The organism is Micromonospora sp. NBC_01796 (assembly GCF_035917455.1).
Classification (GTDB): domain Bacteria; phylum Actinomycetota; class Actinomycetes; order Mycobacteriales; family Micromonosporaceae; genus Micromonospora_G.
Map to the genome: position 1 here is coordinate 3,096,587 of NZ_CP109078.1, position 228,161 is coordinate 3,324,747.

The 228,161-nt window shown below is 70.6% G+C and carries 211 protein-coding genes, 3 tRNA genes and 2 pseudogenes (2 of these 216 running past the window's edge); 114 read left to right on the top strand and 102 right to left on the bottom strand.

Annotation, left to right across the window (positions count from 1 at the left end):
* Together OIE47_RS14300 and OIE47_RS14305 are read left to right on the top strand one after the other, a co-directional pair.
* Positions 1 to 12: the 3' portion of a hypothetical protein gene (locus OIE47_RS14300; protein WP_326561976.1), read on the top strand. 543 nt of this gene lie to the left of the window's left edge; the window shows 12 of its 555 coding nt (coding positions 544-555); its start codon lies beyond the left edge, outside the window; it ends in the stop codon at positions 10 to 12.
* Positions 13 to 95: 83 nt separating this feature from the next.
* Complete coding sequence (locus OIE47_RS14305) at positions 96 to 971, top strand: LLM class flavin-dependent oxidoreductase (protein ID WP_326561977.1); 876 nt, start codon at positions 96 to 98, stop codon at positions 969 to 971.
* Positions 972 to 995: 24 nt separating this feature from the next.
* Here OIE47_RS14305 and OIE47_RS14310 read toward each other — a convergent pair whose 3' ends face one another.
* Together OIE47_RS14310 and OIE47_RS14315 are read right to left on the bottom strand one after the other, a co-directional pair.
* Entirely contained in the window at positions 996 to 2,006 is a 1,011-nt protein-coding gene (locus OIE47_RS14310; protein ID WP_442792152.1) for a questin oxidase family protein, read from the bottom strand.
* A gap of 64 nt (positions 2,007 to 2,070) precedes the next feature.
* A complete protein-coding gene (locus OIE47_RS14315) occupies positions 2,071 to 2,622 on the bottom strand; it encodes a phosphoribosyltransferase family protein (protein ID WP_326561979.1) in 552 nt (183 codons plus the stop codon).
* Between the two features lie 169 nt (positions 2,623 to 2,791).
* Here OIE47_RS14315 and OIE47_RS14320 point away from each other — a divergent pair, with 169 nt between their 5' ends.
* The 4 genes from OIE47_RS14320 (at position 2,792) to OIE47_RS14335 (ending at position 7,158) form a co-directional block, all read left to right on the top strand.
* On the top strand, positions 2,792 to 3,430 hold the full coding sequence (locus OIE47_RS14320; protein WP_326561980.1) for a septal ring lytic transglycosylase RlpA family protein: 639 nt from the start codon (positions 2,792 to 2,794) through the stop codon (positions 3,428 to 3,430).
* A gap of 147 nt (positions 3,431 to 3,577) precedes the next feature.
* Complete coding sequence (locus OIE47_RS14325; protein WP_326561981.1) at positions 3,578 to 4,705, top strand: PP2C family protein-serine/threonine phosphatase; 1,128 nt, start codon at positions 3,578 to 3,580, stop codon at positions 4,703 to 4,705.
* Between the two features lie 139 nt (positions 4,706 to 4,844).
* A complete protein-coding gene (locus OIE47_RS14330) occupies positions 4,845 to 6,698 on the top strand; it encodes an acyl-CoA dehydrogenase (protein WP_326561982.1) in 1,854 nt (617 codons plus the stop codon).
* 190 nt (positions 6,699 to 6,888) lie between these two features.
* Positions 6,889 to 7,158 (top strand): DUF6458 family protein, encoded by a 270-nt coding sequence (locus OIE47_RS14335; protein WP_326561983.1) that lies wholly within the window; start codon positions 6,889 to 6,891, stop codon positions 7,156 to 7,158.
* Between the two features lie 16 nt (positions 7,159 to 7,174).
* Here OIE47_RS14335 and OIE47_RS14340 read toward each other — a convergent pair whose 3' ends face one another.
* A complete protein-coding gene (locus OIE47_RS14340; protein WP_326561984.1) occupies positions 7,175 to 7,702 on the bottom strand; it encodes a SixA phosphatase family protein in 528 nt (175 codons plus the stop codon).
* 224 nt (positions 7,703 to 7,926) lie between these two features.
* On the opposite strand from OIE47_RS14340, the gene OIE47_RS14345 reads away from it, so the two are divergent.
* On the top strand, positions 7,927 to 8,199 hold the full coding sequence (locus OIE47_RS14345) for a DUF6458 family protein (RefSeq protein ID WP_326561985.1): 273 nt from the start codon (positions 7,927 to 7,929) through the stop codon (positions 8,197 to 8,199).
* A gap of 154 nt (positions 8,200 to 8,353) precedes the next feature.
* On the opposite strand, the gene trhA is transcribed toward OIE47_RS14345, so the two are convergent.
* Entirely contained in the window at positions 8,354 to 9,031 is a 678-nt protein-coding gene (gene trhA, locus OIE47_RS14350; RefSeq protein ID WP_326561986.1) for a PAQR family membrane homeostasis protein TrhA, read from the bottom strand.
* 100 nt (positions 9,032 to 9,131) lie between these two features.
* Between trhA and OIE47_RS14355 the strand changes: the two genes are divergently transcribed.
* Genes OIE47_RS14355 through OIE47_RS14365 form a run of 3 tightly spaced genes read left to right on the top strand, consistent with a single transcriptional unit; the run spans position 9,132 to position 11,354 of the window.
* The gene (locus OIE47_RS14355) at positions 9,132 to 9,743 is read left to right on the top strand and encodes a 5-oxoprolinase subunit B family protein (RefSeq protein ID WP_326561987.1); all 612 of its coding nucleotides are present in this window, start codon (positions 9,132 to 9,134) and stop codon (positions 9,741 to 9,743) included.
* Entirely contained in the window at positions 9,641 to 10,609 is a 969-nt protein-coding gene (locus OIE47_RS14360; protein ID WP_442792153.1) for a biotin-dependent carboxyltransferase family protein, read from the top strand. Before OIE47_RS14355 ends, OIE47_RS14360 begins: the two co-directional genes overlap by 103 nt.
* Positions 10,587 to 11,354 (top strand): LamB/YcsF family protein, encoded by a 768-nt coding sequence (locus OIE47_RS14365; protein ID WP_326561989.1) that lies wholly within the window; start codon positions 10,587 to 10,589, stop codon positions 11,352 to 11,354. Before OIE47_RS14360 ends, OIE47_RS14365 begins: the two co-directional genes overlap by 23 nt.
* Before the next feature lie 12 nt (positions 11,355 to 11,366).
* On the opposite strand, the gene OIE47_RS14370 is transcribed toward OIE47_RS14365, so the two are convergent.
* Positions 11,367 to 13,202 carry an NHL domain-containing thioredoxin family protein gene (locus tag OIE47_RS14370; RefSeq protein WP_326563096.1) on the bottom strand — a complete coding sequence of 612 codons (1,836 nt, stop codon included), beginning with the start codon at positions 13,200 to 13,202 and terminating at the stop codon, positions 11,367 to 11,369.
* Between the two features lie 310 nt (positions 13,203 to 13,512).
* Here OIE47_RS14370 and OIE47_RS14375 point away from each other — a divergent pair, with 310 nt between their 5' ends.
* Positions 13,513 to 14,784: an ISL3 family transposase gene (locus tag OIE47_RS14375; RefSeq protein ID WP_326562955.1), complete on the top strand. Its 1,272-nt coding sequence runs from the start codon at positions 13,513 to 13,515 to the stop codon at positions 14,782 to 14,784.
* A 126-nt stretch (positions 14,785 to 14,910) separates the two neighbouring features.
* On the opposite strand, the gene OIE47_RS14380 is transcribed toward OIE47_RS14375, so the two are convergent.
* From OIE47_RS14380 to pdhA, 7 genes are all read right to left on the bottom strand, one after another.
* The gene (locus OIE47_RS14380; protein WP_326561990.1) at positions 14,911 to 16,569 is read right to left on the bottom strand and encodes a DUF2079 domain-containing protein; all 1,659 of its coding nucleotides are present in this window, start codon (positions 16,567 to 16,569) and stop codon (positions 14,911 to 14,913) included.
* Positions 16,570 to 16,594: 25 nt separating this feature from the next.
* Positions 16,595 to 17,596, bottom strand: coding sequence for a glycosyltransferase family 2 protein (locus OIE47_RS14385; protein ID WP_326561991.1), 1,002 nt, complete (start codon positions 17,594 to 17,596; stop codon positions 16,595 to 16,597).
* Positions 17,597 to 17,851: 255 nt separating this feature from the next.
* Positions 17,852 to 20,755 carry a hypothetical protein gene (locus tag OIE47_RS14390; RefSeq protein WP_326561992.1) on the bottom strand — a complete coding sequence of 968 codons (2,904 nt, stop codon included), beginning with the start codon at positions 20,753 to 20,755 and terminating at the stop codon, positions 17,852 to 17,854.
* Positions 20,756 to 21,124: 369 nt separating this feature from the next.
* Positions 21,125 to 21,256 carry a hypothetical protein gene (locus tag OIE47_RS14395; protein WP_326563354.1) on the bottom strand — a complete coding sequence of 44 codons (132 nt, stop codon included), beginning with the start codon at positions 21,254 to 21,256 and terminating at the stop codon, positions 21,125 to 21,127.
* Positions 21,257 to 21,534: 278 nt separating this feature from the next.
* A complete protein-coding gene (locus OIE47_RS14400; protein ID WP_326561993.1) occupies positions 21,535 to 22,992 on the bottom strand; it encodes a dihydrolipoamide acetyltransferase family protein in 1,458 nt (485 codons plus the stop codon).
* A 4-nt stretch (positions 22,993 to 22,996) separates the two neighbouring features.
* Positions 22,997 to 23,986: an alpha-ketoacid dehydrogenase subunit beta gene (locus OIE47_RS14405; RefSeq protein ID WP_326561994.1), complete on the bottom strand. Its 990-nt coding sequence runs from the start codon at positions 23,984 to 23,986 to the stop codon at positions 22,997 to 22,999.
* Positions 23,986 to 25,170, bottom strand: coding sequence for a pyruvate dehydrogenase (acetyl-transferring) E1 component subunit alpha (gene pdhA, locus OIE47_RS14410; protein WP_326561995.1), 1,185 nt, complete (start codon positions 25,168 to 25,170; stop codon positions 23,986 to 23,988). Before pdhA ends, OIE47_RS14405 begins: the two co-directional genes overlap by 1 nt.
* Before the next feature lie 562 nt (positions 25,171 to 25,732).
* Here pdhA and OIE47_RS14415 point away from each other — a divergent pair.
* On the top strand, positions 25,733 to 26,680 hold the full coding sequence (locus tag OIE47_RS14415) for a hypothetical protein (protein ID WP_326561996.1): 948 nt from the start codon (positions 25,733 to 25,735) through the stop codon (positions 26,678 to 26,680).
* Between the two features lie 177 nt (positions 26,681 to 26,857).
* Complete coding sequence (locus tag OIE47_RS14420; RefSeq protein WP_326561997.1) at positions 26,858 to 28,393, top strand: M28 family metallopeptidase; 1,536 nt, start codon at positions 26,858 to 26,860, stop codon at positions 28,391 to 28,393.
* 68 nt (positions 28,394 to 28,461) lie between these two features.
* On the opposite strand, the gene OIE47_RS14425 is transcribed toward OIE47_RS14420, so the two are convergent.
* Genes OIE47_RS14425 through OIE47_RS14440 form a run of 4 tightly spaced genes read right to left on the bottom strand, consistent with a single transcriptional unit; the run spans position 28,462 to position 33,817 of the window.
* Positions 28,462 to 29,688, bottom strand: a complete 1,227-nt coding sequence (locus tag OIE47_RS14425; protein WP_326561998.1) for a hypothetical protein — start codon at positions 29,686 to 29,688, stop codon at positions 28,462 to 28,464.
* A 10-nt stretch (positions 29,689 to 29,698) separates the two neighbouring features.
* Positions 29,699 to 30,133 carry a hypothetical protein gene (locus tag OIE47_RS14430; protein WP_326561999.1) on the bottom strand — a complete coding sequence of 145 codons (435 nt, stop codon included), beginning with the start codon at positions 30,131 to 30,133 and terminating at the stop codon, positions 29,699 to 29,701.
* A gap of 10 nt (positions 30,134 to 30,143) precedes the next feature.
* Positions 30,144 to 31,847, bottom strand: coding sequence for a GTPase (locus tag OIE47_RS14435; RefSeq protein ID WP_326562000.1), 1,704 nt, complete (start codon positions 31,845 to 31,847; stop codon positions 30,144 to 30,146).
* Positions 31,844 to 33,817, bottom strand: a complete 1,974-nt coding sequence (locus OIE47_RS14440; RefSeq protein ID WP_442792094.1) for an ABC transporter — start codon at positions 33,815 to 33,817, stop codon at positions 31,844 to 31,846. Before OIE47_RS14440 ends, OIE47_RS14435 begins: the two co-directional genes overlap by 4 nt.
* 251 nt (positions 33,818 to 34,068) lie before the next feature.
* Here OIE47_RS14440 and dnaK point away from each other — a divergent pair, with 251 nt between their 5' ends.
* From dnaK to OIE47_RS14465, 5 genes are all read left to right on the top strand, one after another.
* Entirely contained in the window at positions 34,069 to 35,958 is a 1,890-nt protein-coding gene (dnaK, locus tag OIE47_RS14445; protein ID WP_326562001.1) for a molecular chaperone DnaK, read from the top strand.
* A gap of 161 nt (positions 35,959 to 36,119) precedes the next feature.
* Entirely contained in the window at positions 36,120 to 36,962 is an 843-nt protein-coding gene (gene grpE / locus OIE47_RS14450) for a nucleotide exchange factor GrpE (RefSeq protein ID WP_326562002.1), read from the top strand.
* A 94-nt stretch (positions 36,963 to 37,056) separates the two neighbouring features.
* Positions 37,057 to 38,262, top strand: a complete 1,206-nt coding sequence (dnaJ, locus tag OIE47_RS14455; protein WP_326562003.1) for a molecular chaperone DnaJ — start codon at positions 37,057 to 37,059, stop codon at positions 38,260 to 38,262.
* A 26-nt stretch (positions 38,263 to 38,288) separates the two neighbouring features.
* Positions 38,289 to 38,729, top strand: a complete 441-nt coding sequence (locus OIE47_RS14460) for a heat shock protein transcriptional repressor HspR (RefSeq protein WP_326562004.1) — start codon at positions 38,289 to 38,291, stop codon at positions 38,727 to 38,729.
* A 336-nt stretch (positions 38,730 to 39,065) separates the two neighbouring features.
* Entirely contained in the window at positions 39,066 to 39,353 is a 288-nt protein-coding gene (locus OIE47_RS14465; RefSeq protein ID WP_326562005.1) for a hypothetical protein, read from the top strand.
* 90 nt (positions 39,354 to 39,443) lie between these two features.
* Here the strand turns inward: OIE47_RS14465 and OIE47_RS14470 are convergent, their stop codons facing one another.
* The 3 genes from OIE47_RS14470 to OIE47_RS14480 all read right to left on the bottom strand — a co-directional run bounded on the left by OIE47_RS14470 (position 39,444) and on the right by OIE47_RS14480 (position 41,771).
* A complete protein-coding gene (locus OIE47_RS14470) occupies positions 39,444 to 39,875 on the bottom strand; it encodes a hypothetical protein (protein WP_326562006.1) in 432 nt (143 codons plus the stop codon).
* A gap of 171 nt (positions 39,876 to 40,046) precedes the next feature.
* The gene (locus tag OIE47_RS14475) at positions 40,047 to 41,264 is read right to left on the bottom strand and encodes a cation:proton antiporter (protein WP_326562007.1); all 1,218 of its coding nucleotides are present in this window, start codon (positions 41,262 to 41,264) and stop codon (positions 40,047 to 40,049) included.
* Positions 41,265 to 41,270: 6 nt separating this feature from the next.
* Complete coding sequence (locus OIE47_RS14480) at positions 41,271 to 41,771, bottom strand: cation:proton antiporter regulatory subunit (protein ID WP_326562008.1); 501 nt, start codon at positions 41,769 to 41,771, stop codon at positions 41,271 to 41,273.
* A 181-nt stretch (positions 41,772 to 41,952) separates the two neighbouring features.
* Between OIE47_RS14480 and clpB the strand changes: the two genes are divergently transcribed.
* The 15 genes from clpB to OIE47_RS14555 all read left to right on the top strand — a co-directional run bounded on the left by clpB (position 41,953) and on the right by OIE47_RS14555 (position 55,260).
* On the top strand, positions 41,953 to 44,544 hold the full coding sequence (gene clpB / locus OIE47_RS14485) for an ATP-dependent chaperone ClpB (RefSeq protein WP_326562009.1): 2,592 nt from the start codon (positions 41,953 to 41,955) through the stop codon (positions 44,542 to 44,544).
* 95 nt (positions 44,545 to 44,639) lie between these two features.
* Entirely contained in the window at positions 44,640 to 45,032 is a 393-nt protein-coding gene (locus tag OIE47_RS14490) for a hypothetical protein (protein ID WP_326562010.1), read from the top strand.
* Between the two features lie 70 nt (positions 45,033 to 45,102).
* The gene (locus tag OIE47_RS14495; protein WP_326562011.1) at positions 45,103 to 46,005 is read left to right on the top strand and encodes a hypothetical protein; all 903 of its coding nucleotides are present in this window, start codon (positions 45,103 to 45,105) and stop codon (positions 46,003 to 46,005) included.
* Positions 46,006 to 46,100: 95 nt separating this feature from the next.
* A complete protein-coding gene (locus tag OIE47_RS14500; RefSeq protein WP_326562012.1) occupies positions 46,101 to 46,775 on the top strand; it encodes a DUF4178 domain-containing protein in 675 nt (224 codons plus the stop codon).
* 2 nt (positions 46,776 to 46,777) lie between these two features.
* Positions 46,778 to 47,341: a DUF2617 family protein gene (locus OIE47_RS14505; RefSeq protein ID WP_326562013.1), complete on the top strand. Its 564-nt coding sequence runs from the start codon at positions 46,778 to 46,780 to the stop codon at positions 47,339 to 47,341.
* Entirely contained in the window at positions 47,338 to 47,763 is a 426-nt protein-coding gene (locus OIE47_RS14510) for a DUF4247 domain-containing protein (RefSeq protein ID WP_326562014.1), read from the top strand. The genes OIE47_RS14505 and OIE47_RS14510 overlap by 4 nt, the downstream gene beginning before the upstream one ends.
* 33 nt (positions 47,764 to 47,796) lie before the next feature.
* Complete coding sequence (locus OIE47_RS14515) at positions 47,797 to 48,219, top strand: DUF350 domain-containing protein (RefSeq protein ID WP_326562015.1); 423 nt, start codon at positions 47,797 to 47,799, stop codon at positions 48,217 to 48,219.
* Positions 48,219 to 49,196, top strand: coding sequence for a hypothetical protein (locus OIE47_RS14520; protein ID WP_326562016.1), 978 nt, complete (start codon positions 48,219 to 48,221; stop codon positions 49,194 to 49,196). Before OIE47_RS14515 ends, OIE47_RS14520 begins: the two co-directional genes overlap by 1 nt.
* Positions 49,193 to 50,827, top strand: coding sequence for a polyamine aminopropyltransferase (locus OIE47_RS14525; protein ID WP_326562017.1), 1,635 nt, complete (start codon positions 49,193 to 49,195; stop codon positions 50,825 to 50,827). Before OIE47_RS14520 ends, OIE47_RS14525 begins: the two co-directional genes overlap by 4 nt.
* A 135-nt stretch (positions 50,828 to 50,962) precedes the next feature.
* Positions 50,963 to 51,724: a hypothetical protein gene (locus OIE47_RS14530; RefSeq protein WP_326562018.1), complete on the top strand. Its 762-nt coding sequence runs from the start codon at positions 50,963 to 50,965 to the stop codon at positions 51,722 to 51,724.
* Positions 51,725 to 51,918: 194 nt separating this feature from the next.
* Positions 51,919 to 52,515, top strand: a complete 597-nt coding sequence (locus OIE47_RS14535; protein WP_326562019.1) for a hypothetical protein — start codon at positions 51,919 to 51,921, stop codon at positions 52,513 to 52,515.
* Between the two features lie 19 nt (positions 52,516 to 52,534).
* A complete protein-coding gene (locus tag OIE47_RS14540; RefSeq protein ID WP_326562020.1) occupies positions 52,535 to 53,347 on the top strand; it encodes an SDR family NAD(P)-dependent oxidoreductase in 813 nt (270 codons plus the stop codon).
* A gap of 187 nt (positions 53,348 to 53,534) precedes the next feature.
* Positions 53,535 to 54,074: an orotate phosphoribosyltransferase gene (pyrE, locus tag OIE47_RS14545; RefSeq protein ID WP_326562021.1), complete on the top strand. Its 540-nt coding sequence runs from the start codon at positions 53,535 to 53,537 to the stop codon at positions 54,072 to 54,074.
* Positions 54,075 to 54,131: 57 nt separating this feature from the next.
* Complete coding sequence (locus tag OIE47_RS14550) at positions 54,132 to 54,509, top strand: ArsR/SmtB family transcription factor (RefSeq protein WP_076468717.1); 378 nt, start codon at positions 54,132 to 54,134, stop codon at positions 54,507 to 54,509.
* Between the two features lie 97 nt (positions 54,510 to 54,606).
* Positions 54,607 to 55,260 (top strand): class II aldolase/adducin family protein, encoded by a 654-nt coding sequence (locus OIE47_RS14555; RefSeq protein ID WP_326562022.1) that lies wholly within the window; start codon positions 54,607 to 54,609, stop codon positions 55,258 to 55,260.
* Positions 55,261 to 55,333: 73 nt separating this feature from the next.
* On the opposite strand, the gene OIE47_RS14560 is transcribed toward OIE47_RS14555, so the two are convergent.
* The 4 genes from OIE47_RS14560 to OIE47_RS14575 all read right to left on the bottom strand — a co-directional run bounded on the left by OIE47_RS14560 (position 55,334) and on the right by OIE47_RS14575 (position 60,943).
* Positions 55,334 to 56,041: a DedA family protein gene (locus tag OIE47_RS14560; RefSeq protein WP_326562023.1), complete on the bottom strand. Its 708-nt coding sequence runs from the start codon at positions 56,039 to 56,041 to the stop codon at positions 55,334 to 55,336.
* A 217-nt stretch (positions 56,042 to 56,258) separates the two neighbouring features.
* Positions 56,259 to 58,796, bottom strand: coding sequence for a polynucleotide kinase-phosphatase (locus tag OIE47_RS14565; RefSeq protein WP_326562024.1), 2,538 nt, complete (start codon positions 58,794 to 58,796; stop codon positions 56,259 to 56,261).
* Positions 58,793 to 60,346: a 3' terminal RNA ribose 2'-O-methyltransferase Hen1 gene (locus tag OIE47_RS14570; RefSeq protein ID WP_442792095.1), complete on the bottom strand. Its 1,554-nt coding sequence runs from the start codon at positions 60,344 to 60,346 to the stop codon at positions 58,793 to 58,795. The genes OIE47_RS14565 and OIE47_RS14570 overlap by 4 nt, the downstream gene beginning before the upstream one ends.
* Before the next feature lie 138 nt (positions 60,347 to 60,484).
* Positions 60,485 to 60,943, bottom strand: a complete 459-nt coding sequence (locus tag OIE47_RS14575; protein ID WP_326562025.1) for a hypothetical protein — start codon at positions 60,941 to 60,943, stop codon at positions 60,485 to 60,487.
* Between OIE47_RS14575 and OIE47_RS14580 the strand changes: the two genes are divergently transcribed.
* The 3 genes from OIE47_RS14580 (at position 60,882) to OIE47_RS14590 (ending at position 63,583) form a co-directional block, all read left to right on the top strand.
* Positions 60,882 to 61,961 carry an LCP family protein gene (locus OIE47_RS14580; protein ID WP_326562026.1) on the top strand — a complete coding sequence of 360 codons (1,080 nt, stop codon included), beginning with the start codon at positions 60,882 to 60,884 and terminating at the stop codon, positions 61,959 to 61,961. The genes OIE47_RS14575 and OIE47_RS14580 overlap by 62 nt on opposite strands.
* Before the next feature lie 72 nt (positions 61,962 to 62,033).
* The gene (locus OIE47_RS14585) at positions 62,034 to 62,516 is read left to right on the top strand and encodes a SigE family RNA polymerase sigma factor (RefSeq protein WP_442792154.1); all 483 of its coding nucleotides are present in this window, start codon (positions 62,034 to 62,036) and stop codon (positions 62,514 to 62,516) included.
* Complete coding sequence (locus OIE47_RS14590) at positions 62,516 to 63,583, top strand: LCP family protein (protein WP_326562028.1); 1,068 nt, start codon at positions 62,516 to 62,518, stop codon at positions 63,581 to 63,583. Before OIE47_RS14585 ends, OIE47_RS14590 begins: the two co-directional genes overlap by 1 nt.
* A gap of 6 nt (positions 63,584 to 63,589) precedes the next feature.
* On the opposite strand, the gene OIE47_RS14595 is transcribed toward OIE47_RS14590, so the two are convergent.
* Positions 63,590 to 63,838 carry a hypothetical protein gene (locus OIE47_RS14595; RefSeq protein WP_326562029.1) on the bottom strand — a complete coding sequence of 83 codons (249 nt, stop codon included), beginning with the start codon at positions 63,836 to 63,838 and terminating at the stop codon, positions 63,590 to 63,592.
* A 154-nt stretch (positions 63,839 to 63,992) separates the two neighbouring features.
* On the opposite strand from OIE47_RS14595, the gene OIE47_RS14600 reads away from it, so the two are divergent.
* On the top strand, positions 63,993 to 64,376 hold the full coding sequence (locus tag OIE47_RS14600) for a phage holin family protein (RefSeq protein ID WP_326562030.1): 384 nt from the start codon (positions 63,993 to 63,995) through the stop codon (positions 64,374 to 64,376).
* Between the two features lie 164 nt (positions 64,377 to 64,540).
* On the top strand, positions 64,541 to 65,566 hold the full coding sequence (gene fbaA / locus OIE47_RS14605; protein WP_326562031.1) for a class II fructose-bisphosphate aldolase: 1,026 nt from the start codon (positions 64,541 to 64,543) through the stop codon (positions 65,564 to 65,566).
* A gap of 69 nt (positions 65,567 to 65,635) precedes the next feature.
* Here fbaA and OIE47_RS14610 read toward each other — a convergent pair whose 3' ends face one another.
* Entirely contained in the window at positions 65,636 to 66,964 is a 1,329-nt protein-coding gene (locus OIE47_RS14610) for an LOG family protein (protein WP_442792096.1), read from the bottom strand.
* Positions 66,965 to 67,255: 291 nt separating this feature from the next.
* Between OIE47_RS14610 and OIE47_RS14615 the strand changes: the two genes are divergently transcribed.
* Complete coding sequence (locus tag OIE47_RS14615) at positions 67,256 to 67,684, top strand: DUF3151 domain-containing protein (RefSeq protein ID WP_326562033.1); 429 nt, start codon at positions 67,256 to 67,258, stop codon at positions 67,682 to 67,684.
* Between the two features lie 75 nt (positions 67,685 to 67,759).
* On the opposite strand, the gene OIE47_RS14620 is transcribed toward OIE47_RS14615, so the two are convergent.
* Both OIE47_RS14620 and OIE47_RS14625 read right to left on the bottom strand, forming a co-directional pair.
* Positions 67,760 to 69,655: a chromosome partitioning protein gene (locus OIE47_RS14620; protein ID WP_442792155.1), complete on the bottom strand. Its 1,896-nt coding sequence runs from the start codon at positions 69,653 to 69,655 to the stop codon at positions 67,760 to 67,762.
* Positions 69,656 to 70,334: 679 nt separating this feature from the next.
* Complete coding sequence (locus OIE47_RS14625; RefSeq protein WP_326562034.1) at positions 70,335 to 71,327, bottom strand: hypothetical protein; 993 nt, start codon at positions 71,325 to 71,327, stop codon at positions 70,335 to 70,337.
* Positions 71,328 to 71,452: 125 nt separating this feature from the next.
* Between OIE47_RS14625 and OIE47_RS14630 the strand changes: the two genes are divergently transcribed.
* Positions 71,453 to 72,739 (top strand): adenylosuccinate synthase, encoded by a 1,287-nt coding sequence (locus OIE47_RS14630; protein ID WP_326562035.1) that lies wholly within the window; start codon positions 71,453 to 71,455, stop codon positions 72,737 to 72,739.
* A gap of 67 nt (positions 72,740 to 72,806) precedes the next feature.
* Here OIE47_RS14630 and OIE47_RS14635 read toward each other — a convergent pair whose 3' ends face one another.
* Positions 72,807 to 73,715 carry a type IV toxin-antitoxin system AbiEi family antitoxin domain-containing protein gene (locus OIE47_RS14635; protein ID WP_326562036.1) on the bottom strand — a complete coding sequence of 303 codons (909 nt, stop codon included), beginning with the start codon at positions 73,713 to 73,715 and terminating at the stop codon, positions 72,807 to 72,809.
* Positions 73,716 to 73,926: 211 nt separating this feature from the next.
* Between OIE47_RS14635 and purD the strand changes: the two genes are divergently transcribed.
* From purD to OIE47_RS14660, 5 genes are all read left to right on the top strand, one after another.
* Positions 73,927 to 75,180, top strand: a complete 1,254-nt coding sequence (gene purD, locus OIE47_RS14640) for a phosphoribosylamine--glycine ligase (protein WP_326562037.1) — start codon at positions 73,927 to 73,929, stop codon at positions 75,178 to 75,180.
* A gap of 110 nt (positions 75,181 to 75,290) precedes the next feature.
* Positions 75,291 to 75,962 (top strand): hypothetical protein, encoded by a 672-nt coding sequence (locus tag OIE47_RS14645; RefSeq protein ID WP_326562038.1) that lies wholly within the window; start codon positions 75,291 to 75,293, stop codon positions 75,960 to 75,962.
* Between the two features lie 186 nt (positions 75,963 to 76,148).
* Entirely contained in the window at positions 76,149 to 76,772 is a 624-nt protein-coding gene (locus OIE47_RS14650) for a hypothetical protein (RefSeq protein WP_326562039.1), read from the top strand.
* Positions 76,773 to 76,795: 23 nt separating this feature from the next.
* Positions 76,796 to 78,820: a flotillin family protein gene (locus OIE47_RS14655; protein WP_326562040.1), complete on the top strand. Its 2,025-nt coding sequence runs from the start codon at positions 76,796 to 76,798 to the stop codon at positions 78,818 to 78,820.
* Positions 78,813 to 83,867: a DNA repair ATPase gene (locus tag OIE47_RS14660; RefSeq protein WP_326562041.1), complete on the top strand. Its 5,055-nt coding sequence runs from the start codon at positions 78,813 to 78,815 to the stop codon at positions 83,865 to 83,867. The genes OIE47_RS14655 and OIE47_RS14660 overlap by 8 nt, the downstream gene beginning before the upstream one ends.
* Before the next feature lie 165 nt (positions 83,868 to 84,032).
* Here OIE47_RS14660 and OIE47_RS14665 read toward each other — a convergent pair whose 3' ends face one another.
* The 9 genes from OIE47_RS14665 to OIE47_RS14705 form a co-directional block, all read right to left on the bottom strand.
* On the bottom strand, positions 84,033 to 84,338 hold the full coding sequence (locus OIE47_RS14665; protein WP_326562042.1) for a hypothetical protein: 306 nt from the start codon (positions 84,336 to 84,338) through the stop codon (positions 84,033 to 84,035).
* A 131-nt stretch (positions 84,339 to 84,469) separates the two neighbouring features.
* Complete coding sequence (locus OIE47_RS14670; RefSeq protein WP_326562043.1) at positions 84,470 to 85,156, bottom strand: hypothetical protein; 687 nt, start codon at positions 85,154 to 85,156, stop codon at positions 84,470 to 84,472.
* A gap of 40 nt (positions 85,157 to 85,196) precedes the next feature.
* On the bottom strand, positions 85,197 to 86,234 hold the full coding sequence (locus OIE47_RS14675; protein WP_326562044.1) for a DUF418 domain-containing protein: 1,038 nt from the start codon (positions 86,232 to 86,234) through the stop codon (positions 85,197 to 85,199).
* Positions 86,235 to 86,348: 114 nt separating this feature from the next.
* Complete coding sequence (locus tag OIE47_RS14680; protein WP_326562045.1) at positions 86,349 to 86,480, bottom strand: hypothetical protein; 132 nt, start codon at positions 86,478 to 86,480, stop codon at positions 86,349 to 86,351.
* A 42-nt stretch (positions 86,481 to 86,522) separates the two neighbouring features.
* Positions 86,523 to 86,732, bottom strand: a complete 210-nt coding sequence (locus OIE47_RS14685; protein ID WP_326562046.1) for a DUF397 domain-containing protein — start codon at positions 86,730 to 86,732, stop codon at positions 86,523 to 86,525.
* Between the two features lie 41 nt (positions 86,733 to 86,773).
* Complete coding sequence (locus OIE47_RS14690; protein WP_326562047.1) at positions 86,774 to 87,163, bottom strand: hypothetical protein; 390 nt, start codon at positions 87,161 to 87,163, stop codon at positions 86,774 to 86,776.
* A 98-nt stretch (positions 87,164 to 87,261) separates the two neighbouring features.
* Positions 87,262 to 87,798, bottom strand: coding sequence for a hypothetical protein (locus OIE47_RS14695; protein ID WP_326562048.1), 537 nt, complete (start codon positions 87,796 to 87,798; stop codon positions 87,262 to 87,264).
* 152 nt (positions 87,799 to 87,950) lie between these two features.
* Positions 87,951 to 88,136 carry a DUF397 domain-containing protein gene (locus OIE47_RS14700; RefSeq protein WP_326562049.1) on the bottom strand — a complete coding sequence of 62 codons (186 nt, stop codon included), beginning with the start codon at positions 88,134 to 88,136 and terminating at the stop codon, positions 87,951 to 87,953.
* Positions 88,127 to 88,894 (bottom strand): helix-turn-helix domain-containing protein, encoded by a 768-nt coding sequence (locus OIE47_RS14705; protein WP_326562050.1) that lies wholly within the window; start codon positions 88,892 to 88,894, stop codon positions 88,127 to 88,129. Before OIE47_RS14705 ends, OIE47_RS14700 begins: the two co-directional genes overlap by 10 nt.
* Positions 88,895 to 89,119: 225 nt before the next feature.
* Between OIE47_RS14705 and OIE47_RS14710 the strand changes: the two genes are divergently transcribed.
* Both OIE47_RS14710 and OIE47_RS14715 read left to right on the top strand, forming a co-directional pair.
* Complete coding sequence (locus tag OIE47_RS14710) at positions 89,120 to 89,341, top strand: hypothetical protein (RefSeq protein ID WP_326562051.1); 222 nt, start codon at positions 89,120 to 89,122, stop codon at positions 89,339 to 89,341.
* 169 nt (positions 89,342 to 89,510) lie between these two features.
* Positions 89,511 to 89,717 carry a hypothetical protein gene (locus OIE47_RS14715; RefSeq protein ID WP_326562052.1) on the top strand — a complete coding sequence of 69 codons (207 nt, stop codon included), beginning with the start codon at positions 89,511 to 89,513 and terminating at the stop codon, positions 89,715 to 89,717.
* 91 nt (positions 89,718 to 89,808) lie between these two features.
* Here OIE47_RS14715 and OIE47_RS14720 read toward each other — a convergent pair whose 3' ends face one another.
* The 4 genes from OIE47_RS14720 to OIE47_RS14735 form a co-directional block, all read right to left on the bottom strand.
* Complete coding sequence (locus OIE47_RS14720) at positions 89,809 to 90,996, bottom strand: serine hydrolase domain-containing protein (protein ID WP_326562053.1); 1,188 nt, start codon at positions 90,994 to 90,996, stop codon at positions 89,809 to 89,811.
* A gap of 141 nt (positions 90,997 to 91,137) precedes the next feature.
* Positions 91,138 to 91,716, bottom strand: coding sequence for a hypothetical protein (locus tag OIE47_RS14725; protein ID WP_326562054.1), 579 nt, complete (start codon positions 91,714 to 91,716; stop codon positions 91,138 to 91,140).
* Positions 91,717 to 91,757: 41 nt separating this feature from the next.
* Positions 91,758 to 92,972, bottom strand: coding sequence for an acyl-CoA dehydrogenase family protein (locus tag OIE47_RS14730; protein WP_326562055.1), 1,215 nt, complete (start codon positions 92,970 to 92,972; stop codon positions 91,758 to 91,760).
* Between the two features lie 58 nt (positions 92,973 to 93,030).
* Positions 93,031 to 93,483 (bottom strand): SCP2 sterol-binding domain-containing protein, encoded by a 453-nt coding sequence (locus OIE47_RS14735; protein WP_326562056.1) that lies wholly within the window; start codon positions 93,481 to 93,483, stop codon positions 93,031 to 93,033.
* A 73-nt stretch (positions 93,484 to 93,556) separates the two neighbouring features.
* On the opposite strand from OIE47_RS14735, the gene OIE47_RS14740 reads away from it, so the two are divergent.
* Complete coding sequence (locus tag OIE47_RS14740; RefSeq protein WP_326562057.1) at positions 93,557 to 94,204, top strand: TetR/AcrR family transcriptional regulator; 648 nt, start codon at positions 93,557 to 93,559, stop codon at positions 94,202 to 94,204.
* 13 nt (positions 94,205 to 94,217) lie between these two features.
* On the opposite strand, the gene OIE47_RS14745 is transcribed toward OIE47_RS14740, so the two are convergent.
* Positions 94,218 to 95,336, bottom strand: a complete 1,119-nt coding sequence (locus OIE47_RS14745) for a MaoC/PaaZ C-terminal domain-containing protein (protein ID WP_326562058.1) — start codon at positions 95,334 to 95,336, stop codon at positions 94,218 to 94,220.
* Entirely contained in the window at positions 95,333 to 96,733 is a 1,401-nt protein-coding gene (locus OIE47_RS14750; protein ID WP_326562059.1) for a 3-oxoacyl-ACP reductase, read from the bottom strand. The genes OIE47_RS14745 and OIE47_RS14750 overlap by 4 nt, the downstream gene beginning before the upstream one ends.
* A gap of 57 nt (positions 96,734 to 96,790) precedes the next feature.
* Between OIE47_RS14750 and OIE47_RS14755 the strand changes: the two genes are divergently transcribed.
* The gene (locus OIE47_RS14755; RefSeq protein ID WP_326562060.1) at positions 96,791 to 98,113 is read left to right on the top strand and encodes an acetyl-CoA C-acetyltransferase; all 1,323 of its coding nucleotides are present in this window, start codon (positions 96,791 to 96,793) and stop codon (positions 98,111 to 98,113) included.
* Positions 98,114 to 98,214: 101 nt separating this feature from the next.
* Here the strand turns inward: OIE47_RS14755 and OIE47_RS14760 are convergent, their stop codons facing one another.
* Entirely contained in the window at positions 98,215 to 98,757 is a 543-nt protein-coding gene (locus tag OIE47_RS14760; protein WP_326562061.1) for a hypothetical protein, read from the bottom strand.
* The gene (locus OIE47_RS14765; RefSeq protein ID WP_326562062.1) at positions 98,754 to 99,080 is read right to left on the bottom strand and encodes a hypothetical protein; all 327 of its coding nucleotides are present in this window, start codon (positions 99,078 to 99,080) and stop codon (positions 98,754 to 98,756) included. The genes OIE47_RS14760 and OIE47_RS14765 overlap by 4 nt, the downstream gene beginning before the upstream one ends.
* Positions 99,081 to 99,557: 477 nt before the next feature.
* Here OIE47_RS14765 and OIE47_RS14770 point away from each other — a divergent pair, with 477 nt between their 5' ends.
* From OIE47_RS14770 to OIE47_RS14780, 3 genes are read left to right on the top strand one after another with little or no spacing between them, the layout of a single operon-like run.
* Positions 99,558 to 100,409 carry a helix-turn-helix domain-containing protein gene (locus OIE47_RS14770; protein ID WP_326562063.1) on the top strand — a complete coding sequence of 284 codons (852 nt, stop codon included), beginning with the start codon at positions 99,558 to 99,560 and terminating at the stop codon, positions 100,407 to 100,409.
* 5 nt (positions 100,410 to 100,414) lie between these two features.
* Positions 100,415 to 100,651: a DUF397 domain-containing protein gene (locus OIE47_RS14775; RefSeq protein WP_326562064.1), complete on the top strand. Its 237-nt coding sequence runs from the start codon at positions 100,415 to 100,417 to the stop codon at positions 100,649 to 100,651.
* A gap of 34 nt (positions 100,652 to 100,685) precedes the next feature.
* Positions 100,686 to 100,922: a DUF397 domain-containing protein gene (locus OIE47_RS14780; protein WP_326562065.1), complete on the top strand. Its 237-nt coding sequence runs from the start codon at positions 100,686 to 100,688 to the stop codon at positions 100,920 to 100,922.
* 131 nt (positions 100,923 to 101,053) lie between these two features.
* On the opposite strand, the gene OIE47_RS14785 is transcribed toward OIE47_RS14780, so the two are convergent.
* Positions 101,054 to 101,662 carry a TetR/AcrR family transcriptional regulator gene (locus OIE47_RS14785; RefSeq protein ID WP_326562066.1) on the bottom strand — a complete coding sequence of 203 codons (609 nt, stop codon included), beginning with the start codon at positions 101,660 to 101,662 and terminating at the stop codon, positions 101,054 to 101,056.
* On the bottom strand, positions 101,662 to 102,528 hold the full coding sequence (locus tag OIE47_RS14790) for an aldo/keto reductase (RefSeq protein WP_326562067.1): 867 nt from the start codon (positions 102,526 to 102,528) through the stop codon (positions 101,662 to 101,664). Before OIE47_RS14790 ends, OIE47_RS14785 begins: the two co-directional genes overlap by 1 nt.
* A 200-nt stretch (positions 102,529 to 102,728) precedes the next feature.
* Between OIE47_RS14790 and OIE47_RS14795 the strand changes: the two genes are divergently transcribed.
* From OIE47_RS14795 to purB, 3 genes are all read left to right on the top strand, one after another.
* Positions 102,729 to 104,015: an MFS transporter gene (locus tag OIE47_RS14795; RefSeq protein ID WP_326562068.1), complete on the top strand. Its 1,287-nt coding sequence runs from the start codon at positions 102,729 to 102,731 to the stop codon at positions 104,013 to 104,015.
* 145 nt (positions 104,016 to 104,160) lie between these two features.
* Positions 104,161 to 106,092, top strand: coding sequence for a molecular chaperone HtpG (gene htpG, locus OIE47_RS14800; protein ID WP_326562069.1), 1,932 nt, complete (start codon positions 104,161 to 104,163; stop codon positions 106,090 to 106,092).
* A 122-nt stretch (positions 106,093 to 106,214) separates the two neighbouring features.
* On the top strand, positions 106,215 to 107,669 hold the full coding sequence (gene purB / locus OIE47_RS14805; protein ID WP_326562070.1) for an adenylosuccinate lyase: 1,455 nt from the start codon (positions 106,215 to 106,217) through the stop codon (positions 107,667 to 107,669).
* Positions 107,670 to 107,732: 63 nt separating this feature from the next.
* On the opposite strand, the gene OIE47_RS14810 is transcribed toward purB, so the two are convergent.
* Together OIE47_RS14810 and OIE47_RS14815 are read right to left on the bottom strand one after the other, a co-directional pair.
* Complete coding sequence (locus tag OIE47_RS14810; RefSeq protein ID WP_442792156.1) at positions 107,733 to 108,257, bottom strand: YbjQ family protein; 525 nt, start codon at positions 108,255 to 108,257, stop codon at positions 107,733 to 107,735.
* A gap of 192 nt (positions 108,258 to 108,449) precedes the next feature.
* Positions 108,450 to 109,136 carry a S1 family peptidase gene (locus OIE47_RS14815; RefSeq protein WP_326562072.1) on the bottom strand — a complete coding sequence of 229 codons (687 nt, stop codon included), beginning with the start codon at positions 109,134 to 109,136 and terminating at the stop codon, positions 108,450 to 108,452.
* A gap of 398 nt (positions 109,137 to 109,534) precedes the next feature.
* Here OIE47_RS14815 and purS point away from each other — a divergent pair, with 398 nt between their 5' ends.
* Genes purS through OIE47_RS14835 form a run of 4 tightly spaced genes read left to right on the top strand, consistent with a single transcriptional unit; the run spans position 109,535 to position 113,904 of the window.
* A complete protein-coding gene (gene purS / locus OIE47_RS14820; RefSeq protein ID WP_326562073.1) occupies positions 109,535 to 109,789 on the top strand; it encodes a phosphoribosylformylglycinamidine synthase subunit PurS in 255 nt (84 codons plus the stop codon).
* Positions 109,786 to 110,469 (top strand): phosphoribosylformylglycinamidine synthase subunit PurQ, encoded by a 684-nt coding sequence (gene purQ / locus OIE47_RS14825; RefSeq protein ID WP_326562074.1) that lies wholly within the window; start codon positions 109,786 to 109,788, stop codon positions 110,467 to 110,469. The genes purS and purQ overlap by 4 nt, the downstream gene beginning before the upstream one ends.
* Complete coding sequence (gene purL, locus OIE47_RS14830) at positions 110,466 to 113,141, top strand: phosphoribosylformylglycinamidine synthase subunit PurL (RefSeq protein WP_326562075.1); 2,676 nt, start codon at positions 110,466 to 110,468, stop codon at positions 113,139 to 113,141. The genes purQ and purL overlap by 4 nt, the downstream gene beginning before the upstream one ends.
* A gap of 4 nt (positions 113,142 to 113,145) precedes the next feature.
* The gene (locus OIE47_RS14835; protein WP_326562076.1) at positions 113,146 to 113,904 is read left to right on the top strand and encodes a 2-phosphosulfolactate phosphatase; all 759 of its coding nucleotides are present in this window, start codon (positions 113,146 to 113,148) and stop codon (positions 113,902 to 113,904) included.
* Positions 113,905 to 114,039: 135 nt separating this feature from the next.
* Here the strand turns inward: OIE47_RS14835 and OIE47_RS14840 are convergent, their stop codons facing one another.
* On the bottom strand, positions 114,040 to 115,950 hold the full coding sequence (locus tag OIE47_RS14840; RefSeq protein WP_326562077.1) for a carboxypeptidase-like regulatory domain-containing protein: 1,911 nt from the start codon (positions 115,948 to 115,950) through the stop codon (positions 114,040 to 114,042).
* Between the two features lie 521 nt (positions 115,951 to 116,471).
* Here OIE47_RS14840 and OIE47_RS14845 point away from each other — a divergent pair.
* From OIE47_RS14845 to amcA, 5 genes are all read left to right on the top strand, one after another.
* Entirely contained in the window at positions 116,472 to 116,828 is a 357-nt protein-coding gene (locus tag OIE47_RS14845; protein ID WP_326562078.1) for a sterol carrier family protein, read from the top strand.
* Positions 116,829 to 116,997: 169 nt separating this feature from the next.
* Positions 116,998 to 118,584: an amidophosphoribosyltransferase gene (gene purF / locus OIE47_RS14850; RefSeq protein ID WP_326562079.1), complete on the top strand. Its 1,587-nt coding sequence runs from the start codon at positions 116,998 to 117,000 to the stop codon at positions 118,582 to 118,584.
* Positions 118,585 to 118,691: 107 nt separating this feature from the next.
* On the top strand, positions 118,692 to 119,858 hold the full coding sequence (gene purM / locus OIE47_RS14855) for a phosphoribosylformylglycinamidine cyclo-ligase (protein WP_326562080.1): 1,167 nt from the start codon (positions 118,692 to 118,694) through the stop codon (positions 119,856 to 119,858).
* 157 nt (positions 119,859 to 120,015) lie between these two features.
* Positions 120,016 to 121,119, top strand: coding sequence for a cyclophane-forming radical SAM peptide maturase AmcB (amcB, locus tag OIE47_RS14860; RefSeq protein ID WP_326563100.1), 1,104 nt, complete (start codon positions 120,016 to 120,018; stop codon positions 121,117 to 121,119).
* Positions 121,088 to 121,327, top strand: a complete 240-nt coding sequence (gene amcA, locus OIE47_RS14865; RefSeq protein WP_326562081.1) for a multiple cyclophane-containing RiPP AmcA — start codon at positions 121,088 to 121,090, stop codon at positions 121,325 to 121,327. Before amcB ends, amcA begins: the two co-directional genes overlap by 32 nt.
* A 189-nt stretch (positions 121,328 to 121,516) precedes the next feature.
* Here amcA and OIE47_RS14870 read toward each other — a convergent pair whose 3' ends face one another.
* Both OIE47_RS14870 and OIE47_RS14875 read right to left on the bottom strand, forming a co-directional pair.
* Positions 121,517 to 121,735: a DUF3073 domain-containing protein gene (locus OIE47_RS14870; RefSeq protein WP_326562082.1), complete on the bottom strand. Its 219-nt coding sequence runs from the start codon at positions 121,733 to 121,735 to the stop codon at positions 121,517 to 121,519.
* 541 nt (positions 121,736 to 122,276) lie between these two features.
* Positions 122,277 to 123,359 (bottom strand): Glu/Leu/Phe/Val family dehydrogenase, encoded by a 1,083-nt coding sequence (locus OIE47_RS14875; protein ID WP_326562083.1) that lies wholly within the window; start codon positions 123,357 to 123,359, stop codon positions 122,277 to 122,279.
* 206 nt (positions 123,360 to 123,565) lie between these two features.
* Here OIE47_RS14875 and OIE47_RS14880 point away from each other — a divergent pair, with 206 nt between their 5' ends.
* Positions 123,566 to 124,405: a hypothetical protein gene (locus OIE47_RS14880; protein ID WP_326562084.1), complete on the top strand. Its 840-nt coding sequence runs from the start codon at positions 123,566 to 123,568 to the stop codon at positions 124,403 to 124,405.
* A 347-nt stretch (positions 124,406 to 124,752) separates the two neighbouring features.
* A complete protein-coding gene (locus OIE47_RS14885; protein WP_007073996.1) occupies positions 124,753 to 124,962 on the top strand; it encodes a BldC family transcriptional regulator in 210 nt (69 codons plus the stop codon).
* Between the two features lie 113 nt (positions 124,963 to 125,075).
* Here the strand turns inward: OIE47_RS14885 and OIE47_RS14890 are convergent, their stop codons facing one another.
* The 4 genes from OIE47_RS14890 to OIE47_RS14905 all read right to left on the bottom strand — a co-directional run bounded on the left by OIE47_RS14890 (position 125,076) and on the right by OIE47_RS14905 (position 132,749).
* Entirely contained in the window at positions 125,076 to 125,783 is a 708-nt protein-coding gene (locus OIE47_RS14890) for an ABC transporter ATP-binding protein (RefSeq protein ID WP_326562085.1), read from the bottom strand.
* Positions 125,780 to 126,763 (bottom strand): ABC transporter ATP-binding protein, encoded by a 984-nt coding sequence (locus OIE47_RS14895; protein ID WP_326562086.1) that lies wholly within the window; start codon positions 126,761 to 126,763, stop codon positions 125,780 to 125,782. Before OIE47_RS14895 ends, OIE47_RS14890 begins: the two co-directional genes overlap by 4 nt.
* The gene (locus tag OIE47_RS14900) at positions 126,763 to 129,486 is read right to left on the bottom strand and encodes an FtsX-like permease family protein (RefSeq protein WP_326562087.1); all 2,724 of its coding nucleotides are present in this window, start codon (positions 129,484 to 129,486) and stop codon (positions 126,763 to 126,765) included. The genes OIE47_RS14895 and OIE47_RS14900 overlap by 1 nt, the downstream gene beginning before the upstream one ends.
* A 65-nt stretch (positions 129,487 to 129,551) precedes the next feature.
* Positions 129,552 to 132,749 carry an FtsX-like permease family protein gene (locus OIE47_RS14905; protein ID WP_326562088.1) on the bottom strand — a complete coding sequence of 1,066 codons (3,198 nt, stop codon included), beginning with the start codon at positions 132,747 to 132,749 and terminating at the stop codon, positions 129,552 to 129,554.
* 293 nt (positions 132,750 to 133,042) lie between these two features.
* Between OIE47_RS14905 and OIE47_RS14910 the strand changes: the two genes are divergently transcribed.
* Both OIE47_RS14910 and OIE47_RS14915 read left to right on the top strand, forming a co-directional pair.
* Positions 133,043 to 133,822, top strand: a complete 780-nt coding sequence (locus tag OIE47_RS14910; protein WP_326562089.1) for a class I SAM-dependent methyltransferase — start codon at positions 133,043 to 133,045, stop codon at positions 133,820 to 133,822.
* Entirely contained in the window at positions 133,822 to 134,391 is a 570-nt protein-coding gene (locus tag OIE47_RS14915; protein WP_326562090.1) for an RNA 2'-phosphotransferase, read from the top strand. Before OIE47_RS14910 ends, OIE47_RS14915 begins: the two co-directional genes overlap by 1 nt.
* Here OIE47_RS14915 and OIE47_RS14920 read toward each other — a convergent pair.
* Positions 134,369 to 135,064, bottom strand: coding sequence for an acyl-CoA-like ligand-binding transcription factor (locus tag OIE47_RS14920; protein ID WP_326562091.1), 696 nt, complete (start codon positions 135,062 to 135,064; stop codon positions 134,369 to 134,371). The two genes, OIE47_RS14915 and OIE47_RS14920, sit on opposite strands and share 23 nt — an antisense overlap.
* 104 nt (positions 135,065 to 135,168) lie before the next feature.
* On the opposite strand from OIE47_RS14920, the gene OIE47_RS14925 reads away from it, so the two are divergent.
* Positions 135,169 to 137,319, top strand: a complete 2,151-nt coding sequence (locus tag OIE47_RS14925) for an MMPL family transporter (protein WP_326562092.1) — start codon at positions 135,169 to 135,171, stop codon at positions 137,317 to 137,319.
* Positions 137,320 to 137,389: 70 nt separating this feature from the next.
* Here OIE47_RS14925 and OIE47_RS14930 read toward each other — a convergent pair whose 3' ends face one another.
* Entirely contained in the window at positions 137,390 to 137,677 is a 288-nt protein-coding gene (locus tag OIE47_RS14930) for a hypothetical protein (RefSeq protein ID WP_326562093.1), read from the bottom strand.
* 239 nt (positions 137,678 to 137,916) lie between these two features.
* On the opposite strand from OIE47_RS14930, the gene OIE47_RS14935 reads away from it, so the two are divergent.
* The 4 genes from OIE47_RS14935 (at position 137,917) to OIE47_RS14950 (ending at position 141,185) form a co-directional block, all read left to right on the top strand.
* Positions 137,917 to 138,450 (top strand): hypothetical protein, encoded by a 534-nt coding sequence (locus tag OIE47_RS14935; RefSeq protein ID WP_326562094.1) that lies wholly within the window; start codon positions 137,917 to 137,919, stop codon positions 138,448 to 138,450.
* Positions 138,451 to 138,466: 16 nt separating this feature from the next.
* Positions 138,467 to 139,474 carry a hypothetical protein gene (locus OIE47_RS14940; RefSeq protein ID WP_326562095.1) on the top strand — a complete coding sequence of 336 codons (1,008 nt, stop codon included), beginning with the start codon at positions 138,467 to 138,469 and terminating at the stop codon, positions 139,472 to 139,474.
* A 101-nt stretch (positions 139,475 to 139,575) separates the two neighbouring features.
* A complete protein-coding gene (locus OIE47_RS14945; protein WP_326562096.1) occupies positions 139,576 to 140,433 on the top strand; it encodes a 3-hydroxyacyl-CoA dehydrogenase family protein in 858 nt (285 codons plus the stop codon).
* On the top strand, positions 140,409 to 141,185 hold the full coding sequence (locus tag OIE47_RS14950) for an enoyl-CoA hydratase/isomerase family protein (protein ID WP_326563101.1): 777 nt from the start codon (positions 140,409 to 140,411) through the stop codon (positions 141,183 to 141,185). The genes OIE47_RS14945 and OIE47_RS14950 overlap by 25 nt, the downstream gene beginning before the upstream one ends.
* Before the next feature lie 33 nt (positions 141,186 to 141,218).
* Here the strand turns inward: OIE47_RS14950 and OIE47_RS14955 are convergent, their stop codons facing one another.
* Both OIE47_RS14955 and OIE47_RS14960 read right to left on the bottom strand, forming a co-directional pair.
* Positions 141,219 to 141,824, bottom strand: coding sequence for a hypothetical protein (locus OIE47_RS14955; RefSeq protein ID WP_326562097.1), 606 nt, complete (start codon positions 141,822 to 141,824; stop codon positions 141,219 to 141,221).
* Between the two features lie 120 nt (positions 141,825 to 141,944).
* Positions 141,945 to 143,297: an ABC transporter substrate-binding protein gene (locus OIE47_RS14960; RefSeq protein WP_326562098.1), complete on the bottom strand. Its 1,353-nt coding sequence runs from the start codon at positions 143,295 to 143,297 to the stop codon at positions 141,945 to 141,947.
* Positions 143,298 to 143,465: 168 nt separating this feature from the next.
* Between OIE47_RS14960 and OIE47_RS14965 the strand changes: the two genes are divergently transcribed.
* Both OIE47_RS14965 and OIE47_RS14970 read left to right on the top strand, forming a co-directional pair.
* Positions 143,466 to 143,855, top strand: a complete 390-nt coding sequence (locus OIE47_RS14965; protein WP_326562099.1) for a hypothetical protein — start codon at positions 143,466 to 143,468, stop codon at positions 143,853 to 143,855.
* 44 nt (positions 143,856 to 143,899) lie between these two features.
* Entirely contained in the window at positions 143,900 to 144,652 is a 753-nt protein-coding gene (locus OIE47_RS14970; RefSeq protein WP_326562100.1) for a DUF2786 domain-containing protein, read from the top strand.
* A 27-nt stretch (positions 144,653 to 144,679) separates the two neighbouring features.
* Here OIE47_RS14970 and OIE47_RS14975 read toward each other — a convergent pair whose 3' ends face one another.
* Entirely contained in the window at positions 144,680 to 145,195 is a 516-nt protein-coding gene (locus OIE47_RS14975) for an SRPBCC family protein (RefSeq protein ID WP_326562101.1), read from the bottom strand.
* A gap of 236 nt (positions 145,196 to 145,431) precedes the next feature.
* Here OIE47_RS14975 and OIE47_RS14980 point away from each other — a divergent pair.
* Positions 145,432 to 145,938 (top strand): annotated as a pseudogene (locus OIE47_RS14980) (snapalysin family zinc-dependent metalloprotease); the annotation flags it as partial.
* Positions 145,939 to 146,077: 139 nt separating this feature from the next.
* Here OIE47_RS14980 and OIE47_RS14985 read toward each other — a convergent pair.
* Positions 146,078 to 146,665: a hypothetical protein gene (locus OIE47_RS14985; protein ID WP_326562102.1), complete on the bottom strand. Its 588-nt coding sequence runs from the start codon at positions 146,663 to 146,665 to the stop codon at positions 146,078 to 146,080.
* A 140-nt stretch (positions 146,666 to 146,805) separates the two neighbouring features.
* Between OIE47_RS14985 and OIE47_RS14990 the strand changes: the two genes are divergently transcribed.
* The 9 genes from OIE47_RS14990 (at position 146,806) to OIE47_RS15030 (ending at position 152,724) form a co-directional block, all read left to right on the top strand.
* Positions 146,806 to 147,390, top strand: coding sequence for a helix-turn-helix domain-containing protein (locus OIE47_RS14990; RefSeq protein WP_326562103.1), 585 nt, complete (start codon positions 146,806 to 146,808; stop codon positions 147,388 to 147,390).
* On the top strand, positions 147,387 to 147,749 hold the full coding sequence (locus OIE47_RS14995; protein ID WP_326562104.1) for a hypothetical protein: 363 nt from the start codon (positions 147,387 to 147,389) through the stop codon (positions 147,747 to 147,749). Before OIE47_RS14990 ends, OIE47_RS14995 begins: the two co-directional genes overlap by 4 nt.
* Positions 147,750 to 147,932: 183 nt before the next feature.
* Positions 147,933 to 148,280 carry a DUF2304 domain-containing protein gene (locus tag OIE47_RS15000; protein WP_326562105.1) on the top strand — a complete coding sequence of 116 codons (348 nt, stop codon included), beginning with the start codon at positions 147,933 to 147,935 and terminating at the stop codon, positions 148,278 to 148,280.
* Positions 148,280 to 149,011 carry a glycosyltransferase family 2 protein gene (locus OIE47_RS15005; RefSeq protein WP_326562106.1) on the top strand — a complete coding sequence of 244 codons (732 nt, stop codon included), beginning with the start codon at positions 148,280 to 148,282 and terminating at the stop codon, positions 149,009 to 149,011. The genes OIE47_RS15000 and OIE47_RS15005 overlap by 1 nt, the downstream gene beginning before the upstream one ends.
* A 192-nt stretch (positions 149,012 to 149,203) precedes the next feature.
* Positions 149,204 to 150,433, top strand: a complete 1,230-nt coding sequence (locus OIE47_RS15010) for a helix-turn-helix domain-containing protein (RefSeq protein ID WP_326562107.1) — start codon at positions 149,204 to 149,206, stop codon at positions 150,431 to 150,433.
* An 876-nt stretch (positions 150,434 to 151,309) separates the two neighbouring features.
* Positions 151,310 to 151,504 carry a hypothetical protein gene (locus OIE47_RS15015; RefSeq protein ID WP_326562108.1) on the top strand — a complete coding sequence of 65 codons (195 nt, stop codon included), beginning with the start codon at positions 151,310 to 151,312 and terminating at the stop codon, positions 151,502 to 151,504.
* Positions 151,501 to 151,755: a hypothetical protein gene (locus OIE47_RS15020; protein ID WP_326562109.1), complete on the top strand. Its 255-nt coding sequence runs from the start codon at positions 151,501 to 151,503 to the stop codon at positions 151,753 to 151,755. Before OIE47_RS15015 ends, OIE47_RS15020 begins: the two co-directional genes overlap by 4 nt.
* A 13-nt stretch (positions 151,756 to 151,768) precedes the next feature.
* A complete protein-coding gene (locus tag OIE47_RS15025) occupies positions 151,769 to 152,050 on the top strand; it encodes a hypothetical protein (RefSeq protein WP_326562110.1) in 282 nt (93 codons plus the stop codon).
* A gap of 161 nt (positions 152,051 to 152,211) precedes the next feature.
* On the top strand, positions 152,212 to 152,724 hold the full coding sequence (locus OIE47_RS15030; RefSeq protein ID WP_326562111.1) for a DUF6879 family protein: 513 nt from the start codon (positions 152,212 to 152,214) through the stop codon (positions 152,722 to 152,724).
* 140 nt (positions 152,725 to 152,864) lie between these two features.
* Here OIE47_RS15030 and OIE47_RS15035 read toward each other — a convergent pair.
* The 7 genes from OIE47_RS15035 to crtI form a co-directional block, all read right to left on the bottom strand.
* A tRNA-Phe gene (locus tag OIE47_RS15035) sits at positions 152,865 to 152,938 on the bottom strand.
* 106 nt (positions 152,939 to 153,044) lie between these two features.
* Positions 153,045 to 153,121: transfer RNA gene (locus OIE47_RS15040), tRNA-Asp, on the bottom strand.
* Between the two features lie 66 nt (positions 153,122 to 153,187).
* A tRNA-Glu gene (locus OIE47_RS15045) sits at positions 153,188 to 153,260 on the bottom strand.
* A gap of 133 nt (positions 153,261 to 153,393) precedes the next feature.
* The gene (locus OIE47_RS15050; RefSeq protein WP_326562112.1) at positions 153,394 to 154,215 is read right to left on the bottom strand and encodes a polysaccharide deacetylase family protein; all 822 of its coding nucleotides are present in this window, start codon (positions 154,213 to 154,215) and stop codon (positions 153,394 to 153,396) included.
* A 122-nt stretch (positions 154,216 to 154,337) separates the two neighbouring features.
* Positions 154,338 to 155,336, bottom strand: coding sequence for a MerR family transcriptional regulator (locus OIE47_RS15055; RefSeq protein ID WP_326562113.1), 999 nt, complete (start codon positions 155,334 to 155,336; stop codon positions 154,338 to 154,340).
* Entirely contained in the window at positions 155,326 to 155,958 is a 633-nt protein-coding gene (gene idi / locus OIE47_RS15060; protein ID WP_326562114.1) for an isopentenyl-diphosphate Delta-isomerase, read from the bottom strand. Before idi ends, OIE47_RS15055 begins: the two co-directional genes overlap by 11 nt.
* Positions 155,955 to 157,436, bottom strand: coding sequence for a phytoene desaturase family protein (gene crtI, locus OIE47_RS15065; RefSeq protein ID WP_326562115.1), 1,482 nt, complete (start codon positions 157,434 to 157,436; stop codon positions 155,955 to 155,957). The genes idi and crtI overlap by 4 nt, the downstream gene beginning before the upstream one ends.
* Positions 157,437 to 157,728: 292 nt before the next feature.
* On the opposite strand from crtI, the gene OIE47_RS15070 reads away from it, so the two are divergent.
* Positions 157,729 to 158,673, top strand: coding sequence for a phytoene/squalene synthase family protein (locus OIE47_RS15070; RefSeq protein ID WP_326563102.1), 945 nt, complete (start codon positions 157,729 to 157,731; stop codon positions 158,671 to 158,673).
* On the opposite strand, the gene OIE47_RS15075 is transcribed toward OIE47_RS15070, so the two are convergent.
* Positions 158,670 to 159,860, bottom strand: coding sequence for a serine hydrolase domain-containing protein (locus tag OIE47_RS15075; protein ID WP_326562116.1), 1,191 nt, complete (start codon positions 159,858 to 159,860; stop codon positions 158,670 to 158,672). The genes OIE47_RS15070 and OIE47_RS15075 overlap by 4 nt on opposite strands.
* A 92-nt stretch (positions 159,861 to 159,952) precedes the next feature.
* Between OIE47_RS15075 and OIE47_RS15080 the strand changes: the two genes are divergently transcribed.
* The 11 genes from OIE47_RS15080 to OIE47_RS15130 all read left to right on the top strand — a co-directional run bounded on the left by OIE47_RS15080 (position 159,953) and on the right by OIE47_RS15130 (position 177,766).
* Positions 159,953 to 161,347 carry a dihydrolipoyl dehydrogenase family protein gene (locus OIE47_RS15080; RefSeq protein WP_326562117.1) on the top strand — a complete coding sequence of 465 codons (1,395 nt, stop codon included), beginning with the start codon at positions 159,953 to 159,955 and terminating at the stop codon, positions 161,345 to 161,347.
* A 76-nt stretch (positions 161,348 to 161,423) separates the two neighbouring features.
* Positions 161,424 to 162,425 carry a LacI family DNA-binding transcriptional regulator gene (locus OIE47_RS15085; protein ID WP_326562118.1) on the top strand — a complete coding sequence of 334 codons (1,002 nt, stop codon included), beginning with the start codon at positions 161,424 to 161,426 and terminating at the stop codon, positions 162,423 to 162,425.
* A gap of 304 nt (positions 162,426 to 162,729) precedes the next feature.
* Positions 162,730 to 164,109, top strand: a complete 1,380-nt coding sequence (locus tag OIE47_RS15090) for an ABC transporter substrate-binding protein (protein ID WP_326562119.1) — start codon at positions 162,730 to 162,732, stop codon at positions 164,107 to 164,109.
* A gap of 83 nt (positions 164,110 to 164,192) precedes the next feature.
* A complete protein-coding gene (locus OIE47_RS15095) occupies positions 164,193 to 165,149 on the top strand; it encodes a carbohydrate ABC transporter permease (protein ID WP_326562120.1) in 957 nt (318 codons plus the stop codon).
* An 11-nt stretch (positions 165,150 to 165,160) separates the two neighbouring features.
* The gene (locus OIE47_RS15100) at positions 165,161 to 166,048 is read left to right on the top strand and encodes a carbohydrate ABC transporter permease (protein WP_326562121.1); all 888 of its coding nucleotides are present in this window, start codon (positions 165,161 to 165,163) and stop codon (positions 166,046 to 166,048) included.
* Positions 166,049 to 166,145: 97 nt separating this feature from the next.
* Positions 166,146 to 167,774 carry a glycoside hydrolase family 13 protein gene (locus OIE47_RS15105; protein WP_326562122.1) on the top strand — a complete coding sequence of 543 codons (1,629 nt, stop codon included), beginning with the start codon at positions 166,146 to 166,148 and terminating at the stop codon, positions 167,772 to 167,774.
* A gap of 2 nt (positions 167,775 to 167,776) precedes the next feature.
* Positions 167,777 to 168,052, top strand: coding sequence for a hypothetical protein (locus tag OIE47_RS15110; protein WP_326562123.1), 276 nt, complete (start codon positions 167,777 to 167,779; stop codon positions 168,050 to 168,052).
* A gap of 96 nt (positions 168,053 to 168,148) precedes the next feature.
* Positions 168,149 to 171,088 carry a galactose-binding domain-containing protein gene (locus OIE47_RS15115; protein ID WP_326562124.1) on the top strand — a complete coding sequence of 980 codons (2,940 nt, stop codon included), beginning with the start codon at positions 168,149 to 168,151 and terminating at the stop codon, positions 171,086 to 171,088.
* 226 nt (positions 171,089 to 171,314) lie between these two features.
* Entirely contained in the window at positions 171,315 to 175,625 is a 4,311-nt protein-coding gene (locus OIE47_RS15120; protein ID WP_326562125.1) for a galactose-binding domain-containing protein, read from the top strand.
* Positions 175,626 to 175,770: 145 nt separating this feature from the next.
* Complete coding sequence (locus OIE47_RS15125; protein WP_326562126.1) at positions 175,771 to 176,808, top strand: Gfo/Idh/MocA family protein; 1,038 nt, start codon at positions 175,771 to 175,773, stop codon at positions 176,806 to 176,808.
* Between the two features lie 163 nt (positions 176,809 to 176,971).
* Positions 176,972 to 177,766 carry a hypothetical protein gene (locus tag OIE47_RS15130; RefSeq protein WP_326562127.1) on the top strand — a complete coding sequence of 265 codons (795 nt, stop codon included), beginning with the start codon at positions 176,972 to 176,974 and terminating at the stop codon, positions 177,764 to 177,766.
* A gap of 58 nt (positions 177,767 to 177,824) precedes the next feature.
* Here OIE47_RS15130 and OIE47_RS15135 read toward each other — a convergent pair whose 3' ends face one another.
* From OIE47_RS15135 to OIE47_RS15150, 4 genes are all read right to left on the bottom strand, one after another.
* The gene (locus tag OIE47_RS15135; RefSeq protein WP_326562128.1) at positions 177,825 to 178,304 is read right to left on the bottom strand and encodes a hypothetical protein; all 480 of its coding nucleotides are present in this window, start codon (positions 178,302 to 178,304) and stop codon (positions 177,825 to 177,827) included.
* A 115-nt stretch (positions 178,305 to 178,419) separates the two neighbouring features.
* Entirely contained in the window at positions 178,420 to 179,733 is a 1,314-nt protein-coding gene (locus OIE47_RS15140) for a phosphotransferase family protein (RefSeq protein ID WP_326562129.1), read from the bottom strand.
* Positions 179,734 to 179,805: 72 nt separating this feature from the next.
* Positions 179,806 to 180,306, bottom strand: a complete 501-nt coding sequence (locus OIE47_RS15145; RefSeq protein ID WP_326562130.1) for a pyridoxamine 5'-phosphate oxidase family protein — start codon at positions 180,304 to 180,306, stop codon at positions 179,806 to 179,808.
* A 59-nt stretch (positions 180,307 to 180,365) separates the two neighbouring features.
* Positions 180,366 to 183,617, bottom strand: coding sequence for a BTAD domain-containing putative transcriptional regulator (locus OIE47_RS15150; RefSeq protein WP_326562131.1), 3,252 nt, complete (start codon positions 183,615 to 183,617; stop codon positions 180,366 to 180,368).
* Between the two features lie 125 nt (positions 183,618 to 183,742).
* Between OIE47_RS15150 and OIE47_RS15155 the strand changes: the two genes are divergently transcribed.
* Both OIE47_RS15155 and OIE47_RS15160 read left to right on the top strand, forming a co-directional pair.
* Complete coding sequence (locus OIE47_RS15155; protein WP_326562132.1) at positions 183,743 to 184,651, top strand: NAD(P)-dependent oxidoreductase; 909 nt, start codon at positions 183,743 to 183,745, stop codon at positions 184,649 to 184,651.
* Entirely contained in the window at positions 184,648 to 185,409 is a 762-nt protein-coding gene (locus OIE47_RS15160) for an SDR family oxidoreductase (protein WP_326562133.1), read from the top strand. Before OIE47_RS15155 ends, OIE47_RS15160 begins: the two co-directional genes overlap by 4 nt.
* Before the next feature lie 11 nt (positions 185,410 to 185,420).
* Here OIE47_RS15160 and OIE47_RS15165 read toward each other — a convergent pair whose 3' ends face one another.
* The 6 genes from OIE47_RS15165 to OIE47_RS15190 all read right to left on the bottom strand — a co-directional run bounded on the left by OIE47_RS15165 (position 185,421) and on the right by OIE47_RS15190 (position 189,957).
* The gene (locus OIE47_RS15165) at positions 185,421 to 185,996 is read right to left on the bottom strand and encodes a hypothetical protein (RefSeq protein WP_326562134.1); all 576 of its coding nucleotides are present in this window, start codon (positions 185,994 to 185,996) and stop codon (positions 185,421 to 185,423) included.
* A gap of 63 nt (positions 185,997 to 186,059) precedes the next feature.
* Entirely contained in the window at positions 186,060 to 187,016 is a 957-nt protein-coding gene (locus tag OIE47_RS15170; RefSeq protein ID WP_326562135.1) for a zinc-binding dehydrogenase, read from the bottom strand.
* A gap of 82 nt (positions 187,017 to 187,098) precedes the next feature.
* Positions 187,099 to 187,758 (bottom strand): response regulator transcription factor, encoded by a 660-nt coding sequence (locus tag OIE47_RS15175; RefSeq protein WP_326562136.1) that lies wholly within the window; start codon positions 187,756 to 187,758, stop codon positions 187,099 to 187,101.
* Positions 187,755 to 189,242, bottom strand: a complete 1,488-nt coding sequence (locus OIE47_RS15180; protein ID WP_326562137.1) for a sensor histidine kinase — start codon at positions 189,240 to 189,242, stop codon at positions 187,755 to 187,757. Before OIE47_RS15180 ends, OIE47_RS15175 begins: the two co-directional genes overlap by 4 nt.
* A complete protein-coding gene (locus tag OIE47_RS15185; protein WP_326562138.1) occupies positions 189,211 to 189,627 on the bottom strand; it encodes a hypothetical protein in 417 nt (138 codons plus the stop codon). Before OIE47_RS15185 ends, OIE47_RS15180 begins: the two co-directional genes overlap by 32 nt.
* A gap of 108 nt (positions 189,628 to 189,735) precedes the next feature.
* Positions 189,736 to 189,957 (bottom strand): hypothetical protein, encoded by a 222-nt coding sequence (locus tag OIE47_RS15190; RefSeq protein WP_326562139.1) that lies wholly within the window; start codon positions 189,955 to 189,957, stop codon positions 189,736 to 189,738.
* Between OIE47_RS15190 and OIE47_RS15195 the strand changes: the two genes are divergently transcribed.
* The 6 genes from OIE47_RS15195 to OIE47_RS15220 all read left to right on the top strand — a co-directional run bounded on the left by OIE47_RS15195 (position 189,926) and on the right by OIE47_RS15220 (position 202,746).
* Positions 189,926 to 198,433: a right-handed parallel beta-helix repeat-containing protein gene (locus OIE47_RS15195; protein ID WP_326562140.1), complete on the top strand. Its 8,508-nt coding sequence runs from the start codon at positions 189,926 to 189,928 to the stop codon at positions 198,431 to 198,433. The genes OIE47_RS15190 and OIE47_RS15195 overlap by 32 nt on opposite strands.
* Before the next feature lie 345 nt (positions 198,434 to 198,778).
* Entirely contained in the window at positions 198,779 to 200,257 is a 1,479-nt protein-coding gene (locus tag OIE47_RS15200) for a sensor histidine kinase (protein ID WP_326562141.1), read from the top strand.
* Positions 200,235 to 200,897 carry a response regulator transcription factor gene (locus tag OIE47_RS15205; protein ID WP_326562142.1) on the top strand — a complete coding sequence of 221 codons (663 nt, stop codon included), beginning with the start codon at positions 200,235 to 200,237 and terminating at the stop codon, positions 200,895 to 200,897. Before OIE47_RS15200 ends, OIE47_RS15205 begins: the two co-directional genes overlap by 23 nt.
* A gap of 75 nt (positions 200,898 to 200,972) precedes the next feature.
* Positions 200,973 to 201,695 (top strand): hypothetical protein, encoded by a 723-nt coding sequence (locus OIE47_RS15210; protein ID WP_326562143.1) that lies wholly within the window; start codon positions 200,973 to 200,975, stop codon positions 201,693 to 201,695.
* Positions 201,696 to 201,768: 73 nt separating this feature from the next.
* On the top strand, positions 201,769 to 202,218 hold the full coding sequence (locus OIE47_RS15215) for a type II toxin-antitoxin system PemK/MazF family toxin (RefSeq protein WP_442792097.1): 450 nt from the start codon (positions 201,769 to 201,771) through the stop codon (positions 202,216 to 202,218).
* Between the two features lie 63 nt (positions 202,219 to 202,281).
* Positions 202,282 to 202,746, top strand: a complete 465-nt coding sequence (locus OIE47_RS15220) for a hypothetical protein (RefSeq protein ID WP_326562145.1) — start codon at positions 202,282 to 202,284, stop codon at positions 202,744 to 202,746.
* A 30-nt stretch (positions 202,747 to 202,776) separates the two neighbouring features.
* Here OIE47_RS15220 and OIE47_RS15225 read toward each other — a convergent pair whose 3' ends face one another.
* Positions 202,777 to 203,109, bottom strand: coding sequence for a hypothetical protein (locus OIE47_RS15225; RefSeq protein WP_326562146.1), 333 nt, complete (start codon positions 203,107 to 203,109; stop codon positions 202,777 to 202,779).
* Positions 203,110 to 203,437: 328 nt separating this feature from the next.
* On the opposite strand from OIE47_RS15225, the gene OIE47_RS15230 reads away from it, so the two are divergent.
* Positions 203,438 to 204,571 (top strand): DUF1996 domain-containing protein, encoded by a 1,134-nt coding sequence (locus OIE47_RS15230; protein ID WP_326562147.1) that lies wholly within the window; start codon positions 203,438 to 203,440, stop codon positions 204,569 to 204,571.
* 78 nt (positions 204,572 to 204,649) lie between these two features.
* Here the strand turns inward: OIE47_RS15230 and OIE47_RS15235 are convergent, their stop codons facing one another.
* Entirely contained in the window at positions 204,650 to 205,411 is a 762-nt protein-coding gene (locus OIE47_RS15235) for a crotonase/enoyl-CoA hydratase family protein (protein ID WP_326562148.1), read from the bottom strand.
* A gap of 167 nt (positions 205,412 to 205,578) precedes the next feature.
* Here OIE47_RS15235 and OIE47_RS15240 point away from each other — a divergent pair, with 167 nt between their 5' ends.
* Positions 205,579 to 205,965: a DUF4259 domain-containing protein gene (locus tag OIE47_RS15240; RefSeq protein ID WP_326562149.1), complete on the top strand. Its 387-nt coding sequence runs from the start codon at positions 205,579 to 205,581 to the stop codon at positions 205,963 to 205,965.
* 15 nt (positions 205,966 to 205,980) lie between these two features.
* On the opposite strand, the gene OIE47_RS15245 is transcribed toward OIE47_RS15240, so the two are convergent.
* Positions 205,981 to 206,433: an NAD-binding protein gene (locus tag OIE47_RS15245; protein WP_326563103.1), complete on the bottom strand. Its 453-nt coding sequence runs from the start codon at positions 206,431 to 206,433 to the stop codon at positions 205,981 to 205,983.
* A pseudogene (locus tag OIE47_RS15250) lies at positions 206,407 to 206,898 on the bottom strand (NAD(P)-dependent oxidoreductase); the annotation flags it as partial. The gene OIE47_RS15245 and the pseudogene OIE47_RS15250, both read right to left, overlap by 27 nt.
* Before the next feature lie 89 nt (positions 206,899 to 206,987).
* On the opposite strand from OIE47_RS15250, the gene OIE47_RS15255 reads away from it, so the two are divergent.
* A complete protein-coding gene (locus tag OIE47_RS15255; RefSeq protein WP_326562150.1) occupies positions 206,988 to 207,590 on the top strand; it encodes a CGNR zinc finger domain-containing protein in 603 nt (200 codons plus the stop codon).
* Here the strand turns inward: OIE47_RS15255 and OIE47_RS15260 are convergent.
* On the bottom strand, positions 207,578 to 207,994 hold the full coding sequence (locus OIE47_RS15260; RefSeq protein ID WP_326562151.1) for an SUKH-4 family immunity protein: 417 nt from the start codon (positions 207,992 to 207,994) through the stop codon (positions 207,578 to 207,580). The genes OIE47_RS15255 and OIE47_RS15260 overlap by 13 nt on opposite strands.
* Positions 207,995 to 208,271: 277 nt before the next feature.
* Between OIE47_RS15260 and OIE47_RS15265 the strand changes: the two genes are divergently transcribed.
* Both OIE47_RS15265 and OIE47_RS15270 read left to right on the top strand, forming a co-directional pair.
* Positions 208,272 to 210,593 (top strand): protein kinase domain-containing protein, encoded by a 2,322-nt coding sequence (locus OIE47_RS15265; RefSeq protein WP_326562152.1) that lies wholly within the window; start codon positions 208,272 to 208,274, stop codon positions 210,591 to 210,593.
* 63 nt (positions 210,594 to 210,656) lie between these two features.
* Positions 210,657 to 211,073 carry a hypothetical protein gene (locus tag OIE47_RS15270; protein WP_326562153.1) on the top strand — a complete coding sequence of 139 codons (417 nt, stop codon included), beginning with the start codon at positions 210,657 to 210,659 and terminating at the stop codon, positions 211,071 to 211,073.
* 119 nt (positions 211,074 to 211,192) lie between these two features.
* Here OIE47_RS15270 and OIE47_RS15275 read toward each other — a convergent pair whose 3' ends face one another.
* Entirely contained in the window at positions 211,193 to 212,251 is a 1,059-nt protein-coding gene (locus tag OIE47_RS15275) for an NAD-dependent epimerase/dehydratase family protein (protein WP_326562154.1), read from the bottom strand.
* Between the two features lie 158 nt (positions 212,252 to 212,409).
* On the opposite strand from OIE47_RS15275, the gene OIE47_RS15280 reads away from it, so the two are divergent.
* A complete protein-coding gene (locus OIE47_RS15280) occupies positions 212,410 to 213,261 on the top strand; it encodes a Rieske 2Fe-2S domain-containing protein (protein ID WP_326562155.1) in 852 nt (283 codons plus the stop codon).
* A gap of 84 nt (positions 213,262 to 213,345) precedes the next feature.
* Here the strand turns inward: OIE47_RS15280 and OIE47_RS15285 are convergent, their stop codons facing one another.
* The 12 genes from OIE47_RS15285 to OIE47_RS15340 all read right to left on the bottom strand — a co-directional run bounded on the left by OIE47_RS15285 (position 213,346) and on the right by OIE47_RS15340 (position 222,390).
* Complete coding sequence (locus tag OIE47_RS15285; RefSeq protein WP_326562156.1) at positions 213,346 to 214,482, bottom strand: LysM peptidoglycan-binding domain-containing protein; 1,137 nt, start codon at positions 214,480 to 214,482, stop codon at positions 213,346 to 213,348.
* 16 nt (positions 214,483 to 214,498) lie between these two features.
* Entirely contained in the window at positions 214,499 to 214,924 is a 426-nt protein-coding gene (locus tag OIE47_RS15290) for a hypothetical protein (protein WP_326562157.1), read from the bottom strand.
* The gene (locus OIE47_RS15295; RefSeq protein ID WP_326562158.1) at positions 214,921 to 215,403 is read right to left on the bottom strand and encodes a TadE/TadG family type IV pilus assembly protein; all 483 of its coding nucleotides are present in this window, start codon (positions 215,401 to 215,403) and stop codon (positions 214,921 to 214,923) included. Before OIE47_RS15295 ends, OIE47_RS15290 begins: the two co-directional genes overlap by 4 nt.
* A 2-nt stretch (positions 215,404 to 215,405) precedes the next feature.
* A complete protein-coding gene (locus tag OIE47_RS15300; RefSeq protein WP_326562159.1) occupies positions 215,406 to 215,933 on the bottom strand; it encodes a TadE/TadG family type IV pilus assembly protein in 528 nt (175 codons plus the stop codon).
* On the bottom strand, positions 215,881 to 216,087 hold the full coding sequence (locus OIE47_RS15305; RefSeq protein WP_326562160.1) for a hypothetical protein: 207 nt from the start codon (positions 216,085 to 216,087) through the stop codon (positions 215,881 to 215,883). Before OIE47_RS15305 ends, OIE47_RS15300 begins: the two co-directional genes overlap by 53 nt.
* A 29-nt stretch (positions 216,088 to 216,116) precedes the next feature.
* On the bottom strand, positions 216,117 to 216,986 hold the full coding sequence (locus OIE47_RS15310; RefSeq protein ID WP_326562161.1) for a type II secretion system F family protein: 870 nt from the start codon (positions 216,984 to 216,986) through the stop codon (positions 216,117 to 216,119).
* Positions 216,983 to 217,837: a type II secretion system F family protein gene (locus OIE47_RS15315; protein ID WP_326563104.1), complete on the bottom strand. Its 855-nt coding sequence runs from the start codon at positions 217,835 to 217,837 to the stop codon at positions 216,983 to 216,985. The genes OIE47_RS15310 and OIE47_RS15315 overlap by 4 nt, the downstream gene beginning before the upstream one ends.
* An 85-nt stretch (positions 217,838 to 217,922) precedes the next feature.
* Positions 217,923 to 219,530, bottom strand: a complete 1,608-nt coding sequence (locus OIE47_RS15320; protein WP_326562162.1) for a CpaF family protein — start codon at positions 219,528 to 219,530, stop codon at positions 217,923 to 217,925.
* Entirely contained in the window at positions 219,520 to 220,323 is an 804-nt protein-coding gene (locus OIE47_RS15325; RefSeq protein ID WP_326562163.1) for a ParA family protein, read from the bottom strand. Before OIE47_RS15325 ends, OIE47_RS15320 begins: the two co-directional genes overlap by 11 nt.
* Positions 220,324 to 220,325: 2 nt before the next feature.
* Positions 220,326 to 220,988 carry an SAF domain-containing protein gene (locus tag OIE47_RS15330; RefSeq protein WP_326562164.1) on the bottom strand — a complete coding sequence of 221 codons (663 nt, stop codon included), beginning with the start codon at positions 220,986 to 220,988 and terminating at the stop codon, positions 220,326 to 220,328.
* Complete coding sequence (locus OIE47_RS15335; protein WP_326562165.1) at positions 220,985 to 221,890, bottom strand: hypothetical protein; 906 nt, start codon at positions 221,888 to 221,890, stop codon at positions 220,985 to 220,987. Before OIE47_RS15335 ends, OIE47_RS15330 begins: the two co-directional genes overlap by 4 nt.
* Positions 221,884 to 222,390 carry a hypothetical protein gene (locus OIE47_RS15340; protein WP_442792157.1) on the bottom strand — a complete coding sequence of 169 codons (507 nt, stop codon included), beginning with the start codon at positions 222,388 to 222,390 and terminating at the stop codon, positions 221,884 to 221,886. The genes OIE47_RS15335 and OIE47_RS15340 overlap by 7 nt, the downstream gene beginning before the upstream one ends.
* Positions 222,391 to 223,117: 727 nt before the next feature.
* Here OIE47_RS15340 and OIE47_RS15345 point away from each other — a divergent pair.
* Positions 223,118 to 223,906: a prepilin peptidase gene (locus OIE47_RS15345; protein ID WP_326562167.1), complete on the top strand. Its 789-nt coding sequence runs from the start codon at positions 223,118 to 223,120 to the stop codon at positions 223,904 to 223,906.
* A gap of 7 nt (positions 223,907 to 223,913) precedes the next feature.
* On the opposite strand, the gene OIE47_RS15350 is transcribed toward OIE47_RS15345, so the two are convergent.
* From OIE47_RS15350 to OIE47_RS15360, 3 genes are all read right to left on the bottom strand, one after another.
* Entirely contained in the window at positions 223,914 to 224,060 is a 147-nt protein-coding gene (locus OIE47_RS15350) for a hypothetical protein (RefSeq protein WP_326563355.1), read from the bottom strand.
* A gap of 157 nt (positions 224,061 to 224,217) precedes the next feature.
* Positions 224,218 to 224,418 (bottom strand): DUF6186 family protein, encoded by a 201-nt coding sequence (locus OIE47_RS15355; protein ID WP_326562168.1) that lies wholly within the window; start codon positions 224,416 to 224,418, stop codon positions 224,218 to 224,220.
* Positions 224,415 to 224,837 (bottom strand): hypothetical protein, encoded by a 423-nt coding sequence (locus OIE47_RS15360; RefSeq protein WP_326562169.1) that lies wholly within the window; start codon positions 224,835 to 224,837, stop codon positions 224,415 to 224,417. The genes OIE47_RS15355 and OIE47_RS15360 overlap by 4 nt, the downstream gene beginning before the upstream one ends.
* Positions 224,838 to 225,098: 261 nt before the next feature.
* Between OIE47_RS15360 and OIE47_RS15365 the strand changes: the two genes are divergently transcribed.
* Positions 225,099 to 225,941 carry an isocitrate lyase/PEP mutase family protein gene (locus OIE47_RS15365; RefSeq protein WP_326562170.1) on the top strand — a complete coding sequence of 281 codons (843 nt, stop codon included), beginning with the start codon at positions 225,099 to 225,101 and terminating at the stop codon, positions 225,939 to 225,941.
* Between the two features lie 6 nt (positions 225,942 to 225,947).
* On the opposite strand, the gene OIE47_RS15370 is transcribed toward OIE47_RS15365, so the two are convergent.
* Entirely contained in the window at positions 225,948 to 227,006 is a 1,059-nt protein-coding gene (locus tag OIE47_RS15370; protein WP_326562171.1) for an SAM-dependent methyltransferase, read from the bottom strand.
* Between the two features lie 243 nt (positions 227,007 to 227,249).
* Here OIE47_RS15370 and OIE47_RS15375 point away from each other — a divergent pair, with 243 nt between their 5' ends.
* A protein-coding gene (locus OIE47_RS15375) for a Rossmann-like and DUF2520 domain-containing protein (protein WP_326562172.1) crosses the window boundary here: on the top strand, positions 227,250 to 228,161 show its 5' portion. It continues 54 nt past the right edge of the window; 912 of the gene's 966 nt are visible here — the first part of the coding sequence; it begins with the start codon at positions 227,250 to 227,252; its stop codon lies beyond the right edge, outside the window.

Consider the following 228,161-nt stretch of genomic DNA (forward strand, 5'->3'; position numbering starts at 1 on the left):
CAACCGGGCTGACGCGGGCGCCCGGGCCACGGATTCGTCCCCTGCCGCCGCGCCGCCCGTACCGGGGGACGGACGCGGGTCGTAGGCTGACGATCATGCGCGTGGGTATCGTCATTCTTCCTGACCAGCGGTGGTCCGAGTCGGAGCGCCGGTGGCGTCAGGCCGAGGCGTGGGGTTTCGACCACGCCTGGACGTACGACCACCTGGGGTGGCGTGACCTGGTGGACGGTCCCTGGTTCGACTCGGTGCCCACCCTCACCGCGGCGGCGATGGTCACCAGCCGGATCAGGCTCGGCACCCTGGTCGCCTCCCCCAACTTCCGGCACCCGGTCCACTTCGCCCGCGAGGTGACCGCGCTGGACGACATCTCCGGCGGTCGGGTGCTGCTGGGCCTGGGCTCCGGCGGGATCGGTTTCGACTCCGCCGTCCTCGGCGGGGAGACGTTGCCGCCCCGGCAACGGGTGGACCGGTTCGCCGAGTTCACCGAGCTGCTCGATCTGATCCTGCGCACCGACCGGGTCGACTGGCGGGGCGAGTGGTTCGCCTCGGTCGACGCCCGCAACAACCCTGGGTGCGTACAGACGCCTCGGGTGCCGTTTGTCGTGGCGGCGAACGGGCCCCGGGCGATGAAGCTGGTCGCCCGGTTCGGGCAGGGCTGGGTGACCACCGGGCTCGGTGGCGACGACATGGCCGCCTGGTGGCGTACGGTGACCGAGCTCAGCGGCCAGCTCGATCGGACCCTCGAGGCCGCCGACCGGGACCCGGCGACCCTGGACCGTTACCTCTCGTTGGATGCCGCGCCGGTTTTCTCCCTCTCCAGTGCCTCCTTCTTCGCCGACGCGGTCGCCCGTGCCGCCGAACTCGGCTTCACCGACGTGATCACCCACTGGCCCCGCGAGTCGAGCTGGTACGCGGGCGACGAGGCGGTCCTCGAAGAGGTGGCGACAACGGTGCTGCCCGGTCTCCGTTGAGCTGAGCAGGCAGGTCCGACAACCTCAGATGAGCTGGGCGGCGTAGAGCGCGGCGGCGAGGGGTGCCTCGTCGCCCGTGGCGGCGTGCACGTCGAGCACCGCGTCGGCGAGCTTGACCACGTGCTCGTCGCCGTTGCGGCTGGCCCGTTCGAAGGTTTCCGCCGCCGAGTCGACCGTGATCGGGGGCGGCGGGAGCGCACCGGCGGGGGCGTACACGGCGGTGACGGCGGCCGTCGCGGACCAGGCCGCGGCCACGCTCGGCAGCCACTGCGCCGGTTCCAGTTCCGGCAGGGTACGCAGCACCGCGGTCGGCGCGGTCACGGCGTGCACCAGCATCACCGGGTTGGCGTGTCCGTACCGCAGGAAGTCCAGGCTGGCCCGGTGCACCACCTCGGCGAGGAAGCGCGCCGCATCCGCCGGGTCGGCCGGTGGGCGGGGCGCGGCGACCGAGGCAGACCAACCGGGTACGTCGGGCAGTTGGGCGAACCGGTCCCGGATGCCCCCGTCCTGTCTCGGGATCCGGGGTAACCGGTCGAGCGCGGCGCCGACCCCGCTCGTACCGGTGAGCGGGCCGGCGCCGGGCACCGGTTGCCACCGGGCGGCCCAGTAGGCGAGCGCCTGACCGAGTTCGGTGACCCGTTCCGGTGTGGTTCGCTCACCCAGTGCCCGTATGGCGTGGCCGACCCGGATGACCCCGTGGGTGGCGCTGGCCGCGATGCCCGGCAGCAGCCGGGGCCACCAGGTCGCCAGCACGGTACGCCAGGGCGTTTCGTCCATGATCCGGGCGAAGTACGCCAGCCAGTCACCGGTGCGTTTCGGGTCGCCGAGTGCGGCCCGCCAGTCGTCGATCGGCTGGATCCCGCGCGGCAGTTCGTCGAGTCGGTCCAGATAGGAGTCGAGCCAGCGGTGCACCCCGGTCTGGTGACCGTGGTGGACCAGGGCTTCGACCGCCATCGGGCCGTGGTTGCTGAGCCATCCTTCGAACTCGGGTCCGGTGCGGTGGAGTCGGGCGTACGCCTCGTCGAGGGTGTCCACTGTCATGCGGTCCAGCGTCCGAGTTGAAGCGGGCTTGAGGTCAAGCCCCGGAATCGGCGGCGGGTCAGACTGCCAGGTCGTGCCGGTCGAGGAGGCTGCGTACGCGCAGTTCGCGGGCGAGTTCGACCGGACAGTCGGCGATGATCGCGGCGGTCCCGACCGGGGTCGCGCCCCGGGCGGAGATGACCTGGTAGAGGGCGCGGACCTGGGCACCGCTGGCCACCCAGTCGTCCACCACCAGTACCCGGTCGGCCGGGCCGAGGTGCCGGTCGCGTACGCCGAGGGCGAGTTGCCGGCCGCGGTAGTCCGGTGGCGTGGTCGCCCAGGTGGTCGGCTCGGCGATCCGCCGGTCGCCGGTGTTCTTGTACGCGGGCAGGAAGCCCACCCCGAGCGCGGTCGCCACCAGCGGGCCGATCAGCAGGCCGGTCACCTCGGGGGCGAGCACGACGGTGGGCGACTCGGCCCGGAACAGGTTGCCGAGTGCAGGTCCGATTTCCAGTAGGGTGTCCGGATCACGCCACCAGCCGGAAATGTCGCTGACGAGGTGGCTGCTGTCCGGGCCGGGATCGATCCAGCGGAACAGTTCGGTCAGCCGTTTCCTCAGCTCAGCGGCCATCTGCACCCTCCTCGGATACGGGCACGACCGGCCCAGGGCGGGTCGGCCGATCGGTTACACGTTTCACCGCAAATACGGGCAAAAGAGCATGATCACGTTGACTCCCGAAGTGCTCCGGTCGCTACCTTCCGACCTTCATGTTCACGTCGTCAGCGGGAAGGACAGGTCGGTGACGGAGAAGCGCCCCCTGGTTCGGATATTCAAGTCGCCGGTCGGCCTCACCGCCAGTGTCGCGCTGGGCGTGGCGCTCGCCGTGGGCGGCACGGTCGGTGGCATCCACCTCGCGAGCAGCCCGGCCTCGTCGACCGCCGCGGAGACCGTGGACGTCGTACCGAGCCTGTCGCCGAGTGCGTCGCCGAGCAGTTCGCCGGCAACGGCGGTTCCGGTGACGCCGTCACCATCGGCGACCTCGGCCTCGCCCGCACCCGCCAGGACAACCGAGCGGGCCTCGCGCGGCAAGACCCGGGCCGCCACCCCGAAACCGAGCACGACGAAGAAGCCGAAGCCGGCATCCACCCCGGTGGTCGGCAGCGGCACCTGCGGCGCGTCCTTCTACGACCAGGGGCAGATGACCGCGAACGGGGAGAACTTCGACCCGAGTTCGCTCACCGCCGCGCACCTCACCCTCGCGTTCAACACCCGGGTACGGGTGATCAACCCGGACAACGGCAAGTCCGTGGTCGTACGGATCAACGACCGGGGTCCGTACGTCGGCGGCCGGTGCCTCGACCTCTCCCGGGCCGCGTTCGAGGCGATCGCCTCCACCGACCTCGGCGCGATCACGGTCCGGTACGAGATTCTCGGGTGACCCGCCCTTGACCAGGTACGTCGTCCGGTGCGCCGCCGGCTTCCCGATCGTCGCGTAGCGGTGGCGACGCGACCGGGCACCGGCCAGGTGGACAGAACCCACTCAGACGAGGGGTCAACTTCGTTCAACAGTGCCCGCGAATCAGGCATGCTGTTCGGCGTACCCATGCAATTCTTGCCGCCGGGCCGCCGCCCGCTGAGTTCTGGTTCCCGCGCCGGTCTCGGCGCGGCCCTCGTGCTGCTCGCGCTCGTCTCCGGGATCGAGGTGGCGGACGGCACCCGGGCCGACCATATCGGACTCCTGGTGGCCGCCCCGTTCCTCGCCGCGGCGTTCGCGTCCTGGCGGGTGGTGCTCGGTGTGGGGGCCGCGGCCGTCGGGATAGGTGTGGCCTTCACCCTCAGCGCCCAGACGGTCGAACTGGGCAATGTGGTCAATGTCGGCGGCGTGATGGCCTTCATCGGGGTCGCCGCGGCGGTGGCGGTCGTCCGGCAGCGGCAGGCCGAGCAGATCGCCGAGCTGTCCAAACTCGCCGCCGTCGCCCAGCAGGCGGTGCTCCGCCCGCTCGGACCGCAGGTCGGCACGCTCGCGGTCGCCGCCCGGTACATCTCCTCCACCGCCGCCGCCGAGATCGGCGGTGACCTGTACGAGGTGATCGACACCCCCTACGGCGTACGGATGCTGATCGGTGACGTACGCGGCAAGGGGCTCGACGCGGTCCGGCTCGCCAGCATCGTGCTCGGTTCCTACCGCCACGTCGCGTACGAGCGGGCCGACCTGCGGGCGATCGTGGCCGACCTGGACCGCGCGGTGGCGCGCAGTGTCGGCGACGAGGACTTCGTCACCGCCGCGCTGGTCGAGGAGCGGGGCGGCACGCTGACGATCGTCAACTGCGGTCACCCGGCACCGTTGCTCCTGCGCCGGGGGCAGGTGATCCCGCTGGAGCCGCCGTCGCCGGCCCCGCCGCTGGGTTTCATGCCGGTGGTCCGGCCCCGGGTCGAGCGGCTCGAACCGGGCGACCGGCTGCTGCTGTTCACCGACGGACTCGGTGAGGCCCGCCGCGACGGGGAGTTCTTCCCCACCGAGGAGCGGGCCTGGCAGTTGCTCGGCCACGGGACGGTCGGGGACGGGCTCGCCTCGCTGGAGACCGCGCTGGTCGAGTGGGTGCACGGGCGGCTGGACGACGACATCGCCCTGGTCCTGATGGAGTACGCCGGACCCCGTCCCGTCACCACGGTCGCCGTACCGAGTTGGGAAGTCGGCGCCTCGGACGTCTGAGCCCGGACGTCTGGTTCGGTGCCCCCTGTCGGCAATGTGTCCGCCGTCACTTCCGCTATTGGGTTGTCGAGGCTACCCGTGAGTAATACAGTCGGAGTTACTGGCTGGTAACACCTGTTCGGAAGCGGGGCCCGCTCATATGACCCACTACAAGAGCAACATCCGGGACCTGGAGTTCAACCTCTTCGAGGTCTTCGGCGCGGATCAGGCGTTCGGCCAGGAGCCGTACTCCGATCTTGACGTCGACACGGCCCGCAGCATCCTGGCCGAGGTCGACCGGTTGGCCCGCGAGGACCTCGCGGCGAGCTACGTCGACGGCGACCGGAACCCGCCGGTCTTCGACCCGGCCACCCACTCCGCGCCGCTGCCCGCCTCCTTCAAGAAGTCGTACGCGGCCCTGATGGAGTCGGAGTTCTGGCGGATGGACCTCCCGCCGGAGCTGGACGGGACCAACGCTCCCCGGGCGCTCTGGTGGTCGCTGGCCGAACTGATCCTCGGCGCGAACGCCCCGATCTGGATGTACGCCTCCGGCCCGTCGTTCGCGCACACCCTCTACGTCGAGGGCACCGAGCAGCAGCGCAAGTGGGCCAAGCTCTTCACCGAGAAGCAGTGGGGCTCCTCCATGGTCCTCACCGAGCCGGACGCCGGCTCGGACGTGGGTGCCGGCCGGACCAGGGCGATCCCGCAGCCCGACGGCTCGTGGCACCTGGAGGGCGTGAAGCGCTTCATCACCTCCGGTGAGCACGACCTCACCGACAACATCGTCCACTATGTGCTGGCCCGGCCGGTCGGCGTCGAGGGTGTCGGCGGTCCCGGCACCAAGGGCCTCTCCCTCTTCGTCGTGCCGAAGTTCCACTTCGACTCCGAGACCGGCGAACTCGGCGAGCGCAACGGCGTCTTCGCCACCAACGTCGAGCACAAGATGGGGATCAAGGTCTCCAACACCTGCGAGCTGACCTTCGGCGAGCACGGCGTACCGGCCAAGGGCTGGCTGCTGGGCGACGTGCACGACGGCATCCGGCAGATGTTCCTGATCATCGAGTACGCCCGGATGATGGTCGGCACCAAGGCGATCGCCACCCTCTCCACCGGCTACCTCAACGCCCTGGAGTACGCGAAGCAGCGCAAGCAGGGCGCCGACCTGGTCGCCACCGAGCGCAACGCGCCCCGCGTCACCATCACCCACCACCCGGACGTCCGCCGTTCGCTGATGCTCCAGAAGTCGTACGCGGAAGGGCTGCGCGCCCTGGTCTGCTACACCGCGACCTGGCAGGACAAGGTGAAGCTGGCCGAGGCGGCCGGCGACGAGGCGGGCGTGAAGCAGGCCAAGCGGGTCAACGACCTGCTGCTGCCGCTGGTGAAGGGCTGTGGCTCGGAGCGGGCGTACGAAATGCTCAGCCACGAGTCGTTGCAGACCTTCGGTGGTTCGGGTTTCCTCCAGGACTACCCGCTGGAGCAGTACGTCCGCGACGCCAAGATCGACACTCTGTACGAGGGCACCACCGCGATCCAGAGCCTCGACCTCTTCTTCCGGAAGATCGTGAAGGACAACGGCCGGGCGCTCGGGGTGGTGGCCAGCGAGATCGAGGAGTTCATCACCGCCGAGGGCGGCAACGGTCAGCTCAAGGAGGAGCGGGTGGCCCTCGGCCGCGCCCTCAACGAGCTGCAGACCATCCTCGTCACGATGACCGGCTGGTTGGGCGAGGCACAGTCCGGCGAGCCGCGCGCGGTCTACAAGGTCGGCCTCAACAGCCGCCGGGTGCTGCTGGCGGTCGGTGACCTCGTGGTCGGGTGGCTGCTCCAGCGGCAGGCCGAGGTGGCCCTGCGGGCACTGGGCGGCGAGGTGTCGACTGCGGACAAGTCGTTCTACACCGGCAAGGTCGCGGCGGCCCGGTTCTTCGCCCACGAGGTGCTGCCCCGGATCGGGGCCGACCGGCGCGTCATCGAGTCCACCAACCTCGACCTGATGGACCTGGCCGAGGACGCGTTCTGAACCGTTCGGTAGCGCTAGCGCCCACTGTCTAGCACCGATGTTTTTCGGCGGCCGACGAGCGAGACTGCTCGTCGGCCGCCGCGTTATGGTGGAAGCGGTGCGACCAGCAGTTTGTTGGGATTTGTCAGTTTAGGTTTATCGGATTTGTCAGGTTAGCCCAGAAGCCATCGCACGGGGGAGTGCAGCGGACATGGGCGTCGGTAGCGGTATTTTCCTGATCGGACTGGGAGCCATTCTGACGTTCGCCATCAGGGCGAACGTGTGGTGGCTCGACCTACGCGCGGTCGGCTGGGTTTTCATGCTCGCCGGACTGGCCGTCCTGTTGACCACCCTCTGGTACTGGCAGACCAGCAAGAAGAAGGCCCGTACCCTCATCGTGGAAGAGAACCGGCTGTCCCATCCGACGGCGATGATGCCGCCGCCTCCGGACCCGCCCCCGCCGCAGGCACCGCCCTCGTGACGGGCCGCGGCGTGCATCAGCTACGGGCGGTGTGCGCCGCTTCCACCGGTCCCCGACTCGGGCGCAGTTCCGCCCACTCGGGCACCGCCAGCCGGTGTACGGAAATGCCACTGGTGCGGAGCCCGTCCGGATCGGCGCTGACCGGATCCAGGAGACGGGAAAGGCCGGAGATGCTCGGGTTGTGCCCGATCAGCAACACCACACCCGCCGCCGGATCGACCTTACGGATCAGGTCCAGCAACTCCCTGGCGTCACCCTCGTACACGTCCGGCTCGTAACTCACCACCGGTCCGCCGCCAGCCTCGCCCCCGACCGTGGCGGCGGGCGCCTCGGCCATCGCCAGGGCCACCCCGTGCCAGGTCTGCCGGGTGCGCCTGGCCGGCGAACAGATCACCACCGAGGGCAGATGACCGCCGTGGGCCAGCCAGGCCCCGGCGGCGCCAGCGTCCGCGTACCCCCGGGCGGTGAGCGGACGGTCGAAGTCCGCGATCCTGGCCGGGCGTTCCGCCTTGGCGTGCCGCAGCAGTACGACGCGCTTGGTCATGACGTCTCCTCGCTCCGCTCGTCGTCGTCATGACCTTTATAGCTGTGCCGGTTGGGGGACCTCGCCCTGCGTTCGGCTCTCGGCTTTCGTCTCACCGGTCGACTTCGGAGAGTGAGGTTGATTGGGCGACGAAGCGCCTGGGTAAGTCCTTCTGTGCCGCAACCTCACCAAGTGGCCGCGGCGGGCCTAGTCAGGCCAGCGGATAGCCAAGGAGGGCGACAAAAGTGGGTATCGGTGGAAGTATCTTCCTCATCGCGCTGGGCGCGATCTTTGCGTTCGCCGTGGACGTGGAGCTGGGTTGGCTCGATCTCAGCGTGGTCGGCTGGGTGCTGATGCTCGCCGGCCTGGTGGGCCTGATCATGACCGCGTGGCTCTGGCAGACCCGCCGCCGTCCGGTCGTCACCACCACGGTCGAGGACACCCGGGTCGTACCGGTCCGCGATGACCGGGTGGTCGAGGAGTACCGCGAGGTGCGGCGTCCGGGTCACCCCCTCTGAACCAACCCGAGTAACAGGGTTCCGGGCCGATCCACGGGATACGGCCCTACCCACCCTTCGTAGCCGGCGCGGACCGTCCCCCCACGCGGTCCGCGCCGGTTACCCATGTCCGGGGCCGGTTGTGTCGGCGCGACGGCCGGGCATAAGCCGACGGTCAGGCGTACAGGGCGAAGTAGATCGCGACGTGGTGGCAGATCGCCGCGATCAGGGTGCAGGCGTGGAAGAACTCGTGGTGGCCGAAGACGGTCGGCCACGGGTTGGGGCGGCGCAGGGCGTAGAAGACGGCCCCCACGCTGTACGCGATACCGCCCGCGATCATCAGCACCAGAGCCGTCACTCCGCCGTACCGCAGGATGTCCGGGAGCACGGCGACGGCGACCCAGCCGAGACCGAGATAGAGCGGGGCGGAGACCCAGCGGGGCGCGTGCGGCCAGACGAGTTTGACCGCCACCCCGGCGAGCGCGCCGGCCCACACGATGGTGAGCAGGATGGTCGCGCTCCGGTTCGGCAGCAGCAGTACGCAGAACGGGGTGTACGTGCCGGCGATGAAGATGAAAATCATCGAGTGGTCGAGTCGGCGCATGACCTGGAAGCCACGTTCCGTCCACACCCGACGGTGGTAGAGCGCGCTGGTGCCGAAGAGGCCACAGACGGTGACGCTGTAGATCGCACAACTGACCAGCGGGGCCCAGCCGGGCCGGGTGGCGGCGAGCGAGCAGAGCACGACCCCGCTGACGAGGGCGACGAAGAAGGCGTACGTGTGCAGCCAGCCCCTCATCCGGGGCTTGCCGATGTCGGCCGGTTTGATCCGTGCCGAGGCCGAGGTGGTCACCCGCTCAGGCTACGGCAGCGTAAGTTACCTATAGGTAGTGGATCTCGTCACGTCAGCGTCGTACCTGCCGGTTCACCAGCGTGTCCGGCAGGATGGGCCGATGCGGATCTGTCCGGTGGGCTCCGGCGCCCTGCTGCTCGAGTGCGCGGACGGCGCCGAGGTGGAGGACTGGCGGGCCGAGCTGTGGCGGCGCCGCGAAGCCGGTGAACTGGTCGCCGTGGACATCGTGCCGGCCGCCCGTACCGTGCTGGTGGACGGCGTACCCGAACCGGAGCGGACGGCGGAGCTGATCGCCGGCTGGACGCCGCGACCGACCGCCGGGACCGGGGACGGACCGCTGCTCGAAGTGCCCACCGTGTACGACGGGGAGGACCTGCCCGCCGTCGCCAACCTGTGGCAGGTTGACGTACCGACGGCGGTGCAGCGGATCAGCGGCACCGAACTCCGGGTCGCCTTCTGCGGCTTCGCCCCCGGTTTCGCGTACCTGAGCGGGTTGCCCGAGCCGTGGGCGGTGCCCCGGCTGCCCAGTCCCCGACCTCGGGTGCCGGCAGGGGCGGTCGCCCTCGCCGGCCCGTACGCCGGGATCTATCCGACCGCGTCGCCCGGTGGCTGGCGGCTGGTCGGACGGACCGGGCTGACCCTGTTCGACGTACGCCGGGACCCGCCCGCCCGGCTCGTCCCCGGCACCCGCGTACGCCTGGTGCCGGCGTGACCGGGGACGGACTGGTGGAGGTGATCCGGGCCGGCGGCCTCACCACCGTGCAGGACCTCGGCCGACCGGGCTGGGCGCACCTCGGCGTACCCCGTTCCGGTGCCCTGGACCCGGCCGCCCTGCGACTGGCGAACCGGCTGGTCGGCAACCCGGAGGCGGCGGCCGGGCTGGAGACCACGCTGACCGGGTGCACCCTGCGACTGGTACGCGCGGGCACGGTCGCGGTCACCGGCGCGCTCGCCGTACTGCGGGTTGACGGACGGGCGGTCGACACCGGCGGTCCGGTCGCCGTACCGGCGGGTGCCCTGGTCGAACTCGGCCCGGCCCGGCGCGGGGTACGCAGCTACCTGGCCGTGGCAGGCGGGATCGCGGTCGAGCCGGTCCTCGGCAGCCGGGCCACGGACACCCTCTCCGGGCTCGGACCGGCCCCGCTGCGCGACGGCGACACCCTGCCCCTCGGGCCGGTCACCGCCAGGCCCGCACCGGTGGACTTCCTGCCCGTGGGGCTGCCACCGGCACAACTCGACCTGCCGGTCCGCCTCGGCCCCCGGCACGACTGGTTCACCCCCGAGGCCGTACGCACGCTGCTCGGCACGGCGTACACGATCGGGACGATGAGCAACCGGGTCGGAGCGCGCCTCGCCGGTGCGGCCCTGCCCCGCGCGGTGGCCGGCGAACTGCCCAGCGAGGGCGTGGTGCTCGGGGCGGTGCAGGTGCCGGCGGACGGACAGCCGTTGATCTTCCTGGCGGACCATCCGACCACCGGCGGTTACCCGGTGATAGCGGTCCTGGACAACGTGCTACCCCTTGCGCAGGCCCGCCCCGGGACTATCGTGCGATTCCATGGACCGATCCCACTCCGTTGACCTGAACGCGGACCTCGGCGAGGGATTCGCCATCTGGCAGCTCGGCGACGACGAGGCACTGCTCGACGTCGTCACCTCCGCCAACGTCGCCTGCGGCGCCCACGCCGGCGACCCCGGCACCATGCGCCGGGTCTGCATCGCCGCCGCCGAGCGGGGCGTCGCCGTCGGCGCGCAGGTCGGGTACCGGGATCTCGCCGGGTTCGGCCGACGGCGGATCGACTACGCGTTCGCCGAACTGCGCGACGAGGTGACCTACCAACTCGGCGCGCTCGACGCGTTCTGCCGGGTCGCGGGCACCCGGATGCGTTACGTCAAGCCGCACGGCGCGCTCTACAACGTCGCGGCGGTCGACCATACCCAGGCGGCGGCGGTGGTGGCCGCGGTCGCCGAGTACAACAACGCGCTGCCCGTACTCTGCCTGCCCGGATCCATGCTCGCCGAACTGGCCCGTGAGGCCGGACTCCGCCCGGTGGCCGAGGGCTTCGCCGACCGGGGCTACCAGCCGGACGGGACCCTGGTTCCGCGTACCGCCCCGGGTGCGCTGGTCACCGCCACCGACCAGGTCGTCGAACGGGCCGTACGGATGGCCGTCGAGCAGGTGGTGGTGGCGGTCGACGGCAGCGTCGTCCCGTGCCCGGTGGAGTCGATCTGCCTGCACGGTGACACGCCGGGGGCGGTGACCATGGCCCGTCAGGTACGGGCCGCGCTCCTCGCCACCGACGTCAAGCTCACCCCGTTCACCTGAGCGGGGTGAGGGTCAGCCGTCCAGGCCGCGCAGGATCAGCGGCAGCCGGTCCGCGCCGTCCGGGGTGATCCGCAGCGGGACGCCCCAGTCCTGCCGGGTGAGGTGGCACGCGGCGTGTTCGGCCTCGGCGTCACAGGTCGCCGCCTGCGCGGTGATCTGCAACACCCCGGCCGGCACCTCCGGGTTGAGTACGAGTTCCCGGGACAGGTCCGTGCTCGTCCCGGCCCCGTCGAGCAGCAGCTCCGGCGGGGACGCCGAGACCACCACCCGGGTCGACGGCCCGAACGACTCGTCCAGCTTCTGCCCCGGGGCGGGCGTGAAGATGACATCCAGGGTGATCGTCCCGGCGGCGAGATCGGTCGGCGGCCGTTCGGTCCGGTGCCGTTCCCCGCTGACCGTGGACGCGCCCGCGGCCGAGAGGGCGCCGGGCGCCAGCCGGGTCAGCCGGTGCGCGGCCGACTCGACCACGAGCACGTCCCCGTCACCGGTGAGCACCAGGTCGCTCGGCTCCGCCAATTCGTCCGCGACCGTACTGACCAGCCCGGTCGCCGGGTCGAACCGGCGCACCGCACCGTTGTACGTGTCAGCGATCAGCACCGACCCGTCCGGAAGCGCGCACACACCCAGCGGGTGCTGGAGCAGCGCCTGGTCGGCCGGACCGTCCACGTGACCGAAGTCGAACAGGCCCTGACCGACCGAGGTGTGCATCACCCCGTCCTCGATGAAGCGCAGCGCGCTGGTCTCGCTGTCCGCGATCCAGAGCCGCCGACCGTCCATCGACACCGACAGCCCTGAAGGCTGCGCCATCCACACCTGGTCCAGGGGCCCGTCCTTGAGCGCCTCGACGGTGGTCCCGGCGTACATGCCCGCGGTCCGCTTGATCGGGTCGAACCACCAGAGCTGGTGGATGCCGGCCATCGCGACGATCACCCTGTCGTCGTACCAGGCGAGGTCCCAGGGGGAGGAGAGGTCGATGGAGAGCGCGTCGTGCGGGTGGTCGTCGACCGTCGAGCGCCACTGGCGTCCGGTACCGGCGACCGTGCGTACCTCCCCGGTGTCGAACCGCAGACCGCGCAGCAGGTGGTTCACGGTGTCGGCCACGACGAAGTCGTAACCGACGATCTCGGCCACGTGCGGCGGCAGCGGGCAGATCCCCTGCGGCTCGGCGAACCGGGCGTCGGCGGGTCCGCCGTCGGCGTGGCCCCGCTCGCCCGATCCGATCCGCCGTTGCACGGTTTCCCCGTCGGCGGCCAGCTCGACGATCGAGTGCCGGGCCGAGTCGGAGACGAGCAGGTTGCCGGTGTCGAGGACCACGGCCTTGCCGGGGAAGCGCAGGCTGGTCGCCGGTTCGGCGGGCGGGACGTACGGGCCGTCGCCCCGGTGCAGGGTCCCCTTCGCCTCGTGGGTGGCGATCAGCTCCTCGATCAGCCGGTCCAGCCCTTCGGCGTGCCCCTCGCCGGCCATCATCGCGACGACGTAACCCTCCGGGTCGACCACGGAGAGCGTCGGCCAGGCCTTGGCCGCGTACTGCTGCCAGGTGTGCAGCTCGGGGTCGTCCAGGACCGGGTGGTGGACCTCGTACCGCTCGACGGCGGCGGCGAGCGCGTCGGCGTCCCGTTCGTGCTCGAACTTCGGCGAGTGCACCCCGACGACCACGAGTACGTCTCCGTACTTCTCCTCCAACGGCCGGAGTTCGTCGAGTACGTGCAGGCAGTTGATGCAGCAGAAGGTCCAGAAGTCGAGCAGGACGATCCGTCCGCGGAAGTCCTTGATCGAGTAGGACTTGTCCCCGGTGTTCAGCCACCCGCGACCCTGCAACTCCGGAGCGCGAACTCGGGCCGTACGTATCTCAGCCATGGTCCCCATCCTGCCTGAACGCGTCGGCAGGACTGCCCGGTGCCCTGGACTTGTCATGATCGTCGGATGTTCGCCGTGCCGTGGGCGGCGTGTCGATCGCCATGACGACTGACGTCCATGTCCCTCCGTCCGGGACGTATGACACGGCAGAGTCGTACATCTTCTTCGATGTATTCACATCAAAGAAGAGGCTCTTGTGACGCTTCCGTGGGTGGTTGGGCGCGTCGTTGTGGGGCACGCCGTTGTCCTGCCTAGGTTCTGGCTTGTCGAAGGTCAGAACTTTCAGTGGCGGGAGAACGGCGTGCGTAATGCCAGGTTATGGGCTCGATTGCTCGGCGTCGAGAAGACGGTGGTCGAGGGTGTCGAGTTCGATGAGGATGCGGGTGTGGTGGTGGCGTCGGTGCGGCCGGGGCGTGGTCAGCGGCGTCGGTGTGGGGTCTGCGGGCGGCGGTGTCCTGGTTATGACCGGGGTGAGGGGCGTCGTCGGTGGCGGGCGTTGGATTGGGGAACGGTCCGGATGTTCGTCGAGGCTGACGCGCCTCGGGTCCGTTGTGTCACTCATGGGGTGGTGGTGGCCGCGGTGCCGTGGGCGCGGCATGGTGCCGGACATACCCGTGGTTTCGATCAGACGGTGGCGTGGCTTGCCACGGTGTGTGCGAAGAGTGCGGTGACGGAGTTGATGCGGGTCGCGTGGCGGACGGTTGGTGCCGTGGTGGCCAGGGTCTGGGCGGATGTTGAGGCCGGGAACGATTTGCTGGCGGGGTTGCGTCGGGTGGGGATCGATGAGATTTCCTACCGGAAGGGCCGTAAGTATCTGCTCGTGGTGGTGGATCATGACTCGGGTCGGCTGGTTTGGGTGGCCAACGGGGCGAACCAGACCACCCTGGGCCGGTTCTTCGACCTTCTCGGCGAACGGCGGTGCGCGGAGATCAGTCACGTGTCCTGCGACGGGGCTCGTTGGATGAGTGACGTCATCACCGCTTACTGCCCGCAGGCGGTGCGTTGTGCTGATCCCTACCATGTGGTGGCGTGGGCGACCGAGGCCCTTGACGTCCAGCGGCGTCAGTCGTGGAACGCGGCCCGTGGGGCGGCGCGGGGTATCAGCCACAACCGGAGATCACGCGGGACGGCGAAGCTGCTGAACAACGCCCGGTGGGCGTTGTGGAAGAACCCCGAGAACCTCAGCGAACGTCAACGCGAGCAACTGGCCTGGATCGCCAGGACCGACCCCGTGTTGCACCGGGCCTGGGCCCTGAAAGAGGGCCTACGGACCGTGTTCGCGATCGCCAGACGCAGCCCGGCCGAAGCCGTCGAGGCCCTGGACAGGTGGATCAGCTGGGCCCGCCGATGCCGAATCCCGGGCTTCGTGAAACTCCAGCAACGGATCGTCCGTCACCGTCACGCGATCATCGCCTCGATCGAACACCGCCTGTCCAACGCCATCGTGGAGTCCACCAACACCAAGATCCGACTCATCATCCGCAGGGCCTACGGATTCCACTCCGCCGACGCCGTCATCGCCCTGGCCATGCTCACCCTCGGCGGCCACCGACCCAATCTCCCCGCCAGATAACCCACGGACCAGTCACAAGAGCCAAAGAAGATGTACGTCCTGGACGAGTGACTGCCCCCGGCGACGCAGGCGCGTCTCCGTCGGCGTGGCCGAGCCCCGGCTGGCGACCGCCCTACCGCAGGTCGGTCAGTCCTTGCGGCGGAGCAGCCAGACGTCGTCCTGCTGCCAGATCTGCTCGTAACCCTGGTCGAGGTACTTCTGCCGCAGGGTCAGCACCTCGTCGCGGGTCTTGAACGGCCAGATGATCTCCGGCGGGGCGCCGAGCACCGCGTACTGGGCGCCGTACGGGTTGATGTCGACGATCCGGGAGCCGGGCGGGCCCGACCGGGCGGGCAGCTGGAGCTGCTGGGTACGACTGCTGATCAGCACCCCGATCGCATCGTCCGCCTCGACCGTCGCATCGCGCGGGATCTGGTCGACGACGGCAAAGGCGGCCCGCTCGTACGACGTCTGCTGCCACGAATCCCGCTCGAACAGTTTTCCGATCGGGAAGGTCGGGGAGATGCAGCCGTACACCGCGACCGCGAGGACCCCGGCCAGCCAGGTCCAGACGAGCCCCTGCGCCACGCGGGTCCGTACCGCGAGGGGTTTCGCCGTCGCGACGGCCTCCGGTGCCGGCGCGGCCTCGGCGCGCCGCTCCTGGAGGCGGACGATCCAGCCGGCGAGGCGCCCGACGCCGTCCACACCGGCCAGCAGGAGGATGACCATGAGCGGGGCGTTGTACTGGTAGTGGACCATGCTGTACGAGGGCGTGTCCGAGAGCATCCGGATGGCCAGCGACGGCAGCGCGAGCAGCACGATCGGCGACAGGAAGTACGCGCCGAGAGCGACCGCGAGCAGCCACATCAGCAACTGCTCCCGGTACGGGGTCGAGGAGACGTGGTCCGCGACCTCCAGCGGGTGGGTCAGGATGAACTTCGCCGCCGACCCCGGCCCCGGCCCCATCGACTTGTACGTCCAGTACTGGGTGGAACTGCCGCCGAACCCGGGAATGAAGACCTTGATCGCGAGCGCGGACCAGACCAGCCCGACAAACGAGACCCCGGCCCCCCAGAGCCGGTGTCCACGGATGAAGAAGAGCACACCGAGTACGGCGACCAGGAGGCCCATCTCCTCCTTCACGAGCAGGAGCAGCCCGGTCGGGATGAGCGCCTGGAGGTGGCGGCCGGCGTAGAGCCGTTCGAGGGCGATGGCCAGCAGCAGGACCGAGGTGTCGAGCTCGTGGTAACCGACGATCATCGCGGACTGGAGGCCCCAGGAGACCGCGAACGCGAGCGCCACCAGGTACGCCGGCCCGACGCCGAGGATCCGCCGGGTGAACTTCCAGATCAGCGCCGCCGCGACCGCGTAGATCACCGCCTGGGCGATGAACAGCATCCGTACGTCGTCCCAGATCCAGTACAGCGGTGCGAAGAGCACGTAGATCGGGGAGAAGTGGTCGCCGAGCTGGATGAAGTCGGCGGGAAGCCCGGCGTACCCCGACTTGAGCGGGACGATCGGCGCCTCGAACCGGGAGTAGCCCCGGATGGCCTGGTCGAAGATGACGCTGTCGAACGACTTGTAGCCCAGCTTCCGCCAGCTCTGCACCATCATCGTCAGGTACAGCCCGCAGGTGAACACCATGACGCCCAGCACGCCGTACGTGTGACGTGTCACCGCCCACGGGTAGAACCGGCGGCGACGACGCGGCGACGGCTCGCCCGCCTCCGCCTCGGGCAGGGTGATCGTGCTCATGCTTCTACTCCAGGTGATGGTGGCGCCGGTCTCGACGGCGACATCAGGCATGGGCCTTCCGGCTGCCTGCCGACGGTTACCGGGGCCGGCCGACCAGGTCGTACGGCTCTGCGCCGGTCACGGTGCGCTGCGCCGGCGGCCGACCCTCGCGGGTGGCCGAGGGCAGGTGGGCCTCCTTGAGGAGGAAGTGCGGACGCTGCTTGGCCTCGTAGTAGATCCGGCCGACGTACTCGCCGATGACACCGAGCACCATCATGTTCAGACCACCGAGACCGACAACGGCGGTGAGCAGGGTGACGTATCCGGGTGAGTCATTTCCGAACACGGTCGCCTGCCCGATGATCCAGAGCATGTAGAGCAGGGCGATCGAGGTCATTGCCAGCCCGAGGTAGATCGCCAACCGTAGCGGTTTGTTGTTGAACGACAGCAGTCCGTCCATCGCGTAGTTCAGCAGCTTGCCGAAACTCCAGCTCGTGGCGCCCCCGTGACGGGCGACGTTCTCGTACTCGATGAAGGCGATGTCGAATCCGACCCAGGCGAACATCGCCTTGGAGAACCGGTTGTATTCCGGCATCGCGAGGATCGAGTCGACAACCTGGCGGGAGAGCAGTCGGAAATCGCCCGCACCATCGACGAGGCGGACCTCGATCCAGCGGTTGACCAGGCGATAGAACGCGCGACTGAGTGCCGTACGGACGAACTTGTCGCCCTGCCGGTTGCGGCGGGCCACCACCTGGTCCAAGCCCTGCCGGTGCAACTCCACCATTCGGGGGATCAGCGCGGGCGGGTGCTGCAGGTCGGCGTCCATGAGAATGACCGCGTCGCCGGTGGCGTGCTTCAGCCCGGCCAGCATCGCCGACTCTTTACCGAAGTTTCGGCTGAACGACACGTACCGCACCCGGTCGTCGGACTCGGCCAGCTTGCGCATGACCATCAGGGTGTCGTCGCTGCTGCCGTCGTCGACGTAAATGACCTCGAAATCCTCGCCGGCCGCGGCAACCTCGGCTGTCACCTTGGCGTGCAGCAACTCCAGCGAATCCGCCTCGTTGAAACACGGCACGACGACGGACAACAACATCCAGGCCCCTTAACACTTTGCGGCCGGGGTGAAGTTCGGCGTCGGCCGCTCGATTGACTCTCGCCCGATGCGGAGGTGGGGTGGCGAGGCCAGAGCATAGTAGCCGTCATACGTCCCGCTATGCGAGCCCACTGATTCCGTATCCGACATATCCGCTGGTCGCGCCCTCATCGGTACCTCGACGATGGACGGTGGCGGGGCAAACGAAAGGCGCCCGCCCCGGGAACCGGAGCGGGCGCCTGTGGTCGGTGCCGGTCAGCCGCCAGCGGTCGGCCGGAGGCAGAGCACCTGCTGCCCACCCTCGTCGGCGGGGATGATCACCTTCGGCAGGGCCTGGTCGGCGCACTCGGCCTCACTGGCCACTTTCGACACCACGGTGAACGACCCGGGCTCGGTGCACGCGACGCCGACGGCCCCGTCACCGGACTGCTTCACGCACTCCCCGACCGCCGGGTTGAACGTGGGCTCGCCGCCCTGTCCGATGAACCAGAGGGCGCCGAGCGGAATGGCGAGCAGCAGCACGGCTGCGGTCAGCACCATCAGGAGCACCCGACCGTTGCGTACCTGGGGTGTCGGGGCGGGCTCGGGCTTGGCCTCCTCCGCGTCCGGCTTGAACGCGTCGAACCGGTTCTGCCCGGGCTCGCTAACCGGTGCCTGGGTCGGCCAGGCGGCCGTACCGGCGGGCGGCGGCAGGGCCGGCAGCGCGGGAGCGGGCACCACCGGGGAGACGCTGGTCCGATCGTCGAAGCCGCCCATACCGGCGGACCCAGAGCCGCCCGGCTGGCCGAACTGCCCGGGAGCGGGCGGACGTGCCGAACCGGCTGCCGGGCTGCCCGGCATCGCGTTGGGGCGCTCACCGAGCAGGTCGCCGAAGGGTGCGCCGCCCATACCGGGATACTGCGGCGACCCTCCGCCCTGCGCCGGCTCGAACCCGCGGGGCGGGTTGTCGTAGCCCGGGGGGTTGTCGTAACCCGGCGGGGGGCCGTCGAATCCGGTGGGGGCGGGAGCGTACCCGCTCGGGGGACCGTCGAATCCGGTCGACGCGGGCGGGAAACCGCCCTGCGCGCCGTCGAATCCGCTCGGCGGTACGTCGTACCCGGGCGGTGGCTGGTCGTACCCGGGCGGTGGGGCGTCGAATCCGGATCCCTGCGGCACGGGAACCCGGGCGGCTCCACTGGCCTGCGCCGTTCCCGCCGGTGAGACTGGGTGTTCGGCCTCGTCCCCGGCAACGGGCACAGCGGCCGCCCCACCGTACGTGGTGGGGCCGCGGCGGGGCGCCGGCTCGGCGTACTCGGGCGGCTCGGGGTATCCGGCGGGCGGCTCGGTGTAGCCCCCGGCCTCCGGGTACCCGGACGGTGCGGCGTAACCGGTCGGCGCGGGCGCGAACCCGGTCGGCTCGGCGTATCCGGTCGCTTCCTGGTAACCGCTCGCTTCGGGGTAACCGGTGGGCTCCGGGTAACCGGCGGGAGCGCCGTACGTGGTGGGGTTCCGGTGGGCCGAGGGGTCGTTCGCCGACCGTTGCGCGTCCCCCGCGACCTGGTGCTCGGGTTCCTCGACCGGATCGGCGGCGGCCGGGCGTCCGTACACCCGTGGTTGCGGGGTGGCCATGGCCGACGACCGGACGGCCTGGTCGGTCGGCGGCATGACCCGGCTGGCCAGCGGCACCGAGGCGCTGCCCGACACGGCCGCGCTGACCGGAGCAGCGGCGCCGGCCGTGGCACGGACCTCGGGGGACTCGGCCTCCTGGGCCGGTTCCGGCTGCTGGGGACGGGGCATCGAGACCCGACCGGAGATCCCCGACTCGCTCGACGAGCGGGGCTGCGGAACCACCGGCGGCATCGCCGGGGCGGCGGCCGGTGACTGGGGTGCGTCCGTACCGGCTCCGGAGTAGCCCTCCGGCGCCCAGGCCTGCGGCGGCGGGGGGCCGTCGCGTCCGTCGTCGGACGGCTGGCCGTAGTCCGGTCCGGCCCCACGATCGGCGCCGACAGCCGGATCCTGACCGGCGTAACCACCGGCGGCCGGGAAGCCGTCCGGCGGGTTCCCGTAGGACGGCTGCTCGTTCCCGTAGGACGGCTGCTCGGCAGGGGGCGAGCTGCCGTAGGAGGGCTGGTCGTAGTTCAGTTGCCGGGGGTAGCCCGGCGACGGCGGGAAGTCGATCTGGACGGGGGCGTCCGGGTAGTCGGGAAGCTCCCCGCGCGCGGGCCGGTCGGTGGGTGGGGTCGGGCCGCTCGTCGCGGGGAAGTCGTCCGCGGGCGGGTAGCCGGACGCCGAGGCCCATCCCGTCGGTGCCGGATAGTCGGCCTGCGCCGCGTAGTCCTGGTTGGCCGCCGGGTAGTCCGGGGCGGGCGGCGGAAAGCCGCCGGGCGCCGGGTAGCCGCTGGGCGGTGCCCAGTCGGTGGGTGGGCCGTACTCCGCGGGTTGGCCGTACTCCGCGGGTGGGGCGAAGTCCGCTGGTGGGGCGAAGTCCGCTGGTGGGGACGCGGCCAGGCTCGCGCCCGGTACCCGTGGCTCCTGAGGCGGCAGCGGCACCGCACCGGCCGGGGAGATGCCCGGAGCCGGCGCCGGCTGGTAGATCGGGGCGGGTGATCCGCCCGGCTGCGGGGTCCGGTCCGGCTGCGGCTCGCCCCAGGCGGGAGCGCTGCCGGGTTCCGGCGGGAACTCGTCGGCCCCGAACCGTCCGCGCTCCCGTTGCGGCAGCTCACCCGAGGTGGCACCGGCGGGCGGCGGTACGGAGGCCCGGCCCGGCTCGGACGCGCCCCAGGCCTCGCCGGGTGCCCACGGCTGCGCACCGGCGACCTCCGGCGGGAGCGGTGGCGGGGTGGGTGTCGGGCGGTTGCCGGTCGGCGGGCCACCCTGAGCACCCCAGCCACCGGTCGACTCGGGGTGGGCCGGGCCGGGCGGGTTGCCCGGTGGGCCCCACGGGGCACCGGCCTCGGGACCGTCCGGTACGGGCGCCGCGCCCCAGGGGGTGGCCGCGGGGGATCCGCTGGTCGGCGCGGGCGGTGCCCAACCGGTGTCGTAACCGGGTGCGGCTGCGGGTGTGCTCGCGTACCGCTGCGGGGGGTGTTGCTCGTGGCTGCCCTGCGGCGCTGGTCCAGCGGGGCCCGGCGCAGCCTGGTCCGGCTCCTGGCCGGGATGCTGCAGGTCCTCGGACGTCATGCGCGCGTCTCCTCCATGACATGTCGGCCGTGCCGATGCCGTCCGGACGTCCCCGGCATGCGGCCGGAGGCGCCGGCCGGACCGGCCGTGCAAGCTTCCCGCACGGTAGCCGGTCGAGGCCGGTGACGCCCGGGCAGCGCCGGCCGTCGAGACCGGGCTGCCGGTGGGGAGTCGAGCTGACGATCTACTCAGACGTCCCGTCCGGCCCGGTCGGGTGACGACCGAGCCCAACCGTACCGGGCGCGTTGATGCGCAGTGATCCCGGTCCGGTGGGCGTGCGACGCCGATGACTGGGTGTGAAACGCCGATGACCCGCCCGGGTGAACGGGCGGGTCATCGATCTGGAGAGGAGGTGAAGGTCTGTTGGCGTCAGCCGTAGTAGCGCTGCGCGATCGTGAGGATCTCGTCGCGTACGGCCGGCGAGTTGGCGGAACGGAGCGCGCTCTCGATGGCCCGTGCGCGGCGTGCGGCGTCCCGGCGACTGCGGAGTTTGCTGATCATGCTCATGGTCTAGCCCCTCTGGCTGGTTGTCCCCAGCGGTTGTGTACCTCCATTAAAGCGCAGCGTCGGGCGAGTGACCATCGATTAGTAGGTGAGCTGCGACACTGACCGAACAATCGAAGGTTGAGAGGCGATTGGGCCGACGTTTCAGGTTGCCTAAACGACACGGCCGGTGCCCCCGGAGTTAACCCCGGGCACACCGGCCGGTTGGCGCGGTACCTCTTGCCGTCGAGCCGGACCGGACATCCGGTCGGATCAGGCGCGGTTTCGGGCGCCGATCAGGTCCAGGCGAGCAGTGCCGCCTCCGGATCGGCCAGGAACGCGCCGATGTCGCGCAGGAACTTCGACCCGAGTTCGCCGTCGATGATCCGGTGGTCGAACGACAGGCCGAGCGTGGTGACCTGACGTACCTTGATCTTGCCCTTGTGCACCCAGGGGGTGTCCCGGATGGTGCCGAGGGCCAGGATCGCGGACTCACCCGGCGGCAGGATCGGCGTACCCGTGTCGACCCCGAACACCCCCACGTTGGTGATCGTGAAGGTGCCACCGGACATGTCGGCCGGTGCCGTACGACCGGTCTTCGCGGTCTGGACCAGCCCGGTCATCGCGTCCGCCAGCTCCCGCAGGGAGAGCCGACCGGCGTCCTTGATGTTCGGCACGATCAGCCCCCGTTCGGTGGCCGCCGCGATGCCGAGGTTGACGTACTCCTTGACCACGATCTCGTCGCCGGCCCAGGTCGAGTTGACCAGGGGATGCCGACCGACCGCCAGCAGGACCGCCTTGGCGACCAGCAGCAGCGGGGAGATCCGCACCTCCCGCCACTCCGGCAGCGCCCGCAGCCGGTCGATCGCCTTCATCGTCCGGGTCACGTCGACGGTCAGGAACTCGGTGACGTGCGGTGCGGTGAACGCCGACGCGACCATGTTCGCCGCGGTCAGCTTCCGTACCCCCTTCACCGGGATCCGCTGCTCGCGGTCGGGTCCGAAGGCCGGGGCCGAGGACCCGGTCACCGTCGTCACCGTCGGCTCGGCCACCGTCGCGGCGCCGGCCGAGGCCCGGTGTACGTCCTCGCGCGTGATCGACCCGAGCGGTCCCGACCCGGCGAGCACGGACAGGTCCACTCCCAGGTCCCGGGCGAGCTTGCGCACCGGCGGCTTGGCGAGCACGGGCCCACCGCCCACCAGCGCCGGCTGCACCTGCGGTGTCGGGGCCGGTGTCGGAGCAGGAACGGGCTGCCGCACCGGCGCCGGAGCTGCCTGCACCGGAGCTGCCGCGGCCACCGGCTCCGCACCCTTGCGGGGCCTCCGCTTGGCGGCGCCGGTCTTCGGTCCGTAACCCACCAGGACGGCGGTACGCCCACCCGGTGCCGGACCACCGATCATTCCGGGCTCGATCGCGCCCTCGGCCGGGGCGATCTCCACCGCGGCCAGTGCCTCGGCCGACGGGACGGGCAGGCCACCGTTGTCACCGGGGCCGAGCGGTCCGGCGCCGGGCTGGGTGTCGATCTGGATGATCGGGGCGCCGACCTCGACCACGGCACCCTCGGCCTCGAAGATGGCGTGCACGACGCCACCCCACTTCGCCGGGATCTCGACCGCAGCCTTCGCGGTCTCCACCTCGACGATCGGCTGGTTGAGCTCGATCGTGTCGCCGACCGAGACCAGCCACTTGAGGATCTCGCCCTCGGTCAGGCCCTCGCCCAGGTCGGGCAGGTTGAACTGTTCGATCCGTGGCATTAGCTCACCATCCGAAGGTGCGGTCGACGCCGTCGAGCACCCGGTCGAGGGTCGGCAGGTAGTCCTCCTCGACCCGGGCGGCCGGGTACGGGGTGTCGTACCCCGTCACCCGCAGCACCGGCGCCTCCAGCGAGTAGAAGCACTCCTCGGTGATCCGCGCGGCCAGCTCCGAGCCGAGGCCCAGGTTGCCGGGGGCCTCGTGCACCACCACGCACCTACCGGTCCGGCGTACCGAGTCGTAGACCGGGCGCAGGTCCAGCGGGGAGAGCGAACGCAGGTCGAAGACCTCCAGGTCCCGGCCGTCCTCCTCGGCGGCGGTGGCCGCGTCCAGGGCGGTCCGGACCATCGGCCCGTACGCGAGCACGGTGGCGTCCCGGCCGGCGCGCACCAGACGGGTGGCGTGCAGCGGGTACGCGTCGGCGAGCGGGGCGTCGACGTCGACCGGCCCCTTCTCGTAGTACCGGCGCTTCGGCTCCAGGAAGACGATCGGGTCGTCCGACAGCACCGACTGCTGGATCATCGAGTACGCGTCCTGGGGGGAGGCGCAGCTCACGACCTTGAGCCCGGCGGTGTGCGAGAAGTACGCCTCCGGCGACTCCGAGTGGTGCTCGACCGCACCGATGCCGCCGCCGTACGGGATCCGGATCACGATCGGCAGTTTGACCTTGCCCTGCGACCGGTAGTGCATCTTCGCCACCTGCGACACGATCTGGTCGTACGCGGGGTAGACGAAGCCGTCGAACTGGATCTCGCAGATCGGCCGGTAGCCGCGGATGGCCAGGCCGACCGCGGTGCCGATGATGCCGGACTCGGCGAGCGGGGTGTCGATGATCCGGTTCTCGCCGAAGTCCTTCTGCAGGCCGTCGGTGATCCGGAAGACGCCGCCGAGCTTGCCGACGTCCTCGCCCATGATGATGACCTTGGGGTCCTGCTCCAGTGCGCGCCGCAGGCCGAGGTTGAGTGCCTTGCCCAGGGTGAGGGTTTCGGTGGCCATCAGTGCGCACTCCCTTCGAACGACTCCAGGTACCGGGCTGCCTGCTCACGTTCCGCGTCGAGCAGCGGCGAGCCGTGGGCGTAGACGTGGTCGAAGAGGGTCAGCGGCTCCGGGTCCGGCATGGCGAGCACCCGCTCGCGCAGGTGCAGGGACTCCCGCTTGGCCTGCTCGTCGATGTCGGCGAAGAACGACTCGTCGGCGATCTGCTGCTTCTCGAGGAACGCCTTCATCCGGGCCAGCGGGTCCTTGGCCCGCCACGCCTCGACCTCGCTGGCGATCCGGTAGCGGGTCGGGTCGTCGGTGGTGGTGTGCGCACCCATCCGGTACGTGTACGCCTCGATCAGGGTCGGTCCCTGTCCGTTGCGCGCGTTGTCCAGGGCGTTGCGGGTGACCGCGTACGTGGCGAGCACGTCGTTGCCGTCGACCCGTACGCCGGGGAAGCCGAAGCCGGCGGCCCGCTGGTAGAGCGGGACGCGGGTCTGGCGCTCCAGCGGCTCGGAGATCGCGTACTGGTTGTTCTGGCAGAAGAAGACGATCGGCGAGTTGAACACACCCGACCAGACGAACGCCTCGTTCACGTCACCCTGCGAGGTCGCCCCGTCACCGAAGTACGCGATGACCGCTTCGCCCTCGTCGCCGCCGATCTTGCCGTCCATGCTGATGCCCATGGCGTAGCCGGTCGCGTGCAGGGTCTGTGCCCCGATGACGATCGTGTACATGTTGAACTTGAACTCGTTGGGGTCCCAACCGCCCTGGTCCACGCCGCGGAAGAGTCCCAGCGGCATGATCGGGTCGATCCCGCGGCAGTAGAGCACGCCGTGCTCGCGGTAGGTGGGGAACGCCATGTCCTGTGTGCGCAGGGCCCGGCCCGAACCGACCTGGGCGGCCTCCTGGCCGAGCAGGCTGGCCCAGATGCCCAGCTCGCCCTGACGCTGCAGTGCGGTCGCCTCCGCGTCGAGCTTGCGCACCAGGACGAGGTCGCGGTAGAGCCCGCGGTACTCCTCGTCGGTGAAGTCGACCCGGTACTCGGTCCCGTCCGGTCCCGTGGCCGAGTCGATCCGGTCACCGTCCGGGGTGAGCAGCTGCACGAGGTTGGGATCACCCGTGCTCTTCGCCCCCGGCTTTGCAGCCCTGGGTGCGGCCCGCTTGCCGCGGGCCGTGGCCCCGCCGTCGCCTCTCGCCATCCGTCTTCTCCCTGTCGTGTGTGCGTCGGCCTCGGGGGTTTCCCGACCGCGCAGCTCCTGCGCCCGCCCGGCTGCTGCCGGACCGGGTAGTGGCCGCCACGCCTAGCCCCGGTGGGGGTTGCCGCGCGGCGTGAACCGGATTCTGGCCGAACCAGGTTCGGGAGTTGCCGGCGCCGAGCCGCGCCTGCCGCGGGGTACGCGGAGACCTTGGCTGCGTTGCCGTCAGGTCCATATTTGCAGAGGTGGTGAGCGCGCCCACAGCTCGGCCTCGACCAGTGATCGACGGACGTCGCCTTCATGGAGTCCTGTCCCTTTTATGACTGTAGGGAGCGTCGGCACCAAACTTCAAAAATTGACACGCTGTGGGGGGCTAGCCAACAAAGCGTTACTACGTCACTGTATGTGGCGGTGCTACCGCTGCGGTAGGGAGAGTTCTTCCCCGCCGCCCCGCCCGGTTGACGCCGCCGTACGTCGGTGCCGGTGATGTCGTATGACCTCGATATCGCCGGTGCCGGCGTCAGGCGCGCTTACCGGTGCGGTCGACAGGACGAGGAGGACGCCCGTGCCGGATCACGGTGCCGACCCCGTACCCTCGCTGCCGCCCCGCCACCGGCGGTCCGGCCCCCCGCCCGCGACCCGCCGCGCCACCGGCGCCCACCGCGCGGAGGGGCTCGCCGGGCCGACCCGGCGCTACCTGTTCATCGTCACCCTGCTGGCGAGCACCTCGTCGCTGCCGATCATCGCCGCGATCAGCGCCGGCTCGGCCACCGTCGGCGGCACCACACCGACCGGCACCATGCCGTTCATCGCCCCGCCGTCCGAGGGGCCGGTTGTCCTGCCGCTCCCGCCGACGGCCCTGCCGGGCGCCCTGCCGCCGGCCGCCGAGGCCCGGATCACCCCGTCGGTGCTGCGGCAGCCCCCGGACCCGGCCGACCGGCCGACCCGGGGTCCCGGACCGGCGCGGCCCGAGCCGGGTCACCCGCCCCGGCCGGCCCCGCAGCCGACCCGCCCGCCGGCACCGCCCCCGGTGCCACCGCCGAGCCCGGAACCCACCGGGTCGAGCCCGGCCCCGCAGCCGTCCCCGACCGGCCCGCCGGACCCGACCGCCGGTCCGACCCCGCAGCCGACCGTGAGCCCGACCCCGGAGCCGACGGTCAGCCCGTCACCGGAGCCGACCGCCGGTCCGACCCCGGAGCCGACCCCCAGCCCGGAACCGACCCCGAGTCCCGAGCCGACCCTGAGTCCGGTACCCGATCCGAGCATCGCCCCGACCCCGGAGCCGACCGCGAGCGCACCCGACCCGACCCCGGAACCGACCGGCAGTCCCGCACCGGACCCGACCGAGAGCGACCCGCCGGGTCCGACGCCCGCACCGACCGGAAGCGACCCGCCGGGTCCGACGCCCGCGCCGACCGGCACCGGTACCCCCGTGCCGGCGCCGTCCGTCCGGCCGACGCCGATTCCGGCCCCGAGGGCGGCGGTCACCGGCCTGACGGCACTGCCCGCCTGAGGGTCCTCGGCGGGCGAGCGGGCGTCGCGAGATGCGACGGGCCGGTCGGCGCCGACCGTCTCCGGCGCGCTCCTGAGCTGTCGGTTCGGCCGATCACCAGGCAGTGACGACTGACTATGCTGATCCTCTTCGATTCGATTCCGGGTCACCCCCGGGCGACCCGAACGGGAGGGCAGTGTGGCTCAATCCAGTCGTACCTGGCGTCGTCGCCTGTTGGCCGCCGGCACCGCGATGGTGGTGGGCGTGGTCGTGGCGGCGCCGCCGGCACAGGCCACCGGCGGCGGGTCGGGAGCTTTCCAGTCCTGGCTGGTACGCAAGGCGGTCACCGCCAACGGCGTACTGCACCATCTCAAGGAACTCCAGAAGATCAGCGACCGCAACGGCGGCAACCGCGCCTCCGGCTCACCCGGTTACAACAAGTCCGTCGACTACGCCGAGAAGGTGCTGCGCAAGGCCGGTTACCGGACCACCCGGCAGGCGTTCGACTTCCAGACCTTCCTCATCAACAGTCCGTCCGAACTGGACCGGGTATCCCCTGCACCGGGCGCACTGGAACACCGGATCATGAGCTACTCGGGCAGCGCCGACGTCACCGCGCCGGCCTCCGTACCCGTTAGCGACCAGTTCGGATGTACGGCGGCAGCCTTCGGCCCGGCCAACGTCGGCACCATCGTCCTGGTCAGCCGGGGCACCTGCCCGTTCGGCGACAAGGCGCTCGCCGCGGCAGCCGCCGGAGCGTCGGCGATCGTCGTCTACAACAACACCACCGGAGCACTGGCCGGCACCCTCGGCAACACCTTCACCGCCAACTTCGCCGCGGTCGGGGTGACCCAGGCACTCGGTCAGGAACTCGTCGGCCAGGTCCCGGGTGGACTGACCCTGCGGGTGCGTACGGACACCTTCCGGGGCATGGCCACCACCGAGAACCTGATCGCCGAGTCGCGGTGGGGCAACCCGAACAACGTGGTGATGGCCGGTGCGCACCTCGACTCGGTGCCCGAGGGGCCGGGGATCAACGACAACGGCAGCGGGAGCGGAGCGATCCTGGAGGTCGCCGAGCAGATGCGCCTGCTGCACCCGAAGAACAAGGTACGGTTCGCGCTCTGGGGCGCCGAGGAGTCCAACCTGGTCGGCTCGACGTACTACATCGCCAACCTGCCGCAGGCGGAGCGGGACAAGATCGCGCTCTACCTGAACTTCGACATGGTCGGCTCGCCGAACTACGTACGGTTCGTCTACGACGGTGACAACTCGGCCTTCCCGCCGGGCACCGGTTCGGCGGTCGGACCGCCCGGTTCCGGGGCGATCGAGGCTCTCTTCCACGACTACTTCGAGTCCCAGGGGCTGGCGTCGGCGGAGACGCCGTTCTCCGGCCGCAGTGACTACGGCCCGTTCATCGCGGCCGGGGTCGACATTCCCTCCGGTGGCCTGTTCACCGGTGCCGAACTGGTCAAGACCGAGGCCGAGGCGGCGGTCTACGGCGGGACCGCCGGAGTCGCGTACGACGTCTGCTACCACCAGGCCTGCGACAACATCAGCAACGTGAGCAAGAAGGCGATCGACGAGATGTCCGACGCGGTCGCGCACGCCGTGGTCACGTACGCCTTCGACACCCGCAGCCTGAACGCCCCGACCAACGGACCGGCGAGCGGCTCGACCGCCCCGGCCGGCGGTGGCGGCGGACTGCACGACGATCACGGGTACGCCAGCTAGTCAGCACGGAAACGGAGTACGGGGCGGCGCAGAAGCGTCGCCCCGTACCCGCTTTTCAAGTTCGGTTGCTAGGCCGGTTCCTCGCCGAGGCGCTGGCGGTTCGCCTCGATCCAGGCGTCGAGCGCGTCCGGGTCGTCCGGGTCCACCCCGTCCGCCATCAACTGCGCCACCGCCGCCGTCGCCGGGCTGCGCCGCTCGCCGGTGCTGTAGAGCCGGGCGAACTCCGGCACCATCTCCTCGATGGCCTCGTCCGTCTGCGGCACCGCCGACTCCGGCAGGCCACGCCGACGGGCGGCGTAGGCGGCCCAGGCGCGTACCGCGCGGGGCAGCATGGCCGCGTCGTCCATGTCGAGCACCGCGCGGCGGTGGACCCAGTCGAGCAGGAAGAGGCCGGCAACCGCCGGACTCCACCGCATCGGGTCCGCGTCCGGGAAGCTCGCCGAGTGGTCCAGCACCAGGCTGAGGCAGAAGTGCAGCGAGGCCAGGTCGGCCTCCGGCACGTCGGCCAGCCCGAACCGGGCCGCCTCCGGTGAGTCGAGGAAGGCCCGGACCAGCGCCGAGCGCTGCTCCGACGACAGCGGCTCCGGCTCGTCCGGCACGGCCGTCAGCACCGAGGCCGGCAGCAGCGCCAGCCGGGCGCCGACCAGGGCCCGATCGGTGGCGAGGGAGCCCTCCGCCGGCAGGTCCCCGAGCTCGTCGGTCACCGCCAGGTAGCGGTCCACCTCGCGGCGCAACCGGCGCGGTTCCTCCTCCCGGAACCAGGTCAGCTCGTCGTTGGCGCACATCTCGCGTACCTGACCGAGGATGCGTTCGGCCGGCCCGCCGACGAAGACGTCCTTGGTGATCCCGATGTTGTGGTCGACCAGGGCCACCACCGCATGCTCCGGGCCGCCCGCCTCACCGTCGTCGTACGCGAAGGTGGCGAGGTAGGACGTCTGGTCGCCGTACACGTCGCCGTAGGCGTAGCTGCCGGTGAGCCGGACCTTGCCGAGCTGGCCCGACCACGACGGCGCGGACGCGCCCTGCTTGACCGTGGCCGCGCCCTCGGCGTCCGGCACCAGGGTGGCGAACACGTTCCGGATGGTGGTCGCGGCGGCCGTCCGCCGCCGCGAGGTCGCGGCGAGGAAACCGCCGACGAACTCGCGTACGGCCGTGCTGCGGTCTTCGTCGGCGATCGCGTAGACACTGCCCAGAAGTGCCGCGCCGAGCATTTCGGCATCCAGTGCGCAGTCCAGCTTGGTTACGTCGCGGGCGGCGTGCAGCACCGCGTCGTAGGGGGTTTGAGGCGTCGCCATGGCTCCGACCCTACGCCCGCGGCCACCTCGTGAGTACCAGCAGCGCGCCCGGCGCGAGTACGCCCAGAGCGAGCGACACAAGGCTGGCGACCAGCCCGCCGCCGGCCAGCGTCCCGTGATGGGACAGGTGGAAGGCGAGGTGCAGGGCGGAGAAGAGCAGCACCCCGCCGAGTACCACCCTGGTCACCCGCCGGTCGGCCAGCCAGGCGGCGGCGAGCAGGAGCGCGCCCAGGGTCAGGAATGCCGCCCCGACATCGGTCATCAGGTGCACGTTGAACGGCGGGTACGCGGCCGTCCAGGTCTGCCCGAAACCGGGAAAGTGGTCGAAGAACCAGCGCGGGGCGGCCACCGCGGGAATGCCCCACGACACGTGCAGCACACCGAGCAGGACCAGACCGGCCCGCACCACCGGCCCCGCCCACCGGCTCACCGGCAGGGCGCCCACGGTTGCCCGCTCACCGGGAGGAGGTGGCCAGGGCGAGCGCCTCGCGGGCCTGGGCGTACCGGCGCAGCACCTCACGTACGGGCGCGACGACGAGTTCCTTGCCCACCTCGGAGACGGCGGCGTGCAGCCGCTCCTCGGCCCGTCCACCGGCCCGCCGCGCCGCGAATCCGATGATCGGCTTGACCAGCAGGGCGACCATCACCCCGAGCAGCAGCCCGCCGAGCAGCAGGACGGTCGGCATCGGCACCACCCCGACGGTCGGGTAGTCCAGCGGAGGCAGGCCCAGCGCCCGCAGCGCGTACCCGACCACCAGCCAGCCGAGCCCGGCCAACGCGCCCAGGATGGCCAGCCACTGCACCCCGCCGACGATCCGCCACCAGAGCGGGCTACGCCCCATCCCGAGGTCGGTGCCGGCCACCGCCCGGTCGAGCGCGTCCGGCAGGTCGTTGAGGCGGGACCGGGCCGCGGCGGTCACCGCCGCCGTCCACGGCTCGGGGAGCGCGGCTCCGGACTGGTCGGCGATCGCCCGTACGGCCAGCCCGACGGCGGCCCGCTGGGCGGCGGTCGGGTCGGGCAGCGAGGTGACCCCGACCGGGGTGGATCCGGTGCCGGAGTCGACGGCGGGGGTGTCGTCCCGTCCGGGGCCGGGCAGGTGCAGCCGGCGTAGCGGATCGGGGCGCAGCCGCCGCCAGCCGCGTACGACCGGCCAACCGGTGGCCGCGCCGGCCCGGTGCACGTACGCCCGACGGGTCGCCTCGGCCACCGCCGGCACCCCGGCCGAGCCGGCGAGCGCCTCGGTGAGCCGGCGGATCGTCCGCCGGTCGATGTCGTTCTCGTTCGCCGGTGGACCCATCAGTTCGGCGAGTTCGTCGACGACCACGTCCACGTCGGCGGAGAGCCGGCTCAGTGCCGCCTGCCGCTCCGCGACCGTACGTTCGAGGGTGGCCCGCAGGTCCGCGATGCCGGCCTGGTTGAGGGTCGAGGTGGCCAGCACCGGCACCTGGTCGAGCTCGTCGCGGGCGAGGATCTGGCGCAGGTCGGCCACCACCCGGGGCACGTCGGCCGGCGGCAGCCGGTCGGACTGGTTGAGCACCACCACGGTGACGTCCTGGTGCCGCTTGAAGTCGCGCAGGTAGTTGGCGTGCACCACCCGGTCGGCGTACTTCTGCGGGTCGACCACCCAGACGACCAGGTCGACCAGGCCGAGCAGCCGGTCCACCTCCGCCCGGTGCGCCCACTGGACCGAGTCGAAGTCGGGCAGGTCGAGCAGGACCAGGCCGTGCAGGGCCAGCTCGTCGTCGCCGTCGAGGGCGCTCTCCCGTACGAACCGGTGTCGGGGGAGCACGCCGACCCAGTCGAGCAGCTTGGCGGCGCCGGTCAGGGGTCCCCAGACGCAGGCGTGGGTGACGCCGGTGGTCGGTCGACGTACCCCGACCGGGGACATCTCCCACCGGGCGAGCGCGTTGAACAGGCTCGACTTGCCGCTGCCGGTGGCACCGGCGAGGGCGACCACGGTGTGGTCCCGGGACAGGGCGAGCCGGGCCTCGGCCCGTTCGACCAGGGTGTGGGCGGCGCCGAGGGGCTTCTCCGGCAGCAGCCCGTCGACGGCGCGCCGGAACCGGTCGATCGCCTCCAGCCGGTTCAGCAGCCGGTCGGCGTCGATCAGCCGGCCGCCGCGCAGCGCGTCGCGTACCTTGCCCGCGAGGTTGCTCACCGGGCTCCCTCCGGGCCGCCGGTGGTGAGGCTGGTCCGGGCCCGAGCGCGTTCGACCGCCCCGGCGGCGGCGCGCAGCCGGGCGCCGGGTTCCTCGCCGACCTCGACGGTCGCGAGTTGGTCGAGGTAGCGGGCCATCTCCTCGTCCAGCAGCCGGTCGACCAGGACCAGCAGGTCGCGGCGGGCGCGGGCGGCCAGGGTACGGATGGCCTGGTCACCGAAGATCGCTTCGAGCACCTTCTGCGCGGCGACGGTGGTGCCGCCGGCCGCGGCGACCTCCAACCCGGTCGGGATGAACGCGGTCGAGGCGAAGACCGCCACCATGACCGCGAGCCCCATCGCGTTGACCGCGTACGCGGCGGTACGGGCGACGAACCGTTTGTCACCGGCCTCGGCCCGGACCAGCTCCAGTACGCCGCGCTGCCAGTCCCGGATCAGCCGCTCCGCCCGGTCCGGGAGGTCCACCCCTGGACGCCCGAGAGCCGGGGTGAGCAGCGCCGACCCGGACGGATGGGTGTGCCAGGCGTTGTACGCCCCCTCGGCGGCCTCGGCGGCGACTCCGCGTAGCAGGTTGACGAGTTGGGACTCGATCGCGTTCTGGAGTTGCCGGCCCGGCGCGGGGCGCCCGGTGACCGCCGCGACGACCCGGTCACGGAGCCGGCCGATCCGCGCCTCCAGGGTGCGGAACAGTTCACCGGTGCCGACGAACTCCTGCCAGCGGTTGAGCACCTCGCCACGGAGCAGCCGGCCGTCCTGGAGCCCGTTCTCGACCGTACGCCGGGCGGCCCGGTAGGCGGCGCGGGCGCGTTCGGCGAGGTCGTCGGCGGTGGCCGCCTGGTCGTCGGCGGCGGTGGCCAGGCTGGCGACCGCCGGCCGCAGGGCGGTCAGCGCGCCGTCGAGGGTCTGCCGGACCACCGCGGCGCGGGCGTCGGCGTCGCCGGCCAGGCGGGCGAACCAGGACCGCAGCGACGCGGTGTACCGCTCCGGCAGCAGGCCCTGCCCGTCGACCGGGGTCTCGGGGAGGACGAACAGCGGTGCCGCCCCCAGCTTCTGTTCGGTGAGCATCTCGGTGAGGTGGTCGGCGACCTCGTCGGCGGCCTCGCGGGGGACCCGGTCGAGCACGAGGGCGATCACGGTGCCGCGCAGCCGGGCGGTGCGGAGCAGTTCCCACGGGACGGCGTCGGCGTACCGGGCGGCGGTGGTGACGAAGAGCCACAGGTCGGCGGCGGCGAGGAGCTGCGAGGCGAGGGCCCGGTTGGCGTCGACCACCGAGTCGATGTCGGGCGCGTCGAGGAAGGCCAGGCCGGGGGCGAGGGCCGGCGCCGCGATGAGCTGCAGCGTGCCGGGATCGTCACTGGCGTCGGTCGTACGGGTCAGGCCGGGCAGCAGTTCGCCCTGCCGGAACCAGGCCAGGTCGCTCGGGTTGCAGACCAGGACGGGTGCCCTGGTCGTCGGCCGGAGCACTCCGGTGGCGCTGACCCGGGCCTGGACCAGACTGTTGACCAGGGTCGACTTGCCGGCGCCGGTGGAGCCCCCGACCACCACGAGCAGCGGTGCGTCGAGCCGGGCGAGGCGCGGCAGCAGGTAGTCGTCGAGTTGCGCGGCCACCGCCGAGCCGACCTGCCGGGCCTCGTCGGCCGACGGCAGGACCAGCGGGTACGTCGTCTCGGTGATCGCCGTACGCAGTTGCGCCAGCGCCGGTCGCAGGTCGGGTTCGGTGTCCTGTGCGACCTCCGGACCGTCTGCTGCCCGCCAGGTCACCTCGTGCACAACGGGTGCACGATGGGTGCCTTCGGGCACTGCCGTCCCGGTACGGGCTCCCGTGGGCCCGGTGTCGCCGGTGCCGGCTATCGGTTGCTCCTCGGGTGCCCGGTCAGTAGACGGTTGAGAGGAAGATTCGGAAATTGTGGGAGTTTTCTCCACGATGGCGGGCGCGCCGGGACCGCTGGCGGGATCGCCGTGCGTCGTCACGGGTAAAGCCTGCCTGATGCATGCAAGACAGACAACAGGCACCCATGTCGGTCCGTCCGTACCGATGTGGTGACGGCCGGCATTCGGCCCTGCTCAGCGGGCCGATCGGCCGAGGTTGCGTGGATGTGACTCAACTCCAACTTGACGCCTGGGATCATCGTGGCACTATTGAGTCCGGTCCACTCAACTTGCGGTGGGTGTGCTGCGGGCGGTGCCCGTCACCTGCCTAGTAACGAAGCGAGGAAGCAAAGATGGCACGTGCGGTCGGCATCGACCTCGGCACGACGAACTCCTGCGTCAGCGTTCTCGAAGGCGGTGAGCCTACCGTCATCGCGAACGCCGAGGGCTCGCGGACGACTCCTTCGATCGTCGCGTTCGCCCGGAACGGCGAGGTGCTCGTCGGTGAGGTCGCCAAGCGCCAGGCGGTGACCAACCCGGACCGGACCATCCGGTCGGTCAAGCGGGAGGTCGGCACCAACTGGTCGGTAGACATCGACGGCAAGAAGTACACCCCGCAGGAGATCTCGGCGCGCACGCTGATGAAGCTCAAGCGGGACGCCGAGGCGTACCTGGGCGAGCGGATCACCGACGCGGTGATCACCGTTCCGGCGTACTTCAACGACGCCCAGCGGCAGGCCACCAAGGAGGCCGGTGAGATCGCCGGCTTCAACGTACTGCGGATCGTGAACGAGCCGACCGCGGCGGCGTTGGCCTACGGGCTGGACAAGGGCTCCAAGGAGCAGACCGTACTGGTCTTCGACCTCGGTGGCGGCACCTTCGACGTGTCGCTGCTGGAGCTGGCCGAGGGCGTGGTCGAGGTCAAGTCGACCAGCGGTGACAACCACCTGGGCGGCGACGACTGGGACGAGCGGATCATCGACCACCTGGTCAAGACCTTCCGTGGCCAGCACGGCGTCGACCTGTCCCAGGACAAGATGGCGATGCAGCGGCTCCGCGAGGCGGCCGAGAAGGCCAAGATCGAGCTGTCCGCGGCGACCACCACGAGCATCAACCTGCCGTACATCACCGCCGGTCCGGCGGCCACCGACGGTGCCCCGTCGGCCCCGCTGCACCTCGACGCCACCCTGACCCGGGCCGAGTTCCAGCGCATGACGCAGGACCTGCTGGACCGCACCAAGGGCCCGTTCGAGCAGGCGATCAAGGACGCCGGTGTCAAGGTCGCCGACGTCGACCACGTGATCCTGGTCGGCGGCTCCACCCGGATGCCGGCCGTCTCCGAGCTGGTCAAGCAGCTCATCGGCCGGGACCCGAACAAGGGCGTCAACCCGGACGAGGTCGTCGCGGTCGGTGCCGCGCTCCAGGCCGGTGTGCTCAAGGGTGAGGTCAAGGACGTCCTGCTGCTCGACGTGACCCCGCTGAGCCTGGGCATCGAGACCAAGGGCGGCATCTTCACCAAGCTGATCGAGCGCAACACCACCATTCCGACGAAGCGCTCCGAGGTCTTCACCACGGCGGACGACAACCAGCCGTCGGTGCTGATCCAGGTCTTCCAGGGTGAGCGCGAGATCGCCTCCTACAACAAGAAGCTCGGCACCTTCGAGCTGACCGGGCTGCCGCCGGCGCCGCGCGGCGTGCCGCAGGTCGAGGTCACCTTCGACATCGACGCCAACGGCATCGTGCACGTCAACGCGAAGGACCTGGGCACCGGCAAGGAGCAGTCGATGACGATCACCGGCGGCTCGGCGCTGCCGAAGGACGACATCGAGCGGATGATGCGCGACGCCCAGGACCACGCGGACGACGACAAGCGCCGCCGCGAGGAGGCGGAGACCCGCAACGTCGCCGAGCAGCTCCAGTGGCAGACCGAGAAGTTCCTGGCCGAGAGCGGCGACAAGCTCCCCGGCGAGTCCCGCGACCAGATCAACGAGGCCCTCGGTGACCTGCGCAGCGCCCTCGGCGGCACCGACCTGGAGGCGATCAAGTCGGCGCACGAGAAGCTGGCCACCGTCTCCCAGCAGGCCGGCTCGCTGCTCTACGCCCAGCAGGCGGACCAGGGCGAGCAGCCCGGTGCCGCGGGTGCGGGTGCCGGCGCGACCGGTGCCGGCCCGACCGGCAAGCCGGCCGGCGGTCCGGACGACGTCGTGGACGCCGAGATCGTCGACGAGGACGACAAGAAGTGACCCGTCGCCACCACGCCGGCCCGGCCGCCCCTGTGCGGTCGGGACCGGCGCTGCCTTCGGCGCTCATCGGCGCGAGGTAGTCGCGTGGCCGAACAGCGCAGGGTGATCGCCCAGCCCGGTCCCGTGGACCGGGGTCTGGACGAGCGGAGCGAGGAGAAGTCATGACGGAGAAGCCACAAGCCGCCGACCCGGAGACCACCGGGTCGACGCCGGGTGGCTCCGGCCCGGCGCAGGAGCAGGCTGGCGAGCGGGTTGTCATCCGGGACAATCGGAAGATCGATCGGCACGACAACGGGTCCGACCCGGCCACCGACGACGCCGATCCGGCGGATGTCGAGGCGCGGGTGAACGGGGTCGAGCCAGGGCAGCCGGACGAGTCGGACGACGACGAGGAACTGGTGGGCGAGTCGGACACCCCGATCCTGGACGAGTTGGTCGAGGACGCCGAGGTCGAGGTCGAGCTCGCCGACGGTAAGGCCCGAGGGCCGAAGCTGGATCAGCCGACCGGGCCGGAGGGCGCGGTGGTGGACGCCCCGGCAAAGCCGGTCAGCGGCGCACCCGGCCCGCTCGGTGCCGAGTTGGAGGCACTGCGCGGCGAGCTCGACGAGCGGACCCGGGACCTCCAGCGGGTGTCGGCGGAGTACGCCAACTACCGCAAGCGGGTGGACCGGGACCGGGGGGTGGCAGCCGAGCAGACCACCGGACAGGTGCTGACCGCGCTGCTGCCCGTACTGGACGACCTGGACCGGGCACGCGAGCACGGCGACCTGGTCGGGCCGTTCGGCACCGTGGCCGAGCAGCTCAACACGGCACTGACCAGGTTCGGCCTGACCCCCTTCGGGGAGAAGGGCGACCCGTTCGACCCGACCCGGCACGAGGCGGTGGCGCACCAGACCTCGGCCGAGGTCACCGAGCCCACCTGCGTCGAGGTCATGCGTCGCGGTTACCAGCTCGGCGAGCGGCTGCTGCGGCCCGCCCTGGTCGCCGTCGCCGATCCGGAGTAGTTGGATTCGACTGTCATGATCGGGGCGTACCGGGGGCCGCTGCGGCGGACGCGGTACGCCCCGATCACGACGCGAGGAAGGGGGTGGACGACAGATGAGTTCCAAGGACTGGCTGGAGAAGGACTTCTACGCCGCGCTGGGTGTGGGTAAGTCCGCCTCCTCCGATGAGATCAAGAAGGCGTACCGCAAGCTCGCCCGCGAGTCGCACCCGGACCACAACCCGGGCGACCCGCAGGCTGAGGAGCGGTTCAAGACCGTCTCCGAGGCGTACGACGTCCTCTCCGACGAGCGCAAACGCCGGGAGTACGACGAGATGCGCTCGCTGTTCGGCTCGGGTGCGTTCCGACGCAACGCCCGCAGCGGCCAGCCGAGCGCCGGCGGTTACCCGTTCGACGTGTCGGACCTGTTCGGCAACGCCGGTCAGGCGGGTGCCGGCGGTGCCGGGGACCGTCGGTTCGGCGGTGCCGGGTTCTCCGACCTGTTCAGCTCGATCTTCTCCGGTGGCGGTGCCGCCGGTGCGCCGCCACGGGCCCGTGGCCCGGCTCGGGGGCGCGACGTCGAGGCCGAGGTCGTACTCGACTTCAACGACGCCGTACGCGGGGTCACCCTGCCCCTGACCCTGCGCGCGCCGGGCGTCTGCGACACCTGCCACGGCGACGGCGCCAAGCCCGGCACCCAGCCGAGGGCCTGCCCGCAGTGCCACGGTGCCGGTGTGGTCACCCGCAACCAGGGCTCGTTCAGCTTCTCCGAGCCGTGCCGCGAGTGTCAGGGCGTCGGCACGGTGGTGGAGGAGAAGTGCCCCGAGTGCCTCGGCACCGGCGGGGTGACCAAGACCCGCACCCTGAACGTACGGTTCCCGGGTGGGGTGGCCGACGGCCAGCGGATCCGGCTTGCCGGGCGCGGTGAGCCGGGCGAGCGCGGCGGCTCCGCCGGTGACCTCTACGTGCTGGTCAAGGTACGCAACGACGAGCTGTTCGGGCGCAGCGGTGACGACCTCACACTGACCGTCCCGATCACCATCGCCGAGGCGGTGCTCGGCACCGACCTGCGGCTGCCCACGATGGACGGTGCGGTGACCCTGCGGGTGCCGCCGGGCACACCGAGCGGCCGGACCCTGCGGGCCCGGGGCAAGGGTGTCGCCCGCCGCGACGGCCAGGCCGGCGATCTGCTGGTGACGGTCGAGGTCACGGTGCCGGCGCAGGTCTCGCCGGAGGCCCGTGAAGCATTGGAATTGTTCGCCAAGCAGACTCCTCCGGCCGGTCGGGAACATCTCGACGCCCGGGTGCGTCGAGTTAACTAGCGGTCGTGATGCGGAGGTGAGTGGCGATGACTGAGGAATTCATCATCTCGGTCGAGACGTCGTCCGATGCCAAGGTGTTGATGATCTCGGTGGCGGCGCGGATGGCGGGAATGCACCCCCAGACGCTGCGCCAGTACGACCGGATGGGGCTGGTCCAGCCCGGCCGGGCGGCCGGCGGTGGGCGGCGCTACAGCGTGCGCGACGTCGCCCTGCTGCGTGAGGTGCAGCGACTCAGTCAGGACGACGGGGTCAACCTCGCCGGCATCAAGCGGATCATCGGCCTGGAGCAGTTGGTCGACGAGTTGCAGCAGCGGATGGCCCAGATGGAAGCCGAGCTGGAGCACGCGTACCGGCGGGTCGCCGAGCTGGAGGCCGCGGCGGCCAGTGGCCCGTTCCCGCGCCGCGACCTCGTACCGACCAACCAGGTCTCGACCGCCCTGGTCGTCTGGCGCCCCCGTCCCCGCTGACCCGACCCGTTCGAGCCGTTCGGATACCACCACGCCCCGCATTTCCCCCCGGAAGTGCGGGGCGTTGCCCTACCTTGAGGATGCCGGCACGGGCCGGGATCCACGGGGGGTCCCGACCCGTACCGCCTTCCCCCGCCCTCCGCCCCCACCCCCACCCTCCGCGACGATCTTGCAGTTGTGGCGCCCCAATTCGCGCGTTTCATCCGCATTCGTAAACCACCACAACTGCAAGATCGTCGCGGGGCTGGGGCTGGGGCTGGGGCTGGGGCTGGGGCTGGGACTGGGGTCGCTGCATCTCCTGCTGCTGGTGCCGGTGGTGTCGGTCACGCTCCAGGGGTGCGGGACGGTCGCGCAGGACCGACGTTCCAGACCGCCGGCCGTACGGTCTGGCAGGCGCTCGCGGTAGCCGCGATCCTCTGGTCCATCGTGGACGAGCGGGTCACGATCTCGTTCGGTCTCGCCTTCTTCTACGTCGTCGTCGGCAGTGCCGCGAGCGACCTGGTGGCGATGGGAGCCTGGTCGACGGGGAGTTGGGCGCTGGTCGACCTGGGTGTCCTGGCGATTCTGCCGGTCCTCAGCATCGCCGTCGGCGCGACGGTTGCCGTGTTCCGCGCCCGCGTCTGACCGGGGCCCGAGTCCGACCCGGGGTGGCCGGCAGGATCAACGGGGGCTGCCGGCCGCTCCGGGCCGCAACTGTCAGAGGCTGTCGCTCGCTCAGGCGAGGCGGCGGTTCTGGCGGACCAGGCCGCCCTCGCACCAGTCGTGGTAGTTGAACAGCTCCGGCTTGGCCAGCAGCACCCGACTGTTGTGCGCCCAGACCTGCATCTGCTCGTCGCCGCCCTGCTCGGCCTGCTCGACCAGCTTGCGCAGCCGCCGTTTGGGGTGGGCACGGAACTTCGTCCGGATGCCGTCGGCCGCGTAGATGTAGAGGCAGTGCAGGGCGAACCGGCGGGCCGGGCAGGACCGGTCCATCGCCAGGTCGAACAGGGTGGTGATCAGCCGGTCACCGGAGACCAGCAGGTCCCAGTCCTGTGGCATGGATTGCAGGGGCACGGAATCGGGCTGGTAAGCCCAGGCACGCAACTCGGTGGGAGACGGGTCCACCGGGTTGGAGAAGCCTTGGAACGCGGTCTGCTGCACGCTCACCGGGCCGACCTTCCGCTCTCGCGAGCGCGGGACACTCAGCGTCCCGCGCACACCACCACCTGCTGCGGCGACACGGTAGCGTGCCGCCGCCGATCTGGGGAAGAACCCTGACGTGCCATTTCATCAAGCCGTTACGTCAAAAGTACGGAGAGTCCCCCGTACCGGGGCGATTCAGTCGACTGCCGGTGCCGGCTTGAGTGCCGACGCCTGAGCCTTGCGTCGCAACCAGTCCTTGAACCAGCGCATGTCCGGCAGCCGGGCCAGCATCGGACCGCTGACCACGGTGATAAGCACGTACGCCGTGGCGAGCGGGGCGAGTTGCGGTTCGATCACCACCCCGGCGCCGGTGGCGGTGACCGCCAGTCCGGCGATGACGATCGAGAACTCGCCGCGTGGCATGAGTGCGAGTCCCGTACGCCATCGGCCCGGTAGGGCGATCCCGACGCGGCGGGCGGCCAGGTAGCCGGTTAGCACCTTCGTGCCCATCGTGACGACGGCCAGCCCCAGCGCCGGCAGCAGCACCGGCGGCATGTCGGCGGGGTCGGTGGCCAGCCCGAAGAAGACGAAGAAGACGGCGGCGAAGAGGTCCCGCAGCGGCGAGAGCAGTTCGGTCGCGTGGTGTGCGACCGGCCCGGAGAGCGCGATGCCGACCAGGAAGGCGCCGACCGCCGCCGAGACCTTCAGCCCGGCCGCGAGGCCCGCGACCAGCAGGGTCAGCCCGAGTACGCCGAGCAGCAGCGCCTCCGGATCCTGTGGTGCGAACATCCGGGAGATGATGTGCCCGTACTTGATCGCGACGACCAGCACCACAATGACCGTGGCGACCGCGATGGCCAGCGCCTGCGCCCCGCCGAAGAGCCCGATGCCGGCCAGCAGGGCGGTCACCAGCGGCAGGTAGAGCGCCATCGCGAGGTCCTCGATGACCAGGATCGACAGGATGACCGGGGTTTCCCGGTTACCGAGGCGACCCAGGTCGGCCAGGACCTTGGCGATCACGCCGGACGACGAGACCCAGGTGATCCCGGCGAGCACCACGGCCGAGAGCCAGCCCCAGCCGAGCAGCAGCGCGAACGCGGCGCCGGGGAGCGCGTTGAGCAGCCCGTCGATCAGACCGGCGGGGGCGGCCGAGCGGAGGTTGCCGACAAGTTCGCTGGCCGAGTATTCCAGGCCCAGCATGACCAGCAGGAGGATCACGCCGATCTCGGCACCGACGGCGAAGAACTCCTCGCTGGCGGAGAGCGGCAGGATGCCGCCGTGGCCGAAGGCCAGGCCGGCCAGCAGGTAGAGCGGGATCGGGGAGAGCCCGATCCGGCGGCTCAACCGACCGAGCAGGCCGAGCCCGAGCAGCAGCGCGCCGACTTCGACGAGCAGGACAGTCTGATCATGCATCCGCGATCAGCCGTCCGGATCGCTGTCGGCGAGGATCGCGGTGACGCCGTCGAGACCCCTGCGGGTACCGACCACGACCACCACATCGCCGGCTTCGAAGCGGAACGAGGGGTCGGGGGAGGCGATGACCTCGCGCTCGCGCAGCACTGCCACGATCGAGGCGCTGGTCCGGGTGCGAGCCTTGGTGTCGCCCAGTTTCCGCCCGACGTACGGTGACCCCGCCGGGATGGAGATCTGCTCGGTGAGCAGTCCGGCGGCCTGCTGGCGCAGCCCGGAGAGCTGACCCAACATCAGCGAGGCGCCGAGGATGTCGGCCAGTGCCTCCGCCTCGTCGTCGGTCAGCGGGATGTCCGCCGTGCAGGCGTCGGGATCGTCCCGGTCGTAGAAGACCAGGTCGCGTCGACCGTTTCGATGGGTGACCACCCCGAGCCGGCGCCCGGACGTGGTCACCATGTCGTGACGCACGCCGATCCCGGGCAGGGCGGTCTGTTCTACGCGTACTCGCACGGCAGCAACGCTACCGTGTGCCTTCACACAGCCGCGAGCGACCGGAAGTGTGCTGATCACGGTCGGGTTGGTGGCCGGAATCCCGTTTCTGGAGTGATCGACGTCACAGCGTAGAGTTGAGCGGAATAGACTCAACTCTGGTTGTGTCGTCACCAGTGGACACGCCGATCCAGGGGAGCCCATGAACGCCGAACGCCTCACCACCAAGAGCCGCGAAGTCATCACCGGCGCGGTCGCCATCGCCAACCAGCGCGGCCACGCCACCGTCGAACCGTGGCACCTGCTGTTGTCGCTGCTGGACACCGGTGGCTCGACCGCCGGCGGCCTGCTGCGCGCCGTGGGCGCCAACCCGGCGGACATCCGTCGGGCCGCCGCCCGAGCGGTGGAGAACCTGCCCGCCGCCCGTGGCGCCAGTGTCGCCGAACCCAGCCTGTCCCGGGAGTTCGCCAACGCCATCGGCGCGGCCGAACAGATCGCCCGACCGCTCGGCGACGAGTACACCTCGACCGAGCACCTCCTCGCCGGCCTGGCCCGGGTGGGTGGGGTGGTGGCGCAGGCGCTCAAGGCCGCCGGTGTCACCGAGGACGACCTGGTCGCGGCGTTCCCGACCGTACGGGGCGGGGACCGCCGGGTGACCACGGCCGACCCCGAGCAGACCTACCAGGCGCTGGAGAAGTACGGCGTCGACCTGACCGCCAGCGCCCGCGCCGGCAAGATCGACCCGGTGATCGGGCGGGACTCGGAGATCCGCCGGGTGATCCAGGTGCTCTCCCGGCGTACCAAGAACAACCCGGTCCTCATCGGCGAGCCCGGCGTCGGCAAGACCGCGATCGTCGAGGGCCTGGCCCAGCGGATCGTCGCCGGTGACGTACCCGAGTCGCTGCGGGACAAGAAGCTGGTCTCGCTCGACCTGGGCGCGATGGTGGCCGGGGCGCAGTACCGGGGCCAGTTCGAGGAACGGCTCAAGTCGGTGCTGGAGGAGATCAAGGGCTCCGACGGCCAGGTGATCACCTTCCTGGACGAGCTGCACACCGTGGTCGGCGCAGGCAAGGGCGAGGGCTCGATGGACGCCGGCAACATGCTCAAGCCGATGCTGGCCCGTGGTGAGCTGCGGATGGTCGGCGCGACCACGCTCGACGAGTACCGCGAGCACATCGAGAAGGACCCGGCGCTGGAGCGCCGGTTCCAGCCGGTGCTGGTCGGCGAGCCGACCGTCGAGGACACCATCGGGATCCTGCGCGGGCTCAAGGAACGGTACGAGGTGCACCACGGCGTACGGATCACCGACGCCGCACTGGTCGCCGCCGCGTCGCTCTCCGACCGGTACATCACCGAGCGCTTCCTGCCCGACAAGGCGATCGACCTGGTCGACGAGTCCGCCTCCCGGCTCCGGATGGAGATCGACTCCCGGCCGGTCGAGGTGGACGAGATCGAGCGTGCGGTCCGCCGCCTCGAGATCGAGGAGATGGCGCTGGCCAAGGAGCCGGACGCCGCCTCCGCCGAGCGCCTGACCCGGCTGCGCAAGGAACTGGCCGACAAGCGCGAACAGCTCACCGCCCTCAGCGACCGGTGGCGGCTGGAGAAGGAGCACATCACCCGGCTGTCCACCGCCAAGGAGGAGCTGGAACGCCTCGGCGGTGAGGCCGAGCGGGCTGAACGCGACGGCGAGCTGGAGCTGGCCGCCGAGCTGCGCTACGGGCGCATCCCGACCATGCAGGGCGAACTGGCAAAGGCCGAGGCGGAACTCGCCGTACTCCAGGCGGCCGGGGCGATGCTGAAGGAGGAGGTCGGCGCCGACGACATCGCCGCCGTGGTCGCCGCCTGGACCGGGATCCCCGCCGGCCGGCTGCTCGAAGGCGAGACCGCCAAGCTGCTCCGGATGGAGGAGTCCCTCGGCGGCCGGGTCGTCGGGCAGCCCGAGGCGGTCGGGGCGGTCGCCGACGCGGTCCGCCGGGCGCGGGCCGGTGTCGCCGACCCGGACCGGCCCACCGGCAGCTTCCTGTTCCTCGGCCCCACCGGCGTCGGCAAGACCGAGCTGGGCAAGGCCCTGGCCGAGTTCCTCTTCGACGACGAACGAGCCATGGTACGCATCGACATGAGCGAGTACGCCGAGAAGCACTCGGTGGCCCGCCTGGTCGGTGCCCCGCCCGGCTACGTCGGGTACGAGGAGGGCGGTCAGCTCACCGAGGCGGTGCGGCGTCGGCCGTACTCGGTGGTGTTGCTGGACGAGGTGGAGAAGGCTCATCCGGACGTCTTCGACGTGCTGCTCCAGGTGCTCGACGACGGTCGGCTCACCGACGGTCAGGGGCGGACGGTCGACTTCCGCAACGCGATCCTGATCCTCACCTCGAACCTCGGCTCGGGGCAGCTCACCGATCCGACCCTCAACGACGAGCAGCGGCGCGACGCGGTGCTCGCGATCGTCCGTACCCATTTCAAGCCGGAGTTCCTCAACCGGCTCGACGACATCGTGGTTTTCGCGGCCCTGACCGGCGACGATCTGCGGTCCATCGTGGACATTCAGCTCGACCGGCTGCGCCGGCGGCTGGCCGACCGGCGGCTCGCGCTGGTCGTCGACGACCCGGCCCGCGACTGGCTGGCCCTGCACGGGTACGACCCGATCTACGGTGCCCGCCCGCTGCGCCGGTTGGTCCAGTCGGCGATCGGCGACCGGCTGGCCCGGGCGCTGCTCGCCGGTGAGATCCGCGACGGTGACGTGGTCCGGGTCGAGCTGGCCGAGAGCAAGGACGCGCTGACGGTCTCCGCCGGCTGATCGGCCGGATCCCGGTGGGGGCCGCCGCTGGACGGGCGGCAGGCTTCCACCGGGATCCGGGTTCGGACCGGCTCGATTGGGGAAGAATCAGAGACATGGCTGATTCCCCCGCACCGGGTTCCCCCGCCTCGGGCGACGGCATCGAGGCAGCGGTGGACCAACTCCGTACGGCCGAGGCGGTGGCGTTCGGCGGGGTGGGTTTCGCCGGCCGGATCCTGCCGTCCACCGAGGCGTACCACACCCTCGAGGTGGCGCTGCCCAGCCGGCTGGACGAGGTACGCCGGCACATCTGCGACCTGCTGGCGCACGGCACCCCCGCCGGCAAGGTGTACGCCGCCACCCTGCTCACCCGGTTCGACCCGGCCGCAGCCCGCGCCGCCTGGGAGTCGCTGACCGGGGAACGGGACGAGTTCACCACCTACACCGGTTGCCTGGTCGACCAGCGGACCGTCGGCGAGTACGCCACCGCCCAGCTCGACCAGCCCTGATCCGTACGGCGTTCGCGAACGGCTTTTCGCCCACTGTCGCCGGCTGCCCGTGATCGCTACCGTCACGCCGGTGAGCTACGCGTGGCAGTACCCACCGCCCGGCTTCCCGCCGCCCGGTCCGCCTCCCTTCCCGCCGTACGCCGAGATTCCGCCACCGCCACCGGCGCGGCCGGCGACCGTGACCGTGGCCGGGTGGCTGGTGTGGGGGGTCATCGGTGTGCTGCTGGCCGAGATCGTGCTCGGGGTCGCGTCCGCGGTGCACTTCGCGGGCGAGATCGACCGGGCCGCGGCGCTGACCGATCCCGCTCCGTCCGAGGTGAGCGACGAGCGGGTCGGCAACATCATGGGCCTGCTGTTCACCGGGGTCCCGGCGCTGGTGTTCGCGATCTGGCTCGCGATCTGCGTACCGCCGCTGCTGCGGGGACGCAACGCCGCCCGGATCCTCACCATCGTCCCGGCCGGGCTGATGCTGTTGGCCTGCTGCGTACCGGCCGTTTTCGGCCTGGCGCTGGGGGCGTTCCTGTTCAGCGGTCCGATGACGGACGAACCGTCGGCGAGCGGCCCGTGGCCGGAGTCGGAGCCGGGTGTGGACCCGGACTTCCCGGTCGGCCCGGACTTCCCCGTCGACCCGGACTACCCGCAGTTCGAGGATTCCGAGTTCTACGACCGGCTCTACCTCGACAGCGACCCGGTCTGGGACCTCCTCGGTATGGGCACCCCGTTGCTGGCGCTGTTGTCGTTCGGGCTGGCGGTGGCGGTGGCGGTACTGCTGCTCACACCCTCGGCGAACCGGTTCTTCCGACCGCCGCACCCGCCGGCATTCTGGCCCGGCTACCCGTACCCGGTGCCGATGTTCGCCCCGCCCGGATACCCGCACCAGCCGCCGCCGATCGCCCCGACCGGGTATCCCCAGCAGCCGCCGCCGATGGCCCCGGACGGGTCGGGCGAGGTGGGGAAGGAGCCCACCGCCTGAGGGTGGGCAGTCGTTTGGTTGCCGTCGATGGGTGGGTACGGGTGCGCGGGGTTGTTACCGTCGGCGCCCGAACAAGGTCGAGAGGAGTGAACCCGGTGAGTGGCGGGACTGCGTACCTGGTGGCGGCGCTCGGGTGCCTTGTCGCGGTGGCGGGCGTGGTGGTGGCCGTACTCGCCCTGCGCGCGAAGCGGCGGCAGGCCCGGAAGGCTGGCCCGACGAAGGAACGGGACCCGTTCCGGGTGGCCGACGACGACGCCGACGCGCTCCGGGGTGACCCACGCCGACTGCGTCCCGGTGACATCGTGGAGATCCGGCACACCCAGTACGGCGTACGCGGGACGGTGCGGTTCCTCGAGGGCGGCTGGAGCTGGACCGAGCACCTGCTGGACGACGCGCACGGCGCGAAGGTCTGGCTCTCGGTCGAGGAGGACCCCGACCTGGAACTGGTGCTCTGGCACGAGGTTCCGGTCACCGAGGCCGTACCGGCACCCGGCCCGCCGCGACTCGACTTCGACGGGCGCGTCTACACCAGTGACGAGACCGGGCAGGCTCGCTACGCCGCCTCCGGCACCACCGGGCTCAACCCCACCGGCAAGGTCCGCTACCACGACTACGTCGACCCGACCGGTGCGAAGCTCTCCTTCGACTCGTACGGCGACAACACGACCTGGGAGGCGTCCCGGGGTGAGCTGCTGCACCGCGCCGAGGTGCAGGTCTATCCACAGTCGACATCCGGTTCCGATGGTGCACCGACGGGGCGGGCCGGCTGAACATGCTCGTCACCCTGGACACCCCGTACGCCGACACCACCGCCGCCGAGCTGAGTCTCGCCCTCGGTACGCCTGAACTGCCCGCGCTGCACGTACTCGACCTGGCCCATCCGGACCGACCGGGGGTACGGCTGCGGCTGCGCCTGCTCGGCGCCTCCCACCAGGTGGTGCTCCGACGGGACGGTGCCGCCGTCGAGGGTCGGGAGCCGACAGCGGGTGAGCTGGTCGAGACGGTGGCCTGCCTGCCCGGCCGGTCACCCGATCTGCCGGCGGAACTGGCCGACCCGTCGACCGGTTACCGGTTCGCCGCCCGGGTGCTGCGGCTGGACCCGGCCGAGATGTCGGCCCGTACGGCGGTGCTGCGGCGGGAACTCGCCGACGACCCGTACGCGTTGATCGGGGTCTTTCCCGGTGGCCCGGAGGCGATCACCGCGCTGCGGCTGCACCGCGACGACAGCACGGCCGACCGGCTCGACGGCGGCAACACGATCGGTTGGCACACCTGGCACGCGTATCCGCAGAGTGGCGAACTCGTCGAGACCGAGACGGTGGTGAGTACGGCATGACGTACCGCAGGTGGTTTTTCATCGGTTCGGCGTTCGCCCTGGTGGGTTCGCTGGTCGCCGCCTTCGCGATCTTCTCCGGCAGCTTCTCCCCGCGCGGGTACGTGCAGGACCACTACTCCCGGGCGTCGTCGCGGGACATCGGGTCGCAGGCGCTGGCGTACACCTCGGGCAAGGCCCCCAGTGCGGTGGCCAAGGACGTCACCGACACCTGGCGCCCGGCCGACCAGTACGTCGACGGCAGCGGCGTCTACCTGCGCTACGACGACGACTCGGTGGTGATCCTGCCGCTGGCCGGCGGTTCGCTGATCCTCCTGGAACGCCTCAGCACCGCCCATCCGCGCTACCACTCCACGATCGGCAACGCGTGGGGCTGGGGGCGGGGCGTGACCGTACGCGGCGGCGGCCCCGGCGCCGGCAAGTAGTTCGTTTCCCCTCCTCACCCCTCGGGAGCCTCATTGAGCACCCTCGTCAACGACCTGCTGGCCACGCTCGCCTTCGGCGTGGTCGGCGTGCTGCTGATGGGCGTCGGTTATGCCCTGGTCGACATGGCCACGCCGGGCCGGCTGCACGAGCTGATCTGGGCGGACCGCAACCGCAACGCCGCGCTGCTGCTCGCCTCGAACCTGGCCGGTGTCGGGATCATCGTGACCACCGCGATCGTGGCCAGCGACGACGACTTCCTCGCCGGCCTCGTCGGCAGCGCCGCGTACGGGCTGGTCGGGCTACTCATCATGGCGGGCGCGTTCCTCCTGCTGGACATGGCCACGCCGGGCCGGCTGGGGGAGATCCTGGTCGACCCGGAACCCCATCCCGCGGTCTGGGTCTCGGCGGTGGTGCACCTGGCCACGGGTGCCGTGATCGCCGCCGCGATCAGTTGATGGCGGACAGGTCGGGGCCGGACCCGCAGGCGAAGCCGCCCCTGAGTCCCGCCGAGGCGGCGAAGCGCGCGGCGGCGGCCAAGCGGGCCGAGACGGCCAAACGGGCGGCGGCGGCCAGGCGGGCCGCACCGGCGAAGCGGCCCACGGGTGGTCGGGGCAACCGGGACAAGCGGATCGCCACCCGGCTCAAGGTCGGCGGCGTGGTGCTGGTCGTCGTGCTGGCCATCGTGGGGATGATCCTGCTCGACCGCGCGGACGGAGAGACCGGTGGCGGCGGTACGGCCGTGCCCCCGCCCGATCCGACCGAGCGCGCCGACACCGTCGTGCTGCTGAGCAACGCCCACCAGACGCAGCAGATCTGCTACGGGTGGGAGCTGCACGACAGGTCGGTGCCGGTCAGCGCCGGCTCGAATCTCGGCGAGGACGTGGCGGTGGACGACGACCCTTCGCGGTGTGCGCGGTGGGTGAAGGTGATCGCCGGTGTCGTCTACACGTCCGAGAGCAGCGAGGCCAGTGATACCGCCTCGTTCTGGGTAACCAGCTCGGATGACCTGTCGGGGATCGACTACGTCGAAGGGCTGGGTCGGTTCGGACTGACCAACGACGACTTCCTGGCCGATCCGGGCTGGGCGATCTGCCGGGCGGCCGTGTTCCTGCCGCTGCTGGTGGCCGAGTCCGGTGCGGCGCCGGCCGTGCCGGTGAAGACCGGACCGGATCCGTCGGCGTCACCGCAGGCGACCTCGGCCGCCCTGCCGGACGCGGGCAGCGACTTCTGGCGTGACCGGATGGCCCAGGTACTCGGTGCCGGCTTCCTGTTCCTGATCAGCGTGCTCCTGCTGGCCATCGGCTGGTTCGAGCGCCGCCACCAGCGCCGCCCCGGCACGAAGCCGAAGAAGCCGTCGACCGGCCCGGGTGTCGGTCCCGGCACGGACGCCGGTCCCGGTCCCGGTGCCGGTGCGAACGGTCCCAAACGATGACCGTCGAACCGGCGACCAACCCGACCGAGACGCCCGAGGCGACCAACCCGACCGAGGCGACCGATCCGGCCGAGGCGCCCGCGCGTCTGCGTTGGCGGGGGGCGCGTGCGGCCGTACTGGTGGCGGTTTTTGTCTGTGCGGCGTGCGGGTTGGTCTACGAGCTGGCGTTGGTGGCGCTGGGCAGTTACCTGATCGGGGACACGGTCGGCCAGGCGTCGATCGTGCTCGGGGTGATGGTCTTCGCGATGGGCGTCGGCGCGCTCGCCGCCAAGCCGTTGCAGTCCCGGGCCGCGGTCGCGTTCGCCGCCGTGGAACTCGCCCTCGCGCTGTTCGGCGGTCTGTCGGTGCTCGGGCTCTACGCCGCCTTCGCCTGGCTCGACCTGTACGTCCCGGCCCTGGTCGGCACCGCGTTCCTGCTCGGTCTGCTGATCGGGGCGGAGATCCCGCTGCTGATGGTGCTGCTGCAACGGATCCGGGCGCAGGCGGCCGGCAGCGCGGTCGCCGACCTGTTCGCCGCCGACTACGTCGGTGCCCTGCTTGGCGGGCTCGCCTTCCCGTTCCTGCTGATGCCGGTCTTCGGACAGCTTCGCGGGGTGCTCGTGGTCGGCGTGGTGAACGCGCTGGCCGGGCTCGCACTGGTCTTCACCGTCTTCCGGCGCGAGCTGGGTCGGCGGGCCAAGGTCGGTCTGACCGCCGGGTCCGTGGCGGTCGGGCTGATCCTCGGGTACGCCTACGTGACGGCGTACGACTTCGAGGTGACCGCCCGGCAGCAGCTCTTCCGGGACCCGGTGGTGTACGCCGAACGCAGCCCGTACCAGGAGATCGTGCTGACCCGGTCGGTTCCGCTGGTCTCCCAGGGCGTGACCGACCTGCGGCTGTTCCTCAACGGGGACCTCCAGTTCAGCTCGGTCGACGAGTACCGCTACCACGAGGCGCTGGTGCATCCGGTGCTGCGCGGCACCCGTGGTTCGGTGCTGGTCCTCGGCGGTGGCGACGGGCTCGCCGTACGGGAGCTGCTGCGCTATCCCGACGTCGGCTCGGTGACGGTGGTGGAACTCGATCCGGCGGTGATCCGGCTGGCCCGGACCGAGCCGCAGCTCCGTACGCTCAACCACGACGCGTTCACCGACCCGCGCGTACGGGTGGTCAACGCGGACGCATTCCAGTGGATGCGTACCCAGGCGCAACGGTTCGACGCGATAGTGGTGGACCTGCCCGACCCGGACGAGACGGCCACCGCCAAGCTCTACTCGGTGGAGTTCTACGCACTCGTACGCGCGGTGCTGGCCGACGGTGGGCGGATGGTGGTCCAGTCGGGTTCGCCCTACTTCGCGGCGAAGTCGTACTGGTGCATCGAGTCCTCGATCCGGGCTGCCGGCTTCGCCACCACGCCGTACCACGTGGACGTGCCGTCCTTCGGTGACTGGGGTTTCGTGCTGGCGGCGCCGGGACCGACCGCGCCGGTGCTGGGGCTGCCGTCCGACGTACCGTCGCTGCGGTTTCTCGACGCGGACACGCTCCGGCTGGCGGCGAACTTCCCACCGGACCGGCGCCGGCAGGACCTGCCGCCGTCCACCCTGCTCCACCCCCGCGTCCTGGAGTACGCCCGCGCGGAGTGGCGCAGCTACTGAGCCCGGTTCCGGACCCGATTGCCATCGATGCAGAGCGATGCTTTGGCGGCGTGGCGTCGGACGACACGCCGGTTTGGCCGGTAGGGCTGGCGGGGTACCGATACGGTGATCCTCGATCTGAGGGGAAGGAGCGCCGTGTCTGATCCGAATTACCCGGCGGGTACCGCGGCGAGGCCGCGTCCGAGCACCGTCACCTACGCCGGTTATCTGCTCTACCTGGTCGCCGCGGTCCAGTTGATCGGGGCGCTCATCACGCTCCCACTCATCGGCACCATCAGCGACGTGTACGAAGAGGCGTACGCCGGCACCGACCTGGATGGCGCGGGTTCCATCGGCACGGCCACCGTGGTGGTCACCGCGGTGGTGGGGCTGGTCGTCGCCATCGGGCTGGTTGTCCTCGCGCTGTTGAACAACCGTGGCAAGAACCCCGCCCGGATCGTGACCTGGGTGCTCGGCGGTCTCTTCTTCTGCTGCTCGGTCGCGGGTCTGGCACTGACGGCGGCGGGCAGCGCGCTCACCCCGTCGTCCAGCGGCGACGCGAACGTGCCGGACGAGGCCGAGGTCCAGCGGATGTTGGACGACCGGCTGCCCGGCTGGTACGGACCGGTCAGCGACCTGCTGAGCGTGATCGCCGTGCTCGCCGTCCTGGCGGCGCTGATCCTGCTGGCCCTGCCGCCGTCGAACGAGTACTTCCGCAAGGTGCAGCCGGTCTGGCAGCCGCCCGTACCGGGCTCGGCGTACCCCGGTTACCCGCAGGCGGTCCCGCCGGCTACTCCGTCGCAGCCGTCCGGACCGAGCCCGACCACACCGCCCGCCGACCGGCCGGACGGTGACCCGGACGACCAATGGGGACCCCCGCCGTCGGCCCCGCCGCCGTCCGGACCCTCGACGAGCTGACCCGACTGCCGGCGCGTCGACCGGACCGGAGACTCGTCGAATTGGTCGGACCGGGATAGGGCTTCCGCGTGATCCCCCCGAGTAGGTTGCATTCCGACGCCTACTCGGGGGGATCTGTCGTGTCGGAACCAGCGCACGTATGGCCCGGCGGCCCGGTCCCGCCGGTGGTCGGTTGGCCCGCCCCAGTGCCCGCTGTGGCGCCGAATCGGCGTCCGGGGGTGGTGGTGCTCGCCGCCGTGGTGCTGGGCGTCATGGCGGCCGGTGGGCTGGTCCACGCGATCCTCGGACTGGCCACCTCGACCGGGACGGTGGACCGGTTCCGGGCCGCCGCCGGACAGGCCGGTGTCGACCGCTCGGAGGTGGACGGCTTCGTCGCCCTGCTCCGCGTCGGCGCCGGAATCAGTACGGCGGTCGCCGTCGGGGCGGCGGTCCTGCTGGTCGCGCTGGCGGTCGGCAACCTGCGCGGCGCCAACCGGGTTCGGATCACCACCTGGGTGGTCTGCGGGCTCGGTCTGCTCTGCGGTTGCGGCACCCTGGCCACGGTGATCGCGCAGCGGACGGTGCCGCTGACCAGCACCGCGGACGACCAGATGACAACCGAGCTGATCCGGGCGCTCAGCGACGCGTACCCGTCCTGGTGGGTTCCGCTGACGGCCGGGCTTTCGGTGGCTCAGGCACTCGGTTACTTTGTAGTAGCAACGCTGCTGGTGCTGCCCGCCGCGAACGCCTTCTTCCGTGGGCGGACGCCTGTCCCGGTGCAGCCGCCGGTGCCATCGCCGCCGAACTGGTAAGGACCTGCCTGTGCCAGCAGTGCCCGCTCCGCCCCGTACCGGTCCGGCTCGCGCCCTGGTGACCGGTGCGACCGCGGGTATCGGCGCGGCCTTCGCCCGGCGGCTCGCCGCCGATGGGCGGCACCTGGTGCTGGTCGCCCGCGACGGGGACCGGCTGGCCGGTCTGGCGGCGGAGTTGGCCGAGCGGCATCAGGTTCGGGTGGACATCCTGCCGGCCGATCTCACCACCGACGATGGTTGCCTCGCGGTGGAACGGCGGCTCGCGGAGTCGGCCGAACCGATTGAACTTCTGGTGAACAGTGCCGGCATCAGTCTGGCCCGTTCGTTCCTCCGTTCGACCGTGGAGGACGAGGCACGTTTGTTACGACTCAATGTCCACGCGGTCATGCGCTTAACCCTTGCGGCCCTGGCCACCATGACCGTACGGCGCGATGGGGCAGTGATAAATGTCTCTTCGGTAGCGGGCTTCGGAGCCGTAATGCCGGGCTCCACCTACTCCGCCAGCAAGGCCTGGGTGACCAATTTCAGTGAGTCCGTGGGGCAGTCCGCGCGCCGATACGGCGTACGGGTGATGGCGCTCTGTCCGGGCTTCACACGTACCGAATTCCATCAGCGGGCCGGCATCAACGTGTCTAAAATGCCCGATTGGCTGTGGCTCTCGGCTGATGACGTGGTGGCCGAGGCCCTGCGTGACCTGGGAAAAGGCAGGTTGGTCAGCGTTCCGGACTGGAAATACAAGGCGGCGGTCTTCGGGCTGCGACACGCCCCTCGCGGCCTGTTGCGGGCGGTCGGCGGCGACACCCGGGCACGGGTCGGACGCGACGAGCGTTGATCTTGTAACCCGGCGACGGCCCGCGAACGAGGCGGCCGGGGATCCCGCAATCTGGTTGCCCACACCGGATTCCGAGTACGCAGAGTAGTCGTACACCGCCAATCCTGAGCATCGTCGCCGACGGCGGATCGCCGTCCGGTCGGGTCCACCCGACGGCACCCAGACTCGAGCAGTACCCTTGGGCGCCATGGGGGACCACGACGACCTGCGTAAATTCATTTCTGACCTGGCCGTGGTGCACGGCCGGGTCGTGCTGTCCTCCGGTCGTGAGGCGGACTGGTACGTGGACCTGCGCCGCGTGACGCTCCATCACGCGGCGGCACCATTGGTGGGTCGGGTGTTGCTCGACCTGACCGCGGACTGGGATTTCGATGCGGTCGGTGGCCTGACCCTGGGCGCCGATCCGGTTGCCGCGTCCATGCTGCACGCCGCCTCGGCGACGGGGCGCGGGCTGGATGCCTTTGTGGTGCGTAAGGCCGAGAAGACGCACGGCCTGCAGCGGCGGATCGAGGGCCCGGAGGTGGCCGGTCGCCGGGTGCTGGCGGTGGAGGATACTTCGACGACGGGTGGCAGTGTGCTGACCGCGGTCGAGGCGTTGCAAGAGGCTGGGGCCGAGGTTGTGGGCGTTGCGGTTATTGTTGATCGAGGCGCGGGCGACGCCGTTCGAGCGGCCGGACTGCCATACCGAGCGGCCTATACGTTGCCTGACCTCGGCCTAGTGGCCTAAAAGTTTGACGATTCGGATCTGCTGATATGCAGGCGGGTCGATGCTGCTGGTGGAAGGATGGAAAACGTGGGAACTGCGTTGGCTGAAATGACTATGCCTCAGATCTCGCCGCTTGCCGGCGAGCCGATCGAACGTGCCGACGCCGAGCGACTTGCGGGGGTCCTCAAGGCCCTCGCCGACCCCGCCCGGCTGCGGCTGCTCAGTCTGATCCAGTCGGCGCCCGAGGGCGAGGCGTGCGTGTGTGACCTCACCGCACCTCTCGGCCTCTCGCAGCCGACGGTCAGTCACCACCTGCGTATCCTCACCGAGGCCGGCTTGCTGGAGCGGGAGAAGCGCGGCGTGTGGGCGTACTACCGGCTGGTGCCGACGGCGATCGCAACGATCGCCGACCTGTTGACTCCGCCCCGTAAGCGAGCCACCAAGAAGGCTCGCTGAATCAGCGAGTGGCCCGTCTGGTGCCTGCCCCTGTCCGGGGGGCACCAGACGGACCGACGGCTGTCCGGGTGGAGTTGAGGGTGCGGGGTCCGTTGGGGTGAACGACAACCTCATCGGTGACCTGTGCGCGCAACTCGCCCGGGTCGGCCGGGACGTGGTGCGCTCCGGCCTCGTGGTGGGCTCCGGCGGGAACCTCTCCGTCCGGGTGTCCGGCACGGACTCGTGCTGGGTCACCGCGGCCGGCACCTGGCTGGACCGGCTCGACCGGTCCGACTTCGTCCAGGTCGGCATCACCGACGGCGCGGTACGCGACGAGAGCGGCTCCGGCATGCCCGCGCCCGTACCGACGAGTGAGTTGGCGCTGCACCTCGCCACCTATCGGGCCCGTCCGGACGTACGGGCGATCGTGCACCTGCACCCGCAGCATGCGCTGCTGCTCGATGCCCTGGGTGAACGTATCCGGCTGGTCACCACCGATCATGCCTTCTATCTGCGTCGGGTCGCCCTGGTGCCGTTCCGGCCACCGGGCTCGGCGGAACTGGCCGAACTCGCCGCCTCGGCGGCGGCCGACGGCACCAACTGTCTGGTGTTGAGCCGGCACGGCTGTTCGGTCCTGGCCGAGAGCGTGGAACTGGCCCACAAACGGGCGGTCAATCTCGAAGAGGCCGCCCGGCTGACCTACCACGCCCTGGTCGCCGGCCGGCTCGACGACCTGACCGAGCTTCCGCCCGACCTCCTCGACCGGATCTGACCGCTCGGCGGCCGGGTCCTCGACCTGGTCCGAGCGCTCAGCGACCGAGCCTGAGCGCTCTCCCCGTCGCCGCTCAGGGGCGGTGCTGCTGGCTCTCGCGCGCGGCCTCGTCCAGTGCGGCCTGCTCGGCCGGGGTGGTTCCGCGACGGGCGGCCATCCGGGCCCGGAGCAGCTCGATCGCGATCGGCACCACCGAGATCACCACGATCAGGATCAGGATGATCTCGATGTTCGCCTTGACGAAGTCGATCTGGCCGAGGAAGTAACCGAGCAGGGTGACCCCGGTGCCCCAGAGGGTGCCGCCGATGACGTTGTAGATCACGAACGTGCGGTAGTTCATCTTGCTGACCCCGGCCACGATCGGGGTGAAGGTCCGCACGATCGGCACGAACCGGGCCAGCACGATCGACCGGGCGCCGTACTTGTCGAAGAACTCGTGCGCCTTGAGCAGGTTCTCCTGCTTGAACAGCCGCGAGTTCGGGCGGCGGAACAGCGCCGGCCCGACCCGCCGGCCGAACAGGTAGCCCACCTGGTCACCCGCGATCGCCGCGATCGTGATCAGCAGGCAGACCAGCCAGATCGGGTACGTGATGTACTGCCCGTCCGAGGTCAGCAGGCCGGTGGTGAACAGCAGCGAGTCACCGGGCAGGAAGAACCCGATCAGCAGCCCGGACTCGGCGAACACGATGGCCAGGATGCCGAGCAGCCCGAAGGTCGAGATCAGCCACTCCGGGTCCAGGAACTCAGGGCCCATGGCCAGCGTGGTGGTGGGCGTCGGCACGGGGTGACCTCCGAAGTTTCCCGGTCGGGCAGCGACTTTCCGCACATTGGCGGACATTCCGAGCAGGGTACGACCCTCGCCACGGCGACGGGTACCCCCGCAGTCTAGGTGGCGGCGATGGGCGCCCGCCCGCCGACGTCTCTCCCGGCCGACGGACGCCCACCCGCCGACGGGTGTCCCCGTCCACGGACGCCCCACCCGAAACGGGTGACTTCGGTTACAACCGAGGGTCCACCGGCTCGGACTCGCAGGCCAGGATGGCGAAGACCAGCTCGTGCCGCCGCCACAGCGGGGCACCCTCGGCCAACCGGTCCAGCGCGGCCAGACCGAGGCCGTGCTCGCGCAGCGCCAACCCGCGCTTGCGTCCCAGCGACCGCTTGCGGAGCACCGACAACTGCTCCGGCTCGGTGTACTCCGGCCCGTAGATGATCCGCAGGTACTCCCGGCCCCGGCACTTCACCCCCGGCTGCAGCAACCGACCCCGCCCGTCGACGGCGGCCGGTCCGGCGTACGGCTTGACCACCATGCCCTCGCCACCGGCGGCGGTCAGCTCCAGCCACCAGTCGGTGGCGTCGCGTACCGCCGCCTCGTCGGCGAGGTCGACCACCCGGCGCCGGGTGGGGGTGAAGAACACCGGGTCGGCCTCGTGCAGCCGATCGGCCACCGCCAGGTGCCACCCGTGGTCCCGACCGGTGTGCGTCGCCCCCGCGCTCGCGAGCAGCGCGAACGGGGCGAGTGTCACCCCGTCGAGCCCGTCGGAGGGGTGCACGTACGCCCGGTAGGCCTCGGTGTAGCGGGCCAGGTCGGTTGACCGGCGGGCCATCCGGTCCCGCAGGTCGCCCACTGGCAGGCCGCGTCCGGCCGCCGCGTCCAGCGCGTCGAGGACCGCCGGCAGCACCGCCCCGCCCGCCGCGCCGACGCTGGCGTACTGCTCCCGGATCAGGCCGGTCGCCTTCGCCGACCAGGGCAGCAGTTCGGTGTCGAGCAGCAACCAGTCGGTGTCCAACTCGGCCCAGAGCCCGGCACCGGTGGCCGCCGCCCGTACCTTCGCCAGCACGCCCGCGTCCAGCGGCTCACCGAAGAACGGACGACCGGTACGGGTGTAGACCGCCCCGCCGGCCGGGCCGAACCGGTTGTCGTCGGCCTCCCGGCAGACCAGCACCACCGCGCGGGAGCCCATGTGCTTCTCCTCGCAGACCACCCGGTCGACGCCGGCCGCCCGGTAGTCGGCGAACGCCTGCGCCGGGTGCTCCAGGAAGCCGTCCAGCTCGGCGGTCGAGCAGGGTGCCATGGTCGGCGGCAGCCACGGCAGGGCGCGCGGATCCACCGCGAACCGGCCCATCACCTCCAGTGCGGCGGCGGCCTGTTCGGCGTCCACGGTGAGCTTGCCGTACCCGTAGTCGAGGTGCCGTCGCCCGGTCACGTCGCCCAGGTCGAGGGTGCCCTCGGCCCGGTCCGGCTCGACGGCCGGCGTGCTGACCAGGGGCCGGACCGGGGCGTAGTACTCCTTGGCGGCCGGCACCGAGACCAGGTCCCGCTCCGGGTAGCGCAGCGCGGTCAGGGTGCCGCCAAAGACGCAGCCGGTGTCGATGCAGATGGTGTTGTTGACCCATTCCGGGGTCGGGGTCGGGGTGTGGCCGTAGACGACCATGGCGGAACCCCGGTAGTCACGGGCCCACGGGTAGCGCACCGGCAGGCCGTACTCGTCGGTTTCGCCGGTGGTCTCGCCGAAGAGCGCGAACGCCCGTACCCGTCCCGATGCCCGGCCCTGGTACTCCTCCTTCAGGCCGGCGTGCGCGACCACCAGCCGGCCGCCGTCGAGCAGGTAGTGGCTGACCAGGCCGTCGATGAACGCGGACGCCTCGGCGACAAACGCCGGGTCCTCCCGGTCGAGCTGCTCCAGCGTCTCGGCGAGCCCGTGGGTGATCTGCACGTCGCGCCCGCGCAGCTTGCGGAGCAGCTTCTGCTCGTGGTTTCCGGGCACGCAGATCGCGTGCCCGGCGGCGACCATGCCCATCACCAGGCGGAGCACACCGGGCGAGTCCGGGCCGCGGTCGACCAGGTCACCGACAAAAACGGCGGTACGCCCCGCCGGGTGCGTGGCGTCGACCGGCCGTCCCTGCGGGTCCCGGTGCAGGGTCCAACCGAGCCGGCCCAGCAGCGTCTCCAGCTCGTCCCGGCACCCGTGTACGTCGCCGACGATGTCGAACGGGCCGGTCAGTTCCTTGCGGTCGTTGAACATCCGCTCGTAGGAGATGGTGGCGGCGTCGATCTCCTCGACCCCGCGCAGCACGTGCACCTTCCGGAAGCCCTCGCGCGTCAACTGCCCGATCGACCGGCGCAGGTCGCGCTGCATCCGGCCGAGCACCTGGCGCCCGAAGGTCCGGTCGGCTCGGGCCTGGGTCCGTTCCCAGCACAGTGGCTCCGGCGCGTCGAGCACCACCGCCACCGGCAGTACGTCGTGCTCGCGGGCCACCCGTACCAGGCCGGCGCGGGCGTGCGACTGGAGGTTGGTCGCGTCGACCACGGTCAGCCGACCGGCGCGCAGCCGCTTGCCGGCCACGTAGTGCAGCACGTCGAACGCCTCGGCGGACGCGGACTGGTCGTTCTCGTCGTCGGCCACCATCGCCCGGAACGCGTCCGAGGAGAGCACCTGGGTGGGTGCGAAGTGCCGGCGGGCGAAGGTCGACTTGCCCGAACCGGAGATGCCGACCAGGGCGACCAGGGCCAGCTCGGGAATGTCGAGGGCGGTCATGCGGTCCCCTCCTTCGAGGTGTCGACGGTCGGTGCGGTGGCTGCGGTCTCGGCTGGGTTCGCGGTCGTCCCGGCGTACCGGGTGAAGATCGCGAGCTGGGTGGGTGCGCCGACGACCGGGTCGTCGTCACCGACGCCGGTGATCGTCGCGGTGTAGCCGTAGCCGGTCGCGACCCGGTTCACCCAGTCGGCGAACTCGGCCCGGCTCCACTCGAACCGGTGGTCGTGGTGCCGCATCGAACCGGCCGCCATGCCCTCGTACCGGACGTTGTACTCGGAGTTCGGCGTGGTGACCACAACGGTGGTCGGCTGGGCGTGACCGAAGACCGCACCCTCCAGCGCGGGCAGGCGGGGTGGGTCCAGGTGCTCGACGACCTCCATCAGCACCGCAGCGTCGTACCCGCGCAGCCGGTCGTCGCGGTAGGTCAGGGCGGACTGCCACAGCTTGATCCGGTCCTGCTGACGCTGCGGCAACCGGTCCAGCCGGAGCCGCCGCTGCGCCATCGACAGCGCCCGGTGCGACACGTCGGTGCCGACGATCTCGGTGTAGCGCCGGTCCCGGATCAGGTCGGCCAGCAGTGCCCCACCACCACAACCCAGGTCCAGTACGCGACCCGCCCCGACCTGCGCCAGCGCCGCCAGTACGGCCGCCCGGCGGCGTACGGCCAGGGGCTGGCGGCGGGCCTCGGCGGGCAGGTTGGCGTCCTCGTCGGAGCCGGCATCGTCCGCAACGTCCACAGTGTCCGGCTCGGCGTTGTCGTCGATCAGGCGCAGCTCGGCCAGCCGGGCCAGGGCCGCCCCGGCCAGTGCCCGGCGGTGGGCCAGGTACCGCCGGGTGATGAGCCCCCGCTCGGGGTGCCGGGCGAGCCAGCCCTCACCGGCCCGGAGCAGCTTGTCGATCTCGTCCGGCGCCACCCAGTAGTGCTTGGCGTCGTCGAGCACCGGCAGCAGCACGTAGAGCTGGTTCAGCGCGTCGGCGACCCGGAGCGTGCCGCGCAGGGTGAGCGCGACGTACCGGCTGTCGCCCCAGTCCGGACGGGTCGAGTCGAGCGGGATCGCGTCCGCGGTCACCGTCCAGCCCAGCGGGGCGAACAGCAGGTTCGCCAATCCGGCACCGCCCCGGCAACGCAGCACCGGCACGCCGATCTCCAGCGGGATCGGGGTCGCCGCCAACTCCGGCCGGTCCTTCGAGGCGCCGTGCAGGGCGGAGCGGAACACCTTGGCCAGGGCGGAGGAGAGCAGGCTCGACGCCGCGTACGGCCGGTCGTTGACGTACTGGCCGAGGGTGAAGCCCTCGGGGGTGCTGCCGGCACCCCGGCCACGGCCCCTGCCCCGCGCGGCGGTCAGCCGCAGCGGGTCGACGTCGAGCAGCAGTGCGGCGGTGCACCGGTCCTCGTCCGCCTGTGGGTAGAACACGTGCGCCGTCCCCGTCGGTACGTCGAACGAATGCTGCCGGTCCGGGTGCTTGACCAGCAGATAGCCGAGGTCGGTCGCGGGACGGTGGGTGGTGGAGACGGTGAGCAGCACATCCTGGATGATCTCAGCCAGCATCGACCCGCGTCGCCCGAATTCCGCCGGCAACCGGGCCCCTGCCACGGGTACGGTCGACCTTTCGATGGTCGGCCGGCAGAGTTGATGAAACCGTCACCGGGAAATTGCAGCCTTTCCCGGGTCTCGACCCGTCAATAGTTATGGCAGCGCGACGCGACAGGAAATCCGGACGGTGACGATGCGGGCTCGCAGCGGCAAAGGCAGCGACTCGGGCATGGGCGGCAAGCAGCAATCAAAGCGGTCGAAGCGGCCGGGGCAATCGAAGCGATCGGGACAGTCGAAGCAACAGGCGCGCGAACCGCAGTCGGAGCAACCGGACAATTCCGGATCCGTCGTGAATTCGACGGTCGACTCCGGGTCGGCGGTTGACGATGGGTTGTCGGTCGGTTCCGAGTTGTCGGTCGGTGTCGATTCGCCGGGCGCTACCGAGGTCGGGAGCGGTTCGGGGTCCGGCAGGAGCAAGCGCCGGTCCGGTCGGCGGCGTGCTCCGATCTGGACGAAGGTGCTGGTCGCGACCGGTTCGCTGCTGGTGGTGATGAGCGGGGGAGCGTACGCGTTCACCCAGGTCGCGATCGAGAAGGCGACCTCGAAGATCACCCAGGCCACCCTGCTCGACGGCGAGGCGGTGGCGGTGCCGGCGACCCCCGGTCCGGCCGGGAAGAAGATCGACGGCCCGCTCAACCTGCTCCTGGTCGGTATCGACGTCCGGCCCGGCTGGGACGCCGGGGCCAGGGCCGACACGATCATGATCGTGCACATCCCGGCCAGCCACGACCAGGCGTACCTGGTCTCGATTCCGCGCGACTGGCGGGTGCCGATCCCGGCGAACCCCGAGACCAACTACCGGGGCGGGACCGACAAGATCAACGCCGCGTTCGAGTTCGGCTACCGGGGCGAGGGTACGGAACTCGAAAAGCGGGCCCGGGGCTTCAAGCTGCTTGCCCGGACCCTGAACAAGCAGATCGGGATCACCTTCAACGGTGCCGCCCTGATCGACTTCCAGGGCTTCCAGTCGGTCATCCGGGAGCTGGGCGGGGTCGACATGTGCATCGACCAGCGCGCCTCCTCGATCCACCTGGCCTACGACCGCAACGGCAAGCTCGTGCCGATCAAGTTCAACGAGGCCACCCACCGGGTCTTCGACGTACCCCCGGGCGGCAAGGTCGTCGTGCACGAGGTCGGGTGCCGGCCGATGTCCGCGGAACTCGCCCTCGACTACGCCCGGATCCGGTACGGCCTGCCGAAGACCGACTACGACCGGCAGCGCCACCAGCAACAGCTCATCAAGGCCATCGCCAAGAAGGCCACCAGCGCGGGTGTGGTCACCAACCCCGCGAAGATCGGTCGGGTGATCACCGCGGCCGGCAAGGCGTTCATCCTCGACACCCAAGGTGTGTCCATAGAGGACTTCGTGTTCACCCTCAAGGGCGTCGCCGCGAACGACATGGCCGTACTCAAGACGAACCAGGGCAACTTCGCCGAGGTGCGGCTCAACGGCATCTCGTACCAGCGGCTGACCGACGAGTCGATGGCGATGCTGCACGCCGCACGCGACGGCACCCTGGACGAGTTCGTCCGTACCCACCCCGACGTGGTCGCGCCGAAGACCGGCTGACCCCTGCCCCGTCACCGCAATCATTCCGCGGGTCCGACCCGTCTCTAGAGGCGAGGACCTTCGGAGGTGCCAGTGACATACGCGGACTTCGCCGACACCCGGCTCACCGCGCTGCTGCGGTACGCGGTGCTGTTGACCGGAGACCCCCACCTCGCCCAGGACCTGGTCCAGGAAACGATGGTGCGGGTCCAGCTCAACTGGCGCCGGGTGGCCCGGGCAGACTCGCCCGACCGCTACGTACGCCGGATGCTGACCAACCAGTACCTCGACTGGCAGCGCGGCTCGTGGTTCAAACGGGTGCTGCTGCGCGCCGACCCCGGTGAGCCGCCGGTCGCGGCGGTCGACCACGCGCAGACCGCCGCCGACCGGGACCAGATCTGGGGCTGGTTGACCCGACTACCCCGGCGGCAGCGGGCCGCCCTGGTGCTGCGCTTCTACGAGGACCTCCCCGACGCCGAGATCGCCGAGGTACTCGGCTGTGCGGTCGGGACGGTACGGGCGTCGATCTCCCGTGCCCTGGCCACCCTTCGTGCCGAGCTGGTGGAGACAAGCTGATGATCGAGGAAGAGTTGCGGGCGACGTTCGCCCGACACGAGGAACTGGCGCCGCCGGTCGGACCACTGCGTACGGCCATCGACCGGATCGCCGCCCGGCGTCGGCGCCGCCGCCTGACCGTGCGTACGACCGGCGCTGCGCTGGCCGTACTGGCCGTGGTCGGGATACCGGTGCTGGGACGGGGCCTGGTCCCGGCTCCGGCGCAGGTCGAACAGCTTGCGGAGGCAACGAGCCCACCGGCCGGAGCGGACGGGGCACTGAACTTCCTGCTCCTCGGGGTCGAGGGCCAGGACCAGAACAACGGCCGGGCCGACTCGGTGCTGATCGTCCACGTGCCGCGCGACCGCAGTCGGGCGTACCTCGTCTCGATCCCGCGTGACCTCGCAGCCGACATTCCCGGTCACGGGGTCGGCAAGCTGTCCGAGTCGTTCCAGCTCGGCAGCACCCGGTCGGGTGGCGGCGCGGACCTGCCCGGCGGGGCCCGACTGACCGCGCAGACGGTCACCGGCCTGACCGGTCTGACCTTCGACGGGACCGGGGTGCTCACCTTCGACGGGCTGCGCCAGCTCACCGACGCCGTCGGTGGGGTCGAACTCTGCCTGCCCGCCCCGGTGCAGTCCCTGCACACCCGGCGGATATTCCCGGCCGGATGCCAGCGGCTCGACGGTGCCGCCGCGATCGACCTGCTCCGGCAGCGGTACGCCCTGCCGGTGGGCGCGCACGACCGGGATCGCAACGCCCAGCGGTTCGCGTCCGCTCTGGCGGAGAAGATGACCAGCACCGACGTGCTGACGAACCCGGTCCGGGTGTCGAAGATCCTTCAGGCCGTCGGCGACGGACTCGTCACCGACATCGGTAAGTCGTCGCTCGCGAGCCTGCTGCCGACCATGGTCCAGGTGGCCGGGGCGGAGCCGGTGGGGATCGGCTGGAATTTCGACAACGCCCCGACCGACAGCTCGGGATCCCTCTCCCTGGACCCGGCCGCCGGTGACGACCTGTTCGCCGCCCTGCGCGGCGACACCCTGCCGGAGTGGGTGAAAGCCCATCCGGACCGGGTCACCCGCTGACGACCCTCAACGGTAGTCGTCCTCCGGTCCGATGATCCGGGCCTGCTCCAGGGCGTCCCACTCGTCCACCTCGATGCCACGGGGCAACTGCTCCGAGTCGGTCGCCGACGGGGGACCGTCAGAGGTCGGGTCCGCCGACGATGCCTGCTCGACGGCATCGTCGGCGGGCGCCTCCGGGTCCCTTTCCTCCGGGTCGAGGTGGTCGCCGGGGGCGAACTCCTCGCCGAGGACAAAATCATCGTCGGGCTGGGTCATCGTCGCCTCCTCCGGTCCGCAGTGCTCCTTCACCGTACGGGTTGACCTGCCGGTCCGCCGGGCACGTGCCGGCAAACAGCCCGTCCCGTACGGGACGGGTGGCAGTAGCCCGGTTTGGCATCCCCTCGGGCGGTGGCGGTGACACCATGGGCCGGTGGGCTACCTGATCCGGCTGGTGATCACCGCTGTCGCGCTGTGGGTCACCACCGCGGTGGTGCCCGGCATCGACGTGTCCGGCCGGTCAACCGGGGAGAACGCGTTGACGCTGCTGGTCGTCGCGGTGATCTTCGGCGTGGTCAACATGGTGCTGAAGCCGATCATCCGGGTGGTCGGATGCGTGTTCTACGTCCTCACCCTGGGGCTGTTCGCCCTGGTCGTGAACGCGCTGCTGTTCCTGTTGACCGACTGGATCGCCGGCGAGTTCGACCTGCCGTTCCACGTGAACGGCTTCTGGGCGGCCTTCTGGGGAGCCATCGTGGTGGCGGTGGTGAGCTGGTTGATCAGCGTCTTCGTACCGGACCGGTTCGACCGCCGATGAGCCGCACCGGAGCAGGTGGGTCGGGTCGGGCCGGTGTCGATGCGGGTCGGTTGTGTCGGCAAGGGCGCCCTGCGGGATACTGCCCGCGAAGGACAGCGCGGTCCGGCGCGTACACGTGAGACAGCGGCCGTAGCGGCCGAAGTGGTTAGTAAGGAGCGTTCGAGATGCCCATTGCTTCCCCCGAGGTCTACGCCGAGATGCTGGACCGCGCCAAGGCGGGCCGGTTCGCATATCCCGCGATCAACGTGACGTCCTCGCAGACGCTCAACGCCGCACTGCGCGGATTCGCCGACGCGGAGAGCGATGGCATCATCCAGGTCTCCACCGGCGGTGCCGAGTACCTCTCCGGTCCCTCGATCAAGGACATGGTCGGCGGTTCGGTCGCGTTCGCGCTGTTCGCCACCGAGGTCGCCAAGAAGTACGGCGTCAACATCGCGCTGCACACCGACCACTGCCCCAAGAACAAGCTCGACGGGTTCGTCCGCCCGCTGATGGCGATCTCCAAGGAGCGGGTGGCCCGGGGCGAGGCCCCGCTGTTCCAGTCGCACATGTGGGACGGCTCGGCCGTACCGGTGGCGGAGAACCTGGAGATCGCGGCCGGGCTGCTGGACGACGCCGCCGCCGCGCACGTCGTACTCGAGATCGAGGTCGGCGTGGTCGGTGGCGAGGAGGACGGGGTCGAGGGCGCGATCGACGACAAGCTCTACACCACCGTCTCCGACGGTCTCCAGATGGTCGAGGCGCTCGGCCTGGGCGAGAAGGGCCGCTACATGGCGGCGCTGACCTTCGGCAACGTGCACGGGGTCTACAAGCCGGGCAACGTCAAGCTCCGCCCGGAGATCCTCAACGAGATCCAGCAGGCGGTCGGCGCCAAGTACGGCAAGGACAAGCCGCTCAGCCTGGTCTTCCACGGCGGCTCCGGGTCGCTCCTGGAGGAGATCCGGGAAGCCCTGGACTACGGCGTGGTGAAGATGAACATCGACACCGACACCCAGTACGCGTTCAGCCGCCCGGTCGCGGACCACATGTTCCGCAACTACGACGGTGTGCTCAAGGTGGACGGCGAGGTCGGCAACAAGAAGCTGTACGACCCTCGCGTCTGGGGCAAGGCGGCCGAGTCCGGTCTCGCCCAGCGGGTGGTCGAGGCGTGCGAGCACCTGCGCTCCACCGGCACCACCCTCGCCCGCTGACCTATTCCGAACGCTGACGGCCGGTCCCCCGACAACGGGGACCGGCCGTTTCGTATTACCCGGTGACGGTCAGTCGTGGACGAGCAGGCGTACCGCCTCGTGCACGTCGTCGGTGACGTGGATCGAGCCGGTCAGGTCACCGAACGGGGTGAGCGCGAACAGCGGCCGGAGCAGCGACTCGATCGGCAGCGTCTCGGTCCAGAAGGCCCGGTCGAGGAAAACGTACGCGCCGCTGGCTCCGTCGGTGCCGTAGAACGTCTTGGTCGCCGCCTGGAACACCTCCTGCACCGTTCCGGCCCGACCGGCGGCGAAGACGATCCCGCCCCGGGCCAGCCGGAGCAGGGTGTCCTCCCGGATCGCGTTCGAGAAGTACTTGGCGATCCTGCCCGCGAACAGGTTCGCCGGCTCGTGTCCGTACAGCCAGGTCGGGATGGAGAGGCCACCACGCCGCGCCCAGCCGACGGTGTCGGCCACGACGGACCGCTCGCCGTCACGCTGCGCGGGCGGTGCACCGCCCTCCGACACCGACCCGTTCCCGGTGGTCGACCCGCCGAGTCCGGTGGTCGGCCCGCCGAGTTTGGTGGTCGACCCGGGACCGTCGGGGTCCGGGCCGAACTCGGCCCGGACCCGCAGGGCCGCCGCCGTGTAGCGGTCGTGGTCGGCGAAGTCGGGGGCGGCGGCCAGCAGGTCGATGGCCGAGGCCAACTCCTCCGGCGTACGCCCGGACAGGTACGCCCCCAGGTTCGCCGCCTCCATCACGCCCGGCCCGCCGCCGGTGACCACCAGCCGGTCCGCCCGCGCCAACTCCCAGCCCAGCGTCGCGGCCAGCCGGTACGCCGAGGTCCCCCGGGGTACGGCGTGCCCGCCCATCACGCCGACCACCGAACCGGGGCCGTGGATGGCCAGCCAGCTCCGGGTGGCGTCGGCGAGCGCGTTGTCGACGCCGTGGTCGTGCATCCGTTGCGCCAGCGCCTCCCGTACCGGTGGCATCGCCCCGCCGTGGGCGCGGAAGTGCTCGTAGACCACGGTGTCGAACATGCCGGCGAAACCACCGTCGCCGAAGCCCGCGACCAGGTCGTCCGGGGTGTAGAGCCGGGGCGGCTGGGTCGAGTACGGCAGCGCGGTGAACGGCGGCAGCAGGTGGGCGCCCCGCCCGATGAGATCTGCCTCGACCTGACGGGAGGCGAACCGGCAGCCGACGAAAAGGGTGTCGGTGAGGTCGACGGCGGTGAGGTCGGGTGCCGGGTCGAGATCGAGCCGCAGCCCCTGCACGGTCAGCCCGGCGAGACTCCCGGTACGGAGGTGGCGGTCGAGTTCGGCGCGGGACTCGATCTCGGACTCCGTGGTGTCGTCCGGTTCGAGCAGGTGGGTGGTGGGTGGTGTGGACACGTCCGCCATCCTCCTCCGCGCCGGCAACCGTCGACCAACGCCGGGCGGTCCGGAAGGCGTCAGGCGTTCCCGGAAGGGCATCGGACGGTCCCCGGAAGGGCGTCGGGAAGGACGAGAGCCCGGTGACCGAAGTCACCGGGCTCTCCTTACCGGGTCCTGGGGAGGCTCCGGACCTCTATTTGTAGTCGAGTCGACCATCGCCCGCACCGGCCGCACGCGTGACCGACGACTCAGCCTTTCAGTCAGGCCGAGAGGTATCCCGCCTCGCGACCGCCCAGGTCGGGCAGGTTCAATGGGCCGATGCAGAGTCTTTTGCCCGAACCGCCGGCCACCCTCCTCCCCGCCGACGACGCGGCCGAGGCGGCCCTCGCGGAGGCCATCGAGGCCGACACCGACGAGGCCTACGCCTCGGTCGCCGCGCGTTTCCCGACCTCCAGCGCTGCCTGGGGGGCGCTGGGCCAGCGGGCGCTCGCGTCCGGGCAGGTCGTCACCGCGTACGCGTACGCGCGTACCGGCTACCACCGTGGGCTGGACCAGTTGCGCCGCAACGGCTGGAAGGGGCACGGTCCGGTGCCCTGGGCGCACGGCCCCAACCAGGGGTTCCTGCGCTGCCTGCACGTGCTGTCCCGAGCAGCCGGCGAGATCGGCGAGTCGGACGAGGCGGCGCGCTGCGCCCAGTTCCTGCGCGACTGCGACCCCGAGGCCGGGGACGCGCTCGCCGGCTCCTGAGCCGGTCCGCGCCGCCGCTGGTCCCGCTGACCGGTCCGCTCCCCGCCCCGGTCCAACCGGGGCGGGGGGAACCCGTCACAGGCCCTCGGCCACCGCGGCGGCGATCTTCAGCCAGGCGTCCCGGCTGGCGGCGGAGAGCTGCCCGTACCGGATCGGTTCGCCGGTGTCGATCAAGCGCTCGTACGGCGCCAGCAGCACCGCCCTGGTCCGGGCGGCGAAGTGGCGCTGGATCGCCGGCAGGTCGATCTCCTTGCGTGACGGTGGCATGGACACCACCGTCACCGCCTGCCGGACCAGCCGCTGCCGGCCGCTCTGTTCCAGGTGGTCGAGCATCCGGGCGGCCGTCTCGGCGGAGTCGTTCCGGGCGGACATGGTGATCAGGAGCTGGTCGGTGGCGTCGATCGCGGCCTGCCAGTTCTGTGCCCGTACGTTGTTCCCGGTGTCCACGAAGATCAACTTGTAGAACCGGCTGACCACCTCACGGATCTCCGCGAAGGCGGCGGCGGTCAGCATCTCGCCCCCGGTCGCCGACTCGTCCGAGGCGAGTACGTCGAACATTCCCTCGCCCTGCGACCGGACGTACTGCGACAGGTCCCCGACCCGCCCGTGCGACACCTGGAACTGCCCCAGGTCCCGCAGCATGTCCCGGACCGTACGGGAGTGGAAGTCCTGCTGCGCCCGCATCCCGAGGGTGCCCTGGGTCTCGTTGTTGTCCCAGGCCAGCACGTACCCGCCGCGCTTCTGACCGAAGGTCATCGCGAGCAGCAGGATCGCCACCGTCTTGCCCGCGCCACCCTTCGGGTTGACCACGGTCACCTGGCGCAGCCCACCGAAGTTCCGGCGCACCATCTCGATGTCCTGCCGGATCTCCTGCTCGTGCCGCCCCGGCGAGAGCCGGACCAGCCCGAGCGTGGTCTTGTTGACCGCCGCCCGTACGCCCATCGTGGCGATCGGGTCGGCCGGTCGGCTGGCCCGACGGCGCGCGAACTCCTCCGCCGTGGGGGTCGACGAGTCCGGGGTCCAGACCGGCTCCGGATACGTCATCGCCGGCGGCGGCACCCTGGTCACCCCGGCTGCCTCCCCGTACGGCTGCTGCGGCACCTCGGCGACACCCGGATAACCCTCGCCCCTCGGCTGGGGCCTCCCCACCGGCGGGTACGGCGCCGCCCTCGGCACCCCCGGCTGCCCCGGTACGCCAGCCGCCCCGGCCACGTACATCGTCCCGCCCGGCCCCGGATAGCCCTGCCCTGCCTGCCCCTGCCCTGGTCCCGGATAGCCCTGTTGGGCCGGCCTCGGGTAGTCCTGCTGGGCCGAAGCCGGGTAGTCCTGAGCTGCCGGTCCCGGATTCTCCTGACCGGCCGCTGCTGGCCCGAAATGGTCCTGCCTGGCCGGTCCCGGGTGGGTCTCGCCTGGCGGATAGCCCTGGCCGGCACGGATGCCGGCGTTGCCCACCGCTGTCGTGCCGTGGGGTGCCGGTGGCTGGGGCTGTCCGGGCAGTGGCACCCGTGCCGATGCCGGTGGCGCTGTCGTCGGCGGTGCCGGGGTGGCGATGGAGGGCTGGTGAGGATGGGGGGCCGCCGCGTCGGCCGGGACCGACGGGCTGGCGAAGTCGGGGTTGGCGGCTGCTGCCGGGTCGACGGCGGGACGGTGCGGCGGTTGTGCCCAGGGGGACTCCGGTGCCGCCGCCCGGTTGCTGTGTGGCCCGGCGCCGGGTGCCCCGCCCGCTGTGCCGCCCGGTCCGGCGGGTCCACCGGCGAGCAGGTCATCCAGGGTGAAGGGGTCGTCGAGGCGTACCGACGGGGTTGCCGGGCCGGGGACCGTACCCCGGGTCGGGGTGTCTCCGGTCGGCGCCCACGGATCCGGCGCTCGTCCCGGTCCGGCGCCGGGTGAACTCCGGGCCGGGTCGTCGTCGGCTCGTGCCGGTTGTGCCGGCGGCTGGTGGGCCGCCGCTCCGGCCGCGCCACTGATCAGTGGCCACGCTCGGGTCGGCTGCTCGACCGCCGCCCGCGTCTGCGCCTGCTCGCTTCCGGTCGGCGCGGGCCCGCCCGCGCTGCCCCCGTCCGCCCCGTTCCCGGTAGCGCTGCCAGCGGTGGCGCTGCCCCCGGAAGCTCCACTGGTCCGGGCGGTGCTGTTCCAGGTGGGTTCGCTGGTGGCGGCCCCGGTCCCGGTTGTGCCGCCCTCGGCGGCGGCCCCGGTCTCCGGTGCGTGGCGGGCCGGGGGGACCGGCGCCGGAGGACTCGTCGGTGTCGGTGGTGCCGATGGCACGGGCACCATCGGTGCGGCCTGCGCCGGCGGTACGGCCGGTGGGGTTGTGGGCGGCCGGGGTGTCACCGGAGGCGGAACCGGGCCGCCTCCCCAGGCGACGTCCGCGCCGACTCCCGGCGGGTGCGGCGGCACCGGCGGGCTACCCGCGCCCGGCCCGCCGTGGGTCCCCGGGGTGTTGCCACCCGTCGGCTGCGGCGGCTCGGCGACGATCTCGTCCGGCGGCCAGAACGGCTCGACGTCACGGGGCGGCGCCCCCCGGCCCGGCCCGCGGAACTGGTCCGGCTGGTCGTCCACCACGGCTAACTCCCCCCTGCTCCGCCCGAGGATATGCCCGCCGGACGCGATCAGCCCGGCACCGAGCCCGGCTGTCGGCCGACGTACGTGGTCAGCGGCCGTACACCGCCCAGGCGCCGGGCTCGATCCACCAGGAACGTTTCCGGCTCAGGTCCCCGCTCACGCCGTCGTCCACGTACGGCAGATCACCGTCGCGGGGCACGACCGCGACCGCGCGTCCTCGGGCCCGGCGCACCTCGATGCGTACCTTCTTGCGGCCCCAGCGGCTGCCGGTGAGCACCGGAACGGCGACCGCGACCTCGATGGTGCCGCTGGTCGGGTCCGCCTCGGTCAACAGCGGCAGCCCGGCGAGCTGTGTGTACCCCCGCCCGTTGCCGATCGCGCAGGCCAGTACCGGGTCGTCGCCGCTGGTCAGGATGGTGTCGTCCACCTCCACCCGGCCGCGCCAGGGGATGGTCCGGCCCTCCTTGTCGCCGCCGCCGAGCAGCACCCCGTCCAGGGTGACCGAGCCGCCGTCGTTGCGGAGCAGGTCGAGCCGGCGGACCGGGCCGTCGAGCAGCGCGGCGGCCACCTCGGCCGGCTCGCGGGGCAGTCCGAGCTGCCCGACCAGGTCCACGGCAGTTCCGGCGCCCGCGCCGGCCGGGTCGAGCGGAAGCAGTCCGATCGGCGGCAGGTCCGGGACCGTACGGTTGCCGGCGAGGTCGGCCGGGCGGCGGCTCGGCGGTGGGGCGTACCGGCGGACCATCCGGCGCATTACAGCGCGTAACTGGCCGTCACTGGCGGTGGCGACGATCAGGCGGGTCTTGCTGTCCCCGTCCGGCCAGGTGAGACCGTCGGGGCGCTCCGGCGCGTCGAGCCGCGACAGCACCTCGTCAATCTCCGCGTCGGACGAGGCGGTGACCATCTCCACCCGGGCGCCCCGCGCAGTCAGCGCGTCTGCGCAGTTCAGCACCGGTACCCGAGGGGTATCGGTGCAGTTGTCACCGGTACCCTCGGCGCCCGTTCCACAGCATCCGTCGCCGCTTCCGCAGCCGGCGGACCCGTCCCGGCCGGACCCGAGGGTGAGCAGCACCACGTCGTACACGGGCGGTGGCCTCCTGCCTGTCTCCCGGCCACTACTGGCAGGGCTGTCACTTCTTGTTAATCTGACACCTCGGGCTCGCCACGCGGTCGCCACCTGGCACCCGAGCCCCTCGAAGGCGGGTTGAGATGCCAGCGATCGTGCTCATCGGGGCGCAGTGGGGCGACGAGGGCAAAGGCAAGGTTACCGACCTGCTCGGCGAGCAGGTCCACTACGTCGTCCGTTACTCCGGCGGCAACAACGCCGGACACACCGTGATCACCCCGGACGGGCAGAAGTACGCACTGCACCTGATGCCGTCCGGTGCACTCTCGCCGAACGCGATGATCGTGATCGGCAACGGTGTGGTGGTCGACCCGAAGGTGCTCCTGGCCGAGATCGACGGGCTGGCCGAGCGGGGCGTCGACGTCTCCCGGCTGCGGATCTCCGGCGACGCGCACCTGATCATGCCGCACCACCGGGCACTGGACCGGGTGGTCGAGCGCTACCTCGGCTCGGCCCGGATCGGCACCACCGGTCGCGGCATCGGCCCGGCGTACGGCGACAAGGTCGCCCGGATGGGCATCCGACTGCAGGACCTGCTCGACCCGGGCATCCTGCGCAAGAAGCTGGAACTCGCGCTGCGCGAGAAGAACCAGATGCTGTTCAAGGTCTACAACCGCAAGGCGCTGGACGTGGACGCGGTCACCGAGGAGTACCTCGAGTACGCGAAGCGGCTGCGGCCGTACATCGCGGAGACCCGGGCGATCCTCTGGGACGCGCTGGACCGGGGCGAGACGGTGCTGCTCGAAGGTGCCCAGGCGACCATGCTCGACATGGACCACGGCACGTACCCGTTCGTGACCTCGTCGAATCCGACCGCGGGCGGGGCCTGCGTGGGGGCGGGCATCCCGCCGACCGCGATCACGAAGGTGATCGGGGTGACCAAGGCGTACACCACGCGGGTGGGTTCGGGGCCGTTCCCGACCGAGCTGTTCGACGACAACGGCATGCACCTGCGCAAGGTCGGCGCCGAGTACGGCACCACCACCGGCCGGGAGCGCCGGACCGGCTGGTTCGACGCCGTGGTCGCCCGGTACGCGACCCGCCTGAACGGCATCACGGACCTGGTCGTCACCAAGCTCGACGTGCTGACCGGGCTGGAGAAGGTGCCGATCTGCGTCGGCTACGAGATCGACGGCGAGCGGTTCAGCGACATGCCGATGACGCAGACCGCGTTCCACCACGCCACGCCGATCTACGAGGAGCACGACGGCTGGTGGGAGGACATCACCAAGGCCCGTACCGAGGCTGAACTCCCGGAGAACGCCCGCCGCTACATAGCCCGCATCGAGGAACTCTGCGGCACCCGAGTCTCCGTAGTAGGCGTAGGCCCCGGCCGAGAAGAAAACGTAGTCCGCCACCCCCTCCTCTGACCCGCCTGGTTTATGTCGTCGATCATGAAGTTAGCGACGGATCAGCGCACGTTTCCCGTCGCTAACTTCATGATCGACGGGTCGGGTGGGTGAGGCGGGCGGCGCGGATCGTGGTGGGGATGTAGTCGGGGTTGAGGGTGTCGGACCAGGTGAAGCGGAGGACGCGCCAGCCGGCGTTGGCGATCAGGTTCTGGCGTCGGCGATCCCGGTAGAGGGCTTCGGGGGTGGCGTGAATGGACGCGCCGTCCGCTTCGCCGATGATCCGTTCGCGGAGCCAGGCGAGGTCACCCACGGCGAGCAGGTGACCGTCCTCGTCGCGTACGGGGTGCTGTAGCTCGTCCGGCGGGACGCCGCCGTCGACGCAACGCAGGCGTACCCGGGTCTCCAGCGGGGATTCGGCTCGCCCGTCCGCCTCCGCCAGGTGCTCCCGGGCGGCCACCGCTCCTCGGCGCCGGGCGAGCATGGCGTGTACGTCCATCAGGTCCGCCTCGGTGATCGACCCTTGGTGCAACGCCGAGTCCAGTACCGACACGCCGGCAAAGCGGTCCACCCGGAGCAGCAGGTCGGCTGCCGTACGCGTCGCCGTGGTGGTCCGGATCCCGCCGATCGTGCCGGCCTGCTCGGGTGGGATGACGAGTTGGTGCACCACCACGGCCGGATCCGTCGGTCGAAGCGGCCGCGCTGCCGGCCCGGGTACGGAAACGTGGATCCTCGGATCCGTCCGCAGCCCGGCGAACCCGTGCAACTCGGCGGCGGTCCCGAGCACCGCCGTCGCAAGCTCCCCGAGCGATGCCACCGCGGCCCGGATCCGGGCTCGCCGCGCGGCCAGCGGACTCGGCGCCAGGTCCACGAGGTAGGCAGCCCGAGCCAACCGCCGCCACTTCCCGCTGCGACACAGCCGCTCGATCTCCCGCACCGTCAGCCCCGCAGCCAGCGCCTGCTCCCGAGTAACCACCCCGTCCTGCCCAGCCGCCACCCGCCGAACAACCCCCCACCCATCCATCCCCCCACCCAACCGCCCTTTACCCCCTCCACCACCCCCTGTGGAAAACCCCCCCACCCCCCTGTGGATAACTCCCCGCCCCACCGCGTTGATCATGAAGTTAGCGACAGGAAATCGCCCTTTCGGCGTTGCTAACTTCATGATCAACGAGCAAGTCCCACCCGGGTGCGTAGGATCTGGGGTCGTGCGGGTACTTGTGGTGGGTGGCGGGGGGCGGGAGCATGCGCTCGCGCTCGGGTTGAGGGACGATCCGGCGGTTGAGGCGGTGGTTGCGGCGCCCGGGAATCCGGGGATTGCCGCGGTGGCCGAGGTGCTGGCCGTTGACGCGGTTGATCCGGGGGCGGTGGCGGCGCTGGCCGTCGAGACCGGTGCTGATCTGGTGGTGATCGGGCCCGAGGCGCCGCTGGTCGCGGGGGTTGCTGATGCGATCCGGGCCAAGGGCATCGCGGTGTTCGGCCCGTCCGGGGCGGCTGCCCAGCTCGAGGGCTCCAAGGCGTTCGCCAAGGAGATCATGACGGCTGCCGGGGTACCCACCGCGCGGGCGTACACCTGCACGAACGCGGACGAGGTGGCCCGCGCCCTGGACGAGTTCGGCGCGCCGTACGTGGTGAAGGACGACGGGCTCGCCGCAGGCAAGGGCGTGGTGGTGACCGAGGACCGGTCCCGCGCGCTCGAACACGCCGCCCAGTGCACCCGGGTGGTGGTCGAGGAGTACCTCGCCGGACCCGAGGTCTCCCTGTTCGTGGTGACCGACGGTGAGGCGGCGCTGCCGCTGCTGCCGGCACAGGACTTCAAGCGGGTCGGCGACGGCGACACCGGTCCGAACACCGGCGGCATGGGGGCGTACGCGCCACTGCCGTGGGCGGCTCCGGACCTGGTCGACGACGTGATGGCCCGGGTGGTCGAGCCGACCTTGGCGGAGATGCGCCGACGCGGCACCCCGTTCTCCGGGCTGCTCTACGTGGGTCTGGCCATCACCGCCGGCGGACCGAAGGTGATCGAGTTCAACGCGCGGTTCGGGGATCCGGAGACGCAGGTCGTACTCGCGCTGCTGGAGACGCCACTGGCCGGCCTGCTGCACGCGGCCGCGACCGGGACGCTCGCCGCGCACCCGCCGCTGACCTGGCGGGGCGGTGCCGGGGTCGCGGTGGTGGTCGCCTCGGCCGGATACCCCGAGTCGGCCCGTACCGGAGACGTGATCACCGGCGCCGAGCGGCCCGGGATCATCCACGCCGGCACCGCGCGCCGCGAGGAGGACGGTGCCCTGGTCTCCGCCGGGGGCCGGGTCCTCTGCGGTACGGCGATCGGCCCGGACCTGGAGGTCGCGCGGGACGCGGCGTACGCCCTGGTCGAGGGGATCGAGTTGGCCGACTCCCACTACCGGCGGGACATCGCCCTCGCGGCGATCGAAGGTCGGGTCGCCCCGCCTCGCGGGTAGCCACACGACGACGGCACGAAAGCGGGATTCGCTGGACCCGCTCCGGTCCTTACCTTGGGACCCGACACCCGGTCGATCATCGGCCGGGGCGAGTTCCGCAGGGAGCGACCATGAACACGATCGTGGCCAGCCGGTACGTCGGGCAGCGCACCGCCGACGGCGACCCCGCCGGCCCGCCCGCCCGTCGGGTGCGGGGGCGTATCACCAGCCGGCTCGCGCTTCCGTTGCTGGTGGGGGCGTTGACGGTGGCCGGGGCCGGCTGTTCGGCGAAGGACCGCGCACCGGCTCCGTCGGCGGGTGGCGCATCCACCAGCCCCGGCGCGTCCCCGACCGCACCGGCCGGCGAGGCCGGGGTCGGCACGAGCCCGAGCGCCAGCGCCGCCGCCCAGCCGGGCAACAGTCCCGGCAAGCCGGCCCCCGGCACCTCCACCGGGGCGACCAAGCCGGGCGCGGCGACCTCCCCGGTGCAGATCGTGGAGTTCCGGATCCAGCAGAAGCCGACCTGCCCGCAGGGTGCCTCGGAGTTCCCGGTCGAGGCGACGCCGCTGGTGATCGAGTGGAAGGTCACCGGGGCGGACCGGGAGGTGGAACTGGCGGTGGACGGGCCGGGCCTCTACGACACCTATCCCGCGCAGGGCAAGGAGTCCTTCACCTTCTCCTGCGGCGGTGAGCCGGGCAGCGTCGAGAAGCACACGTACAAGCTCACCGCCAAGCACGGAAAGTACGTCGAAACCCGTACGCTCACCGCGACCGCGACCGTCTACGACATCGCGACCGTCTGAGCCGAAACCAGTACCACCCCTGGCCGATCATCCCCGGTGGACCATCCGTTCGGTGTAACGACCGGACATCCCTCGTTGACACACCGTGCCATGATCAGCCTGTCGCGCGGAACGGATTGACATCCAGCTCTGTTTGCAGGGGTCCGCGCCGGTGCGTTGGCAGCGCGGGGAGGTCGGCGAAGTTCGATGGGTGAGTTCCTGGACGTGGCGTTCGGCTTCCCGACCGCACTCTTCAGTTTCCTGCTCGTGGTGGTGGTCGGCTACTGGGTGCTGGTGCTGTTCGGGGTGGTCGGGCTGGACGACGATGCGACGGCCGAACCCGGAGGGGCGGCCGGATTCCTCGGTGGGATCGGGCTCGGTGGGCCGCCAGCCACGGTTGTCCTGTCGCTGCTGATCGCGGTGGCGTGGTTCGTCAGCCTCGCCGGCACCGTACTGCTGGAGCAGCCCGACCTGGCGAATTCCCTGGTGGCGATGCTCTCCACGGTGCTGCTCCTGGTCGCCCTGGTCGGTGGCTGGCTGGTCACCCGGCTGCTCGTACGCCCGCTGCGGCACTTCTTCCACACCGACGAGACGGTTTCCCGCAACGCGTTTGTCGGCCGGGTGTGCGTGATCCGTACCGGCCTGGTCAGTGTCGACTTCGGACAGGCCGAGGTGACCTCACCCGACGGCTCGTCGGCGGTGATCCAGGTACGGCAGGCCAGCGGCGACGAGATGGGTTTCGGCAGTCGAGCGATGATCTACGACTACGACGCCGACCGCGAGTTCTTCTGGGTGTTGCCGGTGGAGGCCACCGGTGACCCCGACTACTAACCCCACGGACAGAAGGACCACTGATGGATGTGATCACCACCGGCGTCGGCGTGCTGCTGGCCGTCATCCTGCTTGTCGCGATCGGCGTGGTTTTCCTGGTCAGCCGCTTGTTCCGGAAGGTCGAACAGGGCAAGGCGCTGATCATCTCCAAGGTCCGTCGGGTTGACGTGACGTTCACCGGTGCAGTGGTGCTCCCGGTCCTGCACAAGTCCGAGATCATGGACATCTCGGTGAAGACGATCGACATCGAGCGGACCGGCCAGGAGGGCCTGATCTGCCGGGACAACATCCGGGCGGACATCCGGATCACGTTCTTCGTACGCGTGAACAAGACCAACGAAGACGTGATCAAGGTGGCGCAGGCGATCGGCACCGCGCGGGCCAGTGACCGGGAGACGTTGCAGGAGCTGTTCAACGCCAAGTTCTCCGAGGCGCTCAAGACGGTCGGCAAGCAGCTCGACTTCGTCGACCTCTACACCAAGCGGAACGAGTTCCGGGACCAGATCATCCGGGTGATCGGCACCGACCTCAACGGCTACAGCCTGGAGGACGCGGCGATCGACTTCCTGGAGCAGACGCCACTGACCAAACTGGACGCGGCGAACATCCTCGACGCCCAGGGCATCCGGAAGATCACCGAGCTGACCGCGATCGAGCACATCCGTACCAACGAGTTCCAGCGCAACGAGCAGAAGGAAATCACCCGGCAGAACGTCGACGCCCGGGAAGCGATCCTGGAGTTGGAACGGCGGCAGGCCGACGCGGAACTCAAGCAGAACCGCGAGATCGAGACGCTGCGGGCCCGCGAGGACGCGGAGATCTCCCGGGTACGGGCGGAGGAGCGGCTCCGGGCCGAGACCGCGCACATCCGTACGGACGAGCAGTTGGGCATCCAGAAGGAGAACAAGGCCCGGGAGATCGCGGTCGCGGAGAAGAACCGGGAACGGGTCATCGCGATCGAGTCGGAGCGGATCGAGAAGGACCGCATGCTGGAGGTGATCGGCCGGCAGCGGGAGACCGAGCTGTCCACCATCTCCAAGGACAAAGAGGTCGAGGTCGAGAAGCGGGCGATCGCCGAGGTCATCCGGGAGCGGATCGCGGTCGACAAGACCGTGGCCGAGCAGGAGGAGAACATCAAGCGCCTGCGGGTGGTCGAGGAGGCCGAGCGGACCCGCCAAGCGGTGATCATTCAGGCCGAGGCCGAGGCGCAGGAGGCCCTGGTCAAGGACATCAAGGCGGCCGAGGCGTCGGAGCAGGCGGCCAAGCACAAGGCCAGGGAGAACCTGGTCCTGGCCGAGGCTCGGCAGCAGGCCGCCGAGCTGGAGACCCGAGCGAAGATCCGGCTGGCGGAGGGTGCGCAGGCCGAGGCCGCCGCGGCCGGTCTGGCCGAGGTCCAGGTACGCGAGCGCGGCGCCGAGGCCATCGAGAAGGAAGGCCGCGCCGAGGCGATGGTCGAACGGGAGAAGGCGCTGGTCCTGGCCGACGCGTTGCGGGACAAGCTCAAGGGCGAGGCGGAGGGTCTCACCGAGAAGGCCGCCGCGATGGCCGCGCTGACCGACGCGAGCCGGGGGCACGAGGAGTTCCGGCTGCGGTTGGAGGCGGAGAAGGACCTCCGGCTGGCCGAGATCGACGCGCAGCACAAGGTGGCCGAGTCGCAGGCGATGGTGCTCGCCGCCGGGCTGGAGAAGGCGAACATCGACATCGTCGGCGGGGACACCATGTTCTTCGACCGGCTGGTCAACTCGATCACGCTGGGCAAGAGCGTGGACGGCTTCGTCCAGCACTCCGAGGTCGCCCAGAGCCTGGCCAAGCCGTGGCTGGACGGGGAGGCGAGTTTCCCCGCCGACCTGACCCGGATGATCGGGTCGCTGAACACCGGTGACGTACAGAACCTGACCGTGTCGGCGTGGTTGTTGCAGCAGATCAAGGCCGGTGGGGCCAACTCGGACAAGCTGCAGGACCTGCTCCGGTCGGCGCAGCAGCTCGGCCTGGCCGACCAGCCGATCGCCGCCCTGAACGGCCCGAGGCAACGGGGTACGGGTGAGTGACCCGTCGACCACCAGCGGCATGACCGGCACCGTCGAGCCGGATACCGCAGCCGTGGCCGCCACCGGCGGTGCTGTCGACGCCGGGACGTACGAGGTGTTGCGGGCTCGGCTCGCCGAGCGGGCCGGTGAGCTGGCTCGGCGGGCCGAGTGGCTGAACAGCCGCCGGTTGGAGGTCTTCGGCGGCACCGAGTTGCGGCTGATCGGCACCGAGCGGATCCGGACCCAGCACAACTGCGTACCCCGGGACATCGTCTCGGTCGGAGGGCTGATGCTGTTCGGCTACAACGTCTTCATCGGGCTCAAGCCCGAGACGACCGTGGACGACGTCTTCTCGCTGCACCACTTCGCCCGTGGCCGGGCCGCCGCCGACAGCCCGACCAGCGAGGACGACGACGCGTTCCGGTTCGACGACGTCGATCCGGGGCAACTCGCCGGGCTGCTGCGCGACCCGCAGTTCGAACGCGACTTCGGCGAGCTGTACCGGTACTACCGGGAGACCCGGTTGGTGCAGTTGCGACGGCTCGACGGGCGCCTGCTGGCGGTCTTCCAGACCGGGCCGCGTACGGAGGACATCCGGGTCCTGCGCTGGCAGGTCGACGTCGATGGCACCATCACGTACCTGGACAACCGGGGCGAGCGGGATCACGTCTTCCCGCCGTCACACGACTTCGAGTGGACCGAGACGACCCGCGACGACCACATCCTCGGCCGGCATCCGCACATCTCCATCGACGACGAGGTGTTTGTCGAGACGGTCGGCGGGACGCTCACGGTCAAGGTGGAGAACAACACCGAGACCGGCCAGGGCATCTACGAGGAACCGGTCGACGAACCGTTGCAGAGCCTCGCCGACGCCGACATCCAGCACGCCCGGATCGGCCCGCTGATCCTGCTGCGGATGCGGCCGTACAAGGAGACCCGGTGGCGGCACCTGGTGTTCAACACCAGGACCAAGGAGGTGGTCCGGCTCGACGGCATCGGGCAGGCCTGCCAGCGGCTGCCCGAGGACCACGGGATCATCTTCCCCGGCGGCTACTACCTGGCCACCGGGGTCAGCCGGACCTTCGACACCGACACCGAGGGGCTGGAGTTCGAGCGGATCATCCGGTCGACCAACGGCGAGGACGTCCTCTACGTCTTCCACAACCGCAGCGCCGGTCGGACCCTGCTGCTGCCGTACAACGTGATCCGCAAGGAGGTTGCCACCCCGGTCCCGTGTCACGGTTACTCGCTGTTCGACGACGGGACCCTGGTGGTCTTCCGGGCCACCTCCGACGAACCGACGCGGGTGCACCCGATGCAGGTGTGGCAGACCCCGTACCTGTCCGACAGTTACGCCGCCGGGCAACCGGTCGGCACCGGGCCGCTGGAGCGGGTCGGGAACGCGGACCTCGTACGCGGAATCTCGGACTGCCTGTCGGTGGCCCGGATGGTCAACGAGATGACCCCGACCCTCGGGGTGTTCGAGGCCCTGATCACCGCCTGCGCCCGGATCTTCGACCACTACCACTGGCTCGGTGAGGCCGACCTCGGTGACCTGCGGGCCCCGCTGAGCGAGGTACGGGCCACCGGCAAGCAGGTGCTGGACGAGTTCGAGAAGGTCCAGTCGCTCACCGCACACGCCGCCGAGACCCTGGACGAGGCCGCCGCCCGGACCGCGACCCTGGTCCGGCAGGTACGCGGTGAGGCCCCGCGCACCGCCGACGAGTGGGTACGCCAGCTCGCCGGGCTGCGCCAGGCGCAGGGACAACTCGTGACCCTGCGCGACCTGCGGTACGTCGACCTGGCGCGGATCGACGAGCTGAGCGGGGAACTCGACTCCGAACTGACCTCCACCGGTCAACGGGTGGTCGCCTTCCTCGAACGCGACGACGCGTTCGGCGACTACCAGGCCGAGGTGGAGCGGCTGCGTACCACCGCCGGGGCGATCGGGACGGTGGCCGAGGCCGCCCCGCTGCGCGACCGGCTCGCCGAGCAGGCCGAGGGTCTGCAGGTGGTGACCGAGGTGGTCGGGTCCCTGGAGATCGCCGACGCGACCGTACGGACCGGGATCCTGGCCCGCATCGGTGAGGTGCTCGGCGCGGTCAACCGGGCTCGGGCGACCCTCGACGGTCGCCGCGCGCAACTGCTCACCGCCGAGGGGCGGGCCGGTTTCGCGGCCGAGTTCGCCCTGCTCGGGCAGGCGGTGACCGGTGCGCTGGCGGTCGCCGACACCGCCGAGCGGTGCGACGAGCAGCTCGGCCGGCTGCTGCTCCAGGTGGAGAACCTGGAGTCCCGGTTCGGCGAGTTCGACGACTTCCTCACCGAGCTGACCACCCGCCGGGCCGACATCTACGAGGCGTTCTCCGCCCGCAAGCAGGCCCTGCTGGACGAGCGGGCCCGCCGCTCCGACCGGCTGGTCGGCTCGGCCGAACGGATCCTGGTCAGCGTGCACCGCCGGCTCACCGGGCTGCGCTCGATCGACGAGATCAACACGTACTTCTCCTCCGATCCGATGGTGGCGAAGCTGCGCGGGGTCGCCGACGAGCTGCGTACGCTGGGCGACCCGGTCCGGGCCGAGGAGCTGGCCGGGCGGATCAAGGCCGCCCGGCAGGAGGCCGGGCGGGCCCTGCGTGACCAGCAGGACCTGTACCTCGACGGCGGTGCGACGATCCGGCTGGGCCGGCACAGCTTCTCGGTGAACACCCAGGAGGTCGACGTCACGCTGGTGCCGCACGACGGCGAGCTGGCGGTCGCGGTCACCGGCACCGACTACCGGGCACCGGTCCGGGACGAGACGTTCCAGCAGACCCGACCGTTCTGGGAACAGCTCCTGGTCTCCGAGTCGCCGGAGGTCAGCCGGGCGGAACACCTGGCCACCTCGATCCTCGCCGACGCCGGGGCGGGTGCCGGCGGTCTGACCATGGAGGCGTTGCACGAGGCGGCGGTGAGCCGGCCGGCGCTGGTCGACCTGGTCCGCCGGGTCGCCGAGGGCCGGTACGACGAGGGTTACGAACGCGGCATCCACGACCACGACGCGGCGGCGATCCTGGAACCACTGCTGCGCCTGTACGACGGCGCCGGTCTGCTGCGGTTCCCGCCCGGAGCCCGTGCCGCCGCCCAACTGTTCTGGACCTTCGGTGCGGACGAGCCGACCCGGACCGCCTGGTCCACCCGTGCCGGTTCGCTGGCCAGGGCCCGTACCGCGTTCGGCGCCTCGGCCGCGATCGCCGAACTCTGCACGGAACTCTCCGGTGCCGCGGCGCGGTTCCTGCACGAGGCCGGGCTGCCGGAACAGGCGGCGGTGGCCCCGCTCGCCGCCGAGTACCTGTTCGAGGAGCTGTCCCGGGCACCGTTCGGTTTTGTCACCGGCTCCGGTGCCCGCGCGCTGCTCGACCGGTTCCGCCGCACCCTCGGCGGCCCCGCGTCCAAGTCGGTCCAGGAGTACGACGAGGACCTGCGGGCGCTCGGCGACGACCTGGCCGCCCGGCACCAACTGGTCGAAGCGTGGCTGGAGTCGTTCCTGCGTACGGCGGACACGTCGGCGTCGACCGGGCAACCGTTGGACGCGTACGACCTGGCGGAGGCGGTGGCGATCGAACTGTGCGGGACCGCCCTGCCCCGGCACGAGTCGGCGGCGACCCTGACGGCCGAGGTGACCGGGCTGCTCGCCACCCATCCCCGGATCGTCGATGCCCGGCTGCCGCTGCGGATCGACGAGCTGCTGGCGCGTACGCGTGAGTTCCGGACCGTGCGGGTGCCGGCGTACCGGGCGTACCAGCGGCGGCGCAACGAGCTGGTGGCCAGCGAGCGGACCCGGCTCCGGTTGTCCGAGCACCAGCCGAAGGTGCTCAGCTCGTTCGTCCGCAACCGCCTCCTGGACGAGGTCTACCTGCCGCTCATCGGGGACAACCTCGCCCGCCAGATCGGCGCGACCGGCGACGGCAAACGAGTCGACCAGATGGGCCTCCTGCTGCTCATCTCCCCACCGGGTTACGGCAAGACAACCCTGATGGAGTACGTCGCCAGCCGGCTCGGCCTGGTCTTCGTCAAGGTGAACGGGCCGGCTCTCGGTTCGGCGGTCACCTCGGTCGACCCGGCCGAGGCACCGAACGCCACCGCCCGGCAGGAGGTGGAGAAGATCTCGTTCGCGTTGGAGCTGGGCAACAACGTGCTGCTCTACCTGGACGACATCCAGCACACCTCACCGGAGCTGTTGCAGAAGTTCATCTCCCTCTGCGACGGCCAGCGCCGGATGGAGGGCGTCTGGGACGGCCGTACGCGAAGCTACGACCTGCGCGGAAAGCGGTTCGCGGTCTGCATGGCCGGCAACCCGTACACGGAGTCGGGGCGGCGGTTCCGGGTGCCGGACATGCTGGCGAACCGGGCGGACGTGTGGAACCTCGGTGACGTGCTCTCCGGTCGGGAGGAGGTGTTCGCGCTCAGCTACCTGGAGAACGCGGTCACCTCGAACCCGGTGCTGGCGCCGCTCGCCGGCCGGGACCGTGGCGACCTGCAACTCCTGGTCCGGCTGGCCCGGGGCGACGAGACCGTACGCGCCGACCAGCTCACCCACCCGTACGCGGCGGTTGAGTTGGACCAGATCCTGTCGGTGCTGCGCAAACTGCTCCGGGTGCAGGAGGTGGTGCTGGCGAACAACCGGGCGTACATCACCTCGGCGGCACAGGCGGACGCGTCCCGTACGGAACCGCCGTTCCTGCTCCAGGGCTCGTACCGGAACATGAACAAGCTGACCGAGCGGGTCGTGCCGGTGATGAACGACGAGGAGTTGGAACGGGTCATCGACGACCACTACCTCGGTGAGGCGCAGACCCTGGCGGCCGGCGCGGAGGCGAACCTGCTGAAGCTGGCCGAGCTGCGCGGTCGGTTGTCCGACGAGCAGGCTCGGCGGTGGGCCGAGGTGAAGGCGGGTTATCTGCGGGAACGCGCGCTCGGCGGCGACTCGGACGACGCGATCGGCCGCGCGGTCGGCGCCCTGGGTCTGCTCGCGGACCGGATCGCCGCCGTCGAGTCCGCCATCGAACGAGCCAGCCGCTCCGAGCGGTAAGCCGGGTCCTCTGCGTCGGACGTCGGGTTGTGGCCTGGCATCGTGTCGAGTGCCAGTGCCTCTTCGCCTACGGCCTTCAAGTGGCGAACGTCGGTGATCACGTCTTGCGAGGTCAGCGGCGATTCGTCGAGAAGTTGCAGCACGAGGGCCTGCACGTACCGGTAGCTATCCATCGAGGGAGCGTTTCTTGCTTCGGGAAAACCATGGCCAGCTCCTGATCCACTGCACAGAGCCGATGGCCATGAGGAGGACGGCCGGCCAGATCAGATGCACCCAGCCGCCGCCGAGCAGCAGCGCCGCACCGAGCAGAAACTGTCCGCCGCCCTCCACCAGCACCAGCCAGGCGTCCGTACCGGTGGAATCACGGGCCTTTGTATCGCCGCGAAGCAGCAGCGTCACACCACGCCACAGGCCGAGCCCTCCGAACACCAGGGACGTCCAGCCCGCCAAAATGATCAACCAGCCGGGCACCCGCGGCTCCTTCGGAGTCATCCTCGTCGCTGTCCTGATCGAGGGTAGGTCCGAGGGTCGAGGCGGAGAACCTCGAAGGTCGGGAAGCGCATGGTTCGCCGCTTCCCGACCTTCGGTTGAATCGTGCGAAGTCAGCCACCGGCCGGACGGCGGGCGGGACCATTGTCGACGAACCGGAACGTGCTGCGCAGGGGCGCGTCGCCCAGTTCCTCGAGAATCAGGCCGTTGGTGGGCGAGTGTTGCAGGTACGCCGAGTTGTTACTGATCCCGTACGAGCCCTTGCCGTTGGGGATGATCGTGAACTGCTGGGCCGGGTTCTTAGCGTCGCAGAGCGCCCCCTCGACGGTCAGCGACCCCCCGTTGCCCGGGTTGTACGCCTGCCAGCAGGACGCCTCGTCTGCGGCGGGGTGATTGTTGGCCCTGGTGTACGCCTTGATCAGGTACTTGTCACCGCCGATCGGGGTCGGGACGAACAGTTGGCGTCCACTGTTGTCGTCGGCCTCGATGAGCCGGTCGTCGAGTGACACCCCGCCCTCGGACGCCTGCGCCCGCACGATGGTGACCTCACGTTTGCCGGACAGCTCGGCGCTGGGCGCGCCCGCCGGAGCAGGCGGAGCGGCCGGTGCCTTTCCGGACGGCGGCGCCACCGTGGCCGTACCGGGTGCCGTGCCCCCGGTGGTCGCGGATGGTGTCGCGGTGACCGTGGCGGCAGCCGATGACGTCCCCGCAGCACCGGGTGTCGTGCCACCCTCACACGCCATCAGGGCGCCGCTGCACGCCAGCATCACCGCGCCGGTAACCCATTTCATCTTCAACATGCCGTACTCCTCAAAGCCGTGGGGGGGGGAAACGAGATGGTCAGGCCGCGACACGCCGGTTGCTGGTACGGCTCCACCAGGTCAGGCAGCGCCAGACCCATTCGAGTGGCCCGTACCGGTGTCGTGTCAGCCAGTAGCGGCTGAACACGGCCTGGACGGCGAGGATCGCCACGGCGAGCAGGATCATGCGGCCGTAGTGGGCGGATTCGTGCAGCCCGAGCAGCGGGCCGGCGACCGCCGCGATGAGGGTGGCGCCGATGTAGTTGGTCAGCGCCATCCGTCCCAGCGGTGCCAGGACCTGCTCAAGCACGGCCCCCCACCGGGTGCCCAGCAGCAGGAGCAGGCCGGTGCCGTACGCGGTGGCGCCGATGAGTCCCGCGATGGCTGCGGCGATCTCCCCGTTCGGGTCGGCGAACGTGGCGGCCTGCCAGACGGTGGCGGGTATCAGTGCCACCGCGCTGACACCGAACAGCACCCCGATCTGCCTGCGGCGTCGCGCCAGGGTGTCGACGATGCCGTAGCGCACGACCGCCTGTCCGAGCAGGAACAGTCCGGGGATGAGCAGCAGTCCCCCGCCGAGCAGGATCCCGGCGACGAGTCCTAGGACCGCGAGCGGCAGGACGATCTGCCGGGGCAACCACGATGCGGGCAGCAGGACCAGAACACCAAAGATGGCGTACGGAAGCAGCGCCTCCCCACCGTGGAGTTGCTGGTGGGCTATGCCGAGGACACCGAGTACGGCGAGCCGCCGCAGGAGCACCAGCCGAGGGTTGCGGGCCCGAGCGGTGGCGGTGTCGAGGAACAGCGCGAAGCCGATGCCGAACAGCAGGGAGAAGATGGGGAAGAACCGGCCGTGAACGGTGTATTCGAGCAGTTCGGCGGCGACGTACCGGCCACCGGTCGACGGGCCGATCGCCATGTTGGCGATTCCCCCGGGGATGTTCACCAGGAGGATGCCGCAGAGGGCGAAGCCCCGTAGGGCGTCGAGGGCGGCAACCCGTGGCCGCGACCCGCTGGTGTCCTCCGGCACCGCGACACCGGGTCCGGCGGTGCTCGTACGAGAAGGTGTCGGGGTCATGCATTTGAGAATGTCGAATGGCGGCGGCGGTGCCTTCCGCCTGCGAGCCGGCACCGGGCCGACGCTGGAATGAGATCGTGCGCGCTGGCCTCCACCAAAAGGTGGAGACCGACATCAGGCCCCGAGCAACAGGTCCTCGGTGTCGCCCACGAGCACACAGCGCAAGTCGTCCGCCACCTCGCCGCACGCGCCGCCGTTGCCCCTGCCCTCGGTGCTCTTGCACCAGCCGGCCCAGATCACGTCCACGCCTCCCCTCCCCACCCCCAATCTCCCCTGTTGATCATGAAGTTAGCGCGCTCTGGGCGCAGAAAAGTTGTCGCTAACTTCATGATCAACCAAGGGGTCGGTGGGCGCAGGGGAGGGGTTGCTGGGGGTTAGCGGGTCTTGGTGAGTGTCGCGTACGAGCACGTGGGGGAGGTTGTCTGCCACCTCTACGCAGTCGCCGCCGTTGCCGCTGCTCTTGGTGCTCTTGCGCCAGTTGGCCTCGGTCACGTCCATGTCTCCGCCACTCCCATCGTCAGGTGGATCCACTGCTCGGGCTAGGCGGCAAGGCCCAGTAGGTCTGCCGCGTGGGCGTTGAAGCGCTGCACCTCGTACACCTCGGCGTAGGGCTTCATCCGCCGTTGCAGATCGCGGACGGTTTCGATCGTGCGTGACGAGTTGACCGACGAGGCCAGGTCCACGACGTGCGCTGCCCTCGTAGCGGCACCTTCCACGTCCGTGCGCTGTAGCTCAGCAATCGAAAGTGCCGCCTCGCTCAACGCGCCCCGCCGTGCTCGACCCTGGCGCCGCGCGCCGTTGGCCGACTCGTTGGCGAAACGTTCTATCTCGGCCGTCTGGTCGAGATCTCTGAAGCAGTGGGCAGCTTCACCGAACAGATACGGCCCGTCGATGAACTTCGCCCACGCTGGCTCATTTTCGTGGACCACTCGGCCGAACAGTTGCTCCGCCTTCGCGACCGACCTGGCCGCCGCACTCGACTCACCGAGCGCGGCGAGCGCTCGTGCCTCGAGAATGTGCAGGTCAGCTATGCAGGCGGGCGAATCGTTTCGGCGACGCCACGTCGGCCGGCGCGAGCGAGCATCAGGGCTTCTCGCGGATGGCCCAGAAGATTGGCCTGATCGGACATGCCGGCCAGGATGTGCGCGCCGAGCGCGGCGCTGTTCGACGCCTGCGCGAGCCGTAGCGCCTGAATGAGGTAGCGCTGGGCCAAGCCGTGCTCGCCGTCGTCGTACGCCATCCACCCCACCAGGTAGGACTGCTCCGCGGTGGCCTCGAAGAGCGCCTGCTGTACGGCCGGCTCATGCTCGCGCTTGAGCAGCGGCAGTACGTAACTCTGCATGTACTCGACCAGGGCGGTACGAGCGTGACCGCCACCGCGCATGACATCGAGGTCCTGGAACAGCGAGAACATGTCACGGATGCCCGCGACCTGGCGCATGCCTACCTGGCGAGGGCCCTGCTCGGTAGCGGTCTCCTCCAGCGTCGCCAGCAACCAGTCGCGACTGGGTGCTCCGAGGGCGGCAAGGATGAACGGTGCCTTCACGATGTCGCGGCGTTCCACGTCGGATCTCCCGAGATCGGCGATCGTTTCGAGTGTCGCGTACGTGCTGTCCGAAGGTTGGTCGTGCCGGCGTACCCGTGTTTCGGATCGGTGTGGCGAAAGCGGCAGCGGCCGGGATCCCTGTGCTGAGGGTCCGGCCGCTGCTCGGTGACTCAGTGGTTCTTGGTCACCGCTACGAAGGCGCGCCAGGCGTCGGGGGTGAAGCTGAGGGTGCCGCCGTCGCGGTCCTTGGTGTCGCGTACGAGCACACGGGGCAGGTTGTCGGCCACCTCGACGCACGCGCCGCCGTTGCCGCTGCTCTTGGTGCTCTTGCGCCAGTTGGCCTCGGTCACGTCCATGTCTCCGCCACTTCCGTCATCAGCTCGATCGACTGTCGGTGGGGCAGGGCTTCACCCCGGACCGACTCCCACGAACCCTGTAGTGCCGCCACGTGCTCGGCGCTCTCGACCACCTGGCCCTCCAACTGGTTGTCGAGGTAACAGGTGATCCGACCGCCGGGGCCGGCGGCGACCGCGAAAGGTCCGTTGAGGCCAGCGTACGCGCCGGCCGTCGATGGAACGAGATGCACTCGGATGTGAGGTTCCTGGCACGCGGCAAGCAGTGCGCGCACCTGTTCGAGCATCACCTGCGGGCTGCCGATCGGACGCCGTAACGCGCCCTCGTCCAGGCAGGCGGTGAACTGGGGCGGGTTCTTGCGGGACAGGATCCACTGTCGATCCAGCCGGTCGCGGACCTTCTGCTCCACGTCGTCCCGGCTGATTGGCCCGGCGTCGGTGAGCACGGCTCGTGCGTACGCCTCGGTTTGCAGTAGCCCCGGCACGACCAACGGCTCAAACCATCGCAACGACAATGCCTCGTGCTCGGCCTCGGCCCACGGTTTGAACCACTGTGGATCCCGGCGCCGGCCCGTGTTCGGCCAGAGGTCGGACACCTTCTGGCCGAGCACGTTGGCGGCGCGCACGCGGGTCCGGGCGTGCGGGATCCGACCTGGATCGAGCCATCGGCTGACTGTTTTAGGATCGACAGCGGTCTTCTCCGCCAGCGACTCGATCGTATAGCCGGCCTGAGCCATCGCGGCCCGCAGAGCCTCATTCACGTTTTGTGCCTCCCCTAGGGACAGAGCGTGGAATGTCTCCCGACATTACATAGGTGACATGTTGTTGTCTGCCCCTTACGCGGGAGGGTTTTGGGCAGCAGGGCCGCCCAAATGGGCGGAACTGCCGGGACCTTCCGAGCCCCTTACCGGAAGGTCGACACACCGGATAGCGCCCCGGCTACGAGACAGGCAGTCCGTGGCCGGGGCTGCCCACCTGGAGGTGACATGCCCGTTGACGCCCCGCCGGCCACGCCCTCGCTCGTGCTCTGGGCGGCTCGGCGTGTGTTCCTGATGCACACCGAGCCGACCGAGGTGAATCGCTCCACCGGCAGTTGCAAGCAGTGTCGCCCGGAGGGATGCGAGATGTTGGCCTGGGCCGGCACGATCCTGCGCGAATCGCGGTTACGTGCGAACGCCGCCGATCATTACGAGGCGAGGCGGCAGTGACATTTCAAGATCAGGCGATCATCTGTATTCGGTGCAGGAACCGCGCTGGTAGCGGCCTTCCGCACGACTGCATCGACCAACCGGAAACACGCGTCTACCGGGATGTCCGCTGTCTCTGCCCGTGCGTGCCCGGTCGGCCTACTCCACCCGACGATGAACACCCGCGCCTGTGACCGAGCTGGTGAAAGTCACCGTCAACCTCACCCCGGACGCGAACGACGCGCTGACCGCGCTCACCGCCGACCGGCGTACGACAAAAACGGACGCCCTCTGCCGTGCCCTGCGGGTGGCCGCAGCCCTGCACGGGCTCGCGCCGGGTGGACGGTTCACGATCGTCCCGCCCGACGGCGACCCGGTCGAGATCTGGCTGGTGTGACCCTTTCCAGCGGGTAAAGGTCGGCGGGCTGTGGCGTTCCACTGCCTCTATAGGGGCACTGGAACGCCACAGCCCGACCCAACCGAGCCGGTCAGTGCAGGGCGAGGGCGGCGGTGATGATGGCCTGGCTGACGGCGGTTGGGTTGTCGCCCTTGGCGTCGGTCGAGGTGATCGAGAAGGCGAGTCGGAAGGTGCCGTCGCGGGTGGCGGCGATGGCGCTGGAATAGCCGTACCGGGAACCGCTCTTGACCCACAGAGTCTCGCCGGTGGGCAGCGGGAAGGCGGTGAGGCCGATGCTGTACGCCGCCGGGTCGCCGTCGAGGTCGTCGACCTGCGGGAGGGTGAACATCTCGTTGAGCTGGGCGGCCGGAAGCAGGCGACCGCCGAACAGGGCCGCGCTGAAGCGGTCCAGGTCGGCCAGGGTGGAGATGATGTCGCCGGCGGCCGGGGTGATGGACTGGCTCCAGTTCGTCACGTCGACCAGCTCGGTCTGCCCGTCGCGGACCACGGTCTGGTAACCGTGGGCGTGCGGGCCGCGGATGGTCGGGTCGTCTCCGGGTACGGAGGTGTCCCGCAACCCCAGCGGCGTGAAGATCCGGTTCTGCATCTCCCGCGCGTACGAGTGCCCGGTGACCTTCTCGATCAGCATCCCGGCGACGATGTAGCCCATGTTCGTGTACTGCTGCTTCGAGCCAGGCGGGGTGAACACCGGCTCGTTGCGCAGCGCCTCCCGGACGATCCGTTCCTGCGTCCAGCGGTCGTACCGGTGGTCGATCGACCACTCGATGTCGTCGGGCAGCTTGGGGCTCGGCAGTCCGCTGGTGTGGTCCAGCAGCTGGCGTACGGTCACCCGGTTGTAGTCGGCGGTCAGCAGTCCGGGCAGGTAGCGGCGTACGGGAGCGTCCAGGTCGACCCGGCGCTCGGCGGCGAGTTGCAGTACGACCGTGGCGGTGAAGACCTTCGTGACGCTCCCGATCCGGAACCGGGCGTCCCGTGGCACCGGTGTGCCGGTCCGGAGGTTCCCGACTCCGGCGGCCCCGGTCCAGCAGCCGGCCGGCGTGGTCAGCCGGACCTGGGCGCTGGTCGCCTCGGCGGTCGGCAGTCCGGCGATCGCGGCCCCCAGCCCGCTGCCGTCGAGCGTGCCGGAGGGGCAGGCAACGGGCGGGTGGTGCCCGGCGGTCCCCGTCCCGGACGCGAGCGCCGGTCCGGCGGCGCCGATCGCGAGGGTCGTACCGAGCAGGAGCGCGAGGGCACCATTGCGGCTCTTGGTGAATCTCATGCGATTCACCCTCTCCGGCGGCGACCTACCGGACATCGGGGTCGCAACCCCCGGCTTCCCCGGAGGGCTTGCCTTACGGGTGGCCGACGGGCCCGCCCCCAGGAGAATCCTGTGTGGACGGGCCCGCCGGGTGCGTGCTGGTCAGCGGCTCTGGAGGGCGTCCAGGGCGACCGCCATGGCGATCACCAGACGGCGGTCGAGCTGCGGGTTCTGGATCTCGATGACGTACTTGTCGCGCAGGCCCCACTTCTTGACCACCGAGAACGCCGGCTGGTCGCCGATGAGGAAGTCGAAGTGGTACGGCAGCCAGCTCAGCGAGTCGACGAAACGACGCAGCAGGGCGACCGGGAGGCTGCGCTCCTGTCCACGGGCGGCACCGAGACCGGGCTGCTCGACGATCCAGGTCGACCGGAGCAGCGACGCCTTGAAGTCCTTGCGGAACAGGCCGATGCCGTTTCCGGCCGCGTCGGTGATGTCGTACGTCGCACCGAGGTCGATCTTCTGCCGGGCCTTGAAGCCGAGCACCGGCTGCTGCTTGGTGTCGTCGGTGTAGAAGGTGACCTGTTCCTTGAAGGCCATCCGCTTCTGCTGCGCGAACGCCAACAGGGCACCCTCGGCACCGTCGGGCGCCACCGCGCGTACCTCGTACTGGTTCACCATCATGCGCAGCCGCTGACGTACGTAGAACTGTTGCTGGCTCTGAATGGAATCGACGGACATAGTGCTTGCCTCGTTCTGACGAGAGGGAATGTGGAGGCGCGTCAGCGGATCGTGGATCCGGAGATGGCCCGGGCGATGACCATACGCTGGATCTCTGACGTTCCCTCGAAAATTGTGTATATCTTTGCGTCCCGATACCACCGTTCTACCGGATGATCCCGGAGGAATCCGGCGCCGCCGAGGATCTGTACGGCTTTCTCGGTGACCGATACGGCCACCTCGCCGGCCTTGAGTTTGGCCATCGAGCCCTCGCCGGCCAGGAACGGGCGGTTGTTGCGCCCCATCCAGGCGGCCCGCCAGACGAGCAGTCGGGCGGCGTCGATCTCCATCCGCATGTCGGCCAGGGCGAACGCCACCGCCTGGTGCTCGACGATCGGGCGGCCGAACTGGACCCGTTCCTTGGCGTAGTCGAGCGCGTACTCGTACGCGGCGCGGGCGACGCCGAGGGCCTGTGCGCCGACGGTGGGGCGGGACAGCTCGAAGGTGCGCATGGCGGCCTGTCCGGTCGACCGCTGTCCGGTACGGGCCCGGTCGAGGCGTTCGAGCAGCCGTTCCCTGCCCCCGAGCAGGCAACTCCCGGGTACGCGTACGTCATCGAGGAAGACGTCGGCGGTGTGCGAGGCGCGCAGTCCGAGCTTGCGGAGTTTCCTGGTCGCGTGCAGTCCCGCCGTCCCCGGCGGTACGACAAACGCGGCCTGCCCACGGGAGCCGAGCGTCGGGTCCACGGAGGCGGTGACGACGCGCACCCCGGCGATCCCACCGTTGGTCGCGTACGCCTTCTGCCCGTTGAGCACCCACTCGTCGGTGGCCTCGTCATACCGGGCCCGGGTACGGATGGCGCTGACGTCGGATCCGGCCTCCGGTTCCGTGCTGCAGAAGGCGGCGACCGCCGGCTCGTCGACGGTGCCGTAACACTGCGGGACCCATTCGACGAGTTGTTCCGGGGTGCCGGTGCCGTAGATGGCGGCGACGGCGAGGGAGGTTCCGAAGATGCCGAGCCCGATGCCGGCGTCACCCCAGAAGAGTTCCTCGCTGGCGATCGGCAGGCTCAGCCCGGTCGGGTCGGACCAGCAGTTGGCGACGAACTCGTAGCCGTACAGTCCGATTTTTGCCGCTTCCTGGATGACCGGCCACGGGGTTTCCTCGCGGCTGTCCCATTCTTCGGCGGCCGGGCGCACGACCTCTTCGGCGAAGCCGTGCACCCAGTCACGCAGATCGCGCTGCTCCTCGTTCAGGTCGAGCGAGAACTCGGTCACGCGGTTGCCGCCCGGCCGCGTACGGTCACGCCGGTCAGCCCTCGGGCGGTCATGCCGGTCAGCCCTTGGGGATGTCGAAGAGGTTGGCGATGTTGGAGGCCAGGGCGAGGTCGCCCTTTGCCTTCAGCTTGCCGGTCATGAACATCATGACCGGGTTGGCGCCGCCGGAGACGACCTTGAGGAACTCCACCGGGCCGAGGGTGAGGGCGAGCTTCGGGTCGCGCACCGGGGTGCCGGTGACCGTGCAGGTGCCGTTGTCGATGACAACCTCGTAGGTGTCGACGCCACCGTCGGGGCGGCCGGAGATGTTCCAGTGGATGACCGTGTTGGTCGAGCCGGCGCGGTCGGCCCGGAACAGCGACGGCATCCGCTCGAAGATCTGGTCGAGGATGGGGCCCCGGCTGTCGCCCTTCATCACCGTGGCGATCTGCGCGTCCGGAGTGGTCTTGACCAGCTTGGCGAACTGCTTCGGATCCAGGGAGGAGAAGCTGGCCGGGTCGAAGTCACTCATTGGGGTGCACCTTCCGAGAGAAATTGAAGTTACTCTGGCGTAACCTTACGGGCGAGTAGGTATGCTCGCAAGGATGTCGAGCTACCCCACCTTCAAGCGGCTGCCCCGCGCTGTCCGGGAACAGCAGATGCTCGACGCTGCCGTGAAAGTGTTCTCCCGTCGTGGGTATCACAGCGCGAGCATGGACGACATCGCCGAGGATGCGGGCATCTCGAAACCCATGGTCTACGCGTACCTCGGAACCAAAGAGAGCCTTTTCACCGCATGCCTGCACCGCGAGGGCACCCGCATGATGGAGGCGATCGTCGGCGCCGTCGCGGCTGAACTTCCCCCGGACGAACAACTCTGGCGGGGCCTGCGAGCCTTCTTCGGATTCGTCGGTGCGCACCGGGACGGCTGGGCGGTGCTCTACCGGCAGGCTCGCAGCGAGCAGGTGTTCGCCGGCGAGCTGGCCACCATGCGCACCCAGGTGGTCGAGGTGGTCGCCGCGCTGTTGCGTCGCAACCTGCCCGTCCCGGAGCCCGGAGCCCGCCAGGTCACCGACACCGACCTGGAGGTGATGGCGTACGCGCTGGTCGGTGCCGCCGAGTCGCTCGCCGACTGGCTCACCGACCACCCCGCCGAGGACCCCGAACGGCTGGCCACCCGACTGATGAACGCCACCTGGCTCGGCGCCGGCCAACTCCGCCTCGGTCAACTCTGGCGCCCACCCGCCTCCTGACCGCGCGCGGTTTCTAGGCGTCGACCGGGCGCAGGGAGCCGAGCAGGTGCGGGGCGCCGGAATCCGGATCGTGCAGGGAGAAGTCCCAGGCCGGAGTGGCGCTGAAGTTGACCGTGCCGGGCAGCCTGATCGGCACCTTGAACGCCACCTCGACGGTGTACGCCTCCGGCAGCCGACCCTCCAGTGCGGCCAGGCACCGGGCCTTGCTCCACATCCCGTGCGCGATCGGGCGCGGGTAACCGAGCAGGCGGGCGCCGATCCGGGAGGTGTGGATCGGGTTACGGTCACCGGAGGCGCGGGCGTAGGCCGTACCCACGTGAGGATTGACCCGCCACTGGCCGGTGGGGGCCGGCGGCGCCGGGCGGTCACCCGGCTCGCGCCGCTCACCCGCCGTCGGGGTCGGCTCCTTGCGGAGGTACGTCGACACGTCGTGCCAGACCGGCTCCCCGTTCACCGACGCCGTGGCGAGTACGTCGAACTGCCGCCCACGGGCATGCGGACGCGCGTCGGCGGTACGCACTGCCAGGTCGAGCGTCTCGCCCGCGTCGATCGGCCGGAGCAGACTGATCCGGTTCGCCACGTGCACGAGCCCGAGCAGCGGGAACGGGAAGTCCGGCGCGGTCATTAGTCGCATCGCCAGTGGAAACGCCAGGACGTGCGGGTACGTCGCCGGCAGCGTGTCGGTGAGCCGGAACCCGCACACCCTGTCGTACGCGGCCAGGTGCTCCCGGTCCACGCTCACGCCCTGCAACAGCAGTTCCGTACGCGGCAACGGCGCCTCGACCTCGCTACGGGTGGCCGCCGCCGGCCGCCGCCGACGCGGAAGGAGCGCGGTGACCGCCCGCCGGTAGAGCGCACCGACAGCCGGCGCCCTGCTCAACTCGACCCGCTCGTCCCGCTCCGGAGCGGCAACGGGGACCGTCTCGTCCGCGTCGCTGATCCGGACCGTCTCGCTCGTATCGCTGATCCGGACCGTTTCGTCCGCGTCGCGGGTCGTGAGTTGGACCGTTTCGTCCGCGTCGTGGGTGGGGAGCTGGACTGTCCGGTCGGGGTCCATGCTGGTGATCCGGACGGTTTCGTCCGGGTCCGGGTCCGGAGGTGGGGTGGCGGGGGCGTCCGGGTTGGACATCATGCTCCCAGCAGGCTCTGGCCGCAGACGCGGACGATGTTGCCGGTGACTCCGGCGGAGGTCGGCGCGGCGAACCAGGCGATCGTCTCGGCCACGTCGACCGGGAGTCCGCCCTGCGCCATGCTGTTCAGCCGTCGACCGGCCTCGCGCAGGCCGATCGGCATCCTGGCCGTCATCCGGGTCTCGATGAAACCCGGCGCGACCGCGTTGATGGTGATGCCCCGTTCGGCGAGGACCGGCGTCATCGAGTGCACCAGCCCGATCACCCCCGCCTTGGCGGTGGCGTAGTTGGTCTGGCCCCGGTTGCCGGCGATGCCGGCGATCGAGGAGACGCTGATGATCCGACCGCCGACCGGGATCAGGTCCCGGTAGAGCAGCAGGTCGTTGATCCGCTCCTGGTTGGAGAGGTTCACCGCGAGCACCGAGTCCCAACCGCTGGCGTCCATCCGGGCGATGGTCCGGTCCCGGGTGATGCCGGCGTTGTGCACCACGATGTCGACCCGACCGTGCCGGTCACCGAGCTGGTCGGCGAGCCGGGCCGGCGCGTCGGACGCGGTCAGATCAAGTTGTACGGCACTGCCCCGGATGTCGTTCGCCACGTCCGCGAGCAAATCCCCGACCGCCGGTACGTCCAACGCGACCACGTGTGCGCCGTCCCGTGCGAGCACCTGGGCGACGGCGGTACCGATCCCACGGGCGGCACCGGTGACCAGCGCGACCTTGCCGGCGAGGGGCCGGTCCCAGTCGATCCGTTCCCGGTCGCCCTCGTCCCCGGTGCCCGGATCGGTCACCCGGATGACCTGCCCGGAGACGTACGCGGACCGGCCGGAGAGCAGGAAGCGCAGCGTCGACTCGATCTCGTACCCGGCGGTCCGGTCGACGTAGACGAGTTGGGCGGTGATGCCCCGACCGAACTCCTTGCCGATGCTGCGGGTCAGTCCTTCGAGGGCACGCTGGGCGGTGGCTTCCCGTGGGGCGGCGCACGACTCCGGCGGGGTGCCGAGCACGATCACCCGACCGCTCGGCAGCACCGACCGTGCGTACGCGTGGAAGAAGTCGTAGAGCGGGCGGAGTCCGGCCGAGTCGGTGATGCCGGTGGCGTCGTACACCAGTGCCGCGTGCCGGATGCCTCCCGTCGATGCGGGGTCGGCCGACGTGCGGTCGGGTGCTGTCGTCTCGGTTGACGGCGGGTCGGTGAGTTCGACGCCGGCCGAGGTGAGCAGCTTGGTGACGGGTTCGCGTAGCCGTCCGCCGGGAGCGGCGTCGAACAGAACGGGACCGGGTACGAGAGGATCGCCCGGCCGGTACCGGCGCAGTCTGGGCGGATCGGGCAGGCCGAGTCGCTTGACGAGGGCGCGGCCGGCGCCTGAGTTCGCGAAGCTCGCGTACCTGTCACTCATAGGCGTAGCCTACTGGTGAGTAGGTTTGGTGCAAGCCCTGAACGAGGAGACGGGAACGTGGAGACCGTACGTCGCGTCGCGGTGCTCGGGGGCAATCGCATCCCGTTCGCCCGTTCCAACGGCCGCTATGCCGATGCATCCAACCAGGACATGCTCACCGCCGCGCTCAACGGACTGGTGGCCCGGTTCGGGCTGGCCGGGGAGCAGATCGGCGAGGTCGTCGCCGGGGCGGTGCTGAAGCACTCCCGGGACTTCAACCTCACCCGCGAGGTGGTGCTCGGCTCCCGGCTCGACCCGCGCACCCCCGCGTACGACATCCAGCAGGCGTGCGGCACCGGGCTGGAGGCGACCATCCTGGTCGGGAACAAGATCGCCCTCGGGCAGATCGAGGTCGGCATCGCCGGTGGAGTGGACACCACCTCCGACGCGCCGCTCGCGGTCAACGAGGAGTTCCGCCGTACCCTGCTCAAGCTCAACTCCGCCCGTACGCCGCTCGCCCGGTTGCGTGCGGCGGCCCGGCTCCGCCCCCATCAGCCGTTCCTGCCCGAGACGCCGCGCAACGCCGAACCGCGTACGGGACTGTCGATGGGGGAGCACGCCGCGATCACCGCCCTGCGTTGGGGCATCGGCCGGCAGGCCCAGGACGCGCTGGCGCTCGCCTCGCACCGGCGACTCGCCGCCGCGTACGAGCGCGGCTTCTTCGACGACCTGGTGACTCCTTACCTCGGGCTGACCCGCGACCAGAACCTGCGGCCGGACACCTCGATCGAGAAGCTCGGGGCGCTGCCACCGGTCTTCGGCACCCGTGGGCCGGGTCGGGCGGGCGCAACGATGACGGCCGGCAACTCGTCCCCGCTCACCGACGGCGCGTCGACCGTCCTGCTCGCCTCCGAGGAGTGGGCCGCCGCGCACCACCTGCCGGTCCTGGCGTACCTGACGTTCTCCGAGGTCGCGGCGGTGGACTTCGTACACGGTGACGAGGGACTGCTGATGGCCCCCGCGTACGCGGTGCCCCGGATGCTGGCCCGAGCCGGGCTGAGCCTGACCGACTTCGACTACTACGAGATCCACGAGGCGTTCGCGTCGCAGGTGCTGGCCACCCTCGCCGCCTGGGAGTCGGCCGACTTCTGCAAGGACCGGCTCGGGCTCGACGGTCCACTGGGGACGATCGACCGTACGAAGCTGAACGTCAACGGCTCCTCGCTCGCCGCCGGGCACCCGTTCGCCGCCACCGGTGGCCGGATCGTCGCCACCCTGGCCAAGCTCCTGCACTCCGACGCCCGCGACCCCGCCGGAGGCTCTGCTGCCCGCCCCCGCCGAGGCCTCATCTCCATCTGCGCCTCCGGCGGCCAAGGCGTAGTAGCCATCCTCGAACGCTGACCCGCCCTGCCGCTGCCCGGTTCATGATCATTGCGCTCTGAGCTGTTGTGAGAGGCCCTCGGAGAACAGCTGAGAGCGCAATGATCATGGCCCGGCGCGAGTCATCTGCGGGACCAGCCGAGGAAGCGGTCGTAGAGCTGGTCCGGGGGTAGGTGCGGGAGGTCGGTGGAGGCTTCGGTGAGGCAGCCGGCCAGGTAGAAGTGGAGCAGGAGTCGGTCGTCGGCGTACTTGGCGAGCAGTCGGGCGCGGCGGGTGGGGCAGGGCCAGTCCTCGCCGCAGTTTGCACAGGTCCACGCCGGTTTGATCGCGGTGTGGATGATCGGCGGCAGGTTGAGCGGGCCGTTTCTCCGGGCCGGTTGTTGGGTGATGGTGCGTCGGATCCAGCGGCGCTGGGTCAGTGGCCCCGGCCGGACGTGGATCGTGTTGAGCCGGACGAGCACCCGGCGCTGACGGAGTCGTACCCGATCGGTTTTCCGTAGTTCGACGCCGCGGAGGTTGAGCCAGACGCCATCGGTGTGCCGCTCCCGGTGCCCGACCTCGATGACTTCGAGGAACAGTTTGCCGAGGCCGTAGCAGTAGTGCCCCTGGTCAGCCTCGATGATGTCGCCGATCCGGACCATGGGCAGTCGACGGTTGTTGTTCATGACGCAGCCTGGGCGGTTGGCGGGTCGAGACGGAGTCGCCAGGCGAAGGTCAGCAGCGGCGCGGTTTGCCGGTGCGGGGTGAGCCAGTTCCGCCAGCCGCTGCCGCGCTTGCGTCTGGGCGGGTTGGGTGGGACCACCGGTCGGCCAAGCTCGACCAGGCGGTTGGCTGCGGCGTTTGCTGATGGGCACGGTCCGGGGGTCAGGCAGACCACGCAGAGGCCGGTCTCCTTGACGGGTACGTGAGCAGCGAGGATTTCCCGAGCGGCTTCGGCATCCGCTTCGTCCCGCCGCCAGAGCTGACTTCTCGATCGGTAAACGGTCATCGTGTAGCCCTTCCCGCTGGTGGGAGCGGGCGTACGGCAGCGCACGCGGACCGTGGGGGTTGACCCGCGCGTACAGGGGGTGCCGTATTGCCGTACGGCGTGTCGCCGTACGCCCGCTCCTGCTCAGCCGGTGGTGCGCTCTCGGGTCAGCGCACCACCGGGTCGACGGGACACGGACGCTGGCGCGGTACGGCACGCCGAGGTGTTTCCGGGCTGCGTTCCGTGATCGGGGGGTGGTAGACAGATGGGGAGTCGTTCCCCGGGACGCGATCCATCGCGATTGCTCCCTTCGGCTCGTGGCGGGCCGGGGTGGGAGTGGCCGCCAAACCGACACCCATCCCGGCCCGTTCTCTCTGCCCTCCTTGATCACTCCACGTGATCGCAGACATTCATCAGAGTGCCGGAACGAATCCTCCTTGGCAATATTGCTTAAAGAGGTTTCTTCCGCGATTCTGGTTGCGAAGGGGAGTGATCACAGTGGAGCAACGAGGTCCGACGCTTCGGGCTCAGTGGCTTGGCAACGAGCTGCGCGAGATGCGTGAGCAGGCGAACCTGACTCTCAAGGAGGTTGGCGAGTACCTACGCCGCAACCCGTCGACGGTCAGCCGATTCGAGTCCGGTCTGCTACCCGCACGGGTCGCGGAGGTGCTCGCCTACCTGGACATCTGCGGCGTCGATGACCAGCAGCGGCGCGAGGATCTCAAGCAGATGAGCGGCGAACTCTTCCGCAAGGGCTGGTGGGACGGGTACGCAAACGACGTCGCCGGCTCACTGATCGACCGCATCTGGCTGGAGAGCCGTGCCACCGAGATCTGTTACTTCCAGCCAGTCGCAGTGCCTGGTCTGTTGCAGACCCGTGACTACGCCGAGGCCATCATCCGGACCGCCAACGGTGCCGTGGCGGAGGAGCAGGTCGAGCGCTGGATCGAGCTACGGATGGCCAGGCAACAGTTGCTCGACCGGGATGAGCCCCTGCGTCTTGCCGCAGTGATCGACGAATCCGCCGTACGCCGGCTCGTCGGTGGCCCAAGGGTGATGTCTGCCCAGCTCATGCACTTGGTGGCGTTGGCGGATCGGCCAGGCGTCGAGATTCAGGTGCTGCCCTTCGAAGCAGGCGCTCATGCAAGCCCGGACGGGCAGTTCGACCTGTTCCGCATGGCTGAGCCCTATCCGGACGCCGCGTGCATGCAGACGCCCTCGGGTGCCGTCTACGTCGAAGCGAACAAGGCCGTGCCGCTCGTGGCCGCGTACGATCGACTCTGCGACGCAGCGCTGTCCACCGGCGATACGGTCGCGTTCCTCTCTGACCTTGCGGCGCACTTGGAGTGATTGACATGCCGGCACCGACGGCGATGACGGCGACGATGCTGCCGAAGGTGGCGTGGCGCATCAGCACCAAGAGCGATGCCGGCAGTGGCAACTGTGTCGAGGCGGGGCAGATTCTGGACGGCAGTGGTCGGGTGGCCGTACGTGACAGCCACGACCGTGACGGCCATGTACTCGTTTACACCTCTGCGAACTGGGCTGCCTTCCTCGCCGGCATCGGAGCCGTCCAGTTCAATCGTCCCTGACCGTTCGACCCGAGAGCTGTTCGAGGTGATCCGCATGCCGGCAGCTACGAGTACCACCGCAAGGGCGTTGCCCGAGGTCGCCTGGCACATCAGCACGCGAAGCGGCAACGGAAGCGGGAACTGTGTGGAGGCCGGGCTGATTCTGGACGGCAGTCGTCGGGTGGCCGTACGCCACAGCCACCATCCCGACGGCGATGTCCTCGTCTACGGGTCCGCCGAGTGGACAAGCTTCCTCAATGGCGTCAAGACGGACGGCTTCAACCCGCTCTGACAGCCGCCGCCCCCATCGCTCGCCACGCCGCCCCCGCCCAGCGAAGTTGACCATGAAGTTAGCGACGCTCCGAGGGCCGGATTCTGTCGCTAACTTCATGGTCAACGCGTCCCGGCGCGGCTCAGCCCGGCTCAGGGCGCTAGGAGGAGGGCGGGGAGGGTGGTTTTGGTTAGTTTGTCGGCTTCGTCTTCCGTTAGCGGGTGGTGGTTGGTTAGGAGGCGGAAGATTAGGGGGCCGAAGAGGAGGTCGGTGGCGGTGTCGGCGTCTATGCCAGGGCGGGTTTCGCCTCGGTTGACCGCGCGTTGCCAGAGTTGGGCTACGGCTCGGCGGCGGTCGGCCAGGAAGTACTCGCGGAAGTAGGCGGCGCCGGAGGGATCGTCCACGCAGGCCGCTATGAGCTGGGCGAACACGCGGCCGTCGGGGCTGGCGTAGAAGGCGCTGACCTGACGTACCTGGGCGGTCAGGTCACCGCTGGCGCTGCCGGTGTCGGGCAGCGGGAGCGCGTCGGCCATCATCCGGCCGAACGCGTTCGCCGCCAATGCCGTACGGCAGGGCCAGTGTTTGTAGATCGTCGCCTTGCTCACGCCGGAGCGGGCGGCGATGGCGTCGACCGTGGCGGCGGGGACGCCACCCTCGCGCAGCAACTCCTCGGTCGTACGCAGCAGACACTCGTGGATCCGGTCGCTGCGCCCGCCCGTGGGGTACGCGCGAATGCCGTCCGCCCCCGCCGCCTCGCCCATCAGGCTGCCTTTGCCAGGGTGTCGTATTCGGCGTCGGTGAGCTTGATCGAGGCCGCGGCGATGTTCTGCTCCAGGTGGGCGACGGTTGACGTACCCGGGATGGGCAGCATCACCGGCGAACGCTTGAGCAGCCAGGCGAGCGCGAGTTGGGCCGGAGTGGCCCCGTGGTCGCGGGCGATCCGGGAGAGCGAGCTTCCCTCGCGGGCGAGCGGGCCGCTGGCCAGCGGCGCCCACGGGATGAAGCCGATCCCGTGCTCCGCCGAGTAGTCGAGCAGGTCCTCGGCCGACCGCTCGCCGACGTTGTAGCGGTTCTGCACCGACACGATGTCGGCGAACTTCGACGCGGCCTCGACGTCGGCGACCGACACCTCGCTGAGCCCGATGTGCCGGATCTTGCCCTCGTCCTGGAGTGCCTTCAGCTCGCCGATCTGGTCGGCCAACGGGACAGCGCGGTCGATCCGGTGCAATTGGAACAGGTCGATCCGGTCCACCCCGAGGTGGCGCAGGCTCAGTTCGGCCTGCTGGCGCAGGTATTCCGGACGACCCACCGGCGTCCATCGGCCCGGACCCTGTCGGGTGAAGCCGGCCTTGGTCGCGATGACCAGGTTCTCCGGGTACGGATGCAGCGCCTTCTTGATCAGCAGCTCGGCGGTGAACGGGCCGTACGAGTCGGCCGTGTCGATGAAGTCGACGCCCAACTCGACCGAGCGCCGCAGTACGCGTACGGCCTCGTCGGGATCGCGCGGGTCGCCCCACACGCCGTCGCCGGTGAGCCGCATGGAGCCGAATCCGAGCCGGGTGACCGGCAGGTCTCCGCCGAGCAGGAAGGTGCCGCTGGGTGATGCGCTGATGGTTGCGTCTGTCATGTGGAACTCCCACCGAACGGAACGGATCTTGAGGTGAACCGAACTGAACCGAACTGAACTGAACGAACAGTTCACTCTAGGCCGGGTGCGGCGTCCCGACCAGCTCGGTTGATCGACGGGGTCGGACCTGGTTGCCTGGGGGCGATCATTTTCGGGGGCGGGCTGGGGCGGTGACTCCCCGGTTCGGAAGGAGCGCGGCGATGTCGAGCAGGGCTGCCCTCGCGCCACTACGTCACGCACCCTTCCGTTACCTCGCCGTCGGCCGGTTCGTGAGCGTGCTCGGCAACTCCATCGCGCCGACCGCGCTGGCATTCGCCGTACTCGATCTGACCGGGTCCGTACGCGATCTCGGGCTGGTGGTCGGCGCCCGGTCCCTGGCGAACGTGGTGTTCCTGCTCTTCGGCGGGGTGCTCGCCGACCGGCTGCCCCGGCAGGCGGTGATGGTCGTCTCCTGCACGTTGGCCGCCCTCACCCAGGCGGCGGTCGCCACGCTCGTGCTCACCGGGCACGCCAACATTCCGCTCCTGCTCGTACTCAGTGCGATCAACGGCACGGTGAGCGCCTTCGCCTTCCCGGCCGCAGCCGCCCTGATGCCGCAGACCGTGCCGGCGGAACTGTTGCAGTCGGCGAACGCGCTCAGCCGCCTCGGGGTGAACATCGGCTCGATCGGGGGTGCCTCGGCCGGCGGGATCCTGGTCGCCGCCGTCGGGCCGGGGTGGGGGATCGCCGTCGACGCGTTGACGTTCGCGCTGGCCGGGCTGGCTTTCGCCGGCGTACGCGTGGTGGCCGTGCGGGACCGCACGTCGGCTCGGCGCAGCACCTGGACCGAGTTGCGGGAGGGCTGGACGGAGTTCGTCTCGCGTACCTGGGTCTGGGTGGTGGTGCTCGGCTTCATGCTGCTCAACGCCGCGATGAGCAGCGGTGTCGGGGTGCTCGGCCCGGCCGTCGCCGACGAGACGATCGGGCGGAAGGCGTGGGGGCTGGTGCTGGCGGCGCAGACCGTGGGCCTGGTGGTCGGGGCGCTGATCGCGCTGCGGCTGCGCGTACGCCGGCTGCTCCTGCTCGGGGTGGCCTGCATGCTGGGGGCGGTGCCGCTGCTGCTCGCACTGGCGGTGGCGCCGGTCTTCGCGCTCCTGGTGCCGGCCGCGTTCCTCGGCGGTCTGGCCATGGAACAGTTCGGCGTCGCCTGGGAAACCTCGGTGCAGCAGTACGTGCCCGCCGACCGGCTCGCCCGGGTCTACTCGTACGACGCGCTCGGGTCGTTCCTGGCCATTCCGCTCGGCCAGATCGCGATCGGGCCGGTGGCGGTGGCCCTGGGCAACGAGACGACTCTGCTGATCGCCGCCGGGCTGATCACACTCTCGGTGCTCGGCATGCTGAGCAGTCGGGACGTACGCCGGTTGCCGAGCCGGCACGTGCCCGCGCGCTTCGGTCAGGACGCCGAGGGCCCGCGGACGTCGCCCGATCCGGTGTCGTCCGGGGCCTGATCCGCTCGGCCGTCGCGTCAAGCGGACCGAAGCGCCCGGCTGAGCGAGAGGGCCGGGTCCGATACCCGATCCGATGGCGACGGTGAAGATCGTGACGAGGGTCGTACGATCCGTCAGGATGGTCCGTCGGCGGAAAAGGGGTTCCATGAGTACCGGGGTCGAAACGCTCGAGTTCCAGGCCGAGGCGCGCCAGCTCTTGCAGTTGATGATCCACTCGATCTATTCGAACAAGGACATCTTCCTGCGGGAGCTGATCTCCAACGCCTCCGACGCTCTGGACAAGCTGAGGCTGGAATCGCTGGTCGACAAGGAGTTGGAGGTCGACACCTCCGACCTGCACATCCAGATCGAGGTCGACCGTGACCAGCGCACGCTGACCGTACGGGACAACGGGATCGGCATGTCGCGGGACGAGGTCGTCGGGCTGATCGGCACGATCGCCAAGTCCGGCACCGCCGAGTTGCTGCGGCAGCTCAAGGAGACGAAGGACGCGGCGGCGTCGCAGGACCTGATCGGCCAGTTCGGTGTCGGCTTCTACTCCACGTTCATGGTGGCCGACCGGGTGACCCTGGTCAGCCGGCGGGTGGGCGAGGAGGACGGCACCCGGTGGGAGTCCGACGGCGCGGGGACGTACACCATCGAGCCGGTCGCCGACGCACCGCAAGGCACGGCCGTCACCGTGCATCTCAAGCCGGAGGACGAGGAGGACCAGCTCTTCGACTACACCACCGAGTGGAAGATCCGCGAGCTGGTCAAGCGGTACTCCGACTTCATCGCGTGGCCGATCCGGATGGAGGTCGAGCGGCCCGCCTCCGACGCCGACGGCGAGGGTGACGACGCTCCGAAGCACGAGGTCAAGACGCTCAACTCGATGAAGGCGCTCTGGGCCCGTCCGCGCAACGAGGTCAGCGACGAGGAGTACAACGAGTTCTACCGGCACGTCAGCCGGGATTGGAACGACCCGCTCGAGATCATCCGGATGAAGGGTGAGGGCACCTTCGAGTACGAGGCGCTGCTGTTCATCCCGTCCCAGGCACCGTTCGACCTGTTCACCCGGGACGCCAAGCTCGGCATCCAGCTCTACGTCAAGCGTGTGTTCATCATGGACGACTGCCAGGCGCTGATGCCGGAGTACCTGCGCTTCGTCAAGGGTGTGGTCGACGCGCACGACCTGTCGCTGAACATCTCGCGGGAGATCCTTCAGCAGGACCGGCAGATCCAGCTCATGCGCCGCCGCCTGGTCAAGAAGGTGCTGTCGACGGTCAAGGACCTGATGGCCCAGGACGCCGACAAGTACGGCACCTTCTGGCGGGAGTTCGGCCGGGCGGTCAAGGAGGGGCTGCTCAACGACTTCGAGAACCAGCGCGCGATCCTCGACATCTCCTCGTTCGCCTCGACCAACGACCCGGAGCAGTTGGTCACGCTCCAGCAGTATGTCGAGCGGATGAAGGAGGGGCAGACCGACATCTACTACATGACCGGCGAGTCCCGGAAGATGATTGAGAACTCGCCTCACATGGAGGCGTTCCACGCCAAGGGCTACGAGGTGCTCCTGCTGACCGACCCGGTCGACGAGATGTGGGTCGAGGCGGTCCGCGACTTCGACGGCAAGCAGTTGCGGTCGATCGCCAAGGGGCAGGTGGATCTCGACGCGGAGCAGGAGAACAAGGCCGACGAGCCCGACCGCGACCAGCAGAAGGAGGAGTACGCCGCCCTCCTCACCTGGCTGTCGACGCAGCTCACGGAGCAGGTGAAGGAGGTACGCCTGTCGTCGCGCCTCACCACCTCCCCGGCGATCCTGGTCGGCGACGCGCAGGACATGACTCCGACCCTGGAGCGGATGTACCGGGCGATGGGCCAGGAGGTGCCGCAGATCAAGCGAATCCTCGAACTGAACCCGACGCACCCCCTGGTCACCGGCCTCCGCAAGGCCCACGAGCAGCGCGCCGAGGACCCGGCCGTCGCCGAAACCGCCGAACTCCTCTACGGCACCGCCCTACTGGCCGAAGGCGGCGAACTCCCCGACCCCGCCCGCTTCGCCCGCCTCCTCTCCGACCGCCTAGCCCGCACCCTCTAACCCCCCGACACGGCGTCGATCATGAAGTTAGCGACGGTTTTCGAGCGATTTCCCGTCGCTAACTTCATGATCAACCGGGTTGGTCGGGGTGGGGATGGGGTGGGGGCGGGGGGTGCGGGAGGATGGGGTACGTGACGGAGAGCAGCCAAAAGCGGCCCCAGGTTCCTAATGTGTTGGCGGGGCGGTATGCCTCGACCGAGCTGGTGCGGCTCTGGTCGCCGGAGGAGAAGATCCGGATGGAACGGCGGCTCTGGCTCGCCGTACTCCGGGCTCAGCGGGACCTCGGCGTGCCGCTGCCGGACGGTGTGGTCGAGGCGTACGAGCGGGTGTTGGACCAGGTCGACCTGGAGTCGATCGCGGCCCGTGAGCGGGTCACCCGGCACGACGTCAAGGCGCGGATCGAGGAGTTCAGCGCGCTCGCCGGGCACGAGCACGTGCACAAGGGCATGACCTCCCGCGACCTGACCGAGAACGTCGAGCAGTTGCAGATCCGGGCCTCGCTGGAGCTGATCCGGGACCGGGTCGTCGCCACCCTCGCCCGGCTGGCCCGGCTCGCGGTCGAGCACTCCGACCTGGTCATGACCGGACGCTCACACAACGTGGCGGCGCAGGCGACCACGCTGGGCAAGCGGTTCGCGTCGGCCGCCGAGGAACTGCTCATCGCGTACGAGCGGCTGGACGACCTGATCAATCGGTACCCGCTGCGGGGGATCAAGGGCCCGGTCGGCACCGCCGCCGACCAGCTCGACCTCTTCGACGGCGACGACGAGCGGCTGGCCGAGCTGGAACGGCGGGTCGCCGGGCACCTCGGCTTCAGCCGGGTGCTCAACAGCGTCGGCCAGGTCTACCCGCGCTCCCTCGACTTCGACGTGGTGGCCGCGCTCGCGCAGACCGCGGCGGCGCCGTCGTCGTTGGCCACCACGATCCGGCTGATGGTCGGCCAGGAACTGGTCACCGAGGGCTTCCGCCCCGGCCAGGTCGGGTCCAGCGCGATGCCGCACAAGATGAACACCCGGTCCAGCGAGCGGGTCAACGGGCTCGCCGTGATCATCCGGGGTTACCTGTCGATGGTCGGCGAGCTGGCCGGCGACCAGTGGAACGAGGGCGACGTCTCCTGCTCGGTGGTCCGCCGGGTGGCGCTGCCGGACGCGTTCTTCGCCGCCGACGGACTGTTCCAGACCTTCCTCACCGTGCTCGACGAGTTCGGCGCGTACCCGGCGGTGATCGCCCGTGAGCTGGACCGTTACCTGCCGTTCCTGGCGACCACGAAGCTCCTGGTGGCGGCCGTGCGCCGGGGCGTGGGCCGGGAGGTGGCGCACGAGGTGATCAAGGAGCACGCGGTCGCGGTGGCCCTGGCCATGCGGGAGAAGGGTACGACCGAGAACGACCTGTTCGACCGGCTCGCCACCGACGGTCGGCTCGGGCTGGGCCGGGCCGAGATCGACACGCTGGTCGCCGACCGGGCAGCCTTCGCCGGTGCCGCACCGGCCCAGGTGCGGGCGGTCGCCGACCGGGTCGCCGAGGTCGTCGCGGCACACCCGGAGGCAGCCGGTTACCACCCGGCACCGATTCTCTAGACCGATTCGGAAAGCCGGGCTCAGGTACCGGGGTAGCCGGGTACCTGAGCCCGTCGGCTCCCGCTAGGTCTCCGGGGTTGGGGTGGGGGTTTCGGCCGCACTGCGCAGATCGGGCGCGCTGGGCGGTTCCGAGACCCCGATCGGTTCGGGCAGGATCTCCGCGCTGTGCGCCGTGTCGGCGGCGAGCAGCGGCGCGTCCGGGAGCGGTGGCCGCGGCTGTTCGCGGATCACCACCGCCGTGCCGTACGCGCAGAGTTCCATCCACATCTCGCCCACCTCGCGATGGTCGAAACGCATGCCGATCACGGCATTGGCGCCGAGCCGGCGGGCTTCTTCGCCCAGATTGGCCACCGCCTCCGTCCGCCACCGGGTGAGGTTCTCCGGGGCTTTCGGGTCGTATGCCCCACCGCGGAGGTTCTTCACCCCTTCGCGGTACGGGTTTCGGGTTCGGGCCATCGATGACACTACTTCGCCGAGGACTGCGCGGATCTCGTACCCGGGAAGGACATCCGTCGTCACGACCAGCACGTGTTGATGCTGGCAGAGCCGGGGTGGTGGCAATTGTGAGGTGTGTTCACGTCGGCTCATGCTGCAAAACCGCGCGCGAGGGTAGAACGACGTGCGGAGCGTGCAACGGCCCGCAACCTCGTGCGGGGCGTGCAAGGGCATTCTCGCGTCGGTACGCCGCGACCGGCGGAAACGTTGCCGCGAGCAGGTGAAACGGCGCGGCGCGGACGGCCGGGGTGATCCGGATCGTCCGCGCCGTACCCCTGAGGAGGACTAGACCCCGGCCACCGAGGTGATCCAGGCCCGGTTGTAGGCCACGCTGCCGTAGTTCTGGATGCTCGAGCCGTCGGCGGTGGAGGCGACGCCGACCTGGGCACCGTTGTAGAACTCGGGGCCGCCGGAGTCACCGCGCCACGCGTTGCCGTTGACCCGGGTGCTCCGGATCGCCCGGCCGCCGTACGCGTCGGTCACGTTGGTGCTGGTGACCCGTACGTTCGCGGTCTTGAGGGTGGTCGAGGCGGAGCAGCCGCTGTAGCAGGTCATGCCCCAGCCGTAGATCGAGTTGGTCGAGTTGACCGGCGGGTAGGCGCCGGAGAGCGTCACGTATGAGGTGCTGATCGCGGTCGAAAGCTGGAGCAGAGCGAGGTCGTACCGGGTCGAGTACGAGGAGACGTTGCTGGTGACGCCCCCGGAGGTCCGGTTGACGCTGCCGACCCGGACCGACATCGTGCCGCTGACGCAGTGCCGGGCGGTGAGCACCCAGCGGGACGCGATGATCGTGCCGGAGCAGGTGAACGAGCCGTTGCTGAACACGGCCGCGGCCCAGGGGGCGGACGAGACCGTGCCACCGCCGATGATCAGCGGGGCGACCGGCTCGTTGCTCGCGGAGGCGGCGGAGGGGGCGACGAGCGCACCGACGAGGGCGGTGGCGACCGTCACCAGGGTGAGGCGGATGCGCATGGAGGGGGCTCCTTCCGGGGGGTGGCACCCGGGGTTTCCGGGTCGGGGCGAGCCGCCGACGGCGGTTGGGTGTCCGCCGTACGGCCTTGAAGATCAAACGTTTGGTGTGACGAACCAGACGTTCGACGCCACACGCTAAGACGTTCGTCGTTCATCCACAAGAGTCAAATCGAACCCTCCCGATATGATCTCCGCGGGTCGACCGCCGGGGCCGAGAATGATCACCACCGGTACGCCCGTGGGTGCTCGTGATCACGCCGGTGGGCGGCGGGTGTGCGATTTTCCACAGGGTTGTCCACAGGGCGGCCGGTGCGTCGGCCGAGCGCTCTGCCAGGTAGGCTTGCCCCGCTCGCCCCTATGGGCCGGCACCCAACTGCGTACACAGTCAGGAGTGCCCAGTGCCTCGCGTCGTCGTCGACGTCATGCTCAAGCCGGAGATTCTCGATCCTCAGGGCCAGGCCGTCGCAAACGCGCTGCCCCGCCTGGGCGTCAGTGACGTCTCCTCGGTGCGCATCGGTCGGCGCATCGAGATCGAGTTCGCCGGTGAGCCCGACCTTGATCGAGCTCGGGAAATCGCGGACAAGCTGCTGGCCAACCCCGTGATCGAGGACTTCTCGATCCGGGTGGCCGATGCCGAGGATGAACATCCGTGACGGCCCGGATCGGTGTGGTGACCTTCCCCGGGTCACTGGATGACGGCGATGCCGCCCGTGCGGCGCGCATCGCCGGGGCGGACGTGGTCCGGCTCTGGCACGGCGACCGCGACCTGCACCAGGTCGACGCCGTGGTGCTGCCCGGTGGCTTCTCGTACGGCGACTACCTGCGCTGCGGCGCGATCGCCCGATTCGCTCCGGTGATGGAGTCGCTGGTCGACGCCGCCCGCGAGGGGATGCCGGTGCTCGGCATCTGCAACGGGTTCCAGATCCTCTGCGAGGCGCACCTGCTTCCCGGCGCGCTGACCCGCAACGAGCACCTGCACTTCCGTAACCGGGACCAGTGGCTGCGGATCGAGGCGGTCAAGACCGCCTGGACCAACACCTTCCAGCCCGAGCAGGACGTGCTCATCCCGGTCAAGAACGGCGAGGGCCGGTACGTCGCCGAAGCGCACGTACTCGACCAGCTCGAGGCCGAGGGCCGCGTGGTCGCCCGTTACCAGCGCGGCAACCCGAACGGCTCGCAGCGCGACATCGCCGCGATCACCAACGAGGCGGGCAACGTGGTCGGCATCATGCCGCACCCCGAGCACGCCGTGGAGGCGTTGACCGGCCCCTCGCTCGACGGTCTCGGCTTCTTCACCTCAGTCCTCAAGCACCTTGCGGGAGTGCCGGCATGACGACCCAGCCCGACACGGCGTCGAGCGAGGTCGGTGGGGTGACCCCGCCGACCGACCAGCCCACGCCCCGTGCGGCCGAGTCCGCCCCGGAGACCCCGGCCGGCCAGGTCGCGGCGACCTTCCCGCCCGCGCAGGCCACCGGGGCGCACGCCGCCCCGAGCGCCTACCCGGACGACCTCGACACCGTCGAGCGGGCCGTCGACACCCCGGAGGAGCTGCAGCCGTACGTCGAGCTCGGCCTCCGTGACGACGAGTACGACCGGATCCGGCAGATCCTGGACCGCCGGCCGACCCAGGCCGAGCTGGCGATGTACTCGATCATGTGGAGCGAGCACTGCTCGTACAAGTCGAGCAAGGTGCACCTGCGTCAGTTCAGCGAGAAGGCCCCGCCCAGCGACCGGATGCTCGCCGGCATCGGTGAGAACGCGGGCGTGATCCAGATCTCGGACACGCTGGCGGTGACCTTCAAGGTCGAGTCGCACAACCACCCCAGCTACGTCGAGCCCTACCAGGGCGCGGCGACCGGTGTCGGTGGCATCGTCCGGGACATCCTCGCCATGGGCGCCCGCCCGATCGCGGTGATGGACTCCCTGCGCTTCGGTGCCGTCGACCACCCCGACACCGCCCGGGTCCTGCCCGGCATCGTGGCCGGCGTCGGCGGGTACGGCAACTGCCTCGGCCTGCCGAACATCGGCGGGGAGATCGTCTTCGACCCGTCGTACCAGGGCAACCCGCTGGTCAACGCCCTCTCCCTCGGCGTACTGCCGGTCGACCGGTTGCAGAACAAGGCAGCGGCCGGCGCGGGCAACATCGTCGTACTGATGGGCGCCAAGACCGGCCGGGACGGCATCGGCGGCGTCTCCGTACTCGCCAGCGCCACCTTCGACGAGGGCAGCGAGCAGCGCCGCCCGGCCGTCCAGGTGGGCGACCCGTTCACCGAGAAGCTGCTGATCGAAGCCTGCCTGGAGCTGTACGACGCCCAGCTCGTCGTCGGCATCCAGGACCTCGGCGGCGCCGGCCTCACCTGCGCCCTGACCGAGACCGCCGCCGCGGCCGGCACCGGCATGCGGGTCTGGCTGGAGCGGGTTCCGCTGCGCGAGGCGTCGATGACCCCGCACGAGATCCTGGCCAGCGAGTCGCAGGAGCGGATGCTCCTGGTCGTCACGCCGGAACAGCTCGAAGCCGTGCTCAAGACCGCCGAGAAGTGGGGCGTGCTCGCCACCGCCATCGGCGAGGTCACCCCGGCCCAGGCCGACGGCGAGCCGGGACGACTGCTGATCACCTGGCGGGACCACACCGTGGTCGACGTACCGCCGGGTTCGCTGGTCGACGACGGTCCGGTCTACGCCCGCCCGATGCGGGAGCCGGCCGACCTGATCCTGCTCCAGGCGGACCGGGCCGAGACGCTGCCCCGCCCGTCGACGCCGGAGGCACTCCGGGAGACCGTGCTGCGCATGATCGCGTCGCCGAACCTGGCCGACAAGTCCTGGGTCACCGAGCAGTACGACCGCTACGTCCTCGGCAACACCGTCCTGGCCCAGCCGGAGGACTCCGGCGTGATCCGGTTGGACGAGGAGACCGGCCTCGGTGTCGCGCTCTCCGTCGACGGCAACGGCCGGTACGCCCGGCTGGACCCGTACAACGGGGCCAAGTTGGCGCTGGCCGAGTCGTACCGGAACGTCGCGGTCACCGGTGCCAAGCCGGTCGCCGTCACCGACTGCCTCAACTTCGGTTCCCCCGAGGACCCGAGCGTGATGTGGCAGTTCGCCGAGGCGGTACGCGGCCTCGCCGACGGCTGCGCCGAACTGGGCATCCCGGTCACCGGCGGCAACGTCAGCTTCTACAACCAGACCGGTGCCGCGGCCATCCACCCGACCCCGGTGGTCGGTGTGCTCGGCCTGCTCGACGACGTGGCACAGCGGGTGCCGATGGGCTTCGCCGCGAAGTCCGGCGGTGACCACGATGTGGTGTTCCTGCTCGGCGAGACCCGGCTGGAGCTGTCCGGCTCCGAGTGGGCCTGGGTCACCCACGAGCACCTCGGCGGCGTACCGCCCCGGGTCGACCTCGCCGGTGAGCGGGCCCTGGCCGAGCTGATCGCGGAGGCGTCCCGGCTCGGTCACCTGACCTCGGCGCACGACCTCTCCGACGGTGGGCTCGCCCAGTCGCTGGTCGAGTCCAGCCTGCGCCGCGGCGTCGGCGTCAAGATCGCACTGCCGGACGAGTTCAGCACCGGTTCGATGCCGTTCGTCTACCTGTTCAGCGAGTCCGCCGGTCGGGCGCTGGTGACCGTGCCGCGTGGCCAGGACAAGGCCTTCCAGGCGCTCTGCGAGGACCGTGGGGTGCCGGTGACCGCGCTCGGGGTCACCGACCCGACCGGTGGCGCCCTGGACGTACGCGGGCAGTTCAACCTGGGCCTGGACGAGCTGCGGTCGGCGTTCGAGTCGACCCTGCCGCGCCTGTTCGGCGACGTCGCCGGGACCGTGTCGGACGCCCCGGTGGCGCCGATCGTCGGCACCGAGCTGGTTGACCCGGCCGACGCCGACGAGTCCGCCGTACCGGCCGGGACGCCGGCAGCCGGCGAACCGGCAGTGGACGAGGTGCCGGTGGTGCAGCAGCAGGCAGAAGCGGAGGAGCCCGCGACGGAGGCTTCGGCCCCGGTCACGGGCGACTGACACGTTGGTCGGCACCGTCTACGCCCAACCCGGATCCGGGGCCCGCTTCGACTGGGGGCTGGGCGGTGCCGCCGAACTCGGCCGGGTCTGTGCCGCCCTGGTCGTGGTCGACGTACTCTCCTTCACCACCGCGGTGGAGGTGGCGGTCAGCCGTGGAATCAGGGTGCACCCGTTTCCGTGGGGCGCCCAGGCGGCCGAGTACGCCCGTCGGGTCGGCGCGGTCGCGGCGGTCGGACGAGGTGCGGTGACCCCGGAACAACCCTGGTCATTGTCGCCGGCCGCGCTGCGTACCGCACCGGTCGTGCCCGATCTCGTCCTGCCCTCACCGAACGGTTCGGCGATCTGTGCCGCCGCCAGCGCAACCGGCGTCCCGGTGGTGGCGGCGTGCCTCCGTAACGCACCCGCCGTCGCGCGCTGGCTCGTCAACCAGGGGTACGGCACCGCGCAGGCACCCGTCGGTGTGGTCGCCGCCGGTGAGCGTTGGCCGGACGGCACCGTACGCCCCGGTGTGGAGGACCACCTCGGAGCGTCCCTGGTGCTCGACGGGCTTGCCACGGTTCCGGGTGGACTGTCGGTCGAGGCCGCGGTCGCGTTGGCGGCGCTGAGTGGCGTACCGGACCTGCCGGCGGCGATCAGGGGCTGCGTCTCCGGCCGGGAACTGATCTACCGGGGTTTCGAGTCGGACGTGGAGATCGCCGTACAGATCGGTGTCTCCAACGTGGTGCCGCTGCTCCGGGACGGAGTCTTCGCGGCCGCCGCCTGAACCGACCGACGGAAGGTCCGGGCCGGCAGTGGCATTCCACGTGCGGTGGCTCTGTGCTGTCTTGCGTGGGCCGTCTTCGTTGGAGCGTGGCCTGATCGGGCTGGCCGGGAGGTTGGTCCCGGCCAGCCCGGATGATCAGTCGTCCAGCCAGTCCAGCGAACGGCGCTCGCCGCCCCGGTTCTGCTGCTGCGGTGCGGGCGCACCGCCCCGGCCGCCGTGCCCGCCGCCCTGGGCCGACTCGTCGTAGTAGCCGCCGCCCTGCTGCTGGTCGTAACCGCCGCGGTCGTCGTAGCCACCGCCGCGCTGGTCGGCGCCACCGCGCTGGTCGTAACCGCCACGCTGGTCGTAACCGCCGGCCTGGGGCTGGTCGTAACCGCCCGCCGCCGGACCGGCACCGTAACCGGGCTGGTCACCGTAGCCGCCACGACCACCGGCGCCGTATCCGTCCGCACCCTGCTGGTCGTAACCGGCCCCGGCGGTCGGCGCGCCGTAGGCACCGCCACCACCCTGGCCGTAGCCCTGCTGGCCGCCCTGGCCGCCGTACGGCTGCTGGTCGGCACCGTACGCGCGGGTGCCGTCGCTGCCGCCGGCCCCGTAGGCACCGCCACCGGCACCGCCCTGGGCGTACGGGTCGGCCGGCGGGGCGTACTCGCTGCCGCCCGCGCTGGGACCGTCGTAGCGTCCGGTGGGCTCGTCGTAGCGGCCACCACCACCAGGAGCCGGGGTGGGCGGGTAGGGCCCACCACTCGGCGCGGCCGGGTACGCCCCCGGTGCCGGGGGGTACCCCGCGCCGGGCTGCTCGCCGTAGTTGGCGCCGCCGTAGCCACCGGCACCCGAACCCGGTGCCGCGCCGTAGCCGCCCGCGCCGGAGGCGGGGGTGTTGCCGTAACCGGCGCCGGAACCCGGTGCGTTGCCGTAGCCGGCCGCGCCGGGTGCCGAGCCGTAGCCGCCGGCACCGGAGCCGGGCGCGTTGCCGTACTCCGAACCGGGGGCGCCGCCGTAGCCGTTGGCCGGGGCCCCGTAGCCGCCCGCGCCGGAGCCGGGGGTGTTGGGGTAACCGGCGCCCGAACCCGGTGCGTTGCCGTAGGCGCCGCCCGCGCCCGATGCGTTGCCGTAGCCACCGGCGCCGTACTCGCCACCGCCCTGCGGGGCGCCGCCGTAGCCGTAGCCGGCGCCCTGCCCGGCGGCGCCGTACGTCGACGCCTGCGGCTGCTGAGACGGCAGAGGTGCGCCGTACGGGTCCGGGAACTCGTCGTCCACCAGGGGGCGGTTGTGCATCATGGTCGGTGCGTCAGCCAGCGACGTGTTCCGGTTGATCGCCGTGGCGTCGTTGCCCATACCGGCGCGGTTCGCGACCCGGGTCGGGTCGGAGCCGCTCTGGTACCCGCCGCCGGCACCCGCCGCGGCCCCGGACCGGGGACCGTTCGGGTCGTCGTCGTCCTCGTCCGCGTTCTCCTTGCGCCGCATCCAGAGCAGGACGATGGCGCCGACACCGAGGGCGACCAGCAGGCCGCCGACGATGATCAGGATCCAGGAGCTGAGTCCGCCGCTGGAGCTGGTCTCGTCGGTCGCGGCCTGTCCGGGCGCGTCGCTACCGTCCGCAGCCGGTTCGCCCTCTTCGGTCGGCACCGCCTCGTCACTGGGCGGTGCCTCCGCGCTGGAGGACGGCGAGGCGTCGGCGAGCGCCATAACGATGCGCTGGTTGGTCAGCGTCTGGTTGGCGGCAGCCGTGATCTTCTTCTTCTGGATCTTGTCGTTCAGGCTGGCGCCGAGGTCGATCTGCCCGGGGGTGATCGGGGCACTGGCGGTGCCGAGGAACTTGAAGCTGCCACTGGAACTCGTGGTGGCGCCGTAGCTGTGGCCCTGCGAGTCGATCAGCGCGACCGAGGCGTTCGGCACCGGGGTGCCGTTGGCGTCGGTGACCCGGCCCGAGATCTCCTTGACCGTGGGCGCCGCCGCCGGCTGCGTAGGAGCTTGCTGGTCCGGGCCGCGCACAGTGAGGTTCCGCGAGTCGCTGTCGTTGTCTGTGCCGAACCCGGCAGTCACCCGCACGGAACCGCTTTTGCTTTGACCAGCGGCGAGCGTGCCAGCCGTGAGGTTGGCGGTGAAGGTGGCCGACTCGTCCGGGCCGATCGAGCGGGCAGGAACATCGCAGTCGCCGCTACAGCTAAGTCCTTCGAAGACCTCAACCGTCACGCCGAAGGGCGCGGCTACAGGGTTGTTGTTCTTGACCGTGAACTTCAGGACCGCCTTCTCGCCACTCCGTAGAGTGCCTGCGCTGAGGTCCGTGATCGATACGTCGGGATCGACGGCGAGAGCTGGTGCCGAGGGGAGAGCGAGCAGGGCACTGGCTGCCAGCGCCACGACCACACCGGCCCGTCGCGTCCAGGCATGTCGGTGTGTTGTCACGTCCACCGCCTTCCGGTCTGACTTCTCCGGCCGACTCAATTCCGGCCAGGGTTCACTACCGTACGAGTACACCGTCGGCAACTATGCCTTGTTCGAGTGGACTCGCGCGACCCAGGGGCAGCGTCAATTGACACGACGGCAGGTCGTATCGTCCCGTCGTGTCCTCTCCGTACAATAAGTCCTCACTGGTGGTGGCGGCGGTCGCCGAACTCGACGCTGGCCGTACCCCGGAGCGTGAGCTGCTTCGGGACGCGGTCCGCGAGCTCCTCGCGGAGCTGGCCCGGCGCGCACCTGGCCGTTCGGTGGAGGTGCGGGTTCCACCTTACGGTGCGGTTCAGTGCGGATCCGGGCCGCGACACACCAGGGGTACGCCGGCAAACGTGGTGGAGGTGGATCCGGTGACCTGGATCCTGCTGGCAACGGGGCGGCTGGGATGGGCCGACGCGGTCGAGGCCGGACGGGTTCGAGCCAGTGGGAATCGCGCCGACATATCGCCCTATATCCCGCTCGAATAGTGCATCTCGCGCTTATTGGCCGTCACGGTAAGGAGCGAGTACGTGACTTTCTGTATTGTCTCCGGCTCGCGTACACTGTTCGGCGACGGAACTTCCAAATTCCCGCGCGCTAGGCGAGTCCGAGCAGATCCGCATTGAGCGGATCGGCCTTCAGTTTGAGGAGCGGCAGGTGCCCCGAGGCGACGGCCGGTTGAGCCACGAACTCGACCCCGAACGGCCCGGCCCGCAAGACGCCTGCGGCGTGTTCGGCGTCTGGGCTCCGGACGAAGACGTCGCGAAGCTCACCTACTTCGGTCTGTACGCGCTACAGCACCGTGGCCAGGAAGCGGCGGGGATCGCCGTCAGCGACGGCTCGGGCGTGGTGGTCTACAAGGACCTCGGCCTGGTCGCCCAGGTCTTCGACGAGCCCACCCTGGCCAGCCTGCGCGGGCACCTCGCGATCGGGCACGCCCGTTACTCGACCACCGGCGGCTCGACCTGGGAGAACGCCCAGCCGACGATCCGGGCCAACACCGCCGGCACCACGATCGCGCTGGCGCACAACGGCAACCTGGTCAACACCGCCGAGCTGGCCAAGGAGTCCGCCGCCCGCGGCATGGACTCCTCGGACGGTTCGACCTCGGACACCGCCCTGGTCACCGCACTGCTGGCCAGCCGCCCCGACCTCTCGGTCGAGGCCGCCGCGCTCGAGGTGCTGCCGATGCTGCGCGGCGCGTTCAGCTTCGTGTTCATGGACGAGAGCACCCTCTACGCCGCCCGCGACCCGCACGGGGTACGCCCGCTCGTGCTCGGCCGGATGGAGCGCGGCTGGGTGGTCGCCAGCGAGACCGCCGCACTCGACATCGTCGGGGCGAGCGTGGTCCGCGAGGTCGAGCCCGGCGAGCTGATCGCGATCGACGAGCACGGCCTGCGGTCGGCGCGGTTCGCCGTACCGGAGCCGAAGGGCTGCCTCTTCGAGTACGTCTACATCGCCCGGCCGGATACCACCATCGCCGGCCGGAACGTCTATTCCACCCGGGTCGCCATCGGGCGGCAACTGGCCAAGGAGCACCCGGTCGAGGCCGACCTGGTGATTCCCGTACCGGAGTCGGGCACGCCGGCCGCGATCGGCTACGCGGAGGCGTCCGGCATCACCTACGGCGCCGGGTTGATGAAGAACCCGTACGTCGGGCGGACCTTCATCCAGCCGTCCCAGACCCTGCGCCAGCTCGGCATCCGACTCAAGCTCAACCCGCTGCGAGAGAACGTGCGGGGCAAGCGGGTGGTGGTGGTGGACGACTCGATCGTCCGCGGCAACACCCAACGCGCGATCGTCCGCATGCTGCGCGAGGCCGGCGCGCTGGAGGTGCACGTACGCATCTCCTCGCCGCCGGTCAACTGGCCGTGTTTCTACGGCATCGACTTCGCCACCCGGGCGGAGTTGCTGGCCAACGGGCTGGACAACGAGGGCATCCGCCGGTCGATCGGTGCGGACAGCCTCGGTTACGTCTCGCTGGCCGGACTGATCGCCGCGACCGAGCAGCCGAAGACGCGGCTGTGCCGCGCCTGCTTCGACGGGGAGTACCCGATCGAGCTGCCGGCCGGGAACCTGATCGGCAAACACGTACTCGAAGGGGTAGGGCGTCGGGTCGCGGACCAGGCACCGGAGCCCGCACAGCAGCGCTACGACGGCGGTTCAGACGGAGCCGACGCCGACGACACCCCGCTACCACTCATCAGCAGCCCGGGCGCACGTGACGCACTGCAACGCCCGTAACGATCCGACCGGCGCGGCCCACGCCCAGCGTCCGGTGAGTGCCATAAGTCGAGCGATCCTCGACCGCTACCCGACGCGGCTCGCCGCGAGGAACAAAGGGGAGAACCGTGACGCACGTGACTGAGCGCAATGGCGCAGGTAGCGGGTCGGCCGAGGGCTCCGGCTCCGGCGGCGGCGTGCGCCAGCCCTGGACCGCCGGATCCGGTCGCGCCACCCGCAAGCGCAGCGTCTCGTACGCGGACGCCGGGGTCTCGATCGAGGCCGGCGACCGGGCGGTCGAGCTGATCAAGTCGAAGGTACGGACCACCCAGCGGCCCGAGGTGATGGGGCAGCTCGGCGGCTTCGCCGGCCTGTTCCGGCTCGACACCACCAAGTACCGCAACCCGATCCTCTCCGCCTCCACCGACGGCGTCGGCACCAAGCTGGTCATCGCCCAGCAGCTCGGCATCCACGACACGGTCGGCATCGACCTGGTCGCCATGGTCGTCGACGACCTGGTCGCGACCGGTGCCGAGCCGCTCTTCCTGCTCGACTACATCGCCACCGGCGAGGTCGTGCCGGACAAGGTCGCCGAGATCGTCGCCGGCATCACCGACGGCTGCCGGTACGCCGGCTGCGCGCTGCTCGGTGGCGAGACCGCCGAGCACCCCGGTGTGCTGAAGCCCGACGAGTACGACATCTCCGCGACCGGTGTCGGTGTGGTCGAGGAGAGCGAGATCCTCCGCCCGGAGCGGGTCGAGATCGGCGACGCGGTGATCGCGATGCGCTCCTCCGGCCTGCACTCCAACGGCTACTCCCTGGTCCGCCACGTGCTCCTGGGCGCCGGCCGGATGCGGCTGGACACCGTGATCGAGGACTTCGGCCGGCAGCGGACCCTCGGTGAGGAACTGCTGACCCCGACCAAGATCTACGCGCAGGACTGCCTCAAGCTGATCGCCGAGACCGAGGTGCGGTCGATCGCGCACATCACCGGCGGCGGAATCCCCGGGAACCTGGTCCGGGTGCTGCCGGAGAACGTGGACGCGGTGGTCAACCGGGCCACCTGGAAGCCGCAGCCGATCTTCGACCTGGTGCAGGCCAAGGGCCGGATCGAGGACCCGGAGATGGAGTCCACCTTCAACATGGGCGTGGGCATGTTCGCGATCGTCTCCGCCGAGGACGCGGACCGGGCGCTGGCCTGCCTGGCGGGCCGGGGCGTCGAGGCGTGGCAGGCCGGCGAGATCATCGAGGGCACCGGTGAGGTGCAGATGATCGGCCAGCACACCCGCGGTTGATCACCGAACGTACATTCGTGCATTCCGAGTTATTGCCGTGATCCTTCGCATACCCGATCAGGACTTCACCCGAGTGGCCACCGCAACCTAGCCTGAGGGGCACCTCAGCTACGGGGAGGAGCGGCTGATGGCTGTCCTGCGGCAAACGTTCACGGGTATGCGGGGCATCAACACCGTGCCCTCGTACGTGGTGATGCAGCCGACCACGCTCTGTAACCTGGACTGTTCGTACTGTTATCTCCCGTTTCGGGCGGATGATCGGAAGATGCCGGTTCCGGTGGCGGAGGCGGTGGCGGGCCCGGTGAACGACTGGGCCCGGTCCGGTCGCTTCTCCGTGGTGTGGCACGGCGGGGAACCCCTGGCCACCGGACGGGAGCACCTCGCCGCGCTGCTGGCCCCGTTCGACGAGCGGGTGGAACACCACGTACAGACCAACGCGACGCTGATCGACGACGCCTGGTGCGAGTTCTTCGCCGAGCACGCGATGCGGGTCAGCGTCAGCGTGGACGGGCCGAGACAGCGCAACTCCGACCGGGTGGGCCGGGGCGGGCGGCCGGCGTACGACCGGATCGAGCGGGGCATCGAGGCGCTGCGGCGCAACGGTGTCGGTTTCTCCGCCCTGTGCGTGGTGACCCGACCCGAGCCCGGCCTCGCCGCCGAGCTGTACGCGTACTTCCTCGACCTGGGGTGCGACGTGCTCGGGATCAACATCGAGGAGATGGAGGGCGTCAACACCCGCCTCAACGCCCACCCGGCCGAGGCGGTCACCGCCTTCTGGGCCGAGCTGGTCACCGCCTGGCGGGAGCGCCCCCGGATCCACCTGCGTGAGGTCGAGTGGTCCCTGCGGTACGCCTCGGCGGTCCTCGACGGCACCTCGGACGACCTGCTCCCGCGCCGGCTCGACCCGATCCCGACCGTCGGGTACGACGGCTCGGTGGTCCTGCTCTCGCCCGAGCTGGCCGGCTTCTCCGACCCCCGGTATGGGGACTTCACCAGCGGCAACGTGCTGGCCACGGGACTCGCGGAGATCCTCGCCGGGGCCGAGGGCCTGCCGTGGGTCCGCGAGTTCCTCGGCGGTGTGGAGTCCTGCCGCTCCACCTGCCCCTACTTCGGCTTCTGCGGCGGCGGTCACGCCGCCAACCGTTACTTCGAGCAAGGACGTTTCGACGGTACGGAGACCAACCACTGCCGTAACAGCAAGATCCGCCTACTCGAGGGAGTGTTGGACCATGCTCGAGATCACCAGCCCGCAGGACGCTGAGCCGACCGGGGGCGCCGTCCCCGACCCGGTCGCCGATCGGGTGCGCGCGGCCCGGAGCGGGCTCACCACCCTGCTGCACGAGGCCGAGCAGGCTCGTCGGGAACGCGCGGAGGAGGCGGCGGTGGGCGAGAGTGGCAGCGCGGTCTGCGCGTGGAACCACTTCGAGAACATCCCGACCTTCTACAACTGGAACAACCGGCCACGCTGAACCGGCCGGCGGTCCGATCGGTCGGATCTGGCACGTCCGACCGGTCAAGGACCTGCCGCGCGGGTCGGACAACGATCCGCACGGCAGACCCTCGACCGGATGGAACCGTGTTGATCTACGGTGTGCCACACCATCCGGACACGCGTGAGCACGCGGGCGTTACCGCGTGCTCAATGTGCCCGACGGAGGTCAGCGGGCTGGAGGCGACCAGGTGTCTGGTTCGTCGTCCGCGTCATGGTCCTCGTCATCGTCGTCGACATACTCTTTGTAGTCGTCGTCGAAGTCGTGGTCCGACTTGCCGCTGCCGCCGAGTTCTCGCTGCAAGGCGGCGAGGTCGGTGTTCGGGGAGTGGTACTTCAACTCCCGGGCCACCTTTGTCTGCTTGGCCTTAGCACGGCCGCGCCCCATGGCTCGACCCCCTCGCACAGAATTCGGGGCAGCCCGAAGGCGGGCCCCGATGACGTCAGGCATCTCTCGTGGGTCTTACGGTACATGGGTATGCCCGCGTTCGGCACCTCGGGTTACCGCCGGTGGTGCCCGCGCGTCGAGGTTGACCCGACCGGGCCATTTTCGGCCGGGTAACGACCGCGTTGGAAAACCGGTCATGACGGCTCGATCACCCTGTGCTGCGGGCTTACCGCCGAGACCGACCTTAGACCCCGATCGGGGACAAAACGAGGTTAATCACGCTCGTCAGCCGGTCCCAACCCGGCGACGGGCACCGTCGTACGGGCCACGGGCGCCGGTCGAGGGTGTGAACGCCGGTCGGCTGCGGCTGACCTGCCTCGCTAGCGGCTCTGAGCGGGTCGTGACGGCCCGATCGCCCCCGGAGTCGACATCGGGGACCCCTTACCCGACCGTCGACACGGGCGAGGTGACGTGGGGTCGTGGTCGGACGCCGTACGGGGGCGGGCGGACGGGATCAGGCCCCGGCCGCCCGCTGCCGGTGTCAGGTCAGGTGGATCGAGCGGAGCCGGCCGACCTCGGCCATCCGCCGCTCGGCGAGCCGGTCGGCCGCCACCGCCGGGGGTACGCCCTCGGCGTCGGCCAGGCGGAGGATCTCGCGGGTGGTGTCGTAGATCCGGGTGGCCCGGAGCTTGGCCCGTTCGAAGTTGAAGCCCTCGATCTCGTCCGCGACCTGGATCACGCCGCCGGCGTTCACCACGTAGTCCGGTGCGTAGAGGACGCCACGGTCGGCGAGCTGCTTCTCGATGCCGGGGTGGGCGAGCTGGTTGTTCGCCGCACCCGCCACGATCTTGGCCCGGAGGGCCGGCACGGTCTCGTCGTCCAGCGCGCCACCGAGGGCGCACGGGGCGTACACGTCGATGTCGGAGGTGATCAACGCGGTCGCGTCCGGGACCAGGTCGACCTCCGGGTACGTGTGCCGGGCCCAGTCCAGGGCCTTCTCGTTCACGTCGGTGGCCACCACCGTGGCGCCGTCCTCGATCAGGTGCCCGACCAGGTGCTTGCCGACCTTGCCCAGCCCGGAGACGCCGACCCGGCGGCCGGTGAGGGTGGCCGATCCCCACTGGTGCTCGGCGGCGGCGCGCATGCCCTGGAACACGCCCCAGGCGGTCAGCACGGACGAGTCGCCGGCTCCGCCGTGCTCGACGCTGCGGCCGGTGACGAACCGGGTCTCGCGCGCCACCACGTCCATGTCCTGCACGTAGGTGCCGACGTCGCACGCGGTGTAGTAGCGCCCGCCGAGCGACTGGACGAACCGGCCGTACGCGCGCAGCAGCGGTTCGGTCTTGAGCTGCTCCGGGTCACCCCAGATGACGGCCTTGCCGCCGCCGAGGTCGAGACCGGCGAGCGCGTTCTTGTACGCCATGCCCCGGGAGAGGTCGAGCACGTCGTGCAGTGCGTCCGCCTCGCTGGCGTAGGGGTAGAACCGGGTCCCGCCGAGCGCGGGGCCGAGCGCGGTCGAGTAGATGCCGATGATCGCCTTCAGCCCGGTCGGCTTGTCCTGACAGAAGACGACCTGCTCATGCCCGGCCGATACCTGTTGGTCGGTGGTGGCGAAAACGCCCATGACTGCTCCTGATGTCGGTGTGCGTCTTTGTGGGACGCGGACCTCTCCGGTGCCGGCGGGGTGACGCCGGTGCTGCCGAGCCTAATATCGGCCGTCGCAACCTGCCGGTACCGACCGGGGACGGTCCGTCCCACCTGGCGGGGGCGACGGCCCGCGATCGGGGCCGTCGGCGGCAGGGAACTCGGGTTTCATGGGAGGATCGCGCCGTGCCGTCGCTCTTCGCTTCCTACCTGCGGGTATATGAGCCGTTGACCGCGTTCGACCGGGACCGGCAGATCTTTTGGCGCCGGTACGTCAAGGAGGGCCGGGCGGTCGCCCCGCTGGAAGGGCCGGGTCGGCAGCGTACGGCCGTGATCGAGGCGCTCGGTGCCGGCTGGACCCGGCTGCCCGACCTGCCCGACGAGGCGTACGTGCTGGAGGCCGACGACACCCTGCTGGTGTGCCCGTGGAACCTGCGCGTACGGGTGGCCGAGGCGGCCCTGAGCGCCCGCGACGGTGTGCCGCCGGTGCTCGCCGACGCGTTCGTGCCACCGATCCTCGCCGGCCAGGCCAAGGCCGTGGTCGAGGACTTCCGCAGCGGGGCGCGGGTGCTGGAGCACGGGGTGCCGAGGCTGCACGAGCAGATCGCCACCTGGGGTGTGCCGCTGCGCTGGTTCGTCTTCGTCGACCCCGCCGAGCGGGAGCTGACCGTACGGCCGGAGCGGCGGGTGCTGCGCTACCGGACGGAGATCTCGAAGGCCCGGCGTCGGGCCTCGCGGGGGCTGGCGGTGCTGCGCAAGTCGGTCGGGGACGCGCCGATCACCGAGGCGGTGGAGGAGGGCGCCCGCTGGCTGGAGGAGTTCCATCCCCGGTCGGTGGTGGAGTTGGACTACGGCGGCCTGACCCAGTTGCTGCCGGACGAGGCGCTGGCCGAGGACGACTCGCCCGCGTTGGTCGCGGAGGGCCTCGCCGGGCTGTCCCGGGGCGACGCGGAAGCCGCTACCGAGGTGTACGAGAAGTTGGTCGCCCGGTGGCGCGCGGTGCAGTTGCTGGAGCGCTGCAACTAGGGGGTTCCGTTAGGGGCTTCCGGTCGAATCCCCTAACGCCCCGGTGTTGATCTTGTTGAATGCCGTATCCCGACACTTGTTCGCGTTCTCCCAGGTCAGAGGCTTGGAGAGCGTTTCCAACGTGAGGTTTGCTCGTAATCTTGAGGTTACGATGGGCCACAACGCGCCCGAATAAGACAGGTTTCAGTATAGAAAAGTTGTATAAATCGGTCATTGTTCATCCGTCCATCCAGGGACGTTCGGCCGTTCGGCCCATGTCGGACATCGGGGACTAGCCGGACCATGGGAGACGCGTCGGCCGGCGGGACCCCGGCCGATGTCTATAGGCACCTGTGGAGGAGTGACCGATGGCATCGCGTACGCACGAACCAGAGCCGCTACTCACGCCGGCCGAGGTGGCGTCGATGTTCCGTGTCGACCCGAAAACCGTGACCCGGTGGGCGAAGGCGGGCAAACTCAGCGCAATTCGAACGTTGGGTGGCCACCGGCGTTACCGCGAGTCGGAGGTTCGCGCCCTGCTGCAGGGGCAGATTCCCCAGCAGCGTCAAGGCGACTGACCCCTTACCGGGCCAGCCGCGTTTCGTTTGGTCTCAGGGGCGGCGGAGATACGGGAAACCGTACTCCGCCGCCCCTGAGTCGTACCGGTGGCGCCCACCCGCGCCACCGGCACTCAGCCGGCCGCGACCGCCAGATCGGTCTCCTCGACCAACTGACCGTCCCGCAACTGCAACACCCGGTCCGCGAGCTCGATCAACGTCGGGTCGTGGGTGGCCACCAGCGCGGTCATCCCGCGCGACCGGACCAGCGCCTGGAGCAGGTCCATCATCGCCCGACCGGTCTCCGAGTCGAGCTGACCGGTCGGCTCGTCCGCGATCAACAACGGCGGGTCGTTCGCCAGGGCACGGGCGATCGCCACCCGCTGCTGCTGCCCACCGGACAGCTCGTACGGCCGCTGACCCGCGTGCCCGCCCAACCCGACCAGCTCCAGCAGGATCGACACCCGCTGCTCCCGCTCGGCCGCCGGCACCTTGGCCAGCCGCATCGGCACCCCGACGTTCTCCGCCGCGGACAGGATCGGGATCAGGCCGAAGGACTGGAACACGAAACCCATCGTGTCCCGGCGCAGCTCCAGCAGGTCCCGCTCCCCGGCCGCGGTCACCTCACGACCGGCGACGAAGATCCGACCGCTGGTCGGCCGGTCCAGGCCACCGATCAGGTTCAGCAGGGTCGTCTTGCCCGCACCGGACCGGCCCCGTACGGCCACCAGCTCGCCCTGGCCGACCCGGAACGACACCTCCCGCAGCGCGTGCACCACCCGGTCACCGGAGCCGTAGGACCGGCTCAGACCCTCCACCCGTACCAGGTCCTCGCTGCTCATGGCTGCTCCTTCCGAGGTTCGTCGCCGGGGCGGATCTCCACGTGATCCGGCTGCAGGTTGAGCTTCACCCGGTCCCGCAGGACCAGGGCGTCCACGAAAGCCGTCGGCAACTGCATCCGGCCGGCCCGGTCCAGGACCGCGTACTCCTCGGTGACCAGTTCATCGAGCCCGTCCGCGCCGATCCGGGCCGACCGCCGTACCTCCGACGCGGTCCGCCCGTCGCGGATCGCGACCGTACGACGGACCTGGGTCGCGACGTTCAGGTCGTGGGTCACCACCACCACCGTGACGCCCAGCTCCGCGTTGATGGTCCGCAGCGCCCCGAAGACGTCGGCCGCGGTCGCCTCGTCCAGCTCACCGGTCGGCTCGTCGGCGAACAGCACCTCCGGGTCGTTCGCGACCGCGACCGCCACCGCGCACCGCTGCTGCTCCCCGCCGCTCATCTGCCCCGGACGCCGGTCCGCGCAGTACCCGACCCCGACCAGGTCCAGCAGCTCCAGCGCCCGCTTGCGGGCCGCCCGGGCCGAGGTACGCCGAGCCAGCCGCATCGGCAGCTCCACGTTCTCCCTCGCGGTCAGGTACGGCAGCAGGTTCCGTCCGGTCTGCTGCCAGACGAAACCGACAGTGCTCCGGCGGTAGCGCAGCCGCTGCTTGGCCGACATGGTCAACAGGTCGAACCCGGCCACCCGGGCGATCCCCGCGGTCGGCACGTCCAGCCCGGAGAGGATGTTGAGCACGGTGGACTTGCCCGAGCCGGAGGCGCCGACGATGGCGATCAGGTCGCCCCGGTCGATCACCAGGTCCAGCCCCTGCAGGGCCACCACCTCGACACCCTCGGTCTTGAAGATGCGTACCAGGCCGTCGCAGACGATGTGGCCACGCAGGCGGTCGTTACCGCCGGCCCGCTCCGCCGCCCGTTCGGCGGCACGGCGTTGCAACGCCGCGAGATCGGGTACGGCGGTGGTCAGGGCAGCGGTCATCAGTTTTCCTCTCCCAGCCGGAGGACCTCGCCGAGGCGCATCCGTCGGTTGACCAGATTCTCGAACACGAGCGCGGCGGCCAGACCGACCACCACCAGCAGCAGCACCCCGCCGACCAGCAACGGGTCCAGATGGGTCCGGGCGGCCACCCCGGCGGTGAAGGTGGACAGGTTCAGCGCCGGCCCGATCAGGCCGGGCAGCGCCACCCCGACCACCCCGCCGGCCAGCACCGCGGCGCCGACCAGCGGAAGCAGCTCGTACACCAGCAGTTGCCGACCCTGCCGGCCGGACAACCCCATGGTCCGCAGCCGGGAGAGCACCCGGCCCCGGGTCCGCGCCTCGGCGACCACCGCGAATCCGACCGCCAGCAGCGCCAGCCCGCTCCCGCCCAGGGCACCGATCGTGAACGCCAGGGTGAGCAGCTCGTTTCCGCCGGTCCGGTCCAACCCCAACCGGTAGTCGGTCAGGGTGGTCACCGCAGCCGGGGCCAGGAGCGCGTCGACCGGCCTGCCGATCACGCTCTCCCGCCACTCCCGCTGCCCGTCGTCGGCGGCGGCCAGCAGCGCGGCCCGGTCGTAGCCGTCCCCGGCGAGCAGGTAACGGGTCGGGTTGATCGGCTTGAAGTCGGGCACCGGCAGCGCCTGCCAGGGCAGCACCACGAACCGCTCGACCCCGATCTCGACCCCGGGGAAGCTCGACGCCACCACGCTCGACGTGAAGCCGTAGAGCCGGCCCTGCACGTTCACCACGGCGCCGTCGCCGACCTCCGCCGCGATCGCGGGGGAGACCAGCGCCGGCACCGGGCCGTCGGTCCGCTTCGCGTTCCGCAGCGCCGCCGGCACCCCGTCATCGGGTACGCCGCTGCGCCGCATCACGTCGACGAAGCTCGGCATGTCCACCACCAGCACCTGGGTCTGCCCGAGGTCACGATCGGACGCACTGGGGCCGGTACGGAGCCGGCGGGCGTTCTCCAGCGAGATCGCGGTCACCGCGTCCACCCCGGGCAGCGCGTCGAGCCGGTCGGTCGTCGACGGGGCGAAGGTGTTCCCGGTGAGCCTGGCGTCGGCCGGGATGGCCTGCTCGCTCGCCCTGTCCCGGGCGTGCGAGATGGTGCTCGCGACCACCCCGCTGAAAACCCCGGTGGTGATCGCGATGACCAGCACCGCGAGCGGGCCGATGGTCACCGGTGCGCCCCGCCCGGCTCGGGCCAACCCGAGGAAGACGACCGCTCCCCGGGCCCTCGCGGCGATCTGCCCGACCATCCGCAGCGGCCAGGGCAGCACCCGCAGGGCGATCAGGGAGGTCCCGACCGCCAGCAGGACCGGCACCGAGACCAGGTACGGGTCCACCCCGCCGTCCGGCACCAGCCCGCGCCGCCGGAGCAGGAACACCCCGAGCCCGGCCAGCACCAGCACGCTGATCTCGGCGGTGAGCCGGCGGGCCGACGGCCGTTGCCGGATCAGGTCCTGCCGGCGGACCACGAACGTCACCCGACGCTGGCTCGACATCGCCAGCACCGGCACCGCCGCAGTGGTGATCACGGCGAGCACCGGGACCAGCCACTCGGTCAGCGCGGACCGACCGGGAACCAGGGTCCCGAGCAGCCACCCGGCGAGCACGGCGAACGGCTGGACCAGCACCGACTCGGCCAGGGTGCGTCGACCGATGGTCGCCGTCGACGCTCCCCGGGCCCGCAACAGGGCCAGTTCCTCGCGGCGGCGTTCCAGCGACAGCCGGGCGGCGAGCAGGATCAGCCCGAGCAGGCTGGCCAGCACCCCGGTCTCGACCACCGCGAGCAGCGCCCGTACGGAGGCGAGCCGTTCGCCGAGTTGGATCAGGGAGACGTCCAGTGAGGTGACCACCGTGGTACCCGGCGCGGGGGAGGCCCGCTTCAGGCGTACCACCGCGTCGGTCACCGCCTTGGCCTTGCTGGCGTCGAGCCGCTTCTCGTCGATCCGGTAGTGCCAGTCGAGGGTGACCGAGCCGAGGCGGGGGCCGGCCGCGTTCATCCCGGCCCAGTCGGTCACCGCGATCGCCCGGAACCGCTCGCCGTCCATCATCGGTATCTGCGGGTCCACGGCCAGTCGCATGGCGTTCCAGATCGGCGCGGTGGTGTCCAGCGGCTCGAAGATCCCGACCACCACCACCGGGACCTTGGCGGAGCCCACCAGGGAACCGATGTCGAACCGGCTGCCGAGGGCCAGCATGAGCGCGTTCGCGGTCCGCTGGGACACCGCGATCGGGATCCGCCCGCCCGGCAACCCGGCGGTCGCGTCCGGCCACGTGCCGGAGACCATCCGGACGGCCTCGTCCACCCCGGTCTGCGCCCGCAGGCCGAGCCCCGGTTGGCTGTCGCCGTTGAACGGAGGGAAGTCGCCCGACGCGCCCACCCTCTCGGGTTCGATCCCCGCCGAGTACCACTGGTCGGTGATCAGACCGGGCAGCGGCTGCGGCAGCTTCTCCCGGTACGGGTCCAGGTCCTCGATCCCGGTCTGGGTGGTCCTGGCCTTGTCGATGCCGGCCGCCATCGGCAACGAGATGTCCCGGACCTGGTACGGAAGGTCCGCCACGTCGGCGGCCAGTCCCCGGTCGGCGTACTCGTTGGCCAGTCGGGGGGCACCGGTGAGCAGCGCCGCCGAAGCCAACCCCAGTACGGCAAGCAGCCCGACCTGCCCGGCGAAGGCGCGCAGCCGGCGTACCGGCCCGGACCTGTTGGCTCTCATCGACCTCTTCCTCGCCTGCGCTGGTCCGGACCCGGTGCCGTCCACCGATCCCTGTGTTCCGTTGCTCACCGGTCGTCTCCGATCCGGAGCTGGGCGGCGACGAGGCGCTGCCGCAGGGTGGTGGCGATCAGCCCGCTCAGCAGGAGCGCGAGCAGGAGCAGGCCGACCGTGGTCGCGATCACCGGTGGCCAGTCGATGGAGAGCAGTGGTGGCGGCGATGGTCGGTCCGCCGACGGGGTGAGGATCACCAGGGGTGCCATCGTGGCGGCCACCGCGACCCCGACCCCGAGGCCCACCAGTACGCCGATCCCGGAGAGGAACGCCTGCTCGGCGATGAGTGACCGGGCCAGCAGCCGGTGCCCGGCGCCGAGGGTGTGCAGCACCGCCAGTTCGTTCACCCGGCGGCGGGCGGTGGCGCTCACGTCGACGCCGATGCCGACGGCGGCGAGCAGCAACGCGCCCAGTGCGGCGGCGAACAACGCGCCCCGGGCACCCACCCCGTACGGGTCGAGCTGGTCGGCGATCGCCTGCCGGTCGAGCACCTCCAGCCCATCGAGCTGGGCGGCGGCCTGGGCGGCGGCCGACGCCTGCGCGGGGTCGGTGGTGACCCACCACTCCTCGTTCGTCCGGACGATGCCGTGGTCGAAGAAGAACCGGTTGCTCAGCGACGGGAGGTCGGTCAGGATCGCGGCCGGTTCCGTGTCGCCGGGGATCGAGGCGACGGTTCCGACGATCTTGACTCGGGCGTCCGCCAGCCCGAAGGCGAGCCCGGTCTCGTCGCCGACCTTGAGCCGCAACGCGTCCAGCACCGCCGGGGTGACCAGCACCGGGATCGGTGCCGTGTCGGCCTGCCGGACCATGGCCACGCGTACCGTGGTGGCGCCCCAGCTCGCGTCGTCGTTGACCTCGTACTGGGTGGACATGCCCCCGACGCCCGCGGCGGCCGTGGACTGGCGGTCGAGCCGGTCCACGGTCTGCCAGCTTCCGCCGGTGGTCAGGTCGACCGGGGTGCCGGCGGCGTCACCGGTGCCGGCGGTCAGCGCGCTCAGGGTCCAGTCGATCCGCATGCCGTTCTGGCCGAGGGTGTCGGCGACGAATCCGGCCAGCCGTACCGGGGCGGAACCGGCCGGGAGGTCGATGTCGAAGCGGAGCGCCCGGCCGTTGCGGCTGGTGCCGAGGGGCACCCGGCGGAAACCGCCGTTCGGTTCGGCGAAGACGGCGTCGGTCCGGATCTCGTCGGAGAACTGGATCGGGCCGGCGGTCGTACGCACCGTCCCGGAGAGCTTCCGGGCGCCGGCCGGCAGTTCGGTGTACGGCGCCTCGACGCGTTGCCCACCCACCTCGCGCAGCAGGTCGGCGGGGGATCCGGTGTCGACCATGTCCTGCCGGATGTTGATCGAGTCGGCGCCGGCGCGGGTGTCGATCGCGATCAGCGATGCCGGTTGCGCGTCCGGTCCCAGGCGCAGGCTCTCCCGCCAGGCCGGCAGGACCTCGCGTACGCCGGGCAGGCCGGCGAGGGCCTCCGCTCGTCCGGCCGGCGGGGCGTCGCTCGTCTCCACCAGTCGCAGGTCGGTGCCGACCTGGTGGGCGGCCTGGTCCCGCAGGGACCGCTCGGAGGTGCTGGCCAGGCACCAGGCCAGGGTGCTCACCGCGACGGCGAGGGCGAGCAGCAGGACCGGGCCGGCGTGCGGGCGTCGCCCGGCCTGCCAGGTGCCGAACATGGTGGCGGTCCACGGCTTGCGGTCGACAAGACGCTCGGCGAGCCGGGTGATCGGCGGGAGCACCCGCAGGGCCAGCACCGCCCCGGCCAGTACGCCCAGCGTCGGGGTGGCCGCGAGCAGCGGGTCGATGCCGAGCTGACCGGTGGAACGGGCCCCCGCCAGCGGCGAGGAGTACTGCCGCAGTTGCAGCCAGCCGAGCACCGCCAGGGCGATCAGCGCCAGGTCGATGCCGGCCCGCTGGGCGACGGCCCGCCGGCTGGGGCGGGACCGGCTGGCCAGCTCGGCGACGTAGGTGCCGCTGCGGCGTAGCGACGGGCCGATGATGGCCAGGGCACAGCCGATCGCGGCAAGCGCGGCGACCAGCCAGGTCAACGGTGCCGGTTGGGCGTCGAACCGGAGCCCCACCGAGGCCAGCATCGGCACCCGGTCGGCGAGGCGCAGGCCCTCGGTTGCCAACAGTGGCGCGAGCAGCGCCGCCGGCAGTACGACCAGCGTCGCCTCCCGTACGGCCAGCCCGGCGAGCTGGTTGCGGGCGGCGCCACGGGCCCGCAGCAGCGAGTTCTCGCCCCGGCGCTGCTCGACCAGGAGCGCGGCCACCAGCACCAGGGCGTAGCCGCCGAGCACGATGACCAGCAGCATCGGGGTGACCAGGGCGGACCGGCCGACCAGGTTCGCCCGTTCGAGGCGTTCGGCCAGCCGGTCGACGGCGGTGGTGGTGATGCCGGAGGTGCCGAGCCCGGCGGCCTTCGGGAGTTCGGCGGTGAGCCCGCGGACCGTGTCGGCGAGCCGCCCGAGCTGGGCCACGCTCGCACCGTTCAGGTCCGGCTCGACCAGCCAGGCGGCGCTGGCGTTGGCGGCGAAGTGGTTGATGAAGTCGGCGCGGTCGACGGTCAACGGACCGTAGGTGGACGACTGCGCGGCGTGGCCTTCCGCGACGTCCGGTGAGAGGCGCCAGTAGGCGGCCTCGGGATCGCGGGGGTGCCAGATGCCGGCCACCGCCAGGTTGCTGACCCGCCCGGTGACCCGGTCGGTGACCGGTATCCGGTCACCGACCGCGACGCCCAGGATCTTGGCGACCGGCTCTGCCAGTGCGGTCTGCACCGGGTTGGCGCCTGGCTGGGGCCAGTTTCCGGAGCTGAGTTCGGCGTGCTCGGCGAGGTTGTCGAGGAAGACCACGGAACCGAAGACGACCCCGTCGCCGTCGGGCACCGCCTTGCCGACCGGGCCGGAGAGCTGCCGGCCGGCGGCGTAACCGGCGGCCGAGACCGGTGCGGGTAGCCCCGCGAGACCGGCCGAGATCTCCCTGCGCAACGCCGCGTCGCGGTCCCGGAGGGCGTCCGCGGACCCACCGGTCGAGCCTCGTACCAGGATCGACCGTTCCTCCGGGGCGGAGGAGTCGATGGCGCTGGCGGTGCCGGTGTCGACGACCTGCCGGCTGTATCCGGCGAGGCCGGTGAGCAGTGCGGCGGCGATCAGGGTCGCCCCGGTCGCCGCGAGTAGCAGGCCCCTCACCGCACGGGCGCGCCGTAGCACCAGCCTCATTCCACCGCGTCCCCTCGTTGCCCGTCCGGGCGACGTGATCGACCGCCCCTCACCGCACCTGATTGGTGAGGGGGTCAAAAAGGTTCGCTGGCGTCGTCAGAAATCTTCCGAACCGAGGGTTCGTGATGTAACGAATACCTAATCGAGATCCACTCGTTGCAGAACGGCGGAGCGCAAGGCTACCAGCTCATTCAGGCAGGACGATCCGGCTGCCGACCGTGCCGCCGGCAGGTTGCTCACCCTCGCAGGGTACGACGACGAGCGTCCCCTCGCCGCCCGCTAGCGTCTACCCCATGGTGGGAGAGCCGCAGGTCGGCGACGTCTTCGGCGAGTTGCTGCGGGACACCTTCGCGGTGGCGACCGGGGTCGGGCCACGTCCCCTGGTCGGGGGCCGGTTGCCCCGCCCGGTGATCGAGATCATCGAACGCGACGACGGTCTGATCAACGGTGCCCCGGCCGCCCACTACCTCGACGAACCAGCCGCCTGGCAGCCGTACGACCACCGGGCGGTCGACCGGGTCCGGGGCCGGGTGCTCGACATCGGTGTCGGCGCCGGCCGGATCGCGCTGGAGTTGCAGGAACGCGGGGTGCCGGTCACCGGGCTGGACATCTCCCCCGGTGCGATCCGGGTCGCCCGCAAGCGGGGCGTACGGGACCTGGTCCTCGGCACCGTCGACGAGTACGCCACCAACCGGCACCGGTTCGACACCTTTCTCCTGCTCGGCAACAACCTCGGGCTGATCGAGGGGCGGGACCGGGCACCGGGGTTCCTGGCCGCGCTGGCAGCCCTGGCAAACCCGGGCGCCGAGATCATCGCCCACGGCACCGACCCGTACGGCACCACCGACCCGGTGCACACCGGTTACCACGAGCGCAACCGGGCCCGGGGCCGGCTCGGCGGGCAGTTGCGCCTGCGGCTGCGCTACCGCGAGCTGGGTACGCCGTGGTTCGACTACCTGGTCTGTACGCCGGACGAGCTGGCCGAGCTGGTCCGGGGCAGCGCCTGGCGGCTGGTCGACGTGGACGATGCCGATGCCCCGTACTACCTGGCCACGCTGCGGCTGGCGGGTTGATGGAACCGGCCGAGCTGCGTTCGGTCAGCAAACGGATGTCGCTCGTGCTGCGGCACGCGCCGGGAAGCGTCGGGCTGACGTTGGACGCCAACGGCTGGGTGCCGGTGGCGGATCTGCTCGCCGCCCTGTCCCGGCACGGCCGGCGGATCACCCCGGAGGAACTGGACGCCGTGGTGGCAGGCAACGACAAGCAGCGGTTCGCCGTGCGTACGGGACCGGACGGGGTGGCGTGGATCCGGGCCAGCCAGGGGCACTCGGCGCGGGTGGCGGTGGATCTGGGGCTGACCCCGGTCACCCCGCCCAAGCTGCTGTACCACGGCACCGGCGCGGTCAACGTACCGGCGATTCTGGCGCAGGGGCTGCGGCCGGGGCGGCGGCATCACGTACACCTGTCCGTCGACGTGGCGACGGCCGTGACGGTCGGTCGGCGCCGGGGCGGGTCGGTGTCGGTGCTGGTGGTCGACGCGGCGAAGCTGGCCGCTCGGGGGCACGAGTTCTACCGGAGCGACAACGGGGTGTGGCTGACCGCGTCCGTCCCGCCGGACGTCATCCGGCCGGCGGTGCGGTGACCGCCGGGGCCGTCGGTGTCTCCGGCAGGCCGGCGGTGAGCGCCCCGAAGGCGGTACGGCGCAGGTCGGCCAGGATCGCCGTGCCGCTGGTGTCGGCCAGCCAGGTGTGCAGCGCGACGTCCCACGAGGTGACCGCGGCCCCGGCGAGCAGCAGCGGGTAGAAGTGGTCGGTGGGTAGCCCGGTGCGGTTGGCGACGAACTCCGACACGGTCTCGCGCAGTTCGTAGTTGAGCATCAGGTACATGCCGATCAGGCTGGGCTGCTGCTCCAGCAGGCGGAGCCGGACGACGATCTGTTCCTGTTCGTCCTGGTCCAGGTCCAGTGCGTCGAGTACGGCACCGACCGCGTGCAGCGGGGTCTCGTCCGGCGGGCTCGCGGCCAGTGCCGCCCGCAGGTGGCTGATCCGCTGGTGGGCGACGTCGCCGAAGAGGACGTGCTGCTTCGAGGAGAAGTAGCGGAAGAACGTACGCACCGCCACGTCCGCCGCCGCCGAGATCTCCTCGACGGTGGTGTTCTCGTAGCCCTTCTCGGCGAAGAGCCGCAGCGCGGCCTGTTCCAGCGCCGCCCGGGTTTCCAGCTTCTTGCGTTCCCGGCGGTTGGCCGGCAGGTCCACCTGCGGTTCCCGGCGGTTGACCGGCGACTGTCCGGGCGGGCCGGGCTCCGAAGTTGTCACCCGCACAGGATGTCACGGGGATTATCGTGGCATCATCTGCCATGTGGCATCGCATGCCAGATGGCGGGCCATGACACTACACGTACTTTCCCGGGGAGGGCGAAGTGTTCGGAGTCATCGGGCGGGCCGTGGTCCGCCGACCCTGGTTGGTGATCCTCGGCTGGGTGGTCGCCGCCGTCGCCATCATCGCGACCGCCCCCGGCCTGGGATCGGTCACCAACTCCGACCAGTCCGCGTTCCTGCCCGACGAGAAGGAGTCGTCCCAGGCCGCCCGGCTGGCCGAAGAGGCATTCCCGGCCGCCGACGGCGCGAGCGCGGTCATCGTGGTCGAGCGGACCGACCGGGCACCACTGGCCGACCCGGACGTGGCCCGGCTCGGCCAACTCGCCGGGCAGCTCAACGCTGGCAAGCCGGCCGCCGTCGCGGGGGTCGTCTTCGACCCCGCCCAGCAGGTCGCGCCCAACCGCGCGGTCGCCCTGCTCGCCGCCCAGTTCACCGGCGCGCCCGAACAGGAGGACGTCCAGCAGGCGGTCCGGGACCTGCGCGGCCAGCTCGACGACGTGCTGGAGGGCACCGGGCTGACCGCCGGTGTCACCGGCGAGGCCGCGATCGTGGTCGACAACAAGCAGTCGTTCGCCGACGCCGAGGTGATCGTCACCATCGCCACCGTCACCCTGATCGTCCTGCTGCTGCTACTGATCTTCCGGAGCCCGATCGCCGCGTTCCTGCCGCTGCTCACCGTCGGCCTGGTGCTCGGCGTGTCCACCTCGCTGGTCGCGGTCGCGGCCACCGCCTTCGACTTCGAGATCGGTCAGGAACTGCCGATCCTGCTCACCGTCGTCCTGTTCGGCATCGGCACCGACTACATCCTCTTCCTGCTGTTCCGCTACCGGGAACGGCTGCGGGCCGGCGACTCGCCGACCGAGGCGGTCATCTCGGCCGTCGAGCGGGTCGGCGAGGCGATCTTCTCGGCCGCGTTCGCGGTGATCGCCGCCTTCTCCGCCCTTGCACTGGCCTCCCTCGGCTTCTTCGCCACCCTCGGGCCGGGGCTGGCCATCGCCACCGCCGTGATGCTGCTGGCCGCGCTGACCCTGGCACCGGCGATCGTCACCGTGCTGGGCCGCCGGGTCTTCTGGCCGTCCAGGAAGGCCGACCAGGCCCCACCCCGTACCCGGTTCGCCACGGTCGGCGCGTTTGTCGCCCGCCGGCCGATCCCGATCATCGTCGGTACGGTCGTGGTCCTGGTCGCCCTCTCGGCCGGTGCGCTGACGTTCAAGTCCGACTACGACCCGATCGGTCAACTGCCGCCGGACACCGAGGCGACCAGGGCGTTCGAGGACCTGCAACGCGGGTTCCCGGCCGGTGCCCTCCAGCCGACCAACGTCTACCTCCGGGCCGACCGGCCGCTCATCCAGGACGAGATCGGGGCGATGGTCCAGCGGTTGGCCGCGGTCGACGGCGTCGCCTCGCCGATGCCACCGCAGGTCTCACCCGACGGTCGGACGGCCAACCTGCCGCTCATCCTGACCGCGCCGCCGTTCGAGCCCGAGTCGCTCGACCTGGTCTCCGGACCGCTCCGGGACACCGCGCGGGCCGCCGCCCCATCCGGTACGGAGGTCCTCATCGGCGGCCAGAGCATGGCGTACGCCGATGTCCGGGACACCACCGAACGCGACTTCTCGGTCATCTTCCCGGTCGCCGGCCTGCTCTTCGTGCTGATCCTCGCCGGGTTGCTGGGGGCGCTGCTGGCACCGATCTACCTGGTGGCGATGGTGGTGCTCGGCTTCGTCGGCACGCTCGGCGCGACCGCGCTCCTCTTCCAGCAGGGACTGGGAAGGACCGGGCTGTCGTTCATCATCCCGATCATCCTGTACCTCTTCGTCACCGCGATCGGCACGGATTACAACATCCTGGTCACCGCCCGGCTCCGGGAGGAAATCCGGGACGGCCGTACGGCCCGGCAGGCCGCTGCCCTGGCGGTCGAACACGCGGGCCCGTCGGTGGCGGCGGCGGCACTGATCCTGGCCGGCACCTTCGGCTCGCTGATGATCTCCGGGGTGCCGTTCTTCGTCGAGATCGGATTCGCGGTCACCCTCGGCATCGTCCTGGTCGCGTTCGTGGTGTCGATCCTGCTGGTCCCCGCCGTGACCGCCCTGGTCGGCCGGGCCGCCTGGTGGCCCGGTGGCCGGTCCGCCGCCACCGCCGAGATGGATGAGGTGGAGGAGACCGACCCGGCCCTGACCGGCCGCTCCTGAGCCGCTACGGCAGAAGCGGGGCGCCTTCCTGACCGGAAGGCGCCCCGCTTCGCATGAGTTGGAGCGGGGGTCAGACCGTGACGGTCGGCGGGGCCGGGGTCGGGGGGTGGCCACCGTCGCCGTCGACCACCTCGTCCGGCGTGCCGTCCTCGGTGAGGTCGACCATGGTGATGTCCACCGTGCCGTCGCCGGTGGTGTCGAACTGGAACAGGTCAGCCTTGCCGTCGCCGTCGGTGTCGGCCACCCAGAGGTCGACCTTGCCGTCGTTGTTGGTGTCCGCGCGGATCAGGTCGACCCGCTCGTCACCCCGCGTTTCGACGATCTCCTGCGACTCGGTGGTCGCCTGCGACTCGCTCATGAAGGGAAGCCCTTTCTCCGGCTGACTTGAGGCGTGCAGGTCCGCAGTACCCAGGACCGCGGCTCCGCATACGCTAGCGGCCCGGTACGGACAGCGCGTAGGTCACGGGACCAATGACCCGGCCGGTGCATAGCGTTCATTTCATCTGTTTCCCTGCTTCGCGCCAAGGTGCCTCGATAAGCTCGCAAACGCCGCGATGCACACCTAATAGACACGGGGGACTTATGAGAAGGAAACTGTTGGTAACCGGCTTGGCGGGCCTGGCGTTGGTCGCCGGACTGGCCGCACCCGCGCGGGCCGAGGACACCGGCACCACCATCGTCACCTTCAGCGTCACCGGCGCGGGTGGCCTCGACATCACCGTGCCCGCCTCCGCCAACCTCGGCTCCGGCACGGCCGGCACCACCGTGTCCGGACAGCTCGGACCGATCACCGTGATCGACCAGCGTGCGTCGCTGACCCCGAACTGGACCGCGACCGTCACCGGGTCCGACTTCACCACCGGCGCCGCCACGGCCGAGGAGACCATTCCGGCCATCAACGTCCTCTACTGGTCCGGGCCCGCCACCGCGACCGCCGGCACCGGCACCTTCACGCTCGGCCAGGCCAACGCCGGTGCTGCCGTGATCATCAATGTGCCGAGGACGGCGTTCAGCCACACCGGTGGGACCGGCAGCAACTTCGCCACCTGGAACCCCACCCTGGCCGTCGCGATCCCGCCCGACGCGGTCGGCGGCACCTACACCGGGACGGTGACACATTCGGTGCTCTGATCTTGCCCACCGGCTGGTGCTGCTGACCTCCGCTGCCATCCTGGCGGTCGGGGTGCCCGCGGCACCAGCCGGCGCGCAACGCGAGCTGCGACAGGACCCGGCCGAAGCCCGGGGCCTCGGCCTGCAACTGCTGGACATCCCGGTGAGCCGCGCGGAGGATCCGCGCGCCCGGGCGTACATCATCGACCATCTCAAGCCCGGCACGACGATCCATCGCCGGGTCGAGGTCCGTAACTCCTCCCCGGAACGTCAACACGTCGAGCTGTACGCCGGCGCCGCCTCGGTGGAGCGGAACTCCTTCACCGTTCCCGACGGGCGAGAGGGCAACGAACTCAGCCGCTGGGTGAGTCTGGAGTCGAGCAGCGTCGACCTGCCCCCGGGAGCGCGGACGGTGGTACCCGTGACCGTCGCCGTACCGAGGACCGCGTCGAAGGGGGAGCGGTACGGCGCCGTCTGGGCTCAGATCACCAGAGCGCCGACGCAGCAGGACAACGTCGGTCAGATCCACCGGGTCGGCATCCGGATGTACCTCGACATCGGTGCCGGCGGCGAACCGCCCACCGATTTCCGAATCGAAGGCCTGGCCGCCGCACGAGGCGACGGCGAGTGGCCCGTGGTCACCGCCCAGGTGCACAACACAGGCGGCCGGGCACTGGACCTGGGTGGCAGCCTCTCCCTGGTGAGCAGGTCCGGCACGGTCAAGGCCGGACCGTTCGCGGTGAAGACCGGCGTGACCATCCTTCCCGGCCAGCGGGCGCAGGTCAGCGCCCTGGTGGATCAGCCGCTGTCGGCCGGGCAGTGGGACGCCCGGATGACCCTGTTCAGCGGGACCGTGGAGCGTACCGGCGAGGGATCGGTCATGCTGCCGGGGATGGTCACGGCGCAGGTGGAGCCCGGTGGGCGGGGCACGCTCGTACTCTCGCTCTCGGTCGGCGCCGCCATCGCGCTGTTGCTGGTGGTCGCGGCAGTCGTCTGGTATCTCGTCCGGCGGGAGCGCAGGCGGTCCGGGGCCGTGCCGGGCTGACCTGAGCCGTTGTGGTGGTCGGTCGGGGTCGAGAGTAGGTCACCGGCAGGTCCGGGGGGTCCGGCTGGGCGGCACCGTCCGCACTGCATAGGGTCGCCACCATGAACGAGCGTTTTGTTGTCGTCGGGGCCGGCACCATGGGGCTCGGCATCGCGTACGTGGCGGCCACCGCCGGTTACCGGGTGGACCTGGTCGAGGTCGACGCCGGGCGGGCCGAGGCGGCCGGTGCCGCGCTGGGCAAACTCCTGGACCGGGCGGTCGAGCGGGGCAAACTGGCCGCCGACGCGGCAGCGGACGCGCGTACCCGGTTGGTGCTCCGGCGCGACCTGACCGAGGTGGCCGACGGACCGGACGTGATCGTGGAGGCCGTGCCGGAGCGGCCGGACCTCAAGCGGAACGTGCTGGCCGCCGCAGCGGCGCGCCAGCCCGCGTTGCTCGCCACCAACACCTCCAGCATCCCCATCGCGGCCCTGGCCACCGCAGTGCCCGACCCGGCGCGCTTCATCGGTTTGCACTTCTTCAACCCGGTCTGGGCGATGGCGTTGATCGAGATCGTGGTCGGGCCGGCGACCGCCGAGGAGACCACCGCGGCCGCCGTCGCCCTCGCCGGCCGCCTGGGCAAGGACCCCGTCGTCGTACGCGACCTGCCCGGCTTCGCCACCTCCCGGCTCGGCGTCACGCTCGGGCTGGAGGCGATCCGGATGGTCGAAGACGGGGTGGCCAGCCCGGCCGACATCGACAAGGCGATGACACTCGGCTACCGGCACCCGGTCGGGCCACTGGAACTCACCGACCTGGTGGGGCTGGACGTACGCCTGGACATCGCCCGTACCCTGCGATCGGCGTACGGCGACCGGTTCGCACCGCCGCCGCTGCTGGAGACGATGGTCGAGCAGGGTCGGCTGGGCAAGAAGTCCGGCCAGGGTTTCTACCGCTGGGTGGACGGGGTCAAGCAGTGAGCACAGTGGAATCCGCCGGTCTGCGGATCGAGGAGCGGGCCGACCGGTTGGTGGTCACCCTGGACCGGCCGGAGAAACGCAACGCGATCGACGCCGACCTGGTCGCCGTCCTGCACGAGGTCTGCGGGCGGCTGGAGCGGGACCCGAAACTGCTCCTGCTCACCGGCGGTACGGACGGCATCTTCGCGGCCGGCGCGGACATCGCCCAACTGCGGGAACGGGACCGGCTCGACGCGCTCGCCGCAATCAACCAGGCCGTATTCGCCCGGCTCCGGGCCCTGCCGCTGCCCACCGTGGCCGCCGTCGACGGCCCGGCTCTGGGCGGCGGGGCGGAACTGTCGTACGCCTGCGACCTGCGGATCTGCACGTCACGCGCCTCGTTCGGCCAACCCGAGGTACGACTCGGCATCATCGCCGGGGCGGGTGCCACGCACCGGTTGCCGGCACTGGTCGGCGAGACCCGGGCCAAGGAACTGCTCTTCACCGGTCGCCGGATCGACGCCGCCGAGGCGCTGCGGATCGGGTTGGTCAACCGGGTGGTGGACCAACCGGCCGACCTGCTCGGGGCCGCCCACGAGCTGCTGGACGAGATCGCCAAGGCGTCGCCGCTGGCCCTGCGGCTGACAAAACTCGCGGTCGACGCGCCCGCCGCCGCGCATCCGCAACTCGACCTGGTCAGCCAGGCGGTGCTCTTCGAGGATCCGGAGAAGCACCGCCGGATGACCGCGTTCCTGGACCGGAAGAACCGCTGACGGGCGTCGTCGCCGTCGACGTGGGCGCGCCGATCAGCGGCTGCCGTACGGGTTGCTGTCCGAGTCGAGGTAGGCGACCTGGTTCGCCACCCCGTCGAAGTCGGTGTCGACGACGAGTTGATCGGGGCGGCCGTCCTCGTCCAGGTCGGTGACGGTGTGGTCGGGGCGCCCGTCGTGGTTGACGTCCCGTACCCAGTTGTCCGGCTCGCCGTCGAGGTCGGTGTCGCGGACCACCTGGTCCATCAGGCCGTCGTTGTTGGTGTCGGTGGCGACCCGGTCGATCACACCGTCCTCGTTGCTGTCACCGATGATCCGGTCCACCGTGCCGTTGTCGTCGTAGTCGCGCAGCATGGTGTCCAGCGCACCGTCGTGGTCACCGTCGATCAGGGTGGTCTCGGCGGTGCCGTCGCTGTCGAGGTCCTGCTGGACCAGGTCGGCGACCCCGTCGCCGTCGAAGTCGGTGAGCACGTCGGTGGAGCCGTCGACGTGGTGCTCCACCACCGTCTCCGGGTGGAAGGCCGCCAGGTCGTACGCGGGCAGTTCGGGTCCCGGGTCGATCTCGGGCCCGAAGCCCTCCTGCCCGTCGGTGGAGCCGAAGTTGGTCTCCTCGGCCAGCGGGTTGTCGGTGAAGTCGCTCATCGTCTGGTGCCCTTCGGTCGGCTCGTCCGGTGTCAGGAAAACCGTACGGCGGCCGTGGGCCCCGATTGCTCCCGGAAACGTGCCAGACCGATGCCGGCCCGAGGACGGCCGCGTGCGCCGTCAGTGCCGGATCTGCACCCCGGCGGCCGAGAGCGCCTTGATGACCTGCGCCGATTCGGCGAACCCGATGACCAGGACCGCGTCCGCACCGAACTGCTTGATCTCCTGCGCGCCGCTGGTGAAGTCGACCGGCGGGGAGTCCGGCTTGGCCGGCGGCTCGTAGGTGAGCAGCTTGACCCGGTCGGCGGCGAACCCGGCCCGTTCCAGTTCGGCCTTGACGTTGCCCTGCAGGCCCTCGCCGTACGAGTCCTTCCGGGCGACCAGGGCGATCCGGTGCGGTCCGTCCCGCATGATCACGTCTGCCAGCGCCCGGCCCTGGAGGATGTCCGAGGGTGCGGTACGGAAGTAGCGTCCCTGGTCGTCGATGGTGGTCAGACCGGCGTCGGTGTTCGACGGGGAGAACAGGATCAGACCGGCCGCGACCACGTCGGGCAGCACCGCGCGGGAGATCCCGGACGCGGCGGCACCGATGATCACGTGTACGCCGGCCGCGACGTGTTGCGCGACGGTCGCCTTCGCGACGTCCGGGTTGGTGCCGTCGTCGCCGTCGACCCAGACCGCCGGCTCGCCGAGCACACCACCGGCCTCGTTGATCTCCTTCATGGCCAGTTTCGCGCCGGCCGCGATCGGCGGGTACGCCAGAGCGAGGTCACCGGTCTTCGGCAGCAGCCCGCCGATCTTGAGCGGTGACCCGTCGCGCTTGTCGTTCTTGCCGCCGACCTGCTTCTTCGGCGGGGGCGGGGCCTGGGTGCTGGCCGCCGACTCGTCACCGGCGCCGACGAACTCGGTCTTGCCGTCGTCGATCTTCGCCTGCTCGCCGAAGTGCATGGTGGCGTAGCTCGCGGTGGACGGCTCACCCGCGTCGGTGAACCCGCCCCGGTTGAGCGAGACGCCCCGGTACTCGATGTCCGTACCGGTGCGGGCGATGGTCAGGCACGCACCGATCGAGTCGCACCGCTGACCGCCCACGGTCACGCCGTTGATCTGCTTGGCGATGTCGGCCGGAGCGGTCGAGCCGGCCAGTTGCGCCGCGAGCGCGCTCACCGCGATGGCGTCGTAGACCTCGGCGGAGTAGAGGAAGTCGGTGAGCGCCGGGTCGATGGCGGTGACCCGGCTGACGAAGTCCTTGGACAGCGGGGTGAGCGGGATGGTGCCCTTCATGCCGTCCAGCAGCTTGGTCTGCCCGTCGAACTCCTTGACGAAGGAGTTCTGCATGTTGCCGTCCGTGCCGTAGAGGCGCGTCGGAGTCGCGGTGGACTCCTCCGCGTTGTCTCCGCCGCAGGCGGTGGTGGCAAGCAGGAGCGTCGCGCAGGCGGCAAGGGCAGCACCGCGCGAACCGCGTGGTACGAGCATGAGGTCGTCCTTCCTCCCCGAAGGTCCGCTGCGCACACTAGCGTGCGTCCGGCCGACCATGTGACTGCGGTCGTAGATCGATCTTTTACCCGGCGGTAATATACGCCGGCCGATAGCTTTCGGGCATTCCCGAGCGCCCGCTTGACCTGGCGGCATACCCTTCCGCACGTGATGGACGAACCCCAGGACACGCTGGACGACGCCAACGCGGTGCTGCGGTCCGCCCTGGTCGGTGACAGTGACGCCGTGGTCGGCACCTTCGACGCGGTGGTGGACCGGTCCGGTGTCGCTGGGGCGTACGAGGTGGCCTGGCGTCTTGCCGCCACGATGGTCGGCGAGCAGGTGCCGCGCGGCAGTTGGACGCTGGAGTTTCCCGGCATCGACGAGGCCAACTACGACGCCCGCTGGGTGGCCCGGTTCGTCAGCGCGTACGCGAACTCCGACATCGACACCGCCGAGGCGCTCTTCGGTGCCGCGCTGACCGACGGCCAACTCCCCGACTGCCTGCTCACCCTCGCCGGTTCGGCCGTGGCCACCATCCGCCACCGCAAGCCGTAACCGTCGCCGGTCCCGATCCGGCCCCCGCATGGGAGCCTGGGGGAATGCTCGACAAGGTGCGCAAGCTGCTGGCGATGGCCGAGGACCCGGCCTGCACCGAGGCCGAGGCGGCGGCGTTCATGGCCAAGGCCACCGACCTGATCGCCCGGTACGGGGTCGACCGGGCGCTGCTCGCCGCCCGGGATCCGGCCACCGACCCGGTCGGCGACCGGGTGGTCGAACTGCTGGCCCCGTACGCGTTGGACAAGGCGGGCCTGCTCGCGGCGGTGGCGGGCGCGCTGCGGTGCCGGAGCGTACGTCGGCGTGCCGGTTCCGGTTTCGAGATGCATCTGTTCGGGTTCGCGAGCGATCTGGAGCGGGTGGAGTTGCTCTTCACCTCCCTGCTGGTGCAGGCCGCGCACGGGCTCGCCGGGACCCCGGTGCCACCGGGTGACCAGCCGGCCGCGTTCCGGCGTTCCTGGCTGGCCGGGTTCGCCTGGTCGGTGGCGGAACGGTTGCGCGCGGCCGAGGCGGCAGCCGCGGCGGACCCGTCCGGTGAACCGGTGGGGGAGACGTCGATGGCGCTCGTGCTGGCCGATCGGAGCACGCGGGTGGAGCGGCGGTTGGCCGAGGTGTACCCGCGGTTGCGTACCGCGTCGGCCCGTCGACTGGCCGGTGGCGGAGCGGGTCAGGGCGCCGAGGCCGGCCGCCGCGCCGACCTGGGCGGTACGGGCGTACGAGCCGGTGGCGCCGCCGCCGTCGCGGGCCGGTCCACCAGGGACGGTACGGGTTTCTCCGGTCGACGTCCCGGGGCTTGACCGACAGGATGGGCTGCGCGACGGCCGTCAGTTGGTGATCGAGCTGACCGAGGCGGCGTACCGGGAAAGCAGCTCGTGCCAGCCGGCGGTGAGTGCCTCCCGGTAGCCCTCGGCGGCCTCGCCGTGCCGGTCGAAACCGCGATGTTCGACCTCGACCCTGGTCCGGTCGTCGTCCTCCGGGTCGAACCGGACGTCGACCTCGCTGGCGTTGGCCGGGTCGGGCACCGGAACCCGGTCGGGTCCGATCTGCCAGGTGAAGACGAGCCGGTGCGGGGGCTGCCAGAGGACCACCCGGCCCCAGTCGGCGCGGAAACCGTGCGGTCCGATCTCGTACGCCATCCCGCCGGCGCGCGGCTCGAAACCGATCGCGGCCAGGGCGGTCGGTCCGGACCAGGTGTATTCCATCACCCACCAGTCGGCGAGCCCACCGGTGAAGACGGCGAAGGCGTGTTCGGGCGATGCCGGGACCCGCAGGGTGCTGCGCAGGGAGTACCTGGCCACGTCCTGGTGGATGCCGCCCGGGTCGGTGGTCTCCTGTCCCATAGGCCCGGACCATACCGGCCACCGAAGCCCTGCGCAGCGTCCAGCCGACCAGCGGTTGAATCGCTGCGCCGAGCGTGCGGTCACCCGTTGTCGCGATGGGTGGTGGTCGATGTCTCGACGGACGCGCTCGATATGGGGCAAGTGCTATGCGGGCCGTCTACGACCCCCGCACTAGATTAATCATCGTCGATTAAAGCGGAGATCTGCTCCGTGTCCCGTCGAGTTGGGAGCCAGCGATGGTCAGACGACAATTCCTCCGTACCGCCGTGGCCGCGCTGGTGGCGGCCTGCTCCATGATCGGCGTACAGACCGCCACCGGATCGCCCGCGTCGGCGGACGCCAACATCGCCGTACGCACCGTCTACTACGACGCCAGCCGGGCCGGCGAGTTCACCACCAACTTCACCCAGGCCGCCCAGATCTGGAACAGCCGGGTGAGCAACGTACGCCTGGTCGCCGGCACCCCGGCGAGCGTTGTCATCTACGTCGACAACGGCTGGCCCCGGGCGTACGTGACCGGACTCGGCTCCGGTCGGGTCTACATGGGCTGGGAGGCGGTCAACGACGGGTACAACCGGACCAGGATCGCCACCCACGAGATCGGCCACATCCTCGGCCTGCCCGACAACCGGACCGGTCGCTGCTCCGACCTGATGTCCGGCAGCAGCGCACCGGTCTCCTGCGCCAACGCCAACCCGAGCGCGGCCGAGGCGGCCAGGGTCAACCAGCTCTTCGCCGGCAGCGCGGCGGCCGCACAGCTCACCCCGACGAACCCCAAGGTGTACGTCTGGAACGGGAGCTGACCGGTCCACGTACCCGGGACGGGGCCGATCGGCGGTGACGCCGGTCGGCCCCGGCGGTCCGTCCGGCACGTCGCCGGGCTCAGCGCACCACGATGCCCGAGTTGTGCTCCGCGACCCCTCGGGCGGCCAGCAGCGGACCCATGATCATGTAGACGACCCAGGTCAGGGGCATCGTCACGAACCCGATGCCGACGAAGAACAGCCCGAAGTTGATCCAGAACAGCACCCAGTACGTCAGCATCAGGGTGAGGCCGACGCCGACCCGACCGGCGTACAGGTTCCCGATCCCGAAGACGCCGAGCAGCCCGGGGAGCAGTTCCCAGGCGACCGCCGCCCCGGTGGACTTGCTCGGCACCACCGGTACGGCATAAACCGGCTGCGGCGGGCCCACCTGCGGATACTGCGGCCCCGGTGCGTACTGCTGCACGGGTGGGTGGGCCGGCACGGGTGGATAGTGCGGCGGCGGGGGCGCGTACTGCGGCGGGGGTGGTGCGTACTGCGGCGGTGCGGGCGGGTGCTGCTGCGGCGGCGGCGGCGAGGTGGGGGCCGGCGGGCGGTGGTCCGCGGGTAGCGGGAGCGGCAGCGTCGGCGGCAGGTGCGGGGGCGGGGGTGGATGCGCCTCCGTCGGATCCGCCCACGGATCCTGCTGCGGGTATGGATAGGTCATAACTGGCAGTGTGGTCAGCGGGCGCTATCGACCGCTACGCCCGAGCGGCCTCTTGAATGTCACGTTTCAGCGGAGGGTCGGCGGTGGCGACGCGCCGACAGGTACGGCGCGGTCGATGCCGTCCTGGTTAGGATCCGAGCATGGCGGACGACCAGGCGGCACGGGGAGAAGGCTTCGCGAACCTCGTGCACGACGCCCGCCTGCGGAAAGGCTGGACCCAGCAGACCCTCGCCGAGCGGTCCGGGCTCCCCGAGGACCTGATCCAGGCCTGGGAAGAGGGCGACCTGCGCGGCTCGGAGCCGACGAGCCGGGTCCGGTCGGTCCTGGTCACCCTCGACATCGAGCCGGCCGACGCGCTGGTCGCGCTCGGCTACCTGACCACCGACGACCTGCGCGACCGACCGGCCGGACAGGCGGACGAGCGCATCCGGCTCGACGCCGAAACCCGCGACCTGCTGAACCAGCTCGCCCTGACCAGCCACACCACGCCCGAGCGGTACCTCGCCTCGCTGATCGTCGCCGACTACGACCGGCAGTGGCCCGGCCGTCGGGACTTCCAGCAGATCCCGCTGGAGGCCCGCCTCCAGCGGGTACGGGAACTCCTCGGGCAGACCGAACTCCTCGACGACCCGGACGCCGAACGACGGCTGGACGAGGCGCTCGCGCGGGCCCACGAGGAGGCGCAGCGCATCTACGGTGGCGGCCCCGACCAGGCAGCCGCGTGAAGCAACTCCACGTTTTCGACAGTTCCGCGCTCATCGGATTCCTCAACAACCGGGACCCACTGGTACGCCTCTACCGCCGCGCCGAACACGGCCGGATCCTGCTGGGCTTCCCCACCACCGTCATCCACGACGCCAACTCGGTGCTGCCGATCGGCTGGGATTCCTGGTACGCCCTGCTCAACCTGCCCGACGTGATCTGCCTGCCGCTGACCGAGCACGTGGCGGTGGCCATCTCCGGCGGTACCGGTGAGCTCGCCGTACGGCATGCGGTGTTCGAGGCGAAGGGAGCGACCGGTCTGGTGGTCACCTGCCGCCCCGACCAGTACGAAGGCCGTGGGGTGCCGGTCGTGGCGCTCTGAGTTCGCCCGTCGACCGCTGACCACTACGGCCACCGGTTACCGCCGAAATCGGGCGGCACCCGCGGACCGTCAAACGTGGACTACTCTCACGTGCGTGATCTCTGCGATCCGGCAACTGATCGGGAGATCAGTACCGCTCGGTACCGCTGTTGGCTCGCAGGTTCGAGAGGAACCCGCCCCCTGATGCGCCTTACCATCCTTACCGCCGTTGTCGGTATCTGTCTCATCGCCTTCGTCGTCGAGTTGCTCCGACGGCGTCAACTACGAGAGAAGTACGCGGCGCTGCTGATCACCGTGGCTGTGATCGCGCTGCCGCTCGCATTCTTTCCCCGCCTGCCCGACCGTCTGGCCGACCTGCTCGGGGTGGTCAACGGGGTGAGCCTGGTGCTGTTCGGCGGGGTCGTCTTCCTCCTGCTGGTCACCATCCACCTGAGTTGGGAACTCAGCCGGTTGGAAGAGGAGACCCGGGTGCTCGCCGAAGAGGTGTCGCTGCTGCGCGGCGAACTCAACAGGGAAAAGAGCCTTTCGTGATGCTGGACAAAAAGGTTCTCATCATCATTCCGGCCTGGAATGAGGAGAAGTCGATCGCGGACGTCGTACACGAGGTCCAGCGGGAACTGCCGACGGTCGACGTACTCGTGGTCGATGACGGTTCGATGGACAGCACCGCCGAACAGGGCCGCCGGGCCGGGGCCCACGTGCTGCGGCTGCCGTACAACCTCGGTGTGGGCGGGGCCATGCGGCTCGGCTACCGGTACGCCGAGGACCACGGTTACGACGTCGCGATCCAGATCGACGCGGACGGGCAGCACGACCCGCGCTTCGTACCCCAGCTCGTGGACGCGCTCGATCACGCCGACCTGGTGATCGGCGCCCGTTTCGCCGGTACCGGCGACTACACCGTACGGGGACCCCGCCGGTACGCGATGCGCCTGCTGGCGATCGTGCTGAGCCGGATCACCGGCACCCGGTTGAGCGACACCACCTCCGGCTTCCGGGCGGCCAACCGGCGGGTCATCGAGATGTTCGCGCACGCCTACCCGGTGGAGTATCTCGGCGACACCATCGAGACGGTGGTGCACACCGCCCGGTCCAAGTTCCGGGTGTTGCAGGTCCCGGTCGCCATGCGCCCCCGCGCGGCCGGTACGCCCAGCCAGTCCCCGCTGAAGGCCACCCTGTACCTGACCCGCGCGGTCGCCGTCCTGGGACTGGCGCTGATCCGCCGCTACCCGCTGCCGCAGGAGCAGGTGAAGCAGGTCTGAATCCGGTGCCCGCTATCCGCGTCGCACTCGGGACGTAGGGATCAGCTAGATCACGAGCTTGAGGGGTGCCCACGCGCTGTGGGCGCCCCTCGATCGTTTGCCCGGTGTACCGTCCGAAGTGGCGGCTCGCTGGGGTGATGGCCCGACGTAGCCGCTGCCCCAGCCATCACCTGGGAAAGATGAGGTTCCGTCATGCCTACCGTTGGCGACAACATCGGATCCGTCCGCCGCACTCTGGGCCTGACCCAGGAGGACCTGGCTGAGCGAGCCGATCTCCACGTGGCCACGATCCGGAAGATCGAGCAGAACACCCAGACCACGCCCCGGTTGGCGACAATCAACATGATCGCCCGCGCGCTCGGCACCACGACCAGTGCGCTACTGGGCGACGCGAGCAACGCGGCAGCTCGGAAGGAGCCTGGCTTCCGACAGGTGGCCCTGCTCGACCTACGTAAGGCCCTCACCCCGGTTCACGGTGCCGATGGTCGCCTGCTCGCGGCGCAGGCCGAAGTTGAGCCGCCGACGATGGCACGAGCTACCGAGGCGGTGCGGACAGCAGAAGCCCTGTACGGGGCGAACGACTTCGGGGCGACCCTCGCCAGCCTGCCGGGATTGCTGGCGGAAACCCGCGCACTGGTAGAGCTGGCCAGCGCCGACGACCAACCGAAAGCATTCAGCCTCGTGTCGCAGACGTACCAGGTCGCGGCCCGCCTCCTGGTTCAGCTTCGGGCGCACGACCTTGCATACATGGCGACGATCGCCGGCCGACAGGCGGCAGAGCAGTCACGCGACCGACTGACCCAGGCTCGTGCGATAGGACCGATGTGCTGGCTCCTGCTGCGGCAGGCACGCCTGGCCGAGGCAGAGGCGCTCGCGGTCGACCAGGCTGACCAACTGGAGCCGGACAGGATCAGCCGCGCGGACATCGCCGATGTCGCCGCATGGGGGTGGCTGCTCGTCGAGGCATCGGCGGCCGCGATGCGTGACGGCCGGGATGACACTGCTCAGGAGCTGCTTGCCCTGGCCGACGTTGCCGCGACCCGGGTCGGGAGCCGCGCGTCCGGCCCGATGGTCTACGGCTTCGGCACAGGGAAGGTCACCGCCCTACGGATCGAGTCCGCCGCCATCGCCCACAACCCGCTGCGGGTACTGGAGCTGACGGCCGCCGCGCCACCGAACCCGACCAGTATGCGGGCGAGCTGCTGGCAGCGGCACCGCCTTGACGTGGCGTGGGCGCATGCGCAGCTCGGTCAGCACGGCGAGGCCGAGAACGTGTTGGCGGACCTGGGTGACCGGGCGCCGACCTGGCTGCGCCATCAGCGGTACGCGAAGGACGTCATCACCTCTATCTCGACCAGCCGAAAACGAGCCATGAGCGATCGCCTAGCGAATCTGGCCCGCCTGGTCGGTGCCGCAGCGTAAGTGATACGCCGTGTAGTAGCTGTTGCGGGACCAGCGGCAACTACTACTTCCCGGATCTGTACCGACCGTTACCGCTTCGGCACCATCGGAGTAGGCGCGACTGGTGGCAAATCCCGCCCGGGATCGAATTACCGCTGGTCGCGCCCCCTGATCGCGTCGGTCCGGCTACCCCCGTGGCCGGACCGGCGCCCGGGGGCGCGGCGGCAGTGTGGGTAGTGCCGCGTCCCCACCTATTGGAGATGGGCGATGACGATCAACAGCACTCGACGGAAGTGGTTCGCGGACCCTGAACCAGCCCTAGCCGAGCAGACGACACCTGGCCCCGCGCCGGCACCGGCCCAGGTCGAGCAGGTTCGCCCGGTTGACCAGCATCCGACCTTGCTCGTCGGTGCGGCGGTGATCGGCGTCGCCCGCCGGCCGGCCGATGCGGAGGACCGGCGTCGGCTTAACTCCCGGCAGTCTGCTTGGTGGAGGTCCCGGTGAACGCGGAGGAGATGATTCGGACCGCGCTGCGGGTCATCGGCCAGCACAACCGAGCCGGACGGTGCACGCAGCAGGGTTGTACGGGCGACAGCGAATGCCCTGCTCTCGCGTCTGCGCAGCGGCTGACCGCGCCGGGTGAGTGGTGACCGCGCTTGCGCCACATCAGCGGCGCCGGCTCACCCAGCTACGGGCGCGGAAGCTGCTGCGTCGGCATTGGCCGGTCAACGGTCGGTGCCCCCGTTGCATCCTGGGGCGAACATGTACGGGGTTTGTCCGAGCGTGCCTCGTGTTGGAGGCCCTGGGCGACGACTACCAGCCGTCGCCCATTCCTGAGCCGGCGGTGGTCCGAGAGATCGTCGTCCGGTTTCGAGCCGACGTCGAAGGCGTCGTCTGGTGAGCCGGCAGGATGAGCCGCTCACGCGGGCCGGGATCTGGGACGCCGCCAAGACGACTCTCCAAGGGCACACCAACGGCCGTCGTTGCCCGCAATGCGGCCCGGACAGGTGCAAGCAGCTCGACTGGGCGGTCACGATCCGGATCGGCGGCAAGGCGGCATCCGTGCTGCCAGCGCTGCTGGCCGGCTTGTGACCACCCGGTCAGCCGCGGAGGTCACCACCACTGGGGAGGCACGTGCACTGGTAAAGGTCACCGTCAACCTCACCCCGCGCGCGGTGGACGCGCTCGATGCCGGTTGTAGGCGTACCAGGGACACCAAGACGGACACGATCAACCGTGCCCTGGTCGTCTACCACCTGGTCCTGGAGCTGATGGAACGCAGCGGCGGGAGCCTCATCTTGCAGAACCCTGACGGGGGCGTTGACCGGGTACACCTGCTCTGATCGGAGGCGACGGGTGGAGCACGATCAGCAAGACAATGGCCTGGGTGCTCCGCACCGGCCGGGCGACGACTGGCGGTGTCGTGACGACGGCGAGGAATGGCCGTGCCCTGTCTTCCGGCGACGCATGTGGTCGCTCTACCGCAACGACCGGGACCGCCTGGTCGTGTTCATGCGCCACTTCCGCGATCGGGCCGCACCCGCCATTGGCTTGACCGCCGAGCAGGCCGAGGCCCGGTTTGTCGGCTGGGCACACGAGCCACCGGCACCGGTACGCAAGCATCGGCGGCGGATCTGACCGGCCCGACCCCCACAACCGTTCTTCGAGGCGATCGGAACCGCCATGACGCTACGGTTTCTCGACAAGGACCCGAGCGCCTTGCTTAGCTGGATGTCGCCGGTAACGAGACCGAATCTGAGTTCCCAAACCCATGATGCGGATCTTCACCGAGGTGAGACATGGCGACCACGCTCGATGATCTGCTGCGCGGCTGTCGTCGGTCCGCAGTTCACCTTGAGCTGCGGGACGGGTACATGCGCGACGACCCGGCGTTCATTGCCTGGCAGGGCGGTCACCGGCTCGACCTGGCGGACCGGGCAGCGTGGTGGCGGCCGTGGCTCGACACCGTTTCCGCGATGGTCGAGCGGGGTGTGGAGGTGCGCCGGGCCCGGGTGGTGTCCGAGCCGCTCAGTGACTACATCCGGTACGAGTACGACGTCACTTTCCCTAACGTCGCAGCGGGCGAGCAGGTGCGTTGGCTTCCCCGGCGGCAGGCGACGGAGCTGGCGTTGCCGGGCAACGACTTCTGGTTGTTCGACGGCGATGACCTCGTGGTGAACCACTTCAGCGGAGAGGGTGAGTGGCTCGGTACCGAGACGGTCACAGATCCGGCCGTGATAGAGCTTTGCGCATCGGCGTTCGAGGCGGTGTGGGAGCGGGCGACTCCGCACCAGGACTACCGGCCTGCCTGATCCCGGCTCGTCCGATGGTTACACCTTCCACTCGGGCGGTGGTCGATCCGCTCGGCTGGGATTGGGCATGGAAATAGAGCAGCCCCGGTCCGGCGTTACCGCTGGTCGGGGCTGCTCTGATAGCCCGGCGAAAGGCTATGTGGCCAGGGGCGGGGTCGAACCGCCGACCTTCCGATTTTCAGTCGGACGCTCGTACCAACTGAGCTACCTGGCCTGGTTATTGCTCGGCTCATGTTACCTGTCCGGCGGGATGGCCGCAGCACGGGTGACATGCTCCGAAACGCAGAACGCCGCGCGTTGTTACGCGCGGCGAGCGGCGCTGGCGGTCCTGACGGGACTTGAACCCGCGACCTCCGCCTTGACAGGGCGGCGAGCACTCCAACTGCTCCACAGGACCTAGCTCGTACATTCTTGCATCTAGCTCTTACGGTCTTGCACCGGCCGGCTGGCCGGGTGGTGCACGTGCCCCCAACGGGATTCGAACCCGTGCTACCGCCTTGAAAGGGCGGCGTCCTGGGCCACTAGACGATGAGGGCGGCCCCGCCATCATTGCACAAGACAACTCAAGCAGTTGCACCCATCCGGCCCCGCCGGAGGCTTGGAAAGCATACGTGATCGCGGCCGGCTGGATCAAACCGGTACTGGGCGGGGGCAGAATGCCCCCAAAACCTACTTCAGCCGTACGATTCCGTACTTCTGTTTCAAACTGGCTAGCAGGGTGGGGCAGGCGGTGAGGGTGCCGCTGCGGTCCCCACCCCCGTCGTGCAGCAGGATGATCGACCCCGGGCGGGCCTGGGTGATCACCCGCTTGCTGATCGCGGCGGCACCGGGCTTGTCCCAGTCCTTCGGGTCGACGTCCCAGTGCAACGGGGTCATGCCCAGTGCCCGGCTCACCCGCGCCACCGCCGGGGTCCACTCGCCGCCCGGCTGCCGGTAGTAGCCGATCTTGGCGCCCGGCACCGCCCGCCGGATCTCCCGGTTGGTCCGGAGCAGGTCGGACCGGATCTCCCCCTCCGACTTGTCGCCCAGCTTGAGGTCGTGCTGCCAACTGTGGTTGCACAGGTTGTGGCCCTCGCGCACGATCCGGGCGACCAACTGCGGGTACTTGCGGGCCTTCGAGCCGATCAGGCAGAAGGTCGCCTTGACCCTGGCCGCCCGGAGCTGGTCGAGGACCTTGGGGGTCCAGTCCGGGGAGGGGCCGTCGTCGAAGGTCAACGCCACCCCCTTCACCCCGGTCAGCCGCCTGGCGTCGTACGGGCCGACGGTGCCGCGCGGGGCGGGCGGGCGGCTCGGCGGCGGCGCGACGGTGGGGGCCGGCGGGACGGCCGAGGGGCTGGCCGGTGCGGTGGGGGTGACTTCCGGTGCACTGGTGGCCGGGGTGAACGGCGCGAAACTGGGTGGGGCTGCCAGGCCGTGTTGATCGTTGGCACAGGCGCCCGTGAGCAGCGCCACCAGGACCAGCCCGGCCGCGAGCGCGGCGGGTCGGATCATCGTCGACTCCCGAGGGGTATCGGGCGAGGGAGCATCGGGGCAGGCGCTCACGCTAGCCCACCCGAGAATCGACCGTGGCCCCGCCGGGCCTCGATTTCCGTCGATCGATCAGGACGTGCTGCTCAGCCGGTGAGCGACCGGTCTGCCGACGCGCCCAGCGTCACGGTGAGCGAGAGGGCCTCGCCCAGGCTGGCCGGCAGCGGCACCCCGACGGGCAGCGTCTCGGTGTGCCAGCCGGGTCCGGCGGCGACCAGCAGCACCGGCCGGTGCGGGCTCGCCAGCACCGCCCGGAGCTGGGCCGGATCGGCGGTGGACCGGGCGTGCGACCAGAGCACCACCGCTGCCGGTCCGGTCCGGGCGACCGCGTCGACCAGCGCCGCCGCCGGCACCCGGGCGCCGAGTTGCCGGGTGGCCACGCCGACCTCGGCCAGCGCGGCGGCGAGCGCCTCCAACGGCAGGCTGTGCTGTTCCTCGTCGGCGCAGGCGAGCAGGATCCGTGGTGGACCGCTGCGTGCCGCCCTCCGGGTGACCACCGCGAGCACCTCGGACACGCAGCGCGAGAGCAGGTGTTCGACCTCGATCAGACCGGCCGTGGCGGTGTGCCGCTCGCCGAGCCCGGCGAGCACCGGGCGCAGCAGCCCGTCCCACGCGGCCACCACACCGTCGACCGCGACGACCCGCTCAACGGTCTCGTACACACCGGCGGCGTCGAGCCGCATCGCCGCACGGGCCAGGCCGCGGGCGGCCGGACCGGCCGGGTGGACCGGGATGGTCCGCCCGCCGCCGTCGCGCGGTCGGATCATCGTCCGGCGTGCCGGCCGGGCACGGTCCCGATCGGGTACGTCAACAGCAGGGCGGGCACCACGCCCCGATTCCCCACGGTCCGCCACGTCGGGTGCCCGTTGTGCCCACCGGGCCGCCTCCGCCGGCACCACCCCCTCGGTGGTGAGCCGACGCATGATCTCCAGTCGGGCCAGGTCCTGGGCGGTGTAGCGCCGGTGTTGGCCGGGCACGTGCCGGCTCGGCCCGAGGCCGTACCGCTGGTGCCAGGTGCGCAGGGTGGTGACCGCCACGCCGAGCCGGCGCGCCACCGCCCCCGCGCTCAGTCCGTCATCGCCCACCCGGCGGCTCCGCCGCGTTGTCCACCAGCCCGGCAGCGGCGCTGGCCGGGACCCCGGTCGTGCCGGCGGGACCGGCGGTCGCCGGTACGGACAGGAGGTAGCGGTCGATCACGCCGACCAGCCAGGGGGCGTACCCGCCCGGGTTGGCGTCGATGTCGGCGCGCAGCTCCTCGGGGTCGACCCAACGCAGGTCGGCCACCTCCGCCGGATCCGGCCGCAGCGGTTGGTCCGGTGCGAAGTCCGCGCGCAGTACGTGGTCGTACTCGAATTCGACCCGTCCGGTGGCCGGGTCCTCGGCGAAGTAGAGGTGCACCCCGACCTCGGTCAGCCCGACCGGACCGACGCCCAGCTCCTCCACCAGCCGCCGGTTGGCCGCCGTACGCAGTGACTGGCCCGGTTCCGGGTGACCGCAGCACGAGTTGGCCCACCGGAGCGGGAACCGGGTCTTGACGGCGGCCCGTTGTTGCAGCAGCACCCGCCCGGCCGGATCGACCAGCAGCACCGAGAAGGCCCGGTGCAGTTGCCCCGGAGGCTGGTGCGCCGCCGCGACGGTGGTCTCGCCCACCACCGCGCCGCCGTCGTCGACCAGCTCGACCAGGTGTTGCTCCCGCGCGGTGGTCATCGACCACCGCCGGTGACCCTGGCCGCGGCCAGCTTCCCGGAGATCAGCACCATCGGAACACCCACTCCCGGCTGTGTACCCGAACCGACGAACACCACATTGGAGAGTGTGCGGTGCAGATTCGTGGGACGGAATGGTCCGGTCTGGAAAAGACTGTGCGCGGCGGCGAACGGGGTGCCCGCGGCCATCCCGGCGTCGGCCCAGTCGGCGGGCGTGACGACCTCGGAGACCTCGATCCCGTCGGCGAATCCGACGTACCCCCGGCTCTCCAGGGTGGCGGTCAGCTCGGCGGCGTACCGCCGGGGCAGGTCGCCGCGCCAGTCCAGCGGGGCCGACTCGAGGTTCGGCACCGGGGCGAGCACGTAGTAGGAGTGGCGTCCGGCCGGTGCGACCGACGGGTCGGTCCGGCTCGGGTTGGTGACCAGCAGGGACGGGTCCGACATCAACTGACCCCGCTTGATCACCTCCTGGAAGGTGCCCCGCCAGGACCGGCCGAAGTGGATGTTGTGGTGGGCGATCCCCGAGTACGCCTGACTCGAACCGACGTGCAGCACCACGCACGAGGGGGAGTAGCGCAACCGGCGTTGCCGGGCCGGTGGCAGCAGGTCGCGGTAGGCGATCGGCAGGTCCGGGTTGAGGACCACCACGTCGGCCGGGATCCGCTCGCCGTCGGCGGTGGTGACCGCGGTGGCCCGACCGGCCGAGGTCTCCACCCGGGTCACGGTGGTGTCGTACCGGATCTGGACGCCGTGTTTCTCGGCGGCACCGGCCAGCGCCCGGGAGACGGCGTGGATGCCGCCGCGCGGGAAGTAGACCCCGGCCACCGAGTCGAGGTACGAGATCACGGTGTAGATGGCGAGCGCGTCGTGCGGGGCGAGACCGGCGTACATCGCCTGGAAGGAGAAGATCCGCTGGGTCCGGGGGTCGCGGAAGAACTGGTTGACCTTGGTCTGGAGCCGGCGGAAGGCACCGGCGGCGACCAGCTTCAGCAGGTTGCCGGTGAGCAGGTCGGTCGGCGAGTCGAGATTGCGCTCGATGAAGTCGGTGCGCTCCAGTTGCCACAGGTTGCGCGCGTAGTCGACGAAGCGCAGGTAACCGTCGGCCTCCCGGGGACCGCAGACGCGGGAGATCTCGGCCGCCATCGCGGCCGGTTCGGTGTGCACGTCGAGGGTGGAGCCGTCGGGGTAGTGCGCCCGGTACGCCGGGTCCAGCGGGATCAGGTCGAGCCAGTCGGTCAGTTCCTCGCCGACCGCGTCCAGCGCCTCGGCGATCAGGTCGGGCATGGTGAGCACGGTCGGGCCGGTGTCGAACTCGTACCCGTCGAGGCTGAGCCGCCCGGCCCGGCCGCCCGGCACCGGTTCGCGTTCCAGCACGGTGACCTGCCGTCCGCTGCCGGCCAGGTGCAGGGCGCAGGCGAGGCCGCCGAGTCCCGCCCCGACCACCACCACCCGATCGGTCCGTCCACTCACGGTCCGCACGCGACCACCTCCTTGCTGCGATCCCTCATCATGCCCGCCGATGAGTCGTTACCACAGCAAGACGGGTAAGTGCGGGGGCGATTGTGGTGCGGCCCGGGTCCTTGGCCGTTGCTGGAGCGTACCTTAGGGTTACGAGTTGCGTCGATTGGTGCGTCGATTGCCAGCGGAGACGTCGGTTGTCCGGCGAGGGACTCGGAGGACGGGGACGGTGGACCAGAAACGGGGCGCGGTGGACCGGGAGTCGGGTGCGGTGGTGGACCAGGAACCGGCAGTGACCGACCGGCGGCGGACGGTGTCACCGGCGCCCGCGACAGGGACCCGGGGACCGGCGGAAACCGATCTCGCGGCGGCCTACGCCCGCTGCCGTGAGCTGCACAAACAGCACGGTCGCACCTACTATCTCGCGACCCGGCTGCTCCCGGCGTGGAAGCGGCGGCACGTGCACGCGCTCTACGGCTTCACCCGGTACGCGGACGAGATCGTCGACCGTACCGACGACCTGCCACCCGCCGTCCGGGCCGCCCAGCTCACCGACTGGTCCGACCGGTTCGTCGCCGGGCTGCGGGGTGCCCCGGTCGACGACCCGCTGCTCCCCGCGGTCCTGCACACCATCGCCGCCTTCAACCTCGACCCGGACGACTTCGCGTCGTTCCTGCGCAGCATGGCGATGGACCTCACGGTCACCTCGTACGCCCGTTACGACGACCTGCTCGACTATATGGAGGGTTCGGCGGCGGTGATCGGCACGATGATGCTGCCCATCCTCGGTTCGTCCGACCCGGTCGCCGCCCGCGAACCGGCCCGCCAGCTCGGCCTCGCGTTCCAGCTCACCAACTTCATCCGGGACGTCGCCGAGGACCTGGACCGTGGCCGTACCTACCTGCCGGACGAGGACCTGGCCAGGTTCGGGGTCAGCCGGGACGACCTGGTCGAGGCCGCCGCCCGGTGCCGGGCGAGCGGACCGATCCGGAAGCTGATCGCGTACGAGGTGACGCGTGCCCAGGCGCACTACGCCGCCGCCGCGCCGGGGATCGTCCTGCTCAACCCCGCCTCGCAGGCGTGCATGCGGACCGCGTACCTGCTCTACGGGGGGATCCTGGACGAGGTGGCCGCCGCCGGTTACGACGTGTTCGTCCGGCGTGCCGCCGTACCGAACCGGCGCCGGGCGGCGGTGGCCCTGCGGGCACTCCTGACCCGCCCCGGCACCCCGGTACCCCTGCCCGGTCCGCCCGGCTAGCCGTCGAGGCAGGTGTGCAGTACGTCGACCAGCCCCTCCACCCGGTTGAAGCTGGCCAGGTGCCGGGTGGCGTACGCGAACGTGTAGTCGCGTACCGGGTCGGCCCAGGCCACGCTGCCGCCGATCCCGCCCATGCCCCAGCTCCCGTCGTCTTCGAGCTGCATGCCGAGCGTCCACTGTGCCGGGCGCTCCAGCAGCAGGTCGTCGCCGACGTACTGGGCGCGGGTCAGCTCGGTCACCAGTTCGGCACCGAACAGCCGTACGCCGTCCAGCTCACCACCGGCGAGCAGCCCGGCGTAGAGCCGGGCCAGACCGGCGGCGGTGGCGTGCAGGTTCACCGCGGGCACCTCGGCCGACCGCCAGAGCGGCCCGTTGAGCACCGCGAGGTCCAGGCAGCCGGCCGGGTTGCCGAGCGCGCGGGCGCGCAGTGAGCCGGGTGTGCCCAGGATGGTGACCGGCCAGTCCGGGTCCCCGTAGCCGAGGTCGGCGCAGCGGGCCTGGTCGGCCGGGGAGAGCCCGAAGTGCAGGTCCAGCCGCCACGGCCCGGCGATCTCGTCGGCCAGGAAGCGGCCGATCGACCGGCCGTCGACCCGGCGGACCAGCTCACCGACGAGGTGCCCGTAGGTGAGCGCGTGTTCGGCCGCGACGGTGCCGGGCGCCCAGACCGGTTCGGCAGCGGCAAGGTCGCCGACCAGCAGGTCCCAGTCGCCGAGGGCCTGTTCCGGTCGGGGCACCGGGAACACCGGCAGCCCGGCGGTGTGGCTCAGCACGTGCCGTACGGTCGCCCCGGTGGCGCGGAATTCCGGCCAGTGCCGGACCACCGGGTCGTCCAGCCCGATCCGACCCCGTTCGACCAGCAGCAGCAGGCAGAGGGCGGCGACCGGCTTGCCCACCGAGTAGACGTTGACCAGGGTGTCCGGGCTGAAGGGACGGGTCCGGGCGGTGTCCCGCCAGCCGCCGACCAGGTCCAGCACCGGTCGGCCGCGGTGCCAGACGGCGAGCGACGCCCCGGTCTCGGCCGCCCCACCGAGCCGCCCGCTCCCGGCCGGGTCACCGGTTCCGCCGACCTTCCGATTTTCAGTCGGACGCTCGTCGCTCAACAGCGCCGCGAAGGCGTCCCGTACGGCGACAAAACGCCGGTCCCAGTCGCCGTCCACCCGATCTTCACGTACCCGGTCTCCGCTCACCGGACCACGGTAGGCCCCTGCCCCGGTCCGCCGACACACGATATGTGAGCGGTAGCCGGGTCCGGGTCTGCCAGGTGCGAGATGCTGACGGGGTGACGGAGCCGGAGCAGTTCGACGTGATCGTGATGGGACTCGGTGTCGGCGGCGAGGAGGCCGCCGGGCGGTTGGCGCAGGCCGGTCTCTCCGTACTCGGGATCGAGCGCCGGCTCGTCGGGGGCGAGTGCCCGTACTGGGGCTGCATTCCGAGCAAGATGATGATCAGGGCGGGGAACGCGCTGGCCGAGGCGAACCGGGTCGGGGTGCTGGGCGGCCGGGCGGAGGTCGTGTCGGACTGGGCGCCGGTGGCGGCCCGGATCAGGGACGAGGCCACCACGAACTGGGACGACAGGCGGGCCGCCGACCGGTTCACCGGCAAGGGCGGTCGGCTGGTCCGTGGGTCGGCCGAGCTGGTCGGTCCCGGTCTGGTCGAGGTCGACGGGATCCGCTACCGGGCCCGCCGGGGCATCGTCATCGGCACCGGTACGACCCCGGTGATCCCGCCGGTGGAGGGGCTGGCCGCCACCCCGTACTGGACGAACCACGAGGCGATCGAGGCGGCCGAACTGCCCCGGTCGATCGCGGTCCTCGGCGGCGGGGCGATCGGTCTGGAGTTGGCGCAGGTGTTCGCCCGGTTCGGCGTACGGGTGCACGTGGTCGAGCGGTCCGACCGGCTGCTGGCGATGGAGGAGCCGGAGTCGTCGGAGCTGGCCACCGCCGCGTTGCGGGCCGACGGGGTGGAGATCCACACCGGGATGCGGACCGAGCGGGTCGACCACGGTGCGGACGGCTTCACCCTGCACCTGACCGGCGACGGCACCGTACGCGCGGACCGGCTGCTGGTCGCCAGCGGCCGGCGGGCCCGGCTGGACGAACTCGGTCTGCCCAGCGTGGGGCTGGATCCGGAGCAGCGCTATCTCGACACCGACGACCGGATGCGGGTGGCCGACGGCATCTGGGCGGTCGGCGACGTGACCGGTCATGGCGCATTCACGCATATGGCGATGTACCAGGCCGGAATCGTGATCCAGGACATCCTGAGCGGTGGCGGCTCGGCTCCGGAAGTGGCCGATCGGGCGGTGCCGCGCGCGGACTATCGGGCACTGCCCAGGGTCACGTTCACCGATCCGGAAATCGGTGCGGTGGGGTTGACCGAGCGACAGGCTCGTGACGCTGGGCTGCGCATCCGGGTGGGGCAGACTCGGCTGCCGGATTCCTCGCGGGGCTGGATCCACAAGGTCGGCAACGAGGGATTCATCAAGTTGATCGCGGATGCCGAACGGGGCGTCCTGATCGGCGCGACCTCGGCCGGTCCGTCGGGTGGCGAGGTGCTGGGTGCGCTGGCCGTGGCCGTGCACGCGGCGGTCCCGGTGTCCCAACTGCGCCAGATGATTTGGGCCTACCCGACTTTCCATCGGGCCATCGGGGACGCCCTGAACAATCTCAAGTAGCCGCACGGCAGCCGAAGCAGCCACCCGGGCAGATTCCAGTTAATTTCTTGCAAGAAATTGCCGTACCATTGCGGCCGTGACTAAACGCCTCACCGAAGTAGCAAAGAAGGCCGGCGTCAGCGAGGCCACGGTGAGCCGGGTGCTCAACGGTCGCGATGGCGTCTCCGAGGCCACTCGGACCGCGGTGCTCACGGCTTTGGACGTACTCGGCTACGAACGGCCGACAAAGCTGCGGGGTGAACGCGCCCGGCTGGTCGGCCTGGTCCTGCCCGAATTGCAGAACCCGATCTTCCCGGCGCTCGCCGAGGTGGTCACCGGGTCGCTCGCCCAGCGCGGCTTCACTCCGGCGCTCTGCGCCCGGACCATCGGTGGTGTCTCGGAGATGGACTACGTCGAGATGCTCCTGGACCACCAGGTCTCCGGGGTGATCTTCGCCGGTGGCTCGTACGCGCTGGCCGACGCCCGGCACGACCACTACCGCCGGTTGACCGACCGGGGGCTCCCGGTGGTCCTGGTCAACGCGGGCGTGGACGAGTTGGAGTTCCCCCGGGTCTCCACCGACGACGCGGTGGCGGTGGAGCAGGCGTACGGCCACCTGCGCTCGCTCGGCCACGAGCGGATCGGCATGGTGCTCGGCCCGGAGGACCACATCCCGTCCCGCCGCAAGCTGGCCGCGATGGCGCAGGTCGCGGGCTGGGCGGCGGACGAGGAGTGCGTCGAGCGGTCCAGCTTCTCCATGGAGGGGGCCAGGGTCGCCGCGACCAAGCTGGTCGAGCGGGGGGTGACCGGCGTCATCTGCGCCAGCGACGTGTTGGCCCTGGGCACCATCCGGGCGGCCCGCCGGCTGGGCCGTTCGGTGCCGGCGGACATCTCCGTGGTGGGGTTCGACGACTCCGCGTTCATGACCTGCACCGACCCGCCGTTGACCACGGTCCGGCAGCCGATCGAGACGATGGGGCAGGCGGCGGTGGACCTGCTGGTCACGATGATCGAGGGGGTCGGGGTGCTGCACGACGAGTTGCTCTTCGAGCCCGAGTTGGTGGTACGCGGTTCGACCGCGCCCGTACCGACCCGCTGATCCCGCGCTCCCGGGCCCTCGCCCGGCGGCACCGATGATCAACTCCCTGCCCCCGACAACCCTCTGACCAGCCTCGACGCGAACCACCAGGGCGGACCGGACTCCGGTCCGCCCTTTCGTGTCCGGTGCGGGGGCGGGGGGAGCGGGACCGCCGCCCACCTGGGGCAAACAGTCGTAGTCTTTCGAATTTCCGTCTAGTTCTTGCGGGGAGCGATTCGACTTTGTATCGTCATCGCCACGAAACATTGCATGCAAGAGAGCTAGATCACAATCCCGCGTGCCCACCCAGGGAAGGGTGTTCTCCATGGACGGATCCAGGCTGCGGAAGGCTGCGGCGTTGACGCTCGTAGCCGGCCTGGGGCTCAGCCTTACGGCGTGCTCCACGAAGAGTGACGACGCATCGAGCGATGCGAGTGGCAAGGTCACCATCACCGTCGACTGCCAGCCGGTCGGCGCTCAGAAAGAGATATTGAAGAACTGGAACGACGATGTCGTGGAGTTCCAGAAGCAGAACCCGGACATCGTCGTCAAGAGCGTGAGCGTCGGCGAGCAGTGCAACAACCCGCCGGACTTCACCGCCCGCCTGGCCGGTGGCACCGTGACCGACCTGTTCTACGGCTACATGACCGACCTCCAGCAGGTGCTCGACTCCGGTCAGGCGAAGGACATCACCGACCTCGTCGGCAAGGACTCGATCCCCACCTGGGACAGCGTCGACCCGGCGCTCAAGGAGGTCTTCACCGACGGCGGCAAGCTCTACGCCGTACCGGTGAAGAACTACTCGATGGGCCTGGTCTACAACAAGGTCCTGTTCCAGCAGGCCGGTCTCGACCCGAACAGCCCGCCGAAGACGTGGGGCGAGGTCCGGGCCGCGGCCAAGAAGATCTCGGCGCTCGGCAACGGCATCGCCGGCTACTCGGAGTACAGCGCGGGCAACACCGGCGGCTGGCACTTCACCTCCCTGCTCTACTCGCAGGGCGGCCAGGTGCTGAGCGCGGACGGCAAGAAGGCCGCGTTCAACGACGCCGCCGGCAAGCAGGTCCTGCAGAACCTCAAGGACATGCGGTACGGCGACAACAGCATGGGTGACCGCCAGTTGCTCCAGTGGGGCGACCTGCTGACCAACGCCGGTGCGGGCAAGGTGGGCATGTTCATCGGCGCGCCGGACGCCACCCAGGCGATCGTCAGCCAGTTCCAGGGCAAGTTCCAGGACTGGGCGATGGCCCCGTTGCCGGGCCAGGACGGCGCGGCCAAGGGCACGCTCGGTGGTGGCGAGGGTTACTTCTTCAAGAAGGACCTCACCCCCGAGCAGGTCAAGGCCGGTCTGAAGTGGATCGCGTACCAGAAGTTGACGCCGGGCAAGGGTCAGTTCGACTACGTCCGGGCGAAGCCGCAGAACTACCCGGTGGGTCTGCCCCAGCCGCTGCTGTTCGCCAACGGCAGCGACGCGCAGAAGCAGGAACTCGAGCTGCGCAAGGCGAACGCGAACGTCGACACCGCCAACTTCGCGATCTTCGAGGCGACCCCGGTGCCGATCAAGGGTGAGCCGCGCAACGCACAGGCGATCTACGCGGTGCTCGACGGTGCGATGTCCGGGGTGCTGACCAGCCCGAACTCGAACATCGACGCGCTGCTCAAGACGGCCGAAGAGAAGGTCAACCAGCTTCTCGCCGCCGAGAGCTGATCCGAGGGTGTGGGGGTCGGTACGCCGGCCCCCACACCATCCGCGCCGCACCATCGGTGTCACTGACTCACCCAGGAGTTGCCTTGGCGATCACCACCGTCCCGGAGGCCACCAGGAAACCGGGACGCCCGACCTCGCCGTACACGGCACGGCCGAAGCGTACGAGCCTCGGCCGCAAGGTACGGGACAACCTCACCGGTCACGCGTTCCTCATCGGGGCGGTGCTCTGCTTCGTCGTCTTCTCCTGGTACCCGATGATCCGGGGCGTGGTGATGAGCTTCCAGCGCACCCGGCGCGGGGAGACCTCCTGGGTGGGCTGGGACAACTACGTACGCATCGTCGCCGACCCCAGCTTCTGGACCGCCTGGCAGAACACGTTCTACTTCACGGTCCTCGCGCTCGTCCTCGGGTACGCCCTGCCGTTCTTCGTGGCGATCCTGCTCAACGAGTTCCGCCACGCCAAGGGTTACCTGCGGATCCTGGTCTACCTGCCGGTGATGCTGCCGCCGGCCTCGGCGCTGTTCCTGTTCAAGTTCTACGCGTACGACCCCAGTGAGGCGGGGCTGTTCAACGCGATCCTCAAGGCGCTGCACCTGCCCACGTCGCAGTGGATGCAGTCGCCCGAGATGACGATTCCGGCGATGGTGATCGCGTCCACCTGGATGAACATGGGCAGCGCGGTGCTGATCTACCTGGCATCGCTGCAGAACGTACCCGGCGAACTCTACGAGGCGGCCGAACTCGACGGCGCCGGGCTCTGGCGACGGATCGTCAACGTGACCATCCCGCAGACCCGGCTGATCCTCGCCCTGCTGGCCATGCTCCAGATCGTCGCCACGATGCAGCTCTTCATCGAGCCGCTGATCCTTGCCAACGGCGCGGGCGCCGAGGACTCGGCGACCTCGGTCGCGTACCTCATCTACCAGCACGGGTTCTTCCAGAACGACCTCAACGGCGCCGCTGCGCTCGGCGTGATCATGCTCGTGGTGCTGGCCGGCTTCTCCGCCGTCTACGTGCGACTGACTGCGAAACAGGACTAGGACGGCGACCCATGGCACAGGACTCCGGGACCCGGACACTCATCTCCCATGCCCAGCTCAGTCGGGGGCGCGGCAAGGTCATCTACTGGACGCTGCTCACCGTCGTCGTGGTGGGGTTCACGCTCGTCTTCCTCGGGCCGCTCTACTGGATGGTCACCGGCGCGCTCAAGTCCGGCCAGGAGGTCGCACAGACCCCGCCGTCGCTGTTCCCGCAGGATCCGCAGTGGCAGAACTACGCCGACGCGTGGAACAACCTGGACCTCGGCAAGCTGCTGTTCAACACGTTCTACTACGCGGCCGGCGCGGTGCTCCTCCAACTCGTCTTCGACACCGCCGCGGCGTACGCGCTGTCGAAGCTCCGGCCGATCTTCGGCAACGTGATCCTCGGCGCGATGCTGGCCACGCTGATGATCCCGGCGATGGTCCTCATCGTCCCGCAGTACGTGACCGTGATCGACCTGCCGATCGTGCACATCAACCTGCTCGACTCGCCGTTCGCGATCTGGCTGCCCCTGGTCGCGAACGCGTTCAACATCTTCCTGCTGAAGCGGTTCTTCGACTCGATTCCGGAGGACCTGATCGCGGCGGCGCTGATGGACGGGGCGACGCCGCTGCGTACGCTCTGGTCGATCATCCTGCCGATGTCGCGTCCCATCCTCGGCGTGGTGTCGATCTTCGCGGTGACGGCGGTCTGGAAGGACTTCCTCTGGCCGAAGCTGGTCATGCCCTCACCCGAGACCCGTACGGTCAGCGTCGGCATCTACGCCTTCGCCGGTGGTACGCCGATGAACGTGGTGATCGCCGCCTCGGTCATCGCCGCGATCCCGACCGTCATCATCTTCCTGGTCTTCCAGCGGAACATCATGTCCGGTCTGACCACGGGCAGCCTCAAGGGATAGGCCTCGCGTTACCTCCCGCGGCGGACAACGACCGTTCGCCCGAACACATCCAGGTCTGGCGAACCCGCCGACGTACTGACGCAGAAAGCAGGTGCTCGTGTCCACAGCAGACAACAGTCCGTGGTGGCGTGGAGCGGTGATCTACCAGGTGTATCCACGTAGTTTCGCCGACGGCAACGGCGACGGCATCGGCGACATCGCCGGCATCCGGTCCCGGCTGAATCACCTGTCCGCGCTCGGCGTCGACGCGATCTGGTTCAGCCCCTGGTACCCGTCGCCGATGGCCGACGCCGGTTACGACGTGGCCGACTACCGGGACATCGACCCGATCTTCGGCACCCTGCCCGAGGCCGAGGCGCTGATCGCGGAGGCGCACGCGCTCGGCATCCGGACCATCGTCGACGTGGTGCCCAACCACTGCTCCGACCAGCACCCGTGGTTCCAGGCCGCGCTCGCCGGCGGACCCAGCGCACCCGAGCGGGACCTGTTCTGGTTCCGCCCCGGCCGGGGCCCGAACGGCGACCAGCGGCCCACCGACTGGGTCGGCGAGTTCGGCGGCGAGACCTGGACCCGGACCACCAACCCGGACGGCACCCCCGGTGACTGGTACCTGCACCTGTTCACCGCCGAACAGCCGGACTTCAACTGGGAACACCCACTGGTACGGGCCGAGTTCGAGGACATCCTCCGGTTCTGGTTCGACCGGGGCGTGGACGGTATCCGGATCGACTCGGCCGGTCTGCTGGTCAAGGACGGCACCCTGCCGGAGACCCTGCCGGACCGGCCGCACCCGTTCCGGGACCTCGACGGGGTGCACGACGTCTACCGGGCCTGGCGGCGGATCGCCGACGAGTACCCCGGTGACCGGGCGCTGATCGGCGAGGTGTGGATGCCGGACCGGCAGCGGTTCGCCAACTACCTGCGCCCGGACGAGCTGCACGCCGCGTTCAACTTCGACTTCCTCGGCTGCGCCTGGGACGCCTCCGCGCTGCGCGAGAGCATCGACGGGACGCTGCACGCACACGCCCCGGTCAACGCCCCGGCCACCTGGGTCCTCTCCAACCACGACGTCACCCGGCACGTCACCCGGTACGGGCGGGAGGACACCACGTTCAGCTTCGCCAAGAAGCGCGAGGGGATCTTCACCGACCTCGAACTGGGCACCGTACGGGCCCGCGCGGCGGCCCTGCTCTCGCTCGCCCTGCCCGGCGCCACGTACGTCTACCAGGGCGAGGAACTCGGGCTCTGGGAGGTCGACGTCCCGCCGGGGGAGCGTACGGACCCGATGTGGCCGCGTTCCGGTTACGTCGACCCGGGCCGGGACGGCTGCCGGGTGCCGTTGCCGTGGTCCGGTGACGCGCCCCCGTTCGGCTTCAGCCCCGAGGGCGCGACAACCGCACCGTGGCTGTCGCAGCCGGCGGACTGGAAGGGCCGTACCGCTCAGGCTCAGACCGGTGACCCGTCGTCGATGCTGGCGCTCTACCAGGCGGCGATCAGGATCCGGCGGGCCGAGACCGGTCTCGGTGACGGCCCGATGGGCTGGCTCGACGCACCGGACGACGTGCTCGCCTTCAGCCGCGGCGACGGGTTCGCCTGCGTGGTGAACCTGTCCGGCGTACCGGTGCCGCTGCCGGCGCACCAGCTCCGGCTGCTGACCAGCGGGCCGCTCGACGGGGACCTGCTTCCCCCGGACACGGCCGTCTGGCTGCGGACCGGAACGGTCTAGACATGACCCGCGTACACGTCGTCGAGCGCAGCACCGGGACAGCGGTGTGCGGTTCCCACCGGCGGTTGCCGGCGGCGTACGCGGGTCAGTGGGTCGCCGGGTACGTCCGGCTCGGCCCCGGGCCCACCCGGGCCGAGTGCGACGGCGCGGTGGTGTCCGCCGGGGGTGGGGACGCCGACCCCACCGTCGGCGGACACGCCGTACCCCCGAATTTTCCGGCGGCGGTGCGAAACGTCACCGTCGCCGCCACCAGCACCGGCCGTTCCACCGGCCGGTAACCGAACGGGAGGTCTACGCGCCCTGAACCATTGCTGATTGCGGCTCCACGCGGCTCCACGCACGGGGGAATTGGTTTTCCTGACGAAAGGGATCCAATGGCCATCCATACCGCCGGCGCGCCCACGCCCGGCACCGCCACCGCACCACGCAACAACCGCGCCCGGGTCGGGCTGGCCGTTCTCGCCAGCACCGCGATGGCCGCGGCCTCGATCAGTGTTCTCACCCTCACGTCGGCAGCGCCCGCCCAGGCCGCCGGCCTCTCTCCATTCGACATCGTCGGTCGCGGTGCCACCGTGCCCTTCGTCGAGCAGGAGGCGGAGAACGTCGCCCACAACGGTTCGAAGATCGGCCCGACCCGCTACTACGGTCAGCTCCCGTCCGAGGCCTCCGGCCGCGAAGCGGTGACCCTGGACGCGGTCGGCGAGTACGTCGAGTTCACCCTGACCAAGCCGGCCGACGCGGTCACCTTCCGGTACAGCATTCCGGACAGCGCGTCCGGCACCGGCCGGGACGCCAGCATCGACCTGCGGATCAACGGCAACGTGGTCAAGGCCGTCCCGGTGACCTCGAAGTACGGCTGGTACTACGGGGGTTACCCGTTCAACAACAACCCCGGTGACACCAACCCGCACCACTTCTACGACGAGGCCCGGACCCTGTTCGGGTCGACCTACCCGGCCGGCACCAAGGTCCGGTTGCAGGTCAGCTCCACCGCCCAGTCACCCACGTTCACCATCGACCTGGCCGACTTCGAGCTGGTCGGCGGGCCGATCGCGAAGCCGGCGAACGTCATCGACGTGGTGACCGACTTCGGTGCCGACCCGACCGGTGCGACCGACTCCACCGCCGACTTCCAGGCGGCGGTCGACGCGGGGGCGGCGCAGGGCCGGGCGGTCTGGATTCCGCAGGGCAACTTCACCCTCTGGGACCACGTGGTGGTCGACCGGGTGACGCTGCGCGGCGCCGGCCCGTGGTACTCGGTGCTCGGCGGTCGGCATCCCACCCAGCGCAACCGGGCGGCCGGCATCTACGGCAAGTACGTCCCCGGCGGCGGTTACACCGGAGGGGTACGCCCACACGAGGCGAACGGTCCCAGCCGGAACGTGACCGTACGGGACTTCGCCATCATCGGCGACATCCAGGAGCGGATCGACGACGACCAGGTGAACGCGTTCGGTGGGGCGATGACCGACTCGGTCATCGACAACATCTGGATGCAGCACACCAAGGTCGGCGCCTGGATGGACGGCCCGATGGACAACTTCACCATCCGCAACAGCCGGATCCTGGACCAGACCGCGGACGGGGTGAACTTCCACACCGGGGTCACCAACTCCACGGTGACCAACACGTTCGTCCGCAACACCGGTGACGACGCGCTGGCGATGTGGGCGCAGAACGTACCGAACGTCAACAACTCGTTCACCCACAACACCATCGGCGTCACGCTGCTGGCGAACCACCTGGTCAGCTACGGCGGTCGGGACATCAAGATCACCGACAACGTGACCGCCGACTCGCTCACCAACGGCGGCGGCATCCACGTGGCCAACCGCTACCCCGGCGTACAGGGTGCGACCTCGGTCCTGGGCACCTGGACGATCGCCCGGAACACCCTGATCCGCAACGGCAACTCCGACTACAACTGGAACTTCGGCGTCGGGGCGATCTGGTTCTCCGCGCTGAACCAGGGGTTCCAGAACCCCACCATCAACATCACCGACACCGACATCCTGGACAGCTCGTACGCGGCGCTGCACTGGATCGAGGGTCAGACCAACGGCATCTTCCTCAACAACGTCAACATCGTCGGCGCGGGCACGTACGCGCTCCAGGTGCAGGCGGCCAGTCAGGTCTCCTTCACCAACGTACGGGCCAGCGGCATCGCCCAGCCGAAGCCGATGCACAACTGCGTCGGCAGCGGTTTCCAGATCACCCAGGGCGCGGGCAACTCGGGTTGGTACACCGCCACCCCGGACTGCGGCCCGTGGCCGACACCGATCTGGAACAACGGGCCGACCAGCCCGCCGCCGACCGGTACGCCGCCGCCGACCACGCCGCCCACCACTCCTCCGACCACCCCGCCGACGACCCCTCCGACCACGCCGCCGACCAACGGCAACCTGGCCCAGGGCAAGGTCATCACGGCGACCAGCACGTCGCAGGGGTACGTGGCGCAGAACGCGAACGACGGGAACGCCGCCACCTACTGGGAGAGCGCGAACGGCGCCTTCCCGCAGTCGTTGACGGTCGACCTCGGTGCGGTGGTGAACACCAACCGGGTGGTGGTGAAGTTGCCACCGGGCTGGGAGACCCGTACCCAGACGTTCGCGGTGCAGGGTTCGACGGACGGGAGCTTCCCGCCGATCGTCCCGGCGGCCGGTTACACCTTCAACCCGGCCTCGGGTAACTCGGTGTCGGTCGTCCTGCCCTCGGCGAACCGCCGCTACCTGCGGTTGGTCTTCACCGGGAACACGGGCTGGCCGGCCGGGCAGGTCTCCGAGTTCGAGGTGTACGGCAGCGGCAGCACGCCGCCGCCCACCACCCCGCCGGTGACCACGCCTCCGCCGACGACGCCCCCGCCCACCACCCCGCCGCCCACCACGCCTCCGGCCAACGTCAACCTGGCCGCCGGTCGGCCGACGACGGTGACCAGCGTGGCCGACGTGTACGGCGGTGGCAACGCGGTGGACGGCAACGCGAACACGTACTGGGAGAGCGCCAACAGCGCCTTCCCGCAGTCGATCACGGTGGATCTGGGGTCGGCCCGGTCGGTGTCGAGGGTGGTGCTGAAGCTGCCGCCCGCGGCCGCCTGGCAGACCCGTACGCAGACGCTGTCGGTGCTCGGCTCCACCAACGGATCGTCGTACGCGACGGTCAAGGCGTCGGCGGGTTACACCTTCAACCCCGCCTCGGGTAACACCGTCACGGTCACCTTCGCGGCGACCACCCAGCGGTACCTGCGCCTGACCTTCACCGGCAACACCGGCTGGCCCGCCGGTCAGCTCTCCGAGTACGAGGTCTACGCCGTCTAGGCGTACGGCACGGTCCCCTCCCGCCACTCCGGTGGCGGGAGGGGACCGATCACACCCATCGGTTCGGAGAGTGCCGTCGGTGTACCCGGCGCAGGAAGGTGCTGTCTCGTATGTCCAGGTTCAGCAGTAATCGGGATCGGGCAACGTCCGCCCGCCCCGCCGCCCCCTGCGGGCTTACGCACCACCACCCCCATCTGACGTTCCAGCCCGAAGTTGGAGGAACGCAATGAGAACCAACCCCGTCCCCTGGCGCCCGCTGGCGGCGATCCTCGCGACCGGCATGGTCGCGGCGCTCGCCCCGGCGATCCCCGCCTCCGCCGCACCCGCCGACCAGGCGAGTGCGACCAACCTCGCCGCCGGCAAGGCCGCCGCGGCAACCAGCGCCAGCACCGGTCACGCCGCCGCCAACATCAAGGACGGCGACCAGGCCAGCTACTGGCAGGGCACCGGTGCCTTCCCGCAGGCCGCCGCGGTCGACCTCGGCAGCAGCACCAGCATCGACCGGGTCACCCTGAAACTGCCCAAGGGCTGGGCGAAGCGGACCCAGACCCTGGCTCTGCAGGGCAGCCCCGACGGTACGTCGTACAGCACGATCGTCGGCTCGGCCAGCTACACCTTCAGCCCCACCTCGGGCAACCTGGTGACGGTCAAGTTCCCGGCCACCAACGCCCGGTACGTGCGGGCCGACATCTCCGCGAACAGCGCCGCCTCCGCCGGTCAGCTCGCCGAGCTGGAGGTCCACCCGGCGGCGGTGTCGAACGTCAACCTCGCCGCCGCGGCAGCGGTGGTGTCGTTGACCGCGAGCAGCTTCTCCGACGTCTACGGGGCGGGCAACGCCGGTGACGGCAACGCCAACACCTACTGGGAGAGCGCGAACAACGCGTTCCCGCAGTGGATCCAGGCCGACCTCGGTTCCGCCGTGGCGGTGAACCGGGTGGTGCTGAAGCTGCCGCCGGCCTCCGCCTGGGCGACCCGTACGCAGACGCTCAGCGTGCAGGGCAGCAACAACAGCGGTGGCCCGTTCTCCACCATCGTCGCGTCGGCCGGTTACACCTTCAACCCGGCCTCCGCCAACACCGTGACGATCAACTTCAACCAGACCACCACCCGGTACGTCCGGTTGAACATCACCGGGAACACCGGTTGGCCGGCCGGTCAGCTCTCGGAGTTCGAGGTCTACGGGCCGACCGAGGGCGACACCCAGGCACCGTCGGCGCCGGGAAGCCTGGCGTACACCCAGCCGGGGTCGGGTCAGATCCGGTTGACCTGGAACGCCTCCACCGACAACGTCGGGGTGACCGGGTACGACATCTACGCCAACGGGACGCTGCGCACCAGCGTTGCCGGGAACGTGCTGACGTACACGGACAGCCAGCCGGCGACGGCGACGGTCGCGTACTACGTACGGGCCAAGGACGCGGCGGGCAACCAGTCCGGCAACAGCAACACGGTCACCCGTACCGGCACGCCGGGCGGGGACACGCAGGCGCCGACCACGCCGGGCACGCTGTCGTTCACCGAGCCGGGTTCGGGTCAGATCCGACTGGCGTGGGGTGCCTCCTCGGACAACACCGCCGTGACCGGGTACGACATCTACGCCAACGGAACGGTGCGGGCGAGCGTGGCCGGGAACGTGTTGACGTACACGGACAGCCAGCCGGCGACCGCGACGGTCGCGTACTACGTACGGGCGAAGGACGCGGCGGGCAACGTCTCCGGCAACAGCAACACGGTCACCCGTACCGGCACCAACCCCGGCGGGTCGAACCTGGCCGTCGGCAAGCCGGTCACCGCGTCGGGCTCGATCTTCACCTTCGTGCCCACCAACGCGAACGACAACAGCACCGCGACCTACTGGGAGGGGAACAACTACCCGAGCGTGCTGACCGTGGCGCTGGGGGCCAACGCGAGCGTCAGCTCGGTCGTGGTGAAGCTCAACCCGGACAGCTCGTGGGGTCCGCGTACGCAGACCATCCAGGTGCTCGGGCGTGAGCAGAGCAGCAGCACGTTCACCAGCCTGGCCGCCGCGCAGTCGTACAGCTTCAACCCGTCCACCGGCAACACGGTGACCATCCCGGTCAGCGCCACGGTCGCGGACGTCCGGCTCCAGATCACCACGAACTCCGGCGCTCCGGCTGGACAGGTGGCGGAGTTCCAGATCATCGGCGTACCCGCGCCGAACCCGGACCTGACCATCACCGGCATGTCGTTCACCCCGGCCTCGCCGGTGGAGACCGACGCGGTCACCCTGTCGGCGACCGTCCGCAACGGCGGGTCCGCGGCCTCCGCGGCCACCAACGTCAACTTCTACCTGGGTACGACGTTGGCCGGGACCGCGTCGGTCGGCGCGCTGGCGGCGGGTGCCACCAGCACGGTGACCGCGAACGTCGGTCCGCGCGACGCGGGTACGTACCCGGTGAGCGCCAAGGTCGACGAGGCCAACACGGTGATCGAGCAGAACGACGCGAACAACAGCTACACCAACCCGTCGTCGCTGGTCGTCGCGCAGGTGGCCAGTTCCGACCTGGTGGCGAACGTGAGCTGGTCGCCGAGCAACCCGGCGGCCGGTAGCACGGTCACCTTCACGGTGGCGATCAAGAACCAGGGGACGATCGCTTCCGCCGGTGGTGCCCACGGCATCACGCTCACCGTGGTCAACCCGGCCAACGGTGCCGTGGTCCGTACGCTGACCGGCTCGTACACCGGTGCGATCGCGGCCGGTGCCACCACCGCCCCGGTCAACCTCGGCACCTGGACCGCCGTCAACGGCAGGTACGACGTCCGGGTGGTGCTCGCCGACGACGCGAACGAGTTGCCGGTGAAGCGCACCAACAACACCAGCGTCACCGGGTTCTTCTCCGGTCGTGGGGCGAACCTGCCGTACGAGATGTACGAGGCCGAGGACGGCGTGGTCGGCGGCGGGGCCCAGGTCGTCGGGCCGAACCGGATCATCGGCGACCTGGCCGGTGAGGCGTCCGGACGTCGGGCGGTCACCCTGAACTCGACCGGCAACTTCGTCGAGTTCACCACCAAGGCCAGCACGAACACGCTGGTCACCCGCTTCTCCATCCCGGACGCGCCGGGCGGTGGCGGGATCAACTCGACGATCAACGTCTACGTCAACAACGTGTTCCACAAGGCGATCCCGCTGACCTCGAAGTACATCTGGCTCTACGGGGCCGAGGCCAGCCCGGGTAACTCCCCGAGCGCGGGCAGCCCGCGGCACATCTACGACGAGGCGAACATCTTCCTGGACGCCACCATCCCGGCGGGCAGCAAGATCAAGCTCCAGAAGGACGCGGCCAACACCACCACGTACGCGATCGACTTCATCAACACGGAGCTGGTCACCGCGGCCGGCAACCCGGATCCGGCCCGGTACGCCGTACCGGCCGGCTTCACCCACCAGGACGTGCAGAACGCCCTGGACCGGGCGCGGCAGGACGCCAACCTGATCGGTGTCTACCTGCCGGCGGGTACCTACCCGACCCAGTCGAAGTTCCAGGTGTACGGCAAGGCGCTCCAGGTCGTCGGGGCCGGTCCCTGGTACACCCGGTTCGCCGCGCCCACGGGTCAGGAGAACACCGACGTCGGCTTCCGGGCCGAGGCGTCGGCGAACGGCTCGACCTTCGCCGGCTTCTCGTACTTCGGTAACTACACCAGCCGCAACGACGGTCCGGGCAAGGTCTTCGACCTGTCCCGTACGTCGAACATGACGTTCGACAACATCTGGGTGGAGCACCAGATGTGCATGTTCTGGGGTCTCGGGGTCACCAACACCACGATCAAGAACTCGAGGATCCGGAACACGTACGCCGACGGCCTGAACATGACCAACAGCAGCAACAACAACCTGATCAGCAACGTCGAGGGTCGGACCAACGGTGACGACGCGTTCGCGCTCTTCTCCGCGATCGACGGTGGTGGCGGGGCGAACACCGGCAACGTGTTCGAGAACCTGACGGCCACGTTGACCTGGCGTGCGGCCGGTCTGGCGGTGTACGGAGGGCAGAACAACGTGTTCCGCAACCTGTACATCGCGGACATGCTGACCTACTCCGGTATCACCGTCAGCTCGCTGGACTTCGGCTATCCGTTCATCGGATTCGGTCCCGGGTACACCACTATCGAGAACGCCTCGATCGTCCGGGCCGGTGGTCACTTCTGGGGGTCGCAGACCTTCCCGGCGATCTGGATGTTCGCGGCGTCGAAGGAGTTCCGCGCCATCCGCATCAACAACGTGGACATCGTGGATCCGACTTACCACGGCATCATGTTCCAGTCGAACTACAGCGGCGGCCAGGCGACCCAGGCCGTCACGGACACCGTCTTCACCAACATCTCGATCAGCGGTGCCCAGAAGAGCGGTGACGCGTTCGACGCCAAGTCCGGCTTCGGCATCTGGGCGAATGAGCTGCCCGAGCCCGGCCAGGGCCCGGCGGTCGGCTCGGCCACCTTCAACAACCTGCGGTTCAGCAACAACTTCCAGAACATCCGGAACACCACGTCGACCTTCACCATCACCGTCAACCCGTAACCGGGGGACGGCAGGTGTAGTCAGGCGGTAACCAGGTGCCGCCGGGAGGCCAGTCCTCCCGGCGGCACCGTCACGTCCGGCCGTCGTGTCGCGCTGCAGGTCGGGGCAGACTGTCACGCTCGGTGACCGGTCGTAGGATCACGGTATGTCAGCATCCCCGGTACGGTTCGGCCTGGTCGGCTACGGCTTCGGCGGACGTTACTTCCATGCGCCGCTGCTCGCCTCGGCCGCCGAGTGCGAGCTGGTCGGCGTGGTCACCACCTCCTCGTCCCGGCGGGAGGAACTGGCCCGGGACCTGCCCGGTACGCCCGCCTTCGACTCGCTGACCGCTCTGGTGGCGGAGGGTGTGGAGGCGGTCGCGATCTCCACCCCGGCGGCCACCCACCTGGCGCTGGCGCAGGAGGCGATCGGGCTCGGACTGGCGGTGGTCGTGGACAAGCCGTTCGTGCTGGACCCGGCCGCGGCACGGGAGACCGTGGAGTTGGCCGAGCGAACCGGTGTGGTGCTGAGCGTGTACCAGAACCGCCGGTGGGACTCGGACCTGTTGACCGTACGTAAGCTCATCGCTGACGGGGAACTGGGCACGGTCACCCGGTTCGAGTCGCGGTTCGAGCGGTTCGCCCCGCAGCCGGGACCGCCCGCCGCCGGTGGCGGCACCCTGCTCGACTTCGGCAGCCACCTGGTCGACCAGGCGATGACCCTCTTCGGACCGGTCGACCGGGTCTACGCCGAGATGCGGCTGCGGGACGATCTCGGTGGGCGCGACGACGACTTCTTTGTCGCGTTGCACCACACCGGCGGGGTCCGGTCCCACCTGTGGGGTAGCTGGGCCCAGGGTGCGCCCGGTCCTCGGTTCCGGGTCACCGGCAGCACCGGCAGTTACCTGGTCGACGGGGTCGACGGGCAGGAGGAGGCGCTCATCGCCGGCCGGTCGCCCGCCACCGAGGCAGACCGGTGGGGCGTGGAGCCCGAGCACCGGTGGGGCCGGATCCACCGCGGCGAGACGACGACCGTCGTACCAACCGAACGCGGCCGCTGGGACACCTACTACCCCGCCTTCGCCGCTGCCGTACGCAACACCGCCCCCGTCCCGGTAAACCCCCGCGACGCCGTAGCCAGCCTAGAAGTCCTAGCCGCCGCCCACACCAGCGCCACCCAAGCCGAAACCATCCCCCTCCCCTGACCCCCCTTCCTTCGGTCTCCCTCGTTGATCATGAAGTTAGCGACGAGAAATGTGCGTTGGGACGTTGCTAACTTCATGATCAACGGCGTGGTGGGGGCGGGGCGGCGTCGGTGGTCGGGGGCTGACAACCTGGGGTCGTGATCGATGGCATGGGGTGGGCGGGGTGAGTGGGGCGGCTCCGGGCGGGATCGGGCCACGCGACCTGGCAGTACGCGACTGGCGGCGGATCCTGGTCGTGGGCGTACGCGGAACGCTGGTGGTGCTCTGGCTGCTCTGGGCGATGCTTGCCTGGTGGTCGGCACCCCGTCCGGCCGACGCCGACCAGGCGCGACGGGACATCGCCGACGGCTCGGTGACGAGTGTCGACATCGGAACGTACTGGAACGACGGTGGGTTCTGGGGCCGGAAACGGATCCTGGAAGGTGGGCCCGACGGAAGCCAGGTCGCCTGGACGACGGAGACCGGCCGGGTCCGGTACACCGAGGTCGGTTACGGGTACCCCGACGGAACATTGGCCGCCCCGGACGGGAGCATCCCGGCACGGGGCCGCCCGCTCGTCGCGGAACTCCAGGCCGCGGCGGGCGTCAACGGTACGGGAGTGGTCCACCCGCTCATCCGTACGGCGTACTGGCTCGCGGTGTCCCTGATGGCCGTGTTCCTGATGGCCCTGGTCTCGGGGCCGGCACCGATCGGGGGTACGAAGTGGTACTGGTTCTGGCTCTCCTGGATCCCCTTCGGGCTGGGCGTCCTTGCCTGGGTCACCCGGGAACCCTGGCTGTACGGGCCGCAGACCGCACTCGCGCAGGAACTCGTCGGCATCGACGGGCCGATCGCGAGGAGGCGCTCCAACGGTTTCGAGGGCTTCGCGCTCCTCATCGTCATGGGGATCGCGATCGGCTTCGCGCTGTACGGACTGGGCCGGCTGCTCGGCCCGACCGTCGTACCCGGAATTCTCTGACGACAACGCGGCCCGACCGGGGTGGTCGGACCGCGCGGGCGGCGGGGATCCGGCTTGGTCAGTCGCCGGAGTCGGCGGAACCGCCGGAGTTCGCCGAATCGCCGCCCCCACCGCCACGCTTGCGCACCGGGGCCGGCGAGTCGTCCGGGCTGTCGTTGCCCGCCTTCGGCTTGCCCGGCGCAGGCTTGCCCTTGTCGCCCGTTCCGGTCGCCTTCTTGGCCGGCGGCGGGGCGGGGGAGTCGGCGGCCGAGGCGTTCGCACTGTCCGCCGACTCGGGTGACGGATCCACCCACTGCGGGTCACCCGGACTGTCCGACGCCGAGTTCGTGGAGTCGAACGGCGACTGGTACGGGCTGTCGGCGGACTCCGGTGAGTCGTCGGCGGCTACCTGGTCGACCTGGGTGTTCACCTGGATCGGGCTGACCTTGTCGCGCAGTTCGATGCCGGCGTCGGCGGTCGCGGCGCCAGCCGTGAGCCCGGCGACCAGTGCGGCGGCCCCCGCTCCGGCGATGATCCGCCACGGTCGATTGATGTGCATGGCATCCTCCTCGGTGTCTGTCTGCCTGTGCCTCCAGCCTCGGCTCCGTCGATGAGGTGCGACTGAACGCAACGTGAGACCTCCTTCATCCGTGCCCCGAGCCGCACCCGTGCGGTCAGGTGGGCGGGCGGAGTCGGCGGGCGCTGTCCAACCACCGGGTGGCCAGGTCCAGCCGGGCGCGGGTGTTGGTCGGCCAGTCCCGTTCCTGCACCCGGTGCGGGCCGGTGGCCAGGGACAACACCACCGCCGAGGTCCGGTAACGCAGGTCGGCGGGGTCCACCACCCGTTCGAACGCGGCCAGGTACGCCGCCCCCGCCCGCAGGATGGTGCCGGCCCGTTCGCCGTTCATCTGGGCCAGTACGGAGAGGTGCCCGAGCAGGCAGGCAAGGTCGTCCAACCGTTCGCCCGGCCCGGCGGTGTCGACGTCGAGCAGGCCGCAGATCCGGCCGCCGGAAACCAGCAACTGGCCCTCGTACAGGTCGCCGTGCACAACGGTGCCGGGTTCCGGACCGGACTCACACATGATTGCCTCGGCCAGGCTTCGCGCCTGCTCCGCCACGCTGGGCAGGGCGGCGGCGAGGACCGAGGCGTAGTGCGGTGACTTCTCCCGCCAGGACCGCCGGGGTCGACCGTCCGCCAACTCGGCGGGCAACCGGTCGAGCATGGCCAGCACCGCCCGCCCCGGCGGTGGCGGCTGCCGGGCGTGCAGCGCCTGCCGGAGCGTACGGCCGGGAAGCGCCTGCAACACCAGCAGCCCGTCCGGGGTGTAGCCCAGGCTCGGCGCGACCGGCAGGCCCGAGTCAACCAGCAGTCGGTGCCGTTCGTGCAGGTCACGTACCTGATCGCGGCGGACAACCTTCAGGAAGAGCCGGTGCCGGCCCCCGATCGCCTCGATCACCGCCCGCCGTCGCGGCCGGTACGCCCGCACCTCCAGCCGTACCGGGCCGCCGTCACCGAGGCCGAGGTCACGCAGGAGTACGGCAACCGCCCGCTCGTCGTACGCGGTGCGCAGCGCCGGCAGATCCGGGTCGTACGGGAAACGCCAGGCGGCCACCCGGTCGGTCCCGTCCTCCAGCACCATCGTGCCGCGTGGTGGACGACCGGTGCAGGCCGCCAGCCGTTCCTCCCGGACCCGTCCGTCCGGCCAACGGATCCGGACCCGGTACGCGGCCGTGGACCGGCGCCCCGGTTGGTGTTCGACCTGGACGGCCCGCCAGGCGAGCAGCTCACCGCCGGCGGGTCGCAGGGCGGTCCGCAGCAACTGCTCGGCTCCCGGCCCGGTGAGCAGGTCCAGATCGGGGTCGGAGTAATCACCCGGGCCGGTGAGCAGGTGCAGATCGGGGTCGGGGTGACCGCCCGGCCCGGTGAGCAGGTGCGGATCGGGGTCGGGGTGACCGCCCGGCCCGGCGGTGCTGATGGTCGTCGACATACCGCCGACGATCCCGGCGCGCGATGAGCGGCAGGTGAGCCGCTGATGAGAAACCGCTCAGCGTCGGGCGGGTCAGCGCGGGAAGCGCCAGCGGGTCTGGCTGTAGGGGCTCTTACGGAAGCCGAAGGCGGTGGCCGGGGCGACCTCGAACACGAGTGCCGTACCGGCGCCGGAGGCGTGGTGGAACAAACCGTCGCGTACGTCGAACCGCCAGTCTTCGCCGTACTTCGTGACGTAGGCGTCGGCGATCCGGCGCAGTCGCGTCTCGTCGGTGAGCCGGACCGCCTCACTCTCCAGGACCAGGTCCAGACCCTCGTGCAGGGCGTTGCTTCCGGTGGTCAGCACGGTGTGCGGGTTGTCGGCGAGGTTGCGGGCCTTGCGCTCGTCGGGGCCGGTGCAGAAGTACATGGCGTGGTCCAGCCAGACCCCGAGCAGCGGGGTGACGTGTGGTCGCCCGTCCGGGCGTACGGTCGACAGCCAGTAGAGTTCGGCGGCCGTGAGGATCTCCCGGGCCTCGGCCCAGCCGGTGGCCTCGGCGGTGTCGTCGCTGTACCGGGCGTCCAGGTCGGTCACGGGTTCCAAGGTGTCCATCACCAGTCCCATCACGCTGCGTTGATCGGCCGTCGCCGACGCTACCGCCCCGGTACGACACCCACCGGCCAGTTCGCCAGCGTGTCCAGCCCCTGTAGACGGCCGTGGTCGTACTCGGTCGAGAATCGTTCGTCGCCCAGCGCGGTCCGTACGACCGCCCGGATCCGGTCGACGTCGCCGCGTTCGGCCGGCGGCAGCGGTGCACCGACCGAGTCGCGCGCGGACGCGGCGGTCCCCAGCCACCGGGCCGCCTGCTCGTGGTGACCGGTCATCGCACGGGCTCCGGCCAGACCCTCTAGGGCGAGGGCGATCGACCGGGGATCGCCGCTGGTACGGGCGGCGTCGAGTCCCTCCAGGTGCAGGGCCAGGGCCGCTTCGGCATCACCGCGCTGTTCGGCGATGAACCCGAGTTCGGCCACGATCAACGCCACCCCGAGGTCGCCGTCCACCTGCCGGCACCAGTCGAGCCAGCGGTGCAGGTGCGCCTCGGCAACATCCAATCGGCCCTGTCGTCGGGCGGCGAGGCCGAGCCCGATCCCGGCGAACTGCTCCCCGCGCCGGTGGGACCGCTCGGCGGCCAACCGCATCGCCCGCAGGTGGTAGGCGTCGGCCCGGACATGGTCACCCCGCAGCAGGGCGATCCGCCCCAACCCGGAGAGCTGGTACGACACCTCGATCCACAGTCCGAGTTCCTCCGCCATCCGCAGCCCGTCCCGGTGCAGCCGGTCGGCCTCGTGGTACTCCCCACCGATCTCGGCCAGGGAACTCAGCACCTCGATCGCCTTCAGTTGCCCCCACCGGTCACCGAGCTCCCGGAACAGGGTCAGGCCCCGCTCCGCGTCCCGCCGACTGGCGGTCAGATCGCCCAGCGGCCGTGCCTGGGCGGCACGGGTGGTCAGCGCCGCCGCCACCCCCCACCGATCATCTCGGGCGCGGAACCCGGCCAACGCCCGATCCACCCCGTCCGCCCGCGCGGCCAGGTCACCGGAACCGATCAGGGCGTAGCTCAGCAGCCACTCCGCCATCGCCTGACCGGCCGGGTCGTCGACGTCGGCGTACCGCTTCAGCGCCCGCTCGGCCCGACCGGGCAGGTCCGCCCCGTCACCGATCAGGATCGCCAGGGCCGCCTGCCAGGTCTGCGCCCGGGTCCGCGGGACGGTGGACACCTCACCGGCCGCAGCCAGGGCCAGACCCGCCCAGCGGTGCCCCTCACTGAGCCGTCCACGCAGGAACCAGTACCAACCCAGCGCGTTGACCAGCCGCAACGCCAGGTCCGCCGCTCCCTGCCGGGTCGTCGCGTCGAGCGCCGTACGGAGGTTCGCGGTCTCCTGGTCGAGTCGCTCCAACCACTCCCGCTGAGCCGGACCGCGCAGTGCCGGCTCGGCCCGCTCGGCGAACCCGACGTAGTACAGGGCGTGGCGTTGCCGTACCCCGTCGGACTCGCCGGCCTCCCGGAGCCGGTCCCCGCAGTAGGCGGCCACCGATTCGAGCAGCCGGTACCGGGGAGGTGCACCGGTGCCGGGATCGTCCACCACCACCAGCGACCGGTCCACCAGCCGGGCCAGGAGGTCGAGCACCTCCGACGGCCGTACGCCCGCACCCGCACAGATCGTCTCGGCCGCGTCCAGGGTGCACCCGTCGGCCGGTACGCCCAACCGCCGGAGCACCACCCGCTCGGCTTCGGTCAGCAGTTCCCAGCTCCAGTCGACCATCGCCCGGAGCGTCTGCTGCCGGGCCGGGGCGCCCCGATGACCGGTGGCGAGGAGGTGGAACCGGTCATCGAGCCGGGCCACGAGTTCGTGCACCCCGAGGACCCGTACCCGGCTCGCCGCCAGCTCCAACGCCAGCGGGATGCCGTCCAGCCGTCGACAGATCGCACCGACCGCGTCGGCGTTGGCGGGGGTGAGCGCGAATCCCGGTGCCGCCGCGGCGGCCCGCGCCACGAAGAGCCGTACGGCGCTGGACCGGAGCAGCGTGTCGGGGTCGGTACCGGTTGCCGGGTCCGGCAGGGCCAGCGGCGGTACGCCCCACCGGACCTCACCCGCACAGCGCAGCGGCTCCTGACTGGTCGCCAGGATCCGCACCTCCGGTGCGGCCCGCAACAGCCGTTCGGCAAACTCCGCCACCGACCCGACCACGTGTTCGCAGTTGTCGAGTACGAGCAGCACCCGCCGATCCCGCAGCGCCCCGGCGAGCCGACCGACCGGATCCGCCGGTCCACCGCCGGACCCGCGCTGCCCGCTCGTCTCGTCGCCGATCCCCAGCACGCCCGACACCACCTCGACCAGCCGGACCAGCTCGTCGCAGGGTACGAGTCCGGCGAGTTCCACCAGCCACACGCCGTCGGCGAAGGTGGCCGCCACCCGAGCGGCGACGGCCACCGCCAGCCGAGTCTTGCCCACGCCGCCCGCCCCGGTGAGGGTGACCAGGCGATTGCTCGCCAGCAGGGTGCTCACCTCCCGGACCGCCTCCGTCCGGCCGACCAGTTCGGTCAGCGGGGCGGGTAGCTGGGGCCGGGCGGTTGCCGTGGCGCGCGGTGGTGCCAGCAGGGCCGGGTCGTGCCGGAGGATCGCCGCATGCAGGCGGTTCAGCTCGGGGCCGGGCTCCAGCCCCAGCTCCTCGGCGAGGCGGTCGCGCAACCGGCGGTAACCGGCGAGCGCCTCGCTCTGCCGCCCTGCCTGGTAGAGCGCCCGCAGGTAGCCGGCGTGCAGCCGCTCCCGTAGCGGGTGCCGGCGTACCAACTCGCCGAGTTCTCCGACCAGCGGGGCGTGCTCGCCCAGCGACAGCCGGGCTTCGGCCCGGTCCTCGATCGCCAGTAGCCACTGCTCGTCCAGGTGTTCGCGGGCCGCCCGGACGAACGGTTCGTCGGCGAAGTCGGCGTACGCGGGGCCGCGCCAGAGTGCCAGGGCGTCGGTGAGCAGCGCGGTGCGCGTACCCGGATCGGGGGTTGTCCGGGACCGCGCGACCAGGTCGGCGAATTGGCCGGCGTCGACCGCGTCGGCGGGGATCCGGAGCAGGTAACCCGGCGGTTGGAAGATCACCAGGTCCCGGCCGGCGGGCCCAGCGTCCGCCAACGCCCGCCGTAGCTGGGAGACCTTGGCCTGGAGCGCGCCGGTCGGGTTGGTCGGCAGCCGGTCCGGCCACAGGTCGTCGACCAGCCGATCCGTCGACACCGGTCGCCCGGGGTCCGTCAGCAGGGCGGCGAGGAGCGCGCGGACCTTCAGCTCGGGGACCCGGACCGGCTCACCGTCCGCCGTCCACACCGCCACCGGTCCGAGCACCCCGAAACGCACCACCCCACCGTACGCAGACCGGCGGCCCCTACCGACCGCGGCCGAAGCGCATCCGAAGTGGATCCGAAGGGCAGCTCGGCAGGGTGGGGATCGGAAAGCGCACCGGAACGAACGAGGGGAGTTCGATGTCTGACGGGAACGGCTCACGAGCACCGGTGACGATCATCGGTCTGGGGGCGATGGGTACCGCCCTGGCCGGGGCGTACCTGGCCGCCGGGCACCCCACCACGGTCTGGAACCGGACCGGGGGCAGGGCCGGTGACCTGGTGTCGAGGGGAGCCGTCGAGGTGCCCGAGGTGGCCTCGGCGGTCGCGGCGAGTCCACTGGTGATCGTGTGCGTGCTGGACTACCCGGCCGTACGCGAGGTGCTCGACCCGATCGGGGCGGCCCTGTCCGGGCGGGTTCTGGTCAATCTCACCAACGGAACACCGGCCCAGGCCCGGGAAACCGCCACCTGGGCGGCGGGGCACGGCGTCGACTACCTGGACGGCGGGATCATGGCGATGCCACCGGGCATCGGCACCTCGGACGCGTTCGTGCTCTACAGCGGTTCGGAGGACGCCTTCGTGACGTACCGCCGGGAGCTGGAACTGCTCGGCGCGGCGAGTTACCTCGGCACCGACCCCGGCCTGGCGGCCCTGCACGACCTGGCGCTGCTCAGCGGCGTGTACGGCATGTTCGCCGGATTCGTCCAGGCATTCGCCCTGGCCGGCAGCGAGAACATCCGGGCGACCGAGTTCGTCGCCCTGCTGACGCCCTTGCTGCACGCCATGCTGGCCGATCTGCCGAACTGGGCCGAACGGATCGACAGCGGCGACCACACCACCGGCGTGGTGTCCAACCTCGGCATGCAGGCGACCGCCTTTCCCAACCTGATCCGAGCCAGCCGGGACCAGGGCGTGCGCCCGGACCTGATGGCTCCGATGCAGGCACTGCTCGACCGGGGGGTGACCGGCGGCCACGGCAAGGCCGACCTCACCGTCCTGGTCGAACTGCTCACGTCTCCGGCACCGACGAAAGGAACCCCGGCATGACCAGGTACGCGGGTAGGAAGGCCGTCATCACCGGCGGTACGCACGGAATCGGCCTGGCGATCGTCCGGGCACTGCTCGACGGCGGCGCCGAGGTGCTGCTCACCGGTCGTAACGAGGAGAACATCGAGAAGGCGCGTGCCGACCTCGGCCCGTCGGTCCAGGTGGTGCGCTCCGACGCGGCGAGTCTGGCCGACATCGACGCGCTCGGTCGGCAGGTCGGTGACCGGTTCGGCACGTTCGACGCCCTGTTCGTCAACCACGGCTACGCCAGGATGGAGCTGTCGACCGACGTCACGGATTCGTCGTACGACCGGACCTTCGACGTCAACACCAAGGGCGCGTTCTTCACCGTGCAACGGCTGGCCCCACTGCTGCGTACCGGCGGGTCGGTGGTCTTCACCAGTTCCGTCGCCGACACCGGCGGCACGCCCGGACTGATTCTCTACTCCGGGTCGAAGGCCGCGCTCTGGTCCTTCGCCCAGGGCTTCGCCGCGGAACTCCTGCCTCGGGGGATCAGGGTCAACGCGGTCAGTCCCGGTTTCATCAGGACGCCGTCGATGGGGGTGGACGCCACGGCGGCGGAGAAGGAGGCCTTCTCGCAGCTCGGTGACGAGATCACCCCGATGAAACGCCACGGTACGCCGGAGGAGGTGGCGACGGCCGCGCTCTTCCTGGCCTTCGACGCCACCTTCACCACCGGGGTGAAACTCCCCGTCGACGGCGGCCTCGGCCAGCGGCTCGACCCACCCGGTCAGTAGGTCGGCGCGGTCTAGGGGGTCGGGGGTGGCGGGTCGGGGCCGAGGTCGTGCCGCAGATCGTCGAGCTCGGCACGTAGCTTGGCGACTTCCCGCCGCACCCGGTCCATTTCCGCACGGGAGGCGGCGAGCCGGGCCGCCTCCTCCCGATCGGGACGGCCGATCCACCAGAAACCGACGGCGCAGAACACGAGGAGGCCCATGCCCGCGCCGGCCGGCGTTAGCGACCATGGGTCCGGTTCCCAGGCGGAGGTGGCCCCCGGTCCGGTGACCTTGACCGGAACCGGGCCGGTGGGTCGGTCGCGGAGCAACGGGTGGATCCGGACCCGGTCGATGCGTACGCTGCCGTCGTCGGCCGTGAACGCCCCACGGCAGGCCCAACCGTCGAGCTTGTCGCCGGATTCGAAGTGGCATTCGACCACCGTCACCCTGCCCGGAACCCCGGCGACGAACGCATAGGCCCGCCCGGCCCCGGTCACCACGAGAGCGACGCCGAAGCACACCACCAAGCCGAGCTTTGCCGCCGAGGCCAGGTCAAGCCCGGTGAACGGGCGGGACCAGGCGCGGGAGTCGCGGTGGGGTCGGCTCACCGCCGCAGCGTACTGAGGTCGATCAACGCGTGATCACGTCAGTTGGTGGCCGGCGCTCCCGCGTCAACGTACCTCCAGCAGGGTCTTGCCGAAGCCGGCCCGGGACTCGATGACGGCGTGCGCGTCCGCCGCCCGTTCCAGCGGGAAACGCTGCCCGATCGTCGGTCGCAGCCGGCCGGCTGCCGCCTCGGCCAGGGCGCTCTGTGCGAAGCCACGTATCTGCGTCGGGTTCATCGCCGGGCGGAACGCCCGTACGCCACGCCGCTCGGCCGCCTCCTCCGAGATGTCCACCCACTCCCCGCTGGCCAGACCGAAGCTGAGCATCCGGCCACCCCGGTCCAGCAACTCGAAGGCCGCGCGGGCGACGGCACCGCCGACACCGTCGAAGACCACGTCGACCCCGCCGACGGAGGCGCGTACCCGATCGGTCCAGTCCGGTTCCCGGTAGTCGACCGCGACGTCCGCCCCCAGGTCCCGGGCCAGCCCTACCTTGTACGGGCCACCGGCCGCCGCGACAACCGTGGCGCCGGCCGCCCTGGCGAGCTGCACCAGCAGCGAGCCGACCCCACCGGCCGCCGCCTCCACCAGCACCCGTTCGCCGACGACCAGCCCGGCCGACCCGACCAGCCAGGTCGCGGTACGCCCGTCGGCGAGCAACGCCACCGCGTCGTCCAGCGCCAACCCGTCCGGCACCGGCAGCAGACCGGCGGCGTCCACCGAGGCCCGTTCGGCGTACCCGCCGGAGCCGCCGGTGCTGCTCACCACCGACCGGCCGACCAGGGCCGGGTCGACGCCGGTGCCGACCGCGCTGACCACTCCGCCGACCCCGTTGCCCGGGATCATCGGCAGTTCCGGCCGGAACGGGCCGGCGCCGGTTGCCCGGAACTGGGTCTCGACGAAGGTGATGTTGGCGAACGCCACCTCGATCAGGGCCTGTCCCGGCCCGGCGACCGGGTCCGGGGCCTCGCCGGGGACGAGCTTCTCCGGCCCGCCGAATCCCGTCAACCACACCGCACGCATAACCACTCCTCCGGCGTCGACTCGCTTCCTGTCCCCGGAGCCTGCAACCTCAACAACGGTTGAGGTCAAGTGCCGGTGGTGCTCAGCCGGCCAGGCGGTACCCGATCCCGCGTACGGTCTGGATCCGGTCGGTGCCGAGCTTGCGACGCAGGTAACCGATGTACACGTCCACCACGTTCGAGCCGGGATCGTGGGCCAGCCCCCAGACCCGGTCCAGCAACTGCTCCCGGCTGAGCACCTGACCGGGGTGGCGCAACAGGGTCTCGGCGAGCAGGAACTCCCGCCCGGTCAACTCGACCAGGTCCCCGTTCACGGTGGCGGTACGGCGTACCAGGTCGAGCCGGATCGGGCCGGCCTGGACCACGGTCGGGGTGGCCTGGCCGTGTTCACGCAGCCGGGCCCGGACCCGGGCCAGGAGTTCGTCGAAGCTGAACGGCTTGGTCATGTAGTCGTCGGCACCCAGGTCGAGCCCGGCGACCCGGTCCGGCACCGCGTCACGGGCGGTGAGCACGATCACCGGCAACCGCTCGCCCCGCGCCCGGAGCTGCGCCAGTGCGGCCAGCCCGTCCTGGCCGGGCAGCCCGAGGTCCAGGATCAACACGTCGAAGTCACCGCTGCGGGCGGACACGGCGACCTCGACCCCGCTGGTCACCACCGTGGTCACGTACCCGGCCGCGCGCAGCCCCTTGGTCAGGAACGAGGCGATCCGCGGCTCGTCCTCGGCGATCAGGACCCGGTTCATCGAATGCCTCCCGGTACGACCGAGGCGGCGGGCAGGACCAGGGTGAAGGTCGACCCCGCGCCGGGAATGCTGTCCACCGCGACCGTCCCACGGTGCGCCTCCGCGATCGCCGCCACGATCGCCAGACCCAGCCCGGCGCCCTCGGCCCGCGCGTGCGCGTGTTCGGCCCGGGCGAAACGGGCGAAGATCCGTTCCCGGTCCTCGGGCTCGATGCCGACCCCGGTGTCCCGTACGGAGAGCAGCACCCGGCCCGGTTCGGCCTGACCGGGACGCTCCACCCGGGCGGAGAGTTCGATGGTGTCCGACGGACCGGTGAACTGGACCGCGTTCTGGGCGAGCTGCATCAGGGCCTGGGTCAGCCGCTGCCGGTCGGCGAGCACGGTCACCTCCTCGATGGTGCCGATCCGCCACTCCCGGTCTCCCAGGGCGACGGCTTTGGCGTACACGTCGTGCATCATCAGCGCGACCTCCACGGGGTCGGGGTGCAGGAAGTCGGGTTGCTCGGCCTTGGCCAGCATGAGCAGGTCGTTCACCATCCGGTTCATCCGGTCCAACTCGTCGGTGACCAGCGCGATGGTCTCGGCCCGGTCGTCCGGGTCGTCACCCATCAGCTCCAGGTGACCCCGGACGATGGTGATCGGCGTACGGAGTTCGTGCCCGGCGTCGGAGACGAACGCCTGCTGGGCGGCGAATGCCCGGTGCAGCCGGCCGAGCATCCCGTTGAAGGTGTGCGCCAGGTCGGCCACCTCGTCGGTGCCGGTGACCTCGATCCGGCGGGAGAGGTCGGTCTCCTCGATCGTCCGCGCGGTCTCGGTGACCGTACGCAGTGGACGCAGCGCCCGGCCCATGGCCAGGTAACCGCCGGCGGCGACAACCACGATCACCAGCAGGCAGGCGAGCGCCATCAGGCGTACGGCGTCGTCGATGTCGGCCCGCCGTTCGGCACCGAACTCGACCACGACCACCTGACCGCGTACCGCCCCGTCGATGATCAGGGGTACGGCGAGCCAGCGCGCCGGACCGCCGGGACCTCCGTCGACCCGCCCGTACGCGCTCTCGGTCAGCCCGGCCCAGCGGCGCATCAGCTCGGTGTCACCGCTGAGGTCGTACGGTGGCGCCTCGGTCGCCCGGTAGAACGCCCCGTCGACCAGCACCAGCACCGCCTCCCCGGCCTGCGGCTCGTTGCGCAGCAGGTACGTGTCCGCGATGGCCCGCAGGTCGGGGCCGAACGGCTGCCCGCTCGCCGGATCACGACCGCCGACGAGTCGCCGGAACTCGGTCACCTCCTGGCGCATGTCGGTGCCGATCCGGTTCTCGAGCTGGTTGAGCAGGACCTGTCGGATAACCACCACCGAGGCGAGGCTGGCCACCGCGAGCAGGGCCAGGGCCCACCCCAACAGCCGCAGCCGCAACCCGAGGCCGAGCGGCCGGCGCCACGGTCGTACGGCCGTCTCAGTCGTCCCCGTCGTCGTCCTCGTCGTCATCGTCGCCGGACCGGTCGTCATCGTCATCGTCGTCATCGCCGGCTGGCTCGGCGTCGTCACCACCGGCCGGTCCGTCGTCGCCTCGACCGGTTGTGCCGTCGTCGTCTCTGCCGGCCGGTCCGTCGTCGTCGGCGGGCTGGTCGTCGTCGTCTCCGGTGGCGGGCTGGGCGGCGTCGTTGTCATCGTCGCCTCCGGGGTTGGCCGGGCCGAGGCTCGCGCTGCCGGCTGGGTCGGCTCCATCGTCGGTCCTCGTCTGAGCTGCCGGGCTGATGATCTGGATCGGCGGAACCTGGTCGGGCGGGAGCAGCGCAGGCAGGCCGACACCGGTGAGCAGGCCCACCAGCGCCGCCAGCCCGATGCCGGTGGCGACCTTCTGTGTGCTCATCGGACCAAGGTTGCCGGTCGGCGATGACCAACCGGTGAGAGCCGGATGAGAAGCCTCTCATCGACGGATCTTCCCAGGTCAGCGACGGGCCGCCAGATAAAGAAGTTTTCACCTTCGGCTGAGCGTCGGCTTACGCGCCCGCTGAACACTGGCGGCCACTGGCAGCAGACCGACCGTGGGGGCGGGCATGAGCGACAGCAGACCATCGACCACATCGAAAAAACGCAGATCCGGCGGCAGAACCAGACGCCGCCGGATCCTGATTCCGGTCATCGGGGTGGCATCCCTGTTGACCACCATGATCGCCGTCCAGCCGGTCTGGGCGGTCACGTTCACCGTCAACAGCACCGCCGACGCGGTCGACATCAACATCGGCAACGGCATCTGCCGGACCAGCGCCAACACGTGCACGCTGCGGGCCGCGATCCAGGAGGCGAACGCGACGCTGCCCGGTGACACGATCCAGGTGCCGGCCGGGACGTACCAGATCACCCGGGCGCCGGCCGGTGACAACGGCGACGACACCGGTGACCTCGACATCGTCAGCCCGGTGACCATCATCGGTGCCGGCGCCGCCGGGACCATCGTGGACGGTGGGCAGCCGCCGGCCGGGGCACCGGCCGATCGTCGCGGGCTGGATCGGCTGCTGGAGATCCACGACACCGCCGGCAACGTCACCGTCTCCGGGGTCACCCTCCGCGAGGGGTACGACTCCGAGCAGGGCGGTGCCGTACTGAGTCTCTCCTCCGGGGTGGTACGCCTACAGGGCGTCTCGGTGCTGGACAGCTACGCCGGGGTCTCCGGCGGCGGCATCGACCTCGACGGTGAGGGCCGGGTCGAGATCAGCGGCTCGACCATCCGGGGGAACGCCACCGGTGGCGACGGGGGCGGCATCTCCAACCAGCACGAGGTCGAGCTGGCGCTGACCGACACCGCGCTGACCGGGAACACGGCCGGTGCCGACGGCGGTGGGCTCAGCAGCGTCTCCAAGACCCGGCTGACCGTCACCCGGGGCACCGTCTCCGGCAACGCCGCGCACGGCAGCGGCGGCGGCGTACTCGCCGACTCGGAGCGGGCCAGCACGATCCGCAACACCGTCTTCACCGGCAACTCCGCCGGTGACCCGGTCTCCGGTGACGGCGGCGGTGCCGGCCTCTACCTCGGCGGCAGCGGCGGGGCGACGGTCACCGGGGCGTCGTTCACCGAGAACGAGTCGATCGCCGAGGGCGGCGGGCTCGCGATCCACTCCGGCGGAGCGGTCACGGTCAGCGACAGTACGGTCCGGGACAACACCTCCGAGGCCGGCGGCGGTGGGGTGGAGAACGACGGTCAGCGGGTCACCCTGACCCGGCTGACCATCACCGGGAACACCGCGGCGGCCGACGGCGGCGGCATCGAGAGCCAGGGCAGTGGCGCGTTCTCGGTCGTCGACACCACGGTCAGCCAGAACACCGCCGAGCACGGTGGCGGTTTCGCCAACGTCGCCGACGGCACCCTCCAGATCACCGGCTCCACCTTCTGGGACAACCGGGCCAAGCAGTACGGCGGTGGCATCTACAACGCCAGCGACGCCGAGGCGTTGATCGAGAACACCACCACCTCGGGAAACGTGGCCCAGGTCGCCGGTGGCGGTCTCTACACCGACGCGGACGCCGGCCTGCGGGTGGTCAACGTGACCATCAACCGCAACGTCGCCCCGCACGGCGCCGGCATCGGTGACGAGCCGGGTGGCTCGGTCAACTTCCCGGTCGAGCCGAGCCAGTCGGTCATCCTGCGCAACACCATCGTCGCCGGCAACCTCTACAGCCCGGAGTGCAGCTTCGCGGTCGGTTCCGAGGGCGGCAACCTGGACAGCGCCGACTCCTGCTACCTGCGCGGCAGCCGGGACCGGTCGAACGCGGGCGACCCGAGGATCGACGCGATCGCCGACAACGGCGGCCCGTCGATGACCCACGCGATCCAGGACGACAGCTTCGCCCTGGACGGCGGCGTCGCCCCGTGCGCCACCGTCGACCAGCGCGGAGTCACCCGACCGAAGAACACCACCTGCGACATCGGGGCGCTCGAACACGAGGGACCGTTCCCGGCGGCCGACCTGACCCCGCCGGAGACCTCGGTGGTGTCCGGGCCGACGTTCGCCGCCGAGCGGGCCACGTTCACCTTCGCCGGGACGGACAACACCACCCCGGTCGGCGAACTGCTCTACGAGTGCCGGGTGCTGGTCAACGACCCGACCGAGCCGCCGGACCCACCGGACCCGACCGAGCCACCGGACCCGGAGTTCATGTTCGTCGGCTGTCCGAACCCGTACGAGGTGCTCGACATCGAGCTGGGTCAGAACACCCTCGAGGTACGGGCGATCGACCGGGCCGGCAACGTGGACCAGTCCCCGGCGGTCTGGGAGTTCACCGGTGGCGAGGACATCACGCCCCCCGAGACGACGTTCGCCAGCACCCCGCCGAACCCGAGCGCGGGCCGTACGGCGACGTTCTCGTTCCTCGGCACCGACGACCTCACCCCCACCAACCTGCTCGAGTACGAGTGCCGGATCGACAGCACCGACGAGCTGGCCTGGCTGGAGTGCGCCAGCCCGTGGAGCTTCTCCAACCTGACCACCGGCTCGCACACCGTGCAGGTACGGGCGATCGACGAGGGCGACAACGTCGACCCGACCCCGGCGACGTACACCTGGACGGTGGGTTCGCCGGTCGACTGCGACACCTCGAACGTGATCCTCGGGGCGGACGCGGACACCTGGATCGACGAGTCGAACACCCAGGAGAACTTCGGCATCTCCGAATCGCTCGGTGTCCGCTCGCGGGCTCCCGGCGAGGACGCCCGTACGCTGATCCGGTTTCCGCTGCCGACGGACGTACCGGCGGCCTGTGAACTGACCGGGGCGACCCTGCGGCTGCACGCGGACGGCGAGGTCGGTCGGACCCTGGAGGCGATCCCGATCGGCTCCGCCTGGGCCGAGATGCAGGTGACCTGGGCCAACCAGCCCGGCACCGTCGGGACCGCGGCGACCACCGGCTCCGGTTCCGGGTTCCGGGAGTGGAACGTGACCGGGCAGGTCGCGGCGATGCTCGGCGGGGCGCCGAACCACGGCTTCCTGATCCGGGACTCCGCCGAGGAGGGCGAGGGCGACGACTCGTCGTTCGCCTCCCGCAACACGGTCGCGGAGCCGCCGCTGGTGCCGCAGCTCGTGCTCCGGTTCGACGGCCCGGGGGCCCCGCAGCCGCCCGCGCCGCCGGCACCGGTCGCGACCACGGTCACCTGCGGTCAGGTGCTGACCCAGAGCACCCGGCTGCTCAACGACCTGACCAACTGCCCGCTGGACGGGCTGGTGATCGGGGCGCCGAACATCGAGGTCGACCTCGACGGGCACACCGTCGACGGGCCGGGTTACTTCCCCGGCCAGCCGGGTTCCCCGATCGAGCTGCCCGAACTGGGCGGACCGGCGGGCGTACGCAACGTCGGCTTCGAGAACGTCGTGATCACCGGCGGAACCGTACGGCAGTTCGTGTACGGGATCTCGGCGATGGCCGGCACCCGGTTCAACCGCTACGAGGACCTGACCGTACGCGAGAACGCGGTCGCCGGGATCGAGCTGTCGAACGCCGACGACGGCCGCAACGCCAACCAGGTACGCGGCAACACGTTCGACGCCAACGAGATCGGGGTTGCCCTGGTCAACGGCTCGGAGAACAGCGTCCTGGCGGAGAACACCTTCACCGGCAACCTCGGGGTGGCGCTCTGGATGCAGGACGCCAGCGGCCACCTGATCGAGGAGAACACGGTCAGCGGGGTGACCGCCGATCCGACGATCGGCAGCGACGGTGGTTTCCTGCTGGAGGACTCCCGCGACAACCGGCTGATCGGCAACACCCTCTCCGACAGCGGTGACGGCGGGATCCTGATCACCGAGGGGTCCCACCGGACCCTGGTGCAAGACAACACGATGACCCGCACCGGGGACGCCGGGGTGACGGTCGAGGACTCCGACGGGATCCAGGTGATCGGGAACGTCTCGCACCTGGCGGCGGACTCCGGCATCGGCCTGTCCGGGTCGAGCGACAGCGTGGTCCGGGACAACGACGTCCGGTACAACCCGGGCGGCGTGGAACTGGAGGGATCCAGCGACAACCTGGTCGAACGGAACGACGCCAGCTTCTCCGGTGGCGCCGGCATCTCGGTCGGGCCGGGTTCGCTGCGCAACCGGATCCTCGACAACGTGGTCAACGGCTCGGCCGGTGGCGGGATCGCGGTCGAGGGCGCGGCGGTCGACCCGGAGGGTGTGCCGCTCGGCGCGAACGTGGTCGAGCGCAACGAGGTGATCGGTAACCAGGGCGACGGCATCTCGGTCCCGGAGGCCGGGCACCGGTTGGCCGACAACGTGGCGCACCACAACGCCGCGTTCGGCATCGACGCCGCCGAGGAGGGCACGATCGACGGCGGCGGCAACGTCGCCAGCGGAAACGGTGAGCCGGAGCAGTGCCGGGGTGTGGTCTGCGGTACGGGAACCCCGGGTCAACCGCCGGCACCGGACCTGACCGGGCCGGACACCGTACTGACGTCGACGCCGCCGAACCCGAGCAGCAGCCTCGGCAGCATCCACTTCGGGTTCACCGGTACGGACAACGCGGCCCCGCCGACCGCACTGCGTTTCCAGTGCCGGCTGGACCCGCCACCGGACCCGCCGGCCCCGGAGCCGGATCCGGGTGACCCGCCGCAGCCGCCGGACGTCGACAACTGGGTCGAGTGCGTCAGCCTGACCTCGTACCACTTCCTGTTCGCCGGGGTGCACCGGTTCGAGGTGCGCGCGATCGACCCGTCGGACAACGTGGACCTGACCCCGGCGACGTACACCTGGACGGTCGCGGCGGTCCCGCCCGGCCCGGACTCGACCCCGCCGAACACGACCATCTTCTCCACGCCGGACCAGGCGAGCACCACCCCGGTCGCCGTCTTCGGCTTCCGGGGCAGTGACAACGCCTCGCCCGGCCCGAACCTCAGTTACCAGTGCCGGTTGGACGCCGCGCCGTTCGGGCCGTGTCTGAGCCCGAAGACGTACTCCGGCTTGGCGCTGGGGGTGCACACCTTCGAGGCGCGTGCGGTGGACCTGGCCGGCAACATCGATCCGACGCCGGCCGCGTACACCTGGACGATCTCCCCGGCCCCGGCGGACAGCACCCCGCCGGAGACGACGATCGACTCGGCCCCGGACGCCACCACCGTCGGTACGGACGCGAGCTTCACCTTCTCGGCGAGCGAGGCGGAATCGACGTTCGAGTGTTCGTTGGACGGTTCGGCGTTCACCGCGTGTACGTCACCCGTGGCCCACGTCGGGCTCTGGGCGACCGACCACGAGTTCCGGGTACGGGCCACCGACCCGGCGGGCAACACCGATCCGACCCCGGCGGCACACGCCTGGACGATCCGTCCGGCACCGGTGCCGACGCAGGTGACCTGCGGTCAGACGCTCGCCCAGAGCGTGCTGCTGACCAACAACCTGACCAACTGCGGTAACGACGGGTTGGTGATCGGGGCGGCCGGCATCACGGTCGACCTGAACGGGTTCGGTGTCGACGGCATCGGGCAGGGGGTCGGGATCCGGAACAACGGTCACGACCAGGTGACCGTCACCAACGGCACCATCGGGGGCTTCGACCACGGCCTCCAGTTGAACGCGGGCACCGCCGGCAACATCATCTCCAACCTGACGTTGACCCAGAACCAGGAGGCGGGCATCCAGCTCGCCGACGCGGACAACGGCACCGCCGGCAACCTCGTACGCGGCAACACGCTCACCGGCAACGCGGCCGGCATCGTGCTGACCGGCGGGACCCAGGGCACCCTGCTGCTGGACAACACGATCAGCGGCAGCGCGCTGGAGGGCATCCACCTGGTCGGCGCGAGCGGAAACCGGATCGAGGAGAACCGGGTCAGCGGGTCCAGCGGAACGGGCCTCTGGCTGGAGGGGTCGAGCAACAACACGATCGTGGGCAACACGGTCCTCGACAACTCCGACGCGGCGGTGACCCTGGAGGCGGCGTCCAACGGCAACAAGCTGGAGGGCAACGAGCTGACCGAGAGCGAAGCCGGGATCAACATCGTCGAGTCCAGCGGGAACGACGCCATCGCGAACATCGTCACGAACCACAGCGACGGCGGGATCAGCCTGGAGGCGGCGCTGAACAACGTACTGCGCGGCAACGACGTGCGGTTCAACAGCACCGGCATCGATCTGCACCAGTCGTCGGGCAACCGGATCGAGTCCAACGACGCCAGCGACTCCTCGTCGACCGGCATCGCCCTCGGTTCGGAGTCGCTGAACAACGTGGTCACCCTGAACACGGCCAGCGGCAACTCGGCGGAGGGGATCTCGGTCGAGGCGGAGGTGTTGCCGGAGAGCACCGAGCCGGGCAACATCATCGACCGGAACACCACCGGGAACAACAGCAGTGACGGCATCTCGGTCAACAAGGCCGGGCACCGGATCTCGGCCAACACGGCCAACAACAACGGTGGCTGGGGCATCTACGCCGAGACCGGGAACGTCGACGGTGGCGGCAACCGGGCCTCGGGCAACACCGAACCGATGCAGTGTTACCAGATCTCCTGCGACGGTTCGGCGCCCACACCGCCGGAGGTCGCACCGCCGGACACGTTGATCGTCGACGAGCCGGCGAACCCGAGCAACAGCACGTCGGCGAGCTTCACCTTCACTGGGATCGACGACAACACCTCGCTGTTCGACCTCGGGTTCGAATGCCGCCTGGACAGCACCGACGAGGCCGACTGGGTGGAGTGCGAGAACCCGCAGACGTACGGCAACCTGACCGCGGGTACGCACACCTTCCAGGTACGGGCGGTGGACCTGTCCGACAAGGTCGACCCGACGCCGGCCACGTACACCTGGGTGGTGGCGTTGTCGCCGCCCGGCGTACCGCCGGTGAGCACGATCAGTGCCGGGCCGACGGCCCAGACCGCCGCGCGCACCGCGCTGTTCACCTTCTTCGCCAACGAGGGGGACGCCACGTTCGAGTGCTCGTTGGACGGGGCGGTGTTCGCCGACTGCGTGTCGCCGGTGTTCTACGAGGATCTGCTGCCGGGCACGCACGAGTTCCAGGTCCGGGCGCGGGACGCGGAGGGCAACGTCGAACCGACGCCGGCCAGCCGGGCGTGGACGATCACCGGCCCGCCGGTGGTCACCCTGGTCGTCGCCCCACCGGCGGAGGATCCGAGTACGACCGCCACGTTCGCCTTCACCGCGAACGAGCCGGTGGTCCGGTTCGAGTGCTCGCTCGACCTGGCGGCGTTCACCACCTGTGTCTCCCCGGCGGACTTCGCCAACCTGGCCATCGGCGACCACTACCTGCGGGTACGCGCGGTGGACCTGGACGGGGTGACCTCGGGTGAGGAGGAGTGGGCCGAGCACGAGTGGGCGGTGGTCCCCGGTCCGGACGCCACCCCGCCGGAAACGGTGGTCAACACCGGGCCGGCGAACCCGAGCCCGGTCGGTACGGCGAGCTTCACCTTCGCCGGCACCGACAACGTCACGGCTCCCGCCGGGCTGATCTTCGAATGCCGCCTCGACAGCCAGAACGAGGCCGATTTCGTGGAGTGCGTGAGCCCGCACGGCTATCCGAACCTGGAGCTGCCGGGCAACCTGGAGCCCGGTCCGCACGTGTTCGAGGTGCGGGCGGTCGACCAGGAGGACAACGTCGACCTGACTCCGGCGAGCTACGCGTGGACGGTGGCCGGTACGCCCACCGCCCCGCAGACCACCATCGCCACCGCACCGGACCTCGCCACCACCAGCACCACGGCGACGTTCACCTTCACCTCCAGCCAGCCGGGCTCGACCTTCGAGTGCGCGTTGGACGGGGCGGCGTTCGCGCCGTGCACCTCGCCCCGTACGGTCTCCAACCTCGCGGTCGGTGACCACAGCTTCGAGGTGCGTGCGGTCAACGGCGGTGGGGCCGGCGACCAGAGTCCCGCGGTCTTCGAGTGGACGGTGCAGCCACCACCGGACACGACGGCACCGGAGACGTCGATCGGCAGCACCCCGCCGGCGACGACAACGAGCCCGACCGCCGCGTTCACCTTCACCGCGAACGAGCCCGGTACGACGTTCGAGTGCTCCCTCGACGCGGGCGCGTTCGGGGTGTGTGTCTCCCCGGTCAATTACACCGGGTTGACCGCCGGAACCCACCAGTTCCGGGTACGCGGAACCGACCCGGCGGGCAACGTCGACGCCACCCCGGCGACGTACTCGTGGACGGTTTCGGCGCCGCCGAGCTGTGCGGCACCGGGGTCGGTGACGCTCGGGGCGAACCAGGACAGTTGGGTGTTGCAGTCCTCGTCGTCCAGCAACTACGGCCAGGATTCGTCGATCAAGGTCGACAGCAAGTCGGGCAACAACGCCCGGGTCCTGGTCCGGTTCAACCTGCCGGCGATCCCGTCGGGTTGCCAGGTCACCGACGCGCGGCTGCGTCTCTACTCCGGGTCGTACAAGACGGGGCGGACGTTGCAGGCGATCCCGCTCGCGGCGACCTGGTCGGAGGCGAACGTCCGCTGGAACAACCAACCGGCGACCACCGGTACGGCGGCCACCACGGCCTCCGGCAACGGCTACCGCGAGTGGGTGGTCCCCGGTCAGGTGGGCGGCATGTACGCGACCGGCAACTTCGGTTTCCTGATCCGGGACAGTGCCGAGAACGCGAACGGGATGGAGCAGGCGTTCAACAGCAGGGAGAAGGGAAGTGACAACCCGCCCAGACTGGTGATCACCTTCGGCTGATCCCGTCCGGTTACCGGACCGGCCGGGTGACCCCGGCCGGTCGACCAGAACCGCCCCCTCCGAAACCCGTCGGAGGGGGCGGTTCGCCATGCGCGCCCGGATGAGCGGGACGCGAGTCTGAGGTGAACGTGGACTGAACAACACATTAACCACGGCCGGACTTTGGGTAAGAGAGGGTAGTCGGAACGGCCATTCGCGCCCGAGTGCCGGTCGAGCCGGTCGACCCATTCGATGAATCCCGATGCCTCCACTTCGGACGTACGATGCGTGAGGGCGCCGACACGTGGAGGCGGGCCGGCTGTGCCCGTCACAGTCGCCGGATGGCTTCGTGGAGGAGATTGTTCGATGCTGGGTCGCTCCGGCTGGTCCCGTGTCGCCAGGAGCATCCACACGCGCATTCTGCTGTCGTATATCGCGTTGATCGTCCTCTCCGGCGGACTCTGCACGGTCGCCATTCACGAGGTGCTGATGATCCGTCTGGAGACCCGGATCAGCGAGGCCGTGCAGCAGGAGTTCCAGGAAATCAACCGGCTGATCGCCGACGGCCGCGATCCGCGTACGGGTGACGCGTTCACCTCCGTACAGGGGGTGTTCGACGTCTACTTCCGGCGCAACGTACCGAGTCAGGAGGAGGCCGTACTCGCCTTCGCCGACGGGAGGTTGCACCATGCCGCGCTGAGTCGGTTCCCGATCGAGCGGTTGCCCGACGACACCATGCACGTCTTCGCCACCTCGGCGCGCTCGCACCCCCGCGCCGACGGCCGCCCCGCGATCGACCGGTACGACACCGCCCGAGGTGACGCCTACTACGGAATCCTCCCGGTACGGGTCGGCGCCAGCAGCGGGGCCTTCGTGGTCACGTTGCTGCCGGTGAGCCAGCGCCGGGAGATCGCCGAACTACAGACGTACGGTGCCGGCGCGGTCCTCGGCGTCCTGGTGCTCGCCTCGGGGTGCGCCTGGCTGGTCACCGGCCGGGTGCTCGGTCCCGTACGGCAGCTCACCGAGACCGCCCGGCTGATCTCGCAGTCGGACCTGACCCGGCGGATCCCGGTCGGCCGGCAGGGCGAGGCGGCCGAGATGGCCCTCACCTTCAACGCCATGCTCGACCGACTGGAGGCGGTGTTCCGCCGGGAACGCGAATTCATCCTCGACGCGAGTCACGAACTACGCGGTCCGCTGACCATCTCCATGGGCAATCTCAGCATGCTCGATCCCGAGGACACCGACCGTCCGGAATGGCGTTCCACGATCGCCCTGGTCACCGACGAACTGGAACGAATGGGCCGCATCGTCGGCGACCTCCAGTTACTGGCCGACGTCGCCCACCCGCAATTCCTCCAGCCGGAGCGCATCGACGTCGAACTGTTCGTCGCGGAACTGGCCGTGAAACTCAGTGCGCTGGCCCCCCGACGCTGGCACGTCGACGACCTCGGTGGCGGCATCGTGGTCGCGGACCGGCACCGGCTCACCGAAGCGGTGATCAACCTGGCCGACAACGCCGTCCAGCACACCGCTGACACCGAGACCGTCGCCCTCGGTGCGGCCGTGACCGGGACCGAGTTCCGGCTCTGGGTACGCGACACCGGATGCGGTGTGCCCCCGGACGACCAGCCGCACATCTTCGACCGGTTCCGCCGGGGCACCCACGCGCACCTGCGCTACCCCGGCTCCGGGCTGGGGCTGTCCATCGTCCGGGCGATCGCCGAGGCACACGGCGGGCGGGCCGAACTCGTCAGCCGGCCCGGTGCCGGCGCCACCTTCACCCTGGTGATACCCCGGCAGACAAGGGAGGGCTGGCAACATGGCCAGGATTCTGATCGCTGAGGACGACCTGCGGATCGCCTCCTTCCTGCGGAAGGGGCTGGCGGCCAACGGCTGGCAGACCGTGCACGTCACCGACGGGGAGCAGGCCGAGCAGTACGGCTCGACCGACGACTTCAACCTGCTCATCCTCGACATCGGCCTGCCCGTACGCAGCGGCCTGGAGGTGCTCCGGTCCCTGCGTACCCGAGGGCTGCGGTTGCCGGTGCTGATCCTCACCGGCCGGGCACGGGTCCACGACGTGGTCGACTGCCTCGACGCGGGTGCCGACGACTACATGACCAAGCCGTTCCGGTTCGAGGAACTGCTGGCCCGGGTACGGGCCCGACTCCGCGACGTCGGGTCGGACGAGCCACGGGTCCTGACCGCCGGTCCCGTACGCCTGGATCTCTGGACCCGGCGGGTCACCGTCCACGGCCGGGACGTGACCCTGACCGGACGGGAGTACGCGCTGCTGGAGACCCTGATCCGGCACGCCGGCCGGGTGCTCAGCCGGGAGCAGTTGCTCTCGCACGCCTGGGGTTACGACTTCGACCCCAGCACCAACCTGGTGAACGTCTACGTCTCCACCCTGCGCAAGAAACTGGGCGAGGACGTGATCGAGACCCTGCGCGGCTTCGGCTACCGCCTCCGTACCACCTGACCGCCATCTCCTGCGGCCTCGGGGCACGGATAAAAGCCCGAGCGGGTACGCGGTGCTCCTGGTTAGCGTTGCCGGATGGGACCGGACCTGAAACTCGCCGTCGAGGAGCTGTACCGGGTCTACGGAAGCTTCCCCCTGGCCGAGGGGGTCGACTTCTGTGCGCACTGCGTCGATCCGGAGCGGGTGGAGGCGCTGCGCCGGACGCCGTTGCGCGAGTTGACGCCCGACCAGCTCGGACCGCTGATGTTCAAGGCCATGTCGACCTGGGGCGACCTGCCGTACTTCAAGCACTTCCTGCCGCGTCTGCTGGAGTTGCTCGCCGCCGGGCGGATGGAGGACTGGAGCTACAGCGTCTTCCTGCCGGGCAAGCTTGCGTCCTGCTACGACGAAGGTACGGACGACGAACGCGATGCCCTGACCACCTTCCTGCATGACTGGTGGATGTCGACCGTCCTGAGCTGGCCCAGCCTTTCTCCGGTGCAGGACGTGCTGGAGACGATCGAGCAGTCCGGACGCCGGCTGGTGCCGTATCTCGGGGCCTGGCCGGTGGCGACCAGTGAGCCGGCGGCGAGGCACCTCGCCAACTTCGTCCGGGACTGGATGGTGTCCACGGTGACCGACACCCAGTACTGGCAGGACGTCGACCGGTGGCTCCGTCATGACGTTCCCGCCGCACTGCTCGAAGCGGCAGTCCGCGACGGCGGTGATCCGGCGGTCGCGGCCGAACTCGCCGAGGCCGTCGATGTGCTCGCCTCCTACTGCTCCTACCGCAGCGAGGAGGAGGCGTTCCGGCGGTAGCCGTTGCTCGGCGCGAGGGTAGGGTGCCGGCGTGGCGAATCTCTTGAGGGGCGTGGCGGCCAGGGTCAGTCGAATGGCCAGGCGTGGACCCGCCCCGGTTCCCGGCCAACCCACCCCGGCTCAGGTCGCACGTCGGCGGCAGCTCGCGGCCCTGCAACGGCGGGAGCTGACGTACGCGCCGGAGTTGGACGGGCAGGCCGATCCGGGTGAGATCGTCTGGACCTGGGTGCCGTACGAGGACGACCCCCGCCAGGGCAAGGACCGTCCCGTACTGGTCGTCGGGCGGCAGAGCCGGACCCTGTACGGCCTGATGCTCTCCAGCCAGAGCGAGCGTCACGGCCAGCGGAACTGGTTCGCCCTCGGCCCCGGCGAGTGGGACCGCGACAACCGGCCGAGCTTCCTGCGCCTCGACCGTGTGCTCACCATGCGCGAGGACAGCATCCGGCGCGAGGGCGCGGTGCTCGACCGTGGCCGCTTCGACCGGGTCTGCCAGGCGCTGCGCGCCGGCTACGGCTGGCGCTGACCGGCAGCACGAAGACCCGGCCTGGTTCCATTGAGGCCGGTGCGTCGGCGAGGGGAGTACGTCGTGGCAACCTGGCTCGGTGTGGTGGTCGCGGTGGCGGCGCTGCTCGTTTCCGCGCTCACCGCGTACGTCGCCCATCGGCATCGGCGGGAGGACGTCCAGACCGCCCGGGTGACCGCGTACTTCCATTGGAACGCCGCATTCGCAAAGGTGTCATTGGGCGACGGGCAGGAGCCGGTACAGGTCGGTTACAACCTTGTCGTGTGGAACCAGGGACCGGCATCGGCATTGCGCGTCGGACTGGTCGTCATGGACACCGACGGGCGGGTGGTGGATCTCGCCGGGGTCGACGAGGACGAGTTTCCACTCGACCGGCTCGACGGTGGTGGACGTTATCCGGTGCAGTTCGCCGCGCGGGACAAGCGTTATCACGGGGTGCGTCGTTACCAGGCGAAGCTCACCTGGACCGACGGCAACGGTCGCCACGAACATGTCGTCCCACTGCGCAAGGGCCAGACCAGTCTGTAGCCGCGACAGGGCACCGGCCGCCGCCGGACATCAGTCGTCGTCGAACGGTTCGTCGCTCCACCGCCACCACGCCTGCTCGTCCTGGATGTGCAGCAGGAACTCCGGCACCCGGAAGCCGTCCGGGTCGACCAGTCCGATCCCCGCCGCCCGCATCCGCTCGTACGAGGCGACCTGCGCGGGTACGTCCTCGTCGACGCTGTTCAGCAGCCGGATGTCCTCGTCGAAGAGCGCCCGGAACCGCCCGTACGCGGGCACCGGCTCGAACCGGGCGTGCAGCCAGGGGAAGTCTCCGCCGTCGACGACGAGGTCGCCCAGCAACTCGTTCCCGGCGTACAGTCGCCAGATCCTGCTCGCCCGTGCCACAGTCGTCTCCTCCGCGTCCGACACGACAGCCGTCGGCACGACAGCCCGTCGCTCATGGCCGCCCGGAAGCCTACGGCCCGTGGCCGGTAATGCGTCGAGTGCCGGTCGGGTAAGAGAGCCGACCTTACTGTGGAGTCGTCGGCCGAGCGCTGATTACGGATTTTAGAAAAAAATCAGGGAAATGAGATTGATACGACAGGTTGGCGGCTCCGTTAAGCCGATCCGGCAATCGCTAAGCGAGACTTAAGGGAGAAATAATCGTTCCGACTCGAATCGAGCGGGGGTGCACTCGTAGTGTTCGTTCTCGGAAGAAAGGTGTGCCCCCCACATGAATTTGCGACCCACTCCCAGACAACGTCGTTCCGTCACCGCGCTGCTGCTGCTGAGCGTCGCGCTCGCCGGTGGATGCAAGGAACTGCCGGGCACCCCCGGTGCGTCCGGTCCGTCCGGCGACACCGGCATGGGCTCGACCGGCCCCTCGGCGCCGACGACCGGTGCCCCCGGCAGCCCCTCGGCCACGCCGGGCGCTCCGGGTACCTCGGCCACCCCGGGCGCGCCGGGTACGTCGGCCACCCCGCCGACCGGCACCAACCCGCCCACCTCGGTCGGTGGCTGGATCGCCGTCGACCCGGCCGCGCAGGCCGCCGCGACCGCGGCGTTCTTCGCCCGCAAGCCCAAGCCGGTGACCGGCAACCCGGTCAAGGTGCCCGAGTTCAACGTCGGCTGTACGACCAGCCACCACAACAGTGACGACCCGATCGTGCTGCCGAACCTGGCCGGTGCCTCGCACAACCACACGTTCTGGGGCAACAAGTCGACGAACGCGAACTCGACCGCCGAGTCGCTGCGGGCGGCCACCGCCACCACCTGCAACTCGCCCCAGGACCACTCGGCCTACTGGGTGCCGACGATGTTGCAGAACGGCAAGGTCGTCGACCCCGACGAGATCACCGTCTACTACGGTTCCCGCCTCAAGGACCCGAGCAAGACCCAGCCGTTCCCGTTCGGCCTGCGCATGATCGTCGGTGACGCGAAGAACCAGGTGGACACCCCGGACAAGCAGGGCAACCACTTCTGGTGCGCCGGCATCGGCGGCGAGGTCGGCCGGAGCGCGGACGGAACCTTCCCGGTCTGCGCCAAGACCGCGCACATCGTCCGCCAGATCACCTTCCCGGACTGCTGGGACGGCAAGCACCTGGACAGCCCGGACCACAAGGCGCACATGGCGAACGGCGACCACACCGGGGCCTGCCCGAAGAGCCACCCGGTTCCGGTCCCCTCGGTGTCGTTCGTGATCTCGTACCCGCTGAGCGCCAACACGGACGGGATCACCCTCGCCTCCGGCACCTCGTTCTCGATGCACGCGGACTTCTTCAACGCGTGGGAGGACGACGCGCTCGCCGCACGGGTCCGCAACTGCCTCGACCAGGGCGTGAAGTGCAACTCGGCCGGTAACTTCTAGTTATCGCGGCACCACGTCGACAGGCGGCGGCGGCACGGTTCTCCCCGATCGGGGCTGACCGGCCGCCGCTGTCGTCGTTCAGGCGTACTCGCCGTGGCGGCCGGCTCCGGCGGCGAATTGGGCGGCACCGGCAGCCGCGTCGGCGGCCAGCGAGTGCATGCCGTACCCGAGTTCGGTGGCGAGCGCGGCCGGTTCCGGCTGGCCGGCGCCCGCGAGCAGGGCCTGCCGGTCGTTGCGCAGGCAGGTCTGGGGAAAATCGGCGAGCTGCGCGGCCAGTTCCTCCGCCGCCGCTCGCGCACCGCCCGGCGGGGCCAGCCGATTGACCAACCCCATCTCGTACGCCTCGACGGCGGGCACCGGGCGCCCGGTCAGGATCAGGTCCATCGCCCGGCTCTCGCCGATCAGCCGGGGCAGCCGGACGGTGCCCCCGTCGATCAGGGGCACTCCCCAGCGTCGACAGAAGACACCGAGCACCGCGTCGGACTCGGCGATCCGCAGGTCGCACCAGAGAGCCAGTTCCAGCCCTCCGGCGACCGCGTACCCGGAGATGGCGGCGATCACGGGCTTGCCGAGGCGCATCCGGGTCGGCCCCATCGGTCCGTCGCCGTCGGGTTCGACCCGGTTGCCGCTCGGCGTACCGATGGCCTTCAGGTCGGCGCCGGAGCAGAACGTCCCGCCGGCGCCCCAGAGCACGGCGACGGAGGCGGACGGGTCGGCGTCGAAGGCACGGAAGGCGTCGGCGAGGGCGCGGGCGGTGGGCCCGTCGACCGCGTTGCGACGCTCCGGCCGATCGAGGACCACCGTCGTCACCGGACCGCTGCGTTCCACCCGTACGACCATCGGTCCAGGATGCCCCGGACCCGCCGGCCGCGGAACCGGCCGCGCGGTTTTGCCCACTCGCGCCCGCGTGCTCCGCCGTCCCCCGGTCGGGGAGCAGCGGTGAGCGCGTCGAGGCAGTAGTGTCGCCGGGGCCGAGCAGTATCGCGGTGATGGCGTAGGAGGGCCGGATGGGTAGCTGGGGCAGGGGCAACTTCGACAGCGATACCGCCGCCGACCATCTCGGCGCCGTCACCGGTCGGCTGCTGGACGAGGTGGCCCGGGCGATGTCCGGGGATCCGGTCGAGATCGAGCCGGACGAGTACTGGGGCGTCGCCGTACCGTGCAATCTGGAGCTGCTCTGCCTCCTGTCGGAGCAGCGGTACGTGGGCGTCGAGCTGCCGTCGGAGCAGACGATCGCCGATTGGAAGCAGCGTTACCTGGCCGTCTGGGACGACAGCATCGGTGGGCTGGAGCCGACCGGCGACTACGTGACGCAGCGGCGGGCGACCCTGGTCAGCACCTTCGACCGGCTCGCCGCCGAGGCCCGCCGGCAGGCCGGGACCGACCGGGACTGACCTGGCCGGGCGGACTCAGCGGTGGTCGAGGCCGGCGCGGCGGCGGGTGGTTTCGGTGACCGCGACCCAATCCTGGTCCGACTGACCGTGGGCGACCGCCTCGGTGAAAAGATCGCGGAGCACGCCGCCGAAGGCCAGCGGGACCCGGTGTGAGCGCGCGGTGTCCAACGCCAGTTCGACATCCTTGCGGCCGAGCGCCAGCTTGAACGCGACCGGTTCGTAGTTCCGGGCGGCGATCATCGCCCCGTAACCCTGGTAGACCGGCCCGGTGAACAGCCCCTCGGTGAGGATGTCGACCAGGAGCTTCGGGTCCAGGTCGGCGGCCTCGGCGACCGTGGTCGCCTCGGCCATCCCCTCGATCGAACAGGCGATCAGGTAGTTGCCGAGGATCTTGACCAGGTTGGCGTGCGCGGGCTGGTCGCCCACCGTCCAGGTCTTGCGACCGAGTACGTCGAACAGCGGTTGCACCTTCGCGATGGCGGCGGTGTCACCGGCGGCGAGAATGGTCAGGTTGCCCGCTCGGGCGACCTCGGTGCGACCCAGTACCGGTGCGGCGACGTAGTGCAGCCCGTGGGCGCGGTGCTGCCGGTCGGCCCTGCCCGCCAGGTCCGCGCTCACGGTGGCCATGTTGACGTGCACGGCGCCGGTGGGCGCCGCAGCCAGCAGTCGGTCGTCGAGCAGGTTCTCGATCACCGCGGCGTCGTTGGCCAACATGCTGATCACCACCTCCGACCCGAAGATCTCGGCCAACTCGGTGGCGGCGGTGGCGCCGCGCGCGACCAGTTCCCGGACCGGATCGGGGGAGCGGTTCCAGACCTGGACCGGGTAGCCGGCGTCGAGCAGGTTCCCGGCCATGGCACTGCCCATGGCACCGAGTCCGACAAATCCGATCTTCATGGTGGTCACGCTCCTGGTCGCGGCGATCCGATGGTGCCGACGGGCGGCCTGCCCGCGCCGATCAAGGCGGGGTGCCGGCCATCGGCGGGACGAGACTAGCGCATGGAACCGGCTAAGGTGGTTCCATGGTTGGTGACTGGCGTCGTCCGCAACGCTCGGAGAACTTTCGCTGGGGCAACGGTCGGCTCGCGTTCGCGTACTGCGCGACCCTGGGCGACCGGGGTTCGCAGACCCCGATCGAGCGGCTGACCAGCGTCGAGGCGCTGCTCCTCTGGGCGGTCGAGGCGCAACTCGCCGATCCCGCCGGACCACCCCCGGCCGCCCTCGCGCCGGCCCTGGAGCTGCGCGAGGCGATCTACGCCACCGGCCGGGCGGTCAGCCTGGCCGAGCAGCCGGACCGGGACGACGTCGCCCTGATCAACGACTGGGCCGGTCGGCCCGGTGCCGTACCGCAGCTCGTGGTGGAGCCGCCGGGGCAGCCGTACAGCCGGATCCGGGCGACCTCGGTCGACCAGGTCCTGGCCGACGTCGCCCGCGATGCGGTCGACGCGATCGGCAACTCACCCCTGCGGGTACGCCGATGCGCCGCACCGACCTGCCTGGGAGTTTTCCTCGACGACTCGCCCGCCGCCACCCGCCGCTGGTGCTCGATGTCCACCTGCGGCAACCGGAGCAAAAAGGCCACCTACCGCCAGCAGTACGCAGTGGACACGGGTCAGAGGCCGTAGCCGAGTTCCTCGGCGGCAGCCGCCCAGAGCTGGTTCTCGTCCCGTACGGCGTCGGGGTCGATCCGGCCGATCTGCTCGGCGGTGGCGACGGCCAGTGCCTCCAGCGCCTCGTCGTCCTCCTCGTCGATCCGCCGGGCCCGGCGCGCCGCTCGGGAGTAGATCCGGGACGACTCGACGAGCTGGTCCAGCGACCGGTTCACCAGCACCGGTGCCTCGTCCCCGGCGGTGATCAGGACCGTCCCGTCGGTACGGTCGACCACCAGGCAGGCCACGTCCGGGTCCTCGCACAACACCGCGACCACCCGCTCCCCGATCGCGCGTTCGGGCAACGGCGACGGCAACCAGCGCCCCTCGACGGGCACCTTCGCGTACGTGATCGGCCGGAGCGCGGCAAGGAGGCCCATGATCGTCTCGTCGGATACCACGGTGCACGAGCATGGCACACCCGTACCGCCGGCCGTGGTCGCCCGGTGTCTACTGTGGATAACCGAACTCTCCGTTTCGAAATCGTCGGGGATCGATCAGGTTGTGATCATTTCGGCGCGGCTCTAGATCATGCGGATGGGATGGTCGAGCCGTTGATCGGAAAAGCGACACCCGTACGGTGTGAGCTTTCCGACTGTCGACAATCCGGCCGCCCCGAAAATTGGGCGTTATAACACCGACGGGTACGGTCCTGTCGTGCCCGACACCCCCCAACGGCTGATCGCCGACCGATACCGGCTTGTTCGGCCGCTCGGGCAGGGCGGTATGGGTCGGGTCTGGCAGGCCCGCGACGAAATGCTCGAACGCGACGTGGCCATCAAGGAACTGGTGCCACCACCCGGGCTGACCGACGACGAACGCCGGGAGATGCGCGAACGTTCCCTGCGCGAGGCACGTGCCATCGCCCGTCTCGACCAGGTCAACGTCGTACGGATCTTCGACGTGCTCATTGCCGACGGAGACCCGTGGCTCGTGATGGAACTCGTACCGTCGCGCTCGCTGCACGAGGTCCTCCGGACCGACGGGGCGATGCCACCGGCTCGGGTGGCCCACATCGGACTGGGCGTCCTGGCGGCGCTACGGGCAGCGCACCGGGCCGGGCTGCTGCACCGGGACGTCAAGCCGGCCAACGTCCTGCTCGCCGACGACGGACGGGTGGTGCTGACCGACTTCGGCCTCGCCACGGTGCCCGGCGATCCGCACGTGACCCGTACCGGCATGGTGCTCGGCTCACCCGCGTACCTCGCTCCGGAACGGGCCACCGACGGAATCGTCGGACCGGCCGCCGACCTCTGGTCGCTCGGCGCCACCCTTTACTCCGCCGTCGAGGGACGTACGCCGTACAACCGGTCGACGGCGATCGCCACCCTGGCCGCGCTCGCGACCGAAATCCCACCCCCGCCCCAGCGCGCGGGATTGCTGACCGCGCTGCTGGAAGGGCTGCTGCGCCGGGACCCGCAGCAGCGGCTCGGTGCCGAGGAGGCCGACCGCCTCTTTCGCCGGGCCACGGCGTACTACTCCGTCGACCCGGTCGACCCGATCGGCCTGCTCGGATCGGTGGACCTGGGCGGTAGCCCACCCGACTCGTTCGGTTCGCTCGGCCCGCCGGGTTCGCTCGGTTCGCTCGGCCCGCCGGGTTCGCTCGGTTCGCTCGGCCCGCCGGGTTCGCTCGGTTCGCTCGGCCCGCCGGGTTCGCTCGGTTCCGTGGGCGGGCCGTCCCCGTCCCCGTCCGTTTTCGTGTCCGCGTCTGAGATGCCCTCGGCGGACACGCCGTCCGGTCTTCCGGTGTCGGACGGCAGCGGTCTGTCCGGTGCCGGTGCCGGTGCCGGAGGCGGTGCGGGGGCGGATCCCGTACCTGGCCGGAGACGGCGCGGCTGGCTGGTCGGAGCGTTGGTGGCGGTGTTGCTGCTCGTACTCGGGGTGACCGTGCCGCTGATGGACGGCGGCACGGTTGGTTTCCTCGGCGGCGAGCCGGATCCGAACTCGCCGACCAAGCCGAACACCTCCCCGTCCGGCCTCTCCGAGGCGTCGATGAACAGGGTGGTCCCGCCACCCGCCGCGGGTTGGCACTACTACCGGGACAGCCCCAATCTGGTCGTACCGGTACCGGACGGCTGGCAGTCGCACCGCGACGGCGACCGGATCGAGTTCCGTGAGCCGGAGGGCAGCCGGGTGCTCGCCATCGAGGAGCTCCGGTCGATCATGTCGGACCTGGTCGCCGAGTTGCAGGCGCGGGAGAAGGCGGAACGGGACGCCGGGCGGTACCCCGACTACCGCCAGCTCCGCCTCGGCACGATCAACTACCACGTACGGGCGGCGGAACGGGAGTGGACGTTCACCGCCGAGAACGGCGAGCTGATGCACGCGATCAGCCGTACGTTCGTCAGCTTCAACGGGCAGGCGTACACGATCGGTTGGACCACCGCGGACGCCGAGTGGGCGACCAGCCGGGGCGCCTTCGCGCTGATCGTGGATGGTTTCCACGAGTTGCCGCCACCGGGCGGTCCACCGCCGGGACGACCGGGTGGTCGACCTCCGGGCCAGCCCGGTCCGCCGGGGCGACCGCCGCCCGGCCAGGGTGGGCAGCCGGGGGATCCCGGACAGCCACCGCCGTTCAGGCCGACCGACCTGCCGGCGGGGAACTCGATCGTCAACGTCGGCAGCGGCCGGTGTGTCGACGTCCCGGACAGCGTCGCCGTCGACGGGGTGGGGGTGCAGATGTGGGACTGCCACCAGCCCCCTGGCCAGCTCTGGACCTTTCCCGCCGACGGTACGGTCCGGTCGCTGGACAAGTGCCTCGACGTGGCGGACGGGTCGACCGCCAACGGGGCGACGGTCCAACTCGCCGACTGCGACGGCAGCGCCTCCCAGGACTTCACCCTCAACAGCTCCGCCGACCTGGTGAACGTACGGGCCGACAGGTGCGTCGACGTGCTCGACGGCAATCCGGAGAACGGGGCCCGGTTGCAGCTCTGGGACTGCACCGGGGAGCCCAACCAGAAGTGGCGGCTGGGCTGACTCGGGTCCGGGTTGTTGCGGTAAATAGTGGACAGTCGGGCGCGTCAGGGATACCTTGACGTAGTGGATCAGTTGATGAGCACCGCGCTGACCGTGGACGTGGCACCGGCCGCCCTGGCCGCAGAGCACGCGGCGGCCAACGAGGCCAGCCAGCAGGCCGACCTGCTGCTCGGCGGTCGACCCGTACCCGGGTCGGAGCAGTGGCAGGCCGAGCAGGACAGCCCGGTCGGCGCCCAACGCGAGGTGGCCGCCCAACTCCTCCGGTTCCGGATCGAGCTGAAGACCGGCATCGACCCGATGGGCAGCCTGATCGGGCTCCGCAGATGGGGCGTGACCTGGGAGTTGATCGCACGGGCGGCCGGAATCAGCCGCCAGGCCGCGCACGAGCGCTGGGGTCGACGCGTACGTCAGGTGCTCGACCCGTACGGCACCGGCGAACTGCCCGGCCCCATCGCGGACGACGAGGCCGACCTGACCTGATCCCCACCCCGGTCACTCCGGCTCCACGCCCGGAGGTCAACAAGTGCGTGTCCTCCGGAGTCGGTCGGCTGACCGGTGGCGGGCCTGGCCGGTGGCCGGAGTTGGCGGGTGGCCGAGGGCTAGTTGGTCGCCGGGCGGCCCCGCAGGTCGGAAGCGGCGCGGCGGTCCGGTCGCAGGACCATACTGCCGGTTCCGGCACCGACCGCGATGCCGCCGAGGACGTCGCGTACCGCTTCCCGGGCATCGTGCCGGGGACGCCATCCCAACTCCTGCTCCGCCCGCGAGCAGTCCATCAGCGGCACCCCGGCGGTGAGATCGATCCAGCCAGGCTCGGTCGGCAGCAGCCGCAGCCGCCACGCCGCCTTGGCCAGCATTCGGAGCAGGAAGATCGGCACGGGGATGCTCCGGCCGCCCAGCTCCTGAGCCAGCACCGGCCCGTCGAGCACCGGTTCGCCGGCGATGTTGAACGCGCCGTCCCGGTCACTGCGCAACGCCCGCACGTACGCGTCGGCCAGGTCGTCGGCGTGCACCGCCTGGGCGCGTAACCGCTTGTTCCGGGGGATGATCGGCAGCCGCCCCGAACCGAGCCAACCGACCGGCACGATCCGTCCGATGAAATGCCTCCTGATCTGGGCACCCGCGTCGCGTTGGAAGACCAGGGCCTGTCGTATCCGGACGATCCGCAGCTCGGGGTGGTCGTGCTCCACCCCGTCGAGCAACGCCTCGACCGCCGCCTTGTCCGTGCTGTAGCCCGAACCGCTGATCCCGGTCGCCGGCCAGCTCTCCGTCACCCGCCGATCCTTCGGACCCTGGGCGTACGCCCCGAACGACGAGGCGTACGCGAGCGTGCCCACCCCGGCCTCGTCGATCGCCCGCAACAGGTGCCGGGTCCCGGTGAGATTGGTACGTCGCAGCAGCACCCGACGGTGGCTGGGTTGGATCTGCCAGGCCAGGTGCACCACCGCGTCGATCCCCTGCAGCGCGTCGGTCAACCGGGGGAGGTTGTCCGGTTCGCCGAGGTCCAACGCATGCCACCGCACCCCGGCGTACGGCGCACCGGCCTCGTCCGGCGGCGGACGCCGGGCGATGCCGACCAGCTCGATGTCCGATTCGCCGGCCAGCCGGCGCAGGAGTGCGGTTCCGACGTTGCCGGTGGCCCCGGTGATGGCGATCCTCATGTCAACCTCTACCCGACCGCCGCCCGGTCATGCCCTGCGCGGAGCATCGACGCCGGGCAGGTGGTCGGGGATCCCTGCACGCACCGGCACTGCGTCGAGGGACGGGATCAGACGGACAAGCCCGGTTTGCCGGGTGGACATCGGGGAATCCGGCGCGGATGCGAGCGGCGTTGACAAAACTCGAGCAGGCGAACCAACTCGACCGGGTGGGCGATCAGATCCAGCGGGGAATCTGGTCCGCGCTGCCCCGGCGGTGGATGCGGGACCTCCTCCACGGGGTCTGGCTGGGCCACCCCCTCCACCCGGTGCTGGTGCAGGTACCGGTGGGTGCCTGGACCGCCAGCGCGATCCTCGACCTGCTGTCCAACCAACGCAGGGCCTCGACGGCGCTCGTCGCGATCGGCACCTTCGGCGCCCTGCCGGCGGCCCTCGCCGGCTGGAACGACTGGGCCTCGCTCTCCCAGTCGCAACGCCGGGTCGGCCTGGTCCACGCCGCCGCCAACGTGGTCGGACTGGCGATCTACGGGAGTTCGCTCGGCGCCCGGCTCAGCGGCCTGCACGGCATCGGCCGGATCCTCGGCTGGGCCGGACTGTCGGTGGTAAGCGGGGGTGCGTTCCTCGGAGGGCACCTCGCGTACAAGATGGGCGCCGGGGTCAACCAGGCAACGCCCGAGCTGCACCGGATGGACGAGGGCTGGCACCCGGTCGCCGACCTGGCCGCCCTGCCCGAGGCGAGCCTCGTCACCCGGAAGATCAACGACATTCCGGTGCTGGTCTACCGCGACGGGGACAACGTCACCGCGATGCTCGAACACTGCGCCCACCAGGGCGGACCGCTCGGCGCCGGTGACGTGACCAAGGTCGACGGACACGTCTGTGTGGTCTGCCCGTGGCACGGCAGCACGTTCCGGCTGGACAACGGCGAGGTCGTGCACGGACCGGCCGCCACCGACCAGCAGACCCTGCCCACCCGGATCATGAGCGGCGTCCTGGAAATCCGGATGCCCTGACGGGTGCCCTGAGCGATGCCCTGACGGGGGCTCGGCCGGGCCGGCGCTGATTCGACTGCGCTGGCCCGGCTGCGCCGCTGCCGGTCAGCCGCGTCGGTGCCGGCCGCCGTCCGCGGCGTCGTTCAGGGTGCCGGTCGCGGGCCGCCGTCGTAACCCGAGCACCGCGCCGATCTGGGCGCCGACGATGCTGGCCACCGCGATCACCGCACTGACCGCGAGCGGGCGGTTCAGGTTGTTCACCTCGCTGGCCCGGGACGCCCCGACCGCGTACGTGCTGACCTCGCCCGGCTGGCGGGGTTGCTGCGGCGCGGGTGCAGCGGGCGGCGCGGGCGGCTTCTCCGGTGTCGGCCAGCCGTTCGTGGGCGCGTCGCCGTGCCCACCGGCGGGTGGAGGGATCGCCACCATGCCGGTAGCGTGCTTGCGTATGCCCTGGTCGGCGGCGTCCGCCGGCAGGTGCAGCAGTTGACCGGGCTTGATCCGGTCCGGGTTGCGGATCTCGTTGAGCCGGGCCAGATCCTGGTAGCGCTCGAAGTCGCCGAGATAACGATCCGCGATCGTGCCGAGGTAGTCGCCGTCCTCCACCCGGTAGACCGGGGCGGGTTCGTCGGCGGGGGTGTTCGGCGCGGCCAGGGCACGGGGTGCCGCCGCTGCCGTGGTCACCGGGGCGGCGACCGGCGCGGCCGTTGTCCGACCGTACGGTGCCGCCGCCCAGGCGGTCGGGGCGTACTCGGTGGTGGTCGCCGTTGTCGGACCGGCGATGGCCAGGGCCGGCCGGGCGGTCGGTGAGTGGGATGCGGTCGCGACCGTGCCGGATGCCACCGAGGTCGCCGCGGTCGCGGCCGGGCTGGCCACCAGGATCAGCGCCACCGCCCCGACCAGGGCCGCCGCCGCCCGCTGCTGCCGGCGCATGCCGGGCAGCCGGACCGCGGGCCGGCGCAGGATCCGGGCCGGCAACTCCACGAGTACGGAGAGCGCGAACGTCGCCCAGCCGACCCAACCGACGATCGCCAACGCCCGCACGAACAGTTGCCCGTCGTCGCGGCTGGTCAGCGTGTTGCCGACCTCCGTCAGGGTCGGTACGTGGTCCGGTAGCGGGTTGCCGGCGAAGGCCAACAGCGCGATCGGCGCCCCGGCTATCAGTCCGACCAGAACGAGGAGCGAGCAGAGACCGGTGAGGAACTGCCCGGTACGCCGGGCCGCCGATACGCGCGCTGCGGGCATGACGTCGCCTCCCTATCTACGGTTCGTCGGTGAGCGGCCGGGCGGTGGCGGTGCCCTCGATCGGCACCGCACCCTGGCCGAACGCGCTGAGCAGGATCGGCTGGTAGTCGAACTCGACCGTCACGGTGATCGTCTGGTTCGGCGGCTCGCCCTGGATCACCGGCGGCGGACCGCCGACCCCGGCCGCGGCCCGGTACGCGTTGACGGCGGCGATTGCGGCCTCCACGTCGAGCCGCTTGGGCCCGCCGTCGATCGCCGCGCCCAGGTCGATCGCCTGGCCGCCGGTGCGGGCCGCCTCGGCTGCCAGATTGTGCGCACGCTGCAGCGCCATGAGCCGCCGGGTGCCGTCGTACGACAGGGCAACGACCATGAAGATCGCCAGCATGGCGACCGCGAGGAAGGCGCTGACCCGACCGGCGTCCCGGTCCCACCGTCCGCTCATCCTCGGCTCCGGTAGCGGTCGATCGGCGACACGAAATATGCCTTGACTGGTTCTGGCGCCGGCAGCCCCAACGCGGCCAGGTCCTCGTACGACACCACGCAGGTGACCTCGGCGACGATGAAGACGGGATCACCGAGCGGCTGCGCGAACGCCTCTTCCAGGGACCATTTCGTGCCCTTGCTGAGGGCCGACCTGCCCGAGAGCGTGACAGCGGCGGCCGGGTCACAGTTCAATCCCTGCTCGGCCAGCCGCTCCGTCACCGCCGTGGCACCGGCCGCCTGCGCCTGATCCGCCGTGCGCGAGATGCTGCTGGCGCGGGCGGCGTCGTGGGCCGCCGCCGAGACCGCGTTCTCGGCAATGGCCTGTCGACCGGCCACCACCGCCATGCCGAAGAGAAGCACGAAGACCGGGGCGAGAATCGCGACCTCCACCGAGACCGACCCGCGTTCCGCGCAGCGGCCCCTGATTCGTCCGGCCATTCTCAGTCTCCCGCGGTAAATTGTTCGATCGGGCCCCGCGCGTTCTGCCGGACCGTGAACTTGACCCCGGGCATCACCTGCAACACCGATCCCTGAACGGTCGCCGTCGCGACACCCGTCGCCTCGTTCCGTTCGACGTCGACGCTGGTCGCGACGAGCCAGTCGGGGGCGCCGTTGATGTAGGCCCAAACCTTCGCCTCGGCGACCGCCTCCGAGTCGCCGGAGAGCGTACGGGTCGAATTGACGCCGATCTGCGCGGCGTTGAGCGCCACCGCCCGAGCGAGGAAGTACACGCCGGCCTGGATCGACATCATCAGCAGCATGAAGATCACCGGCAGCAGGATTGCCAACTCGACCGGGGTGGCCCCTCGATCGGAGCCGTGCGTACCGTTCCCGGGCGGGCAGCCCGCACTGCCGCCCCCCACCGCTGGGACGGTGAGGGGCGGCAGTGCGGGCTGACGTCGACGCATGGGGTTACTAGTCCTCCGGGAACGGGTCATCAGGGCCGGGAAGCTTCCCGGTCCAGTCATCCACGAAAGTGGTGGCTATTCCGATGAGGGCGAACGCGATGACGGCCAGGCCGACGATGATGACGGCGGTGGGCACCGGCCCGTCACCCCGGTCGACCTGCTCGCGTAGCTCCGCGAGCCGGTTTCTGGCGTATACGTGGGCGTAGACGAACATTGCTCTTTCCTTCCCTGGCAAGTTCGGATTCAGAGTCGGGCGACGAAGGGATAGAGGATGAAACCGATGAGGACAAAAACGAGCAGCGCACCGGGTACGTCGAGTCGGCTGGTCACCGTCTCGGCTCGGGCCAGTTCGTCGGTGCGGATCTGATCCCGCAGCGAGTCGGCCCGTTGGCGGAGTGTTTCGTGTACCTGCGCCCCGTCGGATCCGGAGGACTGCATGATGGCCCCGACATCGCCGAGTTCCGGCACCCCGATCTCGTCGGCGAGGTCCCGGATTTCGTCCCACGGCGAATGCATCTGCAACTGGGCCAACCGCAGCGCTTCCCTGATCCGTTCGAAGACCCAGCCGTCGCAGACCGCGGCGGCCTGTTCCAGCGCCTGCACCGGCCCGTGCGCCGCGGAGAGCTGCAACGCGACGAGATCCAGGTACGTGCAGACGGCCCGGCTGAACTCCCGCCGGGCATTCTTCGCCTTGGCGAGCACATCGCGGTGTGCGATGAACGCCGCCAATGCCGCCAGTCCCACCGCAGCCAGTACCGGCACCACCACCGGCGGGGTGATGCCCAGCGTGGTGAGCAGCACCGCAACCGCCGCCGGGGCCACCAGTCCAATCAGTACGGAGAGCACGATCGACAGGGCGTACTGCTCCGGCGTTCGACCCAGCAGGGCGAGGTCGCGGGTTGGTGGCCTCAGCCATCGGGCGACGCCGGTGAGCCACTCCGACTCGCTCCTGCTCAACTGCCCGACGGCCGGGGCCGCGGGTTGGTGCAGCCGCTGTAGCGCCGGCCCCAACGCCGGTGTGGCCGGCAGCGACTCCCGGACGATCAGAAACAGGCCCAGGCCGACGGCCGAGCCACCGGTCACGGCGATCGTGAGCTGCCAGTTGAGGGTCATGCGAGCACCTCTTCCGGCTTCGGCGTGGCAAGGAAGCGCGCCGGGCGGGGCGGCTGGCTCATCGACCGGACCCAGGCCAGGAGTGCGATGAACGAGGCGCTGAGGACGATCATCACGATCTGTCCGAGCGGAGAGTCGTACGGGCGCATGTAGGCCGGGTTCACCAGCCCGTACACCAGAACCGCCAGGGTCATCCCGCTCAGGAACCGGACCGCGAACCGGGGTTGGGAGCGTTTCGCCTCGACCTCCCGCCGGGTGGCGACCTCGGCGGCCGCCGCCGCCGCGATCGAGCCGAGCACGTCGCCCAGCCGTTCGCCGCGATCGGAGAGGTGCAGGATCAACGCCGCCACCACCTGGTCACCCACCGGGTCGCCGATCTCCTCGGCGAAGGCGAGCAGCGCGGGGCGGCCCAGCCAGCCGGCCTGCAACCGGGCGGCGAGCAGCCGCACCTCCTCCTCGATCTCCGGTGGCGCGGTGGCGACGGTGGCGGTGATCGCCTGTTGCAGCCCCTGCCCGGTGCTCGACATGTCCTTGAGTCGGCGGGTCCACTCGCCGACCGCCTCGATCCGGGCGATCACCCGTTGCTCGGCCCTACCGGCGTTGAACAGCCACGGAACGCCCAGCACCGCGATCGCGAACAGCAGACCGATCACCGGCAGCCCGGTGAGCAGGAACGCCAGTACGCCCACCAGCGCCGCCGCGCCGAGCAGTGCCTGGTGCCGGCGGTGTTCCGCGCGGCTGGTGCCGGAGCCCTGCCAGAGGCGACGCAGCCACTGGTCCGAACCGCCGGGCGGCGGGGTCGGCTTGGTGGTGCCGACCAGTGCGACGACCAGTAGGACCAGCCCGCCCATGCAGGCCGCTCCGGCGAGCACCGCGATCAGTTCGACGTTGCCGAGGGGTATCACCGGCCCGCCCCGATCGTCTGCACGGTCCCGCTCATCCGCGCCGTCCCAGCCGGGTTCGCCGCGGACGGCGCCAGGCACCCGTACCGGCCTCGATGTAGCGGCTCAGCAGGCGGGCGTCGTACCCGATCCGGAGGAGCTGGTCACGGATCCGCTCGGGCAGGTGCTTCGGGACCGCGCGGCCGTCCGGGCCGGGCCCGAAGATCGTGGTGGTGGTGATCCGACCGGTTTCACCGGCGCCGATGACCTCTTCGATGTGCGAGACGAACCGGTGCTTGCGGCCACCGATCGCGGTCTCGTCCTCGACCGTGACGTAGACGATCAGGTCGAGCGCGTTGCCGGCCATCCGACGGGCCTGGTCGACCGTCATCTCCCGGCCGTGGGCCAGCGCCAGCTCGATGATCCGCTCGCCCACCCCGGCCGGCGTACGGGCGTGAATCGTGCACATCGAGCCCCGGCTGGTGGTCATCGCCTGGAGCATCGGGACGATCTCCCGGGAGCGGACCTCGCCGACGATGATCCGCAGTACGCCCATCCGCAGCGACAGCGGGATCAGGTCGGCGATGGTCACCTCACCGGCCGGTCGACCGTCGGCTCCGCGTTCGCCGTGTCCCTCGCGGGACTCGAAGCTCATCACCGCCCGGTGCTTGATTCCCCGGCGGGTGGGGAGCAGTTCCCGGCTCTCCTCCAGCACCACGTACGGCTCGTCCGCCGGGATCTCGTCCATCAGGGCCCGGATCACGGTGGTCTTGCCGGCACCCGCCAGCCCGGCGACCATGATGTTCAGCCCGGCCGCCATCGCCGCCCGGAGGAAGTCACGGATCAGCAGGTCGATCATCTCGTCCAGGTCGCCCCGCCCACCGGCGATCTCGTCGAGGCTCACGTCGAGGGTGTTGTGCTTCCGGATCACCGCGTACGGCCGGTGGCTGACCAGGTAGACCGCGGCCAGTCGGCTGCCGTCGGGCAACTGGAGGTCGAGCGTCGGCTTCGAGGTGGACAGTGACCGCTCGGTGGAGCCGGCCCGGCGGGCGGCGGCCTGGAGGATCTCCACCAGCTCCTCGTCGCTGTCCGCGATCGGGTCGGCCCAGTCGACCCCGCCGCCGTGCCGGGTGATCCGCACCAGGTCGCAGCCGAGGATGTGCACCTCTTCGATGGTGCTGTCGACCAGCAGGGTCTGCAGCCGTCCCAGCCCGACCAGTTCGGCGCTGACCTGGTCGAGCAGGATCCGCTCCTCGCTGGCGTGCATGGGAGTGCCGGCGCGGCGGGCCGCGTCGGCGTACTCGCCGACCACCGCGACCGCCAGCCGGGCCCGCTCGGTGTCCTCCTCGTCGACGCTGAACTCCCGGCCGCGCTGCCAGAGGGTCAGCCGTTCGCTGAGTTCGCGTCGGAGTTCGCGGACCACCGCGAAGTCGATCCGTGGGCGTTGGGTCGGAGTCCCCGCCACCGTCCCGCCTCCGGTGGGGCCGGGCACCCGGGCACCCTGGATCGGATAGGGAGGGTTGCCGCCGACCGGCGGGGCGGTGCCGTTGGCCGGGGGAATGGCCGTGCGCTGGTGCCGGCCGTTCGCCGGGATCGGTGGCACCGTCGAGGTGGCACCGTTGTCCCGGCTGCGCGGGTCGTGCGAGACCGGCTCAAACCGCATTCGGCACCTCCTGGACGGGGGCCGGCCAGGAGAGTCGGGCCCGGCGGCGGTCCAGCAGGGTACGGATCGGCACCTCCAGGGCACCGGCCGCGCGCATCAGCGGTCGCTTTGCCCGTACGGTGCCGCCGTGGCTGAGCACCTCGGCGGTACGCGGGTCGTGCGGGAGGTGCGCGATCACCGGCAGGCCGAGCGCCCTGCTCACCTCGCCCCGGCTGTGCCCGTTGCCGACCAGCAACAGTCGCAGCGAGCCGGGCGGGACCCGGTGCTCGGCGAAGTCCCGCTCGATCGCCTTGACCGTCGAGCGGGTGCTGGAGATGTCGGAGAGGTGGGCCCCGCTGACGACCAGCACGATGGCGGCCGCCCGTAGCACCGGCCACGGTGGCGCGATCACCTGCAACCGGCCACAGTCGACCAGCACGTCGTACGCCGGCTGCCCACGGTCGAGATCGGTGAAGAAGTCGGCGAAGCGCTGCCAGAGCGGGGTGACACTGCCGGCCTGAGCCGGATCGACCACCCCGGGCAGCAGCAGCCGCTCCCGCTTGGGCGCGTCCAGGTCGACCAACTGGGACCAGAACGCGCTGTCGAGGCTGCCGTCGCGGAGTTCGCCGACGGCAAGTTCTCCGATTCCCCGTGGACCGCTGAGTGCCCCACCCAGGTAGCCGGCGAGCACCGACCCGCCGGACGGGTCGCACTCGGCGAGGATCACCCGGTGGTGCCAGGAGAGCGTGCAGGCGAGGGCGGCGGTGGTGACCCCGGGCGAGCCCTTGGCGGAGACGAAGGCGACGACGGCCATGCTCAGGCCGTCGCGGTGAGGACAACCGCGATGCGGTCACTGGCGTTCAGGGCCACCACCGCCGGCACATCCCGGACGGCGAGCGCCAGGTAGATCACGACCGTGTTGTTGTCCGGGAGCGATGTGTCGATCACGGTGGTCTCGAACCGGGTGCTCGCCGCGTCGGCGCCACCGGTGCTGTTCTTGTCGGGCAACCCGATCAGCAGGAGCTTGTCGCCGGGGCGGAGTTTCTTCGCCGGCACGGCCTCGACGTCCAGGCTGATGGCGACCTGCTGCTGTCCGGGGCCGAGCAGCGGCTTGTCGGTCAGTTGAGCCGCGGTCAGCAGGGTGCCCGGGGTCAACGAAGCCGTCGCCCGCTTCCCGACCACCTCGTTGAGCCGGCTCGCGGCCACCGGTGCCAGACCCTGGCCGCCGGCCACCTCGACCCGTACGACGTCGTCGGCGGTCAGGATGGCACCGACCGGGACCGGCCGGGCCACCGCGAGGTAGCTGCCGGTGGCCCGTACCGAGGTGACGGCGAAGGCGGACCCCAGCCCGCCGAGTGCCACCAGCAGGACCGCCAGGCCGAGCAGGCCCGGTCGGATCCGCCGCTGCCGGACCACCTTGGGCGGTGCCACCGGCGCGTCGACCGGTCCGGACACGTTGCGGGTGGGTGCCACGGTCACCTCGTCACCACCTGAAGCTCGTCGATCTCGATCTCCACCTCGGCGCTGTTCCGCTGGGTGGTCAGGGTTCCGCTCGCGCCGCCGCCGATGACGCGCCACGGCACCACCCAGTACGTGGTCCCGCTGACCTTGTATTTGTTGTCGCCACTCGGCTTGCTGTAGCCGTTGGCGTAGCCGCACGGCGGTTTGGTGTCCTTGTCCGTCGCCGGGACGTACGCCCGGCCGTGGGTCGTGCAGGTCACCTTGTCGCCGTTGCCCATGTTCCAGACCATCCTGTCGACACTGGCCTCGATTCGGACGGTTATGCCGCGGTCCGACTTGCTCTTTACCTGTGGTCCCCAGGTCTCCGCTCCGGGATCGGTCCAGAGCCACACCGGGAGCCCGACCAGGCCGGCTCCCTTACTCGGGTGCGGGGCGATTCCGACGCGGGGGTTCTTGAGGGTGAGACTGGCCAGCAGTTCGGCCGCCATCTCTCCGGGGTCCGGTGGAGCGCCGAAGCCGGGGGGAGGTCCGTCCAACAGGCGCGGGATCAGGCCGCCTTCGGCGCAGCTCGCCTGATACAAGGTCTTGCCTTCCGGCACCTCGTCTGGCTGCGGTTCGGCGACCTTGTAGTAGCAGCCGTCCTGCGGGTTGAACCAGCCGAGCACGTCGTCGTAGCACGTGACCGCGACGCCGTCGCGTACGCACTTGCGGGCCGGGCCGTCGTTGCCGCCGCCGCCACCGCCCGGACCACCGCCGCCGGGCCCATCAGGGTTACCGGGGATGTCGTCCCAGACGTCGCAGTTGGTCGACGAGGGCGGGCAATCGGCGCCGGGGTCGCGGGCGGAAGCGGAGCCGGTGAGTCCGAGGGCGAGCACCAGGGTCGCCATCGCGCCGACCGTGAGCAGGCGCCGGCTCAGCACGGCTGGTCCTGGTGGGCGGTGCCGGTGCTGATCAGCCAGCGGCCGTCGGAGTAGCGGGTGGCGGTCGCGGTGGCCAGGTACCGGCCGCTGGTGGAGCCGGGTACGACGGACTTGTCCTTGGTGTAGACCAGCCGGTAGCCGGTGCCGTCCAGGCAGTCCTGGATCGAGGCTGTGGCCGGGACGGTGTCCAGCCGTACGTCGGTCACTCGCGGATCGGAGATGAGCGTGCCGGTACGCATCGCGCCGTGCTCCTTCGCATCACGAATGGCAAGCCGGACCTGGGTCAGCAGGGGGTCGGCCAGATACTTCTTGAGCGCCGGATCGAGTGGGTTTGCCGATTTCTCCGCTTCCCGAGCGGCGTCCAGATAGCCGGCATAGGCGGCAAGTGCGGCCTTCGAGGCGGCTTCGGTCTCCGGTGCGGCATCGGGTGTCGCGGCGGGAGCGCCGTCGAGAGACGCCGGTGCACCGGGCTCCTGGTCCTTGGCGCAGCCGGTGCTCATGGTGACCGACAGGATCACGATGAGGACGGCGGAGAACCTGCCCAATCGCTGTGCGCGCAACGGTGTGTCCATCCTTTCCGCCGCTCGCCTTTCTCAACACCGGACTGCTGGTCTCACCGGTCGGTGCTGGTGAGGGGTGTGTGTCCGCTGGGTGCGGGCACGTTACGGCCGCACCGGACGGCTCGTGTCGAGCCCGGCGCCACCGTACGGACATTTACTTGTGTCAATCTGAACGGGATCTTACCGATGTGCCAATTCTTTGCCGGATGAGCTGGTTGATCTGTTTTACCCTACGGTTGCGCTTCACCCAAGGGGCGAGCATAGGCTGACCGCCGACGATGCAACAGAGGCAATTGCAGAGAACACGTACGGTCACCATCTTCCATCCTGATATCCATTGAGGTCCTTTGATGATGGTCGATACCTATCGACTCGCTCGTGGGCTCCGGTCCGGGTTGGTGGATCACCCTGCGCGTGCTGATGCACGTTCGGATGCACTGCGAAATACAGCGGATGGCGGTGGTCTGGCCGTTTCCGTACCCCGGTCCGGAAGCGGTACCGGCGGATCCCCGGCTGCCGCGCGTGATCGCCGGGACCGGCGCCGGGCCGGCCGCGCGGCAGCGGTGAGCGCCGATCGAAGATCGCTCTTGGCTGATCATGAAGTTACGCACCGTGTTGTCGAAGATTCGGCCCGGCCGGGTCGTCCCACCCCACGACGGAGGCCCTCATGTCGCTGACCGAGCGCCGGCCGGTGCCGGCCACCCCCCTGCGGACCGGTCCCGCCCGGCCGCTGCGGGTGCTCGCCGCCGCCACCGTCGCCCCGCTGATCCGTTGGATCGTCGCGGCCGACTCGGTGCCGGGCGGCACGGAGCGACGAACCGGATGCGACGAGTGCGGTACGCCGATCGGGCTCGCCGGACCGCTGCGGGCACTCTCCCCGCTCGCCCGCTGCGGCACCTGCGGCCATCGGATCGGCGCCCCGCCCGCCACTGTGGAACTGGCCCTGCTCGTGTCGATCGGGGTGCTGGCCCTGGCCGCCCGGCCGGCGTCGGAGACGGTCGCCTTCGCCTGGTGGGTGCTCTGCGTACTGCCGTTGTTCTTCGTCGACCTGGCCGTACACCGGTTGCCGGACCGACTCACCTACGCGGCCGCGTTCGGGACCTGGGGTCTGCTCGGCCTCGCGGCACTCTCCGGCGGTACGGAAACGGCCGGCGGTACGGCCTGGGTGCGGTCGGTGCTCGCCGGGCTTGCGGTCGCCTTCGTCTTCGCCGCCTCGACGGTGCTGCTGGGGCGGCGCGGGTTCGGGTTGGGCGACGCCAAGTTGGCGCTGAGCAGCGCCGCGGTGCTCGGCTGGTTCGGCTGGGAGATGGTGTTCTTCGGGCTGATGGTGGCGTTTGTCGCCGCCGCGCTGACCAGCGTCGTCCTGCTGGTCGCCGGCCGGGTCCGCTGGTCCGGCCACCTGCCGTTCGGCCCGTTCCTCATCCTGGGCAGCCTGGTCACGCTGACACTGACCTGACGGAAGGTCAGGTCATCAGGCTGGTGATGAAGTCGCCGAAACCCTGGGCGAGCATCATGCAGCCCGCCCCGAGGGTCTTGAAGGTGTGCGCGGCACTGTCCGGTCGGAACGCGATGAAGAAGATCAGGAAGGCCAGGCCTCCCCAGGCAAACACTTTCTTGATGAAAACGGGCATCTTTCCTCCGCTGGGGCGATCGGCCGTTTCGTCCGGCCCGTGGAGTTCGGATGACAAAATCTGCTTTTGACGTGTCCGCTGGCTTCCCGCCCGGGAGGGCGGCAAACAGCAGGAGCCCGCTTCACCTGGCCAGCCCTCATCTGGCCAGGAAGTGCCAACCCATCCAGAGCCACGCCCCGAGCACGATCACCCGCCCGGTTCCGCTGCGCATGGCGGCGATGAGCGCGCTGCCCAGCGGGGCGACCGTACTGTTCGGGCGTCGTCCGGCGAGGTCGACCAGGATCATGGCGCCGATGATCAGGGCGAAACCGACAACGAGTACGGCGCGTGCGGTCAACGGGTCACCAGCCAGGCTCCGGTGCTCAGCCACAGCACGTAGCCGGCGAGCCGGCCGGGATAGGTGTCCAGGAACGGGTCGGCCAGGATGCTGAACGTCGGATGTGCCGCGTCGTTGCCGGTGAACAGGGCAACCAGTTCCCAGACGCAGAAGGCGGCGCCGAGCCCCACCCAGGTCACCGCGGTCGCCCGACCGGCGAAGAGCGTACGGTGCGGCACCCGTCTCGCCCCCCACCAGAGCAGGACCAGTCCGGGTGCCAGTACGGCACAGGCGGCGGGCAGGGTCAGGGGCCGGGCGACCGCGGCCAGCAGGGCGTACCCGGCGATGGCGGTGGCGAAGGTGGGCGTCGCCCGACCGACGAGTGGGCCGACAGTATCGGCAGCGGGCGGCTCGGCCGTGTCCAGATCCGTCTGATGCATCCCAATAGGATGCGGTGCTTCTACCGCTTTATCCGCTTACGGCACGCGGGTGATCGGGGTGAACTGGACAAACGACGGCGCTCGCCGGACAACGGTGGGGGTGGCACCCGTCAGCCGGAGCCGGCGAGCAGCGCACGACGGGATCAGCACCAGGCCACCGGCGTCCGCTGGCCGGGAGGTTCGAGCTGGGACGTAACCGGGGGTTTTAGCTGGGGCTTAAACAGTACGACGGGGGCCGGCGCCGGCCGGAGACTGGCGGTCATGACTGAGCAGCAGAACCTCATGACCGGGCAACAGCATCGAGCGGAGCAGTTCCGTGGCCTGCACAACGCCGGTGAGCCGGTTGTCCTGGTCAACGCGTGGGACGTGGCCAGCGCCAGGATCGTGGAGGCGGCCGGCGCCCGCGCGATCGCGACCACCAGCGCCGGGGTCGCCTGGAGTCTCGGCGCCCCGGACGGCGACGTGCTCGCCCGTGACCTGGCCGTCGACCTGGTCGCCCGGATCGTCGGTGCGGTCTCCGTACCGGTGACCGCGGACATCGAGTCCGGCTTCGGCGCCACCCCGGACCAGGTCGGCGAGACCGTACGGGCGGTGCTGACCGCAGGGGCGGTCGGTGTCAACATCGAGGACGCGGTGCACGGGGGCGCCCCGGCGCTGCGACCCGTCGACGACCAGTGTGCCCGGCTGCGGGCCGCCCGGTCCGTCGCGGACGACGCCGGCATCCCGCTGTTCGTCAACGCCCGGGTCGACACCTTCCTGCGCGGGCTGGGCGGGTTGGCGGAGACGGTGGAGCGGGCGAACGCGTACCTGGCTGCCGGGGCGGACGGGATCTTCGTACCCGGGGTGGTGGATCCGGAACTGGTCGCCGACCTGGTACGGGACATCCCCGCCCCGGTGAACATCCTCGCCGGGCCGGGCGCCCCGTCCTTGCCGGAGTTGGCGAAACTCGGGGTGAGCCGGCTGAGCCTCGGCTCCGGACCCGCCGAGGCGGCGTACGGAATGGCCCGGCGGGTCGCCGAGGAGGCGTTCGGCACCGGGACGTACAACGCTCTGGTGGGTGCGCTGGACTGGGGCACGGTCAACGCCTTGATGACCCGCCGCTGAGGCCGGTCACCTCGTTCCGGCGGCCGTCTGCTCCGGCAGCAGGCCGCCGGGTTCGATCCCCACCGGTTGGAGTAGCCACCAGTGCCCGCCCAGCCCGGCCGGGTCGGTCAGCTCGGCCACCGTCGAGGCGGCGGCGAGCGCCCGGACGTACCCGGTCGGGTCGGTGCCGGCCAGGGTGAGCGGTGGTCGGCGGCCGTCTGCCCCGAGCGCCCGCAGCGCCGCCCCCTGACTGACCAGCGTGTACGCCACACCGGCGACCACCTCGCCGGCCGCCGCCACCGAGTCGACGGCGACGTGTGCGGTCAGGTCGCAGGACCCGTCCGGCACCGGTGGCACCTGCCGGCCGGATCGGAAGCCGGTCAACGTACCGCCGATCGGGCGACCGGTGCGGAGGTGGCCGTAGTCGACGGCCAGGGCCAGCCCACGGTCGACCGCGTCGACGGCGGCGGCCCAGGCGGCGTCCCGGCTTCGGCCGATCTCCACCCGCGCACCCGGCAGCGGCCCCGCCGCACCCTCCTCCGCCAAACCGGGCCCGCCCGGCTGGTCCGGCCACCAGTGCGAGAGCCAGGCGAGGTCGGTGGCGGCGATCGGCGGACCGGCGGACTCGATGCCCGAGACCGGGTCGACCAGGACCTGGTGCCAGCCCGCCGGCCCGGCCCCGGCCAGGTCGAGCGGTACGTTGTCCAGCCATTCCGTGCCGATCAGCAGCCCGACGATGCCGGTCGGCACGGTGTCGAGCCACTCGATCTCGGGCGGCAGCGGGTCGGGGCGGGGGGCGAGTTCGACCCCGGTCAGTCGCAGCCGGCGGCCCAGTTCGGCCGGGGCGAGCGCGGCCACGGTACGGAGCAGTTCGCCCCGGCCGGCCCCGACGTCGACCACGTCCAGCCGGTCCGGGTGGCCGAGGGCGGTGTCGACCCGGTCGAGCAGGCGCAGCAGCGCGGCGCCGAGCACCGGTGCGGCGTTCGCGCTGGTACGGAAGTGCGCCGCCGGGCCGTCGCCGGTGACGAAGAACCCGTCGGCGCCGTACAGGGCGGTGGTCATCGCCGCCCGCCAGGTCATCGGCATGGGTTCGTCCGTTCTGCGGTGCAGGTCACGGTGCAGACCCTACGGCGATGGCGAGGTGACCCGCGCCACGGTCGGCGGGGTGGCGGAACGGGTCTGTAGCAGCGGGAATGCGTTCGGCTCAGGTCCCGCATTCCTGCCCTTCCGGCGGTGGTGAAGGTTTTCACACATGCTTGTCGCAGATCCGTAACAACGGCGCATAATTGCGATCGACCGGTACCACTTATCGAGGACTGGATCGAAGACATGAGCGCATCGCCGCGCCCGCGTCCGGCCACCCCTGTCGGGGTGACCGCGCCGGCCCACCGCACCGCTGCCGCCGTGCCGCCCAGGACGCTGACTGTCGGTGTGATCGGCACCGGCCGGGTGGGTGCCGTACTCGGCGCCGCGCTGGCTGGGTCCGGACACCGGGTGCGCGCCGCCTCCGGTGTCTCCGCGGCGGCGAAGGCCCGGATCGCCCAACTGCTGCCCGGCGCCGTGAACCTGCCCGCCGCCGAGGTCGCCCGTGCCGGCGTGGACTTGCTGATCATCGCGGTGCCGGATGACGCGCTCGCCGCCGTGGTGTCCGGTCTGGCGGAGACCCGTGCCCTGCGTCCGGGCCAACTCGTCCTGCACACCTCCGGCGCGCACGGGCTCGGGGTGCTCGCACCCGCTGCCGCCGTCGGTGCCCGTACGCTCGCGGTCCACCCGGCGATGACCTTCACCGGTACCGCCGACGACCTGGCCCGACTGCCCGGCATCTCGTACGGCGTGACGGTCCCGGCGGACCTCCGGCCGCTCGCCGCCCGGCTCGTGGCGGACCTGGGCGGGGTGCCCGAGTGGGTGGCCGAGGGCGACCGTCCGCTCTATCACGCGGCTCTCGCCCACGGCGCGAACCACCTGGTCACCCTCGTCAACGAGGCGATGGACCGGTTGCGGGACGCGGGTGTGGCGCAGCCGGAGAAGGTGCTCGGGCCGTTGCTGCACGCCTCCCTGGACAACGCGCTGCGGCTCGGCGACGCGGCGCTGACCGGCCCGGTCGTCCGGGGCGACGCCGGCACCGTGGCCAAGCACCTGGACCGGTTGGCCGCGACCGCACCCGAGTCGGTCGCCGGTTACCTGGCGCTGGCCCGGCGCACCGCCGACCGGGCGATCGCCGCCGGCCGGCTCCGCCCGGTC

What these genes read in the sequence shown, in the direction of transcription:
- OIE47_RS14650 (WP_326562039.1), top strand. Translation starts at nt 76,149, where the DNA reads ATGGGTGAGTTCCTGGACGTGGCGTTCGGCTTCCCGACCGCACTCTTC.
- OIE47_RS15110 (WP_326562123.1), top strand. Translation starts at nt 167,777, where the DNA reads ATGACCCGCGTACACGTCGTCGAGCGCAGCACCGGGACAGCGGTGTGC.
- OIE47_RS15185 (WP_326562138.1), bottom strand. Translation starts at nt 189,627, where the DNA reads ATGAGCACACAGAAGGTCGCCACCGGCATCGGGCTGGCGGCGCTGGTG.
- OIE47_RS14510 (WP_326562014.1), top strand. Translation starts at nt 47,338, where the DNA reads ATGACGTACCGCAGGTGGTTTTTCATCGGTTCGGCGTTCGCCCTGGTG.
- OIE47_RS14685 (WP_326562046.1), bottom strand. Translation starts at nt 86,732, where the DNA reads ATGGACGTGACCGAGGCCAACTGGCGCAAGAGCACCAAGAGCAGCGGC.
- OIE47_RS14930 (WP_326562093.1), bottom strand. Translation starts at nt 137,677, where the DNA reads ATGAGCGAGTCGCAGGCGACCACCGAGTCGCAGGAGATCGTCGAAACG.
- OIE47_RS14355 (WP_326561987.1), top strand. Translation starts at nt 9,132, where the DNA reads ATGCGGATCTGTCCGGTGGGCTCCGGCGCCCTGCTGCTCGAGTGCGCG.
- OIE47_RS15120 (WP_326562125.1), top strand. Translation starts at nt 171,315, where the DNA reads ATGAGAACCAACCCCGTCCCCTGGCGCCCGCTGGCGGCGATCCTCGCG.
- htpG (WP_326562069.1), top strand. Translation starts at nt 104,161, where the DNA reads ATGAGTACCGGGGTCGAAACGCTCGAGTTCCAGGCCGAGGCGCGCCAG.
- OIE47_RS15285 (WP_326562156.1), bottom strand. Translation starts at nt 214,482, where the DNA reads ATGCCCGCAGCGCGCGTATCGGCGGCCCGGCGTACCGGGCAGTTCCTC.
- OIE47_RS15280 (WP_326562155.1), top strand. Translation starts at nt 212,410, where the DNA reads ATGCGAGCGGCGTTGACAAAACTCGAGCAGGCGAACCAACTCGACCGG.
- OIE47_RS14790 (WP_326562067.1), bottom strand. Translation starts at nt 102,528, where the DNA reads ATGACAGACGCAACCATCAGCGCATCACCCAGCGGCACCTTCCTGCTC.
- OIE47_RS14875 (WP_326562083.1), bottom strand. Translation starts at nt 123,359, where the DNA reads ATGGGCGTTTTCGCCACCACCGACCAACAGGTATCGGCCGGGCATGAG.
- OIE47_RS14870 (WP_326562082.1), bottom strand. Translation starts at nt 121,735, where the DNA reads ATGGGGCGCGGCCGTGCTAAGGCCAAGCAGACAAAGGTGGCCCGGGAG.
- OIE47_RS15215 (WP_442792097.1), top strand. Translation starts at nt 201,769, where the DNA reads ATGGCCAGGCGTGGACCCGCCCCGGTTCCCGGCCAACCCACCCCGGCT.
- OIE47_RS14525 (WP_326562017.1), top strand. Translation starts at nt 49,193, where the DNA reads ATGACCGTCGAACCGGCGACCAACCCGACCGAGACGCCCGAGGCGACC.
- OIE47_RS15240 (WP_326562149.1), top strand. Translation starts at nt 205,579, where the DNA reads ATGGGTAGCTGGGGCAGGGGCAACTTCGACAGCGATACCGCCGCCGAC.
- OIE47_RS15160 (WP_326562133.1), top strand. Translation starts at nt 184,648, where the DNA reads ATGACCAGGTACGCGGGTAGGAAGGCCGTCATCACCGGCGGTACGCAC.
- OIE47_RS14960 (WP_326562098.1), bottom strand. Translation starts at nt 143,297, where the DNA reads ATGCTCGTACCACGCGGTTCGCGCGGTGCTGCCCTTGCCGCCTGCGCG.
- OIE47_RS15175 (WP_326562136.1), bottom strand. Translation starts at nt 187,758, where the DNA reads ATGAACCGGGTCCTGATCGCCGAGGACGAGCCGCGGATCGCCTCGTTC.
- OIE47_RS15290 (WP_326562157.1), bottom strand. Translation starts at nt 214,924, where the DNA reads ATGAGCGGACGGTGGGACCGGGACGCCGGTCGGGTCAGCGCCTTCCTC.
- OIE47_RS15170 (WP_326562135.1), bottom strand. Translation starts at nt 187,016, where the DNA reads ATGCGTGCGGTGTGGTTGACGGGATTCGGCGGGCCGGAGAAGCTCGTC.
- OIE47_RS15325 (WP_326562163.1), bottom strand. Translation starts at nt 220,323, where the DNA reads ATGGCCGTCGTCGCCTTCGTCTCCGCCAAGGGCTCGCCCGGGGTCACC.
- OIE47_RS14775 (WP_326562064.1), top strand. Translation starts at nt 100,415, where the DNA reads ATGCCGGCACCGACGGCGATGACGGCGACGATGCTGCCGAAGGTGGCG.
- OIE47_RS14490 (WP_326562010.1), top strand. Translation starts at nt 44,640, where the DNA reads ATGGCTGATTCCCCCGCACCGGGTTCCCCCGCCTCGGGCGACGGCATC.
- OIE47_RS14975 (WP_326562101.1), bottom strand. Translation starts at nt 145,195, where the DNA reads ATGGGACAGGAGACCACCGACCCGGGCGGCATCCACCAGGACGTGGCC.
- OIE47_RS14580 (WP_326562026.1), top strand. Translation starts at nt 60,882, where the DNA reads ATGAGCGGGGGAGCGTACGCGTTCACCCAGGTCGCGATCGAGAAGGCG.
- OIE47_RS15315 (WP_326563104.1), bottom strand. Translation starts at nt 217,837, where the DNA reads ATGGGCGGGCTGGTCCTACTGGTCGTCGCACTGGTCGGCACCACCAAG.
- OIE47_RS15135 (WP_326562128.1), bottom strand. Translation starts at nt 178,304, where the DNA reads ATGCACATCAATCGACCGTGGCGGATCATCGCCGGAGCGGGGGCCGCC.
- grpE (WP_326562002.1), top strand. Translation starts at nt 36,120, where the DNA reads ATGACGGAGAAGCCACAAGCCGCCGACCCGGAGACCACCGGGTCGACG.
- OIE47_RS14315 (WP_326561979.1), bottom strand. Translation starts at nt 2,622, where the DNA reads ATGGCCGCTGAGCTGAGGAAACGGCTGACCGAACTGTTCCGCTGGATC.
- OIE47_RS14610 (WP_442792096.1), bottom strand. Translation starts at nt 66,964, where the DNA reads ATGGCGGACGTGTCCACACCACCCACCACCCACCTGCTCGAACCGGAC.
- OIE47_RS15360 (WP_326562169.1), bottom strand. Translation starts at nt 224,837, where the DNA reads ATGCATCAGACGGATCTGGACACGGCCGAGCCGCCCGCTGCCGATACT.
- OIE47_RS14885 (WP_007073996.1), top strand. Translation starts at nt 124,753, where the DNA reads ATGGCATCGCGTACGCACGAACCAGAGCCGCTACTCACGCCGGCCGAG.
- OIE47_RS15030 (WP_326562111.1), top strand. Translation starts at nt 152,212, where the DNA reads ATGGCGACCACGCTCGATGATCTGCTGCGCGGCTGTCGTCGGTCCGCA.
- OIE47_RS15340 (WP_442792157.1), bottom strand. Translation starts at nt 222,390, where the DNA reads ATGAGCACCGGCTGCGCCAAGGACCAGGAGCCCGGTGCACCGGCGTCT.
- OIE47_RS15000 (WP_326562105.1), top strand. Translation starts at nt 147,933, where the DNA reads ATGCGCCTTACCATCCTTACCGCCGTTGTCGGTATCTGTCTCATCGCC.
- OIE47_RS14700 (WP_326562049.1), bottom strand. Translation starts at nt 88,136, where the DNA reads ATGGACGTGACCGAGGCCAACTGGCGCAAGAGCACCAAGAGCAGCGGC.
- OIE47_RS15230 (WP_326562147.1), top strand. Translation starts at nt 203,438, where the DNA reads ATGAATTTGCGACCCACTCCCAGACAACGTCGTTCCGTCACCGCGCTG.
- pdhA (WP_326561995.1), bottom strand. Translation starts at nt 25,170, where the DNA reads ATGGCGAGAGGCGACGGCGGGGCCACGGCCCGCGGCAAGCGGGCCGCA.
- OIE47_RS14725 (WP_326562054.1), bottom strand. Translation starts at nt 91,716, where the DNA reads ATGTCCGTCGATTCCATTCAGAGCCAGCAACAGTTCTACGTACGTCAG.
- OIE47_RS14670 (WP_326562043.1), bottom strand. Translation starts at nt 85,156, where the DNA reads ATGTTGAAGATGAAATGGGTTACCGGCGCGGTGATGCTGGCGTGCAGC.
- OIE47_RS15180 (WP_326562137.1), bottom strand. Translation starts at nt 189,242, where the DNA reads ATGACGACGAGGACGACGACGGGGACGACTGAGACGGCCGTACGACCG.
- OIE47_RS14340 (WP_326561984.1), bottom strand. Translation starts at nt 7,702, where the DNA reads ATGACCAAGCGCGTCGTACTGCTGCGGCACGCCAAGGCGGAACGCCCG.
- idi (WP_326562114.1), bottom strand. Translation starts at nt 155,958, where the DNA reads ATGACCACCGCGCGGGAGCAACACCTGGTCGAGCTGGTCGACGACGGC.
- OIE47_RS14570 (WP_442792095.1), bottom strand. Translation starts at nt 60,346, where the DNA reads ATGCTGGCTGAGATCATCCAGGATGTGCTGCTCACCGTCTCCACCACC.
- OIE47_RS15100 (WP_326562121.1), top strand. Translation starts at nt 165,161, where the DNA reads ATGGCACAGGACTCCGGGACCCGGACACTCATCTCCCATGCCCAGCTC.
- OIE47_RS14890 (WP_326562085.1), bottom strand. Translation starts at nt 125,783, where the DNA reads ATGAGCAGCGAGGACCTGGTACGGGTGGAGGGTCTGAGCCGGTCCTAC.
- OIE47_RS14400 (WP_326561993.1), bottom strand. Translation starts at nt 22,992, where the DNA reads ATGCCACGGATCGAACAGTTCAACCTGCCCGACCTGGGCGAGGGCCTG.
- OIE47_RS14475 (WP_326562007.1), bottom strand. Translation starts at nt 41,264, where the DNA reads ATGCATGATCAGACTGTCCTGCTCGTCGAAGTCGGCGCGCTGCTGCTC.
- OIE47_RS14810 (WP_442792156.1), bottom strand. Translation starts at nt 108,257, where the DNA reads ATGAGCCGACGTGAACACACCTCACAATTGCCACCACCCCGGCTCTGC.
- dnaK (WP_326562001.1), top strand. Translation starts at nt 34,069, where the DNA reads ATGGCACGTGCGGTCGGCATCGACCTCGGCACGACGAACTCCTGCGTC.
- OIE47_RS14590 (WP_326562028.1), top strand. Translation starts at nt 62,516, where the DNA reads ATGATCGAGGAAGAGTTGCGGGCGACGTTCGCCCGACACGAGGAACTG.
- OIE47_RS14785 (WP_326562066.1), bottom strand. Translation starts at nt 101,662, where the DNA reads ATGGGCGAGGCGGCGGGGGCGGACGGCATTCGCGCGTACCCCACGGGC.
- OIE47_RS14550 (WP_076468717.1), top strand. Translation starts at nt 54,132, where the DNA reads ATGGAAAACGTGGGAACTGCGTTGGCTGAAATGACTATGCCTCAGATC.
- OIE47_RS14595 (WP_326562029.1), bottom strand. Translation starts at nt 63,838, where the DNA reads ATGACCCAGCCCGACGATGATTTTGTCCTCGGCGAGGAGTTCGCCCCC.
- OIE47_RS15050 (WP_326562112.1), bottom strand. Translation starts at nt 154,215, where the DNA reads ATGATCCGACCCGCCGCGCTCGCGGCCGGGCTGGTCCTGGTGGCGCTG.
- dnaJ (WP_326562003.1), top strand. Translation starts at nt 37,057, where the DNA reads ATGAGTTCCAAGGACTGGCTGGAGAAGGACTTCTACGCCGCGCTGGGT.
- purB (WP_326562070.1), top strand. Translation starts at nt 106,215, where the DNA reads ATGGGGTACGTGACGGAGAGCAGCCAAAAGCGGCCCCAGGTTCCTAAT.
- OIE47_RS15200 (WP_326562141.1), top strand. Translation starts at nt 198,779, where the DNA reads ATGCTGGGTCGCTCCGGCTGGTCCCGTGTCGCCAGGAGCATCCACACG.
- OIE47_RS15255 (WP_326562150.1), top strand. Translation starts at nt 206,988, where the DNA reads ATGGTTGGTGACTGGCGTCGTCCGCAACGCTCGGAGAACTTTCGCTGG.
- amcB (WP_326563100.1), top strand. Translation starts at nt 120,016, where the DNA reads ATGCGGGGCATCAACACCGTGCCCTCGTACGTGGTGATGCAGCCGACC.
- OIE47_RS14390 (WP_326561992.1), bottom strand. Translation starts at nt 20,755, where the DNA reads ATGACGTCCGAGGACCTGCAGCATCCCGGCCAGGAGCCGGACCAGGCT.
- OIE47_RS15195 (WP_326562140.1), top strand. Translation starts at nt 189,926, where the DNA reads ATGATCGCCGTCCAGCCGGTCTGGGCGGTCACGTTCACCGTCAACAGC.
- OIE47_RS14380 (WP_326561990.1), bottom strand. Translation starts at nt 16,569, where the DNA reads ATGCCTGATGTCGCCGTCGAGACCGGCGCCACCATCACCTGGAGTAGA.
- OIE47_RS14780 (WP_326562065.1), top strand. Translation starts at nt 100,686, where the DNA reads ATGCCGGCAGCTACGAGTACCACCGCAAGGGCGTTGCCCGAGGTCGCC.
- OIE47_RS14735 (WP_326562056.1), bottom strand. Translation starts at nt 93,483, where the DNA reads ATGAGTGACTTCGACCCGGCCAGCTTCTCCTCCCTGGATCCGAAGCAG.
- OIE47_RS14505 (WP_326562013.1), top strand. Translation starts at nt 46,778, where the DNA reads ATGCTCGTCACCCTGGACACCCCGTACGCCGACACCACCGCCGCCGAG.
- OIE47_RS15365 (WP_326562170.1), top strand. Translation starts at nt 225,099, where the DNA reads ATGACTGAGCAGCAGAACCTCATGACCGGGCAACAGCATCGAGCGGAG.
- OIE47_RS14520 (WP_326562016.1), top strand. Translation starts at nt 48,219, where the DNA reads ATGGCGGACAGGTCGGGGCCGGACCCGCAGGCGAAGCCGCCCCTGAGT.
- OIE47_RS14985 (WP_326562102.1), bottom strand. Translation starts at nt 146,665, where the DNA reads ATGACCTATCCATACCCGCAGCAGGATCCGTGGGCGGATCCGACGGAG.
- OIE47_RS14675 (WP_326562044.1), bottom strand. Translation starts at nt 86,234, where the DNA reads ATGACCCCGACACCTTCTCGTACGAGCACCGCCGGACCCGGTGTCGCG.
- OIE47_RS15235 (WP_326562148.1), bottom strand. Translation starts at nt 205,411, where the DNA reads ATGGTCGTACGGGTGGAACGCAGCGGTCCGGTGACGACGGTGGTCCTC.
- OIE47_RS15275 (WP_326562154.1), bottom strand. Translation starts at nt 212,251, where the DNA reads ATGAGGATCGCCATCACCGGGGCCACCGGCAACGTCGGAACCGCACTC.
- OIE47_RS14405 (WP_326561994.1), bottom strand. Translation starts at nt 23,986, where the DNA reads ATGGCCACCGAAACCCTCACCCTGGGCAAGGCACTCAACCTCGGCCTG.
- OIE47_RS14330 (WP_326561982.1), top strand. Translation starts at nt 4,845, where the DNA reads ATGACCCACTACAAGAGCAACATCCGGGACCTGGAGTTCAACCTCTTC.
- OIE47_RS14745 (WP_326562058.1), bottom strand. Translation starts at nt 95,336, where the DNA reads ATGATGTCCAACCCGGACGCCCCCGCCACCCCACCTCCGGACCCGGAC.
- pyrE (WP_326562021.1), top strand. Translation starts at nt 53,535, where the DNA reads ATGGGGGACCACGACGACCTGCGTAAATTCATTTCTGACCTGGCCGTG.
- OIE47_RS14750 (WP_326562059.1), bottom strand. Translation starts at nt 96,733, where the DNA reads ATGAGTGACAGGTACGCGAGCTTCGCGAACTCAGGCGCCGGCCGCGCC.
- OIE47_RS15155 (WP_326562132.1), top strand. Translation starts at nt 183,743, where the DNA reads ATGTCTGACGGGAACGGCTCACGAGCACCGGTGACGATCATCGGTCTG.
- OIE47_RS15310 (WP_326562161.1), bottom strand. Translation starts at nt 216,986, where the DNA reads ATGACCCTCAACTGGCAGCTCACGATCGCCGTGACCGGTGGCTCGGCC.
- OIE47_RS14815 (WP_326562072.1), bottom strand. Translation starts at nt 109,136, where the DNA reads ATGCGCATCCGCCTCACCCTGGTGACGGTCGCCACCGCCCTCGTCGGT.
- OIE47_RS15090 (WP_326562119.1), top strand. Translation starts at nt 162,730, where the DNA reads ATGGACGGATCCAGGCTGCGGAAGGCTGCGGCGTTGACGCTCGTAGCC.
- OIE47_RS15125 (WP_326562126.1), top strand. Translation starts at nt 175,771, where the DNA reads ATGTCAGCATCCCCGGTACGGTTCGGCCTGGTCGGCTACGGCTTCGGC.
- OIE47_RS15305 (WP_326562160.1), bottom strand. Translation starts at nt 216,087, where the DNA reads ATGTTCGTCTACGCCCACGTATACGCCAGAAACCGGCTCGCGGAGCTA.
- OIE47_RS15295 (WP_326562158.1), bottom strand. Translation starts at nt 215,403, where the DNA reads ATGGCCGGACGAATCAGGGGCCGCTGCGCGGAACGCGGGTCGGTCTCG.
- OIE47_RS14740 (WP_326562057.1), top strand. Translation starts at nt 93,557, where the DNA reads ATGTCGAGCTACCCCACCTTCAAGCGGCTGCCCCGCGCTGTCCGGGAA.
- OIE47_RS14990 (WP_326562103.1), top strand. Translation starts at nt 146,806, where the DNA reads ATGGCGGACGACCAGGCGGCACGGGGAGAAGGCTTCGCGAACCTCGTG.
- OIE47_RS14760 (WP_326562061.1), bottom strand. Translation starts at nt 98,757, where the DNA reads ATGAACAACAACCGTCGACTGCCCATGGTCCGGATCGGCGACATCATC.
- OIE47_RS14915 (WP_326562090.1), top strand. Translation starts at nt 133,822, where the DNA reads ATGGAACCGGCCGAGCTGCGTTCGGTCAGCAAACGGATGTCGCTCGTG.
- purL (WP_326562075.1), top strand. Translation starts at nt 110,466, where the DNA reads ATGACGACCCAGCCCGACACGGCGTCGAGCGAGGTCGGTGGGGTGACC.
- OIE47_RS14655 (WP_326562040.1), top strand. Translation starts at nt 76,796, where the DNA reads ATGGATGTGATCACCACCGGCGTCGGCGTGCTGCTGGCCGTCATCCTG.
- clpB (WP_326562009.1), top strand. Translation starts at nt 41,953, where the DNA reads ATGAACGCCGAACGCCTCACCACCAAGAGCCGCGAAGTCATCACCGGC.
- OIE47_RS15115 (WP_326562124.1), top strand. Translation starts at nt 168,149, where the DNA reads ATGGCCATCCATACCGCCGGCGCGCCCACGCCCGGCACCGCCACCGCA.
- OIE47_RS14905 (WP_326562088.1), bottom strand. Translation starts at nt 132,749, where the DNA reads ATGAGGCTGGTGCTACGGCGCGCCCGTGCGGTGAGGGGCCTGCTACTC.
- OIE47_RS14325 (WP_326561981.1), top strand. Translation starts at nt 3,578, where the DNA reads ATGCTGTTCGGCGTACCCATGCAATTCTTGCCGCCGGGCCGCCGCCCG.
- OIE47_RS14335 (WP_326561983.1), top strand. Translation starts at nt 6,889, where the DNA reads ATGGGCGTCGGTAGCGGTATTTTCCTGATCGGACTGGGAGCCATTCTG.
- OIE47_RS14970 (WP_326562100.1), top strand. Translation starts at nt 143,900, where the DNA reads ATGCTCGACAAGGTGCGCAAGCTGCTGGCGATGGCCGAGGACCCGGCC.
- OIE47_RS15260 (WP_326562151.1), bottom strand. Translation starts at nt 207,994, where the DNA reads ATGGGCCTCCTTGCCGCGCTCCGGCCGATCACGTACGCGAAGGTGCCC.
- amcA (WP_326562081.1), top strand. Translation starts at nt 121,088, where the DNA reads ATGCTCGAGATCACCAGCCCGCAGGACGCTGAGCCGACCGGGGGCGCC.
- OIE47_RS15370 (WP_326562171.1), bottom strand. Translation starts at nt 227,006, where the DNA reads ATGCCGATGACCTGGCGGGCGGCGATGACCACCGCCCTGTACGGCGCC.
- OIE47_RS14710 (WP_326562051.1), top strand. Translation starts at nt 89,120, where the DNA reads ATGCCCGTTGACGCCCCGCCGGCCACGCCCTCGCTCGTGCTCTGGGCG.
- OIE47_RS14900 (WP_326562087.1), bottom strand. Translation starts at nt 129,486, where the DNA reads ATGAGAGCCAACAGGTCCGGGCCGGTACGCCGGCTGCGCGCCTTCGCC.
- OIE47_RS14910 (WP_326562089.1), top strand. Translation starts at nt 133,043, where the DNA reads ATGGTGGGAGAGCCGCAGGTCGGCGACGTCTTCGGCGAGTTGCTGCGG.
- OIE47_RS15345 (WP_326562167.1), top strand. Translation starts at nt 223,118, where the DNA reads ATGTCGCTGACCGAGCGCCGGCCGGTGCCGGCCACCCCCCTGCGGACC.
- OIE47_RS14460 (WP_326562004.1), top strand. Translation starts at nt 38,289, where the DNA reads ATGACTGAGGAATTCATCATCTCGGTCGAGACGTCGTCCGATGCCAAG.
- OIE47_RS14955 (WP_326562097.1), bottom strand. Translation starts at nt 141,824, where the DNA reads ATGAGCGACTTCACCGACAACCCGCTGGCCGAGGAGACCAACTTCGGC.
- OIE47_RS15010 (WP_326562107.1), top strand. Translation starts at nt 149,204, where the DNA reads ATGCCTACCGTTGGCGACAACATCGGATCCGTCCGCCGCACTCTGGGC.
- OIE47_RS14365 (WP_326561989.1), top strand. Translation starts at nt 10,587, where the DNA reads ATGGACCGATCCCACTCCGTTGACCTGAACGCGGACCTCGGCGAGGGA.
- OIE47_RS14305 (WP_326561977.1), top strand. Translation starts at nt 96, where the DNA reads ATGCGCGTGGGTATCGTCATTCTTCCTGACCAGCGGTGGTCCGAGTCG.
- OIE47_RS15005 (WP_326562106.1), top strand. Translation starts at nt 148,280, where the DNA reads ATGCTGGACAAAAAGGTTCTCATCATCATTCCGGCCTGGAATGAGGAG.
- fbaA (WP_326562031.1), top strand. Translation starts at nt 64,541, where the DNA reads ATGCCCATTGCTTCCCCCGAGGTCTACGCCGAGATGCTGGACCGCGCC.
- OIE47_RS15210 (WP_326562143.1), top strand. Translation starts at nt 200,973, where the DNA reads ATGGGACCGGACCTGAAACTCGCCGTCGAGGAGCTGTACCGGGTCTAC.
- OIE47_RS14720 (WP_326562053.1), bottom strand. Translation starts at nt 90,996, where the DNA reads ATGAGATTCACCAAGAGCCGCAATGGTGCCCTCGCGCTCCTGCTCGGT.
- OIE47_RS14630 (WP_326562035.1), top strand. Translation starts at nt 71,453, where the DNA reads ATGCCAGCGATCGTGCTCATCGGGGCGCAGTGGGGCGACGAGGGCAAA.
- OIE47_RS14385 (WP_326561991.1), bottom strand. Translation starts at nt 17,596, where the DNA reads ATGTTGTTGTCCGTCGTCGTGCCGTGTTTCAACGAGGCGGATTCGCTG.
- OIE47_RS15205 (WP_326562142.1), top strand. Translation starts at nt 200,235, where the DNA reads ATGGCCAGGATTCTGATCGCTGAGGACGACCTGCGGATCGCCTCCTTC.
- OIE47_RS14945 (WP_326562096.1), top strand. Translation starts at nt 139,576, where the DNA reads ATGAACGAGCGTTTTGTTGTCGTCGGGGCCGGCACCATGGGGCTCGGC.
- OIE47_RS14795 (WP_326562068.1), top strand. Translation starts at nt 102,729, where the DNA reads ATGTCGAGCAGGGCTGCCCTCGCGCCACTACGTCACGCACCCTTCCGT.
- OIE47_RS15140 (WP_326562129.1), bottom strand. Translation starts at nt 179,733, where the DNA reads ATGTCGACGACCATCAGCACCGCCGGGCCGGGCGGTCACCCCGACCCC.
- OIE47_RS14645 (WP_326562038.1), top strand. Translation starts at nt 75,291, where the DNA reads ATGAACACGATCGTGGCCAGCCGGTACGTCGGGCAGCGCACCGCCGAC.
- OIE47_RS14615 (WP_326562033.1), top strand. Translation starts at nt 67,256, where the DNA reads ATGCAGAGTCTTTTGCCCGAACCGCCGGCCACCCTCCTCCCCGCCGAC.
- OIE47_RS14895 (WP_326562086.1), bottom strand. Translation starts at nt 126,763, where the DNA reads ATGACCGCTGCCCTGACCACCGCCGTACCCGATCTCGCGGCGTTGCAA.
- OIE47_RS15300 (WP_326562159.1), bottom strand. Translation starts at nt 215,933, where the DNA reads ATGACTGGACCGGGAAGCTTCCCGGCCCTGATGACCCGTTCCCGGAGG.
- OIE47_RS14395 (WP_326563354.1), bottom strand. Translation starts at nt 21,256, where the DNA reads ATGATCAGCAAACTCCGCAGTCGCCGGGACGCCGCACGCCGCGCACGG.
- OIE47_RS14765 (WP_326562062.1), bottom strand. Translation starts at nt 99,080, where the DNA reads ATGACCGTTTACCGATCGAGAAGTCAGCTCTGGCGGCGGGACGAAGCG.
- OIE47_RS14425 (WP_326561998.1), bottom strand. Translation starts at nt 29,688, where the DNA reads ATGGCGACGCCTCAAACCCCCTACGACGCGGTGCTGCACGCCGCCCGC.
- OIE47_RS15320 (WP_326562162.1), bottom strand. Translation starts at nt 219,530, where the DNA reads ATGCGGTTTGAGCCGGTCTCGCACGACCCGCGCAGCCGGGACAACGGT.
- OIE47_RS14565 (WP_326562024.1), bottom strand. Translation starts at nt 58,796, where the DNA reads ATGACCGCCCTCGACATTCCCGAGCTGGCCCTGGTCGCCCTGGTCGGC.